Here is a 227,843-nt window from a genome sequence, read left to right as displayed (position 1 = left end):
TATGGTCGATACATCCGTTTGTGCAACCAAATCCGTAGAGGACAGGCTTCAGGCTCCGGTGTTCGAGGAATACTCGGTCCTGTGTCGTTGGGCTGTTTCAGACGCTAATGGTGCATATTCAGACGCAAAACTATTCATTTGCTCGCCACACTCTTGTGAAGTTGTGAAAACCCGTTTTTTTCACGCTCTTTTGAAGACGTGAACCTCAAAAAAGGGCTGTCCCAGCCTGGCACCGTGCCCGGATGGATTGCCCCCATGGAATACATGACAGGCAAAACGGGCAAACAGCTCAGTAACCGAGCGTAATGACAGCTCTGCAGATTCGCGAAAAGTGGGGGTTTTGCTCAAGGAACAGCAAGCGCGCCAGCTTCACTCGATCTGTGTGGGCGGCTCTCTGTGGGCGGTGCGGGGTGTCAATACAAGCGCATTGACGATGCTGCGAGGCCCGATCAGGAGACGTCCTTATAATCGGGGGGAGATTGTAGCGAAGAAACGCGGGGAAATGGTCGTGTTTAATGACTTTTATTAAGCGTTCGGTCAGGTGGTCAACCACTGATGAGCCCGCGCACGTGGCTGGCGCTGGCTGACACGGGCGCCAGGGGGCAGGGGATGGTGCAACCAGTTGAGACGGATTTCTTCAATTTCGACCCAGCTATCGCCCATGGGCTGGAGGCTGCACTGTTTGAAAGCCTGGCAGTGGCCATTGCGGTCGAGCAGGGCGAAGCAGCGATGCAGAGGGCGTGGGGTGAACAGCAAGCTTAGGTAGCGCATGGCAAAGTACCGTGTGGGGTGATTGCTGTGAAGGTTGCCAGTGGACCGTGACGTGAAAGTGTATGGGCGGTGACAGATGTGTGACAGGAACCGCGGTCTGAAGGGTTTGTCAGAGATTTCAGTATTCACTGTGAGGTGCTAGTTACCCGCAGTGGCCCACCGCTATACTGCTGGCCTGTTTGTGCCTGATTCTGGAGAGAAGCGCATGTTGCAACGCCTGTTGTTCGGTTTGATCACTGTGACCAGTTTGACCCTTGTCGGCTGCGCCCACAGCCCGCAACAACTGAATCCGGAACCCAAGCTGACGACTCAGCTGGCGCCGGTTGGCCATGGCCAGCAGGTTGTGGTGCGGGTGGTGGACGGTCGTCCGTCGCCAACCCTGGGGACCCGTGGCGGTCTGTACCCTGAGACCAGCGCGATCACCGTGCAGGGCACGCAGATCGTGCCGAAGTTACAGGCTCAGGCTGAGGCAGCCGTGCGTTTGCTGGGTTTCACCCCGGTGTCCAACGGTATGAATGCACCGCAGTTGACCGTGACCCTGGCCGAGCTGAAGTATCAGTCGCCTAAAGAAGGCATGTACGTGACGGAAGCGACCATCGGCGCGACCTTCCGCTCCGATGTGCAGAATGCCAACCGTCGTTACAGCGGTCGTTACGGTGCGTCCCTGGATCAGCGTTTTGGTATGGCGCCGAATCAGGAGACCAATACCAAGCTGGTCAGTGATGTGTTGAGCGATGCGTTGACGCGTCTGTTCAAGGACCCGACGATTGGTCAGATTCTCGGCGAGTAAACGTTCGCTGGATTCAAAAAAGCCGGGTGCCAGCAATGGCCCCGGGCTTTTTAATGCCCACCGATTTTGCCCGGTTAACACCAGCTCCCACAGGGGATCTGCGGTGTCATGCAGCTTCGGAGTAAAAATCCAGCACGCTCACCCCAGTCAACAAATCCGTCTCCGGCAAATCCGCATGTTGATGCCCACCCAGCGCGCAATACACCAGCCAGTGGCGGTCCTGAACGTTAAAGGCGAGGCTGCCAACAAGGTTTTGTTGTTCGTCGCTTTGGGCGATGAGGTAGAGGCGATCCTGGTTTTCGGCGTGCAGCATGACGGTTTCCGTGTCGGTTTAGAGGGCGCCAGACTGGCGTATCCAGATGACGGAGCCGTGACACAGGGCAGCATTTGGCCAGATGTTTCGTTATTTGTCGCAAAGGCAGGGCAGCTGGGGTTGGCGCTGCTGGTGTCGTGGATCAGCACGCGAGTCTGACCGCAAAAATCGCAGCAATGAAAACGGCGCCCAAAGGCGCCGTTGTCGTATCCAGCCAAACACCTTACAGCGGCAAACCTGCTTTTACGCGGTACTGATTGCGCACCGGCGTCGCGTATTGCAGCACCAGGAACGGACGATGTTCCTCAGGGCAAGCGTCAAGACGCTGTTGCCATTGCTCCTGAGCCTTGGCCAGTTCATCGGCCGCAAACACCTCGGCAGCTTTCGGGACCTGCAATTGCGGGTCGGCGTCTTTCCATTGGGCATAGGCCAGGTAGTGCACCGGGAACAGGCGGTAGCCGCCGAGGATCTGCCGGTCCATTTCGATCGCCAATTGCTTGGTGTCGTCGAACAGCTCGGTGATCGGCGAGGCGAAGTTTACGTGGACCCGGCCCTTGTAGCCGGTGATGCCCTTGGCGATGCTCACGTCGTCCTCGCCCGGCACTTTGCAGTAGCTGCCGGTGCTGGCGCGGATGAATAGCTCGCGAGCCTTGGCTTGATCGCACGGGTCATATTCGTAGCTGATCGACACCGGGGTGACGTTCAGCGAGCGGATGACCTCGCCGAACGGCTCGTCCTTGCGGCTCATGTGGAACATCTTGAGGATGGCCGACTCGGTGCGATCGTCGCCGTCCTTGGCCCGGCCTTCGGCCTGGGCGATCCAGATCGAGGCGCAATCGTTGCGGATCGAGTGGTTGATGTAGGCCGACAGCAGTTGATACGCCGCCATCTTCTCGCGGCGACCGGTGATCGAACGGTGCACGATGAAACTCTTGTTCAGGCGCATCAGATCGCTGACGAAGGGCTTTTGCAGCAGGTTGTCGCCGATCGCGATGCGCGGTGTCGGCAGGCCGGCGTGGTATACGGCGTAGTTGACGAAGGCCGGGTCCATCACGATGTCGCGGTGGTTGGCGATGAACAGGTAGGCGCTACCGGACTTGAACTGCTCGACGCCGGTGTACGTCACACCGTCCGTGGCGCGCTCGATGGTGTGGTCGACGTACATCTCGACTTTATCCTGCAGCGTGGCCACGGAGGTGATGCCGGCGAACTCACGGCGCAGCCGATGAGCTATAAGAGGTTTAAGCGCCCAGCCGAAAGCACCAGCAAAACGCGGGAAGCGGAAGTGGATGAGGATATCTAAAAACGCCTTGTCGCCGAGCAGCCGGTCCAGCACCGCTGGGACTTCGCTGTCGTCGTACGGTCGGATGGCATCGAATTCGCCCATCATGCTCTCTTGTTAGAAACGGCTAGGGTAAGTAAAGGTTTTGATCGAAAACCAACGGGGCACGGTCTGAAGCGGTAGCCAGACAAAAATGGCCCTGCAAATAGACCGGCGATTATACGCACAAGTCACCTGGGAGACCGCGATGCTGGAAACTGCGCAGTATGAATGTCCGTATTGTGGTGAGGAGGTTGAGACAACTGTGGATCTGTCCGGGGGCGATCAGACCTATATCGAGGACTGTCAGGTGTGCTGTCGGCCGATAACGTTTGTGTTGCAGGTTCACGGAGAGGAATGGCATCTCGAAGTGTTCAGCGAAAATGAGTGAGGGGCGTCTATGCAGCGAATCTACGAGCCTGAAAACCTGATGGAAGGTGAGTTGCTGCAAGGCATGCTGGCTAGCGAGGGCATCGAGGCGCATCTGGTGGGGCGTGATTTGCTCGGTGGAAGCGGCGAACTGCCGATTTACGGCTTGCTGGGCTTGTCGGTGAATAACGACCAGGCCGAATATGCCCGGGAGCTGATCACCGCGTACAATGCCGCGCTGCCACTGCCCGGCGACGAACCGGAAAGTTTTCCCGGCACGCTGGTCTGTTAGGCTGGCGTTCGTTTTATTTAGAGTCGTGTTGCCCCATGTGTGGACGTTATGCCCTGTTTCGCTGGAACCCCGCCTTCGCGGCCCTGCCTGGCTTCCCCGCCGATCAGCAGGCCCAGTGGAATATTTCTCCCAACGATTCGGTGCTGATGCTGCGTGCAGGCGTTGACGGTCAGCGCGAGTTGGCTCGGGCACGTTGGGGTTTGACGCCGCCGTGGCTGACCGATCTTTCCCGTACCCCGGCCCATGCCCGTGCCGAAACCGTCGCTGAACAACCGATGTTTCGCCAAGCCCTGCGCGAACGCCGCTGCCTGCTGCCGGCCAATGGTTTTTACGAGTGGCGTGGCACGACTCGTAAGCGTCCGTACTGGCTGACACCGGGGGAGGGTTCGACGCTGTTCTTTGCAGCGATCTGGGAAGCGTATCCGGTGCAGGAGCAGGTGTGGCTGAGCACGGCGGTGATCACGCAGCCGGCGGCGAGTCAGCGCCGGCCGTTGATTCTCGATGCGATGGGGCAGGAGGCGTGGCTGAATCCTGAAACACCATTGCATGCGTTGCAGGCGTTGCTCGCCAGTGAACCTGCTGCATTGCGCGAGCGGGTGTTGGCGAATTTGGTGAACGATCCGAAGTTGAATGGGCCCGAGTGTCTTACTCCGGGTTGAGATATTGATCGTTCCCACCAGAGCGTGGGAACGATCATTTCTCGGTTGTCTTCAGACCTTGAACTGATTAATCAACCGCCGCTGCTGTTCCGCCAACTTGGTCAAATCCGCACTCGCCGCACTCGATTCATCCGCTCCGCCAGCCACTTCATTGGCCACTTGCCCAATGTTGATCACATTACGATTAATGTCGTCAGCCACCGCGCTCTGTTCCTCGGCCGCACTGGCAATCTGCGTGTTCATGTCGTTGATCACCGACACCGCCTGAGTAATCGTCTCCAACGCCTCGGCCGCTTTCGCCGCATGCTGCACGCTTTCGTCGGTGCGGTTCTGGCTGTCTTCCATCACGCGCACTACATCGCGCGTGCCTTGTTGCAGCTGCTGGATCATGGTCTGAATTTCTTCAGTGGCTTTCTGTGTTTTCTGCGCCAGATTGCGCACTTCATCGGCCACTACCGCAAAACCACGTCCCTGCTCACCGGCACGGGCCGCTTCAATGGCCGCGTTCAAGGCCAGCAAATTGGTTTGTTCTGCGATCCCGCGAATGGCGGTGAGGATTGCGTTAATGTTCTCGCTGTCCTTGGCCAGGGTCTGTACCACGCTGACGGCCTTGCCGATTTCCACCGCCAGTACGCCGATCGAGTTCGACGTATCGCGTACGATCTGCATGCCCTGGGCCGCCGCTTTATCCGCATGGCTGGCGGCTTGCGCAGCCTGGGTCGCGTTGCGCGCCACGTCCTGGGCAGTGGCGGTCATTTCATGCACCGCCGTGGCCACCTGATCGATCTCGGCCATTTGCTTGTGCACGCCAATGTTGGTGCGGATGGCGATGTCGGCGGTGTGTTCCGATGAGTCGCTGACGCTCTGCACCGACGTCACCACCTGAGTGATCATCGCCTGCAACTTGGCCAGGAAGGTGTTGAAGCCTTTGGCAATCGAGCCCAGTTCATCGGCGCGGTCGCTGGTCAGGCGGCGAGTCAGGTCGCCTTCGCCCTGAGCGATGTCGTCGAGCATGGCGACCATCTGCTTCAGCGGCCGGGCAATGCCGTGGCCCACCAGCCAGATCACCAGCAAACCGATACCGGCGATGAACAAACCGACCATGGCCATGCCAAAGGTGTCGGACTTGCGCTGAGCGTCCAGATCGGTCTGAAGTTTTTGCAGGTCGGCCATCACCGCGTTCAACGGCAGTTGCAGCATGAGGGTCCAGCGAGCGTCGGTCTGGCCGATGCCGAACGGCAGGTACAACTCGATCCGGCCATGGGCCTTGTCGACGGTGTAGGTGACTTCACCGCGCTTGAGATTGGCCATGTTGGCGATCTGCTGGCTGTCGAGGATGTCGCTGACTTTCTCACCGAATTTGCTCGGGTCCTTGGTGTAGGCGACGATCCGGCCGTTGCCGCCGATCAAGGCCATAACACCTGAGCCGCCGTACAGCTTCTGATTCGCGCCGAGGAGCATTTCCTGAATGAAGTTCACCGACAAGTCGGCGCCGACGATGCCTTGAAAGGCCCCGTTGAGCATGATCGGTTCAATAAAGGAGGCGAGCATGACGATCTTGTCGCCGACCTTGTAGGGCGCCGGATCGATCACGCAGGATTTTTTGGTTTCTTTCGAGCACAGGTAGTACTCGCTGGCGCGCACGCCGGTGGACAGGGTTTTCTGGTCGTCGACGTCCACCAGTTTATCCAGGCCAAGGCTGCCGTCTTCGTTGCGGAACCACCACGGCAGGAAGCGGCCGTTGCTGGCGTCGATGCCGACCACCTTGGTGTCGACGTAGGCCGCATCGTTGTGATCGAGGGCGTCTTTTTCCCAACCGACGTAGGTGCCGAGAATTTTCGGGCTCTTGGTGACGTTTTCCTTGATCAGGCTGATCAATTGCTCACGGCTCAGGCTTAACTGTGGCTGACCATCGGCGCCCGGTGTACCGATTAATGCGTTGACTCGCACCAGTCCGCCGGCAATCAGCAGTGGCGCTTCGAGTTCACGCTGAATCTGGCTGACCTGGGTTTGCGCCAGTGACGTCAGGCGCTGTTCGATGACTTGTTCGAATTGTGCCTGGGTCCGCTCCTGGACCATGTCTTGTGTCCGTGCGCCGGAAAACAGCGCGTACAGCACCAGGGCTGCCACGACACTAAGAACGATGGCGCCGGCGAGGGCTGCCACGGAAAACTGGATCGACTTGAATTTCATGGGTGCTCCGCACGCAAGAGGACGTCTGCGGTGCTGTATCGGCAGGGGTGTCGATGGCCATGAGCGGGGTTTGACGAATTGGCTGTTTTGCAGGCGTTAATGTCGCAAATGAATCATCACGGTCCGTTATCGACCGCGGTGGGCGCTGTTAGGTGAATTTTTTCCTACGGTCATGAGAGCTTTGTCTGAAATGTGCGTCTACACCTCTGTTGTATCTGGCGCCAATACAATTCACCGCCTAGGATAACCGGCATGTTTTCAGGGAATTTTTTGATGAATAAGACATTGGTTTTGTGTGCGCTGAGCGCAGGTCTGCTGCTCGCGGGTTGTCAGTCGGTCAACACCACCAGCGGTGGCGCGGTGGGCGTTGAGCGCAAACAGTACATGTTCAGCATGCTGTCGACCGATCAGGTCAATCAGATGTACGCCCAGTCTTATCAAAAGACAGTCGGCGAGGCGAGCAGTAAAGGCGTGCTGGACAAGACCAGTAGCGAGGCCAAACGTGTCCAGGCCATTGCCGACCGGCTGATTGCCCAGGCGCCGATTTTTCGACCAGATTCGGCCCAGTGGAAGTGGGAGGTCAACCTGATCAAGAGCGACGAACTTAACGCCAACTGTGGGCCTGGCGGCAAGATCATTTTCTACACCGGCCTGATCGACAGCCTAAAACTGACCGACGATGAAATCGCCGCGATCATGGGCCACGAAATCGCCCACGCCCTGCGCGAGCACGGTCGTGAAGCAATGTCCAAAGCGTATGGCATCGAAATGGCCAAGCAGGGCGCCGGTGCCTTGTTCGGTCTGGGTCAGGACAGCCTGGCGCTGGCGGACACCGTGGCCAACTACGGCATGACCTTGCCCAACAGTCGTTCCAATGAAAACGAGGCGGACCTGATCGGCCTCGAACTGGCTGCTCGCGCCGGCTACAACCCGAACGCGGCGATCACCTTGTGGAACAAGATGAGCAAGGCTTCGCAAGGTTCGCCGCCAGAGTTCATGAGCACGCACCCGGCGTCGGCCAGTCGGGTTGCTTCGTTGCAAGCGGCGATTCCGAAAGTCATGCCGCTGTACGAGAAAGCCAAAAAGTCCTGAGCCATTGATCGCTCCCACGCAGACGGTTCGACGCCTCGACGTGGGAGCGATCTGCTTAGCGCGTCAAACCCACCCGCTGCTCTGCATCGCCTTGTACACCGCGACAATGGCGAGGATGAAGAACGCCGACGCCGCCAGGCGACGAATCAGGGTGAGCGGCAATTTATCCGCGGCAAAGTTACCCGCCAAAACCACCGGCACGTTGGCAATCAACATCCCGACGGTGGTGCCGATAATCACCAGCCACAGTTCCGGGTATTGCGCAGCGAGCATCACGGTGGCGACCTGGGTCTTGTCGCCCATCTCCGCAAGGAAAAACGCGATCAACGTGGTCAGGAACGGTCCGAACTTGCGGGCGGTGCTGGCTTCGTCGTCGTCCATCTTGTCCGGCACCAGGGTCCACAACGCCGTCGCGGTGAAACTCGCGGCGAGGATCCAGTGCAGCATCGCATTCGAGAAGAAGCCACCGACCCAGGCACCTACCGCACCGGCTGCTGCGTGGTTGGCCAGGGTCGCAGCGACGATACCTGCGATGATCGGCCAGGGTTTGCGAAAGCGAGCGGCGAGAATGAGCGCGAGCAGTTGCGTCTTGTCGCCGATTTCGGCCAAGGCAACGATTGCGGTGGGAACGAGAAATGAATCCAGCATCAGGGTTTTCCTAAGGGGCGGGTCGACACGGCTATGACACGTACAGCCTTCCCGCCCCGGGTAAGGTGTTCGTGTCATAGGTCTTGTCAAACCCTGCGATCCGTCTGATGCGGACGCTTGGGTCGCATACGCCATGGTCTGTTGACCAAGTATGTTGACGTATGCCGGACGAGCATGGCGCTCGTGGGAGACTACTCCCCTAGGACGGAGCGGATTCTGCCTAGGCAAATCCGATTGGGCAAGCCTCTTTTTAAAAGAATGCCTAGCCGCGTTTGGCCCGATAGATTCTGAAGCCCTGTCCCTCAGCCTTGATTGCGCACACCCCGAGATGCTCTTCGATCAGCGGCTGGTACTTCAGGAAGCTGTTCGCCACCAAGCGCAGTTCGCCACCGTTTTTCAGATGTTTGGCTGCTTTTCGCAGCAAGTTCTCGGTGGCGAAGTAGTCGGTGTGAACGCCGACATGGAACGGTGGATTGCTCAGAATTGCACTCAAGCCCATCGGTGCAGCGTCGATGCCATCACCGGTAATCACGTCCGCTTCGAGGCCGTTAGCCGCCAGGGTCAGACGACTGCTGGCAGCGGCAAACGCATCCACATCAAGCAAAGTGACCTGGTTGTGTGGATAACGCCGCTTGACCGCCGCACCCAAAACGCCTGCGCCGCAACCGAAGTCGAGCAAATGGCCACTCGGCAACTTATCGAGATGTTCCAGCAGCAACGCGCTGCCGCGATCCAGCCGCCCGTGGCTGAACACGCCCGGCAGGCTGATGACTTTCAACGGACCTTCGGCCAGCGGCAACTCATACGTCTCGGCCAGGCTTTCCAGCGATTTGGCTTCTGGTGCAGTGGCCACGGTGACCTGCCAGAGCTGGCAATGCCGCGCGCTGTCGAGCTTGCGCGGTTTGCCGAAGGGGTTCAGTTGCTTGGCCGCGCCTTCGATGCCACTGCGTTTTTCACCCACCAGATACAGTTCACGACCGGCCAGTTTTGAGGCGAGGGCATTGAGGATGTAGTCGGTCAGGTCCTTGGACTTGGGCAGAAACACCACGGCGGTGTCAAACGCGCGCTCCGATACAGTCACACCGAAATGGCTGCGCTCGGCGAAGCGGGCGTCCAGCGCTGCTTGATCGCCGGCATGCCAGCACCAGCCATGAGCGTCGGGCAGACGGCCTAGCAGGTCATCGGCGGGCAAACCGGCCATCAGCACAGAACCCTGGAATAACTCGGCCTGACGAAGCAGTACTTCACTGCGCGGATCCATAATCTGCTCCTGTGAAAAAAAGTGCCGCAGTTTATCAACTGACGACCCGCAGCGCTTTACCGCTGAAGTATCCCTGAGCGTTTTCGGTCAACTGGCCCACGATTCGCTGCCGAGCCTCGCGACTGCCCCAGGCGTTGTGCGGGGTGACAATCAGCCGTGGAATGTCGTGGGCCAGCAGCGGATTGCCGGCGGTCGGCGGCTCGACACTCAACACATCGGTGGCCGCACCACCCAGGTGACCGTTGCGCAAGGCATCGGCCAATGCCTGTTCGTCGATCAAACCACCGCGCGCGGTGTTAACCACGAACGCACCAGGTTTCATCGAGGCCAGCTCACGGGCTCCGATGAAGTGGCGGGTGTGTTCGTTGAGCGGACAGTGCAGGGTCAGCGCGTCTATCTGCGGCAGCAGCTCATTCAGGGGCAAGCGATCCGGCCGGGCAGGGCGCCCGGGAATCTGTCCGAGCAGTACGCGCATACCAAAGGCTTCGGCCAGTCGTGCGACCGCGCCGCCCAGTTCGCCATGACCGAGCAGACCGAGGGTTTTGCCTTCCAGTTCGACAATCTGGTAATCCAGCAGGCAGAACTGTTTCGCCTGCTGCCAGCGACCTTCGCCGACAGCCTTTTGATAATCGGCCAGGCGCGTTGCCATATTAAGCAGCAACATGATCGTGTGCTGCGCCACCGACGGCGTGCCGTAACCCTGGCAGTTGCAGACGGTAATCCCGTGGGCGCGGGCAGCCGCGAGATCAACGTTGTTGGTGCCGGTGGCGGCGATCAGGATCAGCTTCAGCTCGGGGCTGGCAGCGATGGCGGCGGCGTCGATCAGAATCTTGTTGCTGATGGCAACGGTGGCGCCCTTGAGGCGTTCGATCACCTGGTCCGGCGTGGTCTGGGCGAAAAGCTGTAAGTCGCTGAAACACTCTTGCAGCGGGCTGAGGTCGAGGTCGCCCAGGTCCAGGGACGGGTGGTCGAGGAAAACGGCGCGGTGAGTGTTCGTCATCAACTGTACCTTTTGTGCAGTGAACTGAAGGCGTAATCTGCCGAGCCTACCAGATGAAACAAACAGTTACGCTTGGCCAAAAGGATCCCCCCATGTACTGGACAGAGTTTTTGACCGTTGCCCTGATTCACTTGCTGGCCGTGGCCAGCCCCGGCCCGGATTTTGCGGTGGTGGTGCGTGAAAGCGTGACCCACGGTCGTCAAGCGGGTACCTGGACGGCGCTGGGTGTTGGCACAGCGATTTTCCTGCACGTTGGCTATTCGCTGCTCGGCATCGGCCTGATCGTGTCCCAGTCGATCGTGCTGTTCAACGCCTTGAAATGGGCGGCTGCCGCTTATCTGCTGTACATCGGCTTCAAGGCCCTGCGCACGCAACCGGCCAAACCGGTGGCTGACGATCTGCATAAAGAAGCGGGCGAGCGCACGGCTCGCGGCGCCTTCACGTCGGGTTTCGTGACCAACGGTCTGAACCCGAAAGCCACGCTATTCTTCCTGTCGTTGTTCACCGTGGTGATCAATCCGCATACGCCGTTGGCGGTGCAGGCGGGTTACGGGGTTTACCTCGCGGCGGCCACGGCTTTCTGGTTCTGCCTGGTGGCGATGCTGTTCAGCCAGCAACGCGTACGCGCCGGTTTCGCCCGCATGGGCCACTGGTTCGACCGGACCATGGGCGCCGTGCTGATCGCCATCGGTGTAAAACTCGCGTTCACCGAGATGCATTGATCGATCGCAGCCCTTGGAGCTGGCTTGCTAGCGAAGACGGTGTGTCTGGCGAACCGCGTCGTCTTATTCGCCAGCAAGCCAGCTCCTAAAAAGGGGGGAGTTCGGCGAATTCGTGCAAAGGCTGGCGCAAAGCTAGCATTTGTCCGAGGTTATAAATCATTCCTTTGGCTGATTTGGCGGGCGTCCAAGGGCACTAGAGTGCTTACTTTCAGCCACGACCGTGCAGTCAGAAAAGGGACTCTTATGTTGCAGACTCGCGTTATCCCCCCAGCCGAAGGCGCTTACCAGTATCCGCTGCTGATTAAACGGCTGCTGATGTCCGGCGCTCGCTATGAGAAAACCCGCGAGATCATTTACCGCGACCAGTTGCGCTACAGCTATCCGACCCTGATTGAACGGGTTGCAAGGCTGGCCAACGTGCTGACGGCCGCCGGCGTCAAGGCTGGCGATACCGTGGCGGTGATGGACTGGGACAGCCATCGTTATCTGGAATGCATGTTCGCCATCCCGATGATCGGCGCGGTGATCCACACCATCAACGTGCGCCTGTCACCGGAACAGATCCTCTACACCATGAACCACGCCGAGGACCGCTTTGTGCTGGTCAACAGCGAGTTCGTCGGGTTGTACCAGGCCATTACCGGGCACCTGACCACGGTGGAAAAAACCCTGCTACTGACTGACCTGCCGGAAAAAACCGCCGACTTGCCGAACCTCATCGGCGAGTACGAACAGTTGCTGGCGGCCGCGAGCCCGCAGTACGACTTCCAGGACTTCGACGAAAACTCCGTCGCGACCACGTTCTACACCACCGGCACCACCGGTAATCCCAAAGGCGTGTATTTCACCCATCGGCAACTGGTGCTGCACACCATGGGCGTGTCGACCATCATGGGTGCCATCGACAGCGTGCGTTTGCTGGGCACCAACGACGTCTACATGCCGATCACCCCGATGTTCCATGTGCACGCCTGGGGCCTGCCGTATGTGGCGACCATGCTCGGGCTCAAGCAGGTCTATCCCGGCCGTTACGACCCGGAATATCTGGTGGAGCTGTGGCGCAAGGAGAAGGTCACTTTTTCCCATTGCGTGCCAACCATTCTGCAAATGCTCCTTAATTCCAAGGCCGCGCAAGGTACCGACTTTGGTGGCTGGAAAATTGTGATCGGCGGCAGTGCGTTGCACCGCACGTTGTACGAAGCCGCCAAGGCCAATGGCATTCAGCTGACCGCCGCTTACGGCATGTCGGAAACCGGACCGCTGATCTCGTGCGCGCACCTCAACGACCAGCTGATGGCCGGCACCGAAGACGAACGCACCACGTATCGGATCAAGGCCGGTGTGCCGGGGCCATTGGTGGAAGCGGCGATCGTCGACACCGATGGCAACTTCCTGCCCGCCGATGGCGAGACCCAAGGCGAACTGGTGCTGCGTGCGCCGTGGCTCACCGAGGGTTATTTTAACGAACCGCAAAAGGGCGCCGAGCTCTGGGCCGGGGGCTGGCTGCACACCGGTGACGTAGCGACCCTGGACAGCATGGGAGTGATCGATATTCGCGACCGGATCAAAGACGTGATCAAGACCGGCGGCGAGTGGATCTCCTCCCTGGACCTGGAAGACCTGATCAGTCGCCACCCTGCGGTACGCGAAGTAGCAGTGGTGGGGATTGCCGATCCGCAGTGGGGCGAGCGTCCGTTTGCACTGCTGGTGGTCCGCGAAGGCCATGTGATCGGGGCGAAGGAGCTGAAGGAGCACCTCAAGCCATTCGTGGAATTGGGGCATCTGAGCAAGTGGGCCATCCCGAGCCAGATCGCTCTTGTTACTGAAATTCCCAAGACCAGTGTCGGCAAGCTCGACAAGAAGCGTATTCGCGTCGACATCACCGAATGGCAAGCCAACAACAGCACGTTCCTCTCGACGCTTTAAGTGTCATTTGGCGTGCCCGAAAGGCACGCCAGCCCCACCAAGCAAGCGCTTGGCTTGTTAAATCTGAATTTTCAGCCATCCTTGCCGGGCCGACGGGCGTCGGCTTGGCAAAGGACTGTTCCAGAGTGGCTGGCAGCTGCAAATCACACTTTAGAGGGATCAAGCAGTACTACCTGCTGGCTATAGTCCGCTCAAGGATTTTTAAGAACGGAGCAAACGCACAAAACGGGGCGATGCATCTTTGGAATGACTTAGAGACCCTTTGGCTTCCAGTCATCCACAGCGTTTTTAGAAGTACTCACTGCCATAACAATAATGCACATGGAGTAGCGTCGATGACATCAGTAAACCAGTTCTGGCGCCGGGCTAAACTGCCCCTGGCGGTCAGTCTTGCCTCTACGCTCGCCGGGCCAGCATTCGGCGTCAGTTTCAACGTTGGTGAAATCGAAGGTCAGTTCGACTCATCCCTGTCGATCGGAGCCAGTTGGTCTACCGAGAGTGCCAACAAGAACCTCATCGGCGTCAACAACGGTGGTCGCGGCCTCTCCCAGACTTCCGATGACGGTCACTTGAACTTCGAGAGCGGGAAAACCTTCTCGAAGATCTTCAAGGGCATCCATGACCTTGAATTGAAATACGGCGACACTGGCGTTTTCGTCCGTGGCAAATACTGGTACGACTTCGAACTCAAGGACGAAAGCCGTCCTTTCAAGGACATCAGCGACAGCAACCGCAAGGAAGGCGCCAAGTCCTCCGGCGGCCAGATTCTCGACGCTTTCGTCTACCACAACTACTCCGTTGCCGATCAGCCGGGCTCCGTGCGTCTGGGCAAGCAAGTAGTGAGTTGGGGTGAAAGTACCTTCATCGGCGGCGGTATCAACTCGATCAACCCGATCGACGTGTCCGCGTTCCGTCGTCCAGGTGCCGAGATCAAGGAAGGTCTGATCCCGGTCAACATGTTCTACGTCTCGCAGAGCCTCACCGAGAACCTCTCGACTGAAGCCTTCTATCAGCTTGAATGGGACCAGACCGTTACCGACAACTGCGGCACCTTCTTCTCGCAACCGGACGTGATTTCGGATGGTTGTGACAACAACCTGGCGGTACTGCGTACCCGTAACGGACTCAACAGCGCATTGACGGCTGCGAGGCTACCGGCTTCGCTGCGTAATGCCAGCATCAACACCCTGGCTGCCAGGGGCGTGACTTGGGGTGACCCGGATGAAGGTGTAATCGTTCGTCGCGGTCCGGATCGCGATGCCCGTGACAGCGGTCAATTTGGCGTGTCCTTCAAATACATGTTCGATCCGCTGGACACCGAGTTCGGCGCCTACTTCATGAACTACCACAGCCGTGCGCCGATTTTCAGCGGCAAAGGTGCTCCGGCGAGCGCTTACAGCGCGGCGGGCCTGGTGGGCTCGCTGGTGGCCAGGGGTGTTCCTCTCGCTGTCGCGCGTAACCTGGCACCGACCTTGTTGCCATTGAATGTGGCCGGTAACTCCAGCTACTACGTCGAGTACCCTGAAGATATTCGCCTGTATGGCTTGAGCTTCTCCACCACGTTACCGACAGGTACTGCGTGGAGTGGTGAGGTCAGCTATCGGCCGAATGCGCCGGTTCAGCTCAACACCACCGACATTCTCTTTTCCGGCCTGACGCCTCTGAACCCTAACGTTTCCGTGCTCCAGGGTACGCCAGGGCAGGATCAACAGGGCTATCGCCGCAAGGAAGTGACCCAGCTCCAGACGACCCTTACTCACTTCTTCGACCAGGTGATGGGCGCCGAGCGACTGACCCTGGTGGGCGAGGTCGGCTTTACTCACGTTGGCGGTCTGGAAAGCACTTCCAAAGCGCGTTACGGTCGTGACCCGAGCTACGGCCCGGGCCCGTTGCCAGGTGGTCAGTGCCAGACATTGAACAGCGGCACCCTGGCCGGTGGACCACAAAACAACGTGAGCCGCTATTGTGAAAACGACGGATTCACCACCGCAAACTCCTGGGGTTACCGCGGTCGTGCCATCTGGGAATACAACAGCGTATTCGCCGGCGTGAACCTCAAGCCGAACGTGGCCTGGTCCCATGACGTGAGCGGTTACTCGCCTGGCCCTGGCGGCAACTTCGAGGAAGGTCGCAAAGCAGTGAGCCTGGGTGTCGATGCCGAATACCAGAACACCTACACCGCGAGCCTGGCGTACACCAACTTCTTCGACGGCAAGTACACCACCGTGGATGACCGCGACTTCGTTGCGCTCAGCTTCGGCGTGAACTTCTAAGCACTGATTATCAGGACGAACACACCTATGAAAATAACCAAGAGTCTGTTCCAAGTCGGTGTTCTGGGGCTTTCGCTGCTGGCGACCGGCGTGATGGCGGCGGTCCCTGCGGCCGAAGCGGACAAACTGGGCAAGAGCCTGACCCCGATGGGCGCCGAAATGGCCGGCAATGCTGACGGTTCGATTCCGGCCTGGAAACCATTGCCGAAAAACGCCGGCGCTGTCGACGGCAAAGGTTTCCTGTCTGACCCGTTTGCCAGTGAAAAACCACTGTTCACCATCACTGCGCAGAACGTCGACCAGTACAAGGACAAGCTCGCACCGGGCCAGTACGCGATGTTCAAGCGCTACCCGGAAACCTTCAAGATCCCGGTCTACCCGTCCCATCGCGGCGCCACCGTGCCGGATGCCGTGTTTGCCTCCATCAAGAAAAACGCCACCAGCACCAACCTGGTGTCTGGCGGCAACGGCCTGGAAAACTTCGAAACCGCAGTTCCGTTCCCGATCCCGAAGACCGGCGTTGAAGTCATCTGGAACCACATCACCCGCTATCGCGGTGGCAGCGTGACCCGCCTGGTAACCCAGGCCACGCCACAACCGAATGGCTCGTACAGCCTGGTGTACTTCCAGGACCAGTTCGTGTTCCGCGACAAGATGAAGGATTACGATCCGGCGAACCCGGGCAACATCCTGTTCTACTTCAAGCAGAAAGTGACCGCGCCGGCACGTCTGGCCGGTGGTGTGCTGCTGGTACACGAAACCCTCGACCAGGTGAAGGAGCCGCGTTCGGCGTGGGTCTACAACGCCGGTCAACGTCGCGTGCGTCGCGCGCCGCAAGTGTCCTATGACGGGCCGGGTACTGCGGCGGACGGCCTGCGTACCTCCGACAACCTGGACATGTACAACGGCGCGCCGGATCGTTACGACTGGAAGCTCGAAGGCAAGAAAGAGATGTACATCGCCTCCGACAGCTACAAGCTCGACTCACCTCAACTCAAGTACGACGAAATCATCAAGGCCGGTCACATCAACCAGGACCTGGCTCGTTACGAGCTGCGCCGGGTCTGGCATGTGGTCGCAACCCTGAAGGAAGGTCAGCGTCACATCTACGCCAAGCGTGACTTCTACATTGACGAAGACACCTGGCAGGCGGCCGTGATCGACCACTACGACGGTCGTAATCAATTGTGGCGTGTGGCGGAAGCTCACTCCCAGAACTACTACAACGTTCAGGTGCCGTGGTACACCCTGGAAACCTTGTACGACCTGCAATCGGGTCGCTACCTGGCACTGGGCATGAAGAACGAAGAGAAATCGGCGTATGACTTCGGCTTCACCGCCACCACCAGCGACTTCACTCCGGCTGCGCTGCGCCAAGAGGGTGTTCGCTAAGCGGTACTGAACAGAGGCCGCATCCTCGAGAAACGCCCCGACTGGTTCGGGGCGTTTTTTTTGAATTTCATAACGATCGTTGTAGCGGTCAATTCAGGTCAGGCGTGGCTGTCGGGTTCTACCGATACCTTTGCTTGTATTCTTTTTGTAGTCATTTGTAGCAATAACCTTCATTCCCTCTTCGTTTACCGCTAGGCTGCGGACATCTGCAACGCCGCCAACCGCCATTCAAACAAGAGCCGGCCATGACTGATCTGTCCCCACACCCGGGCCCTGCAAGCGTTGCCGTCGCGGCACTGGACGGGCGCTTTTTTCGGCCTCCGTTGCCCGACGGCCATGTGCTGCGGCCTCGTCTGTGCGAGCGCCTGAGTGCGGGGCTCGGTGGCAGGCTGTTGCTGGTCAGCGCACCGGCGGGGTTTGGCAAAAGTTCGTTGGCCGTGGAGTTCTGTCAGGGCTTGCCGGCTCACTGGCAAAGTCTGTGGCTGGGGTTGAGTCCGCGAGACAGCGATCCAGGGCGTTTTCTTGAGCGGTTGCTCGAAGGCCTCCAGGACTATTATCCGCAACTCGGCAGCCAGTTTCTGGGCCTGCTGAAAATGCGGCAGCGGCATCAGCCGTTTGCCTTTGAAGAATGGCTGGACGGTTTGCTCGATGAGTTGGCTGTGCACCTGGCATCGAGTACGCCTTTGCTGTTGGTGCTTGATGACTACCATCTGGCGCAGGGCCCGGTGCTCGATCGCTGCCTGCAATTTTTCCTCAATCATCTGCCCGACGGCTTGCTGGTCATGGTCACCAGTCGGCAGCGGCCGGACTGGCATCTGGCACGCCTGCGGCTGTCACGGCAACTGCTCGAGTTGAATGAACAAGACTTGCGCCTGACTCACGATGAAGCCTTGACCCTGCTTGATCGTCACAGCAGTTCCTTGCGCGGCGAAGCGCTGGAGAGCCTCATCCAGCGCAGCGAAGGTTGGGTTGCCGGACTGCGTTTCTGGCTACTGGCGGCGTCCGAAGCGGGCACCCAGGGTGCTTTGCCGCAGTCGCTGCATGGCGGGGAAGGGCTGATCCGCGATTACCTGCTCGAAGAAGTCATCGATTGTCTGCCCGCCGAGGTGCAGTCATTCCTTTACGACACCGCACCCCAGGAACGCTTTTGCAGCGAACTGTGCGACGCCGTTCGCGAAGCCCATGACAGTGCCGAGATCCTGCGTTTTCTGCTGGCCCATCAGGTGTTCCTGGTGCCACTGGACGAACAGGGTCACTGGTATCGCTACCACCATTTGTTTTCAGACCTGCTGCGCACCCGGCCTCCCGCGCAGGCGATCGTGCCGGCGGCCACCCTGCACCTGCGCGCCTGTCGATGGTTCAATGCCCAGGGGCTGCTCGATGAGGCGGTCGAGCAGGCGTTGCGTGCCGGGCACCTGGATGTCGCGGCGAACCTGGTCCAGAACCTCTCCGAAGAACAACTGCTGGCCGAACAGAACGTCGGCATGTTGCTGCGCTGGAAAATGGACTTGCCCGACAGCCTGCTGATCAGCACGCCACGGCTGATCGTGCTGTACAGCTGGGCATTGGGGCTGGCTTGTCAGCTGGACGCCGCGGAGGAACTGGCCAGTCATTTGAGCCGCTTCCTGCCGGCCCCGTCAGCCACTGCGCAGAAATCAATGCTGGCGCAATGGCTGGCCCTGAGCGGAATCATCGCTCGCGGGCGCGGCAATCGCGAACTGACGTTGCTCTATTGCACCGAAGCGCAGGAGAGCCTGCCGGCCAAACGCTACGGGCAACGCCTGGTGTGCCTCTCGACCCTGTCCAACCTGGCCATTGCCGACGGCGACTTGTGGCGCGCACGCGGGTTGAACCGTGAGTCTCTGGAGTTGGCGCAACGGGTTGGCAACCCGCTGTTCGAAGCGCTGGCCCATTACGACCGCGCTCGCGTGCTGCAAGCGCGAGGGGAAATCCTTCGTTCGCTGGATGAAGTGCGTCAGGGCCTGCAACGCCTGCAACAGTTATCCCCGCAACGGCTCTATGCGGTGCGCGCCCGACTGACCTTGTACGAGGGCTTTTTACTGGCCCTGCGCTTGCAACCGCAAGCCGCACGGGCACGTTTGCAAGCCGGTTTGAGTGAAGCACGAGCCTGTCGCGACATCAGCGTATTGATCGGTCACTGCGTGATTGCCAGGCTTGAGGGCAGCAGTGGCGAATTCGCCAAAGCCTTTGCCGAACTCGCCGAAGCCGAGCGCTTGATGCACATCTGGGACGTACCGCCGATTTACTACCTGGCGATGATTACGCTGGTCAAATGCGAGCTTTGGCTAGCCCAGGGTCGCACCGATCTGGCCGAAGCCTGGCTCGCTCGCTTGGGCCAGACCTATAACGGCGAACACGCTGCAGCGCCTCCGGAGTTCCATCCGCAACTGCCGCTGCATATCGAGTTGCAGCAGGCCTTGCTGGAGGTCATTCAAGGGCAGCCGATGCTGGCCGAAGGACGATTGAATGCGTTGCTTGAGCATGGGCAGCAAACCGGCAGGCAGATGCTCTGCGTGATGGCGTTGACTCAGAAAGTGACGTTGTTGCTGGGGGGCGGGCGCGAACCCGAGGCCCGCAAAGCGCTGGCTCAAGCCCTGGAGGCGGCGGCCGGTGGGGTGCTGCAACCGTTTGAGGGGCTGTTGGCTGAACATCCGGACTGGCTGCGTAACCAACTTCAACTCGGTGTGCCGACCCCCGTTTCATTGAGCCTTTCAGAAAAACTTCCGGCAGTGACAGCCCGTCCCGCAGCGGAGTCATCCGCCACGACGGAACAACTCAGTGCGCGCGAAATGGCCGTCCTGCGACTGATCGCCCAGGGCTGTTCAAATCAGGAAATCAGCGATCAACTGTTTATTTCGCTGCACACGGTGAAAACCCATGCCAGCCATATCAACAGCAAGCTTGGGGTGGAACGGCGTACGCAGGCGGTCGCCAGGGCGAAGGAGCTGGGGGTGTTGGGGTAGCGCATTTTTTTGAAGTGCATGACCGCAAATGACTCGATGCAAATGTGTGCGAAAATTGCCCATCCCCGTTTATCGAGCATGCCCTGATGTCCCAGCAGCCCACTCTCATCCGCGAAACCTTCCCCGTCGGCCCGTTGCAGTGCAACTGCACGATCATCGGCGATCCGATCACCAAAAAGGCGATCGTGGTCGATCCTGGTGGCAATCACGAATTGATCCTCGCGCGGCTCGACGCTCTGGGGCTGAAGGTGGTCAGCATCATTCACACCCACGCGCACCTCGATCACTTCCTGGCTTCCGGTCAGTTGAAGGAGAAAACCGGCGCAACCCTGCATTTGCATAAAGAAGATCAATTTCTCTGGGACAACCTGGAGATGCAGTGCCAGATGTTCGGTGTGCCTTACACGCCGGTGCCGTCGCCGGATCGCTGGTTGGCCGATGATGAAGAACTGGCGTGCGGTTGCGGCGTAGCGTTGCACACGCCGGGTCATACGCCGGGCTCCATGAGCTTTTGGTTTTCAGAGGCTAAGCTGTTGATTGCCGGTGACACGTTGTTTCGTCGCGGGGTAGGGCGCACGGATTTGTGGGGTGGCGATCAGGCGACCATCGTGCGGTCGATCAAGCAGCGGCTGTACACCCTCGATGAAGAGGCGACGGTGGTGACCGGGCATGGTCCGGACACGCGTCTGGGAGACGAAATGCGCGAGAACCCTTTTGTGCGGGCCTGATTTCTGCAGTTGGGAGGACGCCTCGCGGAATTTTTTTCATCCGCAATGATCCAACGCCCGCAAAGGTTTAATGCCTTGGTCCGTTGCACCACAGAATGCAAAAATCAGGAGCTCTTCATGTTCACCAAGCGTCGTTTGATTATTGTCGCTACTGCCGTGGCCTTGTTGTCTGGCTGCGCCTCGCCTAACCCTTACGACAATCAGGGTCAGGCCGACGGTGGCTCCACGGGCATGAGTAAAACCGCCAAATACGGCGGCCTCGGCGCTCTGGCCGGTGCGTTGGCCGGCGCCGCCATCGGTCACGACAACCGTGGCAAGGGCGCGCTGATTGGCGCTGCCGTGGTCGGTGCTTCCGCCGCTGGTTACGGGTATTACGCCGACCAGCAGGAGAAGAAGCTGCGCGCCAGCATGGCCAACACCGGGGTGGAAGTGCAGCGCCAGGGCGATCAGATCAAACTGATCATGCCGGGCAACATCACCTTCGCTACCGATTCGGCGAACATCGCGTCGAGTTTCTACCAGCCGCTGAACAATCTGGCAGGCTCGCTCAAGGAGTTCAGTCAGAACCAGATCGAGATCGTCGGTTTCACCGACAGCACTGGCGGCCGCCAGCACAACATGGACCTGTCCCAGCGTCGTGCCCAGAGCGTGGCGACCTACCTGACGTCGCAAGGCGTGAGCGGTGCCAACCTGTCGGCTCGCGGTGCCGGGCCGGATAACCCGATTGCCAGCAACGGCGACGTCAATGGCCGGGCGCAGAACCGTCGGGTCGAGGTCAACCTGAAGGCGATTCCGGGTCAGCAATATCAGCAACCGACTCAGCAGTACCAGTAACAGCCTGACTGAACCCCAGGCGTAAAAAAGCCCGCCCGATCCTCAACAGATCGGGCGGGCTTTTTTGTATTGCGCGAAACCTGATTACTTCTTCAGGCCGTAATGCTCATCGAGCATGCCCGGCGCGTTCGGGGCTTTGGGGGCGTAATCACGAGGCGGCTCCTGATTGCGCGGCGGCGTCAGGCGTTCCCGTGGGGCCACTGCAGTGTCGGCGTGCAGGGAGGCCAGCAAGCGTTGACGGGTCTGCTCGTCCAGGGCCAGACGGTTGGCACCCTCGGCGAGATGATCCTGCACTTCCTGATAGCTCTGAGTCAGCTTCTTGACCAGGGTTGCAGTGCTGTTGAAGTGGGTGACCACCTCGTTCTGATAACTGTCGAAACGTTCCTGAACGTCATCCAGCTGACGTTGTGTGCTGCTAGGAGCGGCATTCGGCACCAGGCGAGCGATCAGGAATCCAATGGCGACACCCACAACCAGGGCAAGAGTCGGCAACAACCAAACTAAGAGCGAGTGTTCCACGAGTCCTTCCTCTATAAACGGCTTTGCTTTACGTTAACGGCTCGAACCTGCGCTGTATACCGCGATTCACTCGCAATAGATTGGCACAGACAATTTGCTAGACGAGTCGACCCGATTTGAGGTCACGGAGTTCCTTCCTTGCTTATGCGCGAAACCCCTGTAGAGATTGATGGCCCGGTCGGCCAACTGGAAGCTCTTTATCTTGAAAACGAGCAGCCCCGCGGCCTGGCGCTGATCTGCCATCCTAACCCGGTGCAGGGCGGCACCATGCTCAACAAAGTCGTCTCGACCTTGCAGCGCACCGCGCGCGATGCCGGTTTGATTACTGTGCGCTTCAATTATCGCGGCGTCGGTGCCAGCGAAGGCACCCACGATATGGGCACGGGTGAAGTTGACGATGCTCAAGCGGTCGCCGAATGGCTGCGGGCCAAACATCCTGACTTGCCGTTGACCCTGTTCGGTTTCTCCTTCGGCGGTTTTGTTGCAGCAAGTCTCGGCGGACGACTGGAAGCCAAGGGCGAACAGCTCAAGCATTTGTTCATGGTTGCGCCAGCGGTCATGCGCTTGGGTGATCAGGATCAACTGCCGCAGCAAGGCGAGTTGACCCTGATCCAGCCGGAAACCGACGAAGTGATCGATCCGCAAGCTGTCTACGACTGGTCCGACAAACTCGAGCGCCCCCATGAGCTGCTGAAAGTGGCAGAATGCGGACACTTTTTTCATGGCAAGCTGACCGATCTCAAGGATCTGATCCTGCCGCGTCTTTCGAATTGATTGCAGTCTGACAAGCGATTACCCATGACGACTCGTACCCGCATCCTCACCGGCATCACCACCACCGGCACGCCGCACCTGGGCAACTACGCCGGCGCCATCCGCCCGGCGATCGTCGCCAGCCGTGACAGCAACGCCGATTCGTTCTACTTCCTGGCCGACTACCACGCCCTGATCAAATGCGATGACCCGCTGCGCATCCAGCGCTCGCGTCTGGAAATCGCCGCGACCTGGCTGGCCGGTGGCCTGGACGTGGACCGCGTAACCTTTTATCGCCAGTCCGACATCCCGGAAATCCCCGAGCTGACCTGGTTGTTGACCTGTGTTGCCGCCAAGGGCCTGCTCAACCGTGCCCACGCCTACAAGGCGTCGGTGGACAAGAACGTTGAAACTGGCGAAGACCCGGACGCCGGCATCACCATGGGCTTGTACAGCTACCCGGTGCTGATGGCGGCGGACATTCTGATGTTCAACGCCCATAAGGTGCCGGTCGGTCGTGACCAGATCCAGCACGTGGAAATGGCCCGTGACATCGGCCAGCGCTTCAATCACCTGTTCGGTCAGGGCAAAGAATTCTTCACCATGCCCGAGGCGCTGATCGAAGAAAGCGTCGCGACGCTGCCAGGCCTCGACGGTCGCAAAATGTCGAAGAGCTACGACAACACCATTCCGTTGTTCAGCAGCGCCAAGGAAATGAAGGACGCCATTTCGCGGATCGTCACCGACTCCCGTGCGCCAGGCGAGGCGAAAGATCCGGACAATTCGCACCTGTTCACCTTGTTCCAGGCCTTCGCCACCCCAGCGCAGTCCGACGAATTCCGCAGCGAACTGCTGCAGGGCCTCGGTTGGGGCGAGGCGAAGAATCGTCTGTTCCAGCTGCTGGACAATGAATTGGGCGAGTCCCGCGAGCGATATCACCAGCTGATTGAACGCCCGGCAGACCTGGAAGACATCCTGCAGATCGGCGCCAAAAAGGCCCGCTCGGTGGCGACACCGTTCCTCCACGAACTGCGTGAAGCGGTTGGCCTGCGCTCTTTCGTTGCTCAGACCCAAGTCGCGACCACCACCAAGAAGAAAACCGCGAAAGCCGCGCGTTTTGTCAGTTTCCGCGAAGAAGACAGCAGTTTCCGTTTCCGTCTGCTGGCGGCCGATGGCGAGCAGCTGCTGTTGTCGCGCAACTTCGCCGACGGCAAAACCGCAGGTCAAGTGACCAAGCAGTTGCAATCGGGTCAGCCGTTGGATGTGCGCAGTGAAGACCGCAGTTTCAGCGTCTGGCTGGAAGGTGAGTGCGTGGCTGACAGCCCGACCTTTGCTGACAACGCCGCTCGCGACGTCGCCATCGACACCTTGCGGGTTGCCCTGACCCCGGTTCAGGAATAATCAACGGCTCGGTCCGACCAAGGGCCGATTGCCATTCCCACGGGCCGTCGCTACAGTGACGGCCCGTTTTTGTTGCCTTGCTAACGAATTATGACGCCCCTAGAACGATATCAAGCTGATCTGAAACGCCCGGAATTCTTCCATGACGCTTCGCAGGAAACTGCGGTGCGCCATTTGCAGCGCCTGTACGACGATCTGGTCGCGGCCTCGCACAGCAAACCGGGTCTGTTCGGCAAACTGTTTGGCAAGAAAGACGCGGCGCCAGTCAAGGGTCTGTACTTTTGGGGTGGCGTCGGTCGCGGCAAGACCTATCTGGTCGACACCTTCTTTGAAGCGCTGCCGTTCAAGGAAAAGGTCCGCACTCACTTCCACCGCTTCATGAAGCGCGTGCACGAAGAGATGAAGACCCTCAGCGGCGAAAAAAACCCGCTGACCATCATCGCCAAGCGCTTCTCCGACGAAGCCCGGGTGATTTGTTTCGATGAGTTCTTCGTGTCCGATATCACCGACGCGATGATCCTCGGCACGTTGATGGAAGAGCTGTTCAAGAACGGCGTGACCCTGGTCGCGACCTCGAACATCGTGCCGGACGGTCTGTACAAGGACGGCCTGCAACGTGCGCGCTTCCTGCCGGCCATTGCGCTGATCAAGCAGAACACCGACATCGTCAATGTCGACAGCGGCGTCGATTATCGTCTGCGCCACCTTGAACAAGCGGAGCTGTTTCACTTCCCGCTGGACGATGAATCCCATGAAAGCTTGCGCAAGAGCTTCCGCGCCCTGACGCCGGAATGCACGGCAGCCATCGAAAACGACGTGCTGATAATCGAGAATCGCGAAATCCGTGCCTTGCGCACCTGTGATGACGTGGCCTGGTTCGACTTCCGCGAACTCTGTGATGGCCCGCGCAGCCAGAACGATTACATCGAGTTGGGCAAGATCTTCCACGCCGTGTTGCTCAGCGGTGTCGAGCAGATGAGCGTCACCACCGACGACATCGCCCGGCGCTTTATCAACATGGTCGACGAGTTCTACGACCGCAACGTGAAGCTGATCATTTCCGCTGAAGTCGAGCTCAAAGACCTCTACACCGGCGGGCGCCTGAACTTCGAGTTCCAGCGCACCCTCAGCCGTCTGTTGGAAATGCAGTCCCACGAGTTCCTGTCCCGGGCGCACAGGCCATAGAGCGATAAAAAAGTAGGACATTTTGAAAAATGAAAAAGGGCCTGCATTGCAGGCCCTTTTTTTGTGCGCTGTGTGTCAGTTTTGAACGAGAAAGCGTGCCAGTTCATCTTGTCGCTGGCAGCCGACGAGCAGCCACAGCAGGATTCGGGCTTTGCGTGGACAGAGAAATCCAGCCATCAATGCACCTTTACTGATCAGGTCCATCTCGCTGCCAATAAATCCGTAGGTCGATTGAGCCGTGGAGCCGGAACCTGTCCGGGTGGCAACGATGACAGGGATTTTTCTGGCGATGGTTTCAATGACATCGGCCCAGCTCGCGCCAACGTGTCCTGCACCGAAACCCGCAATCACCAGCCCGTCGTAACCCAGTTCGAGGATGTTCTCGATTAACAGGGTATCGGCGCAAAGCGACGCTTCCAGCAGGGCAATCTTCTGTGTGGTCAGCTGTGGCAACGGCAAGACCCTGCGCCGGACTGGCAGGCGCAGATAGTTGACGGTGTTTTCCATCAGCATGCCGGCAGGACCGACGATAGGGGAGGAAAACGCCTGCAATGCCAATGAGTCGGTTTTGCGGACGGCGTTCGCTGAATGAATCTGTCCGTTCATCACCACGTGAACGCCTCGTTGACGGCTGCTTTCAGCCAGTGCAACCCGGCAAGCATCCAGCAGATTCGCCGGACCATCGGCCCCTGCCTGGGCTGCCGAACGCATGGCTCCGGTCAGGACCAACGGCTCGTCGTGGTCCCACAAATAGTCAAAAAATGTGGCGGTTTCCTCGAGGGTGTCCGTGCCTTGAGTGATGACAACACCCATCGCACCTTGCCTGATTTGAACATTCGCCCATGAAAGGACGCTTAGCAAAAAGTCGAAATCCAGTGAGGCACTGGGTAACAGTCCGAGCGTTTCTACGGTGACCCGTGCCAAGGGCGCCAACTCTGGCACCGAGGCCAGCAGTGTTTCGCCGCTGACGGTCGGGATCACCCCTTCACCAGCGTTCCTGGCTTGCATGCTCACGGTGCCGCCGAGCGCCGCAATGGCCAGTTTGGGCAGGTCCATGTGATACCTCATTTGCTTGTGATGAAAAGTGGCTGTATCCGGATTTGAGTCCGTGATACAGCCCAATCGCGACGTTCGTCAGCTGGCTATCAGCAGTCCGATAAACGGAATGATCAGCAACGTACTGATGGCCATGGCCAGTACATTGCCGATGAAACCGTGCATGTCGGCCGGCAACCGCTTGGCAATCGCACACGCCAAAGGTGGCGCAATCAGTGCTCCCAGCAGTGCGCTTGAGGCGATGACCTGCCAGCTGCCACCGTACGTCAGAACGGCCGCCGGCACGACAGACACCAACGGAACATAGGTGGGATACCAGCCGCGCAATATCCATTGCCGACGCCAAATCACTACCCCTAACGCCGAAGTCAACGCCTGCGCGGCGATCAGTTGCGGCAGCAAGCCCGTGCCATACACCGGGCTCGTCGGGTTCAAGGTGTAAGCCAGCAAGGCGCCCGCGATCAAGCCGAGACTGGCCCATTCATTGCCGAAGAACGGCGCTTCCGAAAAGTCGGCCAACACCCGGCGTAGACTCCACACGACGCCATAGTCCGGCGTTTTGGTGATGACGGGTGCGGGCACAGGGGCGGACGGCTTCTTGAGTGGGTCGGACTTCACTAGGCTCGGCAGGTAACGGCAGAGCAGAAAAGCGCCGACGCTGGCGACCGCCATGCCCGTGACGTTGCCGATCACAGCTGGCAATCCGAGGGGAATGCAGACGTAATTGACGATCAACAAGCACATCGGAGTGACGAATACGGCGCCCATGATTGCGCCATTGATCGTGACCTTCCAGCCGCCGCCAAACATCAGCACCATCGCCGCTGGCAATGAAACAAAGGCGGCAAACGTGGGTTGCCAACTGGTGGCCGTCACCGTCCAGCCCCACAGAAGGTTGCTCAGCAACAGGCCAAGCAACGAGCTGGTGACGAGCCACGGCCATAATCCGCTGCCATAGCAAATGGTAAAGCCTTGCCAGGCTTTTCCCGTTCGATTCGCCCAGTAGGCCAAATAGGCGCCTGCAAGCAGTCCGATCGAAGCGAACTCGTGTTTGTAGAACGCAACCTCGCTGATGTCTCCCAGGACCCAGCGCAACCAGGCACTCGGCTCCGGGAGGCTAGATACCATGTGACTGTAGTCTGGCCAATGGGCTGACCAGGATGTCCGGTAGGTGAATGAAAGCCAGATGATCAACAGTGCCGTGCCGAGCATCAGCCAGATGATCGCCGTATCCAGCGGCGACCTGGCGGCAAGCCGGTTTTGCGGTTTTTCGTTTGCGGTTTCCATCGGTCATGCCCCCTTATCAGCGCGGCAGACAAGAGTGCTGGGTGTAACCGAGCATTTGATCGTAGAGATCAGCTCGACGATCGCGATGTAAATCGTTCAAGTTGTTCCAGATGGGCGCGCTGCGCGAGCTGGTCAGGTCGATGTCGGCAAACAGGATCTCCTGCTTGTCCGCTGAAGCCACTTGGCCAATTGGCCAGCCGTTGGTGCCCGCGATCAGCGAACAACCCAGGTAACGTGCACCTCGCTCTTCGCCGATCCGGCTCGCCGCCGCAATAAACACATTGTTGACGTGAGCCGCCGTCATCGTCAGGTACGACGCCATGCACTTGCCGGCGTCATCGAACAGGGGCGGCGGGGTCCAGACCCAGTTGTTCAGGCTGCAAATAATGTCGGCGCCTTGCTGGCTCAAAATGCGCGGTACTTCCGGGAACCAGATATCCCAGCAGATCAACAACCCGATGCGACCGATGGGGGTATCGAAAACCGGGAAGCCCAGATCGCCCGGCGTGAACCACAATTTTTCCAGATTCCACAAATGTGCCTTTCGGTACTTGCCGATGAAGCCGTCAGGCCCGACAAGAACGCCGGTGTTGAACAGCTGCATGCCGTCGCGCTCCGTCAAACCGGCGACCAGATAAACTTTGTGCTGGCGGGCAAAGTCCATCCAGCTCTGCACGCTCGGTCCGCTGGGAACGGCCTCCGAATGCTCGAACGCATCCTGCCGGGTTTCGAAGAAGTAACCTGTACTTGAAAGCTCGGGCAGGACGATGAGATTCGCACCGTCATTTGCCGCCTCCAACGCTAGTTTCAGGCTGTTACGCAGATTTGCTTCGCGATTTTGCATGCCGACTTGTGGATCGAATTGCACGACTGCTACACGAACAGGGCTTGTTGGCTCGCTCATTCCCGATGACCTCTTTTTATTGTTATTCACGCTGTTTAATTGCGTGCTTATGAGAGTCGAATCGGCGAGAGCGTGTAAGTCAGCTAATTCCGTTTAGGGTGTAGTCCGTATCCCAAGATGACTGCGCGAGGCGCTTGGCAGGAGGGTCGCCAAAGTAGAGCCAATGCACGTCGTGCATGGCTCCAAGCCAAGGAAGTTGATCAGGTTCTGACGTTATAGTGCGGATAGTCGCTCATGGAAAAACCGCCATGGAAGGCTGCGCCGGTTTTGTTGCAAATATGAATGACCGCATCGACGGCGCCCCGAAAGCACGGCTCGGTCCAGCCAGCATCGACTGAAAACGACTCCCCGGAAAAATGCAGACCTGAAACATGCGCGAAGTCCCGGTTGTACTTCATTAGGCTGACGGCGTCGTAGTAGGTGCCGGGTCGGTATAACTTTGCACAACCCAGCGCATTTTTATCGGTGATCCAACGTTGGACCACGGCTTGATCCAAGCCAATGTAGGGAGTGATTTTCTCCTGGATATTGGCGGAATGCATAAGGATCCGGTCCAGCTCTTTGGCACACGTGTTCACCAGTTCCTTGTCGGTGAAAGAGGCCAGTTTGGTGGCGTCATCCTCCCATGTGTAACTTAAAAGAATGCAGTCGTAACTGTAGTTATCGTTGTAGCGGTAGGTGTAGACGTCGTGAATGAAGCTGTCAGTGATGATGACTTGCGGGATTTTGCTGTTTTTCGAAAGGAAGGATTTTTTTAACGGTGCGAAGACTTTGCAACTGGTTTCCCAGTGCGCGGTTTTAAAGGCATTGATCGTCTCGAACGGCAGCATCTGTGGTGTGAAGTTTTCAAGCTTGATGCGAGTTTCGATCAGCCAGGAGGGAAGGGTCATAATGACCGAATCAAAGTCATCGTAGTGCTCCTGGATTTGCTCGGGTTGGCTATGTTTCGAGTTGTAGTAGACGCGCGTTTTCTGGTTCGTCAGTTTTTTAAGTTTTGTAACGGATGAGTCCATGAGCAAACCGTTGTTTCTTTCCCGGCAGTGTTCGTAGAAGGACTTTCCGGTTTCGTCGGTTTTCATGAACAGCAGGCATTCGTCCAGCGCTGCGAGTCCGATGTAGCGTGGCCTGTCGAAACTTAGCCCCCTTGAGTCTAAAACGGCTTCGTTGTGCAGGCAGGGTGAATCCAGCGGATCGCCCGTTGAGTCGACCCGACCATGGATCAATTGCAGCTGGCTGCTGAATCCAAAAATGGCAGTGCGCAGGGGATAAAGGGAGCAGACATCGTAAAAGGCCCCCCAGCTACCGTCGCCGATGCCAATGGCATAGAAGATCGCGGACTCCTGCGCGGACATTCCCATTCCGCCAAAGTCCCCCGGTGAGCGTTCATCCCAAGCTTGCAGGGCGGGCATGCTGACCAGGTCGCGAAACGAAACGCTCTCGTATTTTTCGACGATAGCGGCCCACATGGCTTCCCATTCCTGACTGGCGTAAACCTCTGCGACGTGCCGGGTCATGCGATCGGCAAAGGCCTTCCACTTTGCATAAACCTTTTGCAGTTCTTCACCGGGAGGTGGTGTCTGGCCATCTTCATTTTTCCAGATCAACATCTGCGGAGCCGGTCCGTCGCCCATGCTGCCCTCTCGTAGATAGATCCCGGTCGAAGTGACCCATTGGCTTCCGGGATTGGCAAAATCTGAGAACGCCAGGTCGAACGCCTTGGCGTAGTAAGCCATCATCGACCGGCCTTCTGTCGGTGACTCGTCCGCCCGGTTGAAGAAGGGCATGCGCATGGCCCCCATTTCAAACGGTGTATGACTCATCGCCGAGTTCGGGCTTCCAGGGACAGTCAGGTGTCTGCCGCCTATGCGTCTGGATTGTTCTATGAGGGTGGTATGGGTGAACCCGCAACGATAAAGTTCTCTGGCGGCAGTCAGTCCGGTAACGCCGGCGCCAATAATGCAAATTTTATGTTGCGGGTCAGTTGCCTTGGCGATGCCGTTTTCCTGTTCAACCAATGCTCGATAGTCGAAGCACAAGTCTGGCGGGTTGGGGAAACGGGCCTTCCACTTGTTTTCCGCCGAGCGTTTTGGGCGAGCGGCATCTTTGGCGGCATAGGAGGGGTAGTTGTAGCTTGATCCGATAGTCACTGTTGATCGTCCCTGATGGTGTTTTCAGGGACGATGTTGAGGTTCTGAACGCGCAGCGTATAGGAGGCAAGTAAGGCTCGCAGCTACTCTTTTTTCGTTTTTTATCGTGGGAAAAGACCTGCAGGGCTCCGGCTAAGGGATCCCTGCAGTATTGGGCCTACGCAGCCTGCTGAAACTGCTGCCGATACTGGTTCGGCGACAGCTCGGTGTGCTGGCGAAACAACCGCGCGAAGAAGCTCGCATCGTCGTAACCGACTTCATAGCTGATGGTCTTGATGCTCTTGCGGCTGCCAGACAGCAAGCCCTTGGCGGTCTCGATACGCAGTCGTTGCAGGTAATGCAGCGGCTTGTCGCCGGTGGCGGTCTGGAAGCGCCGCATGAAATTGCGGATGCTCATGCCGTGTTCGCGAGCCACGTCTTCGAAGCGGAATTTGTCGGCGAAGTGTTCTTCGAGCCAGTGCTGGATCTGCAGGATGATCACGTCCTGGTGCAGCTTCTGACCGCCGAAACCGATGCGTCCCGGCGAGTAGCTGCGCTGCACTTCATAGAGAATGTCCCGCGCCACGGCCTGGGAAACGTTGGCGCCGCAGAAGCGTTCGATCAGGTAAATGTAAAGGTCGCAGGCCGAGGTGGTGCCGCCAGCGCAATACAGGTTATCGGCGTCGGTCAGGTGCTTGTCCTGATTGAGCTGAACCCGTGGGAAGCGTTCGGCAAACGCATTGAAGAAGCGCCAGTAAGTGGTCGCTTCCTTGCCGTCGAGCAGCCCGGCCTCGGCCAGCCAGAACACCCCGGTGGCTTCGCCGCAGAGCACGGCGCCGCGAGCATGTTGCTGGCGCAACCAAGGCAGGACCTGTGGATAACGTTGGCAGAGGGTGTCGAAATCGTCCCAGAAGGCTGGAAGGACAATGATGTCGGCGTTTTCCAGACCGCCGTCCACCGGCATGATCACGTCACTGAAGCTGTTCACCGGTTTGCCGTCGGGGCTGACCAGGCGAGTTTCGAACGCTGGAGTCAGGCCGTGGCCCAGTTGTTTGCCGTAACGCAGGCTGGCCAGGTGGAAGAAATCCTTGGCTTGCATGAGGGTGGATGCGAAAACCCGGTCGATAGCCAGGATGCTGACGCGCCGCAAGGGCGTGGAGACTTGGTTAGACATAATTCAACTTTATTCTTATAGGGGAAAGTGGTCACCAGACGGCTGGATCGTCTTATTTTTTGTCTGATGTGTCCAGTGTCCTGTATCGGATGTGAGGCTTAGTCTCTGAAGGTCAATCCCTTCTAACAATAACGACAGGTGCCGCATGATCCCCAGAACCTTGTTCAGTTCCGAGCACGAACTTTTCCGCGACAGCGTCCGAACGTTCCTCGAAAAAGAAGCGGTGCCGTTTCACGGGCAATGGGAGAAGCAGGGCTATATCGACCGCAAACTCTGGAACAAGGCAGGGGAGGCGGGAATGCTCTGTTCGCACCTGCCGGAAGAGTACGGCGGGCTGGCAGCGGACTTTCTCTACAGCGCCGTGGTGATCGAAGAGGTGGGGCGTCTCGGCTTGACCGGTATCGGTTTTTCCCTGCATTCGGACATTGTCGCGCCTTACATCCTGCATTACGGCAGTGAAGCGCTGAAACACAAATACCTGCCGAAGCTGGTGTCCGGGGAGATGGTCACCGCCATTGCCATGACCGAGCCAGGCGCCGGTTCCGACCTTCAAGGGGTGAAAACCACTGCGGTGCTGGATGGCGACGAGTACGTGATCAACGGTTCGAAAACCTTCATCACCAACGGCTTTCTCGCTGACCTGGTGATCGTCGTGGCGAAGACCGATCCGAAGGCCGGCGCCAAGGGCACTAGTCTGTTTCTGGTGGAAGCCAACACGCCTGGCTTCGCCAAGGGCAAGCGCCTGGAAAAAGTTGGCATGAAGGCTCAGGACACCTCGGAACTGTTCTTTCAGGACGTTCGGGTGCCCAAGGAAAACCTGTTGGGTCAGGCCGGGATGGGGTTCGCCTACCTGATGCAGGAGTTGCCGCAGGAGCGTCTCACCGTTGCCATTGGCGGGCTTGCTTCGGCTGAAGCTGCGCTGCAATGGACGCTTGATTACACCCGTGAACGCAAGGCATTCGGCAAGGCGATCGCTGACTTCCAGAACACCCGCTTCAAACTGGCCGAGATGGCGACCGAGATTCAGATCGGTCGGGTCTTTGTCGATCGTTGTCTGGAACTGCACCTGCAAGGCAAGCTCGACGTGCCGACAGCGGCGATGGCCAAGTATTGGGGCACGGACTTGCAATGCAAGGTGCTCGACGAGTGCGTGCAGTTGCATGGCGGTTACGGGTTCATGTGGGAGTACCCGATCGCCCGAGCGTGGGCGGATGCGCGGGTGCAGCGGATCTATGCCGGCACCAATGAAATCATGAAGGAGATTATTGCTCGGTCGCTGTAACACGATTGTTCCCACGCTCTGGTCTGCGTGGGAACGATCAGTGCGGGTTACGGTGCAGGATTCGGGTGATCCTTGTGGATCGCCTCGATCCCCGCCAACACTTCATCGGACAGCTTCAAGTCGAAGCTGGCAATGTTGCTGTCCAATTGCTCCATTGTCGTGGCGCCAATGATGTTGCTGGTCACAAACGGCTGCTGAGTGACAAACGCCAACGCCATTTGCGCCGGGTCCAGGTCGTGTTCACGCGCCAGTGCGACATAACGGCTGCACGCTGCTTCCGACTGCGGGTTGAAATAGCGGCTGAAGCGGCTGTAGAGGCTCAGGCGGCCTTTAGGCGGACGCGCGCCACCTTCGTACTTGCCCGACAGGAAACCGAACGCCAGCGGCGAATAGGCGAGCAGGCCGCACTGTTCGCGGATGGCAATTTCCGCCAGACCGACTTCGAAGCTGCGATTGAGCAGGTTGTACGGATTCTGGATCGACACTGCGCGTGGCCAGCCACGGGCTTCTGCCAGGGCGAGGAAGCGCATGGTGCCCCACGGCGTCTCGTTGGACAGGCCGATGTGGCGGATTTTGCCAGCCTTGACCTGTTCGTCCAGCGCTTCGAGGGTATCCTCAAGTGGCGTCAGGTTGGCTTCGATCTGGTGTTTGTAGCCGAGCTGACCAAAGAAATTGGTGCTGCGTTCCGGCCAGTGCAGTTGGTAGAGGTCGATGTAGTCGGTCTGCAAGCGCTTGAGGCTGGCGTCCACGGCTTCGGTGATGTGCTGGCGGTTGTGCCGCAGGTTTTTGTCGCGAATGTAGTCGATGGTGTTACCCGGGCCGGCGATCTTGCTCGCCAAGATCCAGTCGGCCCGATCGCCACGACTTTTGAAGTAATTGCCGATGTAGCGCTCGGTGGTGGCGTAGGTTTCGGCTTTGGGTGGCACCGGGTACATCTCGGCGGTATCGATGAAATTGATCCCGGCGCTCTTGGCCCGTTCAATCTGGGCGAAGGCTTGAGCCTCGCTGTTTTGCTCGCCCCAAGTCATGGTGCCGAGGCAGATTGCACTCACGTTCAGATTGGTTCGGCCTAGCTGGCGATAGTCCATCGGGTGCTCCCTCGGCAAAACAATCATAAAAGCAGGTTGAATTATTTTTCGCAATCTGCATAATTGCGCACCTCTTTCTGCAGTGGAAGTGATGCGCCGCCGCCGAAGAATCTTGCCGTTGAACGGACGCGCCGACCCGAGCCCCCGAAAGCGTCTGTATCCGGCTGCCTTTGACTTGTCAAAGTACGCACTATTCAGTAAGATCCGCCGTCTAATTTACAGGGCGGCCCCTGAGGCTATAAAGAATGAAAACTTTTACTGCTAAACCGGAAACAGTACAGCACGACTGGTTTGTCGTCGACGCTGCAGGTCAGACCCTGGGTCGTCTGGCCACCGAAATCGCGAGCCGTCTGCGTGGCAAGCATAAAGCTGAGTACACTCCTCACGTTGACACCGGCGATTACATCGTCGTTATCAATGCCGAGCAGATTCGTGTAACCGGTGCTAAAACCACCGACAAAATCTACTACTCCCACTCCGGTTTCCCGGGCGGCATCAAGTCGATCAACTTCGAAAAGCTGATTGCTAAAGCCCCTGAGCGCGTGATCGAGACCGCGGTCAAAGGTATGCTGCCTAAGAACCCGCTGGGTCGCGACATGTATCGTAAGCTGAAAGTCTATGCGGGCGCTGTACACCCTCATACTGCTCAGCAGCCCCAAGAACTGAAGTTTTAACGGAATAGTTCATTATGTCGGCGACTCAAAATTACGGCACTGGCCGTCGCAAGACCGCAACCGCACGCGTTTTCCTGCGTCCGGGTACTGGTAACATCTCCATCAACAACCGCACCCTGGAAAATTTCTTCGGCCGCGAAACTGCCCGCATGGTAGTTCGTCAGCCGCTGGAATTGACTGAGACTGTCGAGAAATTCGACATCTACGTCACCGTGATCGGTGGTGGTGTAAGTGGTCAAGCTGGCGCAATCCGCCACGGTATCACTCGCGCACTGATGCAGTACGACGAAACCCTGCGTGGCGCTCTGCGCAAAGCTGGCTTCGTTACTCGCGATGCTCGTGAAGTTGAACGTAAGAAAGTTGGTCTGCGTAAAGCGCGTAAGCGTCCGCAGTACTCGAAGCGTTAATTCGCTTTCGCGTTCAAAAAGAACGCCCAGCTTCCTCGCGAAGCTGGGCGTTTTTTTATGGGCGCGATTTACCAGGGAATTGCTCTGTGACAACTTGCCACAGCCGTAGAAGCCCTATACTGCAAGGCTTGGCAGTGGAGCCCCTCGGTAATTACCTTGTCAGAATTGGGGGTTTTCATTACCATTCGGCAAAATTTTTATAAGTTCAGATTTTTACTTAGTAGATGCCTGATTTAACAGGCCACAAAGCTGATGGGAGAGGACTGAATGAGCAATGACGGCGTGAATGCAGGCCGGCGTCGCTTCTTGGTAGCAGCCACATCCGTGGTGGGTGCTGCAGGAGCGGTGGGGGCTGCGGTCCCGTTCGTGGGGTCATGGTTTCCCAGTGCCAAGGCGAAAGCCGCAGGTGCACCGGTGAAGGTGAATGTCAGCAAAATCGAGCCAGGCCAGCAGATGATTGCTGAGTGGCGCGGTCAGCCGGTGTTCATTGTCCGCCGTACCGAGGAAATCCTGGGGAATCTGAAAAAGATCGTGGGCCAGCTATCTGACCCGACCTCCAAGAACTCGACACAACCGACCTATGTCGACCCGGAAACGCGGTCGATCAAGCCAGAGGTTCTGCTGCTGATCGGTATCTGCACGCACCTGGGTTGCTCGCCGACCTTCCGTCCAGAAGTGGCACCTGCGGATCTGGGCAAGGACTGGGTAGGTGGTTATTTCTGCCCTTGCCACGGTTCCCACTACGATCTGGCTGGTCGCGTCTACAAGTCGCAACCTGCGCCTTTGAACCTGCCAGTTCCCCCGCATTCCTATGAGACCGATGAAATCATTGTCATTGGCGTCGATACGGAGAAAGCGTGATGAGCAAGTTCATGGATTGGGTTGATGCGCGCTTCCCCGCGACCAAAATGTGGGAAGACCATCTCAGCAAGTACTACGCCCCGAAGAACTTCAACTTCTTCTATTTCTTTGGCTCCCTTGCACTGCTCGTTCTGGTCAACCAGATCGTTACCGGTGTCTGGCTGACCATGAGCTATACCCCGTCGGCGGAAGAAGCGTTTGCTTCCGTCGAATACATCATGCGCGACGTCGAGTACGGCTCGATTCTGCGTCTGTTGCACTCCACGGGCGCTTCGGCATTCTTTGTCGTGGTCTATCTGCACATGTTCCGTGGCTTGCTCTACGGTTCGTACCAGAAGCCGCGTGAGCTGGTGTGGGTCTTCGGCATGCTGATCTATCTGGCGCTGATGGCTGAAGCCTTCATGGGTTACTTGCTGCCGTGGGGCCAGATGTCCTATTGGGGTGCCCAGGTGATCATCTCGCTGTTTGGGGCAATCCCGCTCATCGGCGACGACCTGACTCAGTGGATTCGTGGTGACTACCTGATTTCGGGTATTACCCTGAACCGCTTCTTCGCCCTGCACGTTGTTGCCTTGCCGATCGTGATCCTCGGTCTGGTGGTGCTGCACGTCCTGGCGCTGCACGAAGTCGGTTCGAACAACCCGGACGGCGTGGACATCAAGAAATACAAAGACGAAAACGGCGTACCGCTGGACGGCATTGCCTTCCATCCGTACTACACCGTGAAAGATATCGTCGGCGTGGTGGTGTTCCTGTTCATCTTCTGCTCGATCGTGTTCTTCTTCCCGGAAATGGGCGGCTACTTCCTCGAGAAGCCGAACTTTGAAATGGCGAACGCCTTCAAGACCCCAGAACACATCGCTCCGGTCTGGTACTTCACGCCGTTCTACGCGATTCTGCGGGCGATTCCGGACAAGCTCCTGGGCGTTATCGCCATGGGCGCCGCCATCGCTGTGCTGTTCGTCCTGCCATGGCTGGACCGCAGCCCGGTCAAGTCGATGCGCTACAAAGGCTGGCTGAGCAAAATCTGGCTCTGGGTGTTCTGCATCTCGTTCGTGATCCTGGGTGTATTGGGTGTTCTGGCTCCGACTCCAGGCCGTACGTTGCTGTCGCAGGTGTGCACGTTCCTGTACTTCGCCTACTTCATTCTGATGCCGTTCTACACCAGGCTCGAGAAGACCAAACCGGTTCCGGAAAGGGTGACTGGCTGATGAAAAAGCTATTTGCTGTACTGATTCTTGCTGCTATGCCTGTGTTCTCGTTCGCGTCGACAGCGGGTGCTCCTGAGCTGGAAAAGGTCGACATCGACGTTTCCGACAAGGCTGCAATGCAGGATGGCGCACGTACTTTTGCCAACTACTGCATGGGCTGCCACAGTGCCAAGTTCCAGCGTTATGAGCGTGTCGCCGATGATCTGGGCATTCCGCACGACCTGATGCTCTCGAAGCTGGTGTTCACCGGCGCCAAGATCGGCGACCACATGAGCATCGGCATGCAGCCGGCTGACGCCAAGACCTGGTTCGGTGCGGCGCCGCCCGATCTGACCCTTGTCGCTCGCGTTCGTGGCACTGACTGGCTCTACGGTTACCTGAAGTCCTTTTACGAAGACCCATCGCGTCCTTGGGGTGTGAACAACAAGGTGTTCCCGAACGTCGGGATGCCCAACGTTCTGGTCGGCCTGCAAGGTCGTCAGGTGGTAGGCTGTAAACAAGTTCAAATCGTCGAAGACGGCAAGAAGCAATACGATCCGCTGACCGGCACGGCTTTGACTCATGAAGCCTGCGACCAGCTGACCATATTGCCGAAAACCGGCACGCTGAACGAAGAGCAGTTCGACGAGAAGGTCAAGAATCTGGTGACCTTCCTGGCCTACTCGGCCAACCCGGTGAAGCTGCAGCATCAGCGCATCGGTACCTATGTGTTGCTGTACCTGGCGTTCTTCTTTGTATTCGCATACTTGCTCAAGCGTGAATACTGGAAAGACATCCATTGATAAAGCTGTAAGCAATTGCTGTTAATCGCGCGCGCCCAAGGGCGTCTCTGAAGGTGTAACGAGCCTGGTGATCCAGGCGTTACGGGAGGCGCTCTCTGGGCGCGTGCGTTTTTCCGCTTCCGATAATTTCAACAAGCGAGGAGGACCGCCATGGGCGTGACCAATCGGTTGGCCTGTTACTCCGACCCCGCCGACCACTATTCCCACCGAGTGCGCATCGTACTTGCAGAGAAGGGTGTCAGCGCCGAGATCATCTACGTGGAAGCTGGCCGTCAGCCGCCTAAACTGATTGAAGTGAACCCTTACGGCAGTCTGCCCACCCTGGTCGATCGTGACCTGGCGCTGTGGGAGTCGACCGTGGTGATGGAATATCTGGATGAGCGTTACCCGCACCCGCCGTTACTGCCGGTTTATCCTGTGGCGCGTGCCAACAGCCGTCTGCTGATTCATCGTATTCAGCGTGACTGGTGTGTTCTGGTGGATCTGATCCTGGATTCGAAGACCAAGGAAGCTGCCCGTGTCGTGGCTCGTAAAGAGCTGCGCGAAAGCCTGACCGGCGTGTCGCCGTTGTTCGCCGACAAGCCGTTTTTCCTCAGCGAGGAACAAAGTCTGGTGGATTGCTGCCTATTGCCAATACTCTGGCGATTGCCGATTTTGGGTATAGAACTGCCGCGGCCTGCCAAGCCGCTGCTTGATTATATGGAGCGCTCGTTTGCGCGTGAGGCTTTCCAGGCGAGTCTGTCTGGCGTCGAACGCGATATGCGCTAAGGCTTAAGGAGCCGCTATGAACTCCAGTCGACCTTATCTGGTCCGCGCGCTCTACGAGTGGATTGTGGACAACGATTGCACCCCGCACATGCTGGTCAATTCCGAGTATCCGTCGGTGCAAGTGCCTCAGGGTTTTGCCAGTGACGGACAGATTGTCTTGAACGTATCACCGGCAGCCGTGCGTCATCTGCACATGGACAACGAAGCGGTCAGCTTCGAGGGGCGCTTCGGTGGCGTGCCGCACACCCTGTACGTGCCTATCGCATCGATCCTGGGCATTTACGCTCGGGAGAACGGTCAGGGCATGGTGTTCGATCTGGAATCGCCTATGGAAGACGAGGAAGAGATCGAGCCGGATGACGATATTCCGCCACCCGACAGCGAGCCGCCGCGTCCCAGCGGTCGACCCAGTTTGAAAGTGGTGAAGTAACAAAAAAGGCGATCCGGATGGATCGCCTTTTTTGTGCCTGCGGTTTGCGTGTCAGTCGATGTATTCAAACAGCTTCACGATTTTCTGCACGCCGGAAACGCCTTGCACCAGGTTGGTGGCTTGAGCGGCTTCCTGCTTGGTCAGCAGGCCCAGCAGGTAGACGATGCCGTTCTCGGTAACAACCTTGATGCGCGAGCCCGGGATGTTCGGGTCGGTGAGCATCTGGGTCTTGACCTTGGAGGTCAGCCAGGTGTCGTTCTGGCGGGCAAGGAAACCAGAGGGTGGCAGGACCTGCAGTTCGTTGTGAACCGTCTTCACTCGCTGAACAGCCGCAGCGGCCTGTTCGGCCTTGGCCTTGAGGTCTGCACGCGGTGTTTGCCCGGCGAGCAGCACGACACCATTGAAGCTGGTGATGACGATGTGCGAGTCGTTGTCCAGGGCTGGATCGGCCTTGGCGATGTTCACGCCGACCTTGGTGTCGATCAGAGAGTCGTCGATCTTGCTGCCGAAGGTGCGGGTGCCGCGGTCATCTTCAATCGGCGCTTCACGGCTGGCGTTAACCACCGAGGTGCAGCCGCTGATACCGAGGCACAGAGTCAAGGCCAGAAGGCCTAGGCGATTAGGGGTCATTCTTCACTCCCGAACAGTTGGCTGTCGATCAAATCGCAAAGGCAATGGATCGCCAGCAGGTGGACTTCCTGAATACGTGCAGTGACGTTGGCCGGTACGCGAATCTCGACGTCCTCGGGCAATAGCAGCGACGCCATGCCGCCGCCATCGCGCCCCGTCAATGCTACGACAATCATTTCGCGATCATGTGCGGCCTGGATTGCTTGAATAATGTTCGCCGAGTTGCCGCTGGTGGAAATCGCCAGCAATACGTCACCCGGCTGGCCGAGGGCACGGATCTGTTTGGAGAAGATTTCGTTGTAGCTGTAGTCGTTGGCAATCGAGGTGATCGTCGAGCTGTCGGTGGTCAGCGCGATGGCTGGCAGGCTCGGACGTTCGCGTTCGAAGCGGTTGAGCAGCTCGGACGAAAAGTGCTGGGCGTCACCGGCAGAACCGCCGTTGCCGCAGGACAGCATTTTGCCTTCGTTGAGCAGGGCGTTGACCATCACCTGGCTGGCTTGCTCGATGTGCGGTGCAAGTACGTCCATCGCCATTTGCTTGGTGTCGATACTGGCCTGAAAAAGCTGGCGAATTCGGGATTGCATGTCCATCTGTGTGACCTTAATTAGCGCGGCTACTCGGCACATGAATGTGCAGCCCGCAAAGCAAAGAGCAAAAGTGTTGGGTGAAAGTGTCCGGTTCGGGATGCCCGCGATCAGCTGTCGAAGGCATTCTGCAACCAATTCAACTGATCGAGGTTGCTGTCGATGGCAACCACGTCGAAACGGCAGGGGGAATTGGCCCAACGCGACTCGCGCTGAAGAAAATACTGCGCGGCAAAAATCAATTTCTGCCGTTTGCGCTCATCGATGCTATCGAGCGCGCCACCCCATTGAGTGTTTTTTCTGTAGCGGACTTCGACGAATACTACTGTATCGCCATCAAGCATGACCAGATCAAGCTCGCCGCGCTTACACAACCAGTTCTGCGCCAGCAGGCGCAGACCCTGTTGTTGAAGGTGCTCGAGCGCATGACGCTCGGCATCTTTACCGCTTTGCTGGCGTGACCTGTCAGGCATCAGCGCGCGGTGTCCGGCAGGCGTTGAACCTGACCGTTAACGAACTGCGCCCATTGCAACTGACGCACGACACGTTGGTTCTGAGTCATGCCCAGGCTGCCCGATTGACCTTCAATGCGGCTGTCCGGCAAAGCCTTGAGTTGCCCCAGGCGTGGTGCCAGGCGATAGGCGTCGACACCCATTGCGTACAAACGACCCAGGCTGCCGCCGGCCTGAGGCCATTGGGCCGTGACCTGTTTGCGCAGCGGGTCGTTGGCGTCCAGCAACCATGGTGTTTCGCAGAAGCGAATGCCGTTCATGTCGTTGTACTGATTCACGTCACCGCTGGCGCTGAACACGTGGGAGGTGGCGTAAACCGGCACGTCTCCGGCGTACTGGAAGTTCAGGGTCGGTTTGATCTGCTGGGCTTGCTGAGGCGTTGCGGCCAGAAAGATGAACTCGATGTCCTGGCGACGCGAAGGCTGTGCGGCTACCTGCGCGCCAACGGTGCTTTGCAGGCTCTTGGCACGACCTTCGCTCTGACGCAGCTGGAACATGTCGGCAATCTGCTGGGCCAGTTGAACCGGTTGGTCGACGCGTTCGGTAGCTACGATGCTGCCACCGTTAGCTTGCCAATCCTGACTGAACGCCCTGAGTACGCGATCGCCCCATTCGCCTTTCGGCACCATGATGGCGGCGCGATGCAGGCCATCGGCGCGAGCACGACGCGACACTTCGCGAGCTTCGTCTTCAGCAGCAAGGCCAAACTGGAACAGCTGGGCCGGACCTTGTTCGCCTTCGCTGTAATTAAGCGCCAGGGTGGTAATCGGCAGTTGCGGGCGAGCGCTGAGCTGTTTGACCAGCGGCTTCTCCAGCGGACCGACGACCAGTTGCACGCCATCGGCCTGCGCCTTGCGATAGAACTCATCCAGGGACGTCAGGCGCGAGCTGTCATAGAACTCGATGGCTGGCGGCTTCTGCCCGGCTTGTTGCGCCTGGTAGTGAGCGGCCATGAAGCCTTCGCGCAGTGCTTTGCCGACCGACGCCAGCGGGCCGTCTTGCGGCAGCAGCAGGGCGATTTTTCCCAGGGGCTGGCTGGCCAGTTCCTTGAGTTTGGTCAGTGGCAACGGCAGTTGAATGGCGGCCGGATGCTTTGGATTCTGCGCGCGCCAGTTGTCGATCGCGGCTTGCTGCTGTTCCAGGGTACCGGCGGTTTTCACCGCCAGCGCCAGGCCCATCCAGCCGCCGAGGTCGTCGGTGGCGGTCGGCTGCAATTGATCGGTTGGCAACGAAGCGATCAGGGTCCAGATCGCTTCGTGGTTTTTGCTGGCCGCTTCACCTTCAAGCATTGGCGCGATGAAGATCCGCTCCCGTGCGGCAGCCAGGGTCTGGCCGTCGGCTTCAAGGGCGCGGGCATGAACGGTGCCGGTGCGAACCTGTTGCTCGACCGGCAGTTCGCTCAGGCGTTGCAGGCTCGGATGACTCAAGGCCGTCAGCGCCGCTTTGGGCTGATTGCGAGTCATAGCCAGTTCCGCCGCCAGGGTACTGGCGAAAACCTGTTGGCCAGGCTTGAGTTGTTCGACGGGGACTTGTTGCAGGATTTGCGCGGACTGGCCGGCATTCCCCTGACGATAGGCCAGGTCAGCCGCGCTCAGGCGCAACAAGGCGGCTTTTTCCGGGTCTTTGCTTTGGGCGGCCTGTGCGAGCAATTGCTCGATACTGGCATCCGGGGTCCGTGGAAGTTCGCCAAGGCTGGAAGAGGGCGAGCTGGCGCAAGCCGCCAGCAAGGCAGCGAGGCAGAGGGCAGTGAACAGCCGCAGGCAAGCGATCATGTAGTGTTCCTGATACTCGATCAAATTAGCGTGGAATTGTACCCAAGCACTGGCCGGGGCGCGATGTTACTGGCGTGAATCGATCAATTTAGCTCGTGCAAATGTTGCGGCGCTGCACAAAAGGCCGCAAAACCGAGGACTGCTTGCGCGTATCGCGAGCGTCACGACGCGCTACAATGGCGGCTTTTACCGATCATGAGGTGTGCGCTTTGACTGCTCCAGGTGCTTTGAATTCCGCTGCTGGCTCGCTTTATGTGGTGGCGACGCCCATCGGCAACCTGGACGATATCAGTGCGCGTGCGCTGAAGATCCTGCGCGAGGTCGCCCTGATCGCCGCCGAAGATACCCGCCATTCCCAGCGATTGATGCAGCATTTCGGCATTCCTACACCGCTGGCGGCCTGCCATGAACACAATGAACGGGATGAAGGTAGCCGCTTTATCACCCGCTTGCTCGCCGGCGACGATGTGGCGCTGATTTCCGATGCCGGCACGCCGTTGATTTCCGATCCGGGTTATCACCTCGTGCGTCAGGCCCGTGCTGCGGGAATTAATGTTGTGCCGGTCCCGGGCGCCTGCGCTCTGATCGCGGCGTTGTCGGCGGCGGGGCTGCCGTCGGACCGTTTCATCTTCGAAGGCTTCCTGCCGGCCAAGGCTGTCGGTCGGCGCGCTCGTCTGGAGTTGGTAAAGGAAGAGCCGCGCACGCTGATCTTCTATGAAGCCCCGCACCGGATCCTTGAGTGCCTGCAAGATATGGAGTTGGTATTCGGCGGCGAACGTCCAGCGTTGCTGGCGCGCGAGCTGACCAAAACTTTCGAAACCCTTAAAGGCTTGCCGCTGGCCGAGTTGCGCGAGTTCGTCGAGTCAGACAGCAATCAGCAGCGCGGCGAGTGCGTGGTGTTGGTGGCGGGTTGGTCTGCTCCCGAGACCGAGGACGCCGTCAGCAGTGAAGCGATGCGTATTCTGAATCTGTTGCTTGAAGAAATGCCGCTCAAGCGTGCCGCAGCATTGGCGGCGCAAATTACCGGGGAGCGCAAAAATGTTCTCTACCAGGTTGCGCTGGACAAACAGAAGGGCGAGTAAAACCCGACGTGTAGAAGGGGTTCAAGGCGTTTAGCACTTGTTCTTCAGACGCTCTGCCGTTAACCTTTGCGGCGGAGAGTCGATCGGACAGTCGCTGCCCTCTATGAAAATTAGGGGGGGGAGGAAAGTCCGGGCTCCATAGGGCGAAGTGCCAGGTAATGCCTGGGAGGCGTGAGCCTACGGAAAGTGCCACAGAAAATAACCGCCTAAGCGCTTCGGCGCCGGTAAGGGTGAAAAGGTGCGGTAAGAGCGCACCGCACGTCTGGCAACAGTTCGTGGCTAGGTAAACCCCACTTGGAGCAAGACCAAATAGGGTCCCAAGGCGTGGCCCGCGCTGGGACCGGGTAGGTTGCTAAAGATGTCCAGTGATGGCCATCGTAGACGAATGACTGTTCAAGACAGAACCCGGCTTACAGATCGACTCTCCACCTTTTTCTCTCCTCTGCTTAAATCATTGAGCAGGGCGACGGTGATGGCAATTCCCCTCCTTACACAATCGTCGGCAGAAGCACTTTCGTAATACCAAAAAAATCTTACTCTTAATAAATTACTTTAACTTTCGAACGCAGCCATCAGTGCTGGTTCAAGTTATTGAGCCGAAAGACACGTCTGATTCTCCTTGCCCCTCCTAATACGCTCCTAAATCTCAGTTCTGTAAGGCTTTTCCTTTAATCCGCGCCTTGACGGTGCAGTGGCCGCATTCCTATAGTGTGCGCAAGTGGCGGAAAGTGGCATGAAGTGGGTTTTTTGAACTCAAAACGCTAATATTTGGAGAAACGCTGACGTGTTTCGCGGAGCTAACGCTATCAGTCTCGACGCAAAGGGCCGTCTCGCTATGCCGAGCCGGTACCGTGACGAGCTCGTTTCGCGTAGTTCCGGTCAGTTAATCGTCACAATCGATGCCGTTGATCCGTGTTTGTGTGTTTACCCCCTCGATGAGTGGGAAATTATTGAAACCAAACTGCGCGCACTGCCTTCGCTTCGCGAAGAGAACCGCCGCCTGCAACGTTTACTGATTGGTAATGCCGTCGACCTCGAGCTCGATGGCAGTGGTCGTTTTCTGGTTCCGCCGCGTCTTCGTGAATATGCCAAGTTGGATAAGCGCGCGATGTTGGTAGGCCAACTGAACAAGTTCCAATTGTGGGACGAGGATGCCTGGGATGCGGTTTCTGCCGCTGACCTGGCTGCTATTCAACAACCGGGCGCCATGCCTGATGAACTGCGTGATTTGATCCTGTGACTATTGATAGCGGCTTTAACCACATCACCGTACTGCTTGACGAAGCCGTGGAGGCTCTCGCCGTACGTCCTGATGGCTGCTATCTGGACGGTACGTTCGGGCGCGGCGGACACAGCCGGTTGATCTTGAGCCAGCTCGGCCCGGATGGTCGGGTACTCGGATTCGATAAAGATCCTCAAGCGATTGCCACCGGGCAAACGCTAGCGGCCGAAGACGGCCGCTTTGTCGTTGTACAGCGCAGCTTTGCCGAGCTCGGTTCGGAAGTCGCCGAACGGGGTCTGGATGGCAAGGTCAGCGGCGTTTTGCTTGACCTCGGCGTGTCTTCGCCGCAGCTCGACGACCCTGAGCGCGGCTTCAGTTTCCTTAATGATGGCCCGCTGGACATGCGCATGGACCCGTCCCGCGGGATCAGCGCTGCCGAATTCGTCAACACCGCCCCGGTGGAAGAAATCGCCCGGGTGTTCAAGCAATACGGCGAAGAACGTTTCTCCGGTCGCATGGCCCGTGCCGTGGCCGAGCGTCGCGACATCAAGCCGTTCGAGCGCACTGCCGATCTGGCTGAAGTCCTGAAAGTGGCCAACCCTGCGTGGGAAAAGGGCAAGAACCCGGCGACCCGTGCGTTCCAGGGCTTGCGGATTCACGTCAACAACGAACTGGGCGATCTGGAAGCCGGCCTCGAAGCCGCTATGGAATGCCTTGAAATCGGCGGCCGTCTGGTCGTCATCAGCTTCCACTCGCTGGAAGACCGCATCGTCAAACTGTTCATGCGCAAACTGGTGAAAGGCGAAGCCGACAACCTGCCACGCAATCTGCCGGTGCGTCACGTCGCCTTCGAACCGAAAATAAAAGTCCATGGCAAAGCGCAGTCCGCCTCCGAGGCCGAACTCAAAGCCAACCCACGTTCCCGTAGCGCCGTCATGCGCGTCGCGGAGAAGCTGCGGTGAGCAAGCTTTTCGCCAAGCCACTTCCCGGCGGAAGCTTTTTCATGCTGCTGCTGTTTATTGGCGTGCTCGTGTCGGCCATCGGCGTTTCCTACAGCGCCCACTGGAACCGTCAACTGTTGAATTCGCTGTACAACGAGTTGAGTGTGCGTGACAAGGCGCAAGCGGAGTGGGGCCGTTTGATTCTCGAACAGAGCACCTGGACCGCCCACAGCCGTATCGAAGTCCTGGCTACCGAGCAGCTGAAGATGCGTATTCCTGGCGCAGCTGAAGTGCAGATGGTGGCGCCATGATGAAACTCGAGGGCGCACTCTTTCCGTGGCGGTTCCGCCTGGTGCTGGGTTTGCTCGGCGTTATGGTCGCGGCGATTGTCTGGCGCATTATCGACCTGCAAGTAGTGGACCGTGCCTTCCTTAAAGGTCAGGGCGATGCGCGCAGCGTTCGTCATATTCCGATTCCGGCTCACCGTGGTCTGATCACTGACCGTAACGGCGAGCCTTTGGCCGTCAGTACGCCGGTCACCACGCTGTGGGCCAACGCCAAGGAAATGCAACTGGCCAAAGAGAAATGGCCAGCATTGGCGGCGGCGTTGGGTCAGGATCCGAAAGCCCTGGCCGAACGTCTCGAAGCCCAAGCCAATAAAGAATTCATTTACCTGGTGCGCGGGCTGACGCCTGAGCAAGGCCAGTCCGTACTCGACCTGAAAGTGCCGGGCGTTTACGGCATCGAAGAATTCCGCCGTTTCTACCCGGCCGGTGAAGTCACCGCCCATATGGTCGGCTTCACCGACATCGATGACCATGGTCGAGAAGGTGTCGAGCTGGCTTATGACGAATGGCTGGCCGGTGTCCCCGGCAAGCGGCAGGTCATCAAGGACCGGCGCGGTCGACTTATCAAAGATGTTCAGGTGACCAAAAACGCCAAGGCCGGTAAGCCCTTGGCGTTGTCCATTGACCTGCGTCTGCAATATTTGGCCAACCGCGAACTGCGTAACGCGATCATCGAGAACGGCGCCAAGGCCGGCAGCCTGGTGATCATGGACGTGAAGACCGGCGAGATCCTCGCCATGGTCAACCAGCCGACCTACAACCCGAACAACCGTCGCAACCTGCAACCGGCGATGATGCGTAACCGCGCGATGATCGACGTGTTCGAACCGGGTTCGACCATGAAAGCGATTTCCATGAGCGCCGCGATTGAAACCGGGCGCTGGAAGCCTACCGATACCGTCGAGGTGTACCCGGGCACCTTGCAGATTGGTAAATACACCATCAAGGACGTATCCAAGAGCGAAGGTCCGGTGCTCGACCTGACTGGCATTCTGATCAACTCCAGTAACGTCGGCATGAGTAAGATCGCCTTCGATATCGGCGGCGAAACGATTTTCCGTCTGGCGCAAAAAGTCGGCCTCGGCCAGGACACCGGCCTGGGCTTCCCGGGTGAACGCGTTGGCAACCTGCCGAACTACCGCGAATGGCGCAAGGCTGAAACCGCCACGCTGTCTTACGGCTACGGTATTTCCGTGACCGCGATCCAATTGGTCCACGCCTTCTCGGCCCTGGCCAACAATGGTCGCCTCGCGCCGCTGACTCTGATCAAAACCGACAAGCCTGCGCAAACCACGCAAGTGCTGCCGGAAGCCGTCGCGAAAACCATGCAAGGCATGCTGACCCAAGTGATCGAAGCCCCGCGCGGTGTGTTCCGTGCGCAGGTGCCGGCGTATCACGTGGCCGGCAAGTCGGGTACTGCGCGCAAGACGTCGGTCGGCACTAAAGGCTACGCCGAGAATTCCTACCGTTCGCTGTTCGCCGGCTTCGGCCCGATGAGCGATCCGCGTTACGCCATCGTGGTGGTAATCGATGAACCGACCAAGGCCGGTTACTTCGGTGGTCTGGTATCGGCGCCGGTGTTCAGCAAAGTGATGTCCGGGACGTTGCGCCTGATGAACATTACCCCGGACAACCTGCCGCCGACTCAAACCGCTAACGCCACACCGGTCGTTCCGCTGAAAGCCAATGGAGGGCGCGGCTGATGTCTCTAAGCCTGAACAAGATTTTCGCCCACGCCGGCCGCGATCTGTTGATCCGCGAGCTGACCCTGGACAGCCGCAACGTGCGGGCTGGCGATCTGTTTCTTGCCGTCCCTGGCGGCAAGCTCGACGGTCGAGCGCACATTGCCGATGCCTTGCAACGCGGCGCTGCCGCTGTGGCGTATGAAGTCGAAGGCGCAACCGTTTTGCCGATTACCGATGTGCCGCTGATTCCGGTCAAAGGCCTGGCGGCGCAGCTGTCGGACATCGCCGGGCGCTTTTACGGCGACCCGAGCCGCCACCTGAATCTGGTCGGCGTGACCGGCACCAATGGTAAAACCAGCGTGACCCAATTGGTCGCGCAAGCCTTGGATTTGCTCGGCCAGCATTGCGGTATTGTCGGCACCCTCGGCACCGGTTTCTACGGCGCGCTGGAAAGTGGCCTGCACACCACGCCGAACCCGATCGCCGTGCAAGCGACCCTCGCTGACCTGAAAAAGGCCGGCGCCAAAGCCGTGTCCATGGAAGTGTCTTCCCACGGTCTGGATCAAGGCCGCGTAACGGCGCTGGCGTTCGATGTGGCGGTGATGACCAACCTGTCCCGCGATCACCTGGATTACCACGGCACCATGCAAGCCTACGGCGAAGCCAAGGCCAAGCTGTTTGCCTGGAACGATTTGAAGTGCCGGGTGATTAATCTTGACGACGAGTTCGGCCGCCAACTGGCTGCGGACAAACGTGAGTCGCGCCTGATTACTTACAGTCTTGAAGACTCGAGCGCCTACCTCTATTGCCGTGAAGCGCAGTTCAACGACGAAGGCGTGCGCGCCACGTTGGTCACGCCGCAGGGCGAGCATCATCTGCGCAGCACCTTGCTCGGTCGCTTCAACCTGAGCAACGTGCTGGCCGCGGTCGGCGCCTTGCTCGGTCTGGACTACGCACTGGACGAAATCCTTAAAGTACTGCCAAAACTTGAAGGCCCGGCCGGTCGCATGCAGCGCCTCGGCGGCGGTACTCAGCCGCTGGTCGTGGTCGATTACGCCCACACGCCAGATGCGCTGGAAAAAGTCTTGATGGCCCTGCGTCCTCACGCCAAAGGCCGTTTACTGTGCCTGTTCGGTTGCGGCGGAGATCGCGATCGCGGCAAGCGTCCGTTGATGGCTGAAGTGGTCGAGCGTCTGGCTGACGGCGTGCTGGTGACCGATGACAACCCGCGTACCGAAGACCCGGCAGTGATCTTCGACGACATCCGTGCCGGTTTTAAGGCTGTGGATAAAGTGACCTTCGTTGCTGGGCGTGGCCAGGCGATCGCCCAATTGATCGCCAGCGCTTCGGCGGATGACGTGATCGTCCTGGCCGGTAAAGGTCACGAGGACTATCAGGAAATCAACGGCCAGCGTCACGACTTCTCCGATTTGGTCGAAGCTGATCATGCCCTCACCGCGTGGGAGGTGGCTCATGCTTAAAGCCTTGAAACTGAGCGAACTGACCGGCGCGCTGAACGCCCGCTTGATCACTGCCGATGCCAGCTTCGACGGTGTCAGCATCGACAGCCGCGCGATCAAACCCGGCCAACTCTTTATTGCCCTGACCGGTCCGCGTTTCGATGGTCATGACTATCTCAATGACGTTGCCGCAAAAGGAGCCGTAGCGGCGCTGGTCGAGCGTGAAGTCGCCGACAGCGCACTGCCGCAATTGCTGGTCAAAGATACCCGCCAGGCCCTCGGCCAACTGGGCGCGATGAACCGTGCTGCTTATACCAGCCCGGTCGCGGCCATCACTGGCTCCAGCGGCAAAACCACGGTCAAGGAAATGCTCGCGAGCATCCTGCGCACCCGTGGTCCGGTGCTGGCGACCCGTGGCAACCTGAACAACGACCTCGGCGTTCCGCTGACCCTGCTCGAACTCGCGCCGGAACACACCGCCGCAGTCATCGAACTCGGTGCTTCGCGGCTCGGCGAAATTGCCTACACCGTCGCCATGACCAAACCTCATGTGGCTGTGCTCAACAACGCCGGCACCGCCCACGTCGGTGAATTCGGCGGGCCGGAAAAAATAGTTGAAGCCAAAGGCGAGATTATTGAAGGGCTGGATGCCGATGGCGTCGCCGTTCTCAATCTTGACGACAAGGCGTTCGGCATCTGGAAGACCCGCGCTGCCGGTCGCAAAGTGCTGACTTTCGCCCTGAGCAATGTCAGCGCCGATTTCTATGCCAGTGATCTGGACCGTGACGCTCGCGGTTGCCCGGCGTTCAATCTGCACAGTCCTGAAGGTATGGAACGCGTTCAACTGAACCTGCTCGGCACCCATAACGTTGCCAATGCGATGGCCGCCGCCGCTGCCGCTCATGCCTTGGGCGTATCGCTGTTCGGCATCGCCACTGGCCTGGGTGCGGTGCAACCGGTCAAGGGACGCACCGTCGCGCAACTGGCCACCAATGGTATGCGCGTGATCGATGACACGTACAACGCGAACCCAACCTCGATGTGCGCCGCCGTTGATATACTCGCCGGCTTTTCCGGCCGCACCGTTCTGGTACTCGGAGATATCGGCGAGCTAGGCGATTGGGCGGAGCAGGGGCATCGTGATGTGGGCGAGTACGCCCGCGGCAAGGTTTGCGCGCTTTACGCCGTCGGGCCAATGATGGCTCACGCCGTGAACGCTTTCGGTCCGCAGGCTTTTCACTTCGCCACTCAGGCAGAGCTGATCAAGGCCCTGGGCACCGAGCAAGACACAAACACCACCATTTTGATCAAGGGCTCGCGCAGCGCTGCGATGGAAAACATCGTCGCCGCTTTGTGCGGGACCAGCCTGGAGAAACATTAATGCTGCTGCTGCTAGCGGAGTATCTGCAACAGTTCTACAAAGGCTTCGCGGTCTTTCAGTACCTGACCCTGCGCGGGATTCTCGGTGTGCTGACCGCGTTGGTTTTGTCGCTGTGCTTTGGCCCGTGGATGATCCGCACTTTGCAGAACCGTCAGATCGGTCAATCCGTTCGCAACGACGGTCCACAATCGCACTTGTCCAAGTCGGGCACCCCGACCATGGGCGGCGCGCTGATTCTTTCGTCCATTGGCGTCAGCACGTTGCTTTGGGCTGATCTGTCCAACCGTTACGTGTGGACCGTGCTGCTGGTGACCTTGTTGTTCGGCGCCATCGGCTGGGTCGACGATTACCGCAAAGTGATCGAGAAGAACTCCCGTGGCTTGCCGAGCCGCTGGAAGTATTTCTGGCAATCGGTGTTCGGCCTGGGCGCGGCGATCTTCCTTTATATGACCGCAGCGACACCGGTGGAAACCACCCTGATCCTGCCGATGCTCAAGGACCACAGCATTGTGCTGGGCGCAGGTTTCATCGTCTTGACGTACTTCGTGATCGTCGGCTCGAGCAACGCGGTCAACCTGACCGACGGCCTCGACGGTCTGGCGATTATGCCCACCGTAATGGTCGGCGGCGGGTTGGGGATCTTCTGCTACCTGTCGGGTAACGTGAAATTCGCTGAATACCTGCTGATCCCGTATGTGCCGGGCGCAGGCGAGTTGATCGTGTTCTGCGGCGCCTTGATCGGCGCGGGCCTCGGGTTTCTCTGGTTCAACACGTATCCGGCTCAGGTGTTCATGGGCGACGTCGGCGCACTGGCGCTGGGCGCAGCCCTGGGCACCATCGCGGTGATCGTCCGTCAGGAAATCGTCCTGTTCATCATGGGCGGCGTTTTCGTGATGGAGACCCTGTCAGTCGTCATCCAGGTTGCTTCCTTCAAGCTCACCGGTCGCCGTGTGTTCCGCATGGCACCGATTCACCACCACTTTGAACTCAAGGGCTGGCCCGAGCCACGTGTGATCGTCCGTTTCTGGATCATCACCGTGATTCTCGTACTGGTTGGCCTTGCCACCCTGAAGCTGAGGTAGAACGAGTGTCTCTGATCGCTTCTGACCACTTCCGCATCGTTGTCGGCCTCGGCAAGAGCGGCATGTCCCTGGTTCGCTTCCTGGCGAACCGGGGCACGTCGTTTGCTGTCGCCGATACGCGGGAAAATCCACCGGAACTGGCCACGCTCAAGCGTGACTATCCGCACGTGGAAGTGCGTTGTGGCGAGCTGGACGTCGAGTTCCTGTGCCGCGCCGACGAGCTCTACGTGAGCCCCGGGCTGGCGCTGGCGACCCCGGCCCTGCAGGCCGCCGCCCTCCGTGGCGTGAAATTGTCCGGGGACATCGAGCTGTTCGCGCGTAACGCGAAAGCGCCGATTGTCGCCATCAGCGGTTCCAACGCGAAAAGCACGGTCACCACGTTGGTGGGCGAGATGGCTGCAGCGGCTGGCAAGCGTGTCGCGGTCGGCGGCAACCTCGGTACGCCGGCGCTGGATCTTCTCAGTGACGACGTCGAGCTGTACGTGATGGAGTTGTCGAGCTTCCAGCTCGAAACCACCGACCAACTGAACGCCGAAGTGGCGACCGTGCTCAACGTCAGCGAAGACCACATGGACCGCTACAGCGGTCTGCCGGCCTATCACCTGGCCAAGCACCGGATCTTCCGAGGTGCGAAGCAGTTTGTGGTCAACCGTCAGGATGCTCTGAGCCGTCCGCTGATGGGCGAAGGTCAGCCATGCTGGACTTTCGGTTTAAGCAAACCTGATTTCAAGGCATTCGGTATTCGTGAAGAAGACGGCGAGAAGTACCTGGCCTTCGAGTTCCAGAACCTGATGCCGGTGCGCGAGTTGAAAATTCGCGGCGCCCATAACCAGTCCAACGCCCTGGCGGCGTTGGCCCTGGGCCATGCTGTTGGCCTGCCGTTCGATGCCATGCTGTCGAGCCTGCGTACTTTCGCCGGGCTTGAGCATCGTTGCCAATGGATCCGCGACCTGAATGGCGTGGGCTACTACAACGATTCCAAAGCCACCAACGTCGGCGCCGCACTGGCTGCCATCGAAGGCCTGGGCGCGGACATCGAGGGCAAGCTCGTGCTGATCGCCGGTGGCGATGGCAAGGGTGCCGAGTTCAAGGACCTGCGTGATCCGGTCGCGGTTAACTGCCGCGCCGTGGTGCTGATGGGTCGCGACTCCGAGCTGATCGCTCAGGCCATCGGCGATGCCGTGCCACTGATTCGCGTCAACTCGCTGGACGAAGCCGTCGCGCAATGCCGCGCCATCGCCGAACCGGGCGACGCGGTGCTGCTGTCGCCAGCCTGCGCCAGTTTCGACATGTTCGAGAATTACGAAGACCGTGGTCACCAGTTCGTCCGCGCTGTGGAGGATCTGGCATGAGCCTGAGAAATATCATCAAGCCATACCCGTCGCCGATCATCACCGGGCGCGGTATCGACCTCGATTTCCCGATGCTCGCCGGCTGCCTGGCATTGATCGGCCTCGGGCTGGTCATGATTGCATCGGCATCGACCGAAGTAGCAGCGGTGCAGTCGGGCAGTGCCCTGTATTACATGATTCGCCACCTTATCTACGCGGTGCTGGGCCTTAGCGCCTGCATCGTCACCATGATGATTCCGATCGCCACCTGGCAACGTCTGGGCTGGCTGATGCTGATTGGTGCGTTCGGTTTACTGGTGATGGTGATCATCCCGGGGATCGGCCGTGAAGTGAACGGTTCGATGCGCTGGATCGGCTTCAGCTTCTTCAACGTCCAGCCTTCCGAGATCGCCAAGGTGTTCGTGGTGATCTACCTCGCCGGTTATCTGGTACGTCGCCAGAAAGAAGTGCGTGAAAGCTGGATGGGCTTTTTCAAGCCGTTCATCGTTCTGCTGCCGATGGCGGGTCTGTTGCTGATGGAGCCGGACTTCGGTGCCACCGTCGTGATGATGGGGGCTGCGGCGGCGATGCTGTTCCTCGGCGGGGTCGGGCTGTTCCGTTTTTCCCTGATGGTTATCCTCGCGGTCGGGGCGGTGGTGTTGCTGATTCAAGTGCAGCCGTATCGAATGGCGCGGTTGACCAACTTTGCTGATCCGTGGGCCGACCAGTTCGGTGCTGGCTACCAGTTGTCCCAAGCATTGATCGCTTTTGGTCGCGGCGAATGGCTGGGCGTTGGCCTGGGTAACAGCGTGCAGAAACAGTTCTACCTGCCGGAAGCCCACACCGACTTCGTGTTCTCGGTCCTGGCCGAGGAGCTGGGGGCCGTGGGTTCCTTGTGCACGGTAGCGCTGTTCGTCTTTGTTTGTGTGCGTGGCATGTACATCGGCTATTGGGCCGAGAAGGCCAAGCAATTCTTCGCTGCCTACATCGCGTACGGCCTGTCGTTCCTGTGGATTGGTCAGTTCCTGATCAACATCGGGGTGAACGTCGGCCTGCTGCCGACCAAAGGGCTGACCCTGCCATTCCTGAGTTATGGCGGTAGTTCGTTGGTGATCTGCTGTGCCTGTCTCGGCTTGCTGCTGCGTATCGAGTGGGAAAGTCGAACCCACCTGGGCAGTGAAGAGATGGAGTTCCATGAAAGCGACTTCGCCGAGGAGCCGACCCATGGGCGCTAACGTATTGATCATGGCGGGCGGTACCGGTGGCCACGTGTTCCCGGCGTTGGCGTGTGCCCGCGAATTCCAGGCCCGTGGTTACACCGTGCATTGGCTCGGGACACCGCGTGGCATCGAGAACGATCTGGTGCCGATGGCCGGCATCGAGCTGCATCGGATCAATGCCAGCGGTTTGCGCGGCAAGGGCAAGCTGTCCTTGCTCAAGGCACCGCTCATGTTGCTCAAGTCGATCTGGCAGGCGCGGGCGATCATTCGTCAGCTGCGGCCGGTGTGTGTGGTGGGCTTCGGTGGTTATGTGACCGGTCCTGGCGGCGTCGCAGCCAAACTGGCCGGCGTGCCGGTGATCGTTCATGAGCAGAATGCAGTGGCCGGTACCGCCAATCGGTTGCTGGTGCCGTTGGCCGCCCGAGTCTGTGAAGCGTTCCCCGACACCTTTACCCTGTCGGACAGCCGTCGGACCACCGGTAACCCGGTGCGCACCGAGCTGTTCCTCGAAACACCGCGACAGGCTTTGGCCGGTCGCAAGGCGCGTTTGCTGATCCTGGGCGGAAGCCTGGGCGCAGAGCCGTTGAACAAGTTGCTGCCTGAAGCCCTGTCGCAAGTCGCCCCCGACCTGCGCCCGGAAGTGTTTCATCAGGCCGGCAAAAACCACGATGAAGTGACTGCAGAGCGCTATCGCGCGGCTGGCGTCGAGGCGCAAGTGCAGGCTTTCATCAAAGACATGGCCCAAGCCTATGGCTGGGCCGACCTGGTGGTGTGCCGCGCAGGCGCGCTGACCATCAGTGAACTGGCTGCCGCCGGCCTGCCCTCGATGCTGGTGCCTTTGCCCCATGCGATCGACGATCACCAGACCCGCAACGCCGATTATTTGGCCCGTGAAGGCGCTGCCTTCCTGATGCCGCAAAGAACGACTGGCGCAGCGGATCTTGCCGCACGCCTGACAGAGGTCCTGATGCAACCACAACGACTGACCGACATGGCCACCGCTGCACGCCGCCTGGCCAAACCCGATGCAACCCGTAACGTGGTCGATACCTGCCTGGAGGTGGCCCATGGTTGATAATCAGAAAGCCATGCCGCAGCCGGAAATGCGCCGCATCCGTAAAATCCACTTCGTCGGGATCGGCGGCGTGGGCATGTGTGGCATCGCCGAAGTGTTGTTGAACCTGGGCTATGAAGTGTCCGGTTCCGACCTGAAAGCTTCGCCGGTGACCGAGCGTCTCGAGTCCTTCGGTGCCCAGATCTTTATCGGCCACCGCGCCGAGAACGCCGCGACCGCCGATGTGCTGGTCACCTCCAGTGCCGTGAACACGTCCAACCCGGAAGTCGCCACCGCCTTGGAGCGCCGCATTCCGGTGGTGCCGCGTGCCGAAATGCTCGCCGAGCTGATGCGCTACCGCCACGGCATCGCCGTCGCCGGTACCCATGGCAAAACCACCACCACCAGTCTGATCGCTTCGGTGTTTGCCGCGGGTGGCCTGGACCCGACATTCGTCATCGGTGGCCGTCTGAATGCCGCGGGCACCAATGCCCAGCTCGGCACCAGCCGTTACCTGATCGCCGAAGCCGACGAAAGCGATGCCAGCTTCCTGCATTTGCAGCCGCTGGTGGCCGTGGTCACCAACATCGACGCCGATCACATGGCGACCTACGGCGGTGACTTCAACAAACTGAAGAAAACCTTCGTCGAGTTCCTCCACAACCTGCCGTTCTACGGTCTGGCGGTGGTGTGCCTGGACGATCCGGTGGTGCGTGAAATCCTGCCACTGGTGAAACGCCCGACGGTCACTTACGGCTTCGGCGACGACTGCGATGTGCGCGCGATCAATGTGCGTCAGCAGGGCATGCAAACCTTCTTCACCGTGCTGCGCCGTGATCGTGATCCGCTGGATGTCTCGGTGAACATGCCGGGTAACCACAACGTGTTGAACGCACTGGCAACGATCTGCATCGCCACCGACGAGGGCGTCAGCGATGAAGCCATTGTCCAGGGCCTTTCCGGGTTCCAGGGTGTCGGCCGACGCTTCCAGGTCTACGGCGAACTGCCGGTAGAGGGCGGCAATGTGATGCTGGTCGACGACTACGGTCACCACCCGACCGAAGTCGCCGCCGTGATCAAAGCCGTGCGCGGTGGCTGGCCGGAGCGTCGCCTGGTGATGGTTTACCAGCCGCACCGTTACAGCCGGACCCGCGACCTGTACGACGATTTCGTTAATGTATTGGCCGACGCCAACGTTCTGCTGCTGATGGAAGTCTACCCGGCCGGTGAAGAACCGATCCCGGGCGCTGATAGCCGCAAGTTGTGCAACAGCATCCGTCAGCGCGGTCAGCTCGACCCGATCTACATCGAGCGCGGTGTCGACCTCGCGCCAATCGTCAAACCGCTGCTGCGTGCCGGCGACATCCTGCTGTGCCAGGGCGCCGGTGATATTGGTGGTCTTGCACCAAAATTGTTGAACAGTCCGTTGTTCGTGGGTGCGGTTGCCGCGCCAACTGTGGGGAAGTTGAAATGACTGCTGCTTACGCCAACCTCGTCTCCACACTCGCGCCGAAAGACTTCGGCCGCGTCGCCGTGTTGTTCGGCGGCAAGAGTGCCGAGCGTGAGGTGTCCCTGAAGTCGGGTAACGCGGTTCTCGACGCGCTGCTAAGCGCCGGTGTGGACGCGTTTGGCCTCGACGTGGGCGATGACCTTTTGCAGCGTCTGCTGAACGAAAAAATCGACCGCGCCTTCATCATTCTCCACGGTCGTGGCGGTGAAGACGGCAGCATGCAGGGCCTGCTCGAATGCCTGGGTATTCCGTACACCGGCAGCGGCATTCTGGCTTCGGCACTGGCCATGGACAAGCTGCGCACCAAACAGGTCTGGCACAGCCTCGGTATTCCGACGCCACGCCACGCGGTGCTGAGCTCTGAGGCCGATTGTATTTCCGCAGCGACGGAACTGGGCTTCCCTTTGATCGTCAAACCGGCCCATGAAGGTTCAAGTATCGGGATGGCCAAAGTGTCTTCAGCTCTTGAGTTGATCGACGCGTGGAAAGCGGCCAGTACCTACGATTCGCAAGTGTTGGTCGAGCAATGGATTCAAGGTCCGGAGTTCACCATCGCCACCCTGCGTGACCAGGTGTTGCCACCGATTGCCCTGGGCACGACGCACAGTTTCTACGACTACGACGCCAAGTACGTGGCTTGCGATACCCAGTACCGGATCCCGTGTGGCCTCGACAGCAACAAAGAAAAAGAACTGATGGACCTGACGGCGAAAGCCTGTGAGGCGCTGGGTATCGCCGGTTGGGGCAGGGCAGACGTGATGCAGGACGCCGACGGGCAGTTCTGGTTCCTGGAAGTCAATACCGCACCGGGCATGACCGATCACAGTCTGGTGCCGATGGCGGCCCGTGCTGCCGGTCTGGATTTCCAGCAACTGGTTCTGGCCATTTTGGCAGCAAGCGTTGCCAACAATGCTGCCAGCAACGAAGAGCCGCGAGGTTAAGACCATGCAAGGCGCCCAGCTGAGACATCAGCCCCCCGCACCGACCGGCCGCAAGCCGGTGCCGCGGGGTGCCAGCCGAATGGTGGCCAAAGAGCCGATGTCCGCGCGCCTGCCGAAAGCCAATTTTGGTTTTCTGAAAAGCCTGTTCTGGCCAGTGCTGCTGGTAGCGCTGGGTTTTGGCACTTACGAAGGCGCGCAGCGTTTGTTGCCGTACGCCGACCGGCCGATCACCAAGATCAACGTGCAGGGCGATTTGAGTTACATCAGCCAGCAAGCGGTGCAGCAGCGGATCGCCCCGTACGTGGCGTCGAGCTTCTTCACCATCGATCTTGCTGGCATGCGTACCGAGCTTGAAACGATGCCATGGATTGCCCACGCCGAAGTGCGTCGGGTGTGGCCGGATCAAGTGGTGATCCGCCTGGAAGAACAATTGCCGGTGGCCCGTTGGGGCGATGAAGCGCTGTTGAACAACCAGGGCCAGGCGTTTACCCCGCGTGAGCTGGCGAACTACGAACACTTGCCACAGCTGTTCGGCCCACAGCGGGCTCAGCAGCAAGTAATGCAGCAATACCAGGTGCTGAGCCAGATGCTCAGGCCGATGGGCTTCTCGATTGCACGTCTGGAGTTGCGTGAACGAGGCAGCTGGTTCCTGACCACTGGCGCCGGCAGCGCGGGTCCGGGAATCGAATTGCTGCTGGGCCGCGGCAAGCTGGTGGAAAAGATGCGCCGCTTCTTTGCCATCTACGACAAGACGCTTAAAGAACAGATTACGAACATTGCGCGCATCGATCTGCGCTACGCCAACGGCCTCGCTGTTGGCTGGCGGGAACCTGTAGCGCCCACGGCAGCCCAACCCGCTGTCGCGAAGAATTAAGAAGAGGCAGGACCCATGGCAAACGTGCAAAGCGGCAAAATGATCGTCGGTCTCGATATCGGCACCTCCAAGGTGGTGGCGCTGGTCGGCGAGGTCTCGGACGACGGCACGCTGGAAATCGTCGGGATCGGTACCCATCCGTCCCGTGGCCTGAAGAAAGGCGTGGTGGTGAACATTGAGTCCACCGTGCAATCGATCCAGCGCGCGATCGAAGAGGCGCAGCTGATGGCCGGTTGCCGCATTCACTCGGCGTTCGTCGGCGTGGCCGGCAATCACATCCGCAGCCTGAACTCCCACGGCATCGTGGCGATTCGTGATCGCGAAGTCAGCTCCGCCGACCTCGAGCGCGTTCTCGACGCCGCCCAGGCCGTAGCGATCCCGGCTGACCAGCGCGTGCTGCACACCTTGCCGCAGGATTACGTGATCGATAACCAGGAAGGCGTTCGTGAGCCTCTGGGCATGTCAGGCGTACGTCTGGAAGCCAAGGTTCACGTGGTCACCTGCGCCGTCAACGCCGCACAGAACATTGAAAAATGCGTGCGTCGCTGCGGCCTTGAAATCGACGACATCATTCTCGAGCAGCTAGCTTCCGCGTATTCGGTCCTGACCGACGACGAGAAAGAGCTGGGCGTGTGCCTGGTGGACATCGGCGGCGGCACCACCGACATCGCGATCTTCACCGAAGGCGCGATTCGTCACACCGCGGTGATCCCGATTGCGGGCGATCAGGTGACCAACGACATCGCCATGGCGTTGCGCACCCCGACCCAGTACGCCGAAGAAATCAAGATTCGCTACGCCTGCGCCCTGGCCAAACTGGCCGGTGCCGGAGAAACCATCAAGGTCCCAAGCGTCGGCGACCGTCCACCGCGCGAGCTGTCCCGTCAGGCGCTGGCCGAAGTGGTCGAGCCGCGTTACGACGAGCTGTTCACGCTGATCCAGGCCGAACTGCGTCGCAGCGGCTACGAAGACCTGATCCCGGCCGGCATCGTGCTGACCGGCGGTACGTCGAAGATGGAAGGCGCGGTCGAACTGGCCGAAGAGATCTTTCACATGCCGGTCCGCCTGGGCGTGCCGCATGGCGTCAAGGGCCTGGACGATGTGGTTCGCAACCCGATTTATTCCACCGGCGTTGGCCTGTTGATGTACGGCCTGCAGAAGCAGTCCGACGGGATTTCGTTCTCGGGCATCAGCAGCCGCGACAGTTACAGCAATGAAGAACCGAAAGTCGCCTTGCTCGATCGCTTCAAGAGCTGGGTACAAGGCAACTTCTAAAGATTTACCGCAGCACCGTTGTAGATACAGGCAGTAGGCGAAAAAACTAGAGAAATGAAAGGAGAGGGAAAATGTTCGAACTCGTAGACAACGTCCCCGCAAGTCCGGTAATTAAAGTTATCGGTGTTGGCGGAGGTGGCGGCAACGCCGTCAATCATATGGTCAAGAGCAACATTGAAGGCGTTGAATTCATCTGCGCCAACACTGATGCCCAGGCGCTGAAAAGTATCGGCGCGCGGACCATCCTGCAACTGGGCACCGGCGTGACCAAAGGTCTCGGCGCTGGCGCCAACCCTGAAGTAGGTCGTCAGGCCGCTCTCGAAGATCGTGAGCGCATTGCCGAAGTCCTGCAGGGCACCAATATGGTGTTCATCACCACTGGCATGGGCGGTGGTACCGGTACCGGTGCTGCGCCGATCATTGCTGAAGTGGCCAAGGAAATGGGGATTCTCACCGTTGCGGTGGTGACCCGTCCGTTCCCGTTCGAAGGCCGCAAGCGCATGCAGATCGCCGACGAGGGTATCCGTCTGCTGTCTGAAAGCGTCGACTCGTTGATCACCATTCCCAACGAGAAGCTGCTGACCATCCTTGGCAAGGACGCAAGCCTGCTGTCCGCATTCGCCAAGGCCGACGATGTATTGGCCGGTGCCGTTCGCGGTATCTCCGACATCATCAAGCGTCCGGGCATGATCAACGTCGACTTTGCCGACGTACGGACCGTGATGAGCGAAATGGGCATGGCGATGATGGGTACTGGCTGCGCCAGCGGTCCGAACCGTGCACGTGAGGCCACCGAAGCGGCCATTCGCAACCCACTGCTGGAAGACGTGAACCTGCAAGGCGCACGCGGCATCCTGGTGAATATCACCGCCGGTCCTGACCTGTCCCTGGGTGAGTACTCCGACGTGGGTAGCATCATCGAAGCCTTTGCTTCCGAACACGCGATGGTCAAGGTCGGTACCGTTATCGATCCGGACATGCGCGACGAGCTGCACGTGACCGTGGTTGCCACCGGTCTGGGCGCGAAAATCGAGAAACCTGTGAAGGTCATCGACAATACCGTTCATACCTCCATGGCTTCCCAGCCACAACAACAAACCCCTGCACGTCAGGAACAGCCAGCGGTAAACTACCGTGACCTGGACCGTCCGACCGTCATGCGCAACCAGGCTCAGGCCGGTGCTGCGACTGCCGCGAAGATGAATCCGCAAGATGATCTGGACTACCTGGACATCCCGGCTTTCCTGCGTCGTCAGGCTGATTGATGGAATGTATCAGGGCTATGAAGGTGATTGGTGTTCAGCAAAGGCATGGTCTGCTATTATCGCCAGCCTTTGTTGATACCAGTTCGCAATTTGCGCTGAAGCGGCCCAAGCCATGATTAAACAACGCACACTGAAAAATATTATCCGTGCTACAGGTGTAGGCCTGCACTCCGGGGAGAAGGTATACCTGACCCTCAAGCCTGCACCTATCGACACCGGCATTGTGTTTGTTCGTGCCGACCTCGACCCTGTGGTGCAGATTCCTGCCCGCGCGGAAAACGTTGGTGAAACCACGATGTCGACCACGTTGGTCAGTGGTGACACCAAAGTGGATACGGTGGAGCACTTGCTCTCGGCCATGGCTGGCCTGGGCATCGATAACGCCTACGTCGAGCTCTCCGCGTCCGAAGTTCCGATCATGGATGGTAGCGCTGGACCCTTCGTATTTCTGATTCAGTCGGCTGGCCTGGAAGAACAGGACGCCCCCAAGAAGTTCATCCGGATCCTGCGGGAAGTGACAGTGGAAGACGGCGACAAGCGCGCCACTTTCGTCCCTTTCGAAGGCTTCAAAGTGAGCTTCGAGATCGATTTCGATCACCCGGTTTTCCGTGACCGCACACAAAGTGCAAGCGTGGATTTTTCCAGCACTTCGTTCGTAAAAGAAGTCAGCCGCGCCCGTACCTTTGGTTTCATGAGTGACATCGAGTACCTGCGCAAGCACAACCTCGCACTCGGCGGCAGCGTTGAAAACGCTATTGTGGTCGACGCTGATGGTGTACTGAACGAAGACGGCCTTCGCTATGAAGACGAATTCGTGAAGCACAAGATCCTCGATGCAATTGGTGACCTCTACCTGTTGGGCAATAGCCTGATTGGTGAGTTCAGGGGTTTCAAGTCCGGACATGCATTGAACAACCAGCTGTTGCGCAAGTTGATTGAGCAGACAGATGCTTGGGAAGTCGTGACTTTCGATGACGCCAGCACAGCACCGATTTCTTACATGCGCCCTGTTGCGGCCGTGTAAGTAAAAAACCTCTCTAGTTTTTAAAGGCTGCCTTCGGGTGGCCTTTTTTTTACCTGATCGTTCCCTCGCAGAGCGTAGAAACGATCAAATTCTCAGTCAGCAGCAACCACCCGGTTACGCCCACGTTCCTTGGCCTGATACAACGCCTTGTCCGCAGCGAACAGCAGTTGTTCCAAGCTGATCTCGGCAGCTGTGGTCCAGGTACTGATACCGATACTGACAGTAATCGGCCACTCGGCACCTGCCACCAGCGGTAATTGCTCCACTGTCGCACGGATGTATTCGGCAATCTGTTGCGCACCCCGGCTGTCGGTTTCCGCGAGAATTACCGAAAACTCCTCGCCGCCGTAACGGGCGACCAAATCCGCTGGTCGCCTCACATTGGCGGAGATCACCTTGGCCACCGAGCGCAAGGCATCATCGCCACCCTGATGCCCATGACGATCGTTGAACGCCTTGAAGTGGTCGGCATCAATCATCAGCAGCGACAACGGCTGGCCGGAACGTTGAGCGCGGAACCACTCATGACGCAGGACCTGATCCAGCGTTCGGCGGTTGGCCAGGCCGGTCAAGGCATCGGTGGCCGCCAGTTGCGCCAGTTCCTGTTCGGCATTGTGGCGCAGGCGCAGTTCCCGGCTGAGCAGCCAAGTCAGCCAGAGCAAGCTGACGCACAGCGCAATAGTCGCAACGCTAACCACCACCGCCGTGCGCTTCCACGACGCAAACACTTCATCACTGGACAGTGCAACGATGACGATCAACGGCAAGCTGCCCACCTTGGAGAACGTGTACAGGCGTTTGTCGTTATAGCGGCTTGAAACACTGGTGAAGCTGCCGTTACCTTCTTTGACGATGCGCTGGAAGCTCGGACGGTTGCTGAAGTCTTTGCCAATCAGCTCTTCGGCCAGGCGGGGCTGCTGGGCCAGAAGAAAACCGTCCGAGCTGATCAGGTTGACCGAGCTGTCACGACCGATGCTCAAGCTGTTGAACAACTGATCGAAGTAGCTCAAACGCATGGCCGCTTCAGCTACGCCGAGAAATTCGCCACGTGTACCGCTGATCCGGCGGCTGAAACTGATACGCCATTCATGTTCGGCCTGTCTGGACCGGAAGGGCCGACTGATGGACATGCCTGGGTCCGGGTTGTTGACGTGGGACTGGAAGTATTCACGGTCCGCGAAATTACCTTGGCGTGGCTCCACCGACGCCGAGTCGGCAACCACCTCACCACGCGCATCGAGCAACAAAATGTCGCCTTTGTACGGCGCAGCGGTGGCTCGGTCGAACAAGGCCAAATGGCGAATGACGGGAGAAACGGTCTTGAGGTCGTCGCGGCGTGAGGCGGCGATCAAGCCTTGCAAGGTCAGGTCATAGAGTTCGACGTTACGTAACACGTCTGCGTCGATCAGTTGCACGATATTGCTTGCTGCACGAGTGGCCGACTGTTCTGCATTGGCGCGTTCGCGAATGAGCAGGAACGCCACGATGCTCAATATCGCAACCACCAGTAGCAAACTGCTGAGAACCAGAAGCCGCTCCGACCGCGTCGACCGGACCGGTTGGTGAGATGTTGCGCTGCTCACACTCATGGTTCTGACTTCTGCTAATGAGGCGTTATGAACGTTTTTTGCAAGAGTCGGGCAGAATCCCAGAAACCGTTTTCGTTCGGAGCGCCTGTATAAATCCCGGATAAAAAAAAGGCCAGCAAAACGTGCTGGCCCCTTACTTATTGAAGCTTAGAAGACATTGAGCGGGTAGTCGACGATCACCCGGTATTCATTGGTGTCCTGATCCAGCACGCCGTAGCCGTTGCCTCCACGGTTGGTCGCCCATTGCAGGCGCAGCGCCAGGTTTTTGGCCTTGCCGCCCTGAACCACATACTTGAGATCAATGTCGCGTTCCCAATGCTTGGCGTTTTTGCCGTCAGCGCTGTACCACGAGGCATAACCAGGGCTGTCCGGATCGACCTTGGTCAGGTCCAGTTCACCTCGGGAGTAAGAGACCGCCGAGGTCAGGCCGGGCAGACCGAGCCCGACAAAGTCGTAGGCATATTTTAGTTTCCATGAGCGTTCGTTCGGGCCGTTAAAGTCCGAATACTGCTGGGAATTGTCGAGGTAGACGCTGTCGCCCTGGCTGATGTAGTCGAACGGCGTGTTGCCGTTGACCCGCTGATAGGCCGCAGTAACGCTGTGATTGCCCACACCGACGGTGAAATGCAGGCTGTACGTGTTGTTGTCGATGTTGCCCAGCAGCGCATCGCCGGTGTCTTGCGTGTGATAGAAGTGCAGGCCCGGGTTGAGGCTGACCAGGTCGTTCAGCGCGTAGGTGTAATCCAGGTCGTAGTAGTACTGGTTCCAGATGTCCTTGAGTTCGGAAGCATAGAGGCTGCTCGTCAGCCCCGGCAGACCGCTCCAGGCGACGCCGGCCCAGTTCAGGTGCCGGCTTTCGTCACCCTCGGACAGACTGCCATAGGACGTGCCTATTCGGGTGTGTCCGCTCTGGTTGTAAGGCTTGGTAAAACTCGCTTGGCCCCCTTCAATCATCCAGCCGTCAAAACTGTGGTTAGTCAGGCTGACGCCGCGAAAGGTCTGGGGCAGCATGCGGGTTTCGCCGCCGGCGATCACCGGGTTGGTGAGAAACAAGTCACCGGCCTTCAGTTCGGTATCGAAGGCACGCATTTTCAGCGTGCCACCCGCCGTCGAGAACGAGCCCGGCGCTTTGCCGTTGCCATCGCTGATCGGCAGGATGCTCGACCCGTCGGTACCGCCACCGCCGTCGAGCTTGAGTCCGAGCATGGCGTGGGCATCAGCGCCGAAACCGACGGTACCCTGGGTGTAACCTGACTCGAAAATGCCGAGGAAACCCTGACCCCATTCAATGTTGTTGTCCGCTTGCTGCAGGCGGTTGCGGTTCATGTAGTAGTTACGGGCACTGAGGTTGAGGCTCGAGCCTTCGACAAAACCTTCGGCGTTTGAGTCGTCTGCGGCGTGAGCAGCAGGCGTCACCGTTACAGTGATTGCAATGAAAAACGGGCTGAATCTAAGAGGGGAAAACACTAGCGGTAAAGCTCCTTGGGTCAACTAAGAGCCTCATTGTATTGAGACTCAAAATGTTTCTTGTTAGGGGAGACGAACTAAAGCTGTTTAAAACCACAACGAAAAAAAGCCGCTGATAGCAGCGGCTTTGAAGACAACTTTTCAAAGGGAAGAGCCGATGAAAAGTGTCGAGGGAAACAGAGCGATACTTAACAATCAGCTGTCTTTCTCAACCCGTGGCTGGGCTTGAGTAGTCGACGCTTGAGGGGTTTGCGCAGCTTCCTGAGCTTTGGCCGTCATTTCGCTCTGATACTGCTCGAACGCAGCAGCTCGTGCGGATTGTTGCGCGACGAACGCCTGCGACTCTTCAGCGATGGCGAACGGTGACAGGAACAAAGAGGACAAAACGAAAGCGCTGGCAATACCCATAGTGTTGGACATCTTTAAAACCTTCTTGCTTGGCAAGTGCTGTTTGGTGCGGCAACGATAAGGGGGTTTGGAGAAGGGAAAAAGAGCGGATTGGTGAAAGGACTGTTGCGGTTAAGGCAACAGTTGGCCGCGGATCGTTCGCACGCGGAGCGTTTTAAAGCTTGCGGCGCTTCATCCAGTTATACTGCCGCCTTTCGCGGCTCGCTGACCGGGCCCGACTCTATGTGCATCACCCGGAGCTTTCATGACTTCCCCGACACAACCGCCGGTTGCCGACGCTTTGAGCGACGACCAGGCAGACCTGCCAGACAGCGTCGACTCCAGCGCAGACAGCGAAACCAAAGCCGCCATCCCGGCGTTCAAGTTCCCGTTCAAGCCGGGCGACCTGGCCGCAGCGAAGGATGCCAGCCAGCCTTGGTACAAGAACGGCGCCAAGAACGGCCATACCAAGACTCCGGGCGCAGCGCCTCCCGGCACTCGTCGCTCGATGGGTAAACGCTGACTTTCAGGCGTTTTGTTGACCGGTAATTGTTCCTCCTGTTTTTGAGACAGTTCCCACAAGGATGAGCGATTCGTCCTCTGGGGAAAAAGGTGGCCGCTCGTCGAAGATTCATACCCGTGAATTCTTGATGAAGGCCGCCGAAATGCCCATGACTGCCACATCTGCGCGTCGTGAACGGGTCGATTTCACCGATAATCCATACCCTCTGAGCAGCCGACTGGTGGCGCGCAAAGGGGCGAACCTGCAACCGCAAGTACAATCGCTCAAGGGCAAGCGTGTCAGCGTCCTGACAGGCACCAGCCGTGAAGCGTTCGCCAAATCCCGATGGGCTCCGGCGGGAGTGACGGTGCGCAGTTTCGCGCTCAACAATCAATTGGTCGACAGCCTGCTGGCGGGTGATATCGATGCAACCCTGCAAGACTCCGTTGAAATTACCCAAGCATTACTAAGTCTGTCCCAAGGTCAAGCTTTCGACTTTCCGGTCCCTGGCTCATGTGGCCAAATGCACGGTCATACTTGCCGACATCAAGGATTTAGCCGCCATGAATGCAGTTTACAGCCGCTATTTCCCGGCAGACCGTCTACCCGCTCGTACGACATTTTCAGCTAAAAAACTGGTAGTGGATGCACGGGTAGAAATTGAATGCCTGGCGGTTGCCGCTCGTTAATCCACCGCTAAATCAGCCACTGTGCAACGAGAGCTGCACGGTGGTCAGGTGTTTCAGGCCGCTCGCAGCGAGATGAACGCATAGTTGGTCGGTGCATCGGTTGCCACGTGCGCACCAGCCGCCTGCACTTGCCCGGCAATGTCCTCACCCGACACATGAAACAACCAATCAGCGTGTGACTCAGCCAGCGGCTGTGCCGCAACCTGATCGATGAACGTCGCAAACGCCGTCATGTCCGGCAGATAAGCGGTAAAGCCATCGCCCTTCAGCGCTGTAGTCCGAATTCCTAGCAATGCGCAAATCGCATCCTTTGTCCGAATGTCATCGCGATCCGCCTGGCGGGAGCGCTGGATTAATCCGACCAGTTCCTGATCCACCAACTCACCACCCACAATCAGATCCGGTCCCTTTTCCCACGACTCGGGCGGACATTCCTTCACGGACGTGTTCAGGGGAATGTGCGGATTGATTTCCATCGGGTAAATGCGGCACACCAGCGGCCGGCGTTCGTAGATGCGGCAGAGGTTGTCTTCGTCAAGATTTCGGCAAGGACCGATGTTGTAGGCGGCAAAAGTGATGGCTAGGTACGCCACGGTTGCACCGCTTCGAACCCTCACCGATCGGCGTTCGGCATGTTCGCGTTGCTGCATTGGCAGGCCCAGGCCATTGCCCAGGAAACCTTCCACCAGCACGATCACCTGACCGCCATCGGCCGCCCACATCCGGGCTTCGCTCAGGGTCAGGGGCACGTGGTGGTCGTTGCAGCATCTGCCACAACCTACGCAGGAAAACGTCGTATTCATTGAGCGGCCAGTCGCCTATGAGGGCATGAAACGGCGACAGAATGCCGCCGCAAAGGCCACTGCCGAAGCAAGTTATGCGCCAGTCATTGCGCCTTGGCGGTTGGGCGGATGGAGTCCCACTCGGTGACATAAGCGGTTTTGCTTTTCTTGTTGTAAAGGCACAGCTCGGTGCCTTGCTGGCCTTTCATGTGTTTTTGCGGATATTGGCCTTGCAACAGAAGTGCGGTGTAGCCAACCCGGTCATCAAACTGTGCGGCGTTGCCAACAGGTTTGGCATTCTTCAGGCCGCTGGCCTTGGTGCAGCTGGCGAGCACGGCTTTGTCGTAGGCGGCCCAGGCGTCGGGGCTGGAGGCGTAGGCCTGGGTGGTCAGGGCGCTGAGGCAGAGGAAGGTCAGGGTTGAGGCTTTCATATTCTGGCATCCGTGGGTGGGTATTGACCTAGGTCTGAGTATGCCAGGCCGGAACCGGTTCCCGGCGGATCACACGCATCCCGGCGCTTTCATACAAACGCTGCGCCCGAAGGTTGTCCTCAAGCACCTTCAAATCTACAAAACCTTCGCAACGTTCCTGAAACACTTTGAAAGCTTGTGCCAGCAATGCGCGGCCTAGCCCGAGGCCCTGAGCTCGAGGATGCACCACCAGGTTTTTGATGTAGGCACTTGTCCAGCATTGGCAAACACCCACAATACCTTCGGCATCCAGAGCGATGAAGCACAGGGTCGGGTCGTACTCTGGATCGGTTTCAAAACGCTGTTGCCAGATGTCCAGTGCCGGCACGCGACCGCCACCTTCCTGATAGCCCAATTCCATCAAACGATGAACGGCTTCTGCCAGATCGGGGCGGTATTCACTGAGGACGATTTCCTGAGGCCAAGGGATCGCAGGCACAACTTCAGCGAGGTTGCGCCGCATCAGAAAGCAGAAGTCCTTGGCCAAGACTCAATGACCTTGTTCAGCGACAGCCTTGGCTGCTTCGATCAGGCACTTGGTCAATTCCGGAGAGGAGAACTTGGTCAGCACCGCATTCGCGCCGGCAAGACGGGCCTTTTCGCTGTTCATCGCGCTGTCCAAAGAAGTGTGCAGCAGAACATAGAGGTGCGAGAAATCCGGGGTTTCACGCAAGGTGCGGGTAAAGGCGTAGCCGTCCATTTCCGACATTTCGATGTCCGAGACGATCAGGTTGATCTGCTGTGCCGTGCCTTGCAGGTCCAGCAGGCAGTCGATGGCTTCCTTGGCACTGCGGGCGGTGTGGCATTGCAGGCCAAGATTGCGCAGGGTGTGAACCGATTGCTGCAGCGCAACCTGGCTGTCATCGACCACCAGAATCCGCGCGTTGCCGAGTACTTCGGCGTCTTCCATGCTCAGTTCGGTCGGAGCCGTTTCGATCTGCGCCGGGGCGATGCCATGGATCACTTTTTCGATGTCCAGCACTTGTACCAACGTGCCGTCGACCGAGGTCACGCCAGTGATGTACGAACGCACGCCGCCAGAGCCGAAGGGCGGCGGACGGATGTCGGTGGTCAGGCAGTGGACGATCTTGCTCACCGCTTGAACGTGCAGACCCTGCTTGGAGCGGCTGACATCGGTGACGATCAGGCAGCCACCGTTCGGGTCTTCCAGCGGCCGTTCACCGATGGCACGGCTGAGGTCGATCACCGACAACGACGCACCGCGCAGGGTGGCGATGCCTTTGACGTGGGGATGCGACTCCGGCAGCTTGGTCAGCGGCGGGCAGGGAATGATTTCACTGACTTTCAGCAGGTTGATCGCCATCAGCTTGCCGCTGCGCAAGGTAAACAGCAGAAGCGAAAGTGAATCTGCGCGGGCTTTGTTTGAAGACATAAAAACCTTCTGTGGAAAAAGGTGATGGGCGATCGCGGGATCGCCAACAGCATCGATGCCGGGTTATCGACCTGAACGGGGTGGGCTTTAGGCGAGTTATGGGGTGGTGGTCGGATCCACCAACAATCTCAACCCTTCATCCCCAACCGCTTCGCCATCCGCCCAAGATTCGCCCGATCCAAGCCTAGCTCACGCGCCGCACTCGCCCAATTGTTATGGTGCCGTTCCAGACAGGCGTTGATCAGTTGACGCTGATAATCCTCGGTCGCCGCCCGCAAGTCTCCCGAGACCAAAGCCGCAGGGCTGACAGGGGCTGGCTCGGCTGCAAGCTCAACACTGCCAGTGGGCAAATCCAGATCCGCCGCACTCAAACTGAGAATTTTCGGCCGCTCCTTGCAGTTACCGAGCGCCTTCAAGGCACTGCGGCCAATCAAGTGCTCCAGTTCCCGCACATTTCCCGGCCATGCATACGCCAGCAATGCAGCCTGCGCATCGCTGTTCAGGCGCAGGCTGTTGAGGCCCATGCGTGAGCGGTTTTGCTCCAGAAAATAGCCGCTGAGCAACAGTACATCCCGCCCACGATCACGCAGTGCTGGCACCAACAACGGATAAACGCTCAGTCGGTGATAGAAGTCGGCACGGTAGCGGCCGTTGCGCACTTCCTCCGCCAGATCGCGGTTGGTCGCGGCGATCAGTCGTACGTCGACCTGATGCTCTTTATCCGAACCCAACCGCTGCAATTGACCGCTTTGCAGGACTCGCAGCAATTTGGCCTGGACGGTCAGGGACAGCTCACCGACTTCATCGAGAAACAGCGTGCCGCCATTGGCCAGTTCGAACTTGCCGCGCCGATCGTTCATTGCGCCGGTGAAGGCACCGCGGACATGGCCGAACAACTCGCTCTCCACCAGCGTGTCCGGCAGCGCGGCGCAGTTGAGGCTGATGATCGGCTTGTCGGCCCGGGGCGATGCGGCGTGGATGGCTTGGGCGACCAGTTCCTTGCCGACCCCGGTTTCGCCGGTGATCAGCACGGTAAGATCGCTGCCGCCCACCAGATTGATTTCTTCCACCAGCCGTTTGTGGGCCTTGCTCTGACCAATCATCTCGCGGTTCTGCTGGCCGCTGGCTTGTCGGTAAACTTCGGCGCGCTGATGTTCGTCTTCGACACGATTGGCCAGGCGTTCGATGCGCTCGGCGGCGTTGACGGTGGCGGCGGCGAGGCTGGCGAAGGCTTCCAGGGCGTCCAGTTCGATCGGTTCGAAGCGCTCTGGATCGAGTGCGTCAAGGGTCAGCAAACCCCACGGACGCTCGTCGATAAACAGCGGGCAACCCATGCAGTCATGGACTTCCAGATGATCGTCGAGGCCATCGACCAGGCCGTCGTAAGGGTCGGGCAAGTCGCTGTCAGCGGCGAAACGGGTCGGGCCGTGACTGCTGAGCAGCGCTTCGAAACGCGGGTGTTCGCTGACTTTGAAGCGTCGGCCGAGGGTGTCGGTGCTCAACCCGTCGACGGCCAGCGGCACCAGCCATTCGCCATCGAGGCGCAGCAGGGCGGCGGCATCGCAGGGGAGCAGGGCGCGCATGGCTTCGAGCAAGCGCCGATAACGCTCGCCTTCGGGGAGTTCGCGGGACAGGTCGGAGACCAGTGGCAGCAGGGCGGTGAGTAGAGATTTTGCAGTCATTGTGACTCCGTGTAGTCGGTATGACTATAAAACAGTCTGTGTCGATATGACTACCAAGAACTCAAGTGATTGATTTATAACGTTTTAATTTGTGGCACGGAAACTGATAAGTATAAGGCAGTCAGTTAGCAATCCAAGTAGTTCAGGAGTCGCCTTATGCTTAGCGTTCAAGACCGTGCAATCGTCAAATCCACCGTGCCCTTGCTGGAAAGCGGTGGCGAAGCGTTGATCACTCATTTCTACCGCATGATGCTCTCCGAGTATCCGGAAGTTCGCCCGCTATTCAACCAGGCTCACCAGGCCAGCGGTGATCAGCCGCGAGCCCTGGCAAACGGTGTCTTGATGTATGCACGGCACATCGATCAGCTCGACCAGTTGGGCGACCTGGTGGCCAAGATCATCAACAAGCACGTGGCCCTGCAAATTCTGCCGGAACACTACCCGATTGTCGGCTCCTGCCTGCTGCGAGCCATCTCCGAAGTGCTGGGCGACGAGATCGCCACACCTGAAGTGATGGCCGCCTGGGGGGCTGCTTACGGTCAATTGGCCGACATCCTGATCGGCGCCGAAACCAGCATCTACGACCAGAAGGAACAGGCACCGGGCGGCTGGCGCGGGGCGCGGGAATTCATCGTGGTGGACAAGGTCGAGGAAAGCGCGGAAATCACCTCGTTCTACTTCGAACCGGCTGACAAAGGCCCGATTCTGGCGGCAGAGCCAGGCCAGTACATTGGCATGAAACTGATCCTCGATGGCGAAGAGATTCGTCGTAACTATTCACTGTCGGCCTTGGCCAACAAGGGCCAATACCGGATCAGCGTCAAACGTGAAACCGGTGGCCGCGCCTCCAACCATTTGCACGATCAGCTGCATGTGGGCTCCAGCATCCAGCTGTTCCCGCCATCGGGCGAATTCACCCTGACCGAAAGCGACAAACCATTGGTGCTGATCAGCGGCGGCGTCGGGATCACTCCGACGCTGGCGATGCTCGAAGCGGCGCTGGCGACCGAGCGGCCGGTGCACTTTATTCACTGCGCACGCAACGGTAGCGTTCACGCCTTCCGCGACTGGATCGATGGCTTGGCCGAGCGTCACCCGCAACTCAAACGCTTCTATTGCTACGACGAAGATGATGGCGTGAGCCCGGCGGCGCACAAGGTTGGCCTGTTGAGCCAGGAGCAACTGGGCGAGTGGTTACCGCAACAGCGCGATCTGGACGCGTACTTCCTCGGGCCTAAAGGCTTCATGGCGGCGATCAAGCGTCACCTCAAAGCCTTGGGTGTGCCGGAGAAGCAAAGCCGTTACGAATTCTTCGGGCCGGCTTCGTCGTTGGAGTAACCGCTTATCTTGTAGGAGCACGGCTTGCCGGCGAAGGCGATCATGAGGACGCCTTCGCCGGCAAGCCGTGCTCCTACGAGTGTTTGTCGGTCTTTCAGCCCTTCACTTCCTTCAAATGCTTGTACACCGTCGCCCGGCCCATGTTCAGCACGTTCGCCACATAGTTGGAGGCGCTTTTACCTTTGAAGGCACCTTCGGCGTGCAGTGCCAGCACCAGTTCGCGTTTATGGTCGCGGGTCAGCAGGTTCAGGCTCAGCTGACGTTCGCGCAGCCAGGCGTGGAGGAAGGTGTTGATCCGCTCCTGCCAGTCATCGCGAAACAGCGAATCGGGTTGCGGAATCAACTTGCTCGGTGACAGGAACAGATCCAAAGCGGCCTTGGCATTTTCGAACAGCGAAATATTCAGATTGATGCACAGCACCGCCAGCGGACGGCCTTCACTGTCGCGCAGCACGCTGCTCAGGCTGCGAATCTTCTGACCATCCCAGTTGAGCTTTTCGTACGGCCCGATGTTTCGTTCGCTGATCTCTTCGCTGAGCATGTCCCCCAGCGCCGAGTCGTCACCGACTTCGCGCTTGGACAGGTTGTTGGCGATGTAGTCGACCTTCTGTGTGCGCAGATCGTGCAGCACCACCTCGGCGTGAGGAAAGAACAACGTGGCGATGGCATCGGCGATCGCTCGGAAGTTGTCTAGCGGCGAGCGCTTCAATGCAGAGTCATCAAGGGCCGGTTCTTGTTCTTGAGCGTTCATAAAGTGGAGCTCCAGGCAGAATCAGCGCCCCGTCAAAAAAGGGCGCTGGAAGTTTGCCGCAATCGTGTCGACGCGTCACCTGAGTTTGAACGTCAGCCCAGCCGCGCAGGGGAGAGCATCTCGCTGTTCAGACCGAAGCGAGTCAGTTGCTCGGGCAAGGCTTCACCGCGCACCAGTGCAGCGCTGGCCTGGCCCATGGCTGGCGAGGTCTGGATGCCATAACCGCCTTGTGCCGCTACCCAGAATAGCCCCGGTACCTGCGGATCAAAACCGGACAGCAAATCACCGTCGCTCACGAAATTGCGCAAGCCGGCCCAGGTGCGGGTCGGACGGCGGATGGTCAGGGTGGTGGCTTCTTCGATCTGGTAAATGCCCATCGCGATGTCCAACTCTTCGGGCTGCACGTCGTGCGGTTCCACCGGGTCGGCGTTGGCTGGCGAGCCGAGGAACATCCCCGCGTCGGGCTTCATGTAGAAGGATTCGTCGAGGCTGACCAGCATTGGCCAATGATGGATGTCCACGCCCTCGGGACCGGCGAAGATGAACGCCGCGCGCCGCTTGGGTTGCAGGCCCAGTGGTTTGGCACCGGCCAGCTCACCGATTTTGTCGGCCCAGGCGCCTGCCGCGTTGATGATGATCGGGGCGCTGAAGGTCTGACCGTTGGTTTGTACTTGCCATACACCTTCGGCATCACGGGTCAGGCTCAGGACTTGACTGTCGGTATGAACTTCGCCCTTGTTGCGTCGGATACCGCGCAGGTAACCCTGGTGCAGGGCATCGGTGTCGATGTCGCTGGCGGTCGGGTCGTAAATCGCGCCATGGACTTTTTCCCGGCGCAGGATCGGCAAGCGCACGCAGGCCTCATCGGCGCTGAGCAGCTGCATTTCCGGCACCGTGGCTTTGGCGCTCTGGTATTGATTGTTCAGTTCGGCGGGGTCGCCGGTGAAGTCCACGGTCATCTCGCCACGCGGGGTCAGCAGCGGGTGTTCGCAGAAACCGGCTGGCGGCGCGTCGAAGAAATCACGGCTGGCCTGGGTCAGCGCCCGAACTTGAGGCGTACCGTATGCGGCGGTAAACAGCGCGGCCGAACGTCCGGTGGAGTGGTAGGCCGGATGGGATTCGCGTTCGAGCACGATCACTCGGGCGTGCTGCGACAGCCAGAAACCGGTGGAAGCGCCGGCAATCCCGCCGCCGATGATGATGAAATCTGCCTGGCTCATGAACGTCTCCTGTGGGGCCGGGCTCAAGCGCCGTGCCGTTGCAAATGATAAAGGGCATTGGCCAGCGCTATGTCTTCCAGGCCCAGACCGATGGAGCGGAAGAACACATGGCGGTCGTAGCCTGGGCGCTGGACTTTTTCGCTGAGCAGATCCGGCAGGTCGCCGATGATCGCGTTCTTGTCCCAGCCATGCTGTTCACCGGCAATCAGCATCTCACCGGCCGAGCCCGGGGTGGTCAGACGATAGTCGCAGAACACTTGCATGTCATTGAGGCTCTGCGGCGGTACTTCATGGGCCCGTGGTGCGTTGGTGCTGATGGAGGTAATCAGCGCCGGTTTCCTCAAGCTTGAAGGGTCGATCACCGGCCCTGCGGACGAAGTGCAGAGCATGATCACGTCAGCGTCCTGAAGGGCCGCTTCACGACTGTCGACGATGGTCAGGCGTGAATCGAGGCTTTTGAGCTGCACCAATACTTCGGGATTCTTGTCGCTCAGGCTCGGCGAGTAGAGGCTGATGCTCTGCCATTCGCGCAATCCTTTCACATAGTGCAGGTGCGCCTGGGCGACCTTGCCGCTGCCGATGATCGCCAGGCGCCGGGCCTTCAGCGGGGCGAGAGCGTCGACCGCCACGGCCGTGGTTGCAGCGGTGCGCGCCGTGGTCAGTTCGCCGGCATCACAGAGCAACAGCGGCTGGCCGGTCTGCATCGACATCAGCAATGTCCAGGCGGTCACCAACGGGCCTTGTTCACGCACGATGTACGGCGAGGTCTTGACCCCGTAAACACCGTCTTCGGCCAACACGCCCAGGTAGTTGATGAAGTCGCCAGCGCCCTGCGGGAACTCAACCAATTGCTGCACCGGTTGCACGGCTTGTCCGGCAGCCAGGTCGCGGAACAGTTTGCGCAGGATCTGCGGCACGTCGACCTGCGCCAGCAGCTCGCGGGCCTGAGGTTGGGTGATCACGTAAGGCGTACTGGACATGGTCGCTCCGGGAGCTGGAAGTAAACTAATTTGTCCATTATGGACTTTTAGTTATCGCGAGCAAGCTCCTGTTGAAAAAAATCCGGACGAAAAAAAAGCGCAGTCCGTTTCCGGCTGCGCCTTTTTTAATGCTGCCCGCGTTACGGGCGCTTGCGCTCAACCGCCCGCAGCAGATGCGTCGGTGGCGTTTCACAGCTGATCTTGCGACCCAGCAGCGCCTCGATGGACGGTAGCTGGTAGGAGTCGTCTTCACCGGCAAAACTGATGGACACGCCATCGGCGCCAGCACGACCGGTGCGACCGATACGGTGCACATAGTCGTCCGGGACTTCCGGCAGGGTGAAGTTGATCACGTGGCTGATGCCGTCGATGTGAATGCCGCGGCCGGCCACATCGGTGGCGACCAGTACGCGGATCTTGCCCTCACGGAAACCTTCGAGGGTCTTGATTCGCTTGTGCTGCGGCACGTCGCCAGACAGTTGCGCGGCATTGACGCCATCACGTACCAGGCGTTCTTCGATGCGCCGCACTTCGTCCTTGCGGTTGGCAAACACCATCACCCGCTCCCAACCGTTGTCGTTGACCAGGTTGTAGAGCAGTTTGTATTTGTCGGCGCCGGCCACGGCGTAAATGTGTTGCTCGACGTTTTCGCTGGCCACGTTCTGCGACTCGATCTCGACGATCGACGGGTCGGTAGTCCATTGCTTGGCCAGGTTCATCACGTCTTCGGTGAAAGTCGCGGAGAACAGCAGCGTCTGACGCTCGTCCTTCGGCGGAGTCTGGCGAATGATCTGACGCACTTGTGGGATGAAACCCATGTCGAGCATCCGGTCGGCTTCGTCCAGGACCATGACTTCGACCATGTCCAGGTGCACGTCGCCGCGCTGGTTGAAGTCCAGCAGACGGCCCGGAGTGGCCACGAGGATGTCGCAATGACGGGCTTCGAGGTGCTTGAGCTGCTTGTCGAAGTCCATGCCGCCGACAAACGTCATGACGTTGAGGCCGGTGTATTTGGTCAGATCGGCCGCGTCCTTGGCGATCTGCACCACCAGTTCACGGGTCGGCGCAATGATCAGCGCCCGCGGCTCACCCATGTAACGCTCTTTCGGCGGTGGGGTTTGCAGCAGTTGGGTGATGATCGAAATCAGGAACGCGGCGGTTTTGCCGGTGCCGGTCTGGGCGCGACCGATGGCGTCTTTGCCCGCCAGGGTGAAGCCAAGCACCTGTGCCTGAATCGGCGTGCAATACGGGAAACCCAGGTCCTGGATGGCGTGCATCAGTTCAGGGGCGAGTTTGAAATCGTGAAAACGGGTTTTGCCTTCCTGGGGTTCGACGGCGAAGTCTTCGAGTTTCCAGGGGATAACCGGCGCTTTTGGCTTCGGTTCGCGACGCGGTTTGGCAGGTTTCGCAGCTTCGCTGCTCGGTTCTTCAGAGGCTTGAGCCTCAACGGGTTGGACGGCCGGTGTGGCCATCGGCTCGTGCTTCGGTACCGCTACGGTTGCGGTCCGGCCAGACTGATTACCGTCGGTGCGGTGGCTGGGATGGTGAGACGGAGCGCTGGAGACTGGCGCGAGCTGCTCAGTCTCGCTTTTACCGAACATTTTCTTGAGTGCTTTGAGCACGGTCATCTCATCAATTGATTAAGGAATATACGCCGGCCAGTGTAATGCAAGAATCGGGCGCGGCGTAGTGGGATGGATCAATGGGCTGTTTTTACATAAGCGGTTAACGCAAGCGCTCGGCGAGCCAGACGCCAATATCGCGAATTTCCTCGGGTAACACTTCGTGGCCCATTGGGTATTCCTGCCATGTCGCGGTGACACCATGCTGCTTTAAATACTCGTAAGCGGTGCGGCCCATGGAGTTTTGCACCACGTCATCGTACTGGCCGTGCAAAGACAGCACGGGAATGCGCTGCTGGCTGGCGCAAAGCACCAGTTCATCGCTGAAGGTCGGTGCGTAAGTCGAGAGGGCAAGTACGCCACCCAACGGCCCCTGCCATTTCAGAAACGCGGTGTGTAACACCACCGCGCCACCTTGGGAAAAACCTGCCAGAAATATCCGCGAGGCGTCTATTCCGCTGGCGCGCTGCACTTCGATCAATTTAATGATCCTGTCCGCCGACGCTTCCAGCTGTTCGCGGTTGATCGCGCGCGCGGGGCTCATGGCCAATATGTCGTACCAGCTTGGCATCTCGTAACCACCATTGATGGTCACGGCGCAGGTTGGTGCCTGAGGGAGCACGAAGCGGGTGGTCAGCAGGCTTTCCTGCAGCGCTTCGGCCACCGGCAGGAAGTCGTAGCGGTCGGCGCCCAGGCCGTGCAGCCATATAACGCAGGCGTCTGCGGGCTTGACGGGTTGAAGAATCAAGGGCTCGGTCATGAGTGCTCCATATATGTGCGTGCGCGCTCATTAAGTGCGAGATCCGAGTGCGCGCCTAGTTGATCAGTTAAGAAGATGTCGCAAGGCTACAAGTTTTGCTATTGACCTGTCGCTGAATCGCTTCTGCGAGCGGTCTGGTACGGGCTTTGCTAAGGGGAAACGGTGCAACCCATCTCGCGCCTTGCGGTAACACTATCAGTGTACTGCTGGCAGTGGGACAGCAAAGAATCCGGTGATGGATGTTCGCCAGTGGCCGCTACGGGCTTCGCGAACGTGAAAGGGCTACAGCCCGTTCGGCCGATTGGTGAGAAGTGAGTTGTCCATGATGTGGATTTTCTCCTACTAGACTCATAGCGCAGGTCTTACGTCGGTTGACCCCAAAAAAAGCCAACACGGGTCAACAACGCCTCATAAGGGTGCGACTGGACTCAAGCTCCGACACAACAAGAGCAAAACTGGAGGTTTGAATGAAGATGTTGAAATCCACCCTGGCTATCGTGACTGCAGCCGCAGTACTCGGCGTCAGTGGGTTCGCTCAGGCGGGTGCAACCCTGGATGCAGTGCAGAAGAAAGGTTTCGTACAGTGCGGTGTAAGTGACGGTCTGCCGGGCTTCTCGGTACCGGACTCCACTGGCAAGATCATCGGTATCGATGCTGACGTCTGCCGCGCTGTGGCCGCTGCCGTTTTCGGCGATGCGACCAAAGTCAAATTCAGCCAGTTGAACGCCAAAGAGCGCTTCACCGCGCTGCAGTCCGGTGAAATCGACGTGCTGTCGCGTAACACCACCTGGACCAGTTCGCGCGATTCGGGCATGGGTCTGGTGTTTGCCGGCGTAACGTACTACGACGGCATCGGCTTCCTGGTGAACAACAAACTGGGTGTGAAGAGCGCTAAAGAGCTCGACGGCGCCACCATCTGCATTCAAGCCGGTACCACCACCGAGCTGAACGTTTCCGACTACTTCCGCGGCAACGGTCTGAAATACACCCCGATCACCTTCGACACCTCCGATGAAAGCGCCAAGTCGCTGGAATCCGGTCGTTGCGACGTGCTGACCTCCGACAAATCCCAACTCTACGCACAACGCAGCAAGCTGGCGACCCCGACCGACTACGTCGTTCTGCCGGAAACCATCTCCAAGGAGCCTCTGGGCCCGGTCGTGCGTAAAGGCGACGAAGAGTGGTTCAGCATCGTCAAGTGGACCCTGTTCGCGATGCTCAACGCTGAAGAAATGGGCATCACCCAGACAAACGTTGAAGCTGAAGCCAAAGCCACCAAGAACCCGGACGTTGCTCGTCTGCTGGGCGCTGACGGTGAATACGGCAAAGACCTGAAAGTGAAGAAAGACTGGGTCGTTCAGATCGTCAAGCAAGTAGGTAACTACGGTGAAGTGTTCGAGAAAAACCTCGGCAAGGGCACTCCACTGGCCATTGACCGCGGGCTGAACGCTCTGTGGAACAACGGCGGCATTCAATACGCACCACCAGTGCGCTGATGGTTCTATCACCCGGTGGGCCAACCGCCGGGTGATGTTCTGTTCCATTATTTCCGGGGCACTTCATGCAAAATTCAATCGGCGCACCAAAGCAGAGGCTCAGCCTCAGCGATCCGAAAGTGCGTGCGTGGCTATTTCAGATCATCACCATTGTGGCGGTGGTCTCGATGGGCTGGTATCTGTTCGATAACACACAGACCAACCTTCAGCACCGGGGCATTACCTCCGGCTTCAGCTTTCTGGAGCGCAGTGCCGGTTTCGGCATCGCTCAACACCTGATCGACTACACCGAATCGGACAGTTATGCCCGGGTGTTTGTCATCGGCTTGCTCAACACACTGTTGGTGACCTTCATCGGCGTGATCCTGGCGACGATCCTCGGGTTCATCGTCGGTGTGTCACGGCTGTCGAAGAACTGGATCATTGCCAAGCTGGCGACTGTTTATGTGGAAGTCTTCCGCAACATTCCTCCGCTGCTGCAAATCCTGTTCTGGTACTTCGCGGTGTTCCTGACCATGCCAGGGCCACGCAACAGCCATAACTTCGGCGACACCTTCTTCGTCAGCAGCCGCGGCCTGAATATGCCCGCAGCGTTGGCGGCGGACGGTTTCTGGCCGTTTGTGGTCGGCGTCGTCGTGGCCATCGTCGCCATCGTGCTGATGTGCCGCTGGGCCAACAAACGCTTCGAAGCCACCGGCGTTCCGTTCCGCAAGTTCTGGACCGGCCTGGCGCTGTTGCTGGTGATCCCGGCGCTGTGTGCGCTGATCTTCGGCGCCCCCGTGCATTGGGAAATGCCGGAGCTCAAGGGCTTCAACTTCGTCGGTGGCTGGGTGCTGATCCCGGAACTGCTGGCGCTGACCCTGGCCCTGACGGTGTACACCGCGGCGTTCATCGCCGAGATCGTGCGTTCGGGCATCAAGTCGGTCAGCCACGGCCAGACCGAAGCGGCGCACTCGTTGGGTTTGCGCAACGGTCCGACGCTGCGCAAGGTGATCATCCCGCAAGCCCTGCGCGTGATCATTCCACCGCTGACCAGCCAATACCTGAACCTGGCGAAGAACTCCTCGCTGGCAGCCGGTATCGGTTATCCGGAAATGGTCTCGTTGTTTGCCGGTACGGTGCTGAACCAGACCGGGCAGGCAATCGAGGTGATTGCCATCACCATGAGCGTGTACCTGGCGATCAGTATCAGCATTTCCCTGCTGATGAACTGGTACAACAAGCGCATTGCGCTGATCGAGCGGTAAGGAAAAGCGCATGAGTACTCATACTTTCAAACCTGACATGCCACCCCCGAGCCGCAGCATCGGTGTCGTGGCGTGGATGCGCGCTAACATGTTCTCCAGCTGGCTCAACACCCTGCTGACCCTGTTCGCGTTCTACCTGATCTACCTGGTGGTGCCGCCGATCCTGAGCTGGGCGATCCTCGATGCCAACTGGGTCGGCACCACCCAGGCTGACTGCACCAAGGAGGGCGCCTGCTGGGTGTTCATCCAGCAGCGCTTCGGCCAGTTCATGTACGGCTACTACCCGGTGGACCTGCGCTGGCGCGTGGACCTGACCGTGTGGCTGGCGGTCATCGGCGTGGCACCGTTGTTCATCTCGCGTTTTCACCATAAAGCGGTGTATGGCCTGAGCTTCCTGGTGCTGTACCCGATCATTGCCTGGTGCCTGCTGCACGGCGGCGTGTTCGGCCTGAGCGCCGTGGCGACCAGCCAATGGGGCGGTCTGATGCTGACCCTGGTGATCGCCACCGTCGGTATTGCCGGCGCGCTGCCGCTGGGTATCGTCCTGGCACTGGGCCGTCGTTCGAACATGCCAGCGATTCGGGTGGTTTGCGTGACCTTCATCGAATTCTGGCGCGGCGTGCCGTTGATCACGGTGCTGTTCATGTCCTCGGTGATGCTGCCGTTGTTCCTGCCTGAAGGCATGAACTTCGACAAACTGCTGCGGGCGCTGATCGGCGTGATCCTGTTCCAGTCGGCTTACGTGGCCGAAGTGGTGCGCGGTGGTCTGCAAGCGATTCCCAAAGGTCAGTACGAAGCGGCTGCCGCGATGGGCCTCGGTTACTGGCGCAGCATGGGCCTGGTGATTCTGCCGCAAGCCCTGAAGATGGTGATCCCTGGCATCGTCAACACCTTCATTGCGCTGTTCAAGGACACCAGCCTGGTGATCATCATCGGCCTGTTCGACTTGCTCAACAGCGTCAAACAAGCCGCCGCCGACCCGAAATGGTTGGGCATGGCCACTGAAGGCTATGTGTTCGCGGCCCTGGTGTTCTGGATTTTCTGTTTTGGTATGTCCCGCTATTCCATGCATTTGGAACGTAAGCTGGACACTGGCCACAAGCGTTAGGAGCGTAGTTTATGAGTGAAGCGATCAAACAGCCTGTGAGCCCTGAAGGCATTATTCAGATGCAGGGCGTCAACAAGTGGTACGGCCAGTTCCACGTGTTGAAAGACATCAACCTGAACGTTAAACAGGGCGAGCGTATCGTCCTGTGCGGCCCGTCGGGTTCCGGCAAGTCCACCACCATTCGTTGCCTCAACCGTCTGGAAGAACACCAGCAGGGCCGCATCGTGGTCGATGGTGTGGAGCTGACCAACGACCTCAAACAGATCGAATCGGTCCGCCGTGAAGTCGGCATGGTGTTCCAGCACTTCAACCTGTTCCCGCACCTGACCATCCTGCAGAACTGCACGCTGGCGCCGATGTGGGTGCGCAAGATGCCCAAGCGCCAGGCCGAAGAAATCGCCATGCATTACTTGGAACGCGTCCGCATTCCGGAGCAGGCGCATAAATTCCCGGGGCAACTGTCCGGCGGTCAGCAACAGCGAGTGGCGATTGCCCGTGCCTTGTGCATGAAACCGAAAATCATGCTGTTCGATGAGCCGACCTCGGCGCTCGACCCGGAAATGGTGAAAGAGGTGTTGGACACCATGATCGGCCTGGCTGAAGACGGCATGACCATGCTTTGCGTAACCCACGAAATGGGCTTCGCCCGCACCGTGGCTAACCGCGTGATCTTTATGGACAAAGGTGAAATCGTCGAACAGGCCGCGCCGAACGACTTCTTCGATAATCCGCAGAATGAGCGTACGAAGCTGTTCCTGAGCCAGATTCTGCATTGATGTCAGGCTGAATCGCAGAACAAACCCGGCCTCGCGCCGGGTTTGTTTTTTGCTCAGGAAACCGTCAGCGTTTCGTGCTCTTTGTGCACGGTCTCTTTAAAGCCCCTTAAATCCGCTCCTTCACCCAAAATTTTCGCGTCGATGAGCAAATGCGGATGGCGGTCAAGCAGACGCATCAGCAGCATCAACGCCTTCGGTGGAAGTATTTCGCCGCGCTCGTAGCGGGAAAATGCGTTATGTCCGCCACCGGACAACAACAGCACCGCTTCTTTTTGGGACAGATGCAGTTTGCGGCGGATGCGCTTCATCTCGGCGCCGATCATCTGTCTGCCGGCGATGACCAGTTCATCACCTGCGTCAGAATATCGCTGTGAACAGATGTCGTCGAACTCGACTTCCGCGCACATTTGGCATTCCCAGCCGGATAGATCATCTACCCGACGTTCCATCCCCTTTACGCTCAAGGTTTCACCGCGCCCCTCGAAATGTCTCATTCCTTCAAGGGCGCCGCAGCTGAAACACTGTTGAGTTTTCATGAGTTTTTCTCCTTGAAGGAGATTACCGGAGGACCTCCGCCAGGGCGGTATGTCACCTTGATGTAAATCTCCAGACCGTGTGAACTGGCGTGATAAACGTCTTGCTTAATCACAACTAGGTTGTAATGGGGTGTGTTCTTTTCCATAAGAAGCCGCTAACCCGACCCTGAAATTACCCTTAAAGGGTAATTTTGACTAATCGAAAATCCCGCTCCATTTCCCTCTCCCTGACCGTAGGCGGTTGCCGTCCTACGTGGATCTGACTAACATGTCAGAAAATTCATCCTATGATTGGATGAAAGGGCGAATTCTATGTCAGACATTTCTCCACTAGTTAAACGGTCCCTGGTTGACCAGGCCCTGGATCAGTTACGCCTGCGCATCAACCAAGGCGTTTGGGTGGTCGGTCAGCGCTTGCCCACAGAACCTGAACTGTCCGCAGAACTGGGCATCAGCCGTAACACCGTGCGCGAAGCCATGCGCGTGTTGGCGTTTTCCGGATTGATCGAAATCCGTCAGGGCGATGGCAGCTACCTGCGGGCGGTGGTCGATCCGCTCGACACCATGAAGGCGTTGTCCCGTTGCTCGCACGAGCAAGCCCGGGAGACTCGGCACATTCTGGAAGTCGAGGCCATCGGCCTGGCCGCACTGCGGCGTACGGATGAAGACCTGGCGGCCCTGCGCGAAGCACTGGGCGTCAGCGGCAGCCACTACCACGGCGATCTCGACACCTACATCGCCTGCGACTTGGTGTTCCACCGCCGTCTGGTGGACGCCGCGCACAACCCGACGCTTAGCGAGTTGTATCGCTATTTCTCCAGCATCGTCGGTGCGCATTTGCGCGAAACCCTGAACATCAGCCCTCGACGCCAGGAGGTGTTCGACCTACATATCGCACTGCTTGATGCCGTCGAGCAACGCGACCCGGAGCGGGCCAAAGCCCTTTCGAGGGAGTTGATCAATGAACCTTGAAACCGAGAATTCCATGCCCAGCCAGCAGGTCAACAACAGCAGCATCGCCCAAGCCAAGCGCACAGCAGAGCTCGAAGAACTGCTGATCGATGCCGAGGCCAATGACGAACAGGTCCAGCAAAGCCACCCGATCCTGCATCGTCCATGGCTGTTGTTGCTGAGCTTGATCCTGGTGGCGCTGAACCTGCGCCCGGCGCTGTCGAGCATGGCGCCGATGCTCAGCGAGATCTCGAAGACCCTCGGTTTGTCGTCAGCTCAGGCCGGTTTGCTGACGACGTTGCCGGTGCTGTGCCTCGGCTTGTTTGCACCGCTGGCGCCCGTGCTGGCACGACGATTCGGCGCCGAACGGGTGGTATTGGGGATTCTTTTGATGTTGGCCGGCGGGATCATCCTGCGCAGTTCGTTCGGCACAATCGGCCTGTTTGCCGGCAGCGTGCTGGCCGGTGCGAGCATCGGCGTGATCGGCGTTTTGTTGCCGGGCATCGTCAAGCGCGACTTCGCTAAACACGCCGGGACCATGACCGGCGTCTACACCATGGCGCTGTGTCTGGGCGCGGCGATGGCGGCGGGCGCGACCGTGCCGTTGAGCGAGCATTTCGACAAGAGCTGGGCGCTGGGCCTCGGCTTCTGGGTGGTGCCAGCATTGGTCGCGGCGATTTTCTGGTTGCCACAAGTCGGTCAGAAACACGGCGCGCACAACGTCGCCTATCGGGTTCGCGGTCTATTGCGTGATCCGCTGGCCTGGCAAGTGACGCTCTACATGGGCCTGCAATCTTCTCTGGCTTACATCGTATTCGGCTGGTTGCCATCGATCCTGATTGGCCGCGGTTTGACCCCGACCCAGGCCGGTCTGGTGCTCTCGGGTTCTGTTCTTATCCAGTTGGCCAGCTCACTGGCCGCGCCGTGGCTGGCGACCCGCGGCAAGGATCAGCGTCTGGCGATCGTTATCGTCATGCTACTGACCCTTGGCGGTTTATTCGGTTGCCTCTACGCACCGATCGAAGGCTTGTGGGGCTGGGCGATCCTGCTGGGGCTCGGGCAGGGCGGTGCGTTCAGTCTGGCGCTGACGCTGATTGTGCTGCGCTCGCGGGACTCACATGTCGCGGCGAACCTGTCGAGCATGGCCCAGGGCTTCGGTTACACCCTGGCGTCCATGGGGCCGTTCGCGGTCGGTATCGTGCATGACTGGACCGGCGGCTGGAACGCCCTGGGCTGGATCTTCGGCATCATTGGCCTCGGGGCGATCATCGCCGGCCTCGGCGCCGGACGTTCGCTGTGCGTCCAGGTCGAAAGCGAAAGGGTCTGACACCCGCGCACTGTCGGTATTCGGCCCACGAATGCCGATAGTGTTCCAGGCGTTTGTTGACTATCGTGCAGGCAGTCTTTTGAAGCCACTTTGCACATCTATTTGCACATCGGGGAGCTTGCCCATGAGTGATGCCCACAGCGCATTGATCACCCAGTTCTATCAAGCCTTCCAGCGGCTGGATGCCGAGGCCATGAGTGCCTGTTATACCGACGACGTGGTGTTCAGTGATCCAGCGTTCGGCGAGCTGCGTGGCCGTGATGCCGGCGACATGTGGCGCATGCTCACCACCCGGGCCAAGGACTTTTCCCTGACGTTCGATACCGTGCGCAGCGATGAGCGCACCGGTGGCGCCCATTGGGTGGCAACGTATCTGTTCAGCCAGACCGGTAACACGGTGGTCAACGATATTCAGGCTAGATTCGTTTTTCGCGACGGCAAGATCTGCGAGCATCACGACAGCTTCGACATGTGGACCTGGTCCCGGCAGGCGCTGGGGTTCAAAGGGCTGCTATTGGGCTGGACGCCAGCGGTGAGAAACGCCGTTCGAGCTCAGGCCTTGAAGGGGCTGAAGGCATTCCAGGCCAGTCGCTGATAAGATCGCGGCTTGTTTCCTTTCAAGCCTTGATCGTCACGTGAACACCCTCAGCGAAATCTCCGTCGATGCCGACACGCCGGTGAGCAAACCCTGGTTCGTCTACCTCGTTCGCGCGGCCAATGGTTCGCTCTACTGCGGGATCAGCGATGATCCCGTGCGCCGATTCGCTACTCACCAGAGCGGCAAGGGGGCGCGATTCTTCCTCTCCAGCCCAGCCGTGGCATTGGTTTACACCGAAGCCTGCCGCGATAAAAGCGAAGCGCTGCGTCAGGAACGGCTGATCAAAAAACTCAAGAAAAGCGCCAAGGAATGTCTGGTGACGACCTTTTCTGCGGGCTTATCAATCTGAATGATCAGTACCTATCAGGCAGATCTGTAGGCTGCTAGCGGATTGCGCGCTAAGCTGCGGATTCCTTTCCCAGCGGCGGAGCCGAGCATGTCCGAGTTGATTCTTCATCACTACCCGACGTCCCCTTTCGCCGAAAAGGCCCGCCTGTTGCTGGGTTTCAAGGGGTTGTCCTGGCGCTCGGTGAAGGTTTCGCCCGTGATGCCAAAACCTGATCTGACGGCGTTGACCGGCGGCTACCGCAAGACACCGGTGTTGCAGATTGGCGCAGATATCTATTGCGACACGTCGCTGATCGCCCACCGTCTGGAACAGGAAAAAGCCTTGCCGGCGTTCTTCCCGGAAGGTCAGGAAATGATCGTTGCGACCTTCTCCGCGTGGGCGGATTCGGTGGTGTTCCAGCACGCGGTCAGCCTGGTGTTTCAGCCGGAATCGGTGGCCGTGCGCTTTGGCGCATTACCGCCAGAAGCGATCAAGGCATTCATGGCCGATCGCGCCGGGCTGTTCAGTGGAGGCAGCGCTACACGTTTGTCCGCAGAGCAGGCCAAGCATCAATGGCCGACGATCATGGGACGTCTGGAGCAGCAGCTTCAGCGCGAGTCAGGCGACTTCCTGTTCGGAGAGCCATCGATTGCCGACTTTGCCCTGGCCCATTGCTTGTGGTTCCTCAAAGCCACACCGGTAACTTCACCGTTGGTTGATGCCTATCCCGCGGTCAGTGCATGGTTCGGGCGCGTGATGGGCTTCGGTCATGGTGCGTTCAGCGAGATGACGGCAGAGGAGGCGCTGGAGGTGTCGCGCAATGCCACACCTGCCGCGTTGCCGAATGAGCAGTTCGATGAGCCGAACGGGTTTGAGGCGGGCCAACGGGTGGTGATTGCGGCCACTGACTACGGCGTTGATTCGGTGGCCGGTGAGCTGCTGTTTGCGGGGCGTGAAGAATTGATTTTGCGCCGTGAAGACGAGCGTGGCGGGTTGGTGCATGTGCATTTTCCGCGGTTCGGGTTCCGCATCGAGGCACGCTGACACAAGTATTAATTACCCCGATCGAATTATTTTAGGGCCGCGAGAATCGCATCCGGGTCATACCCGCGAATCAACGTCCCGTTCACATCGATGATCGGAATCCCGCCGCCACCCAGCGCCTCATAAGCCTTGCGCGCCTCGGCATCTTTCTCGATATCGAATTCCTTGTACGGAATGCCTTTCTGGTCGAGAAAGCGCCGGGTCAATTTGCAGTATCCGCACCATTCGGTGGCGTAGAGCACGACGTTGGCCTTGGCCTGAGTCTGCTCGGACACCACCTGCGCCGGATTGAACACCCGCTCGATCTTGCCCCAGTTCTGATAGACCACAACCACCAGCAGGATCAGCAGGAATTTCTTCAGCACGCCACCGAGCATCAGTTACGTCGCTTGAGCTGGTCGGTGAGTTGGGTCGGCAGGCCTTTGATGATCAGCGTGCCGGCTTCTTCGTCGTATTCGATCTTCGAGCCCAACAGGTGCGCTTCGAAGCTGATCGACAGGCCTTCGGCGCGACCGGTGAAGCGGCGGAACTGATTGAGGGTACGTTTATCTGCCGGGATTTCCGGGGACAGGCCGTAGTCTTTGTTGCGAATGTGGTCGTAGAAGGCTTTCGGGCGCTCTTCGTCGATCAGTTCCGAGAGTTCTTCCAGGCCCATGGGCTCGCCCAATTTTGCCTGGCTGCTGGCGTAATCCACCAGGGTCTTGGTTTTCTCGCGGGCGGATTCTTCCGGCAGGTCTTCGCTTTCGACGAAGTCGCTGAAAGCCTTGAGCAGGGTGCGGGTTTCGCCTGGGCCGTCGACGCCTTCCTGGCAGCCGATGAAGTCGCGGAAATACTCCGAAACCTTTTTGCCGTTCTTGCCTTTGATGAACGAAATGTACTGCTTGGACTGCTTGTTGTTCTGCCATTCCGAGACGTTGATTCGCGCCGCCAGATGCAGTTGGCCCAAATCCAGATGCCGGGACGGGGTCACGTCCAGCTGATCGGTCACTGCAACGCCTTCACTGTGGTGCAGCAGGGCGATCGCCAGGTAGTCGGTCATGCCTTGCTGATAATGCGCAAACAGCACGTGGCCGCCCACAGAGAGGTTCGACTCTTCCATCAGCTTTTGCAGATGTTCTACCGCCACACGGCTAAACGCGGTGAAATCCTTGCCGCCATCGAGGTATTCCTTCAGCCAGCCGCTGAACGGATGCGCCCCGGACTCGGCATGGAAGAAACCCCAGGCCTTGCCTTGTTTGGCGTTGTAGCTCTCATTGAGGTCGGCAAGCATGTACTCGATAGCGCTCGACTCGGGCAGTTCTTCGTCGCGAGCATGGAGAACTGCTGGTGTGCCGTCGGGTTTTTTGTCGATCAGGTGGACGATGCAATGACGGATCGGCATGGGCTTCTCGGCTGATTGAAGAGAGGAGGGCGTGCTCCCCGAAAAAGCGCTCAGTGTACCGCAACCACTGGTTTTGGCGCGGCACGAAGGGCGATTCGCGGGTGTCCGATGGCGCTTATGCTGTTTTTTACAGTTTTAGAGCAATAAAGCTGACCAAATGGGTAGCTAGAGGCGGATATTTCCCCGTCTCTGTGCTAGTTTTGCCCGGTCTTACGCGAAGTCACTGCGTTAAGCGTGCATTCAGCATTTGTCAGGTCGAACCAAACCCTGATTTCGGTATCTATAACCCCGATCCCGTGGTTATTGGCCGAGGGTGCCAGATCCAGAAGATCGGGCTCGATGGCTGACACTGCACTCTGCAATCCATATGAATTTGATAGGGAAGGAACACTACATGGCTCTTACTAAAGACCAACTGATCGCCGACATCGCTGAAGCTATCGACGCGCCAAAAACCACCGCGCGTAACGCTCTGGACCAACTGGGCCAAATCGTTGCCGATCAGCTGGAAAACGGCGGCGAAATCACTCTGCCAGGTATCGGCAAACTGAAAGTGACCGAGCGTCCTGCCCGTACTGGCCGCAACCCTTCGACTGGCGCTGCCATCGAAATCGCTGCCAAGAAAGTTATCAAGCTGGTTGTGGCCAAAGGCCTGACCGACGCTGTTAACAAGTAAGACGCAGTAAAAAAACCGTGCTCCGGAGCAATCCGGGCACGGTTTTTTTGCGTCTGCGATTCAGCGACTGACCAGGGGCCAATCGCTGTTTCAGTTGCTACTCAGCTTTTGCGAGCCCAGCGTTCGCGCCAGGTTTGTTGCTCGGATTTGGTTTGGAAGGTCCAGGCGACGAAGCGGCTTTGCTTCTGCCCTTGGGACATTTCCACGACCTGGCTTTCCAGTACGCCCGCCTTTTTCAGCGCCGTCTGGATCGCCGGCAGGTTCGAGGCCTTCGAAACCAGGGTGCTGAACCACAGTACTTTGTGCTGGAAATGGGCGCTTTCGGCGATCAATTGCGTCACAAACCGTGCTTCGCCACCTTCACACCACAGTTCGGCCGATTGACCGCCAAAGTTCAGCACTGGCAGCTTGCGTTTCGGGTCGGCACGGCCCAGCGCGCGCCATTTACGCTCGCTGCCCTTGGTGGCCTCGTCCATAGAGGCGTGGAACGGCGGGTTGCACATGGTCAGGTCAAAGCGTTCGCCGGGTTCCAGCAGGCCCAGCAGAATGTGCTTGGAATTGCTTTGCAGACGCAACTGGATGGCTTTGTTCAGCCCGTTCGACTGCACGATGGCTTTGGCAGCGGCCACGGCCGTCGGGTCGACTTCCGAGCCGAGGAAGTGCCAGCGGTAGTCGCTGTAGCCGATCAGCGGATAGACGCAGTTTGCGCCCATGCCGATATCGAGCACCTTGACCGGCGCGCCGCGCGGGATCTCGCCGTCGTTGACGCTGGCCAGCAGGTCGGCCAGGAAATGCACGTAATCGGCACGGCCCGGAACCGGGGGGCAGAGGTAATCGGCCGGGATGTCCCAGTGGGCGATGCCATAGAACGATTTGAGCAGCGCCCGGTTGAACACACGCACCGCGTCCGGGCTGGCGAAGTCGATACTTTCCTTGCCATACGGGTTGATGATCACGAACTTCGCCAGTTCCAGCGTGGTTTTGATCAACGCCGGGAAGTCGTAACGACCCTGATGGCGGTTGCGCGGATGCAGGCTGGCCTTCTCACGAGGCTCCACGGCTTTGGCCGGGGTGGCGGTGTCAGGCTTCTTGCGCGCAGGTCTTGGTGTACGGGGGGCGTTCATGGGCGTTGTCGATTCGGGTATGGCTAAAAGTGGCGGGTATTGTCCCACAGTCGATGGCAACGCGGGGATCCTCCTGTAGGAGCGAGGCTTGCCCGCGAAGGACGCGACATGGTCAATCAGGTAGACCGCGTTATCGTTCTTCGCGGGCAAGCCTCGCTCCTACAGAAAGCGAAAAGGGGCAGGCACAAAAAAGGGAGGCCGTCTCGGGCCTCCCTTGTTCATTGCGATTTGCCGTTACAGGCTGGCAATCCGCGCATGCTGCTCCGCCAATTTGCCCAGGGCCTGTTCAGCTTCGGCCAGTTTGGCGCGTTCCTTGTCGATGACTTCGGCTGGAGCCTTGTCGACGAAGCCAGCGTTGGACAGCTTGCCACCCACGCGCTGAACTTCGCCCTGCAGACGCAGGATTTCCTTGTCAAGACGCGCCAGCTCGGCATCTTTATCGATCAGGCCAGCCATCGGCACCAGCACTTCCATCTCGCCGACCAGAGCCGTGGCGGACAGCGGCGCTTCTTCGCCGGCGGCCAACACGGTGATCGATTCGAGGCGAGCCAGCTTCTTCAGCAAGGCTTCGTTCTCGGTGAGACGACGCTGATCTTCGGCGCTGACGTTTTTCAGGAACAGGTTCAGCGGCTTGCCTGGACCGATGTTCATTTCGCCACGGATGTTACGCGTGCCGAGCATCAACTCCTTGAGCCATTCGATGTCGTTCTCGGCGGCCGGGTCGATGCGCTCGTTATTGGCCACGGGCCAAGGCTGCAGCATGATCGTCTTGCCTTCGATACCGGCCAGCGGCGCGATACGCTGCCAGATTTCTTCGGTGATGAACGGCATGAACGGGTGCGCCAGACGCAGGGCAACTTCCAGCACCCGAACCAGCGTGCGACGTGTGCCACGTTGACGCTCGATCGGACCGTTCTCGTCCCACAGCACAGGCTTGGAGAGTTCCAGGTACCAGTCGCAATACTGGTTCCAGATGAACTCGTACAAGGCTTGTGCGGCCAGGTCGAAACGGAACTGATCGAGTTGACGGGTCACTTCGGCTTCGGTGCGTTGCAGCTGCGAAATGATCCAGCGATCCGCCAGCGACAGCTCGTAAGCCTCGCCGTTCTGGCCGCAGTCTTCGCCCTTGTCCAGCACGTAGCGCGCGGCGTTCCAGATCTTGTTACAGAAGTTGCGATAGCCTTCAACGCGGCCCATGTCGAACTTGATGTCGCGACCGGTGGAGGCCAGCGAGCAGAAAGTGAAACGCAGGGCGTCAGTGCCGTAGCTGGCGATGCCGTCGGCGAACTCGTCGCGGGTCTGCTTCTCGATCTTCTTCGCCAGTTTCGGCTGCATCATGCCGGACGTGCGTTTCTGCACCAGATCTTCCAGCTCGATACCGTCGATGATGTCCAGCGGGTCCAGAACGTTGCCCTTGGACTTGGACATCTTCTGGCCTTGGCCATCGCGCACCAGACCGTGAACATAAACGGTCTTGAACGGAACCTGCGGCGTGCCGTCTTCGTTCTTCACCAAGTGCATGGTGAGCATGATCATCCGGGCAACCCAGAAGAAAATGATGTCGAAGCCGGTGACCAGCACGTCGGTGGAATGGAACTTCTTCAGGAATTCGGTCTGCTCAGGCCAGCCGAGCGTGGAGAACGTCCACAGGCCGGAACTGAACCAAGTGTCGAGAACGTCGTTGTCCTGTTGCAGGGCAACGTCAGGACCGAGGTTGTGCTTGGCACGGACTTCGGCTTCATCGCGACCGACATAGACCTTGCCCGACTCGTCGTACCAGGCCGGAATCCGGTGGCCCCACCACAGCTGACGGCTGATGCACCAGTCCTGGATGTCGCGCATCCACGAGAAGTACATGTTTTCGTATTGCTTGGGCACGAACTGAATGCGGCCATCTTCAACGGCGGCAATCGCAGGCTCGGCCAATGGCTTGGTCGACACGTACCACTGGTCGGTCAGCCACGGCTCGATGATGGTTCCGGAACGGTCGCCTTTCGGTACTTTCAGGGCGTGATCGTTGACGCTGACCAAGAGGTCGGCAGCATCGAACGCAGCAACGATCTGCTTGCGCGCTTCAAAGCGGTCGAGTCCGGCGTATTCGGCCGGGATCTTGCCGTCGATGCTTTCGTTGAGCGTGCCATCCAGGTTGAACACCTGACAGGCCGGCAATACGGCAGCGTTCTTGTCGAAGATGTTCAGCAGCGGCAGGTTGTGGCGCTTGCCGACTTCGTAGTCGTTGAAATCGTGGGCCGGGGTGATTTTCACGCAGCCGGTGCCGAATTCTGGATCACAGTAATCGTCGGCGATGATCGGAATGCGGCGGCCGACCAGCGGCAGCTCGACAAATTTGCCGATCAGGGCTTGGTAGCGTTCATCGTTCGGGTTAACCGCTACGGCGGCGTCGCCGAGCATGGTTTCCGGGCGAGTGGTCGCGACGATCAGGTAATCGTTGCCTTCAGCGGTCTTGGCACCGTCGGCGAGCGGGTATTTCAGGTTCCACAGGAAACCTTTCTCGTCGTGGTTTTCCACTTCGAGGTCGGAAATCGCCGTGTGCAGCTTGGTGTCCCAGTTGACCAGGCGCTTGCCGCGGTAGATCAGGCCGTCTTCGTGCAGACGCACAAAGGCTTCTTTCACCGATTCCGAGAGGCCGTCGTCCATGGTGAAGCGCTCGCGGCTCCAGTCCACGGACGAGCCGAGGCGGCGGATCTGACGGCTGATGTTGCCGCCAGACTGATCCTTCCATTCCCAGACTTTCTCGAGGAATTTTTCGCGGCCCAGATCGTGGCGATTCTGGCCCTGGGCTTCAAGTTGACGCTCCACCAGCATTTGCGTGGCGATACCGGCGTGGTCGGTACCCGGTTGCCACAGGGTGTTGCGACCCTGCATGCGACGGAAACGGATCAGGGCGTCCATGATCGCGTTGTTGAAGCCGTGACCCATGTGCAGGCTGCCGGTGACGTTCGGCGGCGGGATCATGATGGTGTAGGACTCGCCCGCGCCTTGCGGGGCGAAGTAATTCTCTGACTCCCAGGTGTTGTACCAGGAAGTTTCAATGGCGTGCGGCTGGTAGGTCTTATCCATGCGCGGCGGGACCCTATTGGCATTTATTCAGGAAAAGCCGGCAAGTATAGCGGGGCATGGGGCGTAGGGCGAGCAGGTGCAGACAGGGCGCATCGTTAACAGCGGTTCAATACTTTGTAGGAGCGAGGCTTGCCCGCGAAGGCGGTGTGTCAGCCAGAATTGATATGCCTGACACGCCGCCTTCGCGGGCAAGTCGGATCGCCGCACCGCTCGCTCCTACAGGGGGGGTGTTGAATTCAGTCGTTGTACTGGCTCAACAACCGTTCCATCCGCGCGCTGAGGCGGCGTTTGATTTCGGTTTCGATGTGCGGCGCGAAGTCGTCGATCACGTCTTGCATGATCAATTGCGCGGCGGCGCGCAGTTCGTTGTCCAGGTGCAGCAGGTCGTCGGGGCCCCTGCTGGCGGCGGGTGCCGGTTGGGCGGCAGGGACGGGCGCAGCCGGTGCGAGGGTTGGCGGGTTGACGCCGACCGTATCGAACAGCATCGGAATCTGTTCCTGATCACCTTCCTCGACCGTGTCGGTGAGCAAGGGTGGTTGCAGGTTGTCATCGCCGAGTAGTTGGCGGATCGACTCGAGGTCGTCCAGCAGATGCGCGGACTTTTGTTGCGGTTTTGGAGTGTCCATCGGAATGCTCAGAGTCGCTGTAAACGGTGATCTTGCAGAGGATAGCCCTGTTCGCGGTAGAAGCGGAAACTCTCCCGCGCAGCCGTACGAATGGTCGGATCTTCCACCACCACTTCCGCCACGCGGGCGAACCGGTTGGCAAAGGCCGGGACCTTCAAGTCGAGGTTGACCAGCAGGTCCTGATGCTGACCGCAGTCATCGCCAAGACCCAGCACAATCAAACCGTCAGGCTCATTTTCAGCAGGGCCATGAGGCACGAAGCTTTCGCCCTTGAAGGCCCACAGACGCGCATCGAGATCGTCGCGCTGTGCAGCATCGCTGCAATGCAGATAGATGCGGTGGCCCATGCGCCAGGCTTTTTCGGTGAGCTTGCAGGCGAAATCCAGCCGTGCCGAAGGATCGGCGCTGGGCAGGATATAGAAGTCGACTTTGGTCATTGCGGTTCCTGAGCCAAGAGCGGCGTCACCCGGAAGTGACGCCGCCCGAGGTCATCGGTTTCAGGCTTTGGCGCGATCCAGCAGGTATTGGGTCAGCAGGGGAACCGGGCGGCCAGTGGCGCCTTTGTCCTTGCCGCCGCTGGTCCAGGCCGTGCCGGCGATGTCCAGGTGCGCCCAGTTGAGGTTCTTGGTGAAGCGCGACAGGAAGCAGGCCGCGGTGATGGTGCCGGCTTTCGGACCACCAATGTTGGCGATGTCGGCGAACGGGCTGTCCAGCTGTTCCTGGTACTCGTCGAACAGCGGCAGTTGCCAGGCACGGTCATCGGCCGATTGGCCGGCGCTCAGCAGCTGGCCGATCAGCTCGTCGTTGTTACCCAGCAGGCCGGACGTGTGGGAACCCAGCGCGACGACGCAAGCGCCGGTCAGGGTCGCGATGTCGATCACTGCTTGCGGTTTGAAGCGCTCGGAGTAGGTCAGGGCGTCGCACAGCACCAGACGGCCTTCGGCGTCGGTGTTGAGGATTTCCACGGTCTGGCCGCTCATCGTGGTGACGATGTCGCCAGGGCGCGAAGCATTGCCGCTTGGCATGTTCTCGGCGCACGCGAGGATGCACACCAGGTTGATCGGCAGTTTCAGCTCGAGCACGGCACGCAGGGTGCCGAATACGCTGGCAGCGCCGCCCATGTCGTACTTCATTTCATCCATGCCGGCGCCTGGCTTCAGGCTGATGCCGCCAGTGTCAAAGGTGATGCCTTTGCCGACCAGTGCGTACGGTTTCTCGGATTTCTTGCCGCCGTTGTATTGCATGACGATCAGGCGCGGTGGCTGGGCGCTGCCCTGGCCGACGGCGTAGAACGAGCCCATGCCCAGGTCCTTGATCTTCTTCTCATCGAGGACTTCGACTTTCAGGCTCTTGAATTCTTTGCCCAGGTCTTTGGCCTGCTCACCCAGGAACGTCGGGTGGCAGATGTTCGGCGGCAGGTTGCCCAGGTTGCGGGTGAATGCCATGCCGTTGGCGATGGCGGTGGCGTGGGCCACGGCGCGCTCGACTTCCGCCTGGGCAGCCTTGATGGTCACCAGGGTGACTTTCTTCAGGGCGCGCGGTTCGGCTTTCTGGCTCTTGAACTGGTCGAAGGTGTATTCGCCGTCCACCATGGTTTCCGCCAGCAGGCGGGTTTTGCCGTAGCTGTCGCGGCCTTTGACCACAACTTCGTCCAGGGCCAGCACCGCATCGCTGCCGCCCAGGCCTTTAAGGATGTTGAGGATGCCGGCGATGATTTTACGGAACGGGCGGTCGCCCAGCTCTTCGTCCTTGCCCACGCCCACCAGCAGCACGCGTTCGGCCTTCAGGTTCGGCAGGCTGTGCAGCAGCAGACTCTGGCCGACTTTACCCGCCAGGTCGCCACGCTTGAGCACAGCGCTGATGGCGCCACCGCTCAGTTCGTCGAGTTGTTTGGCGACAGCGCCGAGCTTGCGGCCTTCGCCGACGGCGACTACCAGAGTGGCGGTTTTCAACGTTTCTGGGCTAACGCTTTTTACAACCAGTTCCATATCCGGGTCCCTGAATTAATGGTCAACACGCAAGTGTTCGACAGCATGCGTTCGAGCTTGCTTATAAATAGAAAGACGCAGGTCACGGCCCGCGACAAAGGCCGCAGTTTGAACCTCGTGCCCCGAGCCTGACAACCCTCGGTTGTACGATCTTCAACGCTTTAACCGCCTGCTTGAGCGTGCGCAGTGACAGGCGCGCTCAATCACAGGATAATGCGCATCTTTTTCGGCGGCTCTGCCCTTCGAGCCGGCTGATGCGTTTGCTTGTTTGGCCGCCTTAGCCTGACAACCCTGGAGTGTCTGGTTTGATCGTCTTCCGTTATCTATCCCGCGAAGTCCTGTTGACCTTGAGCGCCGTCAGCGCTGTGCTGCTGGTCATCATCATGAGCGGGCGCTTCATCAAGTACCTCGCCCAGGCGGCCTCTGGCCTCCTGGATCCGGGCTCGCTATTCCTGATCATGGGCTTCCGTCTGCCGGGTTTCCTGCAGCTGATTTTGCCTCTGGGCCTGTTTCTCGGAATCCTGCTGGCCTACGGTCGCCTGTACCTTGAAAGTGAAATGACGGTGCTGTCTGCCACCGGCATGAGCCAGCAGCGTCTGTTTACCATGACCCTTTTTCCAGCCACCCTGGTTGCACTGGTGGTGGCATGGCTGAGCCTGAGCCTGGCGCCACAAGGCGCCAATCAATTCCAGTTGCTGTTGAACAAGCAGGATGCCCTGACCGAGTTCGACACCCTGGAGCCGGGCCGCTTCCAGGCTTTGCGTGACGGCACGCGGGTGACCTACACCGAAACGCTGTCGGATGACCGCGTCAACCTCGGCGGCGTCTTCATTTCGCAAAAGAACGTCTCGTCCGATAAGAAGGACCGTGGAATTTCCGTGCTGGTGGCCGAGAGGGGCCGTCAGGAAATTCGCCCGGACGGTAACCGTTACCTGATTCTCGACAACGGCTATCGCTATGACGGCAATCCAGGCCAGGCCGACTATCGGGCGATCAAATACGACGAGTACGGCGTATTGCTGCCCAAGCCGGACGTCAGTGACGAAGTGACCGACCGTGACGCAATGACCACCGCCTCGTTGCTGGGCAGTGACGACATCCGTTCGCGTACCGAATTGCAATGGCGTCTGTCCTTGCCGTTGCTGGTCTTCATCGTGACCTTGATGGCGGTGCCGTTATCGCGGGTCAACCCGCGTCAGGGCCGTTTCCTCAAGCTGCTGCCGGCGATTCTTCTTTATATGGCTTACCTGTCCATCCTGATTGCCGCTCGCGGCGCCCTTGAAAAGGGCAAGATCCCGCCTGCTCTGGGGTTGTGGTGGGTGCATGCAATCTTCCTGGCCATCGGCCTGGGCTTGCTCTATTGGGAACCCTTGCAGCTGAAGATGGCGAGTCGCCGCAGCGCGCAGGAGGTGGCTCGTGGATAAGCTCGATCGCTACATTGGTAGCAGCGTGTTCGTGGCGATTCTGGCGGTACTGGGGATCATTCTCGGTCTGGCAACACTGTTCGCTTTCATTGATGAAATGAGTGACGTCAGCGACACCTACACCTTGGTCGACGTGTTGAGTTATGTCCTGTTGACCGCGCCGCGCCGTCTTTACGACATGTTGCCAATGGCAGCGCTGATCGGTTGCCTGATCGGCCTCGGCAGTCTGGCCAGTCACAGCGAGCTGACCATCATGCGCGCTGCGGGCGTGTCGATCGGGCGAATCGTCTGGGCGGTCATGAAGCCGATGCTGATCCTGATGGTGGTGGGTGTGCTGATCGGCGAATACGTTGCGCCGGCCACCGAAGTCACCGCTCAGGCCAATCGCTCCCTGGCTCAGGGCGGGGGCGATGCGCAAAGCGCCAAGCATGGTTTGTGGCATCGCCAGGGTGATGAGTTTATTCACGTCAACTCTGTGCAACCCAACGGTCTGCTGTACGGCGTCACCCGTTATCGTTTCGACAAAGAGCGTCATATGCTGTCTTCCAGCTTCGCCAAGCGAGCGAAGTTCGATCAGGATCACTGGCAGTTGAGCGACGTCACCACCACGTTGTTCCATGAAAAGAGCACTGAAGTGGTCACCGCCCCGGTCGAGCGCTGGAATGTCGCATTGAGCCCGCAGCTGTTGAGTACCGTGGTCATGTCGCCTGACACGCTGTCGATCAGCGGTCTGTGGGGTTACATCCACTACCTGGCTGACCAGGGCCTGAACAATGGTCGTTACTGGCTGGCATTTTGGGTCAAGGTGTTGCAGCCGCTGGTCACCGCCGCGCTGGTGCTGATGGCGATTTCCTTCATCTTCGGTCCGTTGCGTTCGGTGACCCTCGGGCAGCGGGTGTTCACTGGCGTGCTGGTGGGCTTCACCTTCCGCATCGTTCAGGATCTGCTCGGTCCTTCGAGCCTGGTCTTCGGTTTCTCACCACTGTTTGCGGTACTTGTTCCGGCGGGTGTTTGTGCCTTGGCCGGGGCCTGGTTACTGCGCAGGGCCGGTTGATCAGGGGTTTCTACTGACCTTGCTGGCCACTCAAAACGCCCCTGTCGCAAGACCGGGGCGTTTTTGTAACCGCCGTCTGACCTGCGAACGTGACGCTTGCGCCGTGGATCAGGTACAATTCCCGGCTATTTTTCGGCGGGCTATGCCTGCAGCCTTTTTGAGTGTTGATCCGTGAGTGATTTGAGTCATATCCGCAATTTCTCCATCATCGCCCACATTGACCATGGCAAGTCGACGCTGGCCGATCGCTTCATCCAGATGTGTGGCGGCCTCGCCGAGCGCGAAATGGAAGCCCAGGTTCTGGACTCCATGGACCTGGAACGTGAACGCGGGATCACCATCAAGGCCCACAGCGTCACCCTGTATTACACCGCTCGCGATGGCATCAAGTACCAGCTGAACTTCATTGACACCCCAGGCCACGTCGACTTCACCTATGAAGTCAGCCGGTCGCTGGCGGCCTGTGAAGGCGCGTTGCTGGTGGTCGATGCCGGTCAGGGTGTTGAAGCGCAGTCGGTTGCCAACTGCTATACCGCGATTGAGCAGGGCCTGGAAGTCATGCCGGTTCTGAACAAGATCGACCTGCCTCAGGCCGATCCGGACCGCGTCAAAGAAGAAATCGAAAAAATCATCGGTATCGATGCCACCGACGCGGTCGAGTGCAGCGCCAAGACCGGCCTGGGCGTCGACGAAGTGCTCGAGCGCCTGGTTAAGACCATTCCCGCGCCGACCGGCAACTATGAAGATCCGCTGCAAGCGTTGATCATCGATTCCTGGTTCGACAACTACCTGGGCGTTGTTTCCCTGGTGCGCGTGCGCCACGGTCGTGTGAAGAAGGGCGACAAGATCCTGGTTAAATCCACCGGCAAGATCCACTTGGTGGACAGCGTCGGTGTGTTCAACCCGAAACACACCGCCACCGTCGACCTGAAGGCCGGCGAAGTGGGCTTCATCATCGCCGGCATCAAGGACATCCACGGTGCACCGGTGGGTGACACCCTGACCTTGAACACCACGCCTGACGTCGACGTGTTGCCCGGTTTCAAACGCATTCAGCCGCAGGTGTACGCCGGCCTGTTCCCGGTCAGCTCCGACGACTTCGAAGATTTCCGTGAAGCCCTGCAAAAGCTCACGCTCAACGACTCGTCCCTGCAATACACCCCGGAAAGCTCCGACGCCCTGGGCTTCGGTTTCCGTTGCGGGTTCCTCGGCATGCTGCACATGGAAATCATCCAGGAGCGCCTGGAGCGTGAGTACGACCTGGACCTGATCACCACGGCGCCGACGGTAATTTTCGAGCTGTTGCTGAAAACCGGTGAAACGATTTACGTCGACAACCCGTCGAAGCTTCCAGACCTGTCCTCGATCGAGGACATGCGTGAACCAATCGTGCGGGCCAATATTCTTGTGCCGCAAGAGCACCTGGGCAACGTCATTACCCTGTGCATCGAGAAGCGTGGCGTACAGCACGACATGCTGTTCCTCGGTACTCAGGTTCAAGTGACCTACGATTTGCCGATGAACGAAGTGGTTTTGGACTTCTTCGACCGTCTGAAATCCACCAGCCGTGGCTATGCTTCGCTGGATTACCATTTCGATCGTTATCAATCGGCTAATCTGGTGAAACTGGATGTGCTGATCAACGGTGACAAAGTCGACGCCCTGGCGTTGATCGTGCACAAGGATAACGCGCACTACAAAGGTCGCCAGTTGACCGAGAAGATGAAAGAACTGATTCCACGTCAGATGTTCGACGTCGCAATCCAGGCCGCCATTGGCGGGCAGATTATTGCGCGGACCTCTGTCAAGGCGCTCAGAAAGAACGTATTGGCCAAATGCTACGGTGGTGATGTTAGCCGTAAGCGCAAGCTGTTGGAAAAGCAAAAGGCCGGTAAAAAACGCATGAAGCAAGTGGGTAACGTGGAAATTCCACAAGAAGCCTTCCTTGCAGTGCTCAGGTTGGATAGTTAGGTCCTATGTCACTAAATTTCCCGCTGTTGCTGGTCATCGCCGTGTTCGTCTGCGGCCTGTTGGCGTTGCTCGATCTGCTGTTCCTGGCGCCACGGCGCCGGGCTGCCATCAGCTCCTATCAGGGGAGTGTCAGCCAGGCTGACATGGTGATCGTCGAGAAACTGAACAAAGAGCCACTGCTGGTCGAATACGGCAAGTCGTTCTTCCCGGTGTTGTTCATCGTGTTGGTACTGCGTTCGTTCCTGGTGGAACCGTTCCAGATTCCTTCCGGCTCGATGAAACCGACCCTGGACGTTGGCGACTTCATTCTGGTGAACAAGTTTTCTTACGGGATCCGCTTGCCGGTGATCGACAAGAAAGTCATCGAAGTGGGTGATCCACAGCGCGGCGATGTGATGGTGTTCCGCTACCCGAGCGATCCGAACGTCAACTACATTAAACGTGTGGTGGGCCTGCCGGGTGACCAGATTCGTTACACCGCCGACAAGCGTCTGTTCGTCAACGGTGAGTCGATTGCCGAACAACGGGTCGGCTCCGAGCCGGGCACGTTGGGCAGCGCTGAGCTCTACAAGGAAAAACTTGGCGTCGCCGAGCACCTGATCCGCAAGGAAATGAGCCGTTACCGCGCAACGCCGGACCATTCGTGGACCGTGCCGGCCGGACACTACTTCATGATGGGCGACAACCGCGACAATTCGAACGACAGTCGCTACTGGGATGATCCGAGTATTCCCAAGGACCTGCTGGGCATGGTTCCCGACAAGAATATCGTCGGCAAGGCCTTCGCAGTCTGGATGAGCTGGCCGGAACCTAAACTCAGTCACCTGCCGAATTTCTCGCGGGTTGGCCTGATCAAGTAATCACACTCGGCGCTGTTGAACACAGCGCCGAATGCATTTCTGGAACCGGCACAATCGGCGCCAGAAGCATGAAAACAATGATATTCAGGACGTAATTTTTGAACACAGCGTTAATTGTCCCAAGCCTGCGCCGCATTACGGCGATGGCGGTGGAATCCAACCACGAACTCAGCGTGGGTAAACCGTGAGCGTCTCCTTAAGCCGTCTCGAGCGTCAGCTCGGCTACACCTTCAAGGATCAGGAACTGATGGTCCTGGCTCTGACTCACCGCAGCTTTGCCGGGCGTAACAACGAACGCCTGGAATTCCTTGGTGATGCCATCCTTAACTTCGTCGCTGGCGAGGCGCTGTTCGATCGCTTCCCGTTGGCCCGCGAAGGCCAGTTGTCGCGTTTGCGCGCACGTCTGGTAAAAGGCGAGACCCTGGCCGTACTGGCCCGCGGTTTCGATTTGGGCGAATACCTGCGCCTGGGTTCCGGTGAATTGAAAAGCGGCGGTTTCCGTCGCGAGTCGATTCTGGCCGATGCCCTTGAAGCGCTGATCGGTGCGATCTACCTGGACGCCGGCATGGACATGGCACGCGAACGCGTGCTGGCCTGGCTGGCCGGGGAGTTCGAAGGCCTGACACTGGTCGACACCAACAAAGATCCAAAAACCCGCCTGCAAGAGTTCCTGCAGTCGCGTGGTTGTGAACTGCCGCGTTACGAAGTGGTGGATATACAGGGTGAGCCGCATTGCCGGACGTTCTTCGTCGAATGTGAAATCACCTTACTGAATGAAAAAAGCCGAGGTCAGGGTGTGAGTCGTCGTATTGCCGAACAGGTAGCGGCCGCCGCAGCACTGATTGCCCTGGGCGTGGAGAATGGCCATGACTGATTCAACTGCAACTCGCTGTGGCTATGTCGCCATCGTCGGCCGTCCCAACGTGGGCAAGTCCACGCTGCTGAACCACATCCTCGGTCAGAAGCTGGCGATCACCTCGCGCAAGCCTCAGACCACTCGCCACAACATGCTCGGTATCAAGACCGAAGGCGCCGTGCAGGCGATCTACGTCGACACCCCCGGCATGCACAAAGGTGGCGAGAAAGCCCTGAACCGCTACATGAACAAGACCGCTTCGGCCGCGTTGAAAGACGTCGACGTGGTGATCTTCGTGGTTGACCGCACCAAGTGGACCGACGAAGACCAGATGGTCCTCGAGCGCGTTCAATACGTAACCGGCCCGCTGATCGTGGCGCTGAACAAGACCGATCGCATCGAAGACAAATCCGAGCTGATGCCGCACCTGACCTGGTTGCAGGAACAGTTGCCGAACGCGCAGATCATGCCGATCTCGGCCCAGCACGGGCACAACCTCGAAGCGCTGGAGCGTGTGATTGCCGGTTACCTGCCGGAAAACGATCACTTCTTCCCGGAAGACCAGATCACCGACCGCAGCAGCCGCTTCCTCGCCGCTGAACTGGTGCGCGAGAAAATCATGCGCCAGCTGGGCGCCGAGCTGCCGTACCAAATCACCGTGGAAATCGAAGAGTTCAAGCAGCAGGGCAAAACCCTGCACATCCATGCCTTGATCCTCGTTGAGCGCGACGGCCAGAAGAAAATCATCATTGGCGACAAGGGCGAGCGGATCAAACGCATCGGCACCGAGGCGCGTAAGGACATGGAGCTGCTGTTCGACTCCAAGATCATGCTCAACCTTTGGGTCAAGGTGAAAGGCGGCTGGTCCGACGACGAGCGCGCCCTGCGTTCGCTGGGTTACGGCGACCTGTAACACCGGTTCCTGATACACCAGGGAACCCCTGTGGGAGCGGGCTTGCTCGCGAATAGGATGTAACATTCAGCATTGATGTTGACTGTTACTCCGCTTTCGCGAGCAAGCCCGCTCCCACATTGGTTTTGGGTTGTTTGTAAAACTGCGTTCCGCCATTGAGAACTCCATGTCCCAACCCCTCGGCCAACCCGCTTTCGTGCTTCACAGTCGCGCCTACCGGGAAAACAGCGCGTTGGTGGATTTCCTCACGCCGCAAGGTCGGCTGCGGGCGGTATTGCGCAGTGCGCGGGGCAAGGCCGGGACATTGGCCCGACCGTTCGTGCCGCTGGAAGTGGAGTTTCGGGGGCGGGGTGAGCTAAAGAACGTTGGGCGAATGGAAGCCGCCGGTGTTTCAACCTGGCTCAACGGTGAGGCCTTGTTCAGCGGCCTCTACCTCAATGAACTGCTGATCCGTCTGTTGCCCGCCGAAGACCCGCACCCTGGCGTGTTTGATCACTACGCCGCGACCCTGCTTGCGCTGGCCGAAGGCCGACCGCTGGAGCCGTTGTTGCGTTCCTTCGAATGGCGGCTGCTTGACGACTTGGGTTACGGCTTTGTCCTGACCACTGACATCCACGACGAGCCCATCGCGCCGGACGGTCTCTATCGTTTGCAAGTGGATGCGGGGCTCGAACGGGTCTACCTGCTGCAACCCGGTCTGTTCAATGGCACTGAACTGCTGGCCATGGCCGACGCCGACTGGTCCGCGCCCGGTGCACTGTCCGCCGCCAAGCGCTTGATGCGCCAGGCATTGGCCGTGCACTTGGGCGGTCGTCCGCTGGTTTCCCGAGAGTTGTTTCGAAAGCCGTAAATTCACCGTGTATGCTGTGCGCCGAACTTTTCCATTTTCAGGAGCGCTTCCGTGACCACCAGCAATCGCATTCTTCTTGGCGTGAACATCGATCACGTTGCCACCCTGCGTCAGGCCCGGGGCACGCGCTATCCGGATCCGGTCAAGGCAGCACTGGACGCGGAAGAGGCGGGCGCTGACGGCATCACCGTGCACCTGCGCGAAGACCGTCGGCACATTCAAGAGCGCGACGTGCTGCTGCTCAAGGATGTACTGCAAACCCGCATGAACTTCGAAATGGGCGTTACCGAAGAGATGATGGTGTTCGCCGAGCGGATTCGTCCGGCCCATATTTGCCTGGTGCCGGAAACCCGTCAGGAGCTGACGACCGAAGGCGGCCTGGACGTGGCGGGGCAGGAAGTACGGATTAAAGCAGCGGTGGATCGCCTGTCAAAGATCGGCTGTGAAGTGTCGCTGTTCATTGATGCTGACGAGCGGCAGATCGAAGCGTCCCGTCGTGTCGGCGCGCCCGCCATCGAGCTGCATACCGGTCGTTACGCCGATGCCGAGACGCCGTCCGAAGTGGCTGAAGAGCTCAAGCGTGTGGCGGATGGCGTGGCGTTTGGTCTGGCTCAAGGCCTGATCGTCAATGCGGGTCACGGTCTGCATTACCACAACGTTGAAGCAGTGGCCGCGATCAAAGGCATCAACGAACTGAACATCGGCCATGCGCTGGTGGCGCATGCGTTGTTCGTAGGGTTCAAGTCGGCTGTTTCGGAGATGAAGGCATTGATTCTAGCTGCGGCTTTGAAAGGCTAAATCGGCGGCGTCTTTGAAGGCAGCGAAGATTTAGAGCTGCGGGGTTTCCTGATTCGGCTTGGTCTTGTCGACGCCTGGCACATGCAGGTTGCCCTCGGCGACCTGATTGCCTTCAAGTTGCGGCTGCGTCACCCACGTCAGGATGTCGTAGTAGCGGCGGATGTTTGCCACAAAGTGAACGGGTTCGCCGCCACGGGCGTAGCCGTAACGGGTTTTGCTGTACCACTTCTTCTCTGACAAGCGCGGCAGGATCTTCTTCACGTCCAGCCACTTGTCCGGGTTCAGACCTTCCTTGGCCGCCAGTTTGCGTGCGTCATCCAGGTGACCGCCGCCAACGTTGTAGGCCGCCAGTGCAAACCATGTGCGATCCGGCTCCTGGATCGACTCATCCAGCTGATCCTTCACGTAGGCCAGGTACTTGGCGCCGCCCATGATGCTTTGTTTGGGGTCCAGTCGATTGGAAACGCCCATGGCCTGCGCGGTGTTCTGGGTCAGCATCATCAGGCCGCGCACGCCGGTCTTCGACGTGACGGCCGCTTGCCATAACGATTCCTGATAGCCGACCGCGGCCAGCAGGCGCCAATCGACTTTCTCTTTCTTGGCGTACGCCTTGAAGTGCTGTTCGTATTTGGGCAGCCGTTGCTGCAAGTGCTGGGCGAAGGTATAGGCGCCCACGTAGCCGAGAACATCGACGTGCCCGTAATAGCGGTCTTTCAGACGTTGCAGGGTGCCGTTCTTCTTCACCTTGTCGAGGTAGGTGTTGATCTCGTTGAGCAAGCTGTTGTCGTCGCCAGAGGCCACGGCCCAGCTCTGGTTGCTGGCGTCACCGAGGTCGAAGGCTACCCGCACCTTGGGGAAGTAGACCTGGTTCATCGCCACTTCGTTTGAGTCGACCAGGGTCAGATCAATCTGACCTTCATCGACCATCCGCAGCAGGTCGACGACTTCAACCGCGTCGGACTCTTCGTAATCAATGCCGGGGTATTTCTTTTTCAGCTCCGCCAACTGATCGGCGTGGGTGCTGCCCTTGAGCACCATGATCTTCTTGCCCACCAGATCCTTCGCATCGGTGGGCCGCGATTGGCCGTTGCGATAGATAATCTGCGGGGTGACTTCGAGATAGGAGTGGGAAAACCGAACCTGCTTTTTGCGTACTTCGCTGCTGACCAGGCCGGCAGCAGCGATCACTGGGCCGTTGGGTTTGCCCACCTGATTGAACAGGTCGTCGAGGTTGTCGGCGGTTTCGATTTTGAGTTCCACCCCCAGATCGTCGGCGAAGCGCTTCACCAGCTCGTATTCGAAGCCGGTTTCACCGTTGCGATCCTGAAAGTAGGTGGCGGGGCTGTTACGGGTAACCACCCGCAGCACGCCATCCTCCTTTACGCGCTCCAGCGTGTTGGGTTTATCAACACAGCCACTGAGCATCAGGAAGAGTCCGGTTGCGATCAGCCATTTGGCGTACCGCGGACGCAAAGCCGTTGGGGAGAACATTTGCGCAGTATACGCAAAGGACCACGAGCGCCATATCTCGACAGCGAAGGGCTTGTCTGCTAGAGAGCGATAAACCCGCGTGAAGCCCGCAGGAATGGGCTCGGACGCTAATGTATGACAGCAAAAATAACCCCTGGCATCACCTTGTTTCAGGCCCAAACACCCGGCCCGACGCCCGGGTGTAGCCGCCCGTACCGTTTCGGGTGATGTCGCGGGCTGTTTAGGCTAGAATGCACGGCCTCAAAGCACACCCCTTCCCGAGGCTGTCCCGAAGATGTTGATCCTGCGCGGCGCTCCTGCCCTTTCTGCCTTTCGCCACAGCAAACTCCTTGAGCAACTGAGCCAGAAGGTCCCGGCTGTCAGTGGCTTGTATGCTGAATTCGCTCACTTCGCTGAAGTCACCGGCGTCCTGACCGGCGACGAACAGCAGGTGCTCGCGCGCCTTCTGAAGTACGGCCCAAGTGTTCCGGTACAAGAGCCGACCGGTCGTCTGTTCCTGGTGTTGCCGCGTTTCGGCACCATCTCGCCGTGGTCCAGTAAAGCCAGCGACATCGCTCGCAACTGCGGCCTGACGAAAATCCAGCGCCTGGAACGCGGCATTGCGTTCTACGTCGCCGGCCAGTTCAGCGACGCCCAAGCGCAGCTGATCTCTGATGCGCTGCATGACCGCATGACCCAGATCGTATTGGGCAACCTCGAACAAGCCGCCGGCCTGTTCCGCCACGCCGAGCCGAAGCCGCTGACCGCGATCGACATCTTGGGTGGCGGCCGCGCCGCGCTGGAAAAGGCCAACACCGAGCTGGGCCTGGCCCTGGCCGAAGACGAAATCGACTACCTGGTCAGCGCCTTCGTCGGCCTGAAGCGCAACCCGCACGACATCGAATTGATGATGTTCGCCCAGGCGAACTCCGAGCACTGCCGCCACAAGATCTTCAACGCCAGTTGGGACATCGACGGTCAGAGCCAGGAAAAAAGCCTGTTCGGCATGATCAAGAACACCTACGTGATGCACAGCGAAGGCGTGCTGTCTGCTTACAAGGACAACGCTTCGGTGATTGTCGGTAACGTTGCCGGCCGTTTCTTCCCGGACCCTGAAACCCGTCAGTACGGCGCGGTACAGGAGCCGGTGCACATCCTGATGAAAGTCGAAACTCACAACCACCCGACTGCGATTGCCCCGTTCCCGGGCGCGTCCACCGGCTCAGGCGGCGAGATTCGCGACGAAGGCGCTACCGGTCGTGGCGCTAAGCCAAAGGCTGGCCTGACCGGTTTCACCGTGTCCAACCTGCAAATCCCGGGTTTCGAACAGCCGTGGGAAGTGCCGTACGGCAAACCTGAGCGCATCGTTACCGCGCTGGACATCATGATCGAAGGCCCTCTGGGTGGCGCCGCGTTTAACAACGAATTCGGTCGTCCGGCCCTGACCGGTTATTTCCGTACCTTCGAACAGTCGATCACCACTCCGCGTGGCGACGAAGTTCGCGGTTACCACAAGCCGATCATGCTGGCCGGCGGTATGGGTAACATCCGTGCCGAGCACGTGCAGAAAGGCGAGATCACCGTAGGCTCCAAGCTGATCGTGCTCGGTGGACCGGCGATGTTGATCGGTCTGGGCGGCGGTGCGGCTTCCTCCATGGCCACGGGCACCAGCTCGGCAGACCTGGACTTTGCTTCCGTACAACGCGAAAACCCTGAGATGGAACGTCGCTGCCAGGAAGTCATCGACCGTTGCTGGCAGTTGGGGGATCGCAACCCGATCAGCTTCATCCATGACGTGGGCGCGGGCGGTCTGTCCAACGCCTTCCCGGAACTGGTCAACGACGGTAATCGTGGCGGTCGCTTCGAGCTGCGCAACATTCCAAACGACGAGCCGGGCATGGCCCCGCACGAAATCTGGAGTAACGAATCCCAGGAACGCTACGTTCTGGCGGTCGGCCCGGCTGACTTCGAACGCTTCCAGGCGATCTGCGAACGTGAGCGTTGCCCGTTTGCTGTCGTCGGCGAAGCCACTGCCGAGCCGCAACTGACGGTCACCGACAGCCACTTCGGCAACAGCCCGGTGGACATGCCACTCGAAGTGCTGCTGGGCAAAGCCCCGCGCATGCACCGTTCGGCCGTTCGCGAAAACGAACTGGGCGACGACTTCGATCCAAGCACGCTGGAAATTGCAGACTGCGTAGAGCGCGTTCTGCATCACCCGGCCGTGGCCAGCAAAAGCTTCCTGATCACCATCGGCGACCGCACCATCACCGGCCTCGTTGCCCGTGATCAGATGGTCGGCCCGTGGCAGGTTCCGGTGGCCGACGTTGCCGTCACCGCGACCAGCTTCGACGTTTACACCGGTGAAGCCATGGCCATGGGCGAGCGCACTCCGCTGGCACTGCTGGACGCTCCGGCGTCGGGTCGCATGGCCATCGGCGAAACCCTGACCAACATCGCGGCTTCGCGCATCAACAAGATCTCCGACATCAAACTGTCGGCCAACTGGATGTCCGCTGCCGGTCACCCGGGTGAAGACGCGCGTCTGTACGACACCGTGAAAGCGGTCGGCATGGAACTGTGCCCTGAGCTGGGCATTACCATTCCGGTGGGCAAGGACTCCATGTCCATGGCCACCCGCTGGAACGACGAAGGCGTCGACAAGACCGTGACCTCGCCGATGTCGCTGATCGTGACCGGTTTCGCGCCTGTGGCTGACATCCGTCAGACCATGACCCCGGAACTGCGCATGGACAAGGGCACCACCGACCTGATCCTGATCGATCTGGGCCGTGGCCAGAACCGCATGGGCGCCTCGATCCTGGCTCAGGTTCACGGCAAGCTCGGCTCGCAAGCGCCGGACGTCGATGACTCCGAAGACCTCAAAGCCTTCTTCGCCGTGATCCAGGGCCTCAACGCCGACGGTCACCTGTTGGCCTACCATGACCGTTCCGACGGTGGTCTGCTGACCAGCGTGGTGGAAATGGCCTTCGCCGGCCACTGCGGCCTGAGCCTGAACCTCGACGGTCTGGCAGAAACCTCCGCCGACATCGCCGCGATCCTGTTCAACGAAGAACTGGGCGCTGTGATCCAGGTTCGTCAGGACGCCACCCCGGACATCCTCGCGCAGTTCAGCGCGGCCGGTCTGGGTGACTGCGTTTCGGTGGTCGGTCAGCCAATGAACAACGGCCAGATCAACATCACCTTCAACGGCGAAACCGTGTTCGAAGGTCAGCGTCGCCTGTTGCAACGTCAGTGGGCTGAAACCAGCTACCAGATCCAGCGTCTGCGTGATAACGCCGATTGCGCCGAACAAGAGTTCGACGTGCTGCTGGAAGAAGACAACCCGGGCCTGAGCGTCAAGCTGAGCTACGACGTCAATCAGGACATCGCCGCGCCTTACATCAAGAAAGGCATTCGCCCACAAGTTGCCGTATTGCGTGAGCAGGGCGTCAACGGTCAGGTGGAAATGGCGGCCGCGTTCGACCGCGCCGGTTTCAACGCGATCGACGTGCACATGAGCGACATTCTGGCCGGCCGTGTCGACCTGAACGAGTTCAAAGGTCTGGTGGCCTGCGGCGGTTTCTCCTACGGCGACGTCCTGGGTGCCGGTGAAGGCTGGGCCAAGTCTGCGCTATTCAACAGCCGCGCTCGCGATGCGTTCCAGGGCTTCTTCGAACGTAACGACAGCTTCACCCTCGGCGTGTGCAACGGTTGCCAGATGATGTCCAACCTGCACGAGCTGATTCCGGGCAGCGAGTTCTGGCCGCACTTTGTGCGTAACCGTTCCGAGCAGTTTGAAGCGCGTGTGGCGATGGTTCAGGTTCAGGAGTCGAACTCGATCTTCCTGCAGGGCATGGCCGGTTCGCGTATGCCGATCGCGATCGCTCACGGTGAAGGTCATGCTGAGTTCGCCAGCGAAGAAGCGTTGCTGGAAGCCGATCTGTCGGGTTGCGTAGCGATGCGTTTTGTCGACAACCACGGCAAGGTCACCGAAAACTACCCGGCCAACCCGAACGGCTCGCCGCGCGGGATCACCGGTTTGACCAGCCGCGACGGTCGCGTGACGATCATGATGCCGCACCCGGAGCGTGTGTTCCGCGCGGTGCAGAACTCGTGGCGTTCGGAAGACTGGAACGAAGACGCACCTTGGATGCGTATGTTCCGGAATGCTCGGGTCTGGGTAAACTAAAAGCGGGTTAACTAAGCGCGATGTATAAGCTCAGTTTTTTTGTTCCGGCCAGTCATGTCGAGGTGGTCAAAAGCGCTGTGTTCGCCGCGGGTGGTGGGCGGATCGGGGCTTATGATCACTGCGCGTGGCAGGTGTTGGGTCTGGGTCAGTTTCGGCCTTTGGATGGCAGCCAGCCGTTTATTGGTGAAGCAGGGCAGGTCGAGCAGGTTGAGGAATGGAAGGTTGAGCTTGTGGTCAGTGATGAGTTGATTCGCTCTGTGGTGGTGGCTCTGAAGCAGAGCCACCCCTACGAGACGCCGGCTTATGAAGTGTGGCGGTTGGAGGATTTCTGATCTTGCCGACCGCTGAAATGAGAAACCCGCTGAATGAGCGTTCAGCGGGTTTTTTGTTGTTCGGGATTTAATAACGGCTACATCGCTCGAGGAAATATCCGACAACCTTTTCAGGTTGTCCGTCGGAAGTGCCAAGTCCAGCCTTTGTCCCTCACAAACACTTCAATCCACTTGAGGTTCAAAGATGGAATTGCCGGACGCAATTACTCCCAGGGTTAACTCGAACACTGCGCTTGGGTAGGCGCTAATTTCGATGTTCAAATCCGTCGAGTTGGAACTGGTCGGTGAGCGGGCAGAGCCAGGGGCGGTCAAGGTTATCGTGTTCGGAGGGTGCGCCGTTCACCTCTACACTCATCACCGCGTGTCAACTGATGTTGACGCTGAGATTTACTATGCAAATCTCCCACAGAGTCTTCACCTACAGACCTTGCTCGCAGAAGTACCAGAACAATTTGTTGATGAGCAATCCGGCCGGTTGATGGAGCTGAACTACGATCTTCAATACAACACCAGCTTCGGTCCAATTCATGAAGACTACTGGGAACGGAGTCTTCCCCTTGCAGATTTCTCCATAGAGTCACCGCTGCATGTCCATATTGCTGCTCCTGTCGACATCGCAATATCCAAACTAGGTAGAGCGACAGACCAGGATATTGGCGACGTCATGGCGCTGCTCCGGGCGGGTTTTATACTGACCACTGAACTCCGTCGTCTGGCATTGCAGGCAATTGATGTATATGTTGGCAACAAAGAGCCACCGACCTCCGTTCTCACCAATATCTTGCAAGATTACCTGGAGACTACAGATGGCGACGCCCCATAGCGGCCACGTCCTCTCATCCGCCTTGGACACCTTGGTCAAAAAACCTTTGAATCAAGCAGATGACGCTGCGCTGGTGCGCGCAGCTAAAGTTGTCTGGTATTCGAAGGATGACCTTGTGAGTGAAGTCGAAGCCTTCCTGAGTCTTCACGCTGACGAGCTCGAAGTTCGCCGCGCAGGTTATTTGCTCGAGCGGTTCACGCGCTTTGCATGTGTTTCTGATAGCCGTGTCTTGGAAGCCTTCGGCGCTCTTAAGCTTTTTTTACGCTCGACGTCCAGACTGGAAGTGAGGTCGCAGGTAGCGACTGTTCCGCTTCGCAAGCGCCGCGATGAGCTCGCGGCTTCTTGGGGGCTGAGTGAGGGGCTTGGTCTTAAGGCTCAGACTCTCATGCCTTTCCAGACTCGACATTACGAAGCTGAGCAGCACGCCACGTCTGCTTGAGTTTATGTGGTACTACGCCGAACCATTGTGGGAGCGAGCTTGCTCGCGATGACTGATTGTCAGGCCGCCAAGATCTAAACCTTGGCACTCACCTCACTACGATTAACCAAAACCTCCAGCGCCCCACTTAAACTCGGCGCCTTGTCACCAATCAGTAGATGCCAAACCCCTCCGTCCAACTGGCTGACGCCCTGACAACCCAGCGTCGTCAAATCACACTCCGACAACGCCTTGCCATCCGCCAGTTGCAGCCGGATCCGGGTCATGGCGATGCAATCCATCTGCAGCACGTTCTCGCCACCGCCCAACGCATTCAGCCATTGCTGCGCTTGCGGCGTTGTCACCGCAGCAGGTTGCGGCGCATCGACAGCAGCAGCGGGGGAGGACACGACTGCGCGGCCCAAAGCCGGCATCGCCAAGCGAATCTCATCAGCAATGCTGTCCGCCATTGGCCCGACCACGACCTGCAAACTCCCGCCCTTGCCCGGCCGCACAACCGCCATCGCGCCCAGCGCTTTCAACGCCGCATCGTTTGCCTTGTTGCGATCCACCATGTCCAGCCGCAACCGTGTGGTACACGCCCCGACAGTAATCAAATTCTGCGCACCACCCAGCGCCTTGATGTAAGCCCCGGCTCGCTCATTCTCGGCGACCACAACCCTGTCGCCCGTCGACACCTCTTCGCGCCCCGGCGTCTTGAGATTGAAGCGGCGGATACAGAAATCAAACACGGCGTAGTAGATCACCGCATACACCAGCCCGACCGGTATCACCAACCAGCCGTTGGTGGATTTACCCCAGCCGAGAATCATGTCGATGAAGCCACCGGAAAACGTAAACCCGAGGTGGATGTTCAGCAGGTTGGTGATCGCCATCGACAGGCCAGTCAGCAACGCATGCACTAGATAAAGCAGTGGCGCGAGGAACATGAAGGCGAATTCGATCGGTTCCGTCACACCCGTTAAAAATGACGTCAGCGCCATCGACAGGAAGATCCCGCCCATGACCTTGCGGCGCTCCGGCAAGGTATTGCGGTACATCGCCAGGCACGCGGCGGGCAGGCCGAAGATCATCATCGGGAACATGCCGGTCATGAACTGGCCGCCCTTCGGGTCGCCGGCGAAGTAGCGCGACAGGTCGCCGGTGACGATGGCGCCCGTGGTCGGGTCGGTGAAGTTGCCGAAGACGAACCACGCCATGTTGTTGAGGATGTGATGCAACCCGGTGACGATCAGCAGGCGGTTGAACACGCCGAAGACGAACGCGCCGAAGCTGCCGCTCTCCATCATCAACGTGCCGAAGCTGTTGATGCCGTGCTGGATCGGTGGCCAGATCAGGCCGAAGATTACGCCGAGGCCGACGGCGGCGAACCCGGTGACAATCGGCACGAAGCGCCGGCCGCCGAAGAACGCCAGGTATTCCGGCAGCTTGATGTCCTTGAAGCGGTTGTACAGCGCGCCGGCCATCAGGCCGCTGACGATCCCGGCGAGCATGCCCATGTTGATGCTCGCGTCCAGCACCTTGAGGGTGGAGATCATCACCAGGTAGCCAATCACTCCGGCGAGGCCTGCCGTGCCGTTGTTGTCCTTGGCGAAACCGACCGCGATGCCGATGGCGAAGATCATCGCCAAGTTCGCGAAGATCACCTGGCCGGCGTCGTGAATGATCGCGATGTTCAGCAGGTCGGTGTCACCCAAACGCAGCAACAGACCGGCAATCGGCAGGATCGCGATCGGCAGCATCAGCGCGCGGCCGAGGCGCTGCAGGCCTTCGATGAAGTATTGGTACATGGCGGTTCTCCCTGTGTTCTTTTTGTTTTAGAGCTGTTGTAGTTGTTCAGCTCAGAGGCCATTGCTGGTGACAGGCGTGACGCACCGCGCTGGCGCTGCTCAGTTTGAGCAGGTCATGGCTGATGCGTCGGCATTCGGCGGCGTCGAGGCGGCGTACGCGGTCCTTGATTTCACCGATCTGCACCGGGCTGACCGACAACTCGCTGACCCCCAGGCCAATCAGGACCGGCGTGGCCAGCGGATCAGAGGCGAGTGCGCCGCAGACGCCGACCCAGCGGTTATGCACCGCAGCACCGGCGCAGGTCTGGGCGATCAATCGCAGCAATGCCGGGTGCAGGGCGTCGACCCGCGAGGCGAGGCCGGCGTGGTCGCGGTCCATGGCCAGGGTGTATTGGGACAAATCGTTGGTGCCGATGGACAGGAAGTCCGCGTGTTCGGCCAGTTGCTCGGCCAGCAATGCGGCGGCGGGGACTTCGATCATCACGCCCAGCTCCGGGCGCTCATTCACACCGAGTTCAGTGCACAACGCGTCGAGGCGCTGGCGGATGTGCAGCAGCTCATCGACTTCGGTGACCATCGGCAACAGGATCCGACACCGGGAGAGCGGGCTGACGTGCAGCAGCGCGCGCAGTTGCTGATCGAGCAATTCCGGACGGACCTGAGCCAGACGAATGCCACGCAAACCCAGCACTGGATTGGCCTCAACCGGCAGCGGCAGGTAGTCGAGTTGCTTGTCACCGCCGACGTCGATGGTGCGAATGATCACCGACTTGTCGCCCATGGCGTCGAGCACGGCCTGGTAGGCGACGCGCTGTTCCTGTTCGTCCGGCGCGGTGTTGCGGTCGATGAAGAGGAACTCGGTGCGCAGCAGGCCGACACCGTCGGCGCCATTGGCCAGGGCATCTGCCGCTTCAGCGCTGGAGGCCACGTTGGCGGCAACTTCAATCTGCAAACCGTCGAGCGTCAGCGCCGGCGTGTGAGCCTGAGCCTGTTGCTCGGCACGGCGCTGTTGATGATCGAGTCGCGCCTGATGCACTTCGGCCAACCGTTCGGCACTTGGCATCAGTTCGAGACGACCGCCATCGGCATCCAGTACAACCGCTTGGCCTTGCGGCTGATCCAGCAGCGTCGAACCCAGTGCAACCATGCACGGCAAGCCTTTGCCTCGCGCGAGAATGGCGACATGAGAAGTTGCGCCGCCCTCGGCCATGCACAACCCGGCGACACCTTGCTGGCTCAATTGCAGCAAGTCGGACGGCGTCAGTTCATGCGCGGCGACGATCGCGCCGGCCGGTACGTCGTAGTGCCAGGTTTCGCCGAGCAGGGCGCGCAGCACGCGTTGTTTGAGGTCGCGAAGATCGTTGGCGCGTTCGGCCAACAACGGGCTGCCGAGTTGCTGGAGAACCTCGCACTGCACGTCGATCGATTGACTCCAGGCGTGGGTCGCGGCCATGCCTTGGTCGATGGAAGTGTTGGCGGCGTCCAGCAGCGCCGGGTCTTCGAGCAAGGCGAGGTGCGCGGCGAAGATCGTCTCTTCGTCGGTGTTTTTATGTTTCCTGGCTTGGGTCAGCGTGTGGTCGATTTCGCTGCGCACGGCGGTCAGTGCGGTATCGAGGGCATGCAATTGCTGCTGGGGATCATGATCGCCGGCGTCCACCGGCAGGCATATCAAGTTCAAGCGAAACAACGGCCCACCGACCAGACCGGGCGCCGCGCAGACACCGTGCAGCATGCCAGCTTCGGCAGCACGACCGCGCTGGGCTATCGGCGCGGGCGCGATGGCATGGCTGTTTTCCGCCAGGGCTGTGGATAACGCGATCAACAACGCTTGCAAAGCGGCTTCGGCGTCCGGGCCCTGGCAGCTGACTTGAACCTCGTCCTGCTCGCCGACGGCCAAGCCCATCAGCCCGATCAAGCTGTCACAGGTCGCCGATTTGCCGGCGAAATGCAGCTGCGATTTGCTCTTGAACCCTTGCGCTGTCTGACGAATCAGCGCCGCCGGCCGGGCGTGCAGACCGCCACGATGGGCGATGCGAATGTGGCCGTAAATCTCTTCTCCCGACAACTCCATTTCAGCCAGCGCATCGGGTGCGTGCCGACGAGTGATGTGCAGCAATGGCTCGCCGACCTTCACTGATTTCAGCGCAATAGGCCGCGTCTGAAAGTCCTGACTGTTGGTCAGGATCATCAAGCTGACGAGGCTTTTACACCGCTGCGCGACCTTGTCCAGGTCATAGCGCAACAGCGGTTGGCCGTTGCTGACTCGCGCACCTTCCTTAACCAGCATCGAGAAGCCTTCGCCCTGCAACTCGACGGTGTCGAGGCCCAGGTGCAATAGCAATTCGGCGCCGTTATCCGCACGCAAGGTGACGGCATGGCCGGTGCGGGCGACGTGCACCACGACGCCGGCGCAGGGTGCGTGCAGGGTGTCGTTCAGCGGATCGATGGCGATCCCGTCACCCATGGCGCCGCTGGCGAACACCGGATCCGGGACTTTGGCGAGCGTGAGCACCGGGCCGCTGAGCGGGGCGCTGAGGGTCAGCTCATTATTATTGTTGTGCATGGGCTCGGTCTCATCAGGAAAAAATGTACGGGTCAGACTCAGTGCGTGCGCGTAACTTTGCTCAAGTGCCGCGGCTGGTCCGGGTCCATGCCACGGGCGACAGCCAGGCCTGCGGCCATGACGTAGAAACTCTGGATCGCCAAAATCGGATCAAACATCGGGTGTTCGGCGCGGCTCAGGGTGAGGTCGCGTTCGACGACGTCATCCGGCGCGGCCAGCAGGACGCGAGCACCACGCTGGCGCATGTCGACGGCGAGGCTCAGCAAACCGGCCTGCTCGGCACCGCGTGGGGCGAAGATCAGCAGTGGATAATTTTCGTCGATCAACGCCATCGGCCCGTGACGGACCTCGGCGCTGCTGAAGGCTTCGGCCTGGATCGCCGAGGTTTCCTTGAATTTCAGTGCGGCTTCCTGGGCGATGGCGAAACCGGCGCCACGGCCAATCACCATCAGGTGCTGGCAATCACGCAGGGCGTCGATGGCCACGCTCCAGTCCTGTTTCGCCGCGTCGCGCAAACCTTCCGGCAGCGCGAGGCCGGCCTCCAGTAATTCCACATCCTCTTTCCAATGGGCGATCAGACGGGCGCTGGCGCTGAGGGTGGCGATAAAACTCTTGGTCGCCGCGACACTGTTTTCGGTGCCGGCACACAGCGGCAGGCTGAACTCACACGCGGCCTCCAGCGGCGAACTCTCGGCATTGACCATCGAAATGCTCAGGGCGCCACGCTTGCGCAGCAGACGCATGCTGTTCACCAGGTCGGGACTTTGCCCGGACTGCGAGAAGGCGAACGCCACTTGGCCGCTGACCTTCAACGGCGCTTGCTGCATGGTCACCACCGACATCGGCAACGACGCCACCGTAATGCCCAGTTGCTGCATGGTCAGGTAGGCGAAGTAACTGGCAGCATGGTCGGAGCTGCCGCGAGCGACAGTCATCGCCACTTGCGGCGGCTGACGACGCAGGCGCCCGGCGATCTCGATCATCTGTGGGTCGAGTTGTTGCAATTGGGCTTGCACGGCCTCGCTCGAGGACAGCGCCTCTTCAAGCATTTTTGAAGTCAATGTCTTCTCCTTCGACCATGACGGCGGTCAGTTTCAGTGAGCGATCCAGCCGCACGCAGTCGGCCCAGCTGCCGGGTTGCAGGCGCCCGCGTTCGGTGATGCCGAGGTAGTCGGCGGGGAATTGCGAAAGACGTTGCGAGGCCTCGGCGATCGGCAAGCCGATCTTCACCAGATTGCGCAGGGCTTGATCCATAGTCAGCGTGCTGCCGGCGAGAGTGCCGTCGGGCAAGCGCACGCCACCCAGGCATTTGGTCACGGTGTGGCTGCCAAGCTTGTATTCGCCGTCGGGCATGCCGGCAGCGGCGGTGGAATCGGTGACGCAATACAGGCATGGGATCGAGCGCAAGGCCACACGGATGGCGCCGGGGTGCACGTGCAGTAAGTCCGGAATCAATTCGGCGTATGTGGCGTGAGCCAGTGCCGCGCCGACGATGCCTGGCTCGCGGTGATGCAGCGGGCTCATGGCGTTGTAGAGGTGGGTGAAACTGCTGGCGCCGGCCGCAAGCGCAGCCACGCCTTCCTCGTAACTGCCGAGCGTGTGGCCGATTTGCATGCGCACGCCGCGAGCGCTGAGGGCGCGGATCAACGCATCGTGGCCGGCGATTTCCGGGGCGATGGTGATCACCCGGATCGGCGCGAGCGCCAGGTATTCTTCGACTTCGGCCATCAACGCGGTGTGGGCAAAGTTCGGTTGGGCGCCGAGTTTTCCGGGGTTGATGTAGGGGCCTTCCAGGTGCACACCCAGTACCCGGGCACTGCCTTTGGGCCGCAACTCACAGAACTCGCCGAGGGCTTTGAGCACGCTGGAAATCTCTTCGCTCGGCGCGGTCATGGTGGTCGCCAGCATCGACGTGGTACCGAAACGCACGTGGGTTTTGGTGATGGTCTCGAAGGCGGTTGCGCCTTCCATGATGTCTTTGCCGCCACCGCCGTGAACGTGCAGGTCGATAAAACCCGGGAGCAGGTAAGGCAGGTCGTTGTCGGCCGGATCGCACGGTTGGCCTTCGATCGACACGACCTTGCCGTGTTCATGAATCAGCCGGCCGCGAACCCAGCCGTGGGCGGTGAGGATGTTGTCTTCGGACATGATCGGTTCTCTCGTTTAGCGGCGTGGCTGATCAGCGGCGCAGCTCTGCAACAAAGTCGTAGTAGTCGTTGCGGCAATAGGTGTCGGTGACTTCGATCGGCGTGTTGTCTTCGAGGTAGCCGACACGGGTCATCAGCAGCATGGCGGTGCCGGGGGCGATGCCCACCAGGGCGGCGAATTCATCCGAGGCGTTGATCGCCTGAATGTGCTGCAGGGCGCGGACAATCGGCTTGCCAATGCCGTCGAGGTATTCGTAGAGGGAGTCGCCCACCGCTTGCGGCTTGGGAATGATCGAGGCGGGCAGGGTGCTCATCTCGATCGCCATGACCGTGTCGTCGGCTTTACGCAGACGTTTGAGCCGCGCGACCTTGTCGTTCGGCGAGAGGCCGAGGCGAATCAGTTCTTCGTGGGTCGGCGGAGTGATTTCACGTTCCAGCCATTGGGAGCCGGGGACGAAGCCCTTCAGCCGCAGCATTTCGCTGAAACCCGAGAGGCGCGACAGCGGTTGTTCCAAGCGTGGGGTGATAAACGTGCCGGAACCTTGGTTGCGCCGGATCAGACCTTGTTCGAACAGCACTTCCAACGCCTTGCGCGCGGTGACGCGGGAGATGCCCAGCATTTCGCTGAGGTTGCGCTCCGACGGCATGGCCTGTTCGGCTTTCCACTGGCCGGCATGGATCGCCGCTTCCAGGTTGCGCGCCAGTTGCAGGTACAACGGCGTGGGCTGGGTGTCGTCAGGGCGTAGGGCCTGGAGGTCATTCATGTAGGTTTGGTCCGATGCGGATGTGGTTTTGTTGTCGCTCGGTGGTGAGAAGAAATTAATACCACTTAAATACCATGTCAATGCCACCACTTTTCTGTGGGCGCGCTAAAACCGGCCCTGTTGGGTGGGCTGATGTAGGTTGGGTTTCAAGTGGTATTGCGGGTGGGGATTGCAGAAGCAAAGATCGCAGCTTGGGACAGCGCTTGAACCGGGAATTGGTATCTCACCGGTAGACGCTGTCGCAGGCTGCGATCTTTTGATTTTTTTTTTTCGATGAGCGACCGAAGGTAGCCGTTACGGACGGATTTCGATCATCGTGCCGTCCGGCACCAGATTCCAGACTTCGCGCATGTCCATATTGCGCATGGCGATGCAGCCGTCGGTCCAGTCCAGCGTGTGGAACAGGTCTTCGGGGTTTTCTTCGGTGTCCGGGGTGCCGTGGATCATGATCATGCCACCGGGCTCGACGCCTTCGCGCCGGGCGCGGACGGAGTCACTGATGTTCGGGTAGGAGATGTGCATCGACAGGTTGAAACGGTCACTGGTCTTGCGCCAGTCCATCCAATAAAAACCTTCAGGCGTGCGTTTGTCGCCTTCCATGAGTTTCGGGCCGACGGGTCTTTTTCCCAATGAGATGCGATAGGTCTTGAGCGGCTTGCCGTCATTGATCAATTGCAATTGGTGGGCGGATTTGAGAACCAGGATTTTTTCGATGACTTTGCCGTCCAGGGTTTCCGCAACGGAAGCCTGGGAGATAACGACAAATGACAAGCAAAACAGGGCAAGCAGCCAGCGCATTGGAACGATATCCCTAAGAGGTGTCGCGACTATTAAGTTATAGGTGATTTTAGAACCAGGAGCGTTATGTGATGGCAGGCTGAGCAAGCGGCGGGATCGACTCGGACCGCACGGGGTAGACCTCGATCCGCCGGTCAGCGAAGAAGCATTCTAAGGTACGGCCCACTGTGCGGAAAGCCAGCTCGGACCAAGGGATGTCGGCTTCTTCGAAAAGCTGCACTTCCAGGCTCTCTTGACCGGCGGCAAAATCCAGGTCCGCAAGCTCGGCGCGGAAGAACACATGCACCTGGCTGATGTGCGGCACGTCGATCAACGTATAAAGGGTCAGGTTGCGCACCCGCGCGCACGCTTCCTCAGCCGTCTCGCGAATGGCCGCCTGCTCGATGGTTTCACCGTTCTCCATGAAACCGGCGGGCAGGGTCCAATAACCAAGCCGAGGCTCGATGGCGCGTCGGCACAGCAAGACCTTGGAGCCCCAGGTCGCCACGCAACCGGCGACGATATTGGGGTTCTGGTAGTGAATCGCCTGACAGCTGTTACAGACAAAACGCAGGCGCGAATCGCCTTCTGGGATGCGCTGGGTCACCGGGTTGCCGCACTGACTGCAAAATTTCATGCTTGGGTTCCTGAATGCTGTGCCTATCTTGGCGTGCGGCGGTGTCTGTCGGCAAGTTGTCGTTTAGCGACATGCAGTGGTTATGGGGTTGGGCGGTCGGTTCGATTGGTGCATGATGCAAAGTAGAGAACAAATCGAGAAGACTCATGCTGGACGAGCTACTTCACCGGGTAAGCAACCACACGCCGCTAACCCTGGAAACCGACCGACGTTTCCCCGAAGCCGCGGTATTAGTGCCCATCACCCGCAGTGACGAACCTGAACTGGTTCTGACCCTGCGCGCCAGCGGGCTCTCGACCCATGGTGGTGAAGTGGCCTTTCCCGGTGGTCGACGTGACCCTGAAGACCCTGACCTGATTTTCACTGCGCTACGTGAGGCCCAGGAAGAAATTGGCCTGCCGCCGGGGCTGGTTGAAGTGATCGGCCCGCTGAGCCCGTTGATCTCCCTGCACGGCATCAAAGTTACCCCCTATGTCGGTGTGATTCCGGACTTTGTCGAGTACCAGGCCAACGACGCCGAGATCGCCGCAGTCTTCAGCGTACCGCTGGAGTTCTTCCGCAAGGATCCGCGCGAACACACCCATCGCATCGATTACGAGGGCCGCAGTTGGTACGTGCCGAGCTATCGCTATGGCGAGTACAAAATCTGGGGCCTCACGGCGATTATGATCGTCGAGTTGATCAACCTGCTCTATGACGCCAAAATCAGCCTGCATCACCCGCCCAAGACCTCTATCAACACCTGAAGCCATCGCTCGTATGGCCTGAACCCTGCTTTTTCCAAGTGAGCCTGCCAGGCCTTGAGGACAATAAGATGAAATATCGCCTGGGCGACGCCCGCGTCGAAACCCATCCGCAGAGCTGGGTCGCACCCAATGCCGTGCTGGTGGGCAAGGTTAAACTGGAAGAGGGCGCCAACGTCTGGTTCAACGCCGTGCTGCGGGGCGACAACGAGTTGATCCTGATCGGCAAGAACAGCAACGTTCAGGACGGCACGGTGATGCACACCGACATGGGTTACCCGCTGACCATCGGCACCGGCGTGACCATCGGCCATAACGCCATGCTTCATGGTTGTACGGTGGGCGATTACAGCTTGATCGGCATTAACGCGGTGATCCTCAACGGCGCGAAAATCGGCAAGAACTGCATCATTGGCGCCAACTCGCTGATCGGTGAGGGCAAGGAGATTCCAGACGGTTCGCTGGTCATGGGCTCGCCGGGCAAAGTGGTGCGCGAACTGACCGAGCCGCAGAAAAAAATGCTGGAGGCCAGCGCTGCTCACTATGTGCATAACTCGCAACGTTATGCCCGCGATCTGGTTGAGCAGGAAGAATGAACACACCCGAACGCCCGGTTCGATCGCCCTGCGTGAATATCTGCGCGCTGGACGAGGATGATGTTTGCACCGGGTGTCAGCGCACGGTGGAAGAGATCACGCGCTGGAGCCGGATGGACAACGAGGCGCGGCGCAAGGTGTTGGGGTTGTGTCATGAGCGGGCAAAATCGAGTGGCATTCTCTGGATGCTAGGCAAAACACCAGACCTGTAGGAGCTGACGAGTGCAACGAGGCTGCGATCTTTTGATCTTGCCTTTAAAAAACAACGTCAAAAGATCGCAGCCTCGTTGCACTCGTCAGCTCCTACGGTACCCTGTGCGCCAAATTGACAGGTATCCCGCCACCCCATGCTCTTCCTGATCGCTTACATCAGCAGCGTCGTGCTGATCAACTACGCCTTTTCCACCGCTCCGCACCTCGACATCATCTGGTCGGCGTGGGGTGGTTTGGTGTTCGTTTTGCGCGACATGGTGCAAACCCGTTTCGGCCATGGCGCGATCGCGGCGATGCTGGCGGCGTTGGTGTTGTCCTACGTTACGTCCGATCCCTCCATCGCGCTGGCCAGCGCCACGGCCTTCGCGGTGTCCGAGTGCATCGACTGGCTGGTGTTCAGCATTACCAAGCGTCCCTTGCACGATCGCCTGTGGATAAGTTCGGCGCTGAGTATTCCCCTCGATACGTTCATCTTTTTCGGCATGATCGATGCGTTTACCCCGGGCGTGATCCTCACCGCCATGGGCTCAAAGTTCGCGGGCGTTACGGCCGTGTGGCTGATCATGGCCTGGCGCTTGCGCAAACAGGCCGTCACCAGCTGAAGCCAAACACCTCGGTTCATGTAAAATGCCGCGCTTTCTCCCCATGGGAAGCGCGCCAGGCGCGACCCTCGATGATCCGCTTCTGAGGACCTGAGATGACCCGTATCGGAACTCCATTGTCGCCAACCGCGACCCGCGTATTGCTGTGTGGCTGTGGCGAGTTGGGCAAGGAAGTGGTGATCGAGCTGCAACGCCTGGGCGTTGAAGTGATTGCCGTGGATCGCTACGCCAATGCGCCGGCCATGCAGGTCGCCCATCGCAGCCATGTGATCAACATGCTCGACGGCGCCGCCCTGCGTGCCGTGATCGAGGCCGAAAAGCCGCACTTCATCGTGCCGGAAATCGAAGCCATTGCCACCGCGACCCTCGTCGAGCTGGAAGCCGAAGGCTTCACCGTGATCCCGACCGCTCGCGCCGCGCAGCTGACCATGAACCGCGAAGGCATCCGTCGCCTGGCTGCTGAAGAGCTGGACCTGCCGACCTCGCCGTACCACTTCGCCGACACCTTCGAGGATTACAGCAAGGCCGTCCAGGACCTGGGCTTCCCTTGCGTGGTCAAGCCGGTCATGAGCTCGTCGGGCAAAGGCCAGAGCCTGCTGCGCAATACCGATGACGTGAAAACCGCTTGGGATTACGCGCAAGAAGGTGGCCGCGCCGGTAAAGGCCGCGTTATCGTCGAAGGCTTTATCGATTTCGACTACGAAATCACCCTGTTGACCGTGCGTCACATCGGCGGCACTACGTTCTGCGCGCCAGTCGGTCACCGTCAGGAGAAGGGCGACTATCAGGAATCCTGGCAGCCACAAGCCATGAGCCCGATTGCCCTGGCTGAATCCGAGCGCGTTGCCAAAGCCGTCACTGAAGCCCTGGGTGGCCGTGGTCTGTTTGGTGTCGAGCTGTTCATCAAAGGTGATCAAGTCTGGTTCAGCGAAGTCTCGCCGCGTCCGCACGACACGGGTTTGGTGACGTTGATTTCCCAGGACCTGTCGCAGTTCGCGCTGCACGCGCGGGCGATTTTGGGCTTGCCGATTCCGTTGATCCGTCAGTTCGGGCCTTCGGCTTCGGCGGTCATTCTGGTGGAAGGGCAGTCGACTCAGACGGCTTTCGCCAATCTGGGGGCTGCGTTGAGCGAGCCGGACACGGCGTTGCGTCTGTTCGGCAAGCCTGAGGTGAATGGTCAGCGTCGGATGGGTGTGGCGTTGGCGCGGGATGAGTCGATTGAAGCGGCTCGTGCTAAAGCGACCCGTGCATCCCGAGCAGTTGTTGTAGAGCTGTAACCCTCCACTGATCGTTCCCACGCAGAGCGCGGGAACGATCTTATGAGACCCGATTCAAATCGTTATTGCGCGTTTCCTTCAGGCACAGCACAGCAATCAAGCTCAGCACCGCCGCCCCCGACACATACCCGCCGACATAACTCAAACCACCCATCGCCACCAGCTTCTGTGCGAAGAACGGCGCCGCCGAGGCCCCGACAATGCCGCCCAGATTGTAGGCCGCCGACGCACCGGTATAACGCACGTGAGTTGGGAACAGCTCCGGCAGCAGCGCGCCCATTGGTGCAAACGTCACGCCCATCAGAAACAGCTCGATGCACAGGAACAGTGCCACGCCCCAGGTTGAACCTTGGGTCAGCAGCGGTTCCATCAGGAATCCGGACAAAATCGCCAGCACGCCACCGATGATCAGCACCGGTTTGCGCCCGTAACGGTCACTGGCCCAGGCCGACAACGGGGTGGCAGCGGCCATGAACAGTACAGCGAAGCACAGCAGCGCGAGGAAGGTTTCGCGGGTGTAGCCGAGCGTCGAAACGCCATAACTCAGCGAAAACACCGTCGAGATATAGAACAGTGCATAGCACACCACCATCGACCCGGCCCCCAGCAGCATCGGCGCCCAGTATTGACTGAGCAGCTCGACCAGCGGGATCTTCACCCGCTCCTGGCGAGCCATTGCGTTGGCAAACACCGGCGTTTCGTGAAGCTTGAGGCGCACGTACAGACCCACCATCACCAGCGCGGCACTGAGCAGGAAAGGAATCCGCCAGCCCCACGAGCGGAACTGCTCGTCATTCAGGGTCATTGCCAGCGTCAGAAACAGGCCGTTGGCCGCGAGAAAGCCAATAGAAGGGCCGAGTTGCGGGAACATGCCGAACCAGGCGCGTTTGCCCTTCGGCGCATTCTCCGTCGCCAGCAACGCCGCGCCACCCCATTCACCGCCCAGTCCCAGGCCTTGGCCGAAGCGCAATACGCAAAGCAGGATGGGCGCCCAGGCCCCGATGCTGTCGTAACCCGGCAGCACGCCGATCAGCGTGGTGCACACGCCCATCAGCAGCAGCGAGGCAACCAGTGTCGATTTGCGCCCGATGCGGTCACCGAAATGGCCGAACAGCGCCGAGCCCAGCGGTCGAGCAAGGAAGGCGATGCCGAAGGTGAGGAACGCCGACAGCATTTGGGCCGTGCCGGAGGTCTGCGGAAAGAATACCGGACCGATCACCAGCGCAGCGGCAGTGGCATAAACGTAGAAGTCGTAGAACTCGATGGCGGTGCCGATGAAGCTCGCGGTCGCCACGCGGGTGGCGGAGTTCGTCGGTTGCGCAGGTGCGGTGTCGTTATAAGTCGTGCTGGTCGTCATGCGGTAATCCCTGACAGTCATGTGCCCCAGTGGAGCGAATTATTATGGTCGAACACCCAGGGATGTGGGTTTGACGCAGAGTGCGGGTAGCACTTGGGTATGGCGGGGCTTGGGTAAGCGGCTCGCCACAGGGCACGTGTCGGGCTTTAGATAGCGGCGGGAATCGAACTGATATGCCAGATCAAAACCCGGCTGACGCGATTGTCTTCCGTCTCCAGAATCTCCAGGCGATAACGCCCGATCTTCAGGCACACCGCACTTTCCGGAATCGTCTCCAGCGCCTCGGTCACCAACCCATTGAGGGTTTTCGGACCATCGCTGGGCAGGTGCCAGCCGAGGCTCTTGTTCAGGTCGCGTATTGATGCGGCACCTTCGATCACCAGGCGGCCATCTGCCTGTGGATGGATGTGCGGGTTATCCAGGCTGTGCTGGCTTTCGAATTCGCCGACGATTTCTTCGAGAATGTCCTCCAGGGTCACGATGCCGAGCACTTCGCCGTACTCGTCGACCACCATGCCCAGGCGTCGCTGTTGTTTGTGGAAATTCAACAGTTGCAGCTGCAACGGGGTGCTTTCCGGTACGAAGTAGGGGTCGTGACAGGCTGCCAGCAGTGCCTCTCGGGTCAGGTTGGCGTCGGACAGCAGATGACGGATCTGCCGGGTATTGAGCACCGCTTCGACCTGGTTGATGTCGCTGTGGAACACCGGCAGGCGTGTGCGTTTGTTGTTGCGCAGTTGCTCGATGATGTCTGAGAGGGAGTCGTCCAGGTTGATCCCGTCGACGTCACTGCGTGGCACCAGAATGTCGTTGACCGTGATGTTGTCCAGCGCATGGATACCTGACAGCGGGTGCGGGCGGCAGACGGCGTGTTCGTGATCGTTGTGCCGATCGTTCGGTGCCTCGTCTTCGCTCTGCTGCACCACTTTGACTTTGCGGGCGAACGGTCGCATCAGCAACTGGCTTATGCCATTGAGCAACCAGGCGGCGGGATAGACGATTTTCAGTGGCGCGCCAAGCAAGGTGTTGCCCAGGGCCAGGACGGCGTCCGGATAGCGAACGGCGAGGGTGCGCGGCAGGTAGTCGGCGAACACCAGAAGCGCGGCGCCAGCCCCGAGGCAGGCCACCCATGGACCGTTTTCCGCCCAGGTGAAAATCGCCAGCAATGTGCTGATGACCACGACCAGTGCGCGGCACAGGGTGTTGCAGAGGATCAGGCTATTGAGCGCAAAGCTCAGCTTTGCCACCGGCTTGTCGCTCGAACGCGAAGCGGTCCGCTGGGCGAGCAACTGCTGTTGTGCAACCTCGATGGCGGTAAACAGCCCCGACCATAAAATCAGCAGGGCCACTACCGCGAGCATCGGCCCTATGGGCAAGTCGTCCATTAATGCCGCCCGTCAGATATGCAGGATGTATTCACGAACCAGCTTACTGCCGAAATACGCCAGCATCAGCAGGCAGAAACCGGCGAGGGTCCAGCGAATGGCCTTGTGTCCGCGCCAGCCGAGGCGGTTACGGCCCCAGAGCAGCACGCTGAAAACGATCCAGGCGAGGCACGCCAGCAAGGTTTTGTGCACCAGGTGCTGGGCAAACAGGTTGTCGACGAACAGCCAGCCGGAGATCAGCGACAGCGAGAGCAGGGTCCAGCCGGCCCAGAGGAAGCCGAACAGCAGGCTTTCCATGGTTTGCAGCGGCGGGAAATTCTTGATCAGGCCGGACGGATGCTTGTGCTTGAGCTGATGGTCTTGAACCAGCAGCAGTAACGCCTGGAACACCGCGATGGTGAACATGCCGTAGGCGAGGATCGACAGCAGGATGTGGGCGAGGATGCCCGGTTCTTCGTCGATGATCTGCACCGTGCCGGCGGGGGCGAGTTGGGCGAGAAGCACGGTGGCGGCACCGAGCGGGAACAGCAATATAAGCAGGTTTTCCACCGGGATCCGCGAGCAGGCCAGCAGCGTCAGGGCGATGACAGCGGCGGCAATCAGGCTGGCGGCGCTGAAAAAATCCAGGCCCAGGCCGATCGGTGTCAGCAGGTGGGTGAACAGGCTGGCGCTGTGAGCCAGCACGGCAAGCACGCCGAGCGTGACCAGCAGGCGCTTGTTCGCCTTGGCGCCGGTGGCCAGACGAGTGCCCTGATAGAGGGTCGCAGCGGCATATAAGCAGGCGGCGGCGAGGGTAGTTAGCAAACTGGGTGACAAGGGGAGCATAAATCCTGTTAGGCAAGCCCGAAAGGCGCTGAGTTTGGCATAGAACCCCCGTAGCACGAAAGACCATGCAACCTGACGACGAGGTGTCCGACAGACGCAGTCTTCGCTATAATCCGCGACCTGCCCACGCCGCAGGCTCGCCGAGCACATATTTATTCCGGTCTGGGCCGCCATTATCCCGGTCTACACAGGGCCTGAAAGGATCGCGCAATGTTTGAAAACTTAACCGACCGTCTCTCGCAGACGCTGCGCCATGTCACCGGCAAGGCCAAGCTGACCGAGGACAACATCAAAGACACCCTGCGTGAAGTGCGCATGGCGTTGCTCGAAGCTGACGTCGCCTTGCCGGTGGTGAAAGACTTCGTCAATTCGGTCAAGGAGCGCGCCGTCGGCACCGAGGTGTCGCGCAGCCTGACGCCAGGCCAGGCCTTCGTGAAAATCGTCCAGGCCGAACTCGAAAGCCTGATGGGCGCGGCCAACGAAGACCTGAACCTGAGCGCCGTTCCTCCTGCCGTCGTGCTGATGGCCGGTTTGCAGGGCGCGGGTAAAACCACCACCGCCGGCAAACTCGCGCGCTTCCTCAAAGAGCGCAAGAAGAAGTCGGTCATGGTTGTGTCTGCGGACGTTTACCGTCCGGCAGCGATCAAACAGCTGGAAATGCTCGCGGGTGAAGTCGGCGTTACCTTCTTCCCGTCCGACCTGAGCCAGAAGCCGGTCGACATCGCGCAAGCGGCTATTAAAGAAGCAAAACTGAAATTCATCGACGTGGTCATCGTCGATACCGCCGGTCGCCTGCACATCGATGAAGAGATGATGGGCGAGATCAAGGCGCTGCATGCCGCGATCAACCCGGTCGAAACACTGTTCGTGGTCGACGCCATGACCGGTCAGGACGCCGCCAACACGGCCAAGGCCTTCGGCGATGCACTGCCGCTGACCGGTGTGATCCTGACCAAGGTCGACGGCGACGCCCGTGGCGGTGCTGCGCTGTCGGTCCGCGCCATCACCGGCAAGCCGATCAAGTTCATCGGTATGGGCGAGAAGAGCGACGCGCTCGAACCGTTCCACCCAGAGCGTATTGCTTCGCGCATCCTCGGCATGGGCGACGTGCTCAGCCTGATCGAGCAGGCCGAACAGACCCTCGACAAGGACAAGGCCGACAAACTGGCCAAGAAGTTGAAGAAGGGCAAAGGCTTCGACCTCGAGGACTTCCGCGATCAACTGCAACAGATGAAAAACATGGGCGGCCTCGGCGGCCTCATGGACAAACTGCCGAACATCGGTGGTATGAACCTGGCGCAGATGGGCAACGCCCAGGGCGCGGCAGAGAAACAATTCAAGCAGATGGAAGCCATCATCAATTCCATGACCCCGGCCGAGCGCCGCGACCCTGAGGTGATCAGTGGTTCGCGCAAACGCCGGATCGCCATGGGGTCTGGCACCCAGGTGCAGGACATCGGTCGCTTGATCAAGCAGCACAAGCAGATGCAGAAGATGATGAAGAAGTTCTCCGCTAAAGGCGGAATGGCCAAAATGATGCGCGGCATGGGCGGTATGTTGCCCGGCGGCGGCATGCCGAAAATGTAAAGAATTTGCGCAAGGGCTTGCTCTTGCGCTGCCCACATGGAAGTGGGATCTCCAGCAAACCCGCACTTGGCGGGAGCTGACTGGCCGTTTTCAACGACGGCTCTATAGCAAATCTGGATGGCGGCCGATAGACCGCCGGAAAAAGACATTTGCAAAAGTCCGGATATTCCTTAGAATATGCGGCCTTTCGGGCACCTATGCCCGCTGTGCCTTTAGATTTGCAGCACCGACTACAGGAACGATGTTCACATGCTAACAATCCGTCTTGCCCTTGGCGGCTCCAAAAAGCGCCCGTTTTACCACTTGACCGTAACCGACAGCCGCAACCCGCGCGACGGTTCGCACAAGGAACAGGTTGGTTTCTTCAACCCTGTTGCTCGTGGTCAAGAAGTTCGTCTGTCCGTGAACCAAGAGCGCGTAGCCTACTGGCTGAGCGTTGGTGCACAACCTTCTGAGCGTGTTGCTCAGTTGTTGAAGGACGCTGCTAAGGCTGCGGCCTGAGCAATATGAACGCGACGCCAGCCATTGCTGATGATTTGATCGTTATCGGCAAAATCTATTCGATTCACGGTGTTCGCGGCGAAGTGAAGGTCTTTTCCTTTACTGATCCAATTGGAAACCTGTTGGACTACAAAACCTGGACGCTCAAGCGCGAAGGCGTTGTACGGCAGGTAGAGCTGGTCAGCGGCCGTGTACATAACGGCAAGTTTCTGGTCACAAAGCTCAAGGGTCTCGATGATCGTGAAGAAGCTCGTCTTCTGGCCGGTTATGAGATCTGCGTGCCGCGTAACCTGTTTCCAGATCTGACCGACGGCGAGTACTACTGGTACCAGCTGGAAGGTCTCAAGGTCATCGACCAACTCGGGCAACTGCTCGGGAAAATCGATCACCTGCTAGAGACTGGCTCGAACGATGTCATGGTGGTCAAGCCTTGCGCTGGCAGCCTGGACGATCGCGAACGCCTGTTGCCCTATACGGAGCAATGCGTGTTGGTAGTCGACCTCGCCGCGGGCGAGATGAAGGTGGAATGGGATGCGGACTTCTAAGCGTGGCTAATTTGCGCGTAGAAGTGATCAGTTTGTTTCCCGAGATGTTCTCCGCCATCAGCGAGTACGGCATCACCAGTCGTGCGGTGAAACAGGGGCTGTTGCAGCTCACCTGTTGGAATCCGCGAGACTACACGACGGATCGACATCACACTGTGGATGATCGCCCATTTGGCGGTGGTCCGGGCATGGTGATGAAGATCAAGCCCCTGGAAGATGCGTTGGTTCAGGCCAAGGCAGCAGCCGGGGAGGCGGCGAGGGTAATTTACCTGTCCCCCCAAGGCCGTCAACTGACTCAGTCGGCGGTACGCGAGTTGGCGAATTCGGATGCATTGATCCTGATTGCCGGCCGCTATGAAGGCATTGACGAGCGTTTTATTGAAGCTCATGTCGATGAAGAGTGGTCGATTGGCGACTATGTACTGTCTGGCGGCGAGCTGCCGGCGATGGTCCTGATCGATGCGGTTACACGACTGCTGCCTGGAGCTTTAGGGCATGCGGACTCCGCCGAGGAAGATTCCTTTACGGATGGTTTGCTGGATTGCCCGCACTACACCCGACCGGAGGTGTATGCGGATCAGCGTGTTCCCGACGTATTGCTAAGTGGCAATCACGCGCATATCCGGCGTTGGCGTTTACAGCAGTCCCTTGGTAGGACCTTTGAACGACGCGCCGATCTTCTGGAAAGCCGCTCGCTTTCTGGAGAAGATAAGAAGCTGCTCGAGGAATACATCCGCGAGCGGGACGATAGTTAACAACGTATCGATGGTAGATCCGACGATCTACCTTAGGAGCACAGCATGACTAACAAAATCATCCTTGCACTCGAAGCAGAGCAGATGACCAAAGAGATCCCTACCTTTGCCCCGGGCGACACTGTTGTCGTTCAGGTGAAAGTGAAGGAAGGCGACCGTTCGCGTCTGCAAGCGTTCGAAGGTGTTGTTATCGCCAAGCGTAACCGCGGCGTAAACAGTGCTTTCACCGTTCGTAAAATCTCCAACGGTGTTGGCGTAGAGCGTACTTTCCAGACTTACAGCCCGCAAATCGACAGCATGGCCGTTAAACGTCGCGGTGACGTACGTAAAGCCAAGCTGTACTACCTGCGTGACCTGTCCGGTAAAGCAGCTCGCATCAAGGAAAAACTGGCTTAAGTCCAGCTTCCGATGCAGAAAAAAGCAGCCTACGGGCTGCTTTTTTGTTGCCCGCGATTTATCTTCCTTGGCCGTATTACCGGTCTTGCATGAGCCTTTATGCCCGCCATTGATCATCCACTGATAGACCAATTCCTCGATGCTCTTTGGCTGGAGAAAGGTCTTTCCGATAACACTCGTGATGCCTATCGCAGCGACCTGACCTTGTTCAACGGCTGGCTGCAGGAGAAAGGGTTGGAGTTGATCAACGCCGGCCGCGAGTTGATCCTCGATCACTTGGCCTGGCGTCTGGAGCAAAACTACAAGCCCCGCTCGACGGCGCGATTTCTCTCCGGTGTGCGTGGCTTCTATCGCTATTTACTGCGGGAAAAGCTAATCGCCGTCGATCCGACGTTGCGGGTCGATATGCCGCAGCTCGGTAGGCCGTTGCCCAAATCCCTGTCGGAAGCGGATGTCGAGGCTTTGTTAAGCGCCCCGGACCTGAGCGAAGCCATCGGTCAGCGAGATCGCGCCATGCTCGAAGTGCTTTACGCCTGCGGCTTGCGGGTGACTGAGTTGATCAGCCTGACGCTGGAGCAGGTCAACCTGCGTCAGGGCGTGCTGCGAGTGATGGGCAAGGGCAGCAAGGAGCGGCTGGTGCCGATGGGCGAGGAGGCGATTGTCTGGGTCGAGCGTTACCTGCGCGATGGTCGCCAGGAATTGCTCGGCGGGCGTCCCAGCGATGTCATGTTCCCCAGCCAGCGCGGCGAGCAGATGACTCGGCAGACCTTCTGGCATCGCATCAAGCACCAGGCCAAGGTCGCCGGGATCGGCAAGTCGCTATCGCCGCATACCCTGCGTCATGCCTTCGCCACGCACTTGCTCAACCACGGAGCCGACCTGCGGGTGGTGCAAATGCTACTCGGCCACAGCGATCTGTCGACCACGCAGATCTACACCCATGTCGCCCGCGCACGCTTGCAGGACTTGCATGCCAAACACCATCCCAGAGGCTAATCACAAGGGCCTTATGTGGTAGGCTTTGCCGGTTTGCACGATGGGCGATTATGACCCGGTGTTTCGGCACGGGCGTTCTGATCGTCCCATTTGTCCGCCTTCAGGAGTTCTCATGCGTCTGACCCAGATTTTCGCCGCCGCAGCCATTGCGTTGGCCAGCACCTTTGCCGTCGCCGATGACGCGGCCGACAAAGCCATTCGTAAAAGCCTGGAAAACCTCCAGCTCGAGGTGCCAGTAGAAACCATCACCGCCAGCCCGCTGCCAGGTCTGTACGAAGTCAAACTCAAGGGCAGCCGCGTGCTCTACGCCAGCGCCGATGGCCAGTACGTGGTTCAGGGCTACCTGTTTCAGCTCAAGGACGGCAAACCGGTCAACCTGACCGAGAAGACCGAACGCCTGGGCGTTTCCAAACTAGTCAACGCAATCCCGGTCGCGGAAACCGTGGTGTACCCGGCGATCGGCGAAACCAAATCGCACATCACCGTGTTCACAGACACCACATGCCCGTACTGCCACAAACTGCACGCCGAAGTGCCTGAGCTGAACAAGCGTGGCATCGAAGTGCGTTACGTCGCGTTCCCGCGCCAGGGTCTGGGCTCACCGGGGGATGAACAGCTGCAAGCGGTCTGGTGCTCGAAAGACAAAAAAGCCGCCATGGACAAAATGGTCGACGGCAAGGAAATCAAGGCCGCCAAGTGCGATAACCCGGTTTCCAAACAGTTCGCCCTCGGTCAGTCGATCGGCGTGAACGGCACACCGGCCATCGTTTTGGCTGATGGCCAAGTCATTCCGGGCTACCAGCCTGCGCCACAAGTCGCCAAACTGGCGCTGGACGCGAAATAAATTTGCATCGTCACGGTCAGCCATTGACGATCATGGTCCGGCGGCAACATTCACCGGGCCATCAATAGAGAACCGCGAGCATGCGGTTGTTTTCACGGCCGGCCTTGAGTCGGCCGTTTTATGGGGAGTTCACAGTGAAACCGGTCAAAGTAGGCATCTGTGGGTTAGGGACCGTCGGTGGCGGTACCTTCAACGTACTTCAGCGCAATGCCGAGGAAATTGCTCGTCGTGCCGGGCGTGGAATCGAAGTGGCACAAATTGCCATGCGCACGCCAAAGCCTCAGTTCCAGACGACCGGTATTGCGATTACCAACGATGTCTTCGAAGTGGCCACGAACCCTGAGATCGACATCGTCATAGAGCTGGTGGGCGGCTACACCGTTGCCCGTGAGCTGGTACTCAAAGCGATCGAGAACGGAAAACATGTGGTAACCGCGAACAAGGCGTTGATCGCCGTTCACGGTAACGAAATTTTCGCCAAGGCGCGTGAGAAGGGCGTGATCGTTGCGTTCGAAGCCGCCGTGGCCGGTGGTATTCCGGTGATCAAGGCGATCCGTGAAGGCTTGTCCGCCAACCGTATCAACTGGGTCGCCGGGATCATCAACGGCACCGGCAACTTCATCCTCACCGAAATGCGTGAAAAGGGCCGGACCTTCGAAGACGTTCTCGCCGAGGCGCAAGCCCTCGGTTACGCCGAAGCCGATCCGACCTTCGACGTTGAAGGCATCGACGCGGCTCACAAGCTGACGATCCTGGCGTCCATCGCATTCGGTATCCCGCTGCAATTCGACAAGGCCTACACCGAAGGCATCACCAAGCTGACCACCGCTGACGTGAACTACGCCGAAGCGCTGGGCTATCGCATCAAGCACCTCGGTGTGGCTCGCAGCACGGCTGCCGGTATCGAGTTGCGTGTGCACCCGACGCTGATCCCGGCCGATCGCTTGCTCGCCAACGTCAACGGCGTGATGAACGCGGTGATGGTCAACGGTGATGCCGCCGGTTCGACTCTGTTCTACGGCGCTGGCGCTGGCATGGAGCCAACCGCTTCGTCGGTGATCGCCGACCTGGTGGACGTGGTTCGCGCCATGACTTCCGACCCGGAAAACCGCGTGCCGCACCTGGCCTTCCAGCCGGATTCGCTGTCGGCCCACCCGATACTGCCGATCGAAGCCTGCGAAAGCGCCTACTACCTGCGCATCCAGGCCAAGGACCATCCGGGCGTGTTGGCCCAGGTGGCGAGCATTCTGTCGGAGCGCGGCATCAACATCGAATCGATCATGCAGAAAGAAGTCGAAGAACACGACGGTCTGGTGCCGATGATTCTGCTGACTCATCGCGTGCTGGAACAGCACATGAACGACGCAATCGCCGCCCTGGAAGCCCTGACGGGCGTGGTAGGTCCGGTCGTACGGATTCGCGTCGAGCACCTGAACTAAGCCGTTATCGTTCACCGGGCCCGCATGCGGGCTCGGGTTTGCGAACACTGTCTATTGGAGCCAGTCATGCGTTATATCAGTACCCGCGGCCAGGCACCGGCCCTGAATTTCGAAGACGTCCTGTTGGCCGGTCTGGCCACTGACGGCGGCCTGTACGTGCCGGAAAACCTGCCACGTTTCACCCAGGAAGAAATCGCTTCCTGGGCCGGCCTGCCGTATCACGAGCTGGCCTTCCGGGTAATGCGCCCATTCGTGGCCGGCAGCATCCCCGATGCTGATTTCAAAAAAATCCTCGAAGAAACCTACGCTGTGTTCTCGCACAACGCCGTCGCACCGCTGCGTCAACTGAACGGCAACGAATGGGTATTGGAGCTGTTCCACGGCCCGACCCTGGCGTTCAAGGACTTCGCCCTGCAACTGCTCGGTCGTTTGCTCGACTACGTGCTGGAAAAGCGCGGTGAGCGCGTAGTGATCGTCGGTGCGACTTCCGGTGATACTGGCTCGGCCGCCATCGAAGGCTGCAAGCACTGCGAAAACGTCGACATCTTCATCCTGCACCCGCACAACCGCGTGTCTGAAGTGCAGCGTCGCCAGATGACCACGATCTTCGGTGAGAACATTCATAACATCGCCATCGAAGGCAACTTCGATGACTGCCAGGAAATGGTCAAGGCCAGCTTCGCCGACCAGAGTTTCCTCAAAGGCACGCGTCTTGTGGCGGTGAACTCGATCAACTGGGCGCGAATCATGGCCCAGATCGTTTACTACTTCCACGCAGCCCTGCAGTTGGGCGGCCCGGCACGTTCGGTATCGTTTTCGGTGCCCACCGGCAACTTCGGCGACATCTTCGCCGGTTACCTGGCACGCAACATGGGCCTGCCGATCAACCAGTTGATCGTCGCCACCAACCGAAACGACATCCTGCACCGCTTCATGAGCGGCAATCAGTACGTCAAAGAAACCCTGCACGCCACGCTGTCGCCGTCGATGGACATCATGGTGTCGTCGAACTTCGAACGCCTGCTGTTCGATCTGCACGGTCGCAACGGCGCGGCAATTGCCGGTTTGATGGACACCTTCAAGCAGGGTGGCGGTTTCAGCGTCGAAGAGGAGCGCTGGACCGAAGCTCGCAAACTGTTCGATTCGCTGGCCGTGGATGACGCTCAAACCTGCGAAACCATCGCCGAAGTCTTCGAGCAAACCGGCGAACTGCTGGATCCGCACACGGCTATCGGTGTGAAGGCTGCGCGCGAATGCCGTCGTAGCCTGGATATTCCAATGGTGATTCTAGGCACGGCGCATCCGGTCAAATTCCCGGATGCAGTGGAGAAAGCCGGCGTAGGAAAAGCACTCGAACTACCTGCACATCTTTCTGATTTGTTTGAGCGAGATGAGCGCTGCACCGTGCTGCCAAATGACCTGAAAGCCGTCCAGGCCTTTGTCAGTCAGCATGGCAACCGCGGCAAGCCTCTGTAACCAATTAAAACTGTCACATTTTGAAGCCCGTCTCCTGACGGGCTTTCTCATTTCTGCATGTCACACTTGTTGTGATTCGTACTAAAGAGTCGCCCCATGAAGGACGGGCGAGTTGATCACCAAGGAAGTGACAATGCTGTTTTTCAGTAGATTAAAACCAGCAGTGTGCTGGATATTTTTTTTAGCCGGCTCCCTGGGCTTTGCTCAATGGGGGATCGCGTCGCAATTGGCGGCCTCCCAGTCCAAAGGATCGGTCGCCGGCGCAACGATCGAGCTGGATGCTCAGGAGTTGAAATGGATTGCCGAGCATTCCCAAGTCATCGTCGCCTCGGTGCAGTATCCGCGGTACCTGTTCAAGGATGAGCACGGCCACTGGAGCGGTTTGAACAATGATCTGCTCAACCGCATCAGCGCCATGACGCGATTGCAGTTTGTTCATGAAGAGTCGTTTTCTACCGATCAGCTGCTTGGACGGCTGGAAAGCGGTGCCGCGGACATGAGCACGACGCTGGCGATGAATGACGAACGCAAGACGTTTCTGGATTTCAGTCATGCGTTCGGTGGCGCTGGCTGGGTGTTCGTCGGGCGGGCCGGCGCGCCAGTGGTGCAATCCTTGGAGCAGCTGTCGGGAAGGGTTCTGGTGTTGCCGACGCGGCATGCGCTGGAGGCTACGATTCGCCGCGACAATCCGGACATCGATCTGCGCTCGGTTAAGACTTATACGGAGGCCCGGGCGTTGGTCGAAAGCGGTGAGGCCTATGCCACTATTGAAAACGAAATCGGAGCACAACTCTATCCGTCCGGTCAGCTCAAGGTGGGGTATGCGGTGGAGGGCAAATGGGAGGCGGACCACCTGGCCGTGCGCAAAGGTCAGCCGCAATTGTCGAGCATTCTCAACAAGGCGCTTGAAGCGTTTCCTCCTGCCGAATTGCGCGCCATTCGCCTGAAATGGCTCAATGGGGTTGCCCCCGTTCAGGTGCCCGGCAAATGGCACCGGCTCACCCAGTGGGGCTGCTGGGGAATGTTTATCGTCAGTCTGTTCGGCCTGCTGTCTCTGCTCTGGAACCGCCGGCTCACGGTATTGATCCAGCAGCGTCTGGATGCCGAGAAAAGTCTGAGTGATCAGCTTGCCTTTCAGCATGCGTTGATGGACGCCATGCCCGATCCGATGTTTGTTCGTGACCTGGAAGGGCGTTTGATCATGTGCAACAAAAGTTACGAAGAGGACTTGTCGACCCGTTTCGACCAGATCCAGGGACGACAGTTGATTGAACTGGACGTCTTGCCCAAAGAGACTGCCGAACTGCTGCATGCAGAGTTCATGACCCAGCTCGGTACGCGCAAGACCCGCTTCAGTGAGCGTCAATTGATGTTCAACAATGGCGTCAGGCATATCTATCAGTGGACAGTGCCTTTTTTCAGTGCCGATGGACAATTGCGGGGTCTGCTGGGGGGATGGACCGATATTGGCAAGCGCAAGAAGCAGGCGTGACGCGGCTGTTTTTTCTCTGTCATCTTGGCCGTGCATGCTCTATCGACCAGAGGCGCCGGTTTTCCTGCAGTCGGTATCCAGAACTTTCTTCTCGGGCCATAGGTCATTTACTGTACGCCGCCCCAGGCACTTTGTTTTCGGACTATTGAGTGGTGATCGAGATGGAAAGTATCAGTCTATTGCTCGGTGAGGCTCTGAGCCCGTATCAGGTGACGCTGACTCCGTCGGGGACCCATGGCGAATGCCTGGTGACCCTGAAGAGTGCGACCGGCGCTATCGTGGTCGAACGCGCGTTCAATCAGGCCCAGTTGACCAGCAAACACCTGCTGACGGATGTGGTCGACGGGTTGCATCGCGACGTGCTGATCGCTGAAGGTCGCCTGGAGCCCTGCGTCATAGCGGCGTTGCGCAATGCGGCTCAGGACAAGATCCTGGCCAACCGAAATTGAATTTTTTTTTGTGGGAACCTTCCTGCGCCAATGTCAGTCAGAACATGTAACAGCAGGATCAAGCATTGTGCTCCGGTGCTTGTAGCTTGTTGTTACTGGTCTTTATGTAGGCCACGTTTAACCCCGAGTCGTCTCCCCACTTCTCGGGGTTTCTTTTTGTCTGCGATTTGTCATTGCTCGGCCTGCTGCATGAAAAATGCCCGGCTGGCTTCCAGGTAGTCGCTGCGACTTTCGGGGTCCAGCCAGGCGGCGTATGCCTCGCTCAAGTGATCGTGGGGCAGGGTGCGCAGCAGTTGGTTGATCTCGATGATCGCCTGCCGGCCTTGGGGGGTGTCGGTACAGCCGATGTAACCGGACAAGTATTTTCCCGTGCCGCGAATCGGGTAGAACTGCAATTCATCCTCCGCGATCCCTTGCTGCTGGGCCTGGTAGCGAATTTCCGGGCGGTATCCCAACAGCATCCGCAAGCGCCCTAGACGTTGCATTTGCAACAGGCTGCCCAAGGCGTCGTTACCGTAGTGGAGGGTCAGTGAGTTGGCGGGTGCTTGTTTGAGCAGCGCGTCGAGATATTCGCCATAGTTGCGCTCGGCAATAATGCCCAGCTTCTCGTGGCCACTGGCCAACAGGGCCACCAGGTCCACTTCGCCATCCTTGATGAAGGGCGTCAGCACCTCCCGATCATCGCGGCGCACGGCCAATCCATTGCTCATGGCCCGAAAAACCGGAATGGAAAACGCGATCCAGCTATCGCGCTCCTTGCTCCAGTTCAGCGCCGCATCGCACGTGAGGGATGGCTCGTGGAGCATTTGCAAGGCGCGAGCACGATTGACTCGCATCAGGGTGTGCTCGTATTGCGGCATGCGGGCGATCAGCAGCGGTAACAATTGATCGATCACTCCCTGGCCCTTTTTCGATCCTTCGAAAATCATCAGCGGTGGAAGGTCGCGCAATAACCAGACCAGGGTTTCCTTCGGTTGCGCCAACGTTGACTGTGCCTGGCCGGCGAGCAAAAGGAAAAACACGAACGCACACACTGCTCGTCCGCCGCGCGTCGGGCCGTGGTTGATGGGCCGCGCAAGCAGGCGTTTCAGCTTAGATAGCCCCGTCTTCACGCAGCTTTGCGATCTGTTCCTTGTCGTAACCAAGATCGTTGAGTACCTGCGCATTGTGTTCGCCCAACTGCGGCCCGACCCATTCTGAAGTGCCGGGTGTCTCAGAGAGTTTCGGCACTATTCCCGGCATCTTGAAATCTTTACCGTCCGGCAACTTGGCTTTCAGGAACATTTCCCGGGCCAGGTACTGTGGATCACTGAACATGTCTTCAGCGCTGAAGATCCGACTGACCGGTACGTCGGCCTGATTCAACTGCTCGATGATGGCGTCCAGCGGCAGTGAGTTGGCCCAGCGATCAATCACCCCATAAATCTCGTCGCGACGGCTATCGCGTCCGTCGTTACTCGCCAACGCAGGGTCGTTGGCCAGGTCGTCGCGACCGATGATCAGCATGAAACGTTTGAAGATCGCGTCGCCATTGGCGCCGATCTGCACATGTTTGCCGTCGGCACTGGTGTGGATCGAGGAGGGCGTAATGCCCGGCATGATGTTGCCGCTACGCTCGCGGATGAAACCGAACACGTCGAACTCGGGGACCATGCTTTCCATCATGGCGAAGATCGCTTCGTACAGCGCCACATCCACCACTTGGCCGAGGCCGCCGTTGACTTCGCGATGACGCAGAGCCATCAGTGCGCCAATCACGCCCCAAAGTGCGGCAATGGAATCGCCGATGGAAATTCCGGTGCGCACCGGTGGTCGGTCTTCGAAGCCGGTGATGTAGCGCAGGCCCCCCATGGATTCACCGACGGCGCCAAAGCCTGGCTGATCCTTCATCGGCCCGGTCTGACCGAAACCCGAGAGGCGCACCATCACCAGTTTCGGGTTCAGTGCGTGCAAGACTTCCCAGCCCAGACCGAGTTTTTCCAACACGCCCGGGCGAAAATTCTCTATCAGGATGTCCGCTTCGCTGAGCAGTTTTTTCAGAATTGCCAGGCCGTCGGGGTGTTTCAGGTTCAGCGTCAGGGACTTCTTGTTGCGCGCCTGAACGAACCACCACAGCGAAGTGCCTTCATACAACTTGCGCCATTTGCGCAACGGATCGCCGCCATCGGGGGACTCGATTTTGATCACTTCGGCACCGAACTCGCCGCAAATCCGCGAGGCAAACGGCCCGGCGATCAGCGTGCCCAATTCAATGACTTTCAGACCTGAGAGCGGTTTTCCGGTGAGCGGCATGCTGAATCCTGTAGGACAGTGGCTGAGCGAATACAGCGTTTTAACATAGCCGAACGTCAGACGACCAAGGTTGATCGCCTTCAATTCGTGGATTGCCTACCGCATCGGTTAGACTTGCCGCCTTTCCCCGTATCAAGAAGCCCGTTCATGGCCCAGCCGTCCACGACCTACAAGTTTGAACTGAACCTTACCGACCTCGACCGCAGCGTGTACGAGAGCGTGAAGCAGACCATCGCTCGTCACCCTTCGGAAACCGAAGAGCGTATGACCGTGCGGCTGCTGGCCTACGCCTTCTGGTACAACGAGCAGCTGTCGTTCGGCCGCGGTCTGTCAGACGTGGACGAACCTGCCCTGTGGGAAAAGAGCCTGGACGATCGAGTTCTGCACTGGATCGAAGTCGGCCAGCCAGACGCCGATCGCCTGACGTGGTGCTCGCGTCGCACCGAGCGCACCAGCCTGTTGGCCTACGGCAGCCTGCGCGTCTGGGAAACCAAAGTGATCCCGGCGATCAAAAACCTGAAAAACGTACACATCGCGGCCGTACCTCAGGAAGTGCTGGAAACCTTGGCCAAAGACATGCCCCGCGTTATCAAGTGGGACGTGATGATCAGCGAAGGGACGATTTTCGTCACCGACGACCGTGGTCAGCATGAAGTCCAGTTGCAGTGGTTGAGCGGCGAACGCGGCTGATTATTCGCCGCTAACCTGCGTTATCCGGTTTTATCCTACGTATTCAAGAGAAGCACCTGTCACCCCATGCGCATCGAACCTCGCCTGTTGCCCGACACCCTGCCATTCCTCGGTGATCTACCGCCGCTGCTGACCCGTCTGTACGCGGCGCGGGGCGTGCTGTCCGAGGCTGAACTGGACAAGAGCCTGGCGCGACTGATCCCGTTCCAGCGGCTCAAAGGTATCGATGCGGCGGTGGATTTGCTGGTGACGGCGCTGGAGCAGCGTCAGCGGATTCTGATCGTCGGTGACTTCGACGCCGATGGCGCGACGGCCAGTACAGTGGGTATGTTGGGCTTGCGTCTGCTGGGTGCGGCTCACGTTGACTATCTGGTGCCGAACCGTTTTGAGTACGGCTACGGCCTGACGCCGGAAATCGTTGAAGTGGCGCTGACCCGCGAGCCTCAACTGCTGATCACCGTGGATAACGGTATCTCCAGCGTTGAAGGCGTGGCGGCGGCGAAAAAGGCCGGGCTGAACGTCCTGGTCACCGATCACCACTTGCCCGGCGATGAACTGCCGTTGGCTGATGCCATCGTCAATCCGAACCAGCCGGGTTGCGAGTTTCCGAGCAAGGCACTGGCCGGCGTCGGGGTGATTTTCTACGTGTTGATGGCCCTGCGCGCGCGCTTGCGCAGCCTCGGCTGGTACGAGAGCAAGCCGCAGCCGAACATCGGCGAGTTGCTGGACCTGGTGGCGCTGGGCAGCGTCGCCGACGTGGTGCCGCTGGATGCCAACAACCGGATTCTGGTGCACCAAGGCCTGGAACGGATTCGCGCCGGGCGTGCTCGGCCAGGCATCAAGGCAATCCTTGAGGTGGCCAAGCGGGACCCTGCGCGCATCACTTCCACTGATCTGGGTTTCATTGTCGGCCCACGCCTGAATGCGGCAGGAAGGCTGGATGACATGAGCTTGGGCATCGAATGCCTGCTCACTGAAGACGCCGGTCTGGCGCGTGAAATGGCGGCTCAGCTCGACGGCATGAACCAGGACCGCAAATCCATCGAGCAGGGCATGCAGCGTGAAGCGCTGGCTCAACTGAAAGATTTGCCGGTCGAGTCGATGCCGTTCGGCTTGTGCCTGTTCGATCCCGAGTGGCACCAGGGTGTCATCGGAATCCTTGCATCGCGTATGAAAGATCGCTATTTCCGTCCGACTATCGCCTTTGCCGATGCAGGCGATGGCTTGCTCAAGGGCTCGGGGCGTTCGGTTCAGGGTTTTCATATTCGTGACGCGTTGAGCGTGGTGGCGGCGCAGCATCCGAATCTGATCAGCAAATACGGCGGCCATGCGATGGCAGCCGGCCTGACGTTGCCGGAAGCGAATTTTCCGTTGTTCGCCGAAGCCTTTGACGCTGAAGTACGTAGGCAATTGCGTGAAGAAGACCTGACCGGGCGCCTGCTGACGGACGGCACCCTGGCGGTCGAGGAATTCCACCTGGAACTGGCTCGCGCTCTGCGCCATGCCGGTCCTTGGGGGCAGCACTTCCCGGAGCCGCTGTTTCATGGGGTGTTCCAGTTGGTCGAGCAGCGCGTCGTCGGTGAGCGACACCTCAAAGTGGTGCTGAAAAGCGAATGCGGCTCGGTGAAGCTGGATGGCATTGCCTTCGGAATCGACCGCGACATCTGGCCGAATCCGACCATCAAGTGGGTGGAATTGGCCTACAAACTCGACCTCAACGAGTTCCGTGGCAACGAGACTGTTCAGCTGATGATTGCCCACATCGAACCGCGATAGCGATCTCTCGAAGACCCAATCTCGCTTGAACCCTCCCTCATCCCCCGATGTCGACTAGGCTCTAAGCACTGCTTGATTATCCTTGTGACGTCTTGTCGAATTTTTGCCCGCGGGGGCGGGTGCTGCACCTTTTTCCTGTCACTCGTCGACTTTTCAAACAGAACCCTGGAGCCTGCCCACTGATTCGAGAGGTGCCCCATGAGTCTGCTGCTTGAACCCTATACCCTTCGCCAATTGACCCTGCTCAACCGCATTGCGGTGTCGCCGATGTGCCAGTACTCCAGCGTTGATGGACTGGCCAATGACTGGCACCTGGTCCACCTCGGCAGCCGCGCTGTCGGCGGGGCCGGTCTGGTGTTTACCGAAGCCACGGCGGTGACCGCCGACGGACGCATCACCGCCGAGGACCTCGGCCTGTGGAGCGATGAACAGATCGAACCTTTACAACGCATCACGCGCTTCATTGCGGCTCAAGGCGCAGTGGCCGGCATTCAGTTGGCCCACGCCGGGCGCAAGGCCAGCACCCATCGGCCATGGATCGGCAAACATGGCAGCGTCAAACCCGAAGACGGTGGCTGGGTTCCGGTGGGCCCTTCGCCGATCGCCTTCGACCCGCAGCACACACACCCCACGCAGCTCGATGAAGGTGAGATCGCTGAGGTCATTCAGGCCTTTGTCGCTTCGGCCAAGCGAGCACTGACCGCCGGTTTCAAAGTGGTCGAAATACACGCCGCCCACGGTTACCTGTTGCATCAGTTTCTTTCGCCCCTGAGCAATCAGCGGCGCGATCAATATGGTGGTTCGTTCGAGAATCGAATCCGGCTGGTGCTGCAAGTCACCGAAGCGGTGCGTGCGGTGTGGCCTGAAGAGCTACCGCTATTCGTGCGGGTGTCGGCCACCGATTGGGTGGAAGACGGCTGGAACCCGGATGAAACCGTGGAGCTGGCGCGACGTCTCAAAGTGTTGGGCGTAGATCTGATTGACGTCTCATCGGGCGGAACCGCAGCCAACGCCGAGATTCCTACAGGTCCCGGTTATCAGACCCGCTTCGCCGAACGTGTGCGCAAGGAGTCAGGCATTGCCACCGGCACTGTAGGGATGATTACCGAACCGGCGCAGGCCGAGCACATTCTGCGAACCTGCCAGGCTGACATCATCTTCCTTGCCCGTGAGCTGCTGCGTGATCCGTACTGGCCACTGCATGCTGATGATGACCTGGGAGGGCGCAAGGCCATCTGGCCGGCGCAGTACCAGCGGGCAACCCATCGTGAACAGCCGATTCACGAGTCGTATTTACGCGACTGATTGACGCTGTAGAACCAAAAAAGCCCCGGTCGAGTTGACCGGGGCTTTTGTATTTCTACAGCCGTCAGGTGTACTTGCGCTTATCCGGTGCCGGTGGGAAATACTGGTACAACCAGGTTTCACTCAACGTCCGGTCATGGGTGCGAATGAACAGCCGCAGCTCCACAGGCGCCACGCTGTCATTGGTTGGGTACCAGTCAAAGGTAATTCGGTAACCCTTGATGTCATCCAGCACCAGCACGTTGAAATCCTTCACCTTCCCATTCGAGCACGTGACCACCGGCTCGATCCCCGCACCTTCCGGCAAGCGGTCCAGGCCGCCGCCCGTGAAGTCCACGGCAAACCGTCGAGCCCAAACCTCCGGGTAATGCTCGCCAGGGGCCCAGCCTTCGATGAAGCCGCCCATGCCCGAACGAGTAGCGTTGACCCGCGCCAACGGCGTACTCACTGGCGGCACAGCGCTCCAGTAGAGCTTGTAGCCGTAGTTCAGTGAATCACCGGCCGCGACCGGTTTCTTCGGGGTCCAGAACGCGACGATGTTATCGAGGGTTTCGCCGGTCGTAGGAATTTCCATCAGATCGATAGAGCCTTCACCCCACGCGGTCGTAGGCTCTACCCACAGGCTCGGGCGCTTGCTGTACCAGTCGACGGTGTCTTGATAGCTGTCGAACTCATGATCGGTCTGCACCAGGCCGAAACCTTTCGGATCAGTGTCGGCGAAGGCATTGAATTGCAGGGTGGCCGGGTTGTTCAGCGGGCGGCAGATCCACTCACCGTTGCCGCGCCACATGGCCAGGCGATCAGAATCGTGGATCTGCGGGTGAATCGTGTCGCACATGCGCCGTTCATGGGTGCCGCAGCTGAACATGCTGGTCATCGGCGCGATGCCCAGTTGTTCGATGGCGGTGCGCGCGTTGATGTGGGCATCGATGCCCATGACGACCTGGTTCGCCTGACAGTCGATGTCGAAACGGTAAGCACCAGTGGCGCTCGGTGAATCCAGCAGGGCGTAGACCACGAAGCGGGTGCTGTCTTTGTCCGGGGTCTCGAACCAGAACTTGGTGAAGTCCGGGAATTCTTCACGCTTCTTGGCATACGTATCAATCGCCAGACCGCGAGCCGACAGACCGTACTGGCCCGAGGCATCTACCGCACGGAAATAGCTGGCGCCGAGGAATGACAACACGTCGTGTTGGTCCAGCTCCGGGGCCTTGAACAACTTGAACCCGGAAAACCCCAGGTCGCCCGTGAGCTGCTTGGTGTCGACCGTGGTTTTTTCATAGTTGAACAGGGACGGACGGAAATGCACCTCCCGCGCCTGACGCGTCTTGGGATCGACACTGTACATGCGCACCGGTTGCTTGAAACCCATGCCAACGTGGAAGAACTGCACATCCAGCTGACCGTTGAGGTCATTCCACAGCGAATGGTTGCCGTCGTAGCGGATCGCGTTGAAATTTTGCGGCGTCATGGTCGCCAAGGTCGGTGGCAGCACCTGCTTGGTGTCCTGATATCGATTGCCGGCGAGCTGCTTGGCCTGGATCTTCAGCGTTTCAAAGTCGAACGCCTGAGCCTCGCCATCCGCTGCGCTGTTACCGGCCCAGGCCCGCGCAGCCAGCAGGCCGCTGGCTGATAATCCGGTGTAGGCAGCGATGGCCATGGATGCTTTGAGCAAATTCCTGCGGTGCATAAGTACAACCTGTCGTGAACAATCCCGCGCCGTTCCTGGCACGTGCTGGATCAAAAATGGAGGTTCGGACATGCCTTCGGCCAAACGCAACGGACATTACACAGATAACAAATAGCTTAAACCGTTCGGTTGCGGAGAAAAAATGATTGATGGCATGGCGACAGCGTGGCAATGAAACAAGAATGTCGGTTAACAATTCCGACAGGACTTTCTGATTTATAGGGCATTTCTGCTTTTTTTGACTAATTACTCTAAAAACCACTTTTCAGCGCCGATTTAATTCCTATTCTGTGTTCATGACCGGTTTCTGCCCTTCAGGCCGGCGGCGAATGAAAAGGAAAGGGCGATGCGGTTTTTGAAGTTTTCTCTGACGTATAGAAGGACATCGTCCATGTCGAAAGTACAAGGCATCACCGAACTGTTAGGAATCTTTCCCTGCCTGGCGACCGGCCGGCGAAGGCGTCGGCTCAGTTCGGACGAAATGAAATTGTTAGAGCGCTATCGGGAGCTGTCGGAAAGCGACCAGATTGCGATGCGGTATCTGGTGGATGCGATGAGGAGTGTTTCGCGGTTTTGAGTAGGCAAACCAAAGGGGCGGACTGTGAAGTCTGCCCCTTTTTCATTTCTTTACCTCACCTTCAACTGCAAGTGCCCATGATCTTGAACGGCCGTTGTACCTGCATTAGATCAGGCATGTCCCGCCACTTGATCCACGCTTGATGCTGCCAATGCAGAAGCGGCACTGAGATTCCTGCCCACTGCAACGAACTCAGACTTGGAATGTTATCCGCAGATGCCGCATTCGACTCACGCAGCAATGGGATGACTTCGTTGCTCAGCCATTGGCGTAAGTTTCGGTTTTCCGGGACGAAATGGTGCACCAGAAGGGCGTACATCCCCGATTCGCTGACCATCAATGATTCGACTGTTTTGCCGCTCTTGAGCAACCAAACATATCGGCGCTGATCGGGATCAAGTTTCAGGGTGAGGCGTTGGTCCATCGGGCGGCCCATCAAACGACCGAGGTCCTGGACGCAGAACCAGGCTTGGTTGTCCTGCATGAAGGCGTGGAGGAAGCGGTTGTGGCGGGTGAAGATGGTTGGGGTGAAGTAAGGTAGAAGCGAGTTTTGAGCGTGTGCTGACATGAAGTGACTTCCGTTTTGAGCAGGAAAGTCGCCACCAACCCTTCGACAGGTTGGGTGGCGGACCGAGTGGCGTTCGAAGTCGGGACACTTCCAATCAAAACGGAAGCCAGAAGGCCCGCGCCACACGGCCCGCCATAAAGCAGAACTGAAGGCTGAAAACAGCCGCAGTTCTATGGGGGCACGCAAGCACCGTTTTGACATTTCCCGGCTTCGACCCCGGGTCGCTGATTTGGCAGCGACGAGGTAAAGCCTATCGGTCAGGCGCTCGCGGCGCCAAGTCTACTCTGGCGCCGCGTGTTGTAGGAATCAGTGCCTTTTCTGGAAGGCTTGATCTGTAGGAATTGCCTGTTTTTGCATGAGGTGCAGTCAAACAGCATCACAACCTTGGTTTTTCCTATAGTTTTTCCCGCATTCAGGAACGAACTGCAGGTTTGCTACATGTTGATCGAATTTTCAGTTTCCAATTATCGCTCCTTCCGTGACAAACAAACCCTGTCCATGGCTGCGACGCCGCGCTTGAGCAAAAAGCGCAACATCTTCAAGTCGCCGGTCAATGGAGAAAAGCTGCCGGATTTACTGAAGGTCGCTGCGATATACGGGCCGAACGCTTCTGGTAAATCATCGCTAATCCGGGCGATGGGGATCATGGGGAGTTTGCTCGCCTCGCCCTCTACCTCAAATGATGAACCACTGCCGGTGTCACCGTTTCGTTTCGACCCACAGCTTAACGACGAGCCGAGTTGTTTCGAATACAACTTTATTCAAGGCGCACTCCGATATCGGTTTGTTCTGCGCATGACTGCACAGCGGATACTCGAGGAACAACTCGTTTCATACCCAAAAGGGAAAGAAACGCTGCTGTATCAACGTTGTTTTGGTCAGGAGGGCGAGCAGTATGTTTTTGGCCCAAGTCTTGAAGGTGGTAAAGAGGTTCACAATGCCTGGCGGCGTCTGACCAGCCCGAAGATGCTGTTTATTTCGCAGGCCGTCGCGAACAGCAGCGAAGAGCTGACTCAGTTGCGGGGGCCGTTTAGCTGGTTTCAAACCGGTCTACTCGTTATTGAGCAGAACAACATGATGGGGCTGTCAGCAGCGTCCATCAGATTTCTTCGGATGGCATCGGATTACACACATGATTTACGAAATTTTCTAAAGGAAGTGGATGTCCCGGTGTCGGCGATCCGGCTCAATACCGAAGACGCGGAGTTTGTTCAGCGGACTGAAAAACTCACACTGAAAGAGTTCTTCGCAGCAGCCCAAAAAGACAAAGTAACCCTGACGCATACGAGTCTTTTAGGAAAAGCGGAGTTTGATTTTTCAGAGGAGTCCGGCGGCACGAAAAATCTGATTGGGTTCTGGTTACCCTGGTTCATGATCAATCACGCAGAGGGGAGCGGGATACTGTCTGTCGATGAGCTGGATAGCAGTCTGCATCCTGCAATAGTCGCTGATCTGATTGGAAAACATTTGGACAGCGGACTGAATACTCAGCTGATCTTTACTACTCACGACACGCATCTAATGACTGCCAAAACGCTTCGGCGCGATCAGTTCTGGATTACCGAACGCGATGCCAATGGTGCTACCTGTCTTTTTTCTGTTCACGATTTTGAAGGGCGTGAAGGAGAGGATGTTGAGAAGCGCTACTTCGAAGGCCGTTACCGCGGATTGCCGCTGATCAGGCGAAGGTGACCAAGGTGCGCACGGTACAGTTATTTGATCGAAAGAAATCGCGGTTCAAACCGCAACCCAAGGTGCTGATCCTTTGTGAAGACAGTAAGTCAGGAAAGCGATACTTGGAGGATGCCGCCTTTCACTTTCGAGCCAATGCTCAGGTTGAAATCGCCCATTGCGGAGTGACTCACCCAAGCGGGATTGTAGAAAGTGCAATTGCACGGCAAAAAATCTTCGATAAGGTTTTTTGCGCCTTGGACCGCGATACTCATCTTTGCTTCGACAGGGCGATCAACTTGGCGAAGTCTCATCCCAAGATAAAAGTCATAGCGTCCTTTCCCTGTTTCGAGTTTTGGTTGCTACTGCACTTTGGCTACAACAGGAAGCCATTCGCCCCTGCTGGTAGAAAATCGCCAGGCGATCTTGTCGCCATGAGTCTTAGGGACCAGCCCCTGATGGGTGGTTACGAGAAGGGCGAGAATGTCAGTTATTTTGATCTTTTGAAGGGGGAACCTTTCAACACTGCAAGGACACTAGCTCCTCGAATTCTTCTTGATGTTGCTAACAGCGGCGAACCCAATCCCAGTACTGAAATCCACTTGCTGATGGACGAGTTCGAGACTCTATCCAGGCCTCAACCGATTTAACGTCGTAATAACTCGCCCCGGCACCGCAATCAGTACCGGGGCGAACACCCTTTACCGACTAACCTTCCACGCATCACCCATCGCGGCGGTGCGGCGATCCGACGATGCTTTTAGTGCTTAAACATCACATGCCGAACAACGGTGTAGTCCTCCAGCCCGTACAGGGACATGTCCTTGCCATAACCGGACAGTTTCTGACCGCCATGCGGCATTTCGCTGACCAGCATGAAGTGCGTATTTACCCAGGTGCAGCCGTACTGCAAGCGTGCAGACAAGCGATGTGCGCGACCGACGTCCGAGGTCCAGACCGACGACGCCAGGCCGTAGTTGGAATCGTTGGCCCAGCTCAGCACCTGCGCTTCATCGGTGAATTTGGTCACCGACACCACCGGTCCAAATACTTCGCGACGAACAATCTCGTCGTCCTGCTGAGCGTCGGCCAACACAGTCGGTTCGAAGAAAAAGCCATTGCCTTCCACAGTCTTACCGCCCGTGATCAAACGGATGTGCGGCTGTGCCACGGCGCGCTCGACAAACCCGGCCACGCGGTCGCGGTGTTGCGCGGTGATCAACGGACCGAGCTCGGTCGACGGATCATCCTGCACGCCGTACTTGATGCTGCTGACCGCTTCGCCGAGCTTCTCGACGAACGTGTCGTAGATGCCTTCCTGCGCGTAGATGCGGCAGGCGGCGGTGCAGTCCTGGCCGGCATTGTAAAAACCGAAAGTGCGAATGCCTTCCACAGCAGCGTCGATGTCGGCGTCGTCGAAGATGATCACCGGGGCCTTGCCGCCCAGTTCCATGTGCATGCGTTTGACGCTGTCAGCGGTGCTGGAAATGATGTTCGAACCGGTGGCGATCGAGCCAGTTAGCGAGACCATGCGCACTTTCGGGTGTGTGACCAGCGGGCTGCCGACCGTAGGACCACGGCCGAACACCAGGTTAAGCACGCCGGCCGGGAAAATATCCGACGCCAGTTCTGCCAGACGCAGGGCGGTCAGCGGGGTTTGTTCCGACGGTTTAAGCACCACGGTATTACCCGCCGCGAGGGCTGGGGCGATTTTCCAGGCGACCATCATCAGCGGGTAGTTCCACGGCGCGATGGAGGCGATCACGCCGACCGGGTCGCGACGGATCATCGAGGTGTGGCCGTGCAAGTATTCACCGCCCGCCGAACCGCTCATGCAACGGCTGGCGCCGGCGAAGAAACGGAACACGTCGGCAATGGCCGGGATCTCGTCGTTCAGCGCAGCGCTGTAAGGCTTGCCGCAGTTGTCCGATTCCAGTTTGGCCAGCTCTTCGCCGTGGGCTTCGATGGCGTCGGCGAGTTTAAGCAGCAGCAGCGAGCGTTCTTTCGGGGTGGTTTGCGACCAGCTGTCGAAGGCGCTGTCGGCGGCCCGCACGGCGGCATCGACCTGAGCTTCGCTGGCTTCATTGATCTCCACCAATACGCTGCCCAGTGCAGGGTTGAACACGGGTTGGGCGGGGCCTTCGCCGTCGATCAGTTGGCCATTGATCAAGAGTTTGGTTTGCATGGCGTTGTCCTCTTTCTACCGCAAATTCATTATTGGAATGGTCAGGAAATTCACTTGCCGCCACTGCCCGCAACGCTTTCACCGCCCCGAGTCAGGTAATAGGCGCCGAGAATCGGCAGCATGGTCACCATCATCACGAGCATCGCGACAACGTTGGTCACCGGCACGTCCCGTGGGCGGCTGAGCTGGTTGAGCAGCCACAGCGGCAAGGTGCGTTCATGGCCGGCGGTGAAAGTGGTGACGATGATTTCGTCGAACGACAGCGCAAACGCCAACATGCCGCCGGCCAACAATGCCGAGCCGAGGTTCGGCAGGACGATGTAGCGGAAGGTCTGCCAGCCATCGGCGCCAAGGTCCATCGACGCTTCGATCAAACTGTGAGAGGTGCGACGCAACCGGGCGATGACGTTGTTGTAGACGATCACCACACAGAAGGTCGCGTGACCGACGATGATGGTGAACATCCCAGGCTCGATCCCCAGCGTCTTGAAGGTCGCCAGCAAGGCAATACCGGTGATGATCCCGGGCAAGGCAATCGGCAGGATCAACATCAGCGAGATGCCTTGCTTGCCGAAGAAATCCCGGCGGTACAACGCCGCCGACGCGAGGGTGCCGAGGACTAATGCAATCAAGGTTGCGACGGACGCAATCTGCAGCGACAGCTTGATCGCTTCCAGTACGTCAGGACGCGAGAACGCCACGCCGATCCACTTCAGGGTGAAGCCCCTGGGCGGGAAGCTGAACGCTGCGTCTTCAGTGTTGAAGGCGTACATGAAGATGATCAGGATCGGGAAGTGCAGAAACACCAACCCGCCCCAGGCTGCGATGCGCAGGCCCAGAGAAGCCTGATCTTGAGAAGAAGCGTCAGAGCGCATCGAAGGCCCCCAGTCGTTTGACGATGGACAGGTAAATGGCGATCAGCACGATCGGCACCAGCGTGAAAGCCGCAGCCATCGGCATGTTGCCGATCGCGCCTTGCTGGGCGTACACCATGCTGCCGACGAAGTAGCCCGGTGGCCCCACCAGTTGCGGCACGATGAAGTCGCCCAGGGTCAGCGAAAAGGTGAAGATCGAACCGGCCGCGATGCCTGGAATCGACAGCGGCAGAATCACTTGCATGAAGGTCTGACGCGGCTTGGCGCCAAGGTCGGCAGACGCCTGCAGCAAGGACGGCGGCAGACGCTCCAGCGAGGCCTGGATCGGCAGGATCATGAACGGCAGCCAGATGTAGACGAACACCATGAAACGGCCCAGGTGCGAGGTCGACAACGTGCTGCCGCCCACCCCCGGAATGCCCAGCACGAACTGCAATACGGGCTCCAGACCCAGGTGTTGAACGAACCACTGCGCAACCCCGCCTTTGGCCAGCAGCAAGGTCCAGGCATACGCCTTGACGATGTAACTGGCCCACATCGGCATCATCACCGCGATGTAGAAAAACGCCTTGGTCTTGCCAGTGGTGTAGCGCGCCATGTAATAGGCAATCGGGAACGCGACCACGGCACTGGCGATCGACACGACGACGGCCATGCTCAAGGTGCGCAGGATGATGTCGAAGTTCGAGGGCTGGAACAGGGCAGCGAAGTTCGCCAGGGTCAGGTCGGGCGTGACCGCCATGGTGAAGTCATCGAAGGTGTAGAAGCCTTGCCACAGCAAAACCAGCAGTGAGCCGAGGTAGATCGCGCCGAACCAGAGCAGCGGCGGTACCAGCAGCATCGACAGGTACAGGTTCGGCCGGCGATACAGCAGGTTGGAAAACCTGCGCAACGGCGAGCCGCTGGCCGGGGTTTGAGTCATCGCCACGCTGTTCATCTCACACTCCGCCGACAACGGTGTCGTGCAGCGGGATCATCGCTTCCCGTGCCCAGCGCGCGCTGATGCGTTGGCCGGTCTGGTGCTGGGCGCTGACGTCCAGCCACTGGACGTTGGCCTGGCTGATGTTTAAGGTCTGGCCGTTTTCCAGTTTCAATTCATAGCGCGTAGCACTGCCTTGGTACTGGATGTCATGGAGCAAGCCGCTGACTTCAATTTCATGGCTGGCCAGCGGCCCTTCGGCGAAACGCACGTGTTCCGGGCGTATCGAAAACGGCTGTGGATTGCCGCTCAATTGCTTCGCCAGATCACCACGAATCACGTTGGAGGTGCCGACAAATTCGGCAACGAAGGTTGTCGCCGGTTTCATGTACAGGTTGCGCGGTGTATCGACCTGCTCGATGCGCCCCTTGTTGAACACCGCCACGCGATCCGACATCGACAGTGCTTCGGTCTGGTCGTGAGTGACGAAAATGAAGGTGATGCCGAGCTGGCGTTGCAGCTTCTTCAGTTCACCCTGCATTTGCTCGCGCAGCTTTAAATCGAGAGCGCCCAACGGCTCATCGAGCAGCAAGACTCGCGGACGATTGACCAAGGCGCGGGCCAGGGCCACACGCTGGCGCTGACCGCCGGACAGTTGCACCGGTTTACGCTCGCCGTAACCGCCGAGGGCGACCATGTCGAGGGCTTCTTCGGCGCGTTTCTGGCGTTCGGATTTGCCGACGCCTTTGACCTTCAAACCGTAGGCGACGTTGTCGAGTACGTTCATGTGCGGGAACAGCGCGTAATCCTGGAACACGGTGTTCACGTCACGCTGATACGGCGGCAGTCCGGCGGCTTCCTCGCCATGAATACGGATAGAGCCTGCACTCGGTTGTTCGAAACCGGCGATCAGGCGCAGACAGGTGGTTTTGCCCGAACCGGAAGGGCCCAGCATGGAAAAGAACTCGCCGTCCTGGATATCGATGGAAACCCGGTCAACGGCCTTCACTTCGCCGAACTGACGGGAAACGTTGGTGAATTGGACTGCAAGCGTCATGGTGCGGTGCTCCAAAAATCTGAATCTTTAAAAGCATCGTCGGATCGCCGCCCGGAGCAAGCTCGCTCCCATATGGAATGCGATCAAATATGTGGGAGCGAGCTTGCTCGCGACGGGGTGTTAGCGGCCGCCCATGATCGCGATGTAGTCCTGGGTCCAGCGGCTGTACGGCACGAACTTGCCACCTTCAGCCTGCGGGGTTTTCCAGAAGGCGATTTTCTCGAACTGGTCGAAACCATTGGTCTTGCAGCCTTCGGCACCCAGCAATTCGCTCTCCTTGCACCCCGCCGGAACCGCCGGCAGCGAACCGAACCATGCCGCCAGGTCACCCTGGACTTTCGGTTGCAGCGACCAGTCCATCCACTTGTAGGCGCAGTTGGGATGCTTGGCTTCGGCGTGGAGCATGGTGGTGTCGGCCCAACCCGTTGCACCTTCTTTTGGAATGACCGAGGCAACCGACTGCTTGTCCGCCACCAGGCCGTTGACCATGTAGCCCCAGCTGCTGGACGCCGCCACGCCTTCGTTTTTGACGTCACTCATCTGGACCGTTGCGTCATGCCAGTAGCGGTGTATCAAGGGCTGTTGCTTGCGAAGCAGGTCCAGCGCCGCTTTGTATTGCGCTTCGTTGAGCTGGTACGGGTCCTTGATGCCCAATTCCGGCTGTTTCGATTTGAGATAAAGCGCCGCATCGGCGATATAGATCGGGCCGTCGTAGGCCTGGACTCGACCCTTGTTGGACTTGCCGTCTGGCAGGGTCTGTTCTTCGAACACCACACTCCAGCTGTCCGGCGCTGTTTTGAAGATATTGGTGTTGTACATCAACACGTTCGGCCCCCATTGGTACGGGGTGCCGTAGGTTTGCTGATTGACGACGTACCAAGGCCCGTCCTTGAGACGAGGGTCAATGTTCTTCCAGTTCGGGATCAACACCGTGTTGATCGGCTGCACCCGCTGGCCGGCGATCAGTCGCAGGGACGCATCGCCAGACGCAGTCACCAGGTCGTAACCACCTTTGGCCATCAGGCTGACCATTTCATCGGAAGTGGCGGCGGTTTTCACATTGATCTTGCAGCCGGTTTCCTTCTCGAAACCAGTCACCCAGTCGTAGGCCTTGTCGCTTTCGCCACGTTCGATGTAGCCGGGCCACGCCACAATATCCAGCTGACCTTCGCCGGCACCGACGGCTTTCAGCGGTTCGGCGGCCTGGATACTGGCGCTGGCCAACAGCGCTGTAGTGATTGCACTGAGCAGTGCGGTCTTGTGCACGAACATGGGGTTTCCCTCTTCTTTAATTATGGTCGGGGCAGTTTTGAACGTGGTGAAGCATGCCGTTAGCGGCTTGTTATTAGCGTAGTCAGAGATGCTGTCCGTGGCGCGCCATGATGTGCCGCACCACGCTGTAGTCCTGGAGCGAATCGCTGGATAAGTCTTTGCCGTAGCCCGAACGCTTCAGGCCGCCGTGGGGCATTTCGCTGACCAGCATGAAATGACTGTTGATCCAGGTGCAGCCGTACTGCAACCGCGCCGCGACCTGCATCGCCTTGTCCAGGTTCTGGGTCCAGACCGAGGAGGCGAGGCCGTATTCCGAGTCATTGGCCCAGTCCACGGCTTGTTCGAGTCCATCAAAACGGGTCACGGTGACCACCGGCCCGAACACTTCGCGCTGGACGATCTCATCGCTCTGCTTGCAACCGGCCAGCAAGGTCGGCTGGTAATAGAAGCCGGCGCCGGAATGCACCGCCGCGCCGGTTACCCGCTCGATGTGCGGCTGGCCGAGGGCACGCTCGACGAAGCTGGCCACGCGGTCGCGTTGGCGAGTGCTGATCAGCGGCCCGATCTCGTTGTCGGCATCGCGTTTACCGGCGAAGCGCAGGCTGCTGACTGCCGCGCCGAGTTCGGCCACCAAGCGGTCATGAATCCCGGCCTGTGCATAAATTCGACACGCTGCGGTGCAATCCTGACCGGCGTTGTAATAGCCGTAAGTGCGCACGCCTTCGACCACGGCTTGAATGTCCGCATCGTTACAAACGATCACCGGCGCTTTCCCACCGAGTTCAAGGTGGGTGCGCTTCAGGGTTTTCGCGGCGGCTTGCAGGATTTTTTGCCCGGTGACGATATCGCCGGTCAGCGACACCATGCGCACTTTAGGATGGCTGACCAAATGGCTGCCAACGCCTTCACCACCGCCGCAAACGATGTTGATCACGCCGCGCGGCAGGATCTCGGCCAGCGCCGGCGCCAAGGCCAGAATCGACAGCGGTGTGTGTTCGGATGGCTTGAACACCAGCGTGTTGCCAGCGGCCAGGGCCGGAGCGATTTTCCACGCGGCCATCATGATCGGGTAGTTCCACGGCGCAATCGACGCGACCACGCCAATCGGATCGCGACGGACCATGCTGGTGTAGCCCGGCAGGTATTCACCACTGAGCTGACCGGTCTGGCAGCGAACGGCGCCGGCGAAGAAACGGAACACATCGACTGTGGCACTCAAGTCATCCTGACGGGCCAGGTGCAAGGGCTTGCCACAGTTCAGGGATTCGAGGCGGGCGAGGAGGTCGGCTTGTTTTTCGATGGCGTTGGCGATTTCCAGCAGCAGGTTCGAACGTTGTTGCGGGGTGGTCCTCGACCAACCGGCAAAGGCGCGGTGGGCGGCGAGGATCGCGGCTTCGACCTGCTCGGTGCTGGCTTCGGCAATGTGCGTCAGCACTTCACCGGTGGCCGGGTTGAGAATCGGCTCGACAAAACCCTGGCCCGCGACCAATTCGCCATCGATCAACAACGCGGTGAACAACGGGGTCTGCGCGCCAGCCATTTTTCGGGTTCTCTTTTCTTGTGTGGCCATGGTGCTCCCTGTGACTGGGGCCCGGCCGTCTTATAGATGTAGCAAGACTAGTGCTCAGGCCCGAGGTCGACAAATTCTAAATACTGAAGGTGGCATTCGATTAAATAGATGGCTTGCGCCCGCCGTGGGGTTGCTCGCGGGCGACGGTGAGGAAAGGGTCTACTAGCGCCGGGCGCGCGGTGCCGCGACGCCAAGCCAGGCCGACGTCGAGGGTCTGGCTCAGGTCGGCAATCGGTCGCGCTTCGATGATGTCGCCCTCCAGTGACCACGGGCGGTAAGTCATGTCAGGCTGGATCGACACGCCTAATCCTGCGGCGACCAGGCTTCGCACGGCTTCCGTTGAGGCGGTTCTTAATGTGATGCGCGGTTGCAGCGAGGCCGCCGACCACATGCGTTGCGCATTGCGATCCATTTCATCGACGTTCAGCTGAATCAACGGTTCGCGGGCCACATCGGCGAGGTTGATGCTGTCGTGTTCCAGCAGCGGATGTTGAGCCGGCAGCCATAACCGATGGGGTGAGTGGGTCAACACTTCCGTCTGCAAGGCGTGGCGGTCTTCGAGGTTAGAGAGGATCAGCACGCCGACATCGATTTCACCGCTGACCAGCAAATGCTCGATATAAGGGCGCTCGTCCTCCATTACCCGGATCTCGACGTTGGGGTAGGCACGCTGGAAACGGGTGAGCAAATCCGCGAGGTAATAACCGGCCACCAGGCTGGTTACGCCGATGATCAACTGCCCTGCGACCTGGTCGGTGCTCTGTTGCAAGCTGCGTTTGGCGTTGTCCACCGTCGCCAGAATCAGGTGCGCCTGACGTAGGAATTGGTGCCCCTGGTGGGTCAGCGTCATGCCCTTGGCGTGACGATTGAACAAGCCAACGCCAATTTCCTGCTCCAGTTGCTGGATCGCGAGGGTCAGGGTGGACTGAGAAATAAACGCGGTTTGCGCGGCGGCGGAGATTGAACCGGTCTCGGCCACGGCGATGAAATGGCGGATCTGACGCAGGGTCATCATGGGGAAGTACCCGGTGGGCGGTTTTATCGATTTTTCTGAGTGTATATCTTTTTTTCTGAAGGGCCGCGGTGAGCTGAAGAGCGCTGCGCAACATCTCGAAGCACTCTCGCTCCCGGACACCGGGCACTTTCGATCTAGGCTGGAGGCCTTAAAGATCTGGTTAACCCGAATGCGTGGAGGCAGCAAATGAACACCCGTGGATTGCTCGATCAGCTACTCAAGTCCGGTCAGGACATGTTGCAGAACAAGGCCGGCGGCTCACAAAACAAGACCGCTGGTGGTGGCTTGGGCGGATTGCTCGGCGGCAGCGGTGGTTCGGGCGGCCTCGGCGGCCTGCTCTCTGGCGCGGGCGGCGGAGCGTTGGCGGCCGGCGCCATGGGTTTGCTGCTGGGCAGCAAAAAAGGGCGCAATGTCGGCGGTAAGGTCCTGACTTACGGTGGCCTCGCCGCGTTGGGCGTGATTGCCTACAAGGCGTATGGCAACTGGCAGGCCCAGCAGGGCACTGCGCCGAAGACTGAACCGCAAACCATCGACCGCTTACCGGCGGCGCAAGTTGAACAGCATAGCCAGGCGATTCTCCAAGCGTTAGTGGCTGCGGCTAAAGCTGATGGTCATGTCGACGATCGCGAGCGTGCGCTGATTGAAGGTGAATTCACCAAGCTCGATAACGATCAGGAGTTGCAGCATTGGCTGCACGCCGAACTCAACAAACCGCTGGACCCGGCTGACGTCGCACGCGCTGCCAGTACGCCGGAAATGGCCGCTGAAATGTACATCGCCAGCGTGATGCTGGTGGACGAGGAGAGCTTCATGGAGAAGTCCTACCTCGATGAACTGGCGCGGCAACTGAAGCTTGAGCCGGGGTTGAAGGCTGAGTTAGAGAAGCAGGTGCGTCAGGCTTCTATCTAACGTTGTCCTAACTAACGTTGTCCTAAAAAAATCGCAGGTTTCGCCGATGCCTACATCGACCAGTAGGCACTGGCGGAGCCTGCGATTTTTTTTGCATCACAACAGCGTGCTCCGAAACGACACAAGCCTTCGCCGCGCAGGTATTTCAGCGATTTGCACAGGGATGAGACGTGGTGCGCACCCGTCATACAAATGAAACACCACCCTCAGCTATACTCCGCAACATTTGAACCGCCCCCCGAGGACTGACTGTGAAGAACTGGACGTTGCGCCAACGCATCTTGGCGAGCTTTGCGGTGATTATCGCCATCATGTTGCTGATGGTCGTCGTCTCGTATTCCCGGCTGTTGAAGATCGAAATCAGCGAAGCCAGCGTCCGTGAAGACGCGCTTCCCGGGTTGTATTACAGCTCGATGGTTCGCAGCGCCTGGGTCGACACTTATGTTCGCACCCAGGAAATGCTGGGCTTCAAGGCGGGGCAGGACTTCAGTGCGGAAGAGGCCGAAAGCTTCAAAAACTTTGAGGTGCGTCTGCAAGAGCAGATGAGAAACTACCAAGGCACCGTCATCAGGGATGAAGACAAGGTCGAGTACGCCGTTTTTGAAAAACTTCATGAGAATTACAACAAGGTGCTGGCTGCCGTGCTCGATTTGCATAAGCGCAATCAGGAAGCCGAAGCCATCAAGATGTTCAACGAGCAACTGACCCCGACATGGACCGCCGGTCGCATGAAACTCAATGACATCATCCGCGACAACAAAGCGGTGGCCGACCAGGGCATCGCGAACATCGATGACGCCGTGGTCACCGCGAAAGTCATCATGGGCATTTCCCTGCTGGTCGCGGTGCTGGCCGCCAGCCTCTGCGGTCTGCTGCTGATGCGCGCGATCATGGCGCCGATGAACCGGATCGTCGAAATTCTCGACGTCATGCGCACCGGTGATCTCAGCAACCGCCTGAACCTTGCGCGCAAGGACGAATTCGGCGCCGTGGAAACCGGCTTCAACGACATGATGGCCGAGCTGACGTCCCTGGTGTCTCAGGCTCAGCGCTCCTCAGTGCAGGTCACCACCTCGGTAACCGAGATCGCTGCCACCTCCAAGCAACAGCAAGCGACCGCCACTGAAACCGCTGCCACCACCACCGAAATCGGCGCAACGTCCCGTGAGATTGCCGCCACCTCGCGGGATCTGGTGCGCACGATGACTGAAGTGTCCACCGCCGCCGATCAGGCCTCGGTGCTCGCCGGTTCCGGCCAACAGGGCTTGGCGCGCATGGAAGAGACCATGCATTCGGTGATGGGCGCGGCCGATCTGGTCAACGCCAAACTGGCAATCCTCAATGAGAAGGCCGGCAACATCAACCAGGTGGTGGTGACCATCGTCAAGGTCGCCGACCAGACCAATCTCCTGTCCCTCAACGCTGCCATCGAGGCCGAAAAAGCCGGTGAATACGGCCGCGGTTTTGCCGTGGTCGCCACCGAAGTGCGGCGTCTGGCGGACCAGACCGCCGTCGCCACGTACGACATCGAGCAGATGGTGCGCGAGATCCAGTCGGCGGTATCGGCCGGGGTCATGGGCATGGACAAGTTCTCCGAAGAGGTGCGCCGCGGCATGTCCGAGGTGCAGCAGGTCGGCGAGCAGTTGTCGCAGATCATTCATCAGGTTCAGGCGCTGGCGCCACGGGTGTTGATGGTCAACGAAGGCATGCAGGCCCAGGCCACGGGCGCCGAACAGATCAACCACGCGCTGGTGCAGTTGGGCGATGCCAGCAGCCAGACCGTCGAGTCCCTGCGCCAGGCCAGTTTCGCCATCGATGAACTGAGCCAGGTGGCCGTAGGGCTACGTAGCGGCGTTTCGCGATTCAAAGTCTGATGAGCGAACTCACGGCCAAACGCACCGCCGTGAAGCCGGCGCTGCAATCATTGTTTCTGGTGTTCCGCATCGGCAACGAGCGCTTTGCCTTGCAGGCCATCGAGGTGGCGGAAGTGCTGCCGCGCCTGCCGTTGAAGCCAATTCCCCGCGCGCCGGACTGGGTCGTCGGGGTGTTCGCCTATCGCGGCGCGGTGGTGCCGGTGATCGACCTCAGTGCGCTGACCTTCGGCCAACCGGCCCAGGCCCGCACCAGCACGCGCTTGGTGCTGGTCAATTACCGCCCGGATGAAGCCACTGAGGCGCAATTGCTCGGGCTGATTCTGGAGCAGGCCACCGATACCTTGCGCTGCAACCCGGCGGATTTTCAGCCTTATGGCTTGGACAATCGCCAGGCGCCGTACCTGGGGCCGGTGCGCGAAGATGCTCAAGGTTTGCTGCAATGGGTGCGGGTCGCTGATCTGCTGGATGAGCGGGTTCGCGCGCTGCTGTTTCCGTCGACGCCACTGGACTTGGCGCTGTTTGAGGAGCAGCCATGAGCAGCGATCAGCGGTTTTTCGATTTCCTCAAAGAGCGCATCGGTCTCGACGTGACCTCGGTGGGGTCGGCGATCATCGAGCGTGCGGTGCGTCAGCGCAGCACGGCGTCCAACGCGCTGACGGCCGATGAGTATTGGCACACCTTGCAGGGTTCGCGGGACGAGCAGCAGGCGCTGATCGAAGCGGTGATCGTCCCTGAAACCTGGTTTTTCCGTTACCCGGAATCCTTCGCCACCCTGGCGAAACTGGCTGCCAGGCGTCTGAGCGACATCAACAACATGCGCGCGTTGCGGATTCTCAGCCTGCCCTGTTCCACGGGTGAAGAACCGTATTCCATCGCCATGGCGTTGCTTGATGCCGGGTTCCAGCCGCACCAGTTCAAGGTCGAAGGCATGGACGTCAGCCCGTTGTCGGTGGAAAAAGCCCGGTGCGCACTGTACGGCAAGAATTCGTTCCGTGGTCAGGACATCGCGTTTCGCGATCGGCATTTCACCGCCGAAGACGAGGGCTATCGCCTCAGCGGGCGGGTGCTTGAACAAGTGCGTTTGCAGGTCGGCAATCTGCTGGATCCGACGTTGCTGGCCAACGAGCCGCCTTATGACTTTGTGTTTTGCCGCAACCTGCTGATCTATTTTGATCAACCGACCCAGCAGCAAGTATTCGAAGTGCTCAAGCGCCTGACCCATGTCGACGGCGTGCTGTTTATCGGTCCGGCCGAGGGCAGTTTGCTCGGCCGTTTCGGCATGCGTTCGATCGGCATCCCACAGTCCTTTGCGTTCAGTCGTCAGAGCACACCAGAGCCTGCGCCCATTGCGGCTTTCGTTCCGACGCCTCTGCCCGTACGCCAACCGGTGCGCAGCGTGACGCCGCCGCCCGTTCGCAGTCGGCCCTTCGCAACGGTGACGCCGTTACCTGCCGCGACGACAACCGCCAACCCGGACGCCGCCGCGCTGCTGGCGAACATTGCCGCGCTGGCCAACGAAGGCAAAAGCGCCGAAGCCCGCGCCGCGTGCGATAGCTATTTGCGCAGTCACGAGCCAGTAGCCCAGGTCTTTTACTGGCTGGGCTTGCTCAGCGACGTCGCCGGCAGAGTTCTGGAGGCCCAGGGTTTTTATCGCAAGGCGTTGTACCTCGAACCGCAACATCCCGACGCGTTGATGCACCTGGCGGCGTTGCTGCAATCGTTGGGCGACACGGCGGGTGCCAGACGATTGCAGGACCGCGCCGCCCGCAGTGAGCGCGCCGCTGACAGTGAGCGTAAACGATGAACGCCGCCGACACCTTTAGCCTCACCCATGTAGATGCCCAGGCCATTGACGACTGCTGGAACCGCATCGGTATCCACGGCGACAAGTCCTGCCCACTGCTGAGCGATCACATTCACTGTCGCAATTGCGCGGTGTATTCGGCTGCCGCGACGCGCTTGCTCGACCGCTACGCGTTGCAGCAGGAAGACCGCGGGCAAGTCTCCAGCGCAGTCGAGAGCGAGGTGAAAACCCGATCGTTGTTGATGTTCCGTCTCGGCGAAGAATGGCTGGGCCTGGCCACCCGCAGCCTGGTGGAAGTGGCGCCGCTGCAAGCGATTCACTCCTTGCCGCACCAGCGCTCCCGGGCCTTGCTCGGCGTGGCGAATGTGCGCGGCGCTCTGGTGGCGTGCCTGTCGCTGGTGGAGCTGCTGGGGCTCGACGGCGCCAGCAGCGTGGCGTCCGGCGCGCGGGTCATGCCGCGGATGCTGATCATCGCCGCCCACGGCGGGCCGGTGGTGGTGCCGGTGGATGAAGTGGACGGGATTCACGCCATCGACGAACACCTCCTCGAGGCGGCGTCTCGCTCCGGCACTCAGGCCAGCGCCAAATACACCCGTGGCGTGTTGCAATTCAAAGGTCGCAGCCTGCGTTGGCTGGATGAAGAACAGTTGCTGTCCGCCGTGACCCGGAGCCTTACATGACCCCCGAGCAAATGCGTGACGCCTCTTTGCTGGAGCTGTTCAGCCTGGAAGCCGAGGCCCAGACCCAGGTGCTGAGCGCGGGTCTTTTGGCGCTGGAACGCGACCCGACCCAGGCCGGTCACCTCGAATCGTGCATGCGCGCGGCGCACTCGCTCAAGGGCGCGGCGCGCATCGTCGGCGTCGATGCCGGGGTCAGCGTTGCGCATGTGATGGAGGATTGTCTGGTCAGCGCCCAGGAAGGGCGCCTGTACCTGCGGCCCGAGCACATCGATGCGTTGTTGCAAGGCACCGATTTGCTGATGCGCATTGCGACGCCGAACAACAATCCTGAACGTGCGGATATCGAGGCCCATGTGGCCTTGATGGCGCAGTTGCTTGATCCGATGGCGGCACCCGCACCGGTCACTGCACCCGTCGTCCCAGTGATGGCGGAGCTTCAGCTCCAATCACCAGCACCCAAGGTCGAGACGCCAATCCTGGTCGCCGAACTGCCCTGCGCAGAGCCGCCGCGCAAGACCAGGCGCACCACCGAAAACGGCGAACGGGTGCTGCGAGTCACGGCCGAACGCCTGAACAGCCTGCTCGATCTGTCGAGCAAATCCCTGGTGGAAACCCTGCGGCTCAAACCGCACCTGGCCACCATGCAACGCCTAAAGCGCATGCAAAACAATGGCCTGCGGGCACTGGAAAACCTCAACGTCCACCTCAAGGATCACGCCTTGAGCCTGGAGGCCCAGGAAGCCCTCGACGATGCCCGCCGATTGCTGGCTGAATCCCAGCAATTGCTGGTAGAGAAAAACGCCGAGCTGGACGAGTTCGCCTGGCAGGCCAGTCAGCGGGCGCAAGTGTTGTACGACACCGCGCTGGCCTGCCGCATGCGGCCGTTTGCCGATGTGTTGGCCGGGCAAGAGCGTATGGTCCGCGACCTCGGTCGCAGCCTCGGCAAACAGGTGAGACTGGAGATCGAGGGCGAGAAAACCCAGGTCGATCGCGACGTGCTGAAGAAGCTTGAAGCGCCGCTGACCCACTTGCTGCGCAATGCAGTGGATCACGGCATCGAATCGCCGGAGCTACGACTATTGGCGGGCAAACCCGCTGAAGGCCTGATCCGTTTACGCGCATCCCATCAGGCCGGTCTGTTGGTGCTGGAGTTGAGCGATGACGGCAATGGCGTCGATCTGGAAAAGGTCCGCCGCAGCATCATCGAACGCCAATTGTCCCCGGCCGAAACCGCCGCGCAGTTGAGTGAAGAAGAGCTGCTGACCTTCCTGTTTCTACCGGGTTTCAGCTTGCGCGACACGGTCACCGAGGTCTCCGGGCGCGGCGTCGGTCTGGATGCGGTTCAGCACATGGTCCGCCAGTTACGCGGCGCGGTCGTGCTGGAGCAGGCGGCGGGCGAGGGCAGTCGCTTCCATCTCGAAGTGCCGCTGACCCTATCGGTGGTGCGCAGTCTGGTGGTGGAAGTCGGTGACGAGGCGTATGCCTTCCCGCTGGCCCACATTGAACGGATGTGCGATCTGCAGCCGGCGGACATCGTCCAGGTCGAAGGCCGTCAGCATTTCTGGCACGAAGGCCGGCATGTCGGGCTGGTCGCGGCCAGTCAGCTGTTGCAGCGTCCGGCGAGCCAGAACAGTCAGCAAACCCTCAAAGTCGTGGTGATTCGCGAGCGCGAGGCGATTTACGGCGTGGCGGTCGAGCGTTTTATCGGCGAGCGGACGTTGGTCGTACTACCGCTGGACGAGCGCCTGGGCAAGGTGCAGGACATTTCCGCCGGGGCCTTGCTCGACGACGGTTCGGTGGTGCTGATCGTCGACGTCGAAGACATGCTGCGTTCGGTGGACAAACTGCTCAATACCGGGCGTCTTGAGCGCATTGCCCGTCAGGGTAGTCAGGCGGTTGAAGCTGCTCGAAAACGGATTTTGGTGGTCGACGATTCGCTGACCGTGCGCGAGCTGCAACGCAAGTTGTTACTCAATCGCGGCTACGACGTGGCGGTGGCGGTGGACGGTATGGATGGCTGGAACGCTTTGCGTTCGGAGGATTTCGATCTGCTGATCACCGACATTGATATGCCGCGCATGGATGGCATTGAACTGGTGTCTCTATTGCGCCGGGACAATCGCCTGCAATCGCTTCCGGTTATGGTGGTGTCTTACAAAGATCGTGAAGAGGACCGTCGTCGTGGATTGGACGCTGGAGCCGACTATTATCTAGCCAAAGCCAGTTTTCATGACGACGCCCTGCTTGACGCGGTGGTTGAGCTCATTGGAGGAGCGCGGGCATGAAAATCGCAATCGTCAACGACATGCCCATGGCGGTGGAGGTCCTGCGCCGCGCCCTGGCGTTCGAGCCGGCGCACGTGGTGGTTTGGGTCGCCAGCAATGGGGCCGAGGCGGTGCAACGTTGTGCCGAAAACACGCCAGACCTGATCCTGATGGACCTGATCATGCCGGTGATGGATGGCGTGGAGGCGACCCGGCGGATCATGGCTGATACGCCGTGCGCAATAGTCATTGTCACGGTTGACCGTCAGCAGAACGTGCATCGGGTGTTCGAGGCCATGGGCCACGGAGCGCTGGATGTGGTCGATACGCCGGCCCTCGGTGCCGGCAATGCCCAAGAGGCGGCGGCGCCGTTACTGCGCAAGATCGTGAACATCGGTTGGCTGATCGGAGACAAGGGCAATCGGGAGCGATCGGCTCCGAGCCCGCTTCGCAGTTCGGTCTCGCGCCAGCGTCTGGTAGCGATCGGCTCATCGGCAGGTGGGCCGGCCGCGTTGGAAGTCTTGCTCAAGGGGCTGCCGCGAGAATTTTCGGCGGCCATCGTGCTGGTGCAGCATGTTGACCAGGTATTCGCCGCTGGTATGGCCGAATGGCTCAGCAGCGCCAGCGGCCTGAACGTGCGCCTGGCCGAGGAAGGTGAGCAGCCGCAAAGCGGCACGGTGCTGCTGGCGGGTACCAACCACCATATTCGCTTGTTGAAAAACGGTACGCTGGCCTACACCGCCGACCCGGTCAACGAGATCTACCGACCCTCGATCGATGTGTTCTTCGAGAGCGTGGCCAATTACTGGGATGGCGATGCCGTGGGTGTTTTGCTCACCGGCATGGGACGTGATGGCGCGCAGGGGCTTAAACTCATGCGCCAACAGGGCTACCTGACCATCGCTCAGGATCAAAACAGCAGTGCGGTGTACGGAATGCCGAAGGCGGCAGCGGCCATCGATGCCGCGATGGAAATTCGCCCACTGGACAAGATAGCGCCACGATTGCTGGAGATATTCCCCAAATGAAGAACTTTCACAGCAATCCTGGCCCAAGTAGTACTCAGGTGACTGCCTATGAATGATTTACAGCTTGATGACTTCAAAACCGACGAAAACGCCGCCATGGTGTTGTTGGTAGACGATCAGGCGATGATCGGCGAGGCGGTGCGCCGCGGGTTGTCGAACGAAGACAATATCGACTTCCACTTCTGCTCCGACCCCCACCAGGCCATCGCCCATGCGATCCGCATCAAACCCACGGTGATCCTCCAGGATCTGGTGATGCCGGGTCTTGACGGCTTGAGCCTGGTGCGCGAGTACCGCAATCATCCGGCGACCAAGGACATCCCGATCATTGTCCTGTCGACCAAGGAAGACCCGCTGATCAAGAGCGCGGCGTTTGCGGCCGGGGCCAATGATTATCTGGTCAAGCTGCCGGACAACATCGAACTGGTGGCGCGCATTCGCTACCACTCGCGCTCCTTCATGACCTTGCTGCAGCGTGACGCGGCGTACCGCGCGTTGCGGGTCAGCCAGCAGCAGTTGCTCGACACCAATCTGGTGCTGCAACGCTTGATGAACTCCGACGGCCTGACCGGGCTGTCGAACCGCCGGCATTTCGACGAATACCTGGAGCTGGAGTGGCGCCGCTCGCAGCGTGACCAGACCCAACTGTCGCTGCTGATGATCGATGTCGACTACTTCAAGTCCTTCAACGACAGCTTCGGCCACCTTGAAGGCGATGAAGCCTTGCGCAAAGTGGCCACGGCGATTCGTGATGCCGGTGCGCGGCCTTCGGACCTACCGGCCCGTTACGGCGGTGAAGAGTTCGTTCTGGTGCTGCCCAATACTTCGCCGGGCGGCGCGCGGCTGGTCGCGGAAAAGCTCCGCCAGACCGTTTCGGCGCTGAAGATCCCGCACATTTTCCCGGCCGAAGGTTCGAGTTTGACCATCAGCATCGGTTTGTCGACTATCACCCCGCAACCGGGGAGCGATTGCCGGCAATTGATCTCGGCGGCGGACAAGGGGCTGTATTTGGCGAAGAACAATGGGCGTAATCAGGTGGGCATCGAGTAGTCTTCGGATTCAGTGAAGCTCCCAAGCCTGGCACAAACACTGTAGCGATGGGGCTTGCCCCCGTTGGGTCGCGTAGCGGTCCCCTTGCATTCTCTCATTCATACCCTGCAATCAGGTTTCACGACTCCTTCGCAGCCAAACGGCGCGATGCGGCGTTCCGGCAAGCCCCCTCGCCACAGGTTTAGTGTTTGCCGCCCCTTTCCTTTAATTAAAACTCACGACCCATTCCGGCCGATAGTTTGTCTGGCGTGAACTCCCGCCAGGCCACTGGTGTTATTGGCGCGCATCTTGTTACGGATAATGCAGCTCAGTGGTGGTGGGAAACGGAGCATCTGTTCATTGCGAAACTGATTGGCAGCGGCACGCGCTGGATGCTCACCTCCATGGCTAATGAACGTAAATTCCTTGTGTACCTTGATGACGCCTTCCCGGTACAACGATACCCGCCAAGCCATTGCTCCCGACTTTTTGTGACGAACTCGGATGATTGCGTAGTCGTTAGCGCTTGCTGGCGCATCCGGCTTATCAGTGAACATCTGCGCCCCGTTCTCGGGTGGTGGCTGATCAATCGACATACGTCACATATCTCGACATCAAGTTCGGTCGCTCAAACGTGTCGATGGTGTCGACGCGGTGGTGCATCTCGGCGATGACGTGCTTGAACGTCGCATCGTCCATGTCGATCCAGTAACGCGGGTTGCGACCGGTGAGGCGGTCGTGTTCGGCGGTGGTGGGGTCGAGGTGGCGGTATTCCTCGTATTGGGGCAGGTCTGGCAGGGGGCGGCTGACGTCCATGTAGTTCTGGATGAAATCCCATAGGGCGCAGGGTTGTTGCGTGTCAGGGCCGGGGCAGACCAGCGCACCGAAGTTGATCATGATGTTGCGGTAGCGATGGGCGAGGTAGAGCACGTTCATCGGCATGCCCTGACTGTCCGGGGAAGTGGCGATGTAGGCGTCGAACTCGTAGAACGGCGCGGTGAGTTCGCCGATGGTGCCGTTCTTTTTGTATTCACCGTTGTTTTTGTAGTCGAAGACGGTGACCAGGCCGGTACGGCGGTTGAGTTCCCAGATGGGACCTCGGGAGGGTTTTATCCAGAGGCTTTGGAAGAATTTTATTACCACAGTGCCAGCCAACCAACACACTAAAGGGATTCCCAAAAAAGTAAAGAGAGTCGCGGAGTAGTCGGATATAACGTTGAGTAATATTTTTTTGGTATCTAGAAGTTCAGCCATGAAAATGAAAAATGTGATGGCAAGAAAAAGGAAAAACAAAAAACGTCCCCCTCCTAGCATGTACATCCAGAAGTGGGAGCTCGCGGGGAGAAGGGCATATCTAAAGCGTTCGTGGTCATCCCTTATATGAAAATCAATATGTTCGAATGGGCTCGATGAATAGGTTCCTGTGGTTTTTTGCTCTTCGCGTTCTTTATTGAATTTCTCCCAGAAGCGAAGGTTGTTCGGTGAGTTTTTATCAAGAAAGCTGGTCGGACATATGTCATCCGCATTGCCCCAAGGCAACCTGACCTTAGCAAAACGCATGATCCACGGACGTTCAGTCGAACATTTTTGCTGAGGTACCTCGCTCGCCCCATAGGCAGTCTCGGAGTAATGCGATTCGATGGTCATTTGTTACTGTCTCGTGATTTATTCGTCATTTCGTCTGCCCAGTAAAGTTTGCCTTCGCTGTCGAAGTTTGGTTTTTTGTGGGTTTCATCAAATGGCGTGCCGTCCTTTGGCGGTGGCGCAGGAAAGTGCCAACGTTGATTTTGTTGTTCCAGTACGCACTGAGCTCTAACTTGCCATTGGTGTGAGATGCCCGATGATCCTGTGACCAAATCAAAGGCGTAATTGGGTGGGGTTTCGAAAAGCAGTTCCAGGCCCTGCGGTATCAGCCTTTGCGCTTTGGGTAAGACGAGTTGACTATTAATCAGTTTTTTGAACGGCACGGTTTCACTTTTGATGCGCCCGCCTTTGACTTCGAATGTATTGAGTCGGCAGTGAGCATTGATATTGAGTGTGCCCAGGTTTGAAATTAAGCCTGGTAAGTTACTTTCGATGCGAATGCAGGTATTGGACGAAGTAACTTGAAAAGGTGTTTTGGCATGAACGTCATGTTTGGCATTGGGTATGAATTCAGGGTTGATACCAATGTTGATACGAATGTCAGCAAACAAACTGATCAGGTAGTAGAAGCCGCGTTGCGGATCCAGCAGGTGCGCATTGTCTGAATGAACTTGAGTGCCGAAAGGGCCATTGACCAGCCATTCTTCGATGGGCTTGTCGGTCAGCCACCAAGCCAGTCCTGCACCGATCACGATCAATATCAGCGCTACCCAACCTGCCGGACCCAGTCCCAGAAAGGTGACGGTACTAATGACCAGATTGCTGAGAGCGCTGATAGCGCCGCCCACTGCCATCATCAGATAAGCCCGACTGGCGTCATCGCCCCATGTCCACGCATACCAGGCATCTGTAAGGCAAATGGCCGTAAGAAACAGCCCAGAACCAATTTGAGCAAGGATTCGCCCGGTAAATTCCTTTGCTAAGCGTTTGCCTAGAGAACCTAAAGCTTTCGCAGTCTCATTTGAAATAATGAAAATAACCTTGCGACCCACCACCAAAACAGACTGGGTACCGGAAAGTTTTACCGTCAACATCTCCAGCGCGATAGCTAGATCTAGTCCTGCGGCAACTACAGCTAGCTGAGATCTATATTGTCCTTTTTCTCTCCGGACTTGCTCTCTACCTGCCCACTCCATACGCACATTCCAAACCTCCAACATCAAAACCCCCACCGCAAACGGCAACGAGCCCAGCACCCGATAAACCCGGCTGTTAGCCAACTCGACATGCTCATCCACTCCCCGCTGCAACGCACTTTTCACTCTGGCGTTGTCCGTCCCCCGCGCTTCCACATCTTCTTTATGCACCACATTAATCCGCTGGTTCAGCGCACTAAGATTGCGCACCGTCGGATGGTCCACCGGCATCGCCAGCAGTTTGTAATTACCTGTGCGAGGGACGCCCGGTGTCTCGAACGCATCAATATCCCCCACCTTCAACGGCTCGCCCCGGGCATTCAAATACTCACCAATAACCCGTCGTGGCCGCTGCTCGCCGGACGGCACGTCGGACAGGCCAAAGAGGTGATAGCGCTGCGGGTCGGCATCACGACGATTGATGAAGTGCATTTCACCAAAAGTCTTGGGCATCACGCTGCGCAAAAGTCCCACGCCGAGCCCGTGCAGATAGGCGCTCGTGGGTGCGGCGTGGGTGGTGTGTGGCCCGGACGGTTTGTTCACCGCGCTGCTGGCAGTTTCGAGTGCGCCTGCAAGGTTTTCGTAGATACCTATCAGGGTCCCGACCGCCGCTTTCGATTGGCCGGTGAGTGTGCTGTTCAGGCTGCCGCTGGCCAATAGGCCTTCTAGCAAGTGGCCGTCGAGGTGTTCGACCTGTGGGTAGTAAGGTCCCGGATCGCTTTCGAATACCGCGAGGTGTTCGGCGCGCAACCGCCCATCGCCCTCGTTAAGTGTTTTCTCGGTGGGCGGCAAATAAGGCGCGCCCAGTTCCGCGTCATTGACGGCGGGCCAGAGCATCACGTGCAGCGGGTGCGCCGGGTCGTGGGCGATGTCGTTGAGCAATGTCTGGCCGACGCTGGCCTGCGGACTGTAGAGGCTCAAACCAGTCATCGCGTTGGTGACGTCGCCATTGCTGGCCAGCGGATCGCGTTGCGCGGGCACGGTGGCGAGGGCCGCGAAGGTCTGGCTGACGGCGAACAGCGCGGCGAGGTAGTCAAAGCCTTCCAGGCTCAAATGATCGGCCAGGGTTTGCTGCGTGACCGGTTGTTGCAGGCACTCGGCAAGTAGCGTCTGCGCCATGTTCAGTTGTTGCCAGAGCAGGGCGCGTTCTGCGGTGGCGGTGAAGCGGTTGATGTCACGGCGGCCGGCCTCCTTCACTTTGTCGAAACAGGCATGCAGCGGGTTTTTCTGGCCGCCGAGGGCGGCCGGCACGATCAGTTGCTGGACCATTACGGCGCTGGCATGGTGTGGGTGAAGGCTGGCGCGTTCGGCATACAGCGTCAGCAATTGCTGTTGCTGCTGGATCTGTGAAACCAGATGCCGCAAGCGGTAACGAGGGTCTTCAAGCAGTACGCCACATAAGCGCCGTTGGCGAGCCGCATCCAGCACATCGACGACGGTGGGCTGGGGTTGCCAGAGATCCGCTTCATCGGCGGTCGGTGTTTTTCCTCGCAGTTGATCCAACAGCGTGGCGAGGCAATCGGCCCAGGCGCTGCTTTCGAAGGTTGCAGGTAAAGAAGGTGTGGCGCCTTGCTCCCACTGATCAAGGCAGCCCTTGGCTTCGGCGTTGCGTTGCGCAGCGAATTGTCCCGAGAGGTCGCACACGTAACGCCCCGGATGCTCCAGCACATATTCGAAACCGCTTTGACGTGCTCGTTGTGGGGCAATCTGGCTGAGCGGAAAGGCGCGCTCGGCCAGGTTGCGCCAGGTGATGCTGGCTTTAGTCGCGGTATCGGACGTTTGTGCATCCCACGCATTGAAGCGACTGAAGGCCTCCAGCATCGCCTGCCCATCGGGCTGCTGGTCAAAAAGTCGTTCGAACGTGTGGCTGTCGCATTGCAACGCGGGGCTCTGACAGCGCTGGGCGCGCAACGCCGGGTCTTCCTCGAGGCATTTGAGGCGTGCAGCGCTGAGCTGGATGTCGCTGAAACACAGTTGCACGGTTTCAGCAGGTTGATGGTTCCAGGTGGCGGGCAGCCAGATGTCACTGAGATCGACACCGCCCGCCTGCCGGTAATCGCCGCTCAATTCGTGATTCTGGCGATACGCCTGCAGGTCGATGTCGCGGTAAGTCGTGAGTTCGCCGTCCTGCTGCACTTCCAGTTCACGCCAGAGGTGATCGCGGTAAAACACATACACGTAGCCGCTACGACACAGTACCGGCGTGCCGAGGTCATAGTGGCTTCGAGTCCCGGGCAGCGCGGCGAAAGGCAAGATCGGTACGATCTGATTCCACTGGGCTTCCAGTTGACGCGGGGTGACACGCACGTCCTCCAGCAACGGCAGACGAATGGGCGGCCCTTGGATGGTGGCGATTTCCAGCCACAATTGATGCTTGAGCTGTGCGGACCAATCCCACACAAACAGCTCGCTGTGGACGTCGTTCGAACGCTCGGTTTCGCACACCACCTCATCGGTCAGGGCTTGGAGTGCTTCGAGGCCCGACTGATCGAACATCACCAGTCGCTGGCTTTTTGAATGAGCGGTGCCAATGACCTGAACAATCAGCTTGTCGCGCTCGCAGCCGGGGCCATCGGTCAACCTCCCGAGCTGCTTCATGACTGAGCCTGCGTGCAGTGGACGCTCAGGAATTCGCTGATGGCGTCACTTTCATCGATGCCCTGGGTCAGCGCTTGTTCCATCAGTTGATTGGCATGCACAAATGAGTGCTGTGGATGTTGCTGCCACCAGTTAAAGAGAAACTGTTCGTTGCGCTGGCGCGTCAAGGCTTCTTCCTGGGCGGCGCTCAGGAACATCGCCCCGCTTGTCCGTTCTATTCGCCAGTCTGTCGCGTGGAGGTTGTTCAACTGCTGCCAGCCGGCTTCACCTGTCGCTTGGGTGGCCCAGGTCGCACCGAACCAGCGCAGACGATCGATTGGACCCAGCCACAGGCTGAGGTCTTGCGCCGAACAGGCGCCAAAAAAATAGCTGGCGACGGTCGGGTTGCTGTAGCGCAGGACACCTTTGCGTTGCTGGTCGAACTTGACGATTAGAATCTGTCGCAAATGAGCGAGTACCAATGGCGTGTCGCAGGTACTTTCGATCAGCAGCCCTGGCCATTCAGCGGGGTTTTGCTCGATCGCCTGGTTGAGCGTTGGCTGGTTGTTCAGCCTGACCAGCAGAGGGCTTTGCTCGGCGAAACTGCTTAGTGGGGTGCCGGCGAACAGCATCTGTGTGTCGGGATGGGTCGCCATGCTGTACAGGGTTTTGAGCTGCGCGGCGGGGCGCTCCAGCAGCATCCAGATATTCATGAACGATCTCCGTAGCCCAAGGCTTTGCGGCATTGGCAGTCGCTCAGCGGGCAGTCCATCGGCGTACCACCGCTGGGCATCTGGCAGAGTTCAATCAATGCTTCGTCGCCGAGTAGTTGTTTGAGTAGCGCGGTTGAAACCGTTTCGGGTAGTGGTGGTTCGCTCGCGTCGAGCGCCACCGGTGCGGCCGCCATGAGTGGCATCGGCGTACCGCCCACTTCAATGGGCACACTGCTGAAAATCCCTGCGCCATTGATCGTGATCCACATGCCGCCGGCCTGAATCGTGGCGCTGGCGCCGCCATCAATGACGATGTTTTGGCCGGCACTGACGTGGACCTGCTGTTGAGCGCTCAACCGATGGCTGGTGGCGCGAATATGACAGTTGCCATGCACCGTGAGATGGTCATCCTGTCTGATTTCAGTCCGCCGGTTGCCGTGGGTGATGTGCTGTTCTTCGGCGCGCAGTTCATGGCGGGCGTTGCCCCCGACCACGATGCTGCGCTGGTTGTCGACTTGCACACGCTCGTCGTTCAACACGTGTTGTGCATAATCGCGTTGGGCGCGGATGGAAATTTCCTCGGCCCCCTTGCGATCTTCGATGCGCAGCTCGTTGAAACCTTCTCCGCCAGGGCTGCTTTGGGTCCTGAAGGTGCTGCGGGTTTTATCGGCGGGGAGGTCGAGCGGGGGGCAATTGGCGCCATTGGACAGGCAGGCGACGATCAACGGTTTGTCCGGGTCGCCCTGATAGAAGCCGACGATCACTTCCATGCCGACGCGGGGGATCAGCACGCTGCCATAACGGTCGTGAGCCCAGCCGCTGGCGACACGCACCCAGCAACTGGAGTGATCGTTGTGGTCGCCGTCACGGTCCCAAGGAAACTGAACACGTACGCGGCCGTATTCGTCGCAATGGATTTCTTCGCCGGGCGGGCCGCAGACCACGGCATGCTGATAGCCGTTGATGGTGGCTTTGGGGTGGTCGAGCGCAGGTCTGAAGGGCACGTCCCACGGTGTGGCGAGAAAAGTATTGCGGTAGCCCTGAGAGAACTCGCCGCTTGAGGCAATGGTGATCGACTCTTGCAGCACTTGCGGTTGTTTGCCGGTATGGATGACTTCGGTCAGCAACCACAAATCATTCCATTCCTGGCGCGGGTGGTCGGTCAGGGGCAGGAAATGGCCACTGAGCAGCATCGGCTGATCGCTGCGTCCAGTGGCTTGCCGATAATCGCTGCGGTGCCGTCCAAGTGCTCGTCGGGCGCGGTGCTTGCCGTGTTCTCGGTCGGTGAAATGGCCGGGAAAGCCGTAATCTTCAAGTCGCAGCGGCGAAGGGTCTTTCGCGGCACTCTCCAATTGCAGTAAAGGCTTCTCGAAGTCGTAGTCGCGGCGAGTTACGCCAGTGGGGCGGGTTTCCAGCGCGAGGGTGAAGGCGTTGATTACCGGCTTATCGGCGACCAGTCCGCTGTCTTGCAGGTAAGCGGTGGGGCGGTGGAGTCTGGGGAATACCGTTTGATCTTCGCCGAACACCAGCACATGCCTCTCGCGGCTGTGCTCAAAGTGGTAATGCAGGCCTTCTTCTTCGCAGAGTCGCTGCAGGAAATGCAGACAACTCTCGCCGTACTGGACGCAATAGTCCCGTGGGCGGTAATCCGCGCCGAGGGCAAAGCGATAGCCATCGCCATCGCCGAGGATGCCGTGGGCGTCCAGTACCTGGGCGATGATCTGCGGCACGCTCAGTTTCTGAAATATTTTCTGGTCGAAACGGTGGCCCAAATAGGCAAGGCTTGGCATCAGGCTGAGCTGATACTGAGTTAGACGCTTGCCTGCGTCGCCCTGACCGACGCTGTAAACCTGGCCATGAATTCCAGTGCCATAGCGATCAAAGTCGAGGAATGCCGGGCGATGTAGAAGGCTTTCCAGATCCAGGTCGGGACGTTCGCTGACCAGTTTCAGATCGAAGCGGAAGGGTTGACTGATGGCTTCTTTGCCGGTGAACTCAAGGACTTGCAGGTCGTGTGTAAAACCCTCGATGTCCAGGAGGAAAGAGGCTTGGTTGGCAGGGCTGAACATCACACATCCCTTGTGCTGATTTAGATGGGCGGGACTGTGAATGAGTGAATGCAGGTTTGATGCAGGGCAAGTCTGTTTCTGTTGTAGGAAGAGTACTTTTGATGGTTGGGATTTTTCTTAGAGAGGTTTCCTTCATTTGAGGCTGTCAAAACGGAATTGGACGGCATTCAGTCCGCCAGGCGGGCTGCCGTGACAGCCTGATTACGTTATACTCGCCGGCTTTCAAAAGTTCGCCAACGAGTGCTGCCCGCCATGGAAATCAACCCGATCCTTAACAGTATCAAGGACCTGTCCGAGCGCTCCGAAACTATTCGGGGGTATCTTTGACTACGATCAAAAGCATGAGCGTCTGACTGAAGTCAATCGCGAGCTCGAAGATCCGAATGTCTGGAGCAACCCGACGTACGCTCAGGAGCTGGGCCGCGAGCGGTCCCTGCTGGCTCAGATCGTCGAAACCCTCGACGAAATGAACACCGGCCTGGCCGACGCCAAAGACCTGCTGCTGATGTCCGCCGAAGAAGAAGACCAGGCTGCCGTCGATGACGTCGCTGCCGAAGTCGAGCGTCTGCGCGAGTCCCTGGAAAAACTTGAATTCCGTCGCATGTTCAGCGGTGAGATGGACGCCAACAACGCCTACCTGGACATCCAGGCCGGCTCAGGCGGGACCGAGGCTCAGGACTGGGCCAACATCCTGCTGCGCATGTACCTGCGCTGGGCCGACAAACGCGGTTTCGTCGCAACCATCATGGAGCTGTCGGCCGGTGAAGTCGCCGGGGTCAAGGGCGCCACGATCCACATCAAGGGCGAATACGCTTTTGGCTGGTTGCGTACCGAAATCGGCGTGCACCGTCTGGTGCGCAAGAGCCCGTACGACTCCGGTAACCGTCGCCACACCTCGTTCTCGGCCGTGTTCGTGTCGCCGGAAATCGATGACAACATCGAAATCGACATCAACCCGTCGGACCTGCGCATCGACACCTACCGCTCCTCCGGTGCCGGTGGTCAGCACGTAAACACCACCGACTCGGCCGTACGTATTACGCACGTACCGTCCAACACTGTGGTCAGTTGCCAGAACGAACGCTCCCAGCACGCCAACAAAGACACCGCGATGAAAATGTTGCGGGCGCGCTTGTACGAGCAGGAAGTGCAGAAACGCAACGCCGCCTCGCAAGCCCTGGAAGACACCAAGTCGGACATCGGCTGGGGTCACCAGATTCGCTCTTACGTGCTCGACCAGTCGCGGATCAAGGATCTGCGCACTAACGTCGAACGCAGTGACTGCGACAAGGTGCTCGACGGCGACATTGACGAATACCTGGTGGCCAGCCTGAAACAAGGGCTGTAAACCGCCAGTCAAGACCTTAAGTCCCCTGCCACCAGTGGGGGCAACGAACCTGTGATGGAATTTTTAAAGACATGAGCGACCTAGAACTCGACCCGCAAGCCCTGCAACAGGAAGAAAACTCCCTGATCGCCCTGCGCAAGGAAAAGCTGGCTGCCGAGCGCGCCAAGGGCAATGCCTTCCCGAACGACTTCCGCCGCGACAACTACTGCGAAGACTTGCAGAAACAGTACGCGGACAAGACCAAGGAAGAGCTCGCAGAGGCTGCAATCCCGGTCAAGGTTGCCGGTCGTCTCATGCTCAACCGTGGTTCGTTCATGGTGATCCAGGACATGTCCGGGCGGATTCAGGTTTACGTCAACCGTAAAACCCTGTCCGAAGAAACCCTGGCCGCGGTGAAAACCTGGGACCTGGGCGACATCATTGCCGCTGAAGGCACCTTGGCGCGTTCCGGCAAGGGCGACCTGTACGTCGAAATGACCAGCGTGCGCCTGCTGACCAAGTCCCTGCGCCCGTTGCCGGACAAGCACCACGGCCTGTCCGACACCGAGCAGCGCTATCGCCAGCGTTACGTTGACCTGATCGTCAACGAAGACGTGCGCCAGACCTTCCGCGTTCGTTCGCAAGTGATTGCGCACATCCGCAGCTTCCTGATGCAGCGTGACTTCCTTGAAGTCGAAACGCCGATGCTGCAAACCATCCCCGGTGGTGCTGCGGCCAAGCCGTTCGAGACTCACCACAATGCGCTGGATATGGAAATGTTCCTGCGTATCGCGCCGGAGCTGTACCTCAAGCGCCTCGTTGTTGGCGGCTTTGAGAAAGTCTTCGAGATCAACCGCAACTTCCGTAACGAAGGCGTTTCGACGCGTCACAACCCTGAATTCACCATGTTGGAGTTCTACCAGGCTTACGCCGACTATGAAGACAACATGGACCTGACCGAAGAACTGTTCCGCGAACTGGCTCAGCTGGTTCTGGGCAGCACCGACGTGCCTTACGGCGACAAAGTGTTCCACTTCGGCGAACCGTTCGTGCGTCTGTCGGTGTTCGACTCGATCCTCAAGTACAACCCTGAGCTGACCGCTGACGACCTGACCGACATCGACAAGGCCCGCGCCATCGCCAAGAAGGCCGGCGCCAAGGTGCTGGGATTCGAAGGTCTGGGCAAACTGCAGGTGATGATTTTCGAAGAGCTGGTCGAGCACAAGCTGGAGCAGCCGCACTTCATCACTCAGTACCCGTTCGAAGTGTCGCCGCTGGCCCGTCGTAACGACGAGAACCCGAACGTCACCGACCGTTTCGAACTGTTCATCGGTGGCCGCGAAATCGCCAACGCCTACTCCGAGTTGAACGACGCGGAAGACCAGGCCGAGCGCTTCATGGCTCAGGTGGCCGACAAGGATGCCGGCGATGACGAAGCCATGCACTACGACGCCGACTTCGTTCGCGCGCTGGAGTACGGCATGCCGCCAACCGCCGGTGAAGGTATTGGCATCGACCGTCTGGTGATGCTGCTGACCAACTCCCCGTCGATCCGCGACGTGATCCTGTTCCCGCACATGCGGCCGCAAGCGTAAATGTTTCAACTAAAAAGCCGCCTAAAACAGGCGGCTTTTTATTGCCTGTCTGGTACAAATGTATCAATTGGTTACTTTGAAGTAGAGAGGAATACCTGTCGTGAACCGTGCAATTGCTCAAGAGGGTGCAGCGGACGTCGCCACTGCGGTCGCTGAAAGTGTTCAGTACCAGGGCCGCAAGGCCAGCCGACAGGGCAGCGAGCAGCGTCGACAGGACATTCTCGATGCGGCGATGCGCATTGTCGTGCGCGATGGCGTACGGGCTGTGCGTCATCGCGCGGTGGCTGCCGAGGCCGGTGTGCCGCTGTCAGCCACCACTTACTATTTCAAGGATATCGATGATCTGCTCACCGATACCTTTGCCCAATACGTGGAACGCAGCGCGGCGTTCATGGCCAAGTTGTGGGCCAGCAACGAAGGCTTGCTGCGTGAAATGGTTGCTTATGGCGATGGCAGCCCTGAAGCCCGTTCACAGCTGGCTGACGAGATTGCGCGTCTGACCGCCGATTATGTGCAGCGCCAATTACACAACCGTCGCGAACACTTGATGGCCGAGCAGGCGTTCCGTCAGGAGGCTTTGTTGAACCCGCGTCTGGCGATGTTGGTGCGCTCGCATCAGCAGATTCTTCTTCAAGGCACTTGCCATTTTTTCGAGGTGTTGGGTTCCCGCGAGCCACAACAGGATGCCAAAGTGTTGACGGCGATTATCGGACGGATGGAATATCAGGGCCTGCTCAACGACGCCGAGCCTGGGGCCGAAGCAGAAATGCTCGGCATCCTGACCCGCTACATGCATTTGGTATTGGCGTCGGTATAGGAAGAAAGCCAGTTGTTGCGTGTGATGAGGGAGTGTTGAATGAAAGCCTGGCGTGTCGTTGTGATCGCCTTGTCGATCCTGCTGCTCAGTGGCTGTCTGGTGACCTTCAAGGAGCCGCTGCCCTCGAGTGAACCCGCGCCCAAAGGGTTGCTCGGCAAATGGACCAGCACCAATGCCTGGGGCGAGCCGCTGAATCTGGAGCTGACGCGCCTGGGCGATAATCACTACCAGGCGGTCAGCTACTTCAAGGCTAAACCCATGGAACGCGAAGCCTACCCCTTCACGGTGACCCGCCATGGCAGTCGCTGGTACCTGTCGGCGAAGGTACCAGCGCAGTTCGGTGGGCATTACACCATCGCTGGTTTCGAACTCACCGATAAGCACGAACTGGTGGTCTACAACCTCGACCTCGATCAGATCAACCAGGCCCTGGGGCAGAAAGTCCTGAGTGGCAAAGGCTTCCAGACCGGCGATGGCGACGGCGTATTGATCAACAACAACCTGGACCAGGTGTTCGCCTACCTCGACGACCCGGCCAATTCCGATGTCTTCGTTGAGGCGGTGCGCTATCAGCGTCTGGCCAAAGCCAAAGCTAAAGTTAAATAAAGCCAGCACCTAACGGTTTTTCTACAGGAGTTTCGGGTGGACGATTACCAGCAGACGATACGCATTTTGTCCGATCGCATTGTGCTGGCGCAGACGCCGATTCGCGTCCTCGATGCGGTCAAGTGGGACGACAGCATCCGCAAGGGTTTCCTCAAGGCCAAGGGCAAGGAAATGCCGGCCGTGGACCGTGACTATTACCTCAGTCGGCCGCTGTCTTTTGACTCCAGCAAAGTGAAACTGGAATTCCAAAACATCGAGCGCGACATCACCCGTCAGTTGGGTCAGTTCAGCCCGGTCGGCCAGATCATGCGCCGCATGTGCAAGGAATACCGGATGGTGGTGCGCATGCTCGAAGCGCGCGGCACCGAGGATTTCGGGCTGATTTCCCAGGAGTTGTACGGCGCCGCGTCCGACGCGTTCCACGCCGGCGACCCGACCCTGGCCGACTTGGGGCTGATGCTCTCCGATTACCTGAACAACATCGACGGCCGTGGCGATCTGAAGGACGAACCGAAAACCCTCACCGCCAAGGAGGCCGTCAGCCAGCTGCAACATCGATTGAACAAGGTGTTTGGCGAGGCCGAAGAAACCATTCGGGTGTTCGAGTCCGACGGGATCGTCGCCGATGCGGCGGCCGGCGCCGACTACATCAAGATTCGCGCCGACGCGATGTTCAACGAGCGTGACGTTCGCGCTCTGGAAGTCCACGAAGGGTTGGTGCATGTGGGCACCACGCTCAATGGTCTGAACCAGCCGATCTGCACCTTCCTCTCCAAAGGTCCGCCGTCGTCGACGGTGACTCAGGAAGGCCTGGCGATCCTGATGGAAATCATCACCTTCGCCTCTTACCCGAGTCGTCTGCGTAAACTGACCAACCGCACCCGCGCCATCCACATGGTGGAAGAGGGCGCGGACTTTATGCAGATCTTCGAGTTCTTCCGCGAGCAGGGTTTCGAAATGGCTGAAAGCTACGGCAATGCCAGCCGGGTTTTCCGCGGCTCGGTGCCCAATGGGCTGCCATTTACCAAAGACTTGTCCTACCTCAAGGGCTTTATCATGGTTTACAACTACATTCAGTTGGCCGTGCGTAAAGGCAAACTCGAGCAGATCCCGCTGCTGTTTTGTGGCAAGACCACGCTCGAAGACATGCGGACCTTGCGCCAGTTGGTGGATGAAGGGCTGGTGGTGGCACCGAAGTATCTTCCGGATCAGTTCCGTGACCTGAACGCGCTGTCGGCGTGGATGTGCTTCTCCAACTTCCTCAATCACCTGAGCCTGGACCGGATCGAAGCGGATTACTCAAACATTTTGTGAGCAAACACTGATCGTTCCCACATCACTGCGAGGTTTCTACGGATGAGAATCCTCGGCATTTTCTGCCTGCTTCTGACCCTCGGCGGTTGCAGCTCTTTGTTGTTCTACCCCGAGCCCGGCCAGCTGTTCACCCCGGAAAAAGCCAAACTCGAATTCCGCGACGTTACCCTGATCACCGCCGACGGCCTCAAGCTGCACGGCTGGTGGTTGCCGGCGAAAAAAGGTGTCGAGGTCAAAGGCACCGTGCTGCATCTGCACGGCAACGGCGGCAATCTGCCCATGCATCTGGGTGGGAGTTGGTGGTTGCCCAAAGAAGGCTATCAAGTGCTGCTGGTGGACTATCGCGGTTACGGTTTGTCCGAGGGTGAACCGACGCTGCCAGCGATCTATCAGGACATCGACGCAGCGTTCAAATGGCTCGATCAGGCGCCCGAGGTCAAGGGCAAGCCATTGATCCTCTTGGGGCAAAGCCTCGGCGGTTCGATGGCCGTGCATTACCTGGTTCAACACCCCGAGCGCCAAAAACAACTCAAAGCCTTCGTCCTCGATGGCGTGCCCGCCAGTTACCGCAGTATCGGTCAATTTGCCCTGAGCCATTCCTGGCTGACCTGGATGTTTCAGGTGCCGCTGTCCTGGCTGGTACCGGACGGCGACAGCGCGATCAATTCCATGGCGCAGCTGGGCGGCGTACCTAAACTGATCTACCACAGCATCGACGATCCGATCGTGCCCCTTTCCAACGGCATCCGACTGTATCAAGCTGCGCCGCCGCCGCGAGTGCTGCAACTGACCCGTGGGGGGCATGTGCAGACGTTCGCCGACCCGGTCTGGCGCAAAGTCATGCTGCGTTATCTCGACGACCCGCAGCATTTCAACGGTTTGCGCCGACTGGGTGAAGTCCCGAATTACCCGACGCCGAAAAATTCTGAAGATGAACCACCAGAGAGTCCGCAATGAGTGAAGAACGTAACGCCATCCCGCTGATCATCACCGGTATCTGCAGCATCCTCGGCACTGTCGGGGCCCTGTGGTTCTACGGCTACCTGCACTTCGCCAAACCCGAAGATGCGCTGTTGCTCAGCGACTTCACCCTGCTCAAGACTGTTCCGGGCGAAGACTACAAAGTCTCGCTGGAACCGGCTGCTCAAGTGGCGCAGTGCATTGATGGTGTGCTGGTGATGTTCGACACCGAACAGAAAGGCCTGAGTGGTGTGTTGGTCAACAACAAGAAAAAAGCCGTGCGCTGTATAGGTCAGGAAACCCCGCAAAAACTGCAACCGTAACGCGCCTTTTGATCTTAAAAACAAAAGCCCCGCCTGATCAGATCAGGCGGGGCTTTTGTGTTTCAGCAGACGAAGCTTAGTTCGAGCTAATAGCCGAACGCGGGATCACCGGCTGGTTGTCGTTGGAAATGGTCACTTCCACCCGACGGTTCATTGCACGACCCGAAACGCTGGTGTTCTCGGCCACCGGGTATTCCTTGCCATAACCCTGGGCCACGATGCGCGCTGGATCTACACCCATCTTGATCAGGGCCACTTGCACGGAAGTCGCACGGCGTTCGGACAGCGACTGGTTGTAGTTCGGCGCACCCGTGCTGTCGGTGTAGCCTTCGATAATCACTTTACGGTCCGGGTTTTCTTGAAGGAACTGGGCCAGTTTGTTGATATTCACCAGACCGCTGGACTTCAGCTCCGCCTTGTTGGTGGCGAACAGCACGTCACCGAACGTCACCAGCGTGCCGCGATCGGTCTGCTTGGCGTTCAGGCTGTCTTGCAATTGCTTGATCTGCGAGTCGCGCGCGTCCAGACGGGCCTGGGCACGTTGCGCAGAGGCATTTTTCAGATCGGCTTCAGCGGTGCGCAGCGCGATGGTCTGCTTCGCCACTTCGACACGTTGATTGGTCAGGTATGCCAGTTGGTCGACCTTGGCCTGGTCCTCTCTGTCCATGTAAGCCTTGTCGGCCTTGCCCAGGTAATCGCTGGCTTCTTTGGTTTCCAGCGCCGCGACTTTGCTGGCTTGCGGGTTGGTTTGCAGGCCGGTGTAGTTGGTACGGGCCTGTTCCAGGTTCGCGTTTGGCGGGGTGGAGCAGGCGGCCAGTGCAACGCTTGCGGCCAGCAGGGCAGGGATCATCAATTGTTTGCGCATCATGGTTTCGTCCTTTTAGTCGAGTAAGAAATACGTCGTGCCGCGTCGCTTATTGCACGGTGCGCTGGCTTTCCTGACGCAGTTCCTGAACCCCTTTCTGAGAGTCCTTCACCGCCAGTTCGGCTTTAATCGCCTGGGCTTTGCGTTCAGCCACTCGAGCGTCCCACTCGGCCTGTTCGGCCAGGATCTTGGCTTCGTCATACTTCTTGTCGTGCATGGCGATTTCGGCTTGTTTGAGCTTGTCCTGGGCGGACTTCATCTCCACTGCCGCGAATTCGGTACCGCCGGCACTGACGGCACTGTTGACCGCCGATTCCGTCACGGCGAATTGCTCGCTTGGCGGGTTGCCGGCACAACCGGCCAGAACGACGCAGCTACCGATTGCCAGTGCAGCCAGTTTCAGGCTACGCAGAGGTGGGAACGAGGATTTGGCAGTTCGGGTTTTCATGGTCTTCAACTCCATTGGAATAACTCCTGAAAAACTTAAAAATCCATCCTGGGCAAGGAGCCTCAACCTTCAATTTCCGGAGGCGTTATGAAACGGCCGTCCCAGGCGTGGTTAATGGGTGTGACCCGAGACGTTTTTCAAAAGTTCAGAGAATATGGCCCATTGCCTGAAAAAACTTTGACCGAACGGACAAGGCTCTAAATCGGTGATTACCATCCTATGCAGCAGTACTCCCGGCGCTGAGCGAGCCCGAGAATATGCATTTTGGAGGGGAAAAGAAGCGCGGTAATCAGTGTTTCTGTTTGTCGTCAATGGACGACAAATCGTGCAAATGACGACGGGATAACGCGAGGAAGCGCGGAGTTGGACCGACGTCTTCGTACAGCGGATCACCTTCTTCGTCGGTGGCCACCACCGTTGAGCCCTTCACATACGGGAAGCTCTTTTCGAGCTCTTCAAGCGCGGCGCCGATCAGCTCGCCGAGCAGTTCTTCGGGGTGTCGTTTGGGGTACATCTCGATAATTGCCGCCAGCCGTGCGGCGGCTTCCACATCCAGATGAATCGAGTATCCGGTATCGGTCAGGCGACCCTTGGCGTTTTCTTCCCAGTGATGGGCGAGCTCGCGGATTTTCATAGTGACCTCATTGCGCACCTGCTCGTGGCAGGCAGTGTCAGTGTCCGGCAATGGCCGGCGGCAGCCGTTGTACGGCTTACTCTTCAGACTAGCTTTAACGCCCAAGGTTTAAAGTCCCTTCGTCGTCTAATGGTGGGGGGTCATTGGGGGGATTGGGTGTATATCCGTTTTTGCGGTAGCGGCGGCTATTGGTTTCGCTTTTACAGCGAGTCACTTGGAAATACGGAATGCCGCCCAACCCCAAGTAACCAAGGGCTCTTGCCCCTGACGTTCGGTGCCTCGCCTAGGCTCGGCATGCCCTCGCTCCGGTCCTGCTCCGTGGGCCCGCCGCCATCGACCATCCATGCCGGGTTGCCCACTGCGCAGAACCTCCACTCGGCCTCTCGAGGGGGCGGTGCATCAAGATCAAAAGCTGCAGGCGAGCTAACGCTCGGCCTGTTGAGTGGTGAGGAGCGTGCGTACACCGCCTCCCCCCTGTAGGAGCTGTCGAGTGAAACGAGGCTGCGATCTTTTGATCTTGCTGTGGCTGTGGCTGTGGCTTTTGATTTTGATCTGTTGCCCCTTTCCCAGAGGCCGAACGCAGGCGTTGCGCAGGGGGCACCGCGGCAAGGATGCCGCGGTAGCCGCCCCCGGCCATGGATGGCCGATGGCACCGAATGGCGGGGCAAAAGCCTTTGGTTACTTGGGGCTTTTCCAAGTGACTCGCTGTAAAAGCGAAACCAATAGCCGCCATCACCGCAGAAACGGATATGTACCCCACCAATCCCAATCCCAATCCCAAAACTTTCCCAGGTAAACAGCATTCCCTTCCTCGTCTGCTTGTAAGAACCGCTTTACAGCGGCACTCTCTAACGAAGAAGCACACCCGGATTTTCGCTGGAGAACTGCTGATGACCGATATTGATGCACGCTTGCGCGAGGATGTTCACCTGTTGGGTGAGCTGTTGGGCAACACCATTCGTCAACAGTACGGGGACGGCTTTCTCGACAAGATCGAGCAGATCCGCAAAGGCGCCAAAGCCGACCGTCGCGGCTCGATGGACGCTGAACTGAGCGCCAGCCTCAACCAATTGAGCGAAGAAGAGTTGCTGCCCGTGGCGCGGGCGTTCAACCAGTTTCTCAACCTGGCCAATATCGCCGAGCAATATCAGCTGATTCACCGTCGCGAAGAGTCGCAGCCTGCACCGTTCGAAGCGCGAGTACTGCCGGAATTGCTGGCTCGCCTGGGTGCCGAAGGACACAGCGCCGAATCCCTGGCCCGGCAACTCGGGCGACTGGAAATCGATCTGGTGTTGACCGCGCACCCGACCGAAGTGGCGCGCCGTACGCTGATCCAGAAGTACGACGCCATTGCCGCGCAGCTGGCCGCTCAGGACCATCGCGACCTGACCACTGCCGAGCGCGAGCAGATCCACGCGAAGTTGCAGCGCCTGATCGCCGAAGCCTGGCACACCGAAGAAATCCGCCGCACCCGCCCGACGCCCGTTGATGAAGCTAAATGGGGGTTCGCGGTGATCGAGCATTCGCTGTGGCAGGCGATCCCCAACTATTTGCGCAAGGCCGATAAAGCGCTGCATGACGCCACCGGCCTGCATTTGCCGCTGGAAGCTGCACCGATTCGCTTTGCTTCGTGGATGGGCGGCGACCGGGACGGCAACCCGAACGTGACGGCCGCCGTCACCCGTGAAGTCTTGCTGCTGGCGCGTTGGATGGCCGCCGATTTGTACCTGCGTGATGTCGATCACCTGGCGGCCGAGCTGTCGATGCAGCAGGCCAGCGACGATTTGAAGGCCAAGGCCGGGGACAGTGCCGAACCGTACCGCGCGGTCCTTAAACAGTTGCGTGAGCGTCTGCGCGCCACGCGCAACTGGGCTCACGCCTCGTTGACGACGGCCACGCCAGCAACGGCCGATGTGTTGCAAAACAACCGCGAGCTGCTCGATCCGCTGGAGCTGTGCTACCACTCGCTGCACGAGTGCGGCATGGGCGTGATCGCCGATGGGCCGCTGCTCGATTGCCTGCGCCGGGCGGTGACGTTCGGGCTGTTCCTGGTGCGGCTCGATGTGCGACAGGACTCGACACGACATACCGCGGCCATGACCGAAGTCACTGACTACCTCGGCCTCGGTCGTTACGAAGACTGGAGCGAGGAGGAGCGCATCACTTTCTTGATGCGCGAACTGAACAACCGTCGGCCGCTGCTGCCGGCGTACTTCAAGCCGTCGGCCGACACCGCCGAGGTACTGGCGACCTGCCGGGAAATCGCCGCGGCACCGGGCGCATCGCTCGGTTCTTATGTGATCTCCATGGCCGGCGCTGCTTCCGACGTGCTGGCCGTGCAACTGCTGCTCAAAGAAGCTGGCGTGTTGCGGCCGATGCGCGTGGTGCCGTTGTTCGAAACCCTCGCCGACCTCGACAACGCCGGCCCGGTGATCGAAAAGCTGTTGCTGTTGCCGGGTTATCGCGCGCGCCTGCAAGGGCCGCAGGAAGTGATGATCGGCTACTCCGACTCGGCCAAGGACGCCGGCACGACGGCGGCGGCCTGGGCGCAGTATCGGGCGCAGGAGCGCTTGGTCGATATTTGCCGCGAGCAGCAAGTAGAGCTGTTGTTATTCCACGGTCGTGGCGGCACCGTGGGTCGCGGTGGCGGTCCGGCGCACGCGGCGATTCTGTCGCAGCCGCCGGGTTCAGTGGCGGGGCGTTTCCGTACCACCGAGCAGGGGGAAATGATTCGTTTCAAATTCGGTCTGCCGGACATCGCCGAGCAGAATCTCAATCTGTACCTGGCGGCGGTATTGGAAGCGACCTTGCTGCCGCCGCCTCCACCGGAGCCTGCCTGGCGCCATTTGATGGACGAATTGGCCGCTGACGGTGTCAGCGCTTATCGCGCCGTGGTGCGGGAAAATCCGCAGTTCGTTGAGTATTTCCGCCAGTCCACCCCGGAACAGGAACTGGGACGCTTGCCACTGGGCAGTCGCCCGGCCAAGCGCCGCGCCGGCGGGATTGAAAGCCTGCGGGCGATCCCGTGGATCTTCGGCTGGACCCAGACGCGTCTGATGCTACCGGCCTGGCTTGGCTGGGAAGCGGCGTTGAGCAAGGCACTGGAGCGCGGCGAAGGCGAGCTGCTGGGGCAGATGCGCGAGCAGTGGCCGTTCTTCCGCACGCGCATCGATATGCTGGAAATGGTGTTGGCCAAGGCAGATGCCGATATCGCCCGGTCCTACGATGAGCGCTTGGTCGAGCCGGATCTGCTCCCTTTAGGTGCGCATTTACGCGACCTATTGTCGCAGGCCTGCTCGGTGGTCCTTGGGTTGACGGGGCAGTCGCAGCTACTGGCACATAGCCCAGCCACGCTTGAATTCATCCGCTTGCGCAACACCTACCTCGACCCTCTTCATCTATTGCAGGCTGAGTTGTTGGCGCGTTCGCGACAACAGGAAGTGGCACAGGGCAGCCCGGTAGAACAGGCGCTGCTGGTGTCTGTGGCGGGGATTGCCGCCGGTTTGCGTAATACCGGCTAAGGTTTTCGTCGTGGGACAAGGCACTCGGCGCCAGCGTCGAGTTGCCTGTGGGCGAGGGGTTGAAAAGTGCTGCCAGGCGACAGTTAGTGATGGGGTTGCGACTAGGGTTACCCCGACGAAAGGCCACATCAGGCGCGGGTTTCTCCGACTTTCGGCGGCTTGTGTGGTCCGGGCCTGCTGTGTATCTTGATCAGCCTTTGACCGTTTGGGCGGTCACGACCCTTATTTTGAGATTGGCCCCACGAGGCGAATCTGACGTTATCTATATAAAAAATTGAGGAGCACATCGATGCGCGTCATTCTGCTGGGAGCTCCCGGGGCCGGTAAAGGTACTCAGGCTAAGTTCATCACCGAAAAATTCGGTATCCCGCAAATCTCCACCGGCGACATGCTGCGTGCCGCGGTCAAGGCTGGCACCGAGCTGGGCCTGATCGCCAAGAGCGTCATGGACAGCGGTGGTCTGGTTTCCGATGACCTGATCATCAACCTGGTCAAGGAACGCATCAGCCAGGCTGATTGCGAGAACGGTTTTTTGTTCGACGGTTTCCCGCGCACCATTCCTCAGGCTGAAGCCCTGGTGAAAGCCGGCGTGGAGCTGGATCACGTGGTCGAAATCGCCGTTGACGACGAAGAGATCGTTCAACGTATCGCCGGTCGTCGTGTTCACGAAGCCAGCGGCCGCGTGTACCACACCGTCTACAACCCGCCGAAAATCGCCGGTAAAGACGACATCACCGGTGAAGCACTGGTGCAGCGCAAGGACGACACTGAAGAAACCGTGCGTCATCGCCTGTCGGTCTACCATTCCCAGACCAAGCCACTGGTAGCGTTCTACCAGAACCTGGCCGCTGATCAGGGCAAGCCGAAGTACAGTCACATTGCGGGCGTCGGCTCGGTTGAAGCGATCACCGGTAAGGTGCTTGAAGCACTGAACTGAAAACCGCTTCATCTTCTACGGCCCGCTTGCGGGCCGTAGTTGTTTATACTGGCGCACTTTTTCTGAACTCTCTTACGGAAACATCGATGAGCACCTTGCTGGCCCTGGACACCGCGACTGAAGCTTGCTCCGTTGCCTTGCTGCATGACGGCAAGGTTACGAGCCATTACGAGGTGATCCCGCGCCTGCATGCGCAGAAGTTGCTGCCGATGATTCAGCAATTGCTGGCCGACGCTGGCACCACCCTGCAAGCGGTCGATGCCATCGCTTTCGGACGTGGTCCGGGTGCGTTCACGGGTGTGCGGATCGCCATCGGTGTGGTGCAGGGGCTGGCGTTTGCGCTGGATCGCCCAGTGTTGCCGGTGTCGAACCTGGCCGTGTTGGCGCAGCGGGCGTATCGCGAACACGGCGTGAGCCAGGTCGCGGCCGCCATCGATGCGCGGATGGATGAAGTGTATTGGGGTTGCTACCGCGAAACGGCGGGGGAGATGCGGCTGGTCGGCAATGAAGCGGTGTTGCCGCCGGAAGTGGCAGCGTTGCCAACGGATGCCAGCGGTGAGTGGTTTGGCGCCGGCACTGGCTGGGGTTATGCCGAGCGTATCGCCGTGAGCCTGACCGGGCAGGATGCGAGCATGCTGCCTCACGCTGAAGACCTGCTGACCTTGGCGCGTTTTGCCTGGGCGCGTGGTGAAGCGATCGTGGCTGATGAGGCGCAGCCGGTTTATTTGCGAGACAAGGTTGCAACACCGAAAGCACGGTAATCCGCGTTGCTTTTGTGGCGAGGGAGCAAGCTCCCTCGCCACAATAAGTATTCCAGTTCAAGCCAATCGTCGTTTTATACCCCTAGCTTTAAACCTTTTCCATTTTCTGTGTTCTAGTTATCACTCGGCGGTTTGCGAAGTGGGTTAGGTGCCACTAAACTGCCATTACTGATACCGGACATGTACTCATGCGTATAGACGGCGTTTCCTCCCAGTCCTACCCCATCAAGCGCAAGCCTCGCAAAGGCACTGTGGCGGATGACGACTACGTCGATATCGACGGCGAACTGGAAATTCCTTCCGAAGAGCAATTGGCCGCCCGTGCCGCCAAAGCTTCGGCGCAACGCCTGAGCAATCTCCCGGCTCGTCAACAAGACATGATCTACCACCGCGCCATGAGCAAAAGCGTCGCCACGGCAATCGCCAGCTACCTGAGCACCGCCGGTTTTGTCGATTGGGATTCGGATGTGCTAGGCCTCGACCTGTACATCTGATGTTGCTGCCTTACTACCTCGGCTGCCCGTCCTGGAGTGAAAATGCCTGGCGCGACTACCTGTATCCGCAAGACGCAAAACCCGCCGAATTTCTGAATCTCTATTCCCAGGTTTTCAACGCCGTGGAAGGCAATACGACCTTCTACGCGAGCCCGGCTGCGACCACTGTGCAGCGTTGGGCCGAGACCATGCCCGAACACTTTCGCTTCACTGCCAAGTTCCCAGGTGACATCAGCCACAGCGGTGACCTGCGCGAACAATTGACCGCTGCCGACACCTTCCTGCAATTGCTCAGCCCCCTCGGTGAACGGGTTTCACCGCTGTGGCTGCAACTGTCCAAAAGCTTTACACCTCAGCGACTGTCAGAGCTTGCCGGTTTTATCGACGCTGTGGACCGGCCTTTGGCGGTTGAAGTACGGCATGACGAATTCTTCGCCAAGGGCGATGCCGAGAGAAGGCTCAATCGTCTGCTGCTGGATCGAGGGGTCGAGCGTATCTGCCTCGATCCCCGAGCGTTGTTCAGCTGCACATCGACCGATGCCTCGGTACTTCACGCCCAATCGAAAAAGCCCAGAGTGCAGACCCGTCCGGCAGCCTTCACGCAATGTCCGCAGGTACGCTTCATTGGCCATCCGCAGCTTGAGGCCAACGACCCGTTCCTGGTGCCGTGGGTCGAGAAAATCGCCGTGTGGATCGAAGAGGGCCGCACGCCTTATATCTTCCTGCACACCGCCGACAATCTGCTGGCCGCCAAACTGGCGCAACGTTTTCACGCACAACTGATGCTGCGTTTGCCTGGCCTGCCGCCGCTGCCTGAGCTATACAGAGAGCCCGCTGCCGAGCAACTTGGCCTGCTCTGAAGCGGATTCCTTGCCCTTTTCAGGAGCCTGCCAATGGATGCGCAAACCCTTCGAGCCCAAGCGTTCAAAGCACTGCACGAACGCGAGGGTGCTTTTGTCATTCCCAACCCGTGGGACGCTGGCTCGGCGAAAATGCTCGCTAGCCTTGGTTTCGAAGCGCTGGCGACCACCAGTGCCGGTTACGCCTTTTCCAATGCACGCCCCGATGGCGGGCTGACGCTGGACGACACTCTGGCAAACGTTCGGGCGATTGTCGCGGCAACTGATCTGCCAGTAGCGGTCGATTTGGAAAACGGCTTCGCTGACGACCCCACAGAATGTGCACAAAGTATCTTGCGGGCCGCGGCGGCCGGAGCTGTCGGCGGCTCGATCGAAGATGCCACCGGCCGTGAAGACGCGCCGATTTACTGCTTCGAACATGCCGTGGCGCGCATCGAGGCTGCTGTGGCAGCAGCTCGCAGCTTGCCGTTTCCCTTTATGTTGACCGCGCGAGCGGAGAATTTTTTGCATGGCAACCCTGATCTCGCCGATACCATTCGCCGCTTGCAGGCCTTCGCCGAGGCGGGTGCCGACGTACTTTATGCGCCGGGTCTGCGCAGCGCTGAAGATGTGTTAGCGGTGGTCCGTGCCGTGGCGCCGAAACCGGTCAATGTGTTGATGTCTGGCGGACTGAAATTGACGGTCGAGCAGTTGAGCGAAATGGGCGTCAAACGTATCAGCGTCGGTTCGGCGCTGGCCCTGGCAGCGTATGGCGAGTTTTTCCGCGCTGCCGAAGAGATCAAGACATCGGGCACGTTCGGGTTCACATCGCGATCCATGCCGTACGCCCAGGCCAATCAATTGTTCAAAGGCTGACGATGCGGTTTCGCTGGTGGCTGCTGTTGATGCTGTTGATCGTGGGTGCGGCGGCCGTGAGCGTCGGGCGCGGCTGGATCTCACTGCCGCCGCAGTGGAATCCTTGGGCGCCACTGGACGTGAAGGCCGCACCCAATTTTCTGACCCGCTACAAACTGATGCGCCTACGCGATGATCCGCAATTGTGCGATCAAGCCCTGAGCAGCTCCGGGTTGCACGTGACCCGTCAGGCCAACAGCCCCGACGCGACGTGTCCGTTGATCAACACCTTGCGTGTGCAAGGCGGAGAGGTGGCGCTGAGCAGCAGTTTCCTCGCCAGTTGCCGCCTGGCGGTGTCGTTTGCCCTGTTCGAACACCACGCCCTGCAACCCGCCGCACAAGCGGTCTACGGTCAAGCGGTAACGCGTGTCGACCATCTCGGCAGCTTTGCCTGCCGCAACGTCTACAACCGCGAAAACGGCAGACGCAGCCAGCATGCCAGCGCCAATGCGCTGGATATCGCCGGTTTTCGCTTGGCCGATGGCCGATCCATCAACGTGCTCAAGGATTGGCCGAAGGATAATCAGGACGCACGGTTTTTACGTCAGGTCCGCGATGGCGCTTGCGACATGTTCAGTGTGGTATTGAGCCCGGATTACAACGCCGCCCATCGCAATCACTTTCATGTGGATGTCGGGCCGTGGTGGGTGTGTCGCTGAGGGCCTGTTATTGAAGGTCAGGCGGCGATGCGCAGGTTCTGCAGGACGATCCGGCGAGCCCAGCCGTTGTCGAAATCGAGTTGCTTCTGTTGTTCCACCAGCGCTTCGGGCGAGAACGGCGGGAATGGCTTGTCCAGCAGATCGAGTTCGAATTCGGCGATTGGCAGGTGCAGCGGACGCGGTTGCGGTGCGGTGCCAGGCGTTGGCAGCGGTTGACCGGCCGTGAGCACGATCGGGCGGACCCAACCGCTTTCGAAGTCCTGTTGCTTCTGTTGATCGACGATTTCTTGTGCCGGGAACGGTGGGAAAGGTTTGTCGGCCAGGTCCATGTCGAACTCGGCAATCGGCAGGAACAGTGGCTCGGGAGGGCGGACCTCGGTTTCTTTCACATCGCATTCGCGCTGGGAAATGATGTGAGCCAGCAGTTCGCTGCCAACGGTGGGTTCGACCGGGCTGTCGAGATCGACCGGTGGAAAGTTGAGAGAAGCCGGAACGACATCGCCCGACTGATCGGCCAGGGCCTGGGCAAAGAAATCTTGCCACAGGTGACTGACGCCGCTCAGTGCTTGGGAGTTCCGTAGGCCAAAATCGCCGTGGGGCGAGATGTAGCCTATCGATGTGCGTTGAATGTCTGACATTTCTCTCGGTCGACGCTCAGGTCTGGCAAAATGCTCGATAGTTTTGTTATCGGCCGTTTTTGCCGATCATTAATTTTTTGAGCGTGTTTTCCCATGATTGAGCAACCTGCGGCCTGCCGCATCCATGTCGAGGCCCTGGCCGAGACTTATCAGCCACAGGCCGAACAATGGGCCGAGCGCCTGGGTTTGCCGATGCAGGTGGATGATGGTGAGTTTGCCTTGCAGGTCGGCGACATGGGTTTGCAGCTGCAGCAACTGGGCCCGGACGCGCCGGGGCCGGTGCGGGTGGACTTCGTCGAGGGGGGCGCGGCCCATCGCCGTTTGTACGGCGGCGGTAGCGGTCAAATGATCGCCAAGGCTGTCGGGGTTGCCCAAGGCGTGCGTCCGCGGGTGCTGGATGCCACGGCGGGGCTGGGCAAAGATGCGTTCGTGCTGGCGAGCCTGGGCTGCGAGATGAGCCTGATCGAGCGTCAGCCGCTGATTGGCGCTTTGCTTGAAGATGGCCTGGCGCGCGGCGCGGAAGACTTTGACGTGGCGCCGATCGTGGCGCGGATGCGCTTGCTCAAGGGCAATTCGATCGAGGTGATGCGCAATTGGGAAGGCGAGCCGCCGCAGGTGATCTACCTCGACCCGATGTTTCCCCATCGTGAGAAAACTGCCTTGGTGAAGAAGGAAATGCGCCTGTTCCGGCCGCTGGTCGGCGATGATCCGGATGCGCCGGCGTTGCTTGAAGCTGCGTTGGCGTTGGCCAGCCACCGGGTGGTGGTCAAGCGGCCGCGCAAGGCGCCGTGCATTGAAGGGCCGAAGCCGAGCCATGCGCTGGATGGTAAATCCAGTCGGTATGACATTTATCCGAAGAAGGCGCTGAAGCCTTAAGACTGTTTGCTGATCATTCCCACACTCTGCGTGGGAATGATCATCGTTAAGGCCGATAAGCCCGCATAAACAACCCCACCACTTCCCGAATATGGCTCTCCGCCGCATCCCCGGTCAACGGCTCGCCGCAGCCATACAGCAGCCTGAAATTCCCCGCACCCTTGAGCAGGCAGAAGAAATGCTCGGCCGCATTGCGCGGTTTGTCGATGCTCAAGGCGCCGCTCTGATCAACCTTGACCAGCAACCGCTCCATGCCATGCAGCATGCGCTCAGGCCCGGCCTCGAAGAAGATCAGCGAGAGTTTCGGGTCTTGGCTGCCCAGCGTCATCATCAGCCGATGCAGGTTGACCGATTCGTCGCTGTTGATCAGCTGATGAAAACCACGCGCGATGTTCAGCAGCACCGTTTCAACGGCAATGCCGTCCGGCAACTCAAAAAACAGTGTCGGCAACTGCTCTTCGCACTTGGCCATCACGGCGGCAGAGAACAGCGTCTCCTTGTCGTTGAAATGGCTGTAGACGGTCAGCTTCGACACACCGGCCTCGGCCGCCACGGCGTCCATGCTGGTACTCGCATAACCCTTGCTCAGAAACAGAATTTTCGCCGCATCGAGGATCGCTCGGCGCTTGGCCAAATCCTTGGGACGGCCTGGGCCGTTGGGTGCTGAAAGATTATTCGACATTCTTCGCTTTTAATACTGGACTGGTGAGTTTGCTATTAATAACATACTGCCCAGTATAATTATTCCAAGCACCATTAGCGAAAGGTCCTTCACCATGTTCCGCTATGCCTTGCCCCTCGCGTTGCCAGTCAGTCTGGCGTTTTTATTGTCTGCGTGTGGTCACGAAGAGGCGCCTCAAGTCACCGTTCGCCCGGCCATGGTCGTGCAGCCAGAGCCTTCGGCTCAGGCGATGGAAAGTTTTCCCGGTGAAGTCCGCGCTCGCTTTGAGCCGGACCTGGCGTTTCGCATTGGCGGCAAAGTCAGTCGACGACTGGTCGAAGAGGGACAGCGGGTCAAGGCCGACCAACCGTTGGCGGAGCTCGATCCTCAGGATGTACGCCTGCAACTGGAAGCCACCCGCGCCCAGGTCGCCGCTGCCGAGGCCAATCTGAGCCTGGTGCGCGCCGAACGTGATCGCTACAAGACCTTGATGGACCGTCAGATGGTCAGCCGTTCGCAGTACGACAATTCTGAAAACCTTTACCGATCCGGTGAAGCACGTCTCAAGCAAATCAAAGCCGAATTCAACGTCTCGACCAATCAGGCCAGTTACGCCGTGCTGCGTGCGCCTCAGGATGGCGTGGTGGCCAAACGTGCGGTCGAAGTCGGGCAAGTCGTGGCGGCCGGGCAAACGGTGTTTACCCTCGCCACCGATGGCGAGCGCGAAGTGTCGATCAGCCTGCCGGAACAAAGTTTCGGCCGTTTCAAGGTGGGTCAGCCAGTCTCGGTAGAACTCTGGACCCAACCCGACCAACGTTTCGCCGGGCGCATCCGTGAGCTGTCGCCTGCTGCTGATCCAAAGTCGCGCACCTTTGCCGCCCGCATCGCTTTCACCACCGGCAAGGTCCCCGCAGAGCTCGGTCAGAGCGCCCGAGTGTTTATCCAGACCGCCGACGTGGTGTCGCTGTCGGTACCACTGTCGGCCGTCACCGCGGAAAACGGTGCCACCTACGTTTGGGTGCTTGGCGCCAACAATACCTTGAAAAAAGCCCCGGTCCGGGTCGGTGCCTTTGGCGAGAAAACCGTGCCGGTGCTCGAAGGCCTGAACGCCAGCGATTGGGTGGTGGCGGCTGGTGTTCATGTGCTTCATGACGGGCAGCAAGTGCGCCCGGTGGATCGCTCCAACCGCGTGGTCAATCTGGCGGACAAGGAGTAATCCCCGATGGGTTTCAATCTTTCCGAATGGGCGCTGCGTAATCGCCAGATCGTACTGTTCCTGATGCTCTTGCTGGCAGTTGTCGGCGCACTGTCCTACACCAAACTCGGCCAAAGTGAAGACCCGCCGTTCACCTTCAAGGCCATGGTGATTCGTACCATTTGGCCGGGGGCCACGGCGCAGGAAGTGTCGCGTCAGGTCACTGAGCGCATTGAAAAGAAACTGATGGAAACCGGCGAGTACGAGCGCATCGTTTCGTTCTCCCGTCCGGGTGAATCCCAAGTGACTTTCGTCGCCCGTGATTCCATGCACTCCGTGGAAATCCCGGCCCTCTGGTACCAGGTTCGCAAGAAGATCAGCGATATCCGTCATACCCTGCCGCCGGGCATCCAGGGGCCATTTTTCAACGATGAGTTCGGCACCACCTTCGGCAATATCTACGCGCTGACCGGCGACGGTTTTGATTACGCGGTGCTCAAGGACTATGCCGACCGCGTCCAGATTCAGCTGCAACGGGTCAAGGATGTCGGCAAGGTCGATCTGCTCGGGTTACAGGACGAGAAGATCTGGATCGAACTCTCCAACGTCAAACTCGCCACCCTCGGCCTACCTTTGTCAGCGGTGCAGCAGGCCCTTGAAGAGCAGAATGCGATGTCCACCGCCGGGTTTTTCGAGACCACCAGCGAGCGCTTGCAGCTACGCGTCTCGGGGAATTTTCAGACAGTCGAAGAGATCAAGAGCTTCCCGATTCGCGTAGGAGATCGCACCTTCCGCATCTCCGATGTGGCGGATGTGCGTCGCGGTTTTAATGATCCGCCGGCGCCGCGTATGCGCTTCATGGCCGAAGACGCCATCGGTCTGGCCGTGGCCATGAAGGACGGTGGCGACATTCTGGTGCTGGGCAAGGCGCTGGAAATCGAGTTCGACCGGATCCAGAAAAATCTCCCTGCCGGTATGCAGCTGCGCAAGGTCTCCGACCAGCCAGCCGCAGTGAAAAGTAGTGTTGGTGAATTTGTTCAGGTGCTGGTGGAAGCGCTGGCAATCGTCCTGCTGGTGAGCTTTTTCTCCCTCGGTGTGCGCACCGGCATGGTGGTAGCGCTGGCGATTCCTTTGGTATTGGCGATGACGTTCGCCTGCATGTATTACTTGGGAATCGGCCTGCACAAGATTTCCCTCGGGGCGTTGGTGCTGGCGCTGGGTTTGTTGGTGGACGACGCGATCATCGCCGTGGAAATGATGGCGATCAAAATGGAGCAGGGCTTCGACCGGATCAAGGCGGCCAGTTACGCCTGGACCAGCACCGCATTCCCCATGCTCACCGGTACGCTGATCACCGCTGCCGGCTTCCTGCCGATTGCCACTGCGCAATCGGGTACCGGCGAATACACCCGTTCGATCTTCCAGGTGGTGACCATCGCGCTGCTGGCCTCGTGGGTGGCCGCCGTGGTGTTTGTGCCGTATCTGGGGGAGAAGCTCCTGCCGGATCTGGCGAAAATTCATGCAGCCAAACACGGCACCGGCGACGGCCAGCCCGACCCTTATGACACGCCGTTCTATCAGCGCGTCAGACGCCTGGTGGAGTGGTGCGTGCAGCGGCGCAAGACGGTCATTGTCCTGACGGTCGTGTTGTTTATCGGTTCTGTCGTCCTGTTTCGCTTTGTGCCACAGCAGTTTTTCCCGGCATCGGGTCGTCTGGAATTGATGGTCGATCTGAAACTGGCCGAGGGTGCATCGCTAAGCAACACCAGCGATGAGGTCAAACGCCTCGAAGCACTGCTGAAGGATCACGCCGGTATCGATAACTATGTCGCTTACGTTGGCACCGGTTCGCCGCGTTTTTACCTACCGCTGGATCAACAACTTCCTGCGGCGAGCTTCGCGCAGTTTGTAGTCCTGGCCAAGACCATCGAGGAGCGCGAAACCCTGCGCACCTGGCTGATCGAAACCCTCAACGAACAATTCCCGGCCCTGCGTTCGCGGGTTACGCGTCTGGAGAACGGGCCGCCGGTTGGCTATCCGGTGCAGTTCCGGGTCACCGGTGAGCACATCGAGGAGGTCCGCACGCTGGCTCGTAAAGTCGCGGCCAAGGTTCGCGAGAACCCGCACGTGGCCAACGTCCATCTGGACTGGGAGGAACCGAGCAAAGTTGTTTATCTGAACGTTGATCAGGACCGTGCCCGGGCGCTTGGCGTGAGCACTGCGAACCTGTCGAAGTTCCTGCAAAGCTCACTGACCGGCTCCAGCGTCAGCCAGTACCGTGAAGACAACGAATTGATCGAGATTCTGTTGCGCGGCACGTTGCATGAGCGCACTGAGCTGTCGTTGCTGCCGAGTCTGGCCGTACCGACTGACAACGGCCGCAGCGTAGCGCTGTCGCAGATCGCGACGCTGGAATACGGTTTCGAAGAAGGCATCATCTGGCACCGCAGCCGCTTGCCTAACGTGACGGTGCGCGCCGACATTTACGGCAAGGAACAACCGGCGACGCTGGTGCAGCAGATCATGCCGACTCTCGATCCTGTTCGTGCCGAGCTACCGGACGGGTATCTGCTGGAGGTCGGTGGCACGGTGGAGGACTCGGCTCGCGGGCAGAATTCGGTGAAGGCTGGTGTGCCGCTTTTCATCGTGGTGGTGCTGACGTTACTGATGCTGCAACTGCGCAGTTTCTCACGCACGGTGATGGTGTTTCTTACAGCGCCGCTGGGCTTGATTGGTGTGACGCTGTTCTTGATAGTGTTCCGTCAGCCTTTTGGTTTTGTGGCGATGCTTGGGACCATCGCGCTGTCCGGGATGATCATGCGTAACTCGGTGATTCTGGTGGACCAGATCGAGCAGGACATCGCCGCCGGGCTCAAACCGTGGCAAGCGATTATCGAAGCTACGGTGCGGCGTTTCCGGCCGATTGTGTTGACTGCGCTCGCGGCGGTGCTGGCGATGATTCCGCTGTCGCGCAGCGTGTTCTTCGGGCCGATGGCGGTGGCGATCATGGGTGGGCTGATTGTGGCGACGGCGTTGACGTTGCTGTTTTTGCCGGCGCTGTATGCGGCTTGGTTCAGGGTCAAGAAAGAGGCCGTTTGATCTTTTGATCTTGGCGGCCTTCGGGCCGACCAAGCTCTTGTTGTTGGTGTACATATCCGTTGCTGCGGTAATGGCCACTAATGGTTTCGCCCTTACGGCGACTCCCTTTGGCAAACGCCGGAGTGCCGGCCCAGCCCAAAGGAAGCAAAGGTCTCGCCCCAAGCGTCCGGCCCCTCGCTAAGGCTCGGCGTTCCTTCGTTCCGGTATTCATCTGGGGGCATCGCCTCCGGTCGGCTTCGCTTCGACCTCCTCTCGATGTGTTCGACTGCGTCGAACGGCGCTGCGCGCCTCCCCCCAGATGAACACCTCCACTCAGCCTCCCGAAGGGGCGGGTGGATCAAGGTCAAGAGCTGCAGGCGAGCTAACGCTCGGCCTGTTGAGTGGTTTGGGGCGATTCAACAGATGATTTCGTTGGCAGCGTTGTTGGTATATCGCGTCCTGGAACACCTTGATCCGCAGCAATAACGCAAACGAAAAAACCCGCTGAACCTATAAAGGTCAGCGGGCTTTTTGTGAGTTTCAGTCACTCAATAATTACAACGTGCCAAACACCTTCTTCGCCAGACTGGTCGCTGCCGCTGCAGGATTCTGGCGAATGGTTTCTTCCTGTTTACCAATCATCTCGAACAAACCGTTCAGCGCCTGCTCGGTCACGTAGCTTTCGATGTTGGCGTTCTTCGCATCCAACATACCCAGCGTCGCGGCTTGCCCTGCGAACGAGTTGTACTGTTTGGCCAGGCCTACCTGATCGGTGGCTTGCTTGACGATCGGCAGGAATTTCACGCGGATCTGTTCGCGGCTGGTTTTGCTCAGGTACTGAGTGGCGGAGTCTTTGCCGCCGCTGAGAATGCCCTTGGCATCCTCCACGCTCATCTTCTTCACCGCATCCACCAGGATCGGCTGGGCCTGGGTCACGGCGGTTTCCGCCGCTTTGTTCATGCTGGTTTCCAGCTGATCGACCTGAGCGCCCATGCCGAAGGCTTTCATCTTGCTGGCGACCTTGCCAAGCTTGCCCGGCAATTCGATCTTCACGTCCGGGTTGTTACTGAAGCCGCCCGGCGTGCCGAGTTGTTTCACGGCCAGTTGCGCACCTTGAGTCAGGGCATCCTTGAGGCCGCCGGTGGCGTCTTGTTGCGACAGGTCGTTGAGCGACAGCGCTAGGGCACTCGCGGAGATCATCAAGCCTGCGCACAGGCTGGCGAAGCAAAGGGTAGGGCGGAGCATGGCTGCTTCCTTGTTCAGAAAAGAGGATTAGCGGACGGCGTCGACGCGGATTTTCAGTGGCTGCGGGTCGCTGCCATCAAGCTGTACGGCGTGATGTTCGGTGGTGATGAACATCAGTTTGCCGTCGACTTCGATGCGTGCGCTGACTGAATAGCGATGACCCGGCTTGACCTGCGCTGGATCGTAACTCAGATGAAACGGCAGCGGCACCTGGCCTTTGACCGGGCCTTTCTGTTCATCGAGGACCACGGCGGGTGCGTCGGCAAGAGACACGTCCTGCAAGCTGACGCTCAAGGTGGCGCTTGGCGGGAGGGCAATGCGTTGGAGGTAAAACACTTCGCCATCAAGGCTGGTTTTAGCGGCCGGTTGTAGGGTATGGCAAGCTCCGAGCAATGCAGTAAGCCCTAGTAGCGAGAGTTTTTTCATGAGTTAAATCCCTGTCCTTGGCGCCCGGAGAAAAACAGCGCCAACGACAATTTAACTGATTTTTAAGGTGATTTCGCCCCATGTGATGTCGGGCAGTTGGGCTTAGGCGTTGTTGTCCGGATTTTTACGGACGTTGCGGACCACGACGTCCTCAGGGCGCAGATGGTTGACACCCAACTCCACTCGGTGAGGTTTGGTTGTTGCGAAGATCACCTCGCCGTTGGTTTCGATGCGTGCGGTGATTCCATAGCTGTGGCCGGGCAGCACATCAGCGGCCGCGTATGTCAGATTAAAGTCCAGGCCTGCGGTTTCTGCATGAGGGATAACTTGCTGGGCAAGTTCTTTGACAGGCGCAGCCGGAGTGACATCTTGCAGGCTGACGTGAAGTGTCGAGTTCGGCGACAGCAGAATCTTTATCAGATAGTGCACGGTACCGCTGATGCTCATTACATGTTCGTTGCTCATTTGATCTCCTTATCAAATTAATCGTCGGAAATGACGAACCGTCAGCATATCGCTGGGGGCACCGAACCGTGTGTAGGAGTATTCCTGCGTTTGGGGGCGAATTTATAGCGGGATAGATCAGAAGCATCCTTGCTTCTGAATAACGGTGCCGCGTAGTTCCCTCGATGGATCAGAGAGGCTTTACCAGCTCCGCCGCATCTTCACTGCGATGCAACGCCACCTGGCGGATCGACAAGCGAATCTCCGCCGACAACACCCGTTTGGCCGCACCTTCCGCCAGGTCTCCCAGCAGTTCGTGATAACTCAATTTGCCGGCCTCATCACGCTTGAGTACGTCCAGATCCAGCATGGTCTGGATGAAGTGGCGGAACAGGCTCTTGTCGAAGAACTCCGGGGCGTTGAGGCCATGGAGGATCGAGAGGCGTTGCGCCATGACCGTGCACAGGTCTTCCAGTTCTTCGGCGCTGATGCTGTTCTGGCCGCTGTTGAGCAGCAGCGAGACCGTCATATAGAAGCGTTGCAGGGTCTGGGCGATGCTTTTCGACAGCAGCGTCAGCAGCACGAAATGCCGCGAACTCGGCGCCGGACGTAGGTAGACGTCATTCTCAAAACGCAGCAGACCTTGCTCGACGAACGCTTCGAGCCATTGATCAATCACCGCATCCAGCTCGTCCAGCGACCAGCGAATGAACAGCTCCGATTGCAGGTACGGGTACAGCGCGCGGGTGTAGCGCAGGATCTGTTCGCGGCTCATGCGCGAGGCGCTCTGGAAGAAACTCGCCAGCAGCGCCGGCAAGGCGAAGATGTGCAAAACGTTGTTGCGGTAGTAGGTCATCAGGACGGCGTTCTGCTCGTCCAGATACAGAATCTTGCCCAGGGCATCGCTCTGCTCGGACAACAAATCCATGTCTTTCACATGCTCTATCAACGCTCGGCCGTCACCTTCCGGCAGTGTGGTGTGCGGCGAATACGGCACCTTGCGCAACAGCGCCAAATACAGATCAAGTACCCGCGCCATGGCGCGATCATCCAGGGCCAGACGGCTGGTGGACAGCAGGGCCAGGGCCACGAGGTTGACCGGGTTGATCGCCGCGGCTTCGTTGAGATGCTGTGCGACTTTCTCGCCGAGGCGGTTGGTGGTTTCGTTGAGCCAAGCCGGTTTGAACTGCGGGCCGTGTTCCTGTTTACGCCAGTCCGGCTGTTCGCTGTCGAGGAATTCCGCCAGTTTGATCGGTTCGCCAAAGTTCACCGCCACTTGGCCGAAGCGCTGCTTGAGGGCGCCGATGACTTTGAAGATGTCGAAGATCGATTCTTTCTTCTTGCTCGCGCCACGCAGTTCGCCGAGGTAGGTCCGGCCTTCCAGTACGCGCTCGTAGCCGATGTAGACCGGGATGAAGACAATCGGCATCCGCGACGAACGCAAAAAGCTGCGCAGGGTGATCGCGAGCATCCCGGTTTTCGGTTGCAGCATGCGCCCGGTGCGCGAACGGCCGCCCTCGACGAAGTACTCCACCGGGAAGCCTTTGGTGAACAAGGTGTGCAGGTATTCGTTGAACACCGAGGTGTAGAGCGGGTTGCCCTTGAAGGTGCGGCGCATGAAGAACGCACCGCCGCGCCGCAGCAGGCTGCCGATCACCGGCATGTTGAGGTTGATCCCGGCGGCAATGTGCGGCGGGGTCAGGCCATTGCGGAACAGCAAGTAGGACAGCAGCAGGTAATCGATGTGGCTGCGATGGCACGGCACGTAAATCACTTCGTGACCTTGAGCGACCTTCTGCACGCCTTCGATGTGGTTGACCTTGATCCCATCGTAGATCTTGTTCCAGAACCAGCTCAGCACCACTTCGAGAAAGCGGATCGCGGTGTAGGTGTAATCCGAGGCGATCTCGTTGCCATAGCGCAGGGCCTGGGCCTTGGCTTTCTCCGGGGAGATGTTCTCGCGCTCGGCTTCGTCGAGGATCGCTTGTTTGACCAGGGGCTGATTGAGCAGGCCCTTGACCAGGTTGCGACGATGGGAAATGTCCGGGCCGATCACGGCGGCTTTCAGGTTGCGGAAGTGCACCCGCAGAATTCGCTGGGCCATGCGCACGGTGCGCTCGTGGCCTTTGTTGTGGTCGATCAGCTCACGCAGGTGAATCGGCGCCGAGAACTGCACCCGGGTTTTGCGCCCCAGCACGATGATGCTCAGCAACCGGCGCAGACGCCCGGTGACCGCCCAGCTGTCGGCGAAGAGCAGTTTCCACGGGCTCGATTCGCTGTCTGGCGACTGACCCCAGAACACGCTGACCGGAATGATCTGCGCATCTTCAGCGGCGTTCTGGCTCAGGGCACTGACCAGGCGAGTCAGGGTCGGCGGTGCGCCACGTTTGTCCTGGCGGCCGAGCCAGTCGGGCTCCGGCGTCAGGTAAAAGAACGCGGCGGGTTCCACCAACGTACCTACCGATACCGGCAACACCGGGCGCGGCAGGCCGGCCTTGCTGCACTCGGTATCGACCACGGCAAGGTCGGTCAGCGAAGGGTTTTGCAGGACGTAGAACACCGGACGACTGCGGTCGAGGTTGAGGGTGAACGACGACTGGTTGATCGTCTCCGAGCGAACCCAGAGGTAGAGCAGTCGGCGCAGGGTGCCAAACACAAGACGGCGGAACGGGGAACGGGTCATACGGCATCTGCATGAGTGAATAAAACCGAGCGTTTGCTCGGGCGGCCGGTAGTGTGCCGTATTCGCCGAAAATCGGCAAAAAAGCGCCTAAGTAAACTTGAGTTGAGAGTTTTGGCGGCTGTCATATACTCGGCCGTTCAAAATAAAAACAAGGGGGTACTGACATGGCTACGCGCGAAACCGGCAATGTGAAGTGGTTCAACGACGCCAAGGGCTATGGCTTCATTCAGCGCGAAGACGGGGTGGACGTGTTCGTGCACTACCGCGCGATTCGCGGCGAAGGGCATCGCTCGTTGGCTGAAGGCCAGCAGGTTGAATATGCCGTGGTGACCGGCGAGAAGGGCTTGCAGGCTGAGGATGTTGTAGGCCTCTAGAGATCGTTCCCACGCTCCGCGTGGGAATGCCTCAATGGACGCTCTGCGTCCGCTTCTGGGACGCGGAGCGTCCCGGGCTGCATTCCCACGCAGAGCGTGGGAACGATCAGTGTCAGGCGGTTTTCCAGGTGATTTCTTCCTCACCATCAGCGCTGATGCGCATCCAGCGATCGGCCGATTCCTCACCTTCTTCCTCGACCCAGCTACCCGGTGCACAACGCACTTCGACGTTCAGCGCGGCAAACGCAGCGCGGGCGCAGGCGATGTCGTCTTCCCACGGGGTCTGGTCGCTTTCCAGATACAGGCTGTTCCATTTGCCCACGGCTTTCGGTAGCCAGGTCACGGGCACATTGCCGGCCTTGCACTTGTAGGTCTGGCCTTTCTGGACCCAGTCGGTGCATGGGCCTAAAGCTTCGCCGAGCCACGCCGCGATGGCCTTGTAGTCGACGTCGGCGTCTTTCAGGTAAATCTCGATATCGGGTTGGCGCATGGATGTCCTCACTGCGGGTCTGAAAAATCCATTCGCGGATTTAGCCGGCCTTGAGCCGTTGCTCAAGACCAAAAATTATTGAAGTACGAAATAATCGTAGCGCATCGATACGGTGACTTCGAACGGCTCGGCCTGTTCGATCACCGCCGTCCGGCGTTCAGCACTGGCGCGCCAGCCGTGTGGCGTCATGGCCAACAGGTTGGCGCGATCCTGACCCTTTTCCAGCGTCAGCTTGAACTCCAGGGTTTCACTGTGTTGCAGCGCCATGCCTTCCGGTACCAGAGCCAGATGCTTGTCGTCGGTGTACTCACGCACTTCGTCGTACAGCCGCTCGCGCAATTCCATCAGATGGCCACTGGTCGGCCCGACTTTCATCAGACCGCCGCCAGGGCTGAGCAGGCGTTTGGCTTCCTCCCAGTCCAGCGGGCTGAAGACGCTGGCGAGAAACTGGCAGCTGCCCGAGGCCAACGGCACCCGCGCCATGCTGGCGATCAACCAGGTCAGTTGCGGGTTGCGTTTGCAGGCGCGTTTGACGGCTTCCCGGGAAATATCCAGCGCGTAACCGTCGGCGTTCGGCACGGCATCGGCGATTTGCGCGGTGTAGTAACCCTCGCCACAACCGATGTCCAGCCAGCGCTGTGGTGTGTATTGCGCAGCCAATTCAGCCAGACGCTTGGCCACCGGAGCGTAATGACCGGCGTTCAAAAAATCTCGCCGGGCTTCGACCATCGCCAGGTTATCCCCAGGGTCGCGGCTGTTCTTGTGCTGCACCGGCAGCAGGTTCAGGTAACCCTGACGAGCGCGGTCGAAACGATGCCCGGCGGGGCAGGCCACGCCGTTGTCCACCGCGTTCAGCGGTTCGCTGCAGATCGGGCAGGCGAGCATCAGGCGAGCAACTTGATCAGGGTCTGGTAGTAGATTTCGGTCAGCACATCGAGGTCGGCGGCCAGCACACGCTCGTTGACCTGGTGGATCGTCGCGTTGACCGGGCCCAGTTCAACCACCTGAGTGCCCATGGTCGCGATGAAGCGCCCGTCGGAGGTGCCACCACTGGTGGAGGCGCGGGTTTCGCGGCCGGTGATGTCCTTGATGCTCGACGCGACGGCATCCAGCAATGCACCTGGCTCGGTGAGGAACGGCAGACCGGACAGCGCCCAGACGATGTGCCAGTCCAGGCCATGTTTGTCGAGGATGTCGGCAACGCGCTTTTGCAGGCCTTCGACGGTGGATTCAGTGGAGAAGCGGAAATTGAATACCGCCACCAAATCACCGGGGATCACGTTGGTCGCGCCGGTGCCGGAGTTCACGTTGGAAATCTGGAAGCTGGTCGGCGGGAAGAAGTCGTTGCCGTGGTCCCAATGCTCGGCGGCCAGCTCGGCCAGCGCCGGGGCGGTGAGGTGGATCGGGTTCTTCGCCAGGTGCGGATACGCCACGTGGCCCTGCACCCCGCGCACGGTCAGCTTGGCGCCGAGGGAGCCGCGACGGCCGTTCTTCACCACATCACCCACCAACGTGGTGCTAGACGGTTCGCCAACAATGCACCAGTCCAGACGCTCCTTACGAGCAACAAGGCGTTCAACCACAGCCTTGGTGCCGTGGTGCGCCGGGCCTTCTTCGTCGCTGGTGATCAGGAAAGCGACCTTGCCCTTGTGGTCCGGGTAGTCGGTGACGAAACGCTCGGCCGCCACGGTCATGGACGCGAGGCTGCCTTTCATGTCCGCCGCACCACGGCCGCAAAGCATGCCGTGTTCGTCGATTACCGCGTTGAACGGGTCGATCTGCCAGGCGGTCACCGGGCCGGTTGGCACTACGTCGGTGTGGCCGGCGAAGCACAGCACCGGACCGTCGTGTTTGCCGTGGATCGCCCAAAAGTTATCCACATCTTCGATACGCATGGGCTCAAGCGCAAAACCGGCATCGCCCAGGCGCTGCATCATCTGCTTCTGGCAATCGGCGTCGACCGGCGTCACGGACGGACGGCGGATCAGGTCGATGGCGAGTTGAAGGGTCGGCGAAAGGTCGGCGTGGGCCGTCATGGGGAACTCCGAAAGCTGGGGGCAAGGCGCGCAAAATGGCGGTTATCTTAAAGCAAAACGGCGGCCATTGGCCGCCGTTTAGTGCATCTGTCACGATTTAGACCGCTGGTAGAGTCTCTGCCTCGACTGCCGGTTTTGGCAGAGAAGACAAGAACGCCATGATCAGCGCCGCCAGGTATGGCAGCGACTGCACCAGCAACATGGTCACCCAGAAACGCATGTCGTTGCTCGGCATGCCGTTCACCAGGTATATCCCCAGCGCCGCGCCCCACAACAGCAGCATGATGAACACTTCTTCGCGAGCCTCCGAAATCGCCACCCAGAAACCGTGATTATCGGCGTTCTTCGGTGTACGGAAAAACGGAATGCTGCTGGTGAAGAAGCCGTACAACACCGCTTTGGCGATGGTGTGCGACAACGCCAACCCTGCCAGTGCCGCGCAGAATGCGTCCTTCAGGTTGACCCCGACCGCACGACGGTAGAGGAAGATGATCTTGCCAACCTTGAACACGAACAGCGCCAGCGGCGGGATCGCGAAAATCAACAACGGCGGATCGACCCGCTGCGGCACGATGATCATCGCCGCCGACCACAACAAGGCGCCCACGGTGAAGAAGATGTTCATGCCGTCCGCCACCCACGGCAACCAGCCCGCGAGGAAGTGGTAACGCTGGCCACGGGTCAGCTCGGTACCCTTGCCGCGCAACAGGCTGGTGGTATGACGCTTGATGATCTGAATCGCGCCATAGGCCCAGCGGAAGCGCTGTTTCTTGAAGTCGATAAAGGTATCGGGCATCAGGCCTTTGCCGTAGCTGGTGTGGTAATACGCCGCCGACAGACCTTTTTCGAACACGCGCAGACCCAACTCGGCGTCTTCACAGATGCACCAGTCAGCCCAGCCCAGTTCCTCGAGCACCGAACGCCGGGTCATGGTCATGGTGCCGTGCTGGATGATTGCGTCACGATCGTTACGGGTAACCATGCCGATGTGGAAGAAGCCTTTGTATTCGGCGTAGCAGAGCTTCTTGAAGGTGCTTTCGTTCTGGTCGCGGTAATCCTGTGGCGACTGCACCACGGCGATTTTCGGATCGGCGAAGTGCGGCACCATGTGCTTGAGCCAGTTCGGGTCGACGCAGTAGTCCGAGTCGATCACCGCAATCACTTCGGCATCCTTGGCGGTGTGCGGAATCAGGTAATTCAGCGCGCCACCTTTGAAGCCGGCCAATGGCGCGACGTGGAAGAACTTGAAGCGCGGGCCGAGGGTTTCGCAGTAATCGCGCACTGGTTCCCAGACGGCCGGGTCCTTGGTGTTGTTGTCGATGATCAGAACTTCAAAGTCCGGATAGTCGAGGTTGGCCAGGGCATTGAGGGTCTGTTTGACCATCTCCGGCGGCTCGTTGTAGCAAGGGACGTGAATCGAGACTTTCGGTCGGTAGTCCGAATCACCCACCACCGGCAGGAATTCGCGCCGGCGTTTGTGGGTCCAGACTGCTTCGGCCAGTTCGTGCGCCTCTGTCAGCAATACGATAAAGACCCCGAGTGCACCGAGGGCAAGCAGGAAGCCCACCGTCAGGCTGAACCAGGTGCTGTATTGCAGGCTGTAGTCGTAACCGATCCACACCAGCACCGAACCGCAAAGGAACGCGATGAAGGTCAGGAAGGTACGGCCGCGTTGACGCAGGGCCGAACCGTCGATCATCAGCAAGGTCAGGGAGAGCAGGGCCAACACCACCGAACCGACAGCGAGCACGCGCCATTGCGGAATGGCGACGACCGGGCCTTCGAAGTTGAATTTCTGCTGACGAGCGGCGTTGAACACGCCCCAATAGGCGCCTACCGAGCCTTCGTCGCTGGCTTTCCAGGGTTGGTCAAACGCTTCGATCACGAAGTAGTTGAAACCCTGGCGGTTGAGCTTGTTGACCAGTGTGCGCAGGTAAATCGCCTGGTCTGCCGGCGACGCATCGGCACCGCCGCGCATGCGACCGTTGCTCGGCCAGCCGACTTCCGACAGCAGCAGCGGCTTTTTCGGGAACATCTTTTTCAGGTCGCGGGCACGGTCGAGTACGAACTGCCCGGACTGCTCCATCGGAACATGTTCCCAATACGGCAGGACGTGAGCGGCGATCAGGTCGACGTGCTTGGCCAGGCTTGGGTTTTCTTCCCATACGTGCCATTGCTCGGAGGTGGTCACCGGCACTTTCACTGCCGCGCGGACGCGATCCAGAATAATGCTGAGCTCCGCGGCGGTAATTTCCTTACGGAAGATCGCCTCGTTGCCCACCACCACGCGAACCACGCTGCGGGAGGTATTGGCCAGGTCGATGGCGCGCAGGATTTCACGCTCGTTGCGCGCAAGATCCGGGCTGATCCAGATACCCAGCGTCACGCGCAAACCGAACTCTTCGGCGAGCTTGGGAATATCGCCCAGCGTGCCGTCGACCGAGTAAGTACGGATGTTGTCCGTCAGCTTGCTCATGATCTCCAGATCGCGACGCATTTCATCGTCGGTCGGATACTGTTCTTTTTGTGGGTACTGGCCTTGCTGGAACGGCGAGTACGAAAAGCCGGAGATCTGTTCAGGCCAGTTCGGGGCGGTGACCGGGCGATTGATCAGCGCCCAGAAGCCGGTAAACAAGGCAGCGATGGCGAGCACCACGACCAGGTTGAGTCCAAATTTACGCGATGACATAGCTATTTCAGGTTCCAGGGGCTGCAGAACGAAGGAACGGTCGGCGGCTGGTTGCCAAGAGGCCGGGGGCGCGCATCCTACACCGTGCTTTCACTTACCGTACAGCAGGCAAGGAAAAGCTTGACGTTGGGCAATCCGGTTTCATTTAAGTTCTTTCACTTTGTCGCGTGTAACTTAAAATTTGTCGCTGTGTAGCCCTTATAATGCGCGCCGGTTTTTGGGGTAATGGATATGAGTACAGAAGATCCGCGATTTGCAGGCATCGCCCGTTTGTATGGCATCGACGGCCTGGAGCGCCTGCGCGCGGCCCACGTGGCGATCGTCGGCGTTGGTGGCGTCGGTTCCTGGGCGGCGGAAGCCGTTGCCCGGTGTGGCGTGGGCGAGATTTCGCTGTTTGACCTGGACGACGTCTGTGTCAGCAACGCCAACCGTCAACTGCATGCGCTGGACAGCACCGTCGGCAAACCCAAGGTCGACGTGATGGCCGAGCGCCTGCGCGGGATCAACCCGGACTGCACGGTGCACGCCGTGGCGGATTTCGTGACCCGCGAGACCATGGCCGAATACATCACGCCGAACATCGACTGCGTGATCGACTGCATCGACAGCGTGAATGCCAAGGCTGCGCTGATCGCCTGGTGCAAGCGTCGCAAGATCCAGATCATCACCACCGGCGGCGCGGGCGGGCAGATTGATCCGACACTGATTCAGGTCTGCGACTTGAATCGGACATTTAATGATCCATTGGCCTCGAAAGTGCGCTCCACATTGCGCCGCGACTACAACTTCTCCCGTACCGTGACCCGTCATTACAGCGTGCCGTGCGTGTTTTCCACCGAACAACTGCGCTACCCGAAACCGGATGGCAGCATTTGCTTGCAGAAGAGTTTTGTCGGTGATGGTGTGAAGCTTGACTGCGCTGGAGGGTTTGGTGCGGTGATGATGGTGACGGCGACGTTTGGCATGGTCGCGGCGACCAAGGCTGTGGATAAGATAGTTGCCGGCGTGCGGCGGCCGGCTGATCGCATTAAACCTGCCTGACCCGATCGTTCCCACGCGGAGTGGGAACGATCAGTGCGCCAACTCTCGCATCCGCTGCAGCACGGCGTTGAGGCCATTGCTGCGCGATGGCGACAGCTGCCGCGACAAGCCCAGCTGATTAAACCACTCCGGCAAATCCACCTGCTGTAACTCGACAGCCGACAACCCGTTAACCCGCGCCAGCAACAACGCCACCAACCCGCGAATCAACCGCGCATCACTGCTCGCGGCAAACTGCCAGTGGCCACCTTGCAACTTGCCCACCAGCCACACCTGGCTTTCACAGCCATTTACACGGTTGGCGTCGACCTTATACACATCGCTCAACACTGGCAGGCGATCACCCCATTGCATCAGCAGACGCGCTCGCTGTTCCCAGCCAGCGGCATTCTGAAAAGTGTCCAGCGCCGTAGCGGCATCGGTGGGCAAGCTCATCGCAGCAACTCCAACGCCTGATCCAGCGCTTCAAAGAATCGCTCAAGGTCTTCGGAGTCGTTGTACAACGCCAACGACACCCGGATCGCCCCGGCCAGCTCAAAACGCTTGAGCAACGGCATGGCGCAATGATGACCGGCGCGCACCGCGATCCCCTGTTCCGTCAGCAAATGCGCCAAATCAGAGTTATGCACACCCTCGACGACAAAACTGGCCAGCGCCAGCTGCGGCTTGCCCAGCAACCGAATGCCGTTGCGCGCTTCAAGGCCTTTGAGCAAACAGTCATGCAGCGCTGCTTCATGGGCAGTCACGGCGTCCTGATTGAGCCCTGCCAGATAATCCAGGGTCGCGCCCAGACCGATCACACTGGCGATCGGCGGCGTTCCCGCCTCGAACCCCAGTGGCGCAGGGCGAAAGCGAGCGCTGTGGTAATCCGCGTCCAGCACCATTTCACCGCCGAATTGCCAATGACGCAGTTGCTCAAGCGCTTCATTGCGCCCGAACAGTACGCCCAGACCCTCGGGGCCATAGAGCTTATGGCTGGAAAACACATAAAAATCGCAACCCAGCGCCTGCACGTCATGCCGACCATGGACCACGCCTTGAGCGCCATCGACCACGGTCAGCGCGTTGTGCGCCTGGGCCATCGCCAACAGCGCGGGCAACGGCTGCCAGGCACCGAGGACGTTGGACAGCTGACTGACCGCCAGCAAACTAGTTTGCGGACCAATCAACTGCGCGGCGGCATCAAGGTCGATCAAACCGTCGGTATCCAGCGGCAGGATCACCAGTTTCAGCTCGCAACGGAGGGCAAGCTGCTGCCACGGCAACAGATTGGCGTGATGCTCCAGGGCGCTGATGACAACTTCATCGCCCGGATTGAAAAGATGTTCCAGGCCATAAGCCAGGAGGTTCAGCGCAGACGTTGTGCCATGGGTAAAGATGATCTGCCCGCAATCGCCGGCATTGAGCCAATGGGCGACTTTGCTGCGGCTGGCCTCGAACGCCTGGGTGGCGTGGGCGCCGGGCAAATGTTGCGCCCGATGCACGTTGGCCGCGCCGTTGGCGTAGTAATGCGCCAGGGCATCCAGCAGGGCTTGAGGTTTTTGCGTGGTGGCGGCGTTGTCCAGATACGTCTGGTCTTGCCGTTGCAATGCGGCGATGGCCGGAAAATCGGCGCGCCAGGGGGAGCGAATCAACATGTTATTCGGCCCTATTGAACATGGGCGGGTGTACGCCTGACCCTGTAGGAGCAAAGCTTGCTCGCGAAGCTTTTGGCGGCCTCAAGGGCCCCTTCGCGGGCAAGCCTCGCTCCTACAGTTTAATCGTCTGACGCTCTGCTTAGTTGTGAGCGTGCAGCGCTTCGTTCAGTTCGATGGCCGACTTGTGGGTTTTGCATTCCACGGCACCGGTCTCCGAATTGCGGCGGAACAACAGGTCAGGTTGACCGGCCAGTTCACGGGCCTTCACGACTTTGACCAGTTTGTTGTGCTCGTCCAGCAGCGCCACTTTGGTACCCGCAGTGACGTACAGGCCCGATTCAACGGTGTTGCGATCCCCCAACGGAATACCGATACCGGCGTTGGCGCCGATCAGGCAGCCTTCGCCGACCTTGATCACGATGTTGCCGCCGCCCGACAGGGTGCCCATGGTCGAGCAACCGCCACCCAGGTCCGAACCCTTGCCGACGAACACACCAGCCGACACGCGACCTTCGATCATGCCTGGGCCTTCGGTGCCGGCGTTGAAGTTGACGAAACCTTCGTGCATCACGGTGGTGCCTTCGCCGACGTAAGCGCCCAGACGAATACGTGCCGCGTCAGCGATACGCACACCGGCCGGTACCACGTAGTCGGTCATTTTCGGGAACTTGTCCACCGAGAACACTTCCAGCAGCTTGCCGCGCAGACGAGCTTCGAGTTGACGCTCGGCCAGTTCGGCCAGGTCGATCGCGCCCTGGTTGGTCCACGCCACGTTCGGCAGCAGAGGGAACACGCCGGCCAGGTTTAGGCCATGCGGCTTGACTAGGCGATGGGACAACAGGTGCAGCTTCAGGTAAGCCTCTGGGGTGGAGGTCAACTGAGCGTCTTCGGCCAGAAGGGTCGCGACCAGCGGCTTGTGGCTCTCGGCCAGACGAGTCAGCAAGGCAGCCTGGGCAGCGTCGACGCTTTTCAGGGCGTCGGCCAGTTGCGAAGCTTGAGCGGTGCTGAACGCGATGGCCTGATTGCCTTCGGTGTAGCCCAGAACAGGTGCGATAGCTGCGACCAGTTCGGCCGACGGGTTGAGCAGTGGCTGCGCGTAAAACACTTCCAGCCATGCGCCTTGACGGTTTTGAGTGCCGACACCAAAGGCCAGGCTGAACAGAGTAGTGGACATGTTGATACCTCTAACAAAATGGAACGGGCTGCCTTACTTGAGCGCTGCCGCGTAGATATCTGGCTTGAAGCCAATCAGGGTTCGGTCACCGAGATCAAGCACCGGGCGTTTGATCATCGAGGGTTGCGCGAGCATCAGCTCGATGGCTTTCGGCTGGTCGAGATCGGCTTTGCGTTCGTCGTCGAGCTTGCGAAAGGTCGTGCCTGCACGGTTCAACACCACTTGCCAGCCGTGCTCGTCGCACCATTGGGTCAGGTGTTCACGGTCGATTCCGACCGTTTTGTAATCATGAAAGTCATACCTGACAGCGTGTTCATCGAGCCAGGTGCGCGCCTTTTTCATGGTGTCGCAGGCTTTGATGCCGAAAAGGTGCAACGTTTTGCTTGAAACGGTCAAGGAATTGCCCCCTTTGCAGGTGCTGGAAATTAATGGTGACGGATTATGCCATGACCGGACGGTTTCGCGTCGGCCGTGGTCGGGTTTGTCCGTTGGTCATGGCGCTCAGGCGTTGGCCTGCGACATTGGTGTAACTACTGCCCAAAGCGTCACGGTCGCCCAGGACTACCCGATATACCTCCCGTCGGCGTCAAGCTGGCAGCAAGCACCTCTAGCAAAGCACTGACCTTGGGAAGTGCTTGACGACTTTTCATCCAGGCGAGATTGATCGCCATTCCCTCGGTTGCTAGATGGGGAAGCACTTCCACCAATGTCCCCTCTTCCAGCTCTCGCTTAATCAACCACGACGGCAACTGCGCGATACCGCTGCCCGCTGATACCGCCATCAACAAACCCTCGCCATTGCCCACCACGAACTGAGCGGGTACCTGCCTGCGTTTCGTTGCGTAGGGGTGGTCTCCTGCGAAGTTCCACGGGGTCACGTTTCCGTCCACCCAGCCATACGCGATGCACTGGTGATGCTCCAGATCACGATCAGTCAGGGGGATGCCATGCTTGGCCAAATACGCGGGCGATGCACAGAAGGTATGCCATTCACTGGTCAGGTAACGATGCCCCACTGTATGTATGCGATCCATGAAGCACACCTACCGTCAGATGCGCTTCCCGTTTACCGTGGCATTTCCGGTGAGCAGTTCCACGGCAGCAATGCTTCATAGTCGGTTACTGACTGCGCATGCGGCAGTCGCTCCAGTACGTGGCGCAGCCATGTATAGGGCTCTTGGCCGTTGACCTTCGCGGTTTCGACCAGGCTGTAGATCTGGGCGCTGGCAGTCGCGCCTTTGGGCGTATCGCTGAACAGCCAAGCCTTGCGACCGATCACAAACGGCTTTATTGCGCGCTCTGCCGGGTTGTTGTCAATCGGTAAAAAGCCAGCCTCCACGTAGCGCTCCAGCCGGCTCCAGTTGCTGGCCAGATAATTAACGGCCTTGCCAAGCGCACTTTGCGGCGTCACCTGCGACTGCGTTTTATCCAGCCAGCTTTTCAACTGGGCTAGGATCGGCAGGCTCTTTTCCTGACGATTAATAAAACGCTGTTCATCGCTGACATCCTTGAGTTCACGCTCGATGCCGTACAGCTTGTTGATCATCGTCAGCGCGATATCGGCACGTCCCGTCTTGCCCTTGGGCTGCACTTTTTGCGCATCGACGAACTTGCGCCGTGCATGGGCCATGCACGCCAGACGTTCCACACCCGGTTGCAACGCCAACGCGTTATATCCCGCGTAATCGTCGGTCATGACATAGCCGCGATAACTTTCCAGCAGGCGCAACGGTACGTCCTGCGCACGGCTGGAGGTGTAGTCGAACAGCACGACTTTTCGATCGGGTGGCCCGCTGGCCTGCACCCACATCCAGGATTGGCTGGTCGGGTCTCGATCCGGTTCCTTCAGTACCTGGACGCGGGTTTCATCGCAGTGGATGACCGGGCTTTCCAGCAACCGGTCGCGCATCAAATTCAGCAGCGGCTGGAGGTGCTCGCCGCACTGGATAATCCAGCGGGCGAGGGTCTGACGCGGGATCTCTACACCGTGTCGACTCAACACCGTCTCGAAACGATGCAGCGGCAAGCCATCGACATACTTGGTGGTCAACAGCATCGCCAACACGCTCGGACTGGCCATGCTCTTTTCGATCAATTGAGCGGGCTTGTCAGCGGTGACCGGAGCCGTTTCACAACCGCGGCAACCGTAGACTTTGCGGATGTGTTTGATCACCCGGATCTGCATTGGCGCGATGTCCAGCTGCTCGCTGGTTTCTTCACTGATCACATGCTTGCGGCAACCGCAGGCACAGGTCAGTTCGTGTTCGGGCAGTTCGTGGATGACTTCTATACGCGGCAGATCAGCCGATAGTGGCTTGCGCTTGCCACGGCGCGGAACTGGAGCAACGACTTCCTCATCGGCATCGCCGACGACGGGCATTGGTTCGCTTTCGGGTTCGTTGAATAAGGCCAGTTGCGGCGTGTTGGGCTCGACTGTTTGCTCGGATTTACGACCGAACAAACGGTCGCGTAACAACTTGATCTGTTCTTTCAGGTCAACAATATGCGTTTCGTAAGCCTGACCCACTTCCTGCTGGCGAGCGAGCGCGTCGAACGCATCAAGCAGCATTTGCTTGAGAAGTTCTGGGTCATCAGGAAGGTGTTCGGGCATCGAAATCATGCCCCGGATTATACCCGTCAGGCGACGAATCTTGGAGTCAAAACCTGATGAGGGCGATTGCGCCACAGGTCAAAACCGTCGAGCAACCAGTTCAATTCCTGAACAGTTAATACGATGGCTTCATCGGTAGCGTCGGGGGATGTTTTGAAACGTTCGGATTCCAGGCGCTTGAGCCAAAGGCAGAAGCCGTTGCGCTCCCAGTAAAGGATTTTCACTCGATTACGGTGGCGATTCAGAAAGACGAAAAGCACCGGGTCGAACACCGCGACTTTGATATCCAGCTCGACCAGAGCGGCCAGGCCGTCGATGGATTTTCGGAAGTCCACGGCCTTGGGATAGAGGTACACTTTTTCGACTTTAGCGTCGGGTCGCATCATGACGTGCTGGCTCCAGAGAGAAATCGGAGTACAGCTTCGGGGATCAACTGCTGGCTTTGAATGTGGGGTTTATGGAGCGGTTACCACTGTATCGGGCCAGACATCCGAACCACCAATGCGTATAACAACGTCCACACCTTGCTGGAAAGGGTCGATCAATCCGTCCGAGAAGGAAATGTGCGGTATCAGCAACGGATGATCCTGAACAAACCGCAGGATGATTGGAAGTACTTGCGCACGACCGAAAGCACCTGGAAGGTCAATTCGAATCCTGCCACACGGCTCGGTATTTTCGGCCTGTAGCGAAAGCTCGGCCTCTTCGAGGTCTGCAAGCACACTGGTGCATGTGCGATAGAAAGCAATCCCCGCATCGGTCAGCGACAAGCGTCGTGTCGTGCGATGGAACAGCCTAGTCCCCAACCTGCTCTCCAGCCGAGCAATGCTTTTACTGATTGCAGAGCCCGTCAAATTCATTTTCTCGGCGGCGGCCTTGAAGCTGCCGGATTCCGAGACGCAGACAAACACATCGATACCTTTCAAGCGTTCGGAGGAAAACATAGACATCCTGTATTCATGAATTCAGTTCCACCAATCTGGTAAGAATCATCATAAATCAGAACGCCATTCCACAGTAAGCTTGGTACTCGAGCACCAGTCAGCGATACGCTATTAGCAAACCATATAAATGACCTATTGAACGATGAGGCAAGGATGCTGACCACGTTAAAAAACTTTTCGACGACCGTAAATTTTCGCTGGCGCGACAAGTTCGAGATGCACGAGGCCTTTTCTCAGGCTGGTGTACGCTCGATCAGACACTTCAAGTCGGATTCGTTGTCGAAGATATTGGAGTGGGTAAGCGAGCATAAGATTCTGCCTGTAGTGTTGAAGCCGATCAAAAGCGCCGGCTCTGACAATATTCATATTTGCACCCAGGAAAACGAAATCAAACATGCTTTCCAGATCATAAAATCGAGCCAGAACATCTTTCTGGAAAGCAACGAAGAGATACGGGTACAGCAATATCTGGATAATTCAGATTTCAAATCCGAGTTGTTGCTTCGCAAGTCTAAGGATGTGGACATCAACTACTGCGTCAACACCGTGAGTGTCGACGGTCTGCACTATGTCAGCGAAATTATCCGCGTGTACCGCACCCGTATCGGAGACTCGCCGGTGCATGACTACAACCAGCTGATGTGTCCGGTGGACAATGCCGACGCATATAGTCGTCTGTCGACTTACATATTCTCCGTGCTCGATGCTCTAGGCATTCGGCAGGGCGTGGGTCACAGCGAGTTGATGATCGTCGATGATCAGCCCGTTTTGCTGGAGACGGCTGCTCGCATGCCGGGCGGCATCGATCTTTCGGCCTATACCCGGGCCCTGGGGCATAACCAGTTGAGTCTTTGGATTGACTCGCTGATTAACCCGCAAGCGTTTCTCGAATACCGGCAGCGGCCAAGAAACAAACTCTACTTTCAATCCAGTTGTGTGTTCCTGATCGCTCGTCAAGCTGGGCCGATCAAGCGTACGCCGGACATTACGCCCTGGAAGGCGATCCCCGGCGTGCACAGTATAAAAATCCAGGATGAAGGGATCCTCAAGAAAACTATCTCTCTGGAAAACTGCCCCGGCCACGTTTTCATTCTGAGTAACGACCGTTTAGCCATTCAGACCAGTATTCAGTTGCTGCGTGAGCACGAGCCATACGACTACAAGGAAATGCTGGAATGAAAGATGTCTCGGGGGGGCTGGCGATTCAAGGCGGGGCCAAGGTCTATGAGAGACCTGTGATTCTGCTGCTGTTGGCGACCTTTATCTTGACCATTGCACGGGCACTGGCTTTGCCCTATCTGGTCGTGTACTTCTCCCAGGCCTTCGGTCTGGGAGTAGCGGATATTGGTTTCGCGGTTGGCGGGTCGCTAATCGTCAGTTCGATTCTTGGGGTATATGGCGGCTTCCTGGTGGACAGGTTCTCCAATTATCGGATCATGCTCGGCGCAGCCACGGTGTTCGCACTGGCTTTCGCGTTGGCCTTTCAGGTAACCAGCCTGGTGCCGTTCATCATTGCTATCGTGGTGGTGAACCTGTCCTATGCGGTGATCGATATCGCAGTGAAATCTGGAATAGGTTTCCTGGTGGCGCCGGACAAGAGGGGAGGCGTGTTCTCTATCAAGTACACGCTGACCAACGTCGGTTACGCCATCGGCCCTTTTCTCGGCATGCTGCTCGCGAAAATCAGCCCCGGTCTGCCCTTTGCGGCGGCGGCCTTGATCGGGGTTGCTTTTGTAGTGCTGTATGGGGTGTTGGGTGGGCGGATCCCCCGCCCTGTGGGCGTTGAGAGTTCGGGTAACGGTTTTGCCAGTGTGCTGGTCCATTTGTTGAGTAACTACCGGTTGGTCTGCTTTACGATTGGGGGAATTCTCAGTGCAATCGTGTTCGGGCAGTTCACTGCCTATCTGTCGCAATACCTGATCGTGACGAGTGACCCGGAAAACACCTATCGCATTATCAACTACCTGGTGACCACCAACGCCTGTGTGGTCATCAGTCTTCAATACCTGATCGGCTCTCGGATTAACCAGAACAACCTGTTCCGCATGTTGATGTTGGGGATGTTGTTCTTTGTGGTTGGACTCATGGGCTTTTGCTATGCACAGATGCATGCCGTCTGGATAGTAGCCATGATTGTTTTTACCGTGGGCGAAATAATCATTATTCCTGCGGAATACCTATTTATTGATTTCATTGCACCGGAGGACATGCGAGGCGTTTATTACGGGGCTCAGAACTTGTCCAATCTTGGAGCTGCGCTCGGGCCCGTATTGTGTGGTGTCGCGCTATCGTTATATGCACCTCAGGTAATGTTCTATGTTTTGTCTTTTTGCATTGTGTTGGCGAGTATTTTCTACTTTATGGGTTCACGGCGCAGAGGTTGATTGATGATTCATCTTAATGCCGCGGGTTCGGGACTTGTATCCGCCGAGACATTGAGCTTGAACCTGTAGCCGAGAGCCTCGCTCTCTTTTAACGTATCCGATCCATGAACCACACCTACCGTAAGACAACCGCCTCGTTTACCGTGGCATCTCTGGCGAGCAGTTCCATGGCAGTAGCGCTTCGTAATCGGCCACCGACTCCGCATGCGGCAGCCGCTCCAGTACGTGGCGCAGCCACGTATAGGGCTCCTGGCCGTTGACCTTGGCGGTCTCGACCAAGCTGTAGATCTGCGCACTGGCGGTGGCGCCTTTGGGCGTGTCGCTGAACAGCCAAGCCTTGCGCCCAATGACAAACGGCTTTATTGCGCGCTCTGCCGGGTTGTTGTCGATCGGTAAAAATCCGGCCTCCACGTAACGCTCCAGACGGCTCCAGTTGCTGGCCAGGTAGTTCACTGCCTTGCCCAGCACACTTTGAGGGGTGACCTGAGGCTGCGTTTTATCCAGCCAGCTTTTCAACTGAGCCAGGATCGGCAGGCTCTTTTCCTGACGAACGATAAAACGCTGCTTATCGCTGACATCCTTGAGTTCACGCTCGATGCCGTACAGCTTGTTGATCATCGTCAGCGCGATATCGGCACGTCCCGTCTTGCCCTTGGGCTGCACTTTTTGCGCATCGACGAACTTGCGCCGTGCATGGGCCATGCACGCCAGCCGCTCCACACCCGGTTGCAACGCCAATGCGTTGTAACCCGCGTAATCATCAGTCATCACGTAGCCGCGATAACTTTCCAGCAGGCGCAACGGCACGTCCTGCGCACGGCTGGACGTGTAGTCGAACAGCACGACTTTTCGGTCTGGCGGCCCGCTGGCCTGCACCCACATCCAGGATTGGCTGGTAGGGTCTCGATCCGGTTCCTTAAGTACCTGGACGCGGGTTTCATCACAGTGGATGACCGGGCTTTCCAGCAATCGGTCGCGCATTAAATTCAGCAACGGTTGTAAGTGCTCTCCGCACTGGATAACCCAGCGAGCGAGAGTCTGACGCGGGATATCGATACCGTGTCGGCTCAGCACCGTTTCGAAACGATGCAGCGGTAAGCCATCGACATACTTGGTGGTCAGCAGCATCGCCAGTACGCTCGGACTGGCCATGCTCTTTTCGATCAACTGAGCAGGTTTATCAGCAGTGACCGGAGCCGTTTCACAACCACGGCAGCCGTAGACTTTGCGGATGTGTTTGATCACTCGGATCTGCATCGGCACGATGTCCAGCTGTTCGCTGGTTTCTTCACTGATCACATGCTTGCGGCAACCGCAGGCACAGGTCAGTTCATGTTCTGGCAGTTCGTGGATGACTTCGATGCGCGGCAGATCAGCCGACAGTGGCTTGCGTTTGCCACGACGTGGCGTCGGAGCAACCACTTCTTCGTCAGCGTCGCCGACTGAAGGCATCGGCTCGCTTTCGGGCTCGTTGAATAACGCGAGTTGAGGCGTGTTGGGTTCAACGGTCTGCTCGGATTTACGTCCGAATAAACGGTCGCGCAGCAACTTGATCTGTTCTTTTAGATCGACGATATGAGTCTGGTATGCCTCAGCCGTTGCCTGCTGACGGCTGAGTGCCTCAAGCAACATTTGCTTGAGCAGAATAGGGTCATCAGGGAGGTCTTCGGGCATCAAATTCATGCCCGGATTATACCCGTCAAGCGACGAATCTTGGCGTTAAAACCTTGTGAGGACGGTTGCGCCAGAGATCAAATCCATCCAGTAGCCAGTTAAGTTCCTGAACGGTCAGCACGATAGCCTCGTCCACCTCATCAGGTGAACTTTTAAAACGCTCGGACTCCAGGCGCTTGAGCCAAAGGCAGAAGCCGTTGCGCTCCCAGTACAACACTTTGACGCGGTTACGGTGGCGATTCAGGAAAACAAAGAGCACGGGGTCAAACACCGCGACCTTGATATCCAGTTCGACCAGCGCAGCCAGGCCATCGATGGACTTTCGAAAGTCTACCGGCTTTGGATAGAGGTACACTTTTTCAACGCTGGCATTGGGACGCATCATGGTGATGGGCTCCTCATGGAAATCGGGAGCACAGCATCAGCCGTCAGCTATCCGCTTGGAATGTGGGGTTCATGGATCCCTTACCTTTTAACAATGTGGCGAAAATGAATGTGCAGCGATCAATGAGTCGAGCGGATATTCTCGCGTCGGGCACGTGTTTGCCCGTGGTCACGAGATGGCCTTCATGGGGCTTGGCCTCGCTTGGGGCTGCTTGTTACTGACAGTCGGTGGAGTACGCGGGGCGGTGACGTTTGGCACAAAACCGCCGAAGCAGCCATTCATGCGCTCGAAGCTGAAGAGGCCAATCCTCAGGATGCTGCCCAGTTAGCGTTGCCGCCGAACTCAAGGCGCGGATCATGTCCATTATCGACATCAGCTGGAAGAGTTCAACGATTCGGCGGAGGCTCAGGCGCTGGCGTTTCAGATGAATTTGCTGGAGCGGCGTTTGCGATTGAAAGCGTTGCGAGCGCAGCGCCTGGAGTTATATAAGCTCAGTCGTCATCACCAGATTGGTGATGATGTGTTGCGAGAAGTGTTGTTTGAACTGGATTTGAGTGAGGCCAATCTTGGTGTGGTGAAATAGACGGTGCTCACTCGACTCTATGACCGCTTGACTGCTAACGTTTGGGATAAAGCAACTTCATGAGTTTTATATCTTTTTTACTAATCTTTCGGTTGATAGGGATTTCCCAATCGCCCAGTGTCAGTGTGTTAGCCACCGGGTGGTGCATGATGGACTTCTTGTCGTAAGGCGTATAAATAGCTTCGATTGTATTGAAAGGCTCAAAGAGGTTACTATCGACATCTTCTTTGGTCAGTGGACCCATCTCTCGGTTTTGGTAGAACTCATACACTTTCGGTTTGTCCCAGGGAATATTCGCCTCGGGGTGTTGATGTTCGTGCATCGCGCCTAATGCATGTCCGAATTCATGAATCACGATCACTTCGAAGTCTTCATGTTCAGGTTTGACGCCGAGATCCATGGTTGGCCAGTCCGGATGAATCAATAGCGCATCGGTGCCCAGCATCGAGCTGTTGTGATTGTTTTTTGTTGCGATTCGGATATCACCTTCGAGCCCCGCAACGAAATCGAAGCTCAGATTGATATGGGGCAGCCACTGGCGGGCCGCCTTGATGATCTTCTGTTTGTGTTCATCGTTGGGGCCGTCGATAAACGCGATCTTGAGTGTACGTCCGTTTGCCCACAGTTTTGAGTAATTGATCAGAGAGCGCTTGCGACGAGTGCCGCCGCCGGTACCGGCATTCTCGGGGTTCTCGTTGACGGCGGCTTCGTAGGATTGTTGATCGTCGGGCCATTGGATAAGGGTGCAGTCTTCAATACTGTTCATAGGCTACTTCTTCCTTGAAGTAAGTTGTGTGAATGCGCACGCTAATGCGCTGCATTAGAGTAGGGGGGACTCTGCAGTTCGGTGAGTTTTAATTTCGGCTGAAGTGTTACCGGGTATAAAGGTGTGCGCGCACTGCGTTGCACAGTGCGGGCGGGAGATTACTGGTTGCGGGTAATAAACGCGCGAATTCGTTCTGCGGCTTCTATACATTCGGCCAGCGGTGCGACTAAAGCCATGCGTACACGACCAGCGCCGGGATTAGCACCGTCGACGTCACGGGACAGATAAGAACCCGGCACTACCGTCACATGTTCTTCGACAAACAGGTCACGGCAAAACGCTTCATCGTCACCGCCAACGCTCGGCCACAAGTAGAAACCGCCATCCGGACGCTGCACGTCCATCACCGGGCTGAGGATTTCCAGCACCGCATCGTATTTCTCGCGATACAACGCGCGGTTGGCGCGTACGTGCACTTCGTCATTCCACGCAGAGACGCTGGCCAGTTGGGTCTGAACCGGCATCGCGCAGCCGTGATAAGTGCGATACAGCAGGAAGCCTTTGAGAATGTCCGCATCACCGGCCACGAAGCCTGAACGCAGGCCCGGCAGGTTGGAGCGCTTGGACAGGCTGTGGAACACCACGCAACGCTTGAAGTCTTTGCGGCCCAGTTCCACGCAGGCGCTGAGCAAGCCGGCCGGCGGGGTTTGTTCGTCGAAGTACAGTTCGCTGTAGCACTCGTCGGCGGCGATCACGAAGTCGTATTCGTCGGCCAGGGCGATCAGCTTTTTCAGGGTTTCAACCGGGATCAAGGCGCCGGTCGGATTGCCCGGCGAGCACAGGAACAGGATCTGGCAGCGCTTCCAGATATCGGGCGAAACCGCATCGAAATCCGGGTTGAAGCCGTTTTTGTCCAGGCACGGCAGGTAATGCGGCTTGGCCCCGGCAAGGAATGCCGCGCCTTCGTAGATCTGATAGAACGGGTTCGGGCTGACCACCAGTGCGTCGTCACCACGGTTGACCACGGTCTGGGTGAAGGCGAACAGCGCTTCACGGGTACCGTTGACCGGCAGCACATTGCGCGCCGGGTCGAGCCAGCCCTTCGGAACGCTGAAACGGCGTTCGCACCACGCAGCGATGGCTTCACGCAGGGCCGGGATGCCGAGGGTGGTCGGGTACACGGCCATCTGATCCAGATTGCTGGCCAGGGCTTCGGCGACAAAGCTTGGCGAACGGTGTTTCGGCTCGCCAATGGACAGTGCGATGGCGCGTTTGTCCGGGTTTGGCGTGACGCTGCCGAGCAGGGCGCGAAGTTTCTCGAACGGGTAGGGCTGCAATTGGGTCAGAGCGTTGTTCATCGGTACGGGGTCTCGTTCAAAGCGGCTGAATCCTGGCGCGCGGCTAGATGCTGATGTGCGACAGTTTGATATCGGGTTCGTGGCTGACGCTGAGCTGTTTGACGATCGCATCCTGCAAGCGGCTGCACAGCAGCGGGTCGGACAGCGGCTGGTTGTTCGCGTCGGTAATAAAGAACACGTCTTCCACGCGTTCGCCGAGGGTCGCGATCTTGGCGTTTTGCAGCGACAAGTCGAACTCCAGGAAGATCGTGCCGATCCGCGCCAACAGGCCGGGGCGATCCGGGGCGCTGAGCTCCAGCACCGTCACCTGGCGCTGGGCGTCGTTGTGGATCGTCACCTGTGGCGCAAACGCGAAATGCTTGAGCTGGCGCGGCACCCGACGCTGGATGATCGTCGGGTAATCGTCCGGGTTGCGCAGGGCATCGGTCAGGCCTTCGCGGATTTGCTTGACCCGTGCCGGGTTGTCGCCAATGGAGTCGCCGTCGGTGTCGAGCACGATGTAGGTGTCGAGGGTGAACTGGCTGCTGGAGGTGATAACCCTGGCGTCGTGAATGTTCAGGTTGAGCTGGTCCATCGCGGCCACCGTCACGGCGAAAAAGTCGTGCTGGTCCGGTGCATAGATGAAGATCTGTGTGCCGCCTTCGAATTCGCGCTGGGTGGTTTCCTTGATCAGCACCAGCGGCCCGCCGTCGGCCGGCTGCTGGAGGATCGCGTCACTGTGCCAGGCCACGTCGCCGGCGGTGTGGCGCAGGAAGTAGTCATCGCCCAATTGCGCCCACAGCTGCTCAACGTCGTCCGGATCGGTACCGCCGCGCACCAGAATGTCCAGCGCCGCGCTCTGGGTCTGGCGAATCTGTTCTTCGCGGTCCACCGGGTTTTCAAGGCCGCGGCGCAAGGCACGCTTGGTCTCGGTGTAGAGCTGACGCAACAGACTGGCGCGCCAGGAATTCCACAGCGTCGGGTTGGTGGCGTTGATGTCGGCGACGGTCAGCACGTACAGATAATCGAGGTGGGTTTCGTCGCCGACGATCTGCGCGAAATCGTGGATGACCTGCGGGTCGGACAAATCCTTGCGCTGGGCGGTGGTCGACATCACCAAATGGTTCTGCACCAGCCAGACGATCAGGCGACTGTCCCACACCGGCAATTGATGGCGCTGGCAAAAGGCTTCGGCATCCACTGCACCGATCTCCGAGTGATCGCCATGCCGGCCCTTGCCGATGTCGTGATACAGGCCGGCCAGGTAGATCAGCTCGGGTTTGGGCAGTTTGCCCATGAGCTTGCTGGCCAGCGGGAATTTTTCCGACACCTGGGTGTACTGCAACTTACGTAGATGTTTGATCAGGTTCAGGGTGTGAGCATCGACCGTGTAGATGTGGAACAGATCGTGCTGCATCTGCCCGACAATAAAGCCGAACTCGGGCAAGTAGCGCCCGAGGATGCCGTAACGATTCATCCGTCGCAGGTTGCGGTGGATGCCGATCTTGCACTTGAACAGCTCTATAAACAGGCTGGTATTGCGGATGTCGTTGCGGAAATCGTCATCGATCAGGTGGCGATTTTCTCGCAGCAGGCGAATGGTATCGGCGCGCACGCCTTTGATTTCCGGCTGCTGGGCCATCAGTACGAAGATTTCCAGCATGGCGAACGGTGTGCGGCGGAACACGTTGTCGTTCCGTGCCTCGATGTAACCGTCGTGCAGCTGGAATCGCGAGTTGATCGGCTGCGGCGGCGCTTCGTCTTCCGGCGCGAGGATGACTTCCTCGAAATGCTGGATGATCAGGTCGCTGAGCTGGGCAATGCTCATGACCACCCGGTAATACTGCTGCATGAAGTTTTCGATGGCTTGCTTGGCGTCATCGCCTTTGAAACCCAGCAGCCCGGCAATGGTGCGCTGGTGATCAAACAGCAAGCGGTCTTCGGAACGGCCGGCGAGCATGTGCAGGGCGTAACGAACCTTCCACAGGAATTCCTGGGAGGAGGCCAGCAGGGCGTTTTCGCTCTCGACCAGGAAACCTTCGCCGGCCAGGGCCCGCAGGTTCAGGGTGCCGTATTCACGACGGGCCACCCACAGAATCGTCTGAATATCCCGCAGGCCGCCAGGCGAGCCTTTGACGTTGGGTTCCAGGTTGTATTCGGTGTCGTTGTACTTATGGTGACGAGCCTTCTGTTCGGCGCGTTTGGCCAGGAAGAAGTCCTTGCTCGGCCACATGTGCGCGGTGCTGGTGACGTCGAGCATACGTTGGCGCAGGCGCTCGGGGCCGCAGATGGTGCGGCTTTCCATCAGGTTAGTGACTACCGTCAGGTCGGCGCGGGCCTCAACGGCGCATTCGTCCACCGAGCGCACGCTCTGACCGACTTCCAGGCCGATGTCCCACAACAGCGTCAGAAAACGCTCGATGGAATCACGGAAAACTTCGTGATCGGCGTTGTCCAGCAGGATCAGCAAATCGATGTCGGAATAAGGGTGCAACTCGCCGCGACCGTAGCCGCCGACCGCGACCAGCGTGATGTCGGCGTCTTCGCTCCAGCTGAACTGCTCCCAGGCCTTTTGCAGGATGTTATCGACGAACCAGGCACGATCCTCGATCAACCGGCGAATGTCGCGGCCGCTGCGAAAGCGCTCGTCGAGCACCTCGCGGGCCTGGCGAATCGCTTTCTTGAAGGCCGCGATCGGGCTTGCCTTCAGGGCCAGTTCCGCCTGGAACTGACCACGGTCGAAGAGTTCGGGATCCACCTGCGGCATCGATTGGCTTTCCTGTCTATAAAGCTGAGGAGCTACGCGCTCGGATCAGGCCGAAACGCGGGGGATGGTGTCATCGGCGCGCAGGGTGAAGATCTCGTAACCGGTGTCGGTCACCAGCAGGGTGTGCTCCCACTGTGCCGACAGCTTGCGGTCCTTGGTAATCGCGGTCCAGCCGTCGCCCAAGACCTTAGTGTCGGCCTTGCCCTGGTTGATCATCGGCTCGATGGTGAACGTCATGCCGGCTTTCAGTTCCATGCCGGTGCCGGCGCGTCCGTAGTGCAGGATCTGCGGCTCTTCGTGGAACACCTTGCCGATGCCGTGACCGCAGAATTCGCGAACCACGGAAAAACCGTTCTTTTCAGCGTGCTTCTGAATGACTTCACCGATGTCGCCCAAGCGGCAGCCGGGTTTGACGATTTCGATGGCCTTGTACATGCATTCCTGAGTTACATGCGACAGGCGCTCGGCCCAGACCGGGACGGTGCCGACGTGGAACATGCGGCTGGTGTCGCCGTGGTAGCCGTCCTTGATGACGGTGACGTCGATGTTCAGCGTGTCGCCGTCCTTCAATGGCTTCTCGTTCGGAATACCGTGGCAGACCACGTGATTGATCGAGGTGCAGATCGACTTCGGGAAGCCTTTGTAGTTGAGCGGGGCAGGGATGGCTTTCTGCTCGTTGACGATGTAGTCGTGGCAGAGGCGGTCCAGTTCTTCAGTGGTGATGCCCGGCTTGACATGTTCGGCAATCATTTCCAGCACATCGGCGGCCAGTTTGCCGG

Annotated in this window: 206 protein-coding genes, 1 other RNA gene, 5 pseudogenes and 1 riboswitch (1 of these 213 only partly in view); of the genes and pseudogenes, 118 read left to right on the top strand and 94 right to left on the bottom strand. The window is 59.0% G+C overall.

From position 1 onward, the window contains the following. Window positions 1–537 precede the first annotated feature (537 nt). Window positions 538–771, bottom strand: coding sequence for a hypothetical protein (locus ACYZTU_RS24085; protein ID WP_461966075.1), 234 nt, complete (start codon window positions 769–771; stop codon window positions 538–540). A 205-nt stretch (window positions 772–976) separates the two neighbouring features. On the opposite strand from ACYZTU_RS24085, the gene ACYZTU_RS24080 reads away from it, so the two are divergent. Next, window positions 977–1,561 carry a YajG family lipoprotein gene (locus ACYZTU_RS24080; RefSeq protein WP_461966073.1) on the top strand — a complete coding sequence of 195 codons (585 nt, stop codon included), beginning with the start codon at window positions 977–979 and terminating at the stop codon, window positions 1,559–1,561. Between the two features lie 106 nt (window positions 1,562–1,667). Here the strand turns inward: ACYZTU_RS24080 and ACYZTU_RS24075 are convergent, their stop codons facing one another. Both ACYZTU_RS24075 and ACYZTU_RS24070 read right to left on the bottom strand, forming a co-directional pair. After that, entirely contained in the window at window positions 1,668–1,874 is a 207-nt protein-coding gene (locus ACYZTU_RS24075; RefSeq protein WP_054045634.1) for a hypothetical protein, read from the bottom strand. Between the two features lie 223 nt (window positions 1,875–2,097). Beyond that, the gene (locus ACYZTU_RS24070; protein ID WP_449643068.1) at window positions 2,098–3,261 is read right to left on the bottom strand and encodes a 1-acyl-sn-glycerol-3-phosphate acyltransferase; all 1,164 of its coding nucleotides are present in this window, start codon (window positions 3,259–3,261) and stop codon (window positions 2,098–2,100) included. 142 nt (window positions 3,262–3,403) lie between these two features. Between ACYZTU_RS24070 and ACYZTU_RS24065 the strand changes: the two genes are divergently transcribed. From ACYZTU_RS24065 to ACYZTU_RS24055, 3 genes are read left to right on the top strand one after another with little or no spacing between them, the layout of a single operon-like run. Then, window positions 3,404–3,586, top strand: a complete 183-nt coding sequence (locus tag ACYZTU_RS24065) for a CPXCG motif-containing cysteine-rich protein (RefSeq protein ID WP_461966071.1) — start codon at window positions 3,404–3,406, stop codon at window positions 3,584–3,586. 9 nt (window positions 3,587–3,595) lie between these two features. Further along, entirely contained in the window at window positions 3,596–3,856 is a 261-nt protein-coding gene (locus ACYZTU_RS24060; protein ID WP_461966069.1) for a putative signal transducing protein, read from the top strand. A gap of 35 nt (window positions 3,857–3,891) precedes the next feature. Then, on the top strand, window positions 3,892–4,515 hold the full coding sequence (locus ACYZTU_RS24055) for an SOS response-associated peptidase (RefSeq protein WP_461966067.1): 624 nt from the start codon (window positions 3,892–3,894) through the stop codon (window positions 4,513–4,515). A 51-nt stretch (window positions 4,516–4,566) separates the two neighbouring features. Here the strand turns inward: ACYZTU_RS24055 and ACYZTU_RS24050 are convergent, their stop codons facing one another. Beyond that, complete coding sequence (locus tag ACYZTU_RS24050) at window positions 4,567–6,708, bottom strand: methyl-accepting chemotaxis protein (protein WP_461966065.1); 2,142 nt, start codon at window positions 6,706–6,708, stop codon at window positions 4,567–4,569. A 273-nt stretch (window positions 6,709–6,981) separates the two neighbouring features. Between ACYZTU_RS24050 and ACYZTU_RS24045 the strand changes: the two genes are divergently transcribed. Next, window positions 6,982–7,800 carry a M48 family metallopeptidase gene (locus tag ACYZTU_RS24045; RefSeq protein WP_461966063.1) on the top strand — a complete coding sequence of 273 codons (819 nt, stop codon included), beginning with the start codon at window positions 6,982–6,984 and terminating at the stop codon, window positions 7,798–7,800. 63 nt (window positions 7,801–7,863) lie between these two features. Here ACYZTU_RS24045 and ACYZTU_RS24040 read toward each other — a convergent pair whose 3' ends face one another. The 3 genes from ACYZTU_RS24040 to ACYZTU_RS24030 form a co-directional block, all read right to left on the bottom strand. After that, the gene (locus tag ACYZTU_RS24040; RefSeq protein ID WP_461966061.1) at window positions 7,864–8,448 is read right to left on the bottom strand and encodes a TMEM165/GDT1 family protein; all 585 of its coding nucleotides are present in this window, start codon (window positions 8,446–8,448) and stop codon (window positions 7,864–7,866) included. Between the two features lie 88 nt (window positions 8,449–8,536). Beyond that, window positions 8,537–8,661: riboswitch (yybP-ykoY riboswitch) on the bottom strand. Between the two features lie 49 nt (window positions 8,662–8,710). Next, a complete protein-coding gene (locus tag ACYZTU_RS24035; protein WP_461966059.1) occupies window positions 8,711–9,709 on the bottom strand; it encodes a methyltransferase in 999 nt (332 codons plus the stop codon). A 34-nt stretch (window positions 9,710–9,743) separates the two neighbouring features. Next, window positions 9,744–10,709 carry a 2-hydroxyacid dehydrogenase gene (locus ACYZTU_RS24030; protein ID WP_461966057.1) on the bottom strand — a complete coding sequence of 322 codons (966 nt, stop codon included), beginning with the start codon at window positions 10,707–10,709 and terminating at the stop codon, window positions 9,744–9,746. A 92-nt stretch (window positions 10,710–10,801) separates the two neighbouring features. On the opposite strand from ACYZTU_RS24030, the gene ACYZTU_RS24025 reads away from it, so the two are divergent. From ACYZTU_RS24025 to ACYZTU_RS23995, 7 genes are all read left to right on the top strand, one after another. After that, window positions 10,802–11,431 (top strand): LysE family translocator, encoded by a 630-nt coding sequence (locus tag ACYZTU_RS24025; protein WP_461966055.1) that lies wholly within the window; start codon window positions 10,802–10,804, stop codon window positions 11,429–11,431. 243 nt (window positions 11,432–11,674) lie between these two features. Next, window positions 11,675–13,357, top strand: a complete 1,683-nt coding sequence (locus ACYZTU_RS24020) for a fatty acid--CoA ligase (RefSeq protein ID WP_461966053.1) — start codon at window positions 11,675–11,677, stop codon at window positions 13,355–13,357. 335 nt (window positions 13,358–13,692) lie between these two features. Continuing rightward, on the top strand, window positions 13,693–15,630 hold the full coding sequence (locus ACYZTU_RS24015) for a DUF1302 domain-containing protein (protein WP_461966051.1): 1,938 nt from the start codon (window positions 13,693–13,695) through the stop codon (window positions 15,628–15,630). Window positions 15,631–15,657: 27 nt separating this feature from the next. After that, complete coding sequence (locus tag ACYZTU_RS24010; RefSeq protein ID WP_461966049.1) at window positions 15,658–17,022, top strand: DUF1329 domain-containing protein; 1,365 nt, start codon at window positions 15,658–15,660, stop codon at window positions 17,020–17,022. A 245-nt stretch (window positions 17,023–17,267) separates the two neighbouring features. Further along, window positions 17,268–20,006 (top strand): LuxR C-terminal-related transcriptional regulator, encoded by a 2,739-nt coding sequence (locus tag ACYZTU_RS24005; RefSeq protein ID WP_461966047.1) that lies wholly within the window; start codon window positions 17,268–17,270, stop codon window positions 20,004–20,006. Between the two features lie 86 nt (window positions 20,007–20,092). Next, window positions 20,093–20,734, top strand: a complete 642-nt coding sequence (locus ACYZTU_RS24000) for an MBL fold metallo-hydrolase (protein ID WP_010458191.1) — start codon at window positions 20,093–20,095, stop codon at window positions 20,732–20,734. 117 nt (window positions 20,735–20,851) lie between these two features. Next, window positions 20,852–21,568, top strand: coding sequence for an OmpA family protein (locus ACYZTU_RS23995; RefSeq protein WP_449643053.1), 717 nt, complete (start codon window positions 20,852–20,854; stop codon window positions 21,566–21,568). Window positions 21,569–21,652: 84 nt separating this feature from the next. On the opposite strand, the gene ACYZTU_RS23990 is transcribed toward ACYZTU_RS23995, so the two are convergent. Next, complete coding sequence (locus ACYZTU_RS23990) at window positions 21,653–22,087, bottom strand: Z-ring associated ZapG family protein (protein ID WP_461966045.1); 435 nt, start codon at window positions 22,085–22,087, stop codon at window positions 21,653–21,655. A gap of 144 nt (window positions 22,088–22,231) precedes the next feature. On the opposite strand from ACYZTU_RS23990, the gene ACYZTU_RS23985 reads away from it, so the two are divergent. From ACYZTU_RS23985 to zapE, 3 genes are all read left to right on the top strand, one after another. Beyond that, a complete protein-coding gene (locus tag ACYZTU_RS23985) occupies window positions 22,232–22,861 on the top strand; it encodes an alpha/beta hydrolase (RefSeq protein ID WP_461966044.1) in 630 nt (209 codons plus the stop codon). 24 nt (window positions 22,862–22,885) lie between these two features. After that, window positions 22,886–24,241 carry a tryptophan--tRNA ligase gene (locus ACYZTU_RS23980; protein ID WP_461966042.1) on the top strand — a complete coding sequence of 452 codons (1,356 nt, stop codon included), beginning with the start codon at window positions 22,886–22,888 and terminating at the stop codon, window positions 24,239–24,241. 90 nt (window positions 24,242–24,331) lie between these two features. Beyond that, window positions 24,332–25,426: a cell division protein ZapE gene (gene zapE / locus ACYZTU_RS23975; RefSeq protein ID WP_461966040.1), complete on the top strand. Its 1,095-nt coding sequence runs from the start codon at window positions 24,332–24,334 to the stop codon at window positions 25,424–25,426. 75 nt (window positions 25,427–25,501) lie between these two features. Here zapE and ACYZTU_RS23970 read toward each other — a convergent pair whose 3' ends face one another. The 5 genes from ACYZTU_RS23970 to ACYZTU_RS23950 all read right to left on the bottom strand — a co-directional run bounded on the left by ACYZTU_RS23970 (window position 25,502) and on the right by ACYZTU_RS23950 (window position 31,874). Then, window positions 25,502–26,482, bottom strand: a complete 981-nt coding sequence (locus ACYZTU_RS23970) for an asparaginase (RefSeq protein ID WP_461966038.1) — start codon at window positions 26,480–26,482, stop codon at window positions 25,502–25,504. 78 nt (window positions 26,483–26,560) lie between these two features. Further along, window positions 26,561–27,769 (bottom strand): hypothetical protein, encoded by a 1,209-nt coding sequence (locus tag ACYZTU_RS23965; protein WP_461966036.1) that lies wholly within the window; start codon window positions 27,767–27,769, stop codon window positions 26,561–26,563. Between the two features lie 16 nt (window positions 27,770–27,785). After that, complete coding sequence (locus tag ACYZTU_RS23960; protein WP_461971144.1) at window positions 27,786–28,673, bottom strand: nitrilase family protein; 888 nt, start codon at window positions 28,671–28,673, stop codon at window positions 27,786–27,788. A 200-nt stretch (window positions 28,674–28,873) separates the two neighbouring features. Further along, window positions 28,874–30,820: a flavin monoamine oxidase family protein gene (locus ACYZTU_RS23955; protein ID WP_461966034.1), complete on the bottom strand. Its 1,947-nt coding sequence runs from the start codon at window positions 30,818–30,820 to the stop codon at window positions 28,874–28,876. Between the two features lie 157 nt (window positions 30,821–30,977). Next, window positions 30,978–31,874 carry a GlxA family transcriptional regulator gene (locus ACYZTU_RS23950; RefSeq protein ID WP_461971142.1) on the bottom strand — a complete coding sequence of 299 codons (897 nt, stop codon included), beginning with the start codon at window positions 31,872–31,874 and terminating at the stop codon, window positions 30,978–30,980. Between the two features lie 244 nt (window positions 31,875–32,118). Between ACYZTU_RS23950 and ACYZTU_RS23945 the strand changes: the two genes are divergently transcribed. After that, window positions 32,119–33,255: an acyl-CoA dehydrogenase family protein gene (locus tag ACYZTU_RS23945; RefSeq protein ID WP_347803343.1), complete on the top strand. Its 1,137-nt coding sequence runs from the start codon at window positions 32,119–32,121 to the stop codon at window positions 33,253–33,255. Window positions 33,256–33,302: 47 nt separating this feature from the next. Here ACYZTU_RS23945 and ACYZTU_RS23940 read toward each other — a convergent pair whose 3' ends face one another. Continuing rightward, a complete protein-coding gene (locus tag ACYZTU_RS23940) occupies window positions 33,303–34,343 on the bottom strand; it encodes an NADP(H)-dependent aldo-keto reductase (protein ID WP_461966032.1) in 1,041 nt (346 codons plus the stop codon). A 245-nt stretch (window positions 34,344–34,588) separates the two neighbouring features. Here ACYZTU_RS23940 and rplM point away from each other — a divergent pair, with 245 nt between their 5' ends. From rplM to ACYZTU_RS23905, 7 genes are all read left to right on the top strand, one after another. After that, the gene (gene rplM, locus ACYZTU_RS23935; RefSeq protein WP_046048262.1) at window positions 34,589–35,017 is read left to right on the top strand and encodes a 50S ribosomal protein L13; all 429 of its coding nucleotides are present in this window, start codon (window positions 34,589–34,591) and stop codon (window positions 35,015–35,017) included. Window positions 35,018–35,031: 14 nt separating this feature from the next. Beyond that, entirely contained in the window at window positions 35,032–35,424 is a 393-nt protein-coding gene (gene rpsI / locus ACYZTU_RS23930) for a 30S ribosomal protein S9 (protein ID WP_003216038.1), read from the top strand. A 267-nt stretch (window positions 35,425–35,691) separates the two neighbouring features. Next, window positions 35,692–36,285, top strand: a complete 594-nt coding sequence (petA, locus tag ACYZTU_RS23925) for a ubiquinol-cytochrome c reductase iron-sulfur subunit (protein WP_461966030.1) — start codon at window positions 35,692–35,694, stop codon at window positions 36,283–36,285. Next, window positions 36,285–37,496 carry a cytochrome b gene (locus ACYZTU_RS23920; protein WP_461966028.1) on the top strand — a complete coding sequence of 404 codons (1,212 nt, stop codon included), beginning with the start codon at window positions 36,285–36,287 and terminating at the stop codon, window positions 37,494–37,496. Before petA ends, ACYZTU_RS23920 begins: the two co-directional genes overlap by 1 nt. Next, window positions 37,496–38,278 carry a cytochrome c1 gene (locus ACYZTU_RS23915; protein WP_461966026.1) on the top strand — a complete coding sequence of 261 codons (783 nt, stop codon included), beginning with the start codon at window positions 37,496–37,498 and terminating at the stop codon, window positions 38,276–38,278. Before ACYZTU_RS23920 ends, ACYZTU_RS23915 begins: the two co-directional genes overlap by 1 nt. 150 nt (window positions 38,279–38,428) lie before the next feature. Then, window positions 38,429–39,046 (top strand): glutathione S-transferase N-terminal domain-containing protein, encoded by a 618-nt coding sequence (locus ACYZTU_RS23910; RefSeq protein ID WP_461966024.1) that lies wholly within the window; start codon window positions 38,429–38,431, stop codon window positions 39,044–39,046. Window positions 39,047–39,062: 16 nt separating this feature from the next. After that, window positions 39,063–39,476: a ClpXP protease specificity-enhancing factor gene (locus tag ACYZTU_RS23905; RefSeq protein WP_008155980.1), complete on the top strand. Its 414-nt coding sequence runs from the start codon at window positions 39,063–39,065 to the stop codon at window positions 39,474–39,476. A gap of 51 nt (window positions 39,477–39,527) precedes the next feature. On the opposite strand, the gene ACYZTU_RS23900 is transcribed toward ACYZTU_RS23905, so the two are convergent. The 4 genes from ACYZTU_RS23900 to ACYZTU_RS23885 all read right to left on the bottom strand — a co-directional run bounded on the left by ACYZTU_RS23900 (window position 39,528) and on the right by ACYZTU_RS23885 (window position 42,974). Next, window positions 39,528–40,106 (bottom strand): BON domain-containing protein, encoded by a 579-nt coding sequence (locus ACYZTU_RS23900; protein ID WP_461966022.1) that lies wholly within the window; start codon window positions 40,104–40,106, stop codon window positions 39,528–39,530. Next, the gene (locus ACYZTU_RS23895; RefSeq protein WP_008025961.1) at window positions 40,103–40,696 is read right to left on the bottom strand and encodes a phosphoheptose isomerase; all 594 of its coding nucleotides are present in this window, start codon (window positions 40,694–40,696) and stop codon (window positions 40,103–40,105) included. The genes ACYZTU_RS23900 and ACYZTU_RS23895 overlap by 4 nt, the downstream gene beginning before the upstream one ends. 104 nt (window positions 40,697–40,800) lie before the next feature. Beyond that, complete coding sequence (locus ACYZTU_RS23890; RefSeq protein ID WP_019582357.1) at window positions 40,801–41,163, bottom strand: YraN family protein; 363 nt, start codon at window positions 41,161–41,163, stop codon at window positions 40,801–40,803. Further along, the gene (locus tag ACYZTU_RS23885; protein WP_461966020.1) at window positions 41,163–42,974 is read right to left on the bottom strand and encodes a penicillin-binding protein activator; all 1,812 of its coding nucleotides are present in this window, start codon (window positions 42,972–42,974) and stop codon (window positions 41,163–41,165) included. The genes ACYZTU_RS23890 and ACYZTU_RS23885 overlap by 1 nt, the downstream gene beginning before the upstream one ends. A 176-nt stretch (window positions 42,975–43,150) precedes the next feature. On the opposite strand from ACYZTU_RS23885, the gene rsmI reads away from it, so the two are divergent. The 18 genes from rsmI to lpxC all read left to right on the top strand — a co-directional run bounded on the left by rsmI (window position 43,151) and on the right by lpxC (window position 62,668). Continuing rightward, on the top strand, window positions 43,151–44,056 hold the full coding sequence (gene rsmI, locus ACYZTU_RS23880) for a 16S rRNA (cytidine(1402)-2'-O)-methyltransferase (protein ID WP_161990822.1): 906 nt from the start codon (window positions 43,151–43,153) through the stop codon (window positions 44,054–44,056). A 75-nt stretch (window positions 44,057–44,131) separates the two neighbouring features. Beyond that, window positions 44,132–44,485: RNase P RNA component class A (gene rnpB / locus ACYZTU_RS23875), an RNA gene on the top strand. Between the two features lie 355 nt (window positions 44,486–44,840). Beyond that, window positions 44,841–45,296 carry a division/cell wall cluster transcriptional repressor MraZ gene (gene mraZ / locus ACYZTU_RS23870; protein WP_008147486.1) on the top strand — a complete coding sequence of 152 codons (456 nt, stop codon included), beginning with the start codon at window positions 44,841–44,843 and terminating at the stop codon, window positions 45,294–45,296. Next, entirely contained in the window at window positions 45,293–46,240 is a 948-nt protein-coding gene (gene rsmH / locus ACYZTU_RS23865; RefSeq protein ID WP_461966018.1) for a 16S rRNA (cytosine(1402)-N(4))-methyltransferase RsmH, read from the top strand. Before mraZ ends, rsmH begins: the two co-directional genes overlap by 4 nt. Continuing rightward, entirely contained in the window at window positions 46,237–46,530 is a 294-nt protein-coding gene (gene ftsL, locus ACYZTU_RS23860; RefSeq protein ID WP_003205353.1) for a cell division protein FtsL, read from the top strand. The genes rsmH and ftsL overlap by 4 nt, the downstream gene beginning before the upstream one ends. Next, entirely contained in the window at window positions 46,530–48,269 is a 1,740-nt protein-coding gene (locus ACYZTU_RS23855) for a peptidoglycan D,D-transpeptidase FtsI family protein (RefSeq protein WP_461971140.1), read from the top strand. Before ftsL ends, ACYZTU_RS23855 begins: the two co-directional genes overlap by 1 nt. Continuing rightward, window positions 48,269–49,732, top strand: coding sequence for a UDP-N-acetylmuramoyl-L-alanyl-D-glutamate--2,6-diaminopimelate ligase (locus tag ACYZTU_RS23850; RefSeq protein ID WP_461966016.1), 1,464 nt, complete (start codon window positions 48,269–48,271; stop codon window positions 49,730–49,732). The genes ACYZTU_RS23855 and ACYZTU_RS23850 overlap by 1 nt, the downstream gene beginning before the upstream one ends. Then, window positions 49,725–51,092: a UDP-N-acetylmuramoyl-tripeptide--D-alanyl-D-alanine ligase gene (locus ACYZTU_RS23845; protein ID WP_461966014.1), complete on the top strand. Its 1,368-nt coding sequence runs from the start codon at window positions 49,725–49,727 to the stop codon at window positions 51,090–51,092. The genes ACYZTU_RS23850 and ACYZTU_RS23845 overlap by 8 nt, the downstream gene beginning before the upstream one ends. Next, complete coding sequence (mraY, locus tag ACYZTU_RS23840; protein WP_461966012.1) at window positions 51,092–52,174, top strand: phospho-N-acetylmuramoyl-pentapeptide-transferase; 1,083 nt, start codon at window positions 51,092–51,094, stop codon at window positions 52,172–52,174. Before ACYZTU_RS23845 ends, mraY begins: the two co-directional genes overlap by 1 nt. Before the next feature lie 5 nt (window positions 52,175–52,179). Then, window positions 52,180–53,526 (top strand): UDP-N-acetylmuramoyl-L-alanine--D-glutamate ligase, encoded by a 1,347-nt coding sequence (gene murD, locus ACYZTU_RS23835; protein ID WP_461966010.1) that lies wholly within the window; start codon window positions 52,180–52,182, stop codon window positions 53,524–53,526. Next, window positions 53,523–54,740 carry a putative lipid II flippase FtsW gene (ftsW, locus tag ACYZTU_RS23830; RefSeq protein ID WP_461966008.1) on the top strand — a complete coding sequence of 406 codons (1,218 nt, stop codon included), beginning with the start codon at window positions 53,523–53,525 and terminating at the stop codon, window positions 54,738–54,740. The genes murD and ftsW overlap by 4 nt, the downstream gene beginning before the upstream one ends. Continuing rightward, window positions 54,730–55,800, top strand: a complete 1,071-nt coding sequence (gene murG / locus ACYZTU_RS23825; protein ID WP_461966006.1) for an undecaprenyldiphospho-muramoylpentapeptide beta-N-acetylglucosaminyltransferase — start codon at window positions 54,730–54,732, stop codon at window positions 55,798–55,800. Before ftsW ends, murG begins: the two co-directional genes overlap by 11 nt. Further along, entirely contained in the window at window positions 55,793–57,253 is a 1,461-nt protein-coding gene (gene murC, locus ACYZTU_RS23820) for a UDP-N-acetylmuramate--L-alanine ligase (protein ID WP_461966004.1), read from the top strand. The genes murG and murC overlap by 8 nt, the downstream gene beginning before the upstream one ends. After that, complete coding sequence (locus ACYZTU_RS23815) at window positions 57,250–58,230, top strand: D-alanine--D-alanine ligase (protein WP_461966002.1); 981 nt, start codon at window positions 57,250–57,252, stop codon at window positions 58,228–58,230. The genes murC and ACYZTU_RS23815 overlap by 4 nt, the downstream gene beginning before the upstream one ends. Window positions 58,231–58,234: 4 nt before the next feature. Continuing rightward, window positions 58,235–59,104, top strand: a complete 870-nt coding sequence (locus ACYZTU_RS23810; RefSeq protein ID WP_461966000.1) for a cell division protein FtsQ/DivIB — start codon at window positions 58,235–58,237, stop codon at window positions 59,102–59,104. Between the two features lie 15 nt (window positions 59,105–59,119). Beyond that, a complete protein-coding gene (gene ftsA / locus ACYZTU_RS23805; protein ID WP_033061341.1) occupies window positions 59,120–60,379 on the top strand; it encodes a cell division protein FtsA in 1,260 nt (419 codons plus the stop codon). A gap of 71 nt (window positions 60,380–60,450) precedes the next feature. Continuing rightward, on the top strand, window positions 60,451–61,644 hold the full coding sequence (gene ftsZ / locus ACYZTU_RS23800) for a cell division protein FtsZ (RefSeq protein ID WP_461965998.1): 1,194 nt from the start codon (window positions 60,451–60,453) through the stop codon (window positions 61,642–61,644). 112 nt (window positions 61,645–61,756) lie between these two features. After that, window positions 61,757–62,668 (top strand): UDP-3-O-acyl-N-acetylglucosamine deacetylase, encoded by a 912-nt coding sequence (gene lpxC / locus ACYZTU_RS23795; RefSeq protein ID WP_461965996.1) that lies wholly within the window; start codon window positions 61,757–61,759, stop codon window positions 62,666–62,668. Between the two features lie 92 nt (window positions 62,669–62,760). Here the strand turns inward: lpxC and ACYZTU_RS23790 are convergent, their stop codons facing one another. The 3 genes from ACYZTU_RS23790 to ACYZTU_RS23780 form a co-directional block, all read right to left on the bottom strand. Beyond that, window positions 62,761–64,257 carry a GGDEF domain-containing protein gene (locus ACYZTU_RS23790; RefSeq protein WP_461965994.1) on the bottom strand — a complete coding sequence of 499 codons (1,497 nt, stop codon included), beginning with the start codon at window positions 64,255–64,257 and terminating at the stop codon, window positions 62,761–62,763. Between the two features lie 147 nt (window positions 64,258–64,404). Beyond that, complete coding sequence (locus ACYZTU_RS23785; RefSeq protein WP_461965992.1) at window positions 64,405–65,724, bottom strand: OprD family porin; 1,320 nt, start codon at window positions 65,722–65,724, stop codon at window positions 64,405–64,407. Between the two features lie 195 nt (window positions 65,725–65,919). Beyond that, the gene (locus tag ACYZTU_RS23780) at window positions 65,920–66,144 is read right to left on the bottom strand and encodes a hypothetical protein (protein ID WP_461965990.1); all 225 of its coding nucleotides are present in this window, start codon (window positions 66,142–66,144) and stop codon (window positions 65,920–65,922) included. A gap of 232 nt (window positions 66,145–66,376) precedes the next feature. Between ACYZTU_RS23780 and ACYZTU_RS23775 the strand changes: the two genes are divergently transcribed. Both ACYZTU_RS23775 and ACYZTU_RS23770 read left to right on the top strand, forming a co-directional pair. Beyond that, entirely contained in the window at window positions 66,377–66,634 is a 258-nt protein-coding gene (locus ACYZTU_RS23775) for a hypothetical protein (RefSeq protein ID WP_461965989.1), read from the top strand. Between the two features lie 136 nt (window positions 66,635–66,770). Beyond that, window positions 66,771–67,302 (top strand): annotated as a pseudogene (locus tag ACYZTU_RS23770) (Rid family hydrolase); the annotation flags it as partial. A 53-nt stretch (window positions 67,303–67,355) separates the two neighbouring features. Here the strand turns inward: ACYZTU_RS23770 and ACYZTU_RS23765 are convergent. From ACYZTU_RS23765 to norR, 5 genes are all read right to left on the bottom strand, one after another. After that, the gene (locus ACYZTU_RS23765) at window positions 67,356–68,105 is read right to left on the bottom strand and encodes a YkgJ family cysteine cluster protein (RefSeq protein WP_461965987.1); all 750 of its coding nucleotides are present in this window, start codon (window positions 68,103–68,105) and stop codon (window positions 67,356–67,358) included. Window positions 68,106–68,188: 83 nt separating this feature from the next. After that, entirely contained in the window at window positions 68,189–68,515 is a 327-nt protein-coding gene (locus ACYZTU_RS23760) for a hypothetical protein (RefSeq protein ID WP_282379038.1), read from the bottom strand. A 28-nt stretch (window positions 68,516–68,543) separates the two neighbouring features. Further along, complete coding sequence (locus ACYZTU_RS23755) at window positions 68,544–69,017, bottom strand: GNAT family N-acetyltransferase (protein ID WP_461965985.1); 474 nt, start codon at window positions 69,015–69,017, stop codon at window positions 68,544–68,546. Between the two features lie 27 nt (window positions 69,018–69,044). After that, the gene (locus ACYZTU_RS23750; protein ID WP_008147551.1) at window positions 69,045–69,947 is read right to left on the bottom strand and encodes a chemotaxis protein CheV; all 903 of its coding nucleotides are present in this window, start codon (window positions 69,945–69,947) and stop codon (window positions 69,045–69,047) included. 128 nt (window positions 69,948–70,075) lie between these two features. Further along, window positions 70,076–71,629 carry a nitric oxide reductase transcriptional regulator NorR gene (gene norR / locus ACYZTU_RS23745; protein WP_461965983.1) on the bottom strand — a complete coding sequence of 518 codons (1,554 nt, stop codon included), beginning with the start codon at window positions 71,627–71,629 and terminating at the stop codon, window positions 70,076–70,078. A gap of 156 nt (window positions 71,630–71,785) precedes the next feature. Between norR and hmpA the strand changes: the two genes are divergently transcribed. Beyond that, entirely contained in the window at window positions 71,786–72,967 is a 1,182-nt protein-coding gene (gene hmpA / locus ACYZTU_RS23740) for an NO-inducible flavohemoprotein (protein WP_461965981.1), read from the top strand. A gap of 94 nt (window positions 72,968–73,061) precedes the next feature. On the opposite strand, the gene ACYZTU_RS23735 is transcribed toward hmpA, so the two are convergent. The 5 genes from ACYZTU_RS23735 to ACYZTU_RS23715 all read right to left on the bottom strand — a co-directional run bounded on the left by ACYZTU_RS23735 (window position 73,062) and on the right by ACYZTU_RS23715 (window position 78,300). After that, window positions 73,062–73,718, bottom strand: coding sequence for a helix-turn-helix transcriptional regulator (locus ACYZTU_RS23735; protein WP_461965979.1), 657 nt, complete (start codon window positions 73,716–73,718; stop codon window positions 73,062–73,064). Window positions 73,719–73,810: 92 nt separating this feature from the next. Beyond that, window positions 73,811–74,938, bottom strand: a complete 1,128-nt coding sequence (locus tag ACYZTU_RS23730) for an NAD(P)/FAD-dependent oxidoreductase (protein WP_461965977.1) — start codon at window positions 74,936–74,938, stop codon at window positions 73,811–73,813. Window positions 74,939–74,961: 23 nt separating this feature from the next. Next, window positions 74,962–75,918, bottom strand: coding sequence for an ornithine cyclodeaminase family protein (locus ACYZTU_RS23725; protein ID WP_461965975.1), 957 nt, complete (start codon window positions 75,916–75,918; stop codon window positions 74,962–74,964). Between the two features lie 140 nt (window positions 75,919–76,058). Beyond that, entirely contained in the window at window positions 76,059–77,546 is a 1,488-nt protein-coding gene (gene rhlB / locus ACYZTU_RS23720) for an ATP-dependent RNA helicase RhlB (RefSeq protein WP_461965973.1), read from the bottom strand. Window positions 77,547–77,643: 97 nt separating this feature from the next. Then, window positions 77,644–78,300, bottom strand: coding sequence for an alpha/beta hydrolase (locus tag ACYZTU_RS23715; RefSeq protein WP_461965971.1), 657 nt, complete (start codon window positions 78,298–78,300; stop codon window positions 77,644–77,646). A gap of 467 nt (window positions 78,301–78,767) precedes the next feature. Between ACYZTU_RS23715 and ACYZTU_RS23710 the strand changes: the two genes are divergently transcribed. From ACYZTU_RS23710 to ACYZTU_RS23695, 4 genes are all read left to right on the top strand, one after another. Then, entirely contained in the window at window positions 78,768–79,796 is a 1,029-nt protein-coding gene (locus tag ACYZTU_RS23710; RefSeq protein WP_283189070.1) for an amino acid ABC transporter substrate-binding protein, read from the top strand. Between the two features lie 65 nt (window positions 79,797–79,861). After that, complete coding sequence (locus tag ACYZTU_RS23705) at window positions 79,862–81,043, top strand: amino acid ABC transporter permease (protein WP_461965969.1); 1,182 nt, start codon at window positions 79,862–79,864, stop codon at window positions 81,041–81,043. Between the two features lie 10 nt (window positions 81,044–81,053). Then, the gene (locus tag ACYZTU_RS23700) at window positions 81,054–82,151 is read left to right on the top strand and encodes an amino acid ABC transporter permease (protein WP_283181585.1); all 1,098 of its coding nucleotides are present in this window, start codon (window positions 81,054–81,056) and stop codon (window positions 82,149–82,151) included. Window positions 82,152–82,162: 11 nt separating this feature from the next. Then, a complete protein-coding gene (locus ACYZTU_RS23695; RefSeq protein WP_129441418.1) occupies window positions 82,163–82,927 on the top strand; it encodes an amino acid ABC transporter ATP-binding protein in 765 nt (254 codons plus the stop codon). 53 nt (window positions 82,928–82,980) lie between these two features. On the opposite strand, the gene ACYZTU_RS23690 is transcribed toward ACYZTU_RS23695, so the two are convergent. Both ACYZTU_RS23690 and ACYZTU_RS23685 read right to left on the bottom strand, forming a co-directional pair. Beyond that, a complete protein-coding gene (locus ACYZTU_RS23690) occupies window positions 82,981–83,463 on the bottom strand; it encodes a type II TA system antitoxin MqsA family protein (RefSeq protein ID WP_461965967.1) in 483 nt (160 codons plus the stop codon). Beyond that, window positions 83,460–83,567 (bottom strand): annotated as a pseudogene (locus ACYZTU_RS23685) (type II toxin-antitoxin system MqsR family toxin); the annotation flags it as partial. The gene ACYZTU_RS23690 and the pseudogene ACYZTU_RS23685, both read right to left, overlap by 4 nt. Before the next feature lie 208 nt (window positions 83,568–83,775). Between ACYZTU_RS23685 and ACYZTU_RS23680 the strand changes: the two are divergent. From ACYZTU_RS23680 to ACYZTU_RS23660, 5 genes are all read left to right on the top strand, one after another. Continuing rightward, window positions 83,776–84,435, top strand: coding sequence for a FadR/GntR family transcriptional regulator (locus tag ACYZTU_RS23680; protein WP_461965965.1), 660 nt, complete (start codon window positions 83,776–83,778; stop codon window positions 84,433–84,435). Further along, on the top strand, window positions 84,425–85,741 hold the full coding sequence (locus ACYZTU_RS23675; protein WP_461965963.1) for a CynX/NimT family MFS transporter: 1,317 nt from the start codon (window positions 84,425–84,427) through the stop codon (window positions 85,739–85,741). The genes ACYZTU_RS23680 and ACYZTU_RS23675 overlap by 11 nt, the downstream gene beginning before the upstream one ends. A 124-nt stretch (window positions 85,742–85,865) precedes the next feature. Next, a complete protein-coding gene (locus tag ACYZTU_RS23670) occupies window positions 85,866–86,336 on the top strand; it encodes a nuclear transport factor 2 family protein (protein WP_461965961.1) in 471 nt (156 codons plus the stop codon). 40 nt (window positions 86,337–86,376) lie between these two features. Next, window positions 86,377–86,688, top strand: coding sequence for a GIY-YIG nuclease family protein (locus tag ACYZTU_RS23665; protein WP_461965959.1), 312 nt, complete (start codon window positions 86,377–86,379; stop codon window positions 86,686–86,688). Between the two features lie 87 nt (window positions 86,689–86,775). Beyond that, on the top strand, window positions 86,776–87,711 hold the full coding sequence (locus ACYZTU_RS23660; RefSeq protein ID WP_461965957.1) for a glutathione S-transferase family protein: 936 nt from the start codon (window positions 86,776–86,778) through the stop codon (window positions 87,709–87,711). 26 nt (window positions 87,712–87,737) lie between these two features. Here ACYZTU_RS23660 and ACYZTU_RS23655 read toward each other — a convergent pair whose 3' ends face one another. Then, the gene (locus tag ACYZTU_RS23655) at window positions 87,738–88,088 is read right to left on the bottom strand and encodes a glutaredoxin family protein (RefSeq protein WP_461965955.1); all 351 of its coding nucleotides are present in this window, start codon (window positions 88,086–88,088) and stop codon (window positions 87,738–87,740) included. After that, a complete protein-coding gene (gene yejK, locus ACYZTU_RS23650; RefSeq protein WP_449643010.1) occupies window positions 88,088–89,092 on the bottom strand; it encodes a nucleoid-associated protein YejK in 1,005 nt (334 codons plus the stop codon). Before yejK ends, ACYZTU_RS23655 begins: the two co-directional genes overlap by 1 nt. A gap of 394 nt (window positions 89,093–89,486) precedes the next feature. On the opposite strand from yejK, the gene ACYZTU_RS23645 reads away from it, so the two are divergent. Then, window positions 89,487–89,768, top strand: coding sequence for an HU family DNA-binding protein (locus ACYZTU_RS23645; RefSeq protein WP_007905514.1), 282 nt, complete (start codon window positions 89,487–89,489; stop codon window positions 89,766–89,768). A 101-nt stretch (window positions 89,769–89,869) separates the two neighbouring features. On the opposite strand, the gene rlmF is transcribed toward ACYZTU_RS23645, so the two are convergent. The 5 genes from rlmF to ACYZTU_RS23620 all read right to left on the bottom strand — a co-directional run bounded on the left by rlmF (window position 89,870) and on the right by ACYZTU_RS23620 (window position 96,587). Further along, on the bottom strand, window positions 89,870–90,892 hold the full coding sequence (rlmF, locus tag ACYZTU_RS23640) for a 23S rRNA (adenine(1618)-N(6))-methyltransferase RlmF (RefSeq protein ID WP_461965953.1): 1,023 nt from the start codon (window positions 90,890–90,892) through the stop codon (window positions 89,870–89,872). Between the two features lie 234 nt (window positions 90,893–91,126). Next, entirely contained in the window at window positions 91,127–93,973 is a 2,847-nt protein-coding gene (locus ACYZTU_RS23635; RefSeq protein WP_461965951.1) for a valine--tRNA ligase, read from the bottom strand. Between the two features lie 236 nt (window positions 93,974–94,209). Beyond that, window positions 94,210–94,599 carry a DNA polymerase III subunit chi gene (locus ACYZTU_RS23630; protein ID WP_461965949.1) on the bottom strand — a complete coding sequence of 130 codons (390 nt, stop codon included), beginning with the start codon at window positions 94,597–94,599 and terminating at the stop codon, window positions 94,210–94,212. An 8-nt stretch (window positions 94,600–94,607) separates the two neighbouring features. Then, window positions 94,608–95,036, bottom strand: coding sequence for a DNA polymerase III subunit chi (locus ACYZTU_RS23625; protein WP_282382572.1), 429 nt, complete (start codon window positions 95,034–95,036; stop codon window positions 94,608–94,610). Between the two features lie 60 nt (window positions 95,037–95,096). Next, window positions 95,097–96,587, bottom strand: coding sequence for a leucyl aminopeptidase (locus tag ACYZTU_RS23620; protein WP_461965947.1), 1,491 nt, complete (start codon window positions 96,585–96,587; stop codon window positions 95,097–95,099). A gap of 305 nt (window positions 96,588–96,892) precedes the next feature. Here ACYZTU_RS23620 and lptF point away from each other — a divergent pair, with 305 nt between their 5' ends. The 8 genes from lptF to pdxJ all read left to right on the top strand — a co-directional run bounded on the left by lptF (window position 96,893) and on the right by pdxJ (window position 105,313). Beyond that, entirely contained in the window at window positions 96,893–98,011 is a 1,119-nt protein-coding gene (lptF, locus tag ACYZTU_RS23615) for an LPS export ABC transporter permease LptF (RefSeq protein WP_449643005.1), read from the top strand. Beyond that, on the top strand, window positions 98,004–99,065 hold the full coding sequence (gene lptG / locus ACYZTU_RS23610) for an LPS export ABC transporter permease LptG (protein ID WP_449643004.1): 1,062 nt from the start codon (window positions 98,004–98,006) through the stop codon (window positions 99,063–99,065). Before lptF ends, lptG begins: the two co-directional genes overlap by 8 nt. Window positions 99,066–99,236: 171 nt before the next feature. Further along, the gene (gene lepA, locus ACYZTU_RS23605; protein WP_461965945.1) at window positions 99,237–101,036 is read left to right on the top strand and encodes a translation elongation factor 4; all 1,800 of its coding nucleotides are present in this window, start codon (window positions 99,237–99,239) and stop codon (window positions 101,034–101,036) included. Between the two features lie 5 nt (window positions 101,037–101,041). Then, window positions 101,042–101,896: a signal peptidase I gene (gene lepB / locus ACYZTU_RS23600; protein ID WP_461965943.1), complete on the top strand. Its 855-nt coding sequence runs from the start codon at window positions 101,042–101,044 to the stop codon at window positions 101,894–101,896. A 184-nt stretch (window positions 101,897–102,080) separates the two neighbouring features. After that, on the top strand, window positions 102,081–102,770 hold the full coding sequence (rnc, locus tag ACYZTU_RS23595; protein ID WP_033053426.1) for a ribonuclease III: 690 nt from the start codon (window positions 102,081–102,083) through the stop codon (window positions 102,768–102,770). Continuing rightward, window positions 102,763–103,665, top strand: coding sequence for a GTPase Era (gene era, locus ACYZTU_RS23590; RefSeq protein ID WP_128870815.1), 903 nt, complete (start codon window positions 102,763–102,765; stop codon window positions 103,663–103,665). Before rnc ends, era begins: the two co-directional genes overlap by 8 nt. Before the next feature lie 166 nt (window positions 103,666–103,831). Beyond that, a complete protein-coding gene (recO, locus tag ACYZTU_RS23585; protein WP_461965941.1) occupies window positions 103,832–104,515 on the top strand; it encodes a DNA repair protein RecO in 684 nt (227 codons plus the stop codon). 51 nt (window positions 104,516–104,566) lie between these two features. Continuing rightward, window positions 104,567–105,313, top strand: a complete 747-nt coding sequence (gene pdxJ / locus ACYZTU_RS23580; RefSeq protein WP_461965939.1) for a pyridoxine 5'-phosphate synthase — start codon at window positions 104,567–104,569, stop codon at window positions 105,311–105,313. Between the two features lie 30 nt (window positions 105,314–105,343). Here the strand turns inward: pdxJ and mltF are convergent, their stop codons facing one another. After that, window positions 105,344–106,804 carry a membrane-bound lytic murein transglycosylase MltF gene (gene mltF / locus ACYZTU_RS23575; RefSeq protein ID WP_461965937.1) on the bottom strand — a complete coding sequence of 487 codons (1,461 nt, stop codon included), beginning with the start codon at window positions 106,802–106,804 and terminating at the stop codon, window positions 105,344–105,346. A gap of 274 nt (window positions 106,805–107,078) precedes the next feature. On the opposite strand from mltF, the gene purL reads away from it, so the two are divergent. From purL to ACYZTU_RS23555, 4 genes are all read left to right on the top strand, one after another. Beyond that, a complete protein-coding gene (gene purL / locus ACYZTU_RS23570; protein WP_461965935.1) occupies window positions 107,079–110,975 on the top strand; it encodes a phosphoribosylformylglycinamidine synthase in 3,897 nt (1,298 codons plus the stop codon). Window positions 110,976–110,995: 20 nt separating this feature from the next. Then, a complete protein-coding gene (locus ACYZTU_RS23565) occupies window positions 110,996–111,307 on the top strand; it encodes an NGG1p interacting factor NIF3 (RefSeq protein ID WP_461965933.1) in 312 nt (103 codons plus the stop codon). Window positions 111,308–111,560: 253 nt separating this feature from the next. Beyond that, a complete protein-coding gene (locus ACYZTU_RS23560; protein WP_461965931.1) occupies window positions 111,561–112,130 on the top strand; it encodes a DUF6036 family nucleotidyltransferase in 570 nt (189 codons plus the stop codon). Beyond that, window positions 112,114–112,569 carry a hypothetical protein gene (locus ACYZTU_RS23555; RefSeq protein ID WP_282382543.1) on the top strand — a complete coding sequence of 152 codons (456 nt, stop codon included), beginning with the start codon at window positions 112,114–112,116 and terminating at the stop codon, window positions 112,567–112,569. Before ACYZTU_RS23560 ends, ACYZTU_RS23555 begins: the two co-directional genes overlap by 17 nt. A gap of 74 nt (window positions 112,570–112,643) precedes the next feature. Here ACYZTU_RS23555 and nagE read toward each other — a convergent pair whose 3' ends face one another. From nagE to ACYZTU_RS23520, 7 genes are all read right to left on the bottom strand, one after another. Then, on the bottom strand, window positions 112,644–114,359 hold the full coding sequence (nagE, locus tag ACYZTU_RS23550; protein WP_461965929.1) for an N-acetylglucosamine-specific PTS transporter subunit IIBC: 1,716 nt from the start codon (window positions 114,357–114,359) through the stop codon (window positions 112,644–112,646). Window positions 114,360–114,405: 46 nt separating this feature from the next. Continuing rightward, on the bottom strand, window positions 114,406–116,922 hold the full coding sequence (gene ptsP / locus ACYZTU_RS23545) for a phosphoenolpyruvate--protein phosphotransferase (protein WP_461965927.1): 2,517 nt from the start codon (window positions 116,920–116,922) through the stop codon (window positions 114,406–114,408). Window positions 116,923–116,960: 38 nt separating this feature from the next. After that, window positions 116,961–117,971 carry an SIS domain-containing protein gene (locus tag ACYZTU_RS23540; RefSeq protein ID WP_461971138.1) on the bottom strand — a complete coding sequence of 337 codons (1,011 nt, stop codon included), beginning with the start codon at window positions 117,969–117,971 and terminating at the stop codon, window positions 116,961–116,963. After that, window positions 117,964–119,070 (bottom strand): N-acetylglucosamine-6-phosphate deacetylase, encoded by a 1,107-nt coding sequence (gene nagA, locus ACYZTU_RS23535; RefSeq protein WP_461965925.1) that lies wholly within the window; start codon window positions 119,068–119,070, stop codon window positions 117,964–117,966. The genes ACYZTU_RS23540 and nagA overlap by 8 nt, the downstream gene beginning before the upstream one ends. Before the next feature lie 31 nt (window positions 119,071–119,101). After that, window positions 119,102–119,833 (bottom strand): GntR family transcriptional regulator, encoded by a 732-nt coding sequence (locus ACYZTU_RS23530; protein WP_008151596.1) that lies wholly within the window; start codon window positions 119,831–119,833, stop codon window positions 119,102–119,104. Between the two features lie 294 nt (window positions 119,834–120,127). Further along, entirely contained in the window at window positions 120,128–120,631 is a 504-nt protein-coding gene (locus ACYZTU_RS23525; protein ID WP_461965922.1) for a L,D-transpeptidase family protein, read from the bottom strand. A gap of 64 nt (window positions 120,632–120,695) precedes the next feature. Then, window positions 120,696–121,247 carry an NUDIX hydrolase gene (locus tag ACYZTU_RS23520; RefSeq protein WP_461965920.1) on the bottom strand — a complete coding sequence of 184 codons (552 nt, stop codon included), beginning with the start codon at window positions 121,245–121,247 and terminating at the stop codon, window positions 120,696–120,698. A gap of 146 nt (window positions 121,248–121,393) precedes the next feature. Between ACYZTU_RS23520 and ACYZTU_RS23515 the strand changes: the two genes are divergently transcribed. The 5 genes from ACYZTU_RS23515 to purT all read left to right on the top strand — a co-directional run bounded on the left by ACYZTU_RS23515 (window position 121,394) and on the right by purT (window position 124,678). Next, a complete protein-coding gene (locus ACYZTU_RS23515; protein ID WP_403144829.1) occupies window positions 121,394–121,993 on the top strand; it encodes a CoA pyrophosphatase in 600 nt (199 codons plus the stop codon). Between the two features lie 68 nt (window positions 121,994–122,061). Next, complete coding sequence (locus tag ACYZTU_RS23510; RefSeq protein ID WP_007954617.1) at window positions 122,062–122,586, top strand: gamma carbonic anhydrase family protein; 525 nt, start codon at window positions 122,062–122,064, stop codon at window positions 122,584–122,586. Beyond that, a complete protein-coding gene (locus tag ACYZTU_RS23505) occupies window positions 122,583–122,798 on the top strand; it encodes a DUF1289 domain-containing protein (protein ID WP_461965918.1) in 216 nt (71 codons plus the stop codon). The genes ACYZTU_RS23510 and ACYZTU_RS23505 overlap by 4 nt, the downstream gene beginning before the upstream one ends. A 135-nt stretch (window positions 122,799–122,933) precedes the next feature. Beyond that, window positions 122,934–123,401, top strand: coding sequence for a preQ0 transporter (locus tag ACYZTU_RS23500; RefSeq protein ID WP_461965916.1), 468 nt, complete (start codon window positions 122,934–122,936; stop codon window positions 123,399–123,401). 95 nt (window positions 123,402–123,496) lie between these two features. After that, window positions 123,497–124,678 (top strand): formate-dependent phosphoribosylglycinamide formyltransferase, encoded by a 1,182-nt coding sequence (purT, locus tag ACYZTU_RS23495; protein WP_461965914.1) that lies wholly within the window; start codon window positions 123,497–123,499, stop codon window positions 124,676–124,678. Between the two features lie 40 nt (window positions 124,679–124,718). On the opposite strand, the gene ACYZTU_RS23490 is transcribed toward purT, so the two are convergent. The 3 genes from ACYZTU_RS23490 to ACYZTU_RS23480 all read right to left on the bottom strand — a co-directional run bounded on the left by ACYZTU_RS23490 (window position 124,719) and on the right by ACYZTU_RS23480 (window position 128,242). Further along, the gene (locus ACYZTU_RS23490; protein WP_461965912.1) at window positions 124,719–126,035 is read right to left on the bottom strand and encodes an MFS transporter; all 1,317 of its coding nucleotides are present in this window, start codon (window positions 126,033–126,035) and stop codon (window positions 124,719–124,721) included. Window positions 126,036–126,181: 146 nt separating this feature from the next. After that, window positions 126,182–127,417, bottom strand: a complete 1,236-nt coding sequence (locus tag ACYZTU_RS23485) for a transporter associated domain-containing protein (protein WP_461965910.1) — start codon at window positions 127,415–127,417, stop codon at window positions 126,182–126,184. A gap of 12 nt (window positions 127,418–127,429) precedes the next feature. Further along, a complete protein-coding gene (locus ACYZTU_RS23480) occupies window positions 127,430–128,242 on the bottom strand; it encodes a cytochrome C assembly family protein (protein WP_449646428.1) in 813 nt (270 codons plus the stop codon). A 210-nt stretch (window positions 128,243–128,452) separates the two neighbouring features. On the opposite strand from ACYZTU_RS23480, the gene ffh reads away from it, so the two are divergent. From ffh to ACYZTU_RS23425, 11 genes are all read left to right on the top strand, one after another. Further along, a complete protein-coding gene (ffh, locus tag ACYZTU_RS23475; RefSeq protein ID WP_461965908.1) occupies window positions 128,453–129,829 on the top strand; it encodes a signal recognition particle protein in 1,377 nt (458 codons plus the stop codon). A gap of 249 nt (window positions 129,830–130,078) precedes the next feature. Further along, window positions 130,079–130,330, top strand: coding sequence for a 30S ribosomal protein S16 (rpsP, locus tag ACYZTU_RS23470; RefSeq protein ID WP_007944872.1), 252 nt, complete (start codon window positions 130,079–130,081; stop codon window positions 130,328–130,330). A 5-nt stretch (window positions 130,331–130,335) separates the two neighbouring features. After that, complete coding sequence (rimM, locus tag ACYZTU_RS23465) at window positions 130,336–130,875, top strand: ribosome maturation factor RimM (RefSeq protein WP_282377052.1); 540 nt, start codon at window positions 130,336–130,338, stop codon at window positions 130,873–130,875. Further along, a complete protein-coding gene (trmD, locus tag ACYZTU_RS23460) occupies window positions 130,857–131,630 on the top strand; it encodes a tRNA (guanosine(37)-N1)-methyltransferase TrmD (protein ID WP_461965906.1) in 774 nt (257 codons plus the stop codon). Before rimM ends, trmD begins: the two co-directional genes overlap by 19 nt. A 45-nt stretch (window positions 131,631–131,675) precedes the next feature. Next, window positions 131,676–132,026: a 50S ribosomal protein L19 gene (gene rplS, locus ACYZTU_RS23455; RefSeq protein ID WP_063322826.1), complete on the top strand. Its 351-nt coding sequence runs from the start codon at window positions 131,676–131,678 to the stop codon at window positions 132,024–132,026. A 99-nt stretch (window positions 132,027–132,125) separates the two neighbouring features. Continuing rightward, complete coding sequence (gene xerD, locus ACYZTU_RS23450; protein WP_461965904.1) at window positions 132,126–133,022, top strand: site-specific tyrosine recombinase XerD; 897 nt, start codon at window positions 132,126–132,128, stop codon at window positions 133,020–133,022. A 112-nt stretch (window positions 133,023–133,134) separates the two neighbouring features. After that, entirely contained in the window at window positions 133,135–133,866 is a 732-nt protein-coding gene (dsbC, locus tag ACYZTU_RS23445) for a bifunctional protein-disulfide isomerase/oxidoreductase DsbC (protein ID WP_461965902.1), read from the top strand. Window positions 133,867–134,000: 134 nt separating this feature from the next. Continuing rightward, complete coding sequence (locus ACYZTU_RS23440) at window positions 134,001–135,305, top strand: homoserine dehydrogenase (protein ID WP_461965900.1); 1,305 nt, start codon at window positions 134,001–134,003, stop codon at window positions 135,303–135,305. Between the two features lie 66 nt (window positions 135,306–135,371). Continuing rightward, window positions 135,372–136,781 carry a threonine synthase gene (gene thrC, locus ACYZTU_RS23435; RefSeq protein ID WP_461965898.1) on the top strand — a complete coding sequence of 470 codons (1,410 nt, stop codon included), beginning with the start codon at window positions 135,372–135,374 and terminating at the stop codon, window positions 136,779–136,781. 133 nt (window positions 136,782–136,914) lie between these two features. Further along, entirely contained in the window at window positions 136,915–138,273 is a 1,359-nt protein-coding gene (locus ACYZTU_RS23430) for a transporter substrate-binding domain-containing protein (RefSeq protein WP_461965896.1), read from the top strand. A gap of 161 nt (window positions 138,274–138,434) precedes the next feature. Beyond that, on the top strand, window positions 138,435–138,722 hold the full coding sequence (locus tag ACYZTU_RS23425; protein WP_461965894.1) for a DUF3509 domain-containing protein: 288 nt from the start codon (window positions 138,435–138,437) through the stop codon (window positions 138,720–138,722). A 170-nt stretch (window positions 138,723–138,892) separates the two neighbouring features. On the opposite strand, the gene ACYZTU_RS23420 is transcribed toward ACYZTU_RS23425, so the two are convergent. Continuing rightward, window positions 138,893–139,834, bottom strand: a complete 942-nt coding sequence (locus ACYZTU_RS23420; RefSeq protein WP_461965892.1) for a TIGR02285 family protein — start codon at window positions 139,832–139,834, stop codon at window positions 138,893–138,895. Next, window positions 139,815–141,014 (bottom strand): CaiB/BaiF CoA transferase family protein, encoded by a 1,200-nt coding sequence (locus ACYZTU_RS23415; protein WP_461965890.1) that lies wholly within the window; start codon window positions 141,012–141,014, stop codon window positions 139,815–139,817. Before ACYZTU_RS23415 ends, ACYZTU_RS23420 begins: the two co-directional genes overlap by 20 nt. 147 nt (window positions 141,015–141,161) lie before the next feature. On the opposite strand from ACYZTU_RS23415, the gene ACYZTU_RS23410 reads away from it, so the two are divergent. From ACYZTU_RS23410 to ACYZTU_RS23400, 3 genes are all read left to right on the top strand, one after another. Beyond that, window positions 141,162–141,704 (top strand): YaeQ family protein, encoded by a 543-nt coding sequence (locus ACYZTU_RS23410; RefSeq protein ID WP_007897614.1) that lies wholly within the window; start codon window positions 141,162–141,164, stop codon window positions 141,702–141,704. Between the two features lie 66 nt (window positions 141,705–141,770). Then, a complete protein-coding gene (recJ, locus tag ACYZTU_RS23405) occupies window positions 141,771–143,480 on the top strand; it encodes a single-stranded-DNA-specific exonuclease RecJ (RefSeq protein WP_461965888.1) in 1,710 nt (569 codons plus the stop codon). A gap of 198 nt (window positions 143,481–143,678) precedes the next feature. Next, complete coding sequence (locus ACYZTU_RS23400; RefSeq protein ID WP_461965886.1) at window positions 143,679–144,785, top strand: NADH:flavin oxidoreductase/NADH oxidase; 1,107 nt, start codon at window positions 143,679–143,681, stop codon at window positions 144,783–144,785. 64 nt (window positions 144,786–144,849) lie between these two features. Here the strand turns inward: ACYZTU_RS23400 and ACYZTU_RS23395 are convergent, their stop codons facing one another. Next, entirely contained in the window at window positions 144,850–146,475 is a 1,626-nt protein-coding gene (locus ACYZTU_RS23395; RefSeq protein WP_461965884.1) for a glucan biosynthesis protein D, read from the bottom strand. A 391-nt stretch (window positions 146,476–146,866) separates the two neighbouring features. Here ACYZTU_RS23395 and ACYZTU_RS23390 point away from each other — a divergent pair, with 391 nt between their 5' ends. Beyond that, window positions 146,867–147,052 (top strand): hypothetical protein, encoded by a 186-nt coding sequence (locus tag ACYZTU_RS23390; protein WP_282377029.1) that lies wholly within the window; start codon window positions 146,867–146,869, stop codon window positions 147,050–147,052. A gap of 61 nt (window positions 147,053–147,113) precedes the next feature. On the opposite strand, the gene ACYZTU_RS23385 is transcribed toward ACYZTU_RS23390, so the two are convergent. Continuing rightward, a complete protein-coding gene (locus ACYZTU_RS23385) occupies window positions 147,114–147,620 on the bottom strand; it encodes a BRO-N domain-containing protein (RefSeq protein WP_461965882.1) in 507 nt (168 codons plus the stop codon). A 438-nt stretch (window positions 147,621–148,058) separates the two neighbouring features. Here ACYZTU_RS23385 and ACYZTU_RS23380 point away from each other — a divergent pair, with 438 nt between their 5' ends. Further along, complete coding sequence (locus ACYZTU_RS23380) at window positions 148,059–149,312, top strand: AAA family ATPase (protein ID WP_461965880.1); 1,254 nt, start codon at window positions 148,059–148,061, stop codon at window positions 149,310–149,312. A 5-nt stretch (window positions 149,313–149,317) separates the two neighbouring features. Continuing rightward, window positions 149,318–149,941 carry an RloB family protein gene (locus ACYZTU_RS23375; protein WP_461965878.1) on the top strand — a complete coding sequence of 208 codons (624 nt, stop codon included), beginning with the start codon at window positions 149,318–149,320 and terminating at the stop codon, window positions 149,939–149,941. Window positions 149,942–150,051: 110 nt separating this feature from the next. On the opposite strand, the gene ACYZTU_RS23370 is transcribed toward ACYZTU_RS23375, so the two are convergent. The 7 genes from ACYZTU_RS23370 to ACYZTU_RS23340 all read right to left on the bottom strand — a co-directional run bounded on the left by ACYZTU_RS23370 (window position 150,052) and on the right by ACYZTU_RS23340 (window position 158,184). After that, window positions 150,052–151,476: a gamma-aminobutyraldehyde dehydrogenase gene (locus tag ACYZTU_RS23370; protein ID WP_461965876.1), complete on the bottom strand. Its 1,425-nt coding sequence runs from the start codon at window positions 151,474–151,476 to the stop codon at window positions 150,052–150,054. 50 nt (window positions 151,477–151,526) lie between these two features. Beyond that, window positions 151,527–152,351: an ABC transporter permease gene (locus ACYZTU_RS23365; RefSeq protein WP_282377025.1), complete on the bottom strand. Its 825-nt coding sequence runs from the start codon at window positions 152,349–152,351 to the stop codon at window positions 151,527–151,529. After that, on the bottom strand, window positions 152,341–153,288 hold the full coding sequence (locus tag ACYZTU_RS23360; protein ID WP_461965874.1) for an ABC transporter permease: 948 nt from the start codon (window positions 153,286–153,288) through the stop codon (window positions 152,341–152,343). Before ACYZTU_RS23360 ends, ACYZTU_RS23365 begins: the two co-directional genes overlap by 11 nt. Window position 153,289: 1 nt before the next feature. Then, window positions 153,290–154,327, bottom strand: coding sequence for an ABC transporter ATP-binding protein (locus ACYZTU_RS23355; protein ID WP_461965872.1), 1,038 nt, complete (start codon window positions 154,325–154,327; stop codon window positions 153,290–153,292). 120 nt (window positions 154,328–154,447) lie between these two features. Then, on the bottom strand, window positions 154,448–155,599 hold the full coding sequence (ydcS, locus tag ACYZTU_RS23350; protein ID WP_461965870.1) for a putative ABC transporter substrate-binding protein YdcS: 1,152 nt from the start codon (window positions 155,597–155,599) through the stop codon (window positions 154,448–154,450). Window positions 155,600–155,681: 82 nt separating this feature from the next. Further along, window positions 155,682–157,169 carry a gamma-aminobutyraldehyde dehydrogenase gene (locus ACYZTU_RS23345; protein ID WP_461965868.1) on the bottom strand — a complete coding sequence of 496 codons (1,488 nt, stop codon included), beginning with the start codon at window positions 157,167–157,169 and terminating at the stop codon, window positions 155,682–155,684. A gap of 100 nt (window positions 157,170–157,269) precedes the next feature. Further along, entirely contained in the window at window positions 157,270–158,184 is a 915-nt protein-coding gene (locus tag ACYZTU_RS23340) for a LysR family transcriptional regulator (RefSeq protein WP_008072897.1), read from the bottom strand. 186 nt (window positions 158,185–158,370) lie between these two features. Here ACYZTU_RS23340 and ACYZTU_RS23335 point away from each other — a divergent pair, with 186 nt between their 5' ends. From ACYZTU_RS23335 to ACYZTU_RS23300, 8 genes are all read left to right on the top strand, one after another. Continuing rightward, the gene (locus tag ACYZTU_RS23335; RefSeq protein ID WP_461965866.1) at window positions 158,371–159,093 is read left to right on the top strand and encodes a tellurite resistance TerB family protein; all 723 of its coding nucleotides are present in this window, start codon (window positions 158,371–158,373) and stop codon (window positions 159,091–159,093) included. A 251-nt stretch (window positions 159,094–159,344) separates the two neighbouring features. Then, window positions 159,345–160,967 carry a methyl-accepting chemotaxis protein gene (locus tag ACYZTU_RS23330; RefSeq protein ID WP_461965864.1) on the top strand — a complete coding sequence of 541 codons (1,623 nt, stop codon included), beginning with the start codon at window positions 159,345–159,347 and terminating at the stop codon, window positions 160,965–160,967. Next, a complete protein-coding gene (locus ACYZTU_RS23325) occupies window positions 160,967–161,503 on the top strand; it encodes a chemotaxis protein CheW (RefSeq protein ID WP_461965862.1) in 537 nt (178 codons plus the stop codon). The genes ACYZTU_RS23330 and ACYZTU_RS23325 overlap by 1 nt, the downstream gene beginning before the upstream one ends. Beyond that, window positions 161,500–162,771, top strand: a complete 1,272-nt coding sequence (locus ACYZTU_RS23320) for a CheR family methyltransferase (RefSeq protein ID WP_461965860.1) — start codon at window positions 161,500–161,502, stop codon at window positions 162,769–162,771. Before ACYZTU_RS23325 ends, ACYZTU_RS23320 begins: the two co-directional genes overlap by 4 nt. After that, a complete protein-coding gene (locus ACYZTU_RS23315; RefSeq protein ID WP_461965858.1) occupies window positions 162,768–163,451 on the top strand; it encodes a chemotaxis protein CheW in 684 nt (227 codons plus the stop codon). Before ACYZTU_RS23320 ends, ACYZTU_RS23315 begins: the two co-directional genes overlap by 4 nt. After that, window positions 163,448–165,736 carry a response regulator gene (locus ACYZTU_RS23310; protein ID WP_461965856.1) on the top strand — a complete coding sequence of 763 codons (2,289 nt, stop codon included), beginning with the start codon at window positions 163,448–163,450 and terminating at the stop codon, window positions 165,734–165,736. The genes ACYZTU_RS23315 and ACYZTU_RS23310 overlap by 4 nt, the downstream gene beginning before the upstream one ends. Beyond that, a complete protein-coding gene (cheB, locus tag ACYZTU_RS23305; protein WP_461965854.1) occupies window positions 165,733–166,743 on the top strand; it encodes a chemotaxis-specific protein-glutamate methyltransferase CheB in 1,011 nt (336 codons plus the stop codon). Before ACYZTU_RS23310 ends, cheB begins: the two co-directional genes overlap by 4 nt. 48 nt (window positions 166,744–166,791) lie before the next feature. Then, window positions 166,792–167,793, top strand: a complete 1,002-nt coding sequence (locus ACYZTU_RS23300; RefSeq protein ID WP_461965852.1) for a diguanylate cyclase domain-containing protein — start codon at window positions 166,792–166,794, stop codon at window positions 167,791–167,793. A 215-nt stretch (window positions 167,794–168,008) separates the two neighbouring features. Here the strand turns inward: ACYZTU_RS23300 and ACYZTU_RS23295 are convergent, their stop codons facing one another. The 5 genes from ACYZTU_RS23295 to ACYZTU_RS23275 all read right to left on the bottom strand — a co-directional run bounded on the left by ACYZTU_RS23295 (window position 168,009) and on the right by ACYZTU_RS23275 (window position 175,911). Further along, complete coding sequence (locus ACYZTU_RS23295) at window positions 168,009–168,329, bottom strand: hypothetical protein (RefSeq protein ID WP_461965850.1); 321 nt, start codon at window positions 168,327–168,329, stop codon at window positions 168,009–168,011. 28 nt (window positions 168,330–168,357) lie between these two features. Then, window positions 168,358–169,419 (bottom strand): hypothetical protein, encoded by a 1,062-nt coding sequence (locus ACYZTU_RS23290; protein ID WP_461965848.1) that lies wholly within the window; start codon window positions 169,417–169,419, stop codon window positions 168,358–168,360. Next, on the bottom strand, window positions 169,416–172,871 hold the full coding sequence (locus ACYZTU_RS23285) for a toxin VasX (protein WP_461965846.1): 3,456 nt from the start codon (window positions 172,869–172,871) through the stop codon (window positions 169,416–169,418). The genes ACYZTU_RS23290 and ACYZTU_RS23285 overlap by 4 nt, the downstream gene beginning before the upstream one ends. Window positions 172,872–173,146: 275 nt before the next feature. Further along, window positions 173,147–173,842 (bottom strand): DUF4123 domain-containing protein, encoded by a 696-nt coding sequence (locus tag ACYZTU_RS23280; RefSeq protein ID WP_461965844.1) that lies wholly within the window; start codon window positions 173,840–173,842, stop codon window positions 173,147–173,149. After that, a complete protein-coding gene (locus ACYZTU_RS23275; protein WP_461965842.1) occupies window positions 173,839–175,911 on the bottom strand; it encodes a type VI secretion system Vgr family protein in 2,073 nt (690 codons plus the stop codon). The genes ACYZTU_RS23280 and ACYZTU_RS23275 overlap by 4 nt, the downstream gene beginning before the upstream one ends. Before the next feature lie 252 nt (window positions 175,912–176,163). On the opposite strand from ACYZTU_RS23275, the gene prfB reads away from it, so the two are divergent. The 7 genes from prfB to ACYZTU_RS23240 all read left to right on the top strand — a co-directional run bounded on the left by prfB (window position 176,164) and on the right by ACYZTU_RS23240 (window position 182,853). Beyond that, window positions 176,164–177,259 (top strand): peptide chain release factor 2 gene (gene prfB / locus ACYZTU_RS23270; protein ID WP_461965840.1). Its coding sequence is split into 2 segments (ribosomal slippage): window positions 176,164–176,235 and window positions 176,237–177,259, totalling 1,095 coding nucleotides; the frame shifts between segments, so codons are not numbered across the junction. 71 nt (window positions 177,260–177,330) lie between these two features. Further along, window positions 177,331–178,833 (top strand): lysine--tRNA ligase, encoded by a 1,503-nt coding sequence (lysS, locus tag ACYZTU_RS23265; RefSeq protein WP_461965838.1) that lies wholly within the window; start codon window positions 177,331–177,333, stop codon window positions 178,831–178,833. A gap of 112 nt (window positions 178,834–178,945) precedes the next feature. Next, window positions 178,946–179,650 (top strand): TetR/AcrR family transcriptional regulator, encoded by a 705-nt coding sequence (locus tag ACYZTU_RS23260; protein ID WP_461971136.1) that lies wholly within the window; start codon window positions 178,946–178,948, stop codon window positions 179,648–179,650. Window positions 179,651–179,689: 39 nt separating this feature from the next. Further along, entirely contained in the window at window positions 179,690–180,256 is a 567-nt protein-coding gene (locus ACYZTU_RS23255) for a hypothetical protein (protein WP_461965836.1), read from the top strand. A 36-nt stretch (window positions 180,257–180,292) separates the two neighbouring features. After that, window positions 180,293–181,570, top strand: coding sequence for a flavohemoglobin expression-modulating QEGLA motif protein (locus ACYZTU_RS23250; protein ID WP_461965834.1), 1,278 nt, complete (start codon window positions 180,293–180,295; stop codon window positions 181,568–181,570). Window positions 181,571–181,612: 42 nt separating this feature from the next. Beyond that, complete coding sequence (locus ACYZTU_RS23245) at window positions 181,613–182,527, top strand: alpha/beta hydrolase (RefSeq protein ID WP_461965832.1); 915 nt, start codon at window positions 181,613–181,615, stop codon at window positions 182,525–182,527. Then, the gene (locus ACYZTU_RS23240; protein WP_461965830.1) at window positions 182,524–182,853 is read left to right on the top strand and encodes a hypothetical protein; all 330 of its coding nucleotides are present in this window, start codon (window positions 182,524–182,526) and stop codon (window positions 182,851–182,853) included. The genes ACYZTU_RS23245 and ACYZTU_RS23240 overlap by 4 nt, the downstream gene beginning before the upstream one ends. A 76-nt stretch (window positions 182,854–182,929) precedes the next feature. Here ACYZTU_RS23240 and ACYZTU_RS23235 read toward each other — a convergent pair whose 3' ends face one another. The 3 genes from ACYZTU_RS23235 to ACYZTU_RS23225 form a co-directional block, all read right to left on the bottom strand. Beyond that, window positions 182,930–183,718, bottom strand: coding sequence for an OmpA family protein (locus ACYZTU_RS23235; protein WP_461971134.1), 789 nt, complete (start codon window positions 183,716–183,718; stop codon window positions 182,930–182,932). A gap of 49 nt (window positions 183,719–183,767) precedes the next feature. Then, on the bottom strand, window positions 183,768–184,181 hold the full coding sequence (locus ACYZTU_RS23230) for a DUF4398 domain-containing protein (protein ID WP_461965828.1): 414 nt from the start codon (window positions 184,179–184,181) through the stop codon (window positions 183,768–183,770). Between the two features lie 274 nt (window positions 184,182–184,455). Next, entirely contained in the window at window positions 184,456–184,800 is a 345-nt protein-coding gene (locus tag ACYZTU_RS23225) for a pilin assembly protein (RefSeq protein WP_461971133.1), read from the bottom strand. Window positions 184,801–185,690: 890 nt separating this feature from the next. Here ACYZTU_RS23225 and ppc point away from each other — a divergent pair. From ppc to ACYZTU_RS23190, 7 genes are all read left to right on the top strand, one after another. After that, window positions 185,691–188,321 (top strand): phosphoenolpyruvate carboxylase, encoded by a 2,631-nt coding sequence (ppc, locus tag ACYZTU_RS23220; RefSeq protein WP_461965826.1) that lies wholly within the window; start codon window positions 185,691–185,693, stop codon window positions 188,319–188,321. Between the two features lie 289 nt (window positions 188,322–188,610). Then, window positions 188,611–189,258: an adenylate kinase gene (gene adk, locus ACYZTU_RS23215; RefSeq protein ID WP_461965824.1), complete on the top strand. Its 648-nt coding sequence runs from the start codon at window positions 188,611–188,613 to the stop codon at window positions 189,256–189,258. Between the two features lie 86 nt (window positions 189,259–189,344). Continuing rightward, complete coding sequence (gene tsaB, locus ACYZTU_RS23210) at window positions 189,345–190,019, top strand: tRNA (adenosine(37)-N6)-threonylcarbamoyltransferase complex dimerization subunit type 1 TsaB (protein WP_461965822.1); 675 nt, start codon at window positions 189,345–189,347, stop codon at window positions 190,017–190,019. 188 nt (window positions 190,020–190,207) lie between these two features. Beyond that, complete coding sequence (locus ACYZTU_RS23205; protein WP_461965820.1) at window positions 190,208–190,513, top strand: hypothetical protein; 306 nt, start codon at window positions 190,208–190,210, stop codon at window positions 190,511–190,513. Further along, window positions 190,513–191,373 carry a DUF72 domain-containing protein gene (locus tag ACYZTU_RS23200; protein ID WP_461965818.1) on the top strand — a complete coding sequence of 287 codons (861 nt, stop codon included), beginning with the start codon at window positions 190,513–190,515 and terminating at the stop codon, window positions 191,371–191,373. Before ACYZTU_RS23205 ends, ACYZTU_RS23200 begins: the two co-directional genes overlap by 1 nt. Before the next feature lie 33 nt (window positions 191,374–191,406). After that, window positions 191,407–192,228 (top strand): isocitrate lyase/PEP mutase family protein, encoded by an 822-nt coding sequence (locus tag ACYZTU_RS23195; RefSeq protein WP_461965816.1) that lies wholly within the window; start codon window positions 191,407–191,409, stop codon window positions 192,226–192,228. Between the two features lie 2 nt (window positions 192,229–192,230). Beyond that, window positions 192,231–192,926, top strand: coding sequence for an extensin-like domain-containing protein (locus ACYZTU_RS23190; protein WP_461965814.1), 696 nt, complete (start codon window positions 192,231–192,233; stop codon window positions 192,924–192,926). A gap of 17 nt (window positions 192,927–192,943) precedes the next feature. Here the strand turns inward: ACYZTU_RS23190 and ACYZTU_RS23185 are convergent, their stop codons facing one another. Continuing rightward, complete coding sequence (locus ACYZTU_RS23185; RefSeq protein ID WP_461965813.1) at window positions 192,944–193,564, bottom strand: energy transducer TonB; 621 nt, start codon at window positions 193,562–193,564, stop codon at window positions 192,944–192,946. Window positions 193,565–193,657: 93 nt separating this feature from the next. On the opposite strand from ACYZTU_RS23185, the gene ACYZTU_RS23180 reads away from it, so the two are divergent. Continuing rightward, entirely contained in the window at window positions 193,658–194,440 is a 783-nt protein-coding gene (locus ACYZTU_RS23180) for a class I SAM-dependent methyltransferase (protein ID WP_461965811.1), read from the top strand. A 46-nt stretch (window positions 194,441–194,486) separates the two neighbouring features. Here ACYZTU_RS23180 and ACYZTU_RS23175 read toward each other — a convergent pair whose 3' ends face one another. Next, window positions 194,487–195,122, bottom strand: coding sequence for a TetR/AcrR family transcriptional regulator (locus ACYZTU_RS23175; protein WP_461965809.1), 636 nt, complete (start codon window positions 195,120–195,122; stop codon window positions 194,487–194,489). 94 nt (window positions 195,123–195,216) lie between these two features. Between ACYZTU_RS23175 and ACYZTU_RS23170 the strand changes: the two genes are divergently transcribed. Continuing rightward, on the top strand, window positions 195,217–196,317 hold the full coding sequence (locus ACYZTU_RS23170) for an efflux RND transporter periplasmic adaptor subunit (protein WP_449644897.1): 1,101 nt from the start codon (window positions 195,217–195,219) through the stop codon (window positions 196,315–196,317). Between the two features lie 6 nt (window positions 196,318–196,323). Beyond that, on the top strand, window positions 196,324–199,395 hold the full coding sequence (locus ACYZTU_RS23165) for an efflux RND transporter permease subunit (RefSeq protein WP_461965808.1): 3,072 nt from the start codon (window positions 196,324–196,326) through the stop codon (window positions 199,393–199,395). 534 nt (window positions 199,396–199,929) lie between these two features. Here ACYZTU_RS23165 and ACYZTU_RS23160 read toward each other — a convergent pair. The 4 genes from ACYZTU_RS23160 to plsB form a co-directional block, all read right to left on the bottom strand. Further along, the gene (locus ACYZTU_RS23160) at window positions 199,930–200,619 is read right to left on the bottom strand and encodes a DUF4197 domain-containing protein (RefSeq protein ID WP_461965806.1); all 690 of its coding nucleotides are present in this window, start codon (window positions 200,617–200,619) and stop codon (window positions 199,930–199,932) included. Between the two features lie 27 nt (window positions 200,620–200,646). Beyond that, the gene (locus tag ACYZTU_RS23155) at window positions 200,647–201,045 is read right to left on the bottom strand and encodes a YbaY family lipoprotein (RefSeq protein WP_461965804.1); all 399 of its coding nucleotides are present in this window, start codon (window positions 201,043–201,045) and stop codon (window positions 200,647–200,649) included. Window positions 201,046–201,147: 102 nt separating this feature from the next. Then, window positions 201,148–201,510 carry a YbaY family lipoprotein gene (locus tag ACYZTU_RS23150; protein ID WP_461965802.1) on the bottom strand — a complete coding sequence of 121 codons (363 nt, stop codon included), beginning with the start codon at window positions 201,508–201,510 and terminating at the stop codon, window positions 201,148–201,150. Window positions 201,511–201,679: 169 nt separating this feature from the next. Further along, on the bottom strand, window positions 201,680–204,172 hold the full coding sequence (plsB, locus tag ACYZTU_RS23145) for a glycerol-3-phosphate 1-O-acyltransferase PlsB (RefSeq protein ID WP_461965800.1): 2,493 nt from the start codon (window positions 204,170–204,172) through the stop codon (window positions 201,680–201,682). Between the two features lie 164 nt (window positions 204,173–204,336). Here plsB and ACYZTU_RS23140 point away from each other — a divergent pair, with 164 nt between their 5' ends. Continuing rightward, complete coding sequence (locus tag ACYZTU_RS23140; RefSeq protein WP_010462862.1) at window positions 204,337–204,546, top strand: cold-shock protein; 210 nt, start codon at window positions 204,337–204,339, stop codon at window positions 204,544–204,546. 112 nt (window positions 204,547–204,658) lie between these two features. On the opposite strand, the gene ACYZTU_RS23135 is transcribed toward ACYZTU_RS23140, so the two are convergent. The 4 genes from ACYZTU_RS23135 to ACYZTU_RS23120 form a co-directional block, all read right to left on the bottom strand. Then, complete coding sequence (locus ACYZTU_RS23135; protein WP_461965799.1) at window positions 204,659–205,036, bottom strand: hypothetical protein; 378 nt, start codon at window positions 205,034–205,036, stop codon at window positions 204,659–204,661. Window positions 205,037–205,111: 75 nt separating this feature from the next. Beyond that, window positions 205,112–205,921, bottom strand: coding sequence for a putative RNA methyltransferase (locus ACYZTU_RS23130; RefSeq protein ID WP_461965797.1), 810 nt, complete (start codon window positions 205,919–205,921; stop codon window positions 205,112–205,114). Continuing rightward, a complete protein-coding gene (gene dapE / locus ACYZTU_RS23125) occupies window positions 205,921–207,072 on the bottom strand; it encodes a succinyl-diaminopimelate desuccinylase (RefSeq protein ID WP_461965795.1) in 1,152 nt (383 codons plus the stop codon). The genes ACYZTU_RS23130 and dapE overlap by 1 nt, the downstream gene beginning before the upstream one ends. Window positions 207,073–207,169: 97 nt before the next feature. Then, a complete protein-coding gene (locus ACYZTU_RS23120; protein WP_461965793.1) occupies window positions 207,170–209,761 on the bottom strand; it encodes a glycosyltransferase in 2,592 nt (863 codons plus the stop codon). Window positions 209,762–209,992: 231 nt separating this feature from the next. Between ACYZTU_RS23120 and tcdA the strand changes: the two genes are divergently transcribed. Further along, window positions 209,993–210,802, top strand: a complete 810-nt coding sequence (gene tcdA / locus ACYZTU_RS23115; RefSeq protein WP_409212682.1) for a tRNA cyclic N6-threonylcarbamoyladenosine(37) synthase TcdA — start codon at window positions 209,993–209,995, stop codon at window positions 210,800–210,802. A gap of 30 nt (window positions 210,803–210,832) precedes the next feature. Here the strand turns inward: tcdA and ACYZTU_RS23110 are convergent, their stop codons facing one another. The 8 genes and pseudogenes from ACYZTU_RS23110 to ACYZTU_RS23075 all read right to left on the bottom strand — a co-directional run. Then, window positions 210,833–211,237 (bottom strand): SufE family protein, encoded by a 405-nt coding sequence (locus tag ACYZTU_RS23110; RefSeq protein ID WP_461965791.1) that lies wholly within the window; start codon window positions 211,235–211,237, stop codon window positions 210,833–210,835. Further along, window positions 211,234–212,439, bottom strand: coding sequence for an aminotransferase class V-fold PLP-dependent enzyme (locus ACYZTU_RS23105; protein ID WP_461965789.1), 1,206 nt, complete (start codon window positions 212,437–212,439; stop codon window positions 211,234–211,236). The genes ACYZTU_RS23110 and ACYZTU_RS23105 overlap by 4 nt, the downstream gene beginning before the upstream one ends. 139 nt (window positions 212,440–212,578) lie before the next feature. Beyond that, window positions 212,579–213,613: a 2,3,4,5-tetrahydropyridine-2,6-dicarboxylate N-succinyltransferase gene (gene dapD, locus ACYZTU_RS23100; protein ID WP_461965787.1), complete on the bottom strand. Its 1,035-nt coding sequence runs from the start codon at window positions 213,611–213,613 to the stop codon at window positions 212,579–212,581. Between the two features lie 33 nt (window positions 213,614–213,646). Next, complete coding sequence (locus ACYZTU_RS23095; RefSeq protein WP_214380952.1) at window positions 213,647–214,009, bottom strand: ArsC family reductase; 363 nt, start codon at window positions 214,007–214,009, stop codon at window positions 213,647–213,649. Window positions 214,010–214,158: 149 nt separating this feature from the next. Further along, window positions 214,159–214,629 (bottom strand): annotated as a pseudogene (locus tag ACYZTU_RS23090) (LysR substrate-binding domain-containing protein); the annotation flags it as partial. A 50-nt stretch (window positions 214,630–214,679) separates the two neighbouring features. Further along, entirely contained in the window at window positions 214,680–216,233 is a 1,554-nt protein-coding gene (tnpC, locus tag ACYZTU_RS23085) for an IS66 family transposase (protein WP_461963652.1), read from the bottom strand. 17 nt (window positions 216,234–216,250) lie between these two features. Further along, window positions 216,251–216,610 carry an IS66 family insertion sequence element accessory protein TnpB gene (gene tnpB / locus ACYZTU_RS23080; protein ID WP_240050551.1) on the bottom strand — a complete coding sequence of 120 codons (360 nt, stop codon included), beginning with the start codon at window positions 216,608–216,610 and terminating at the stop codon, window positions 216,251–216,253. An 84-nt stretch (window positions 216,611–216,694) separates the two neighbouring features. Beyond that, window positions 216,695–217,168, bottom strand: a pseudogene (locus tag ACYZTU_RS23075) (LysR family transcriptional regulator); the annotation flags it as partial. Between the two features lie 153 nt (window positions 217,169–217,321). Between ACYZTU_RS23075 and ACYZTU_RS23070 the strand changes: the two are divergent. Together ACYZTU_RS23070 and ACYZTU_RS23065 are read left to right on the top strand one after the other, a co-directional pair. Continuing rightward, window positions 217,322–218,347 carry a hypothetical protein gene (locus tag ACYZTU_RS23070; RefSeq protein WP_461965785.1) on the top strand — a complete coding sequence of 342 codons (1,026 nt, stop codon included), beginning with the start codon at window positions 217,322–217,324 and terminating at the stop codon, window positions 218,345–218,347. Beyond that, a complete protein-coding gene (locus ACYZTU_RS23065) occupies window positions 218,344–219,552 on the top strand; it encodes an MFS transporter (protein ID WP_461965784.1) in 1,209 nt (402 codons plus the stop codon). The genes ACYZTU_RS23070 and ACYZTU_RS23065 overlap by 4 nt, the downstream gene beginning before the upstream one ends. A gap of 138 nt (window positions 219,553–219,690) precedes the next feature. On the opposite strand, the gene tnpC (ACYZTU_RS23060) is transcribed toward ACYZTU_RS23065, so the two are convergent. Together tnpC (ACYZTU_RS23060) and tnpB (ACYZTU_RS23055) are read right to left on the bottom strand one after the other, a co-directional pair. Further along, the gene (gene tnpC, locus ACYZTU_RS23060; RefSeq protein ID WP_461965339.1) at window positions 219,691–221,235 is read right to left on the bottom strand and encodes an IS66 family transposase; all 1,545 of its coding nucleotides are present in this window, start codon (window positions 221,233–221,235) and stop codon (window positions 219,691–219,693) included. Window positions 221,236–221,251: 16 nt separating this feature from the next. Further along, window positions 221,252–221,611: an IS66 family insertion sequence element accessory protein TnpB gene (gene tnpB, locus ACYZTU_RS23055; RefSeq protein WP_461965337.1), complete on the bottom strand. Its 360-nt coding sequence runs from the start codon at window positions 221,609–221,611 to the stop codon at window positions 221,252–221,254. 246 nt (window positions 221,612–221,857) lie between these two features. On the opposite strand from tnpB (ACYZTU_RS23055), the pseudogene ACYZTU_RS23050 reads away from it, so the two are divergent. After that, window positions 221,858–222,194, top strand: a pseudogene (locus ACYZTU_RS23050) (Na+/H+ antiporter); the annotation flags it as partial. Between the two features lie 34 nt (window positions 222,195–222,228). On the opposite strand, the gene ACYZTU_RS23045 reads toward ACYZTU_RS23050, so the two are convergent. From ACYZTU_RS23045 to map, 4 genes are all read right to left on the bottom strand, one after another. Next, window positions 222,229–222,960 (bottom strand): M12 family metallopeptidase, encoded by a 732-nt coding sequence (locus ACYZTU_RS23045; protein ID WP_461965782.1) that lies wholly within the window; start codon window positions 222,958–222,960, stop codon window positions 222,229–222,231. 158 nt (window positions 222,961–223,118) lie between these two features. Continuing rightward, on the bottom strand, window positions 223,119–224,318 hold the full coding sequence (gene dapC, locus ACYZTU_RS23040; protein ID WP_461965780.1) for a succinyldiaminopimelate transaminase: 1,200 nt from the start codon (window positions 224,316–224,318) through the stop codon (window positions 223,119–223,121). A gap of 43 nt (window positions 224,319–224,361) precedes the next feature. Further along, window positions 224,362–227,064, bottom strand: a complete 2,703-nt coding sequence (locus ACYZTU_RS23035; RefSeq protein ID WP_461965778.1) for a [protein-PII] uridylyltransferase — start codon at window positions 227,062–227,064, stop codon at window positions 224,362–224,364. A gap of 45 nt (window positions 227,065–227,109) precedes the next feature. Beyond that, window positions 227,110–227,843, bottom strand: partial view of a type I methionyl aminopeptidase gene (gene map / locus ACYZTU_RS23030; protein WP_461965776.1) — the 3' portion only. It continues 49 nt past the right edge of the window; the window shows 734 of its 783 coding nt (coding positions 50–783); its start codon lies off the right edge, out of view; its stop codon occupies window positions 227,110–227,112.

It is taken from the genome of Pseudomonas sp. HLT2-19-2, assembly GCF_054898005.1.
Note: the sequence above shows the minus strand (reverse complement) of the source record. Positions and strands in the feature narration are given on the sequence as shown.

Bases quoted from the DNA above. Each gene is read 5' to 3' on its own strand.
- ACYZTU_RS24075 (WP_054045634.1), bottom strand. From the start codon at position 1,874: ATGCTGCACGCCGAAAACCAGGATCGCCTCTACCTCATCGCCCAAAGC.
- ACYZTU_RS23630 (WP_461965949.1), bottom strand. From the start codon at position 94,599: ATGGACACTCCAAAACCGCAACAAAAGTCCGCGCATCTGCTGGACGAC.
- ACYZTU_RS23065 (WP_461965784.1), top strand. From the start codon at position 218,344: ATGAAAGATGTCTCGGGGGGGCTGGCGATTCAAGGCGGGGCCAAGGTC.
- lysS (WP_461965838.1), top strand. From the start codon at position 177,331: ATGAGCGACCTAGAACTCGACCCGCAAGCCCTGCAACAGGAAGAAAAC.
- ACYZTU_RS23430 (WP_461965896.1), top strand. From the start codon at position 136,915: ATGCTGTTTTTCAGTAGATTAAAACCAGCAGTGTGCTGGATATTTTTT.
- ACYZTU_RS23505 (WP_461965918.1), top strand. From the start codon at position 122,583: ATGAACACACCCGAACGCCCGGTTCGATCGCCCTGCGTGAATATCTGC.
- ACYZTU_RS23645 (WP_007905514.1), top strand. From the start codon at position 89,487: ATGGCTCTTACTAAAGACCAACTGATCGCCGACATCGCTGAAGCTATC.
- ACYZTU_RS23035 (WP_461965778.1), bottom strand. From the start codon at position 227,064: ATGCCGCAGGTGGATCCCGAACTCTTCGACCGTGGTCAGTTCCAGGCG.
- ACYZTU_RS23755 (WP_461965985.1), bottom strand. From the start codon at position 69,017: ATGCGGCGCAACCTCGCTGAAGTTGTGCCTGCGATCCCTTGGCCTCAG.
- dapE (WP_461965795.1), bottom strand. From the start codon at position 207,072: ATGACGGCCCACGCCGACCTTTCGCCGACCCTTCAACTCGCCATCGAC.
- ppc (WP_461965826.1), top strand. From the start codon at position 185,691: ATGACCGATATTGATGCACGCTTGCGCGAGGATGTTCACCTGTTGGGT.
- rhlB (WP_461965973.1), bottom strand. From the start codon at position 77,546: ATGACCGTGCTCAAAGCACTCAAGAAAATGTTCGGTAAAAGCGAGACT.
- cheB (WP_461965854.1), top strand. From the start codon at position 165,733: ATGAAAATCGCAATCGTCAACGACATGCCCATGGCGGTGGAGGTCCTG.
- ACYZTU_RS23940 (WP_461966032.1), bottom strand. From the start codon at position 34,343: ATGGACTATCGCCAGCTAGGCCGAACCAATCTGAACGTGAGTGCAATC.
- recJ (WP_461965888.1), top strand. From the start codon at position 141,771: ATGCGCATCGAACCTCGCCTGTTGCCCGACACCCTGCCATTCCTCGGT.
- tnpC (WP_461963652.1), bottom strand. From the start codon at position 216,233: ATGATTTCGATGCCCGAACACCTTCCTGATGACCCAGAACTTCTCAAG.
- ACYZTU_RS23175 (WP_461965809.1), bottom strand. From the start codon at position 195,122: ATGTCGAATAATCTTTCAGCACCCAACGGCCCAGGCCGTCCCAAGGAT.
- ACYZTU_RS23515 (WP_403144829.1), top strand. From the start codon at position 121,394: ATGCTGGACGAGCTACTTCACCGGGTAAGCAACCACACGCCGCTAACC.
- ACYZTU_RS24005 (WP_461966047.1), top strand. From the start codon at position 17,268: ATGACTGATCTGTCCCCACACCCGGGCCCTGCAAGCGTTGCCGTCGCG.
- norR (WP_461965983.1), bottom strand. From the start codon at position 71,629: ATGACTGCAAAATCTCTACTCACCGCCCTGCTGCCACTGGTCTCCGAC.
- ACYZTU_RS23540 (WP_461971138.1), bottom strand. From the start codon at position 117,971: ATGCTTGAAGAGGCGCTGTCCTCGAGCGAGGCCGTGCAAGCCCAATTG.
- nagA (WP_461965925.1), bottom strand. From the start codon at position 119,070: ATGTCCGAAGACAACATCCTCACCGCCCACGGCTGGGTTCGCGGCCGG.
- ACYZTU_RS23255 (WP_461965836.1), top strand. From the start codon at position 179,690: ATGAAAGCCTGGCGTGTCGTTGTGATCGCCTTGTCGATCCTGCTGCTC.
- ydcS (WP_461965870.1), bottom strand. From the start codon at position 155,599: ATGTTCGTGCACAAGACCGCACTGCTCAGTGCAATCACTACAGCGCTG.
- rsmI (WP_161990822.1), top strand. From the start codon at position 43,151: ATGGCGGCTTTTACCGATCATGAGGTGTGCGCTTTGACTGCTCCAGGT.
- ACYZTU_RS23480 (WP_449646428.1), bottom strand. From the start codon at position 128,242: ATGCTCCCCTTGTCACCCAGTTTGCTAACTACCCTCGCCGCCGCCTGC.
- ACYZTU_RS23845 (WP_461966014.1), top strand. From the start codon at position 49,725: ATGCTTAAAGCCTTGAAACTGAGCGAACTGACCGGCGCGCTGAACGCC.
- purT (WP_461965914.1), top strand. From the start codon at position 123,497: ATGACCCGTATCGGAACTCCATTGTCGCCAACCGCGACCCGCGTATTG.
- ACYZTU_RS24015 (WP_461966051.1), top strand. From the start codon at position 13,693: ATGACATCAGTAAACCAGTTCTGGCGCCGGGCTAAACTGCCCCTGGCG.
- ACYZTU_RS23105 (WP_461965789.1), bottom strand. From the start codon at position 212,439: ATGTTGATTCGCTCCCCCTGGCGCGCCGATTTTCCGGCCATCGCCGCA.
- ACYZTU_RS23530 (WP_008151596.1), bottom strand. From the start codon at position 119,833: ATGAATGACCTCCAGGCCCTACGCCCTGACGACACCCAGCCCACGCCG.
- ACYZTU_RS24025 (WP_461966055.1), top strand. From the start codon at position 10,802: ATGTACTGGACAGAGTTTTTGACCGTTGCCCTGATTCACTTGCTGGCC.
- dapD (WP_461965787.1), bottom strand. From the start codon at position 213,613: ATGTCCACTACTCTGTTCAGCCTGGCCTTTGGTGTCGGCACTCAAAAC.
- ACYZTU_RS23715 (WP_461965971.1), bottom strand. From the start codon at position 78,300: ATGACCGAGCCCTTGATTCTTCAACCCGTCAAGCCCGCAGACGCCTGC.
- ACYZTU_RS24010 (WP_461966049.1), top strand. From the start codon at position 15,658: ATGAAAATAACCAAGAGTCTGTTCCAAGTCGGTGTTCTGGGGCTTTCG.
- ACYZTU_RS23660 (WP_461965957.1), top strand. From the start codon at position 86,776: ATGTCCGAGTTGATTCTTCATCACTACCCGACGTCCCCTTTCGCCGAA.
- ACYZTU_RS24055 (WP_461966067.1), top strand. From the start codon at position 3,892: ATGTGTGGACGTTATGCCCTGTTTCGCTGGAACCCCGCCTTCGCGGCC.
- ACYZTU_RS23945 (WP_347803343.1), top strand. From the start codon at position 32,119: ATGATCCCCAGAACCTTGTTCAGTTCCGAGCACGAACTTTTCCGCGAC.
- rlmF (WP_461965953.1), bottom strand. From the start codon at position 90,892: ATGAACGCCCCCCGTACACCAAGACCTGCGCGCAAGAAGCCTGACACC.
- ACYZTU_RS23185 (WP_461965813.1), bottom strand. From the start codon at position 193,564: ATGTCAGACATTCAACGCACATCGATAGGCTACATCTCGCCCCACGGC.
- ACYZTU_RS24085 (WP_461966075.1), bottom strand. From the start codon at position 771: ATGCGCTACCTAAGCTTGCTGTTCACCCCACGCCCTCTGCATCGCTGC.
- ACYZTU_RS23045 (WP_461965782.1), bottom strand. From the start codon at position 222,960: ATGAACAGTATTGAAGACTGCACCCTTATCCAATGGCCCGACGATCAA.
- ACYZTU_RS23385 (WP_461965882.1), bottom strand. From the start codon at position 147,620: ATGTCAGCACACGCTCAAAACTCGCTTCTACCTTACTTCACCCCAACC.
- ACYZTU_RS23675 (WP_461965963.1), top strand. From the start codon at position 84,425: ATGAACCTTGAAACCGAGAATTCCATGCCCAGCCAGCAGGTCAACAAC.
- ACYZTU_RS23680 (WP_461965965.1), top strand. From the start codon at position 83,776: ATGTCAGACATTTCTCCACTAGTTAAACGGTCCCTGGTTGACCAGGCC.
- ACYZTU_RS23695 (WP_129441418.1), top strand. From the start codon at position 82,163: ATGAGTGAAGCGATCAAACAGCCTGTGAGCCCTGAAGGCATTATTCAG.
- lepB (WP_461965943.1), top strand. From the start codon at position 101,042: ATGTCACTAAATTTCCCGCTGTTGCTGGTCATCGCCGTGTTCGTCTGC.
- ACYZTU_RS23335 (WP_461965866.1), top strand. From the start codon at position 158,371: ATGAACACCCGTGGATTGCTCGATCAGCTACTCAAGTCCGGTCAGGAC.
- ACYZTU_RS23885 (WP_461966020.1), bottom strand. From the start codon at position 42,974: ATGATCGCTTGCCTGCGGCTGTTCACTGCCCTCTGCCTCGCTGCCTTG.
- yejK (WP_449643010.1), bottom strand. From the start codon at position 89,092: ATGCCGATCCGTCATTGCATCGTCCACCTGATCGACAAAAAACCCGAC.
- ACYZTU_RS23425 (WP_461965894.1), top strand. From the start codon at position 138,435: ATGGAAAGTATCAGTCTATTGCTCGGTGAGGCTCTGAGCCCGTATCAG.
- ACYZTU_RS23400 (WP_461965886.1), top strand. From the start codon at position 143,679: ATGAGTCTGCTGCTTGAACCCTATACCCTTCGCCAATTGACCCTGCTC.
- ACYZTU_RS23160 (WP_461965806.1), bottom strand. From the start codon at position 200,619: ATGCTCCGCCCTACCCTTTGCTTCGCCAGCCTGTGCGCAGGCTTGATG.
- ACYZTU_RS23815 (WP_461966002.1), top strand. From the start codon at position 57,250: ATGACTGCTGCTTACGCCAACCTCGTCTCCACACTCGCGCCGAAAGAC.
- ACYZTU_RS23775 (WP_461965989.1), top strand. From the start codon at position 66,377: ATGACTTCCCCGACACAACCGCCGGTTGCCGACGCTTTGAGCGACGAC.
- ACYZTU_RS23295 (WP_461965850.1), bottom strand. From the start codon at position 168,329: ATGTTCACTGATAAGCCGGATGCGCCAGCAAGCGCTAACGACTACGCA.
- ACYZTU_RS23395 (WP_461965884.1), bottom strand. From the start codon at position 146,475: ATGCACCGCAGGAATTTGCTCAAAGCATCCATGGCCATCGCTGCCTAC.
- ACYZTU_RS23230 (WP_461965828.1), bottom strand. From the start codon at position 184,181: ATGGAGTTGAAGACCATGAAAACCCGAACTGCCAAATCCTCGTTCCCA.
- murG (WP_461966006.1), top strand. From the start codon at position 54,730: ATGGGCGCTAACGTATTGATCATGGCGGGCGGTACCGGTGGCCACGTG.
- ACYZTU_RS23180 (WP_461965811.1), top strand. From the start codon at position 193,658: ATGATTGAGCAACCTGCGGCCTGCCGCATCCATGTCGAGGCCCTGGCC.
- ACYZTU_RS23790 (WP_461965994.1), bottom strand. From the start codon at position 64,257: ATGAGTGTGAGCAGCGCAACATCTCACCAACCGGTCCGGTCGACGCGG.
- ACYZTU_RS23765 (WP_461965987.1), bottom strand. From the start codon at position 68,105: ATGAATACGACGTTTTCCTGCGTAGGTTGTGGCAGATGCTGCAACGAC.
- nagE (WP_461965929.1), bottom strand. From the start codon at position 114,359: ATGTACCAATACTTCATCGAAGGCCTGCAGCGCCTCGGCCGCGCGCTG.
- ACYZTU_RS23310 (WP_461965856.1), top strand. From the start codon at position 163,448: ATGACCCCCGAGCAAATGCGTGACGCCTCTTTGCTGGAGCTGTTCAGC.
- ACYZTU_RS24030 (WP_461966057.1), bottom strand. From the start codon at position 10,709: ATGACGAACACTCACCGCGCCGTTTTCCTCGACCACCCGTCCCTGGAC.
- ACYZTU_RS23415 (WP_461965890.1), bottom strand. From the start codon at position 141,014: ATGCCGCTCACCGGAAAACCGCTCTCAGGTCTGAAAGTCATTGAATTG.
- tcdA (WP_409212682.1), top strand. From the start codon at position 209,993: ATGAGTACAGAAGATCCGCGATTTGCAGGCATCGCCCGTTTGTATGGC.
- ACYZTU_RS24020 (WP_461966053.1), top strand. From the start codon at position 11,675: ATGTTGCAGACTCGCGTTATCCCCCCAGCCGAAGGCGCTTACCAGTAT.
- rpsP (WP_007944872.1), top strand. From the start codon at position 130,079: ATGCTAACAATCCGTCTTGCCCTTGGCGGCTCCAAAAAGCGCCCGTTT.
- ACYZTU_RS23970 (WP_461966038.1), bottom strand. From the start codon at position 26,482: ATGGACCTGCCCAAACTGGCCATTGCGGCGCTCGGCGGCACCGTGAGC.
- ACYZTU_RS23320 (WP_461965860.1), top strand. From the start codon at position 161,500: ATGAGCAGCGATCAGCGGTTTTTCGATTTCCTCAAAGAGCGCATCGGT.
- ACYZTU_RS23165 (WP_461965808.1), top strand. From the start codon at position 196,324: ATGGGTTTCAATCTTTCCGAATGGGCGCTGCGTAATCGCCAGATCGTA.
- ACYZTU_RS23355 (WP_461965872.1), bottom strand. From the start codon at position 154,327: ATGACGCTTGCAGTCCAATTCACCAACGTTTCCCGTCAGTTCGGCGAA.
- ACYZTU_RS23855 (WP_461971140.1), top strand. From the start codon at position 46,530: ATGAAACTCGAGGGCGCACTCTTTCCGTGGCGGTTCCGCCTGGTGCTG.
- ACYZTU_RS23910 (WP_461966024.1), top strand. From the start codon at position 38,429: ATGGGCGTGACCAATCGGTTGGCCTGTTACTCCGACCCCGCCGACCAC.
- ACYZTU_RS23130 (WP_461965797.1), bottom strand. From the start codon at position 205,921: ATGCTCGCCTGCCCGATCTGCAGCGAACCGCTGAACGCGGTGGACAAC.
- thrC (WP_461965898.1), top strand. From the start codon at position 135,372: ATGCGTTATATCAGTACCCGCGGCCAGGCACCGGCCCTGAATTTCGAA.
- ACYZTU_RS23670 (WP_461965961.1), top strand. From the start codon at position 85,866: ATGAGTGATGCCCACAGCGCATTGATCACCCAGTTCTATCAAGCCTTC.
- hmpA (WP_461965981.1), top strand. From the start codon at position 71,786: ATGCTTAGCGTTCAAGACCGTGCAATCGTCAAATCCACCGTGCCCTTG.
- ACYZTU_RS23340 (WP_008072897.1), bottom strand. From the start codon at position 158,184: ATGATGACCCTGCGTCAGATCCGCCATTTCATCGCCGTGGCCGAGACC.
- tsaB (WP_461965822.1), top strand. From the start codon at position 189,345: ATGAGCACCTTGCTGGCCCTGGACACCGCGACTGAAGCTTGCTCCGTT.
- ACYZTU_RS24065 (WP_461966071.1), top strand. From the start codon at position 3,404: ATGCTGGAAACTGCGCAGTATGAATGTCCGTATTGTGGTGAGGAGGTT.
- ACYZTU_RS23980 (WP_461966042.1), top strand. From the start codon at position 22,886: ATGACGACTCGTACCCGCATCCTCACCGGCATCACCACCACCGGCACG.
- ACYZTU_RS23190 (WP_461965814.1), top strand. From the start codon at position 192,231: ATGCGGTTTCGCTGGTGGCTGCTGTTGATGCTGTTGATCGTGGGTGCG.
- ACYZTU_RS23155 (WP_461965804.1), bottom strand. From the start codon at position 201,045: ATGAAAAAACTCTCGCTACTAGGGCTTACTGCATTGCTCGGAGCTTGC.
- petA (WP_461966030.1), top strand. From the start codon at position 35,692: ATGAGCAATGACGGCGTGAATGCAGGCCGGCGTCGCTTCTTGGTAGCA.
- ACYZTU_RS23985 (WP_461966044.1), top strand. From the start codon at position 22,232: ATGCGCGAAACCCCTGTAGAGATTGATGGCCCGGTCGGCCAACTGGAA.
- zapE (WP_461966040.1), top strand. From the start codon at position 24,332: ATGACGCCCCTAGAACGATATCAAGCTGATCTGAAACGCCCGGAATTC.
- dapC (WP_461965780.1), bottom strand. From the start codon at position 224,318: ATGAACAACGCTCTGACCCAATTGCAGCCCTACCCGTTCGAGAAACTT.
- ACYZTU_RS23110 (WP_461965791.1), bottom strand. From the start codon at position 211,237: ATGAGCTTGCCCACCGATGCCGCTACGGCGCTGGACACTTTTCAGAAT.
- dsbC (WP_461965902.1), top strand. From the start codon at position 133,135: ATGCGTCTGACCCAGATTTTCGCCGCCGCAGCCATTGCGTTGGCCAGC.
- mltF (WP_461965937.1), bottom strand. From the start codon at position 106,804: ATGTTCTCCCCAACGGCTTTGCGTCCGCGGTACGCCAAATGGCTGATC.
- ACYZTU_RS23360 (WP_461965874.1), bottom strand. From the start codon at position 153,288: ATGAACAGCGTGGCGATGACTCAAACCCCGGCCAGCGGCTCGCCGTTG.
- ACYZTU_RS23370 (WP_461965876.1), bottom strand. From the start codon at position 151,476: ATGCAAACCAAACTCTTGATCAATGGCCAACTGATCGACGGCGAAGGC.
- ACYZTU_RS23290 (WP_461965848.1), bottom strand. From the start codon at position 169,419: ATGACCATCGAATCGCATTACTCCGAGACTGCCTATGGGGCGAGCGAG.
- ACYZTU_RS23700 (WP_283181585.1), top strand. From the start codon at position 81,054: ATGAGTACTCATACTTTCAAACCTGACATGCCACCCCCGAGCCGCAGC.
- ACYZTU_RS23205 (WP_461965820.1), top strand. From the start codon at position 190,208: ATGCGTATAGACGGCGTTTCCTCCCAGTCCTACCCCATCAAGCGCAAG.
- ACYZTU_RS24040 (WP_461966061.1), bottom strand. From the start codon at position 8,448: ATGCTGGATTCATTTCTCGTTCCCACCGCAATCGTTGCCTTGGCCGAA.
- ACYZTU_RS23635 (WP_461965951.1), bottom strand. From the start codon at position 93,973: ATGGATAAGACCTACCAGCCGCACGCCATTGAAACTTCCTGGTACAAC.
- ACYZTU_RS23240 (WP_461965830.1), top strand. From the start codon at position 182,524: ATGAGTGAAGAACGTAACGCCATCCCGCTGATCATCACCGGTATCTGC.
- xerD (WP_461965904.1), top strand. From the start codon at position 132,126: ATGCCCGCCATTGATCATCCACTGATAGACCAATTCCTCGATGCTCTT.
- ACYZTU_RS24070 (WP_449643068.1), bottom strand. From the start codon at position 3,261: ATGGGCGAATTCGATGCCATCCGACCGTACGACGACAGCGAAGTCCCA.
- ACYZTU_RS23810 (WP_461966000.1), top strand. From the start codon at position 58,235: ATGCAAGGCGCCCAGCTGAGACATCAGCCCCCCGCACCGACCGGCCGC.
- ACYZTU_RS24050 (WP_461966065.1), bottom strand. From the start codon at position 6,708: ATGAAATTCAAGTCGATCCAGTTTTCCGTGGCAGCCCTCGCCGGCGCC.
- ACYZTU_RS23315 (WP_461965858.1), top strand. From the start codon at position 162,768: ATGAACGCCGCCGACACCTTTAGCCTCACCCATGTAGATGCCCAGGCC.
- rplS (WP_063322826.1), top strand. From the start codon at position 131,676: ATGACTAACAAAATCATCCTTGCACTCGAAGCAGAGCAGATGACCAAA.
- ACYZTU_RS23905 (WP_008155980.1), top strand. From the start codon at position 39,063: ATGAACTCCAGTCGACCTTATCTGGTCCGCGCGCTCTACGAGTGGATT.
- purL (WP_461965935.1), top strand. From the start codon at position 107,079: ATGTTGATCCTGCGCGGCGCTCCTGCCCTTTCTGCCTTTCGCCACAGC.
- ACYZTU_RS23725 (WP_461965975.1), bottom strand. From the start codon at position 75,918: ATGTCCAGTACGCCTTACGTGATCACCCAACCTCAGGCCCGCGAGCTG.
- ACYZTU_RS23195 (WP_461965816.1), top strand. From the start codon at position 191,407: ATGGATGCGCAAACCCTTCGAGCCCAAGCGTTCAAAGCACTGCACGAA.
- ACYZTU_RS23485 (WP_461965910.1), bottom strand. From the start codon at position 127,417: ATGGACGACTTGCCCATAGGGCCGATGCTCGCGGTAGTGGCCCTGCTG.
- ftsA (WP_033061341.1), top strand. From the start codon at position 59,120: ATGGCAAACGTGCAAAGCGGCAAAATGATCGTCGGTCTCGATATCGGC.
- ACYZTU_RS23735 (WP_461965979.1), bottom strand. From the start codon at position 73,718: ATGAACGCTCAAGAACAAGAACCGGCCCTTGATGACTCTGCATTGAAG.
- lpxC (WP_461965996.1), top strand. From the start codon at position 61,757: ATGATTAAACAACGCACACTGAAAAATATTATCCGTGCTACAGGTGTA.
- ACYZTU_RS23965 (WP_461966036.1), bottom strand. From the start codon at position 27,769: ATGGAAACCGCAAACGAAAAACCGCAAAACCGGCTTGCCGCCAGGTCG.
- ACYZTU_RS23655 (WP_461965955.1), bottom strand. From the start codon at position 88,088: ATGCTCGGTGGCGTGCTGAAGAAATTCCTGCTGATCCTGCTGGTGGTT.
- adk (WP_461965824.1), top strand. From the start codon at position 188,611: ATGCGCGTCATTCTGCTGGGAGCTCCCGGGGCCGGTAAAGGTACTCAG.
- ACYZTU_RS23325 (WP_461965862.1), top strand. From the start codon at position 160,967: ATGAGCGAACTCACGGCCAAACGCACCGCCGTGAAGCCGGCGCTGCAA.
- ACYZTU_RS23280 (WP_461965844.1), bottom strand. From the start codon at position 173,842: ATGAATATCTGGATGCTGCTGGAGCGCCCCGCCGCGCAGCTCAAAACC.
- ACYZTU_RS24045 (WP_461966063.1), top strand. From the start codon at position 6,982: ATGAATAAGACATTGGTTTTGTGTGCGCTGAGCGCAGGTCTGCTGCTC.
- ftsW (WP_461966008.1), top strand. From the start codon at position 53,523: ATGAGCCTGAGAAATATCATCAAGCCATACCCGTCGCCGATCATCACC.
- ACYZTU_RS24060 (WP_461966069.1), top strand. From the start codon at position 3,596: ATGCAGCGAATCTACGAGCCTGAAAACCTGATGGAAGGTGAGTTGCTG.
- era (WP_128870815.1), top strand. From the start codon at position 102,763: ATGACTGATTCAACTGCAACTCGCTGTGGCTATGTCGCCATCGTCGGC.
- ACYZTU_RS23235 (WP_461971134.1), bottom strand. From the start codon at position 183,718: ATGCGCAAACAATTGATGATCCCTGCCCTGCTGGCCGCAAGCGTTGCA.
- ACYZTU_RS23170 (WP_449644897.1), top strand. From the start codon at position 195,217: ATGTTCCGCTATGCCTTGCCCCTCGCGTTGCCAGTCAGTCTGGCGTTT.
- ACYZTU_RS23490 (WP_461965912.1), bottom strand. From the start codon at position 126,035: ATGACGACCAGCACGACTTATAACGACACCGCACCTGCGCAACCGACG.
- ACYZTU_RS23510 (WP_007954617.1), top strand. From the start codon at position 122,062: ATGAAATATCGCCTGGGCGACGCCCGCGTCGAAACCCATCCGCAGAGC.
- mraY (WP_461966012.1), top strand. From the start codon at position 51,092: ATGCTGCTGCTGCTAGCGGAGTATCTGCAACAGTTCTACAAAGGCTTC.
- ACYZTU_RS23960 (WP_461971144.1), bottom strand. From the start codon at position 28,673: ATGAGCGAGCCAACAAGCCCTGTTCGTGTAGCAGTCGTGCAATTCGAT.
- murC (WP_461966004.1), top strand. From the start codon at position 55,793: ATGGTTGATAATCAGAAAGCCATGCCGCAGCCGGAAATGCGCCGCATC.
- ACYZTU_RS23915 (WP_461966026.1), top strand. From the start codon at position 37,496: ATGAAAAAGCTATTTGCTGTACTGATTCTTGCTGCTATGCCTGTGTTC.
- ffh (WP_461965908.1), top strand. From the start codon at position 128,453: ATGTTTGAAAACTTAACCGACCGTCTCTCGCAGACGCTGCGCCATGTC.
- ACYZTU_RS23555 (WP_282382543.1), top strand. From the start codon at position 112,114: ATGGCGACGCCCCATAGCGGCCACGTCCTCTCATCCGCCTTGGACACC.
- rimM (WP_282377052.1), top strand. From the start codon at position 130,336: ATGAACGCGACGCCAGCCATTGCTGATGATTTGATCGTTATCGGCAAA.
- rplM (WP_046048262.1), top strand. From the start codon at position 34,589: ATGAAAACTTTTACTGCTAAACCGGAAACAGTACAGCACGACTGGTTT.
- ACYZTU_RS23890 (WP_019582357.1), bottom strand. From the start codon at position 41,163: ATGCCTGACAGGTCACGCCAGCAAAGCGGTAAAGATGCCGAGCGTCAT.
- trmD (WP_461965906.1), top strand. From the start codon at position 130,857: ATGGGATGCGGACTTCTAAGCGTGGCTAATTTGCGCGTAGAAGTGATC.
- ACYZTU_RS23690 (WP_461965967.1), bottom strand. From the start codon at position 83,463: ATGAAAACTCAACAGTGTTTCAGCTGCGGCGCCCTTGAAGGAATGAGA.
- ACYZTU_RS23780 (WP_461965990.1), bottom strand. From the start codon at position 66,144: ATGTCCAACACTATGGGTATTGCCAGCGCTTTCGTTTTGTCCTCTTTG.
- ACYZTU_RS23560 (WP_461965931.1), top strand. From the start codon at position 111,561: ATGTTCAAATCCGTCGAGTTGGAACTGGTCGGTGAGCGGGCAGAGCCA.
- ACYZTU_RS23760 (WP_282379038.1), bottom strand. From the start codon at position 68,515: ATGAAAGCCTCAACCCTGACCTTCCTCTGCCTCAGCGCCCTGACCACC.
- ACYZTU_RS23900 (WP_461966022.1), bottom strand. From the start codon at position 40,106: ATGACCCCTAATCGCCTAGGCCTTCTGGCCTTGACTCTGTGCCTCGGT.
- ACYZTU_RS23705 (WP_461965969.1), top strand. From the start codon at position 79,862: ATGCAAAATTCAATCGGCGCACCAAAGCAGAGGCTCAGCCTCAGCGAT.
- ACYZTU_RS23135 (WP_461965799.1), bottom strand. From the start codon at position 205,036: ATGCGCCAACCCGATATCGAGATTTACCTGAAAGACGCCGACGTCGAC.
- plsB (WP_461965800.1), bottom strand. From the start codon at position 204,172: ATGACCCGTTCCCCGTTCCGCCGTCTTGTGTTTGGCACCCTGCGCCGA.
- tnpB (WP_461965337.1), bottom strand. From the start codon at position 221,611: ATGATGCGTCCCAATGCCAGCGTTGAAAAAGTGTACCTCTATCCAAAG.
- recO (WP_461965941.1), top strand. From the start codon at position 103,832: ATGTCCCAACCCCTCGGCCAACCCGCTTTCGTGCTTCACAGTCGCGCC.
- ACYZTU_RS23895 (WP_008025961.1), bottom strand. From the start codon at position 40,696: ATGGACATGCAATCCCGAATTCGCCAGCTTTTTCAGGCCAGTATCGAC.
- ACYZTU_RS23410 (WP_007897614.1), top strand. From the start codon at position 141,162: ATGGCCCAGCCGTCCACGACCTACAAGTTTGAACTGAACCTTACCGAC.
- ACYZTU_RS24000 (WP_010458191.1), top strand. From the start codon at position 20,093: ATGTCCCAGCAGCCCACTCTCATCCGCGAAACCTTCCCCGTCGGCCCG.
- ACYZTU_RS23520 (WP_461965920.1), bottom strand. From the start codon at position 121,247: ATGAAATTTTGCAGTCAGTGCGGCAACCCGGTGACCCAGCGCATCCCA.
- ACYZTU_RS23150 (WP_461965802.1), bottom strand. From the start codon at position 201,510: ATGAGCAACGAACATGTAATGAGCATCAGCGGTACCGTGCACTATCTG.
- ACYZTU_RS23390 (WP_282377029.1), top strand. From the start codon at position 146,867: ATGTCGAAAGTACAAGGCATCACCGAACTGTTAGGAATCTTTCCCTGC.
- ACYZTU_RS23200 (WP_461965818.1), top strand. From the start codon at position 190,513: ATGTTGCTGCCTTACTACCTCGGCTGCCCGTCCTGGAGTGAAAATGCC.
- ACYZTU_RS23140 (WP_010462862.1), top strand. From the start codon at position 204,337: ATGGCTACGCGCGAAACCGGCAATGTGAAGTGGTTCAACGACGCCAAG.
- ACYZTU_RS23275 (WP_461965842.1), bottom strand. From the start codon at position 175,911: ATGTTCAGCCCTGCCAACCAAGCCTCTTTCCTCCTGGACATCGAGGGT.
- ACYZTU_RS23850 (WP_461966016.1), top strand. From the start codon at position 48,269: ATGTCTCTAAGCCTGAACAAGATTTTCGCCCACGCCGGCCGCGATCTG.
- ACYZTU_RS23620 (WP_461965947.1), bottom strand. From the start codon at position 96,587: ATGGAACTGGTTGTAAAAAGCGTTAGCCCAGAAACGTTGAAAACCGCC.
- ACYZTU_RS23710 (WP_283189070.1), top strand. From the start codon at position 78,768: ATGAAGATGTTGAAATCCACCCTGGCTATCGTGACTGCAGCCGCAGTA.
- ACYZTU_RS23625 (WP_282382572.1), bottom strand. From the start codon at position 95,036: ATGACCAAAGTCGACTTCTATATCCTGCCCAGCGCCGATCCTTCGGCA.
- ACYZTU_RS23525 (WP_461965922.1), bottom strand. From the start codon at position 120,631: ATGCGCTGGCTGCTTGCCCTGTTTTGCTTGTCATTTGTCGTTATCTCC.
- ftsZ (WP_461965998.1), top strand. From the start codon at position 60,451: ATGTTCGAACTCGTAGACAACGTCCCCGCAAGTCCGGTAATTAAAGTT.
- ACYZTU_RS23345 (WP_461965868.1), bottom strand. From the start codon at position 157,169: ATGGCCACACAAGAAAAGAGAACCCGAAAAATGGCTGGCGCGCAGACC.
- ACYZTU_RS23750 (WP_008147551.1), bottom strand. From the start codon at position 69,947: ATGTCTTCAAACAAAGCCCGCGCAGATTCACTTTCGCTTCTGCTGTTT.
- ACYZTU_RS23245 (WP_461965832.1), top strand. From the start codon at position 181,613: ATGAGAATCCTCGGCATTTTCTGCCTGCTTCTGACCCTCGGCGGTTGC.
- ACYZTU_RS23500 (WP_461965916.1), top strand. From the start codon at position 122,934: ATGCTCTTCCTGATCGCTTACATCAGCAGCGTCGTGCTGATCAACTAC.
- ACYZTU_RS23225 (WP_461971133.1), bottom strand. From the start codon at position 184,800: ATGAAAATCCGCGAGCTCGCCCATCACTGGGAAGAAAACGCCAAGGGT.
- ACYZTU_RS23120 (WP_461965793.1), bottom strand. From the start codon at position 209,761: ATGTCATCGCGTAAATTTGGACTCAACCTGGTCGTGGTGCTCGCCATC.
- rpsI (WP_003216038.1), top strand. From the start codon at position 35,032: ATGTCGGCGACTCAAAATTACGGCACTGGCCGTCGCAAGACCGCAACC.
- ACYZTU_RS23380 (WP_461965880.1), top strand. From the start codon at position 148,059: ATGTTGATCGAATTTTCAGTTTCCAATTATCGCTCCTTCCGTGACAAA.
- ACYZTU_RS23070 (WP_461965785.1), top strand. From the start codon at position 217,322: ATGCTGACCACGTTAAAAAACTTTTCGACGACCGTAAATTTTCGCTGG.
- ACYZTU_RS23730 (WP_461965977.1), bottom strand. From the start codon at position 74,938: ATGAGCCAGGCAGATTTCATCATCATCGGCGGCGGGATTGCCGGCGCT.
- tnpB (WP_240050551.1), bottom strand. From the start codon at position 216,610: ATGATGCGACCCGACGCTAAAGTCGAAAAAGTGTACCTCTATCCCAAG.
- ACYZTU_RS23300 (WP_461965852.1), top strand. From the start codon at position 166,792: ATGAATGATTTACAGCTTGATGACTTCAAAACCGACGAAAACGCCGCC.
- ACYZTU_RS23565 (WP_461965933.1), top strand. From the start codon at position 110,996: ATGTATAAGCTCAGTTTTTTTGTTCCGGCCAGTCATGTCGAGGTGGTC.
- ACYZTU_RS23365 (WP_282377025.1), bottom strand. From the start codon at position 152,351: ATGCGCTCTGACGCTTCTTCTCAAGATCAGGCTTCTCTGGGCCTGCGC.
- tnpC (WP_461965339.1), bottom strand. From the start codon at position 221,235: ATGAATTTGATGCCCGAAGACCTCCCTGATGACCCTATTCTGCTCAAG.
- ACYZTU_RS24035 (WP_461966059.1), bottom strand. From the start codon at position 9,709: ATGGATCCGCGCAGTGAAGTACTGCTTCGTCAGGCCGAGTTATTCCAG.
- ACYZTU_RS23920 (WP_461966028.1), top strand. From the start codon at position 36,285: ATGAGCAAGTTCATGGATTGGGTTGATGCGCGCTTCCCCGCGACCAAA.
- ptsP (WP_461965927.1), bottom strand. From the start codon at position 116,922: ATGCACAACAATAATAATGAGCTGACCCTCAGCGCCCCGCTCAGCGGC.
- ACYZTU_RS24080 (WP_461966073.1), top strand. From the start codon at position 977: ATGTTGCAACGCCTGTTGTTCGGTTTGATCACTGTGACCAGTTTGACC.
- ACYZTU_RS23995 (WP_449643053.1), top strand. From the start codon at position 20,852: ATGTTCACCAAGCGTCGTTTGATTATTGTCGCTACTGCCGTGGCCTTG.